Source organism: Paenibacillus sp. MAHUQ-45 (genome assembly GCF_058133325.1).
Genome location: NZ_JBYUPV010000006.1, coordinates 114,662 through 345,347 on the forward strand (window position 1 = coordinate 114,662; position 230,686 = coordinate 345,347).

General features: G+C 50.0%; 174 protein-coding genes, 2 tRNA genes, 1 pseudogene, 2 riboswitches and 1 other annotated feature (2 of these 180 cut by a window edge). Of the genes and pseudogenes, 128 read left to right on the forward strand and 49 right to left on the reverse strand.

The genetic code is table 11. The features are described from left to right. From AC3Y23_RS14995 to AC3Y23_RS15005, 3 genes are all read left to right on the forward strand, one after another. Positions 1-630: the 3' portion of a methionine ABC transporter ATP-binding protein gene (locus AC3Y23_RS14995; RefSeq protein WP_379200210.1), read on the forward strand. The gene continues 387 nt to the left of window position 1, outside the view; only the last 630 of its 1,017 coding nucleotides appear in the window; the start codon falls outside the window, past its left edge; it ends in the stop codon at positions 628-630. Then, positions 630-1,298, forward strand: a complete 669-nt coding sequence (locus AC3Y23_RS15000) for a methionine ABC transporter permease (RefSeq protein ID WP_379200212.1) — start codon at positions 630-632, stop codon at positions 1,296-1,298. The genes AC3Y23_RS14995 and AC3Y23_RS15000 overlap by 1 nt, the downstream gene beginning before the upstream one ends. A 63-nt stretch (positions 1,299-1,361) precedes the next feature. After that, positions 1,362-2,234 (forward strand): MetQ/NlpA family ABC transporter substrate-binding protein, encoded by an 873-nt coding sequence (locus tag AC3Y23_RS15005; protein WP_379200214.1) that lies wholly within the window; start codon positions 1,362-1,364, stop codon positions 2,232-2,234. Between the two features lie 137 nt (positions 2,235-2,371). Here AC3Y23_RS15005 and AC3Y23_RS15010 read toward each other — a convergent pair whose 3' ends face one another. Then, a complete protein-coding gene (locus tag AC3Y23_RS15010; RefSeq protein ID WP_066376413.1) occupies positions 2,372-2,620 on the reverse strand; it encodes a NifU family protein in 249 nt (82 codons plus the stop codon). 82 nt (positions 2,621-2,702) lie between these two features. Here AC3Y23_RS15010 and AC3Y23_RS15015 point away from each other — a divergent pair, with 82 nt between their 5' ends. Then, positions 2,703-2,957 (forward strand): YuzB family protein, encoded by a 255-nt coding sequence (locus AC3Y23_RS15015; RefSeq protein ID WP_379200217.1) that lies wholly within the window; start codon positions 2,703-2,705, stop codon positions 2,955-2,957. Between the two features lie 12 nt (positions 2,958-2,969). Here the strand turns inward: AC3Y23_RS15015 and AC3Y23_RS15020 are convergent, their stop codons facing one another. Together AC3Y23_RS15020 and mqnE are read right to left on the reverse strand one after the other, a co-directional pair. Next, the gene (locus AC3Y23_RS15020; protein ID WP_379200219.1) at positions 2,970-4,031 is read right to left on the reverse strand and encodes an NAD(P)/FAD-dependent oxidoreductase; all 1,062 of its coding nucleotides are present in this window, start codon (positions 4,029-4,031) and stop codon (positions 2,970-2,972) included. 51 nt (positions 4,032-4,082) lie between these two features. Further along, positions 4,083-5,189, reverse strand: coding sequence for an aminofutalosine synthase MqnE (mqnE, locus tag AC3Y23_RS15025; RefSeq protein ID WP_379200221.1), 1,107 nt, complete (start codon positions 5,187-5,189; stop codon positions 4,083-4,085). 376 nt (positions 5,190-5,565) lie between these two features. Between mqnE and AC3Y23_RS15030 the strand changes: the two genes are divergently transcribed. Continuing rightward, entirely contained in the window at positions 5,566-5,925 is a 360-nt protein-coding gene (locus tag AC3Y23_RS15030; RefSeq protein WP_379200223.1) for a HesB/IscA family protein, read from the forward strand. Between the two features lie 178 nt (positions 5,926-6,103). Here AC3Y23_RS15030 and AC3Y23_RS15035 read toward each other — a convergent pair whose 3' ends face one another. After that, entirely contained in the window at positions 6,104-6,682 is a 579-nt protein-coding gene (locus AC3Y23_RS15035) for a hypothetical protein (protein ID WP_379200225.1), read from the reverse strand. 259 nt (positions 6,683-6,941) lie between these two features. Then, on the reverse strand, positions 6,942-7,151 hold the full coding sequence (locus tag AC3Y23_RS15040; RefSeq protein WP_379200227.1) for a hypothetical protein: 210 nt from the start codon (positions 7,149-7,151) through the stop codon (positions 6,942-6,944). Between the two features lie 388 nt (positions 7,152-7,539). Between AC3Y23_RS15040 and AC3Y23_RS15045 the strand changes: the two genes are divergently transcribed. Both AC3Y23_RS15045 and sda read left to right on the forward strand, forming a co-directional pair. Next, a complete protein-coding gene (locus AC3Y23_RS15045; RefSeq protein ID WP_379200229.1) occupies positions 7,540-8,202 on the forward strand; it encodes a YheC/YheD family protein in 663 nt (220 codons plus the stop codon). A 314-nt stretch (positions 8,203-8,516) separates the two neighbouring features. Then, complete coding sequence (gene sda / locus AC3Y23_RS15050; RefSeq protein WP_175371379.1) at positions 8,517-8,660, forward strand: sporulation histidine kinase inhibitor Sda; 144 nt, start codon at positions 8,517-8,519, stop codon at positions 8,658-8,660. A 183-nt stretch (positions 8,661-8,843) separates the two neighbouring features. On the opposite strand, the gene AC3Y23_RS15055 is transcribed toward sda, so the two are convergent. After that, positions 8,844-9,818 (reverse strand): NAD(P)/FAD-dependent oxidoreductase, encoded by a 975-nt coding sequence (locus AC3Y23_RS15055; RefSeq protein ID WP_379200599.1) that lies wholly within the window; start codon positions 9,816-9,818, stop codon positions 8,844-8,846. A 317-nt stretch (positions 9,819-10,135) separates the two neighbouring features. Between AC3Y23_RS15055 and AC3Y23_RS15060 the strand changes: the two genes are divergently transcribed. Then, positions 10,136-11,329: an NAD(P)/FAD-dependent oxidoreductase gene (locus AC3Y23_RS15060; protein WP_379200231.1), complete on the forward strand. Its 1,194-nt coding sequence runs from the start codon at positions 10,136-10,138 to the stop codon at positions 11,327-11,329. 1 nt (position 11,330) lies between these two features. Then, positions 11,331-11,588 (forward strand): hypothetical protein, encoded by a 258-nt coding sequence (locus AC3Y23_RS15065; RefSeq protein ID WP_379200233.1) that lies wholly within the window; start codon positions 11,331-11,333, stop codon positions 11,586-11,588. Between the two features lie 139 nt (positions 11,589-11,727). Here the strand turns inward: AC3Y23_RS15065 and hemQ are convergent, their stop codons facing one another. Continuing rightward, the gene (gene hemQ, locus AC3Y23_RS15070; RefSeq protein ID WP_379200235.1) at positions 11,728-12,483 is read right to left on the reverse strand and encodes a hydrogen peroxide-dependent heme synthase; all 756 of its coding nucleotides are present in this window, start codon (positions 12,481-12,483) and stop codon (positions 11,728-11,730) included. A 393-nt stretch (positions 12,484-12,876) separates the two neighbouring features. Here hemQ and AC3Y23_RS15075 point away from each other — a divergent pair, with 393 nt between their 5' ends. The 3 genes from AC3Y23_RS15075 to dnaI all read left to right on the forward strand — a co-directional run bounded on the left by AC3Y23_RS15075 (position 12,877) and on the right by dnaI (position 16,011). After that, positions 12,877-13,173 (forward strand): YuiB family protein, encoded by a 297-nt coding sequence (locus AC3Y23_RS15075; RefSeq protein WP_379200237.1) that lies wholly within the window; start codon positions 12,877-12,879, stop codon positions 13,171-13,173. A gap of 330 nt (positions 13,174-13,503) precedes the next feature. Further along, complete coding sequence (locus AC3Y23_RS15080; protein WP_379200239.1) at positions 13,504-15,039, forward strand: replication initiation and membrane attachment family protein; 1,536 nt, start codon at positions 13,504-13,506, stop codon at positions 15,037-15,039. A gap of 18 nt (positions 15,040-15,057) precedes the next feature. Beyond that, positions 15,058-16,011 (forward strand): primosomal protein DnaI, encoded by a 954-nt coding sequence (gene dnaI / locus AC3Y23_RS15085; RefSeq protein ID WP_379200241.1) that lies wholly within the window; start codon positions 15,058-15,060, stop codon positions 16,009-16,011. A gap of 183 nt (positions 16,012-16,194) precedes the next feature. On the opposite strand, the gene AC3Y23_RS15090 is transcribed toward dnaI, so the two are convergent. Continuing rightward, positions 16,195-16,353: a YqzM family protein gene (locus AC3Y23_RS15090; RefSeq protein ID WP_379200243.1), complete on the reverse strand. Its 159-nt coding sequence runs from the start codon at positions 16,351-16,353 to the stop codon at positions 16,195-16,197. 340 nt (positions 16,354-16,693) lie between these two features. Here AC3Y23_RS15090 and trxA point away from each other — a divergent pair, with 340 nt between their 5' ends. From trxA to AC3Y23_RS15130, 8 genes are all read left to right on the forward strand, one after another. After that, a complete protein-coding gene (trxA, locus tag AC3Y23_RS15095) occupies positions 16,694-17,011 on the forward strand; it encodes a thioredoxin (RefSeq protein WP_379200245.1) in 318 nt (105 codons plus the stop codon). Positions 17,012-17,200: 189 nt separating this feature from the next. Further along, positions 17,201-19,177, forward strand: a complete 1,977-nt coding sequence (uvrC, locus tag AC3Y23_RS15100; protein ID WP_379200247.1) for an excinuclease ABC subunit UvrC — start codon at positions 17,201-17,203, stop codon at positions 19,175-19,177. Between the two features lie 336 nt (positions 19,178-19,513). Next, the gene (locus AC3Y23_RS15105) at positions 19,514-23,809 is read left to right on the forward strand and encodes a discoidin domain-containing protein (RefSeq protein ID WP_379200249.1); all 4,296 of its coding nucleotides are present in this window, start codon (positions 19,514-19,516) and stop codon (positions 23,807-23,809) included. A 228-nt stretch (positions 23,810-24,037) separates the two neighbouring features. Continuing rightward, the gene (locus AC3Y23_RS15110) at positions 24,038-24,913 is read left to right on the forward strand and encodes an ABC transporter permease (protein WP_379200601.1); all 876 of its coding nucleotides are present in this window, start codon (positions 24,038-24,040) and stop codon (positions 24,911-24,913) included. Positions 24,914-24,976: 63 nt separating this feature from the next. Beyond that, on the forward strand, positions 24,977-25,837 hold the full coding sequence (locus AC3Y23_RS15115) for a carbohydrate ABC transporter permease (RefSeq protein WP_379200603.1): 861 nt from the start codon (positions 24,977-24,979) through the stop codon (positions 25,835-25,837). Between the two features lie 82 nt (positions 25,838-25,919). Then, positions 25,920-27,647, forward strand: a complete 1,728-nt coding sequence (locus tag AC3Y23_RS15120) for an extracellular solute-binding protein (RefSeq protein ID WP_379200251.1) — start codon at positions 25,920-25,922, stop codon at positions 27,645-27,647. A 70-nt stretch (positions 27,648-27,717) separates the two neighbouring features. Continuing rightward, positions 27,718-29,289: a response regulator transcription factor gene (locus AC3Y23_RS15125; protein WP_379200253.1), complete on the forward strand. Its 1,572-nt coding sequence runs from the start codon at positions 27,718-27,720 to the stop codon at positions 29,287-29,289. 5 nt (positions 29,290-29,294) lie between these two features. After that, a complete protein-coding gene (locus tag AC3Y23_RS15130; RefSeq protein ID WP_379200255.1) occupies positions 29,295-31,097 on the forward strand; it encodes a cache domain-containing sensor histidine kinase in 1,803 nt (600 codons plus the stop codon). A gap of 102 nt (positions 31,098-31,199) precedes the next feature. Here AC3Y23_RS15130 and AC3Y23_RS15135 read toward each other — a convergent pair whose 3' ends face one another. The 4 genes from AC3Y23_RS15135 to AC3Y23_RS15150 all read right to left on the reverse strand — a co-directional run bounded on the left by AC3Y23_RS15135 (position 31,200) and on the right by AC3Y23_RS15150 (position 35,675). Beyond that, entirely contained in the window at positions 31,200-32,879 is a 1,680-nt protein-coding gene (locus tag AC3Y23_RS15135) for a CPBP family intramembrane glutamic endopeptidase (RefSeq protein WP_379200258.1), read from the reverse strand. Between the two features lie 137 nt (positions 32,880-33,016). Then, complete coding sequence (locus AC3Y23_RS15140) at positions 33,017-34,564, reverse strand: hypothetical protein (protein WP_379200260.1); 1,548 nt, start codon at positions 34,562-34,564, stop codon at positions 33,017-33,019. Continuing rightward, positions 34,561-35,292, reverse strand: coding sequence for an ABC transporter ATP-binding protein (locus tag AC3Y23_RS15145; protein ID WP_379200262.1), 732 nt, complete (start codon positions 35,290-35,292; stop codon positions 34,561-34,563). Before AC3Y23_RS15145 ends, AC3Y23_RS15140 begins: the two co-directional genes overlap by 4 nt. Beyond that, positions 35,292-35,675: a GntR family transcriptional regulator gene (locus AC3Y23_RS15150; protein WP_379200264.1), complete on the reverse strand. Its 384-nt coding sequence runs from the start codon at positions 35,673-35,675 to the stop codon at positions 35,292-35,294. Before AC3Y23_RS15150 ends, AC3Y23_RS15145 begins: the two co-directional genes overlap by 1 nt. A 265-nt stretch (positions 35,676-35,940) precedes the next feature. Next, positions 35,941-36,118, forward strand: a riboswitch (cyclic di-AMP (ydaO/yuaA leader). Between the two features lie 111 nt (positions 36,119-36,229). Here AC3Y23_RS15150 and AC3Y23_RS15155 point away from each other — a divergent pair. Both AC3Y23_RS15155 and AC3Y23_RS15160 read left to right on the forward strand, forming a co-directional pair. Beyond that, the gene (locus AC3Y23_RS15155) at positions 36,230-37,567 is read left to right on the forward strand and encodes a TrkH family potassium uptake protein (RefSeq protein ID WP_379200266.1); all 1,338 of its coding nucleotides are present in this window, start codon (positions 36,230-36,232) and stop codon (positions 37,565-37,567) included. A 14-nt stretch (positions 37,568-37,581) separates the two neighbouring features. Continuing rightward, positions 37,582-38,247: a potassium channel family protein gene (locus AC3Y23_RS15160; RefSeq protein WP_379200268.1), complete on the forward strand. Its 666-nt coding sequence runs from the start codon at positions 37,582-37,584 to the stop codon at positions 38,245-38,247. Positions 38,248-38,308: 61 nt separating this feature from the next. Here the strand turns inward: AC3Y23_RS15160 and AC3Y23_RS15165 are convergent, their stop codons facing one another. Next, positions 38,309-39,211: a LysR family transcriptional regulator gene (locus AC3Y23_RS15165; RefSeq protein ID WP_379200270.1), complete on the reverse strand. Its 903-nt coding sequence runs from the start codon at positions 39,209-39,211 to the stop codon at positions 38,309-38,311. Between the two features lie 441 nt (positions 39,212-39,652). Between AC3Y23_RS15165 and AC3Y23_RS15170 the strand changes: the two genes are divergently transcribed. From AC3Y23_RS15170 to AC3Y23_RS15195, 6 genes are all read left to right on the forward strand, one after another. Beyond that, entirely contained in the window at positions 39,653-40,318 is a 666-nt protein-coding gene (locus tag AC3Y23_RS15170; RefSeq protein WP_379200272.1) for a succinate dehydrogenase cytochrome b558 subunit, read from the forward strand. A gap of 111 nt (positions 40,319-40,429) precedes the next feature. Beyond that, positions 40,430-42,175 carry a succinate dehydrogenase flavoprotein subunit gene (gene sdhA / locus AC3Y23_RS15175; protein WP_379200274.1) on the forward strand — a complete coding sequence of 582 codons (1,746 nt, stop codon included), beginning with the start codon at positions 40,430-40,432 and terminating at the stop codon, positions 42,173-42,175. 620 nt (positions 42,176-42,795) lie between these two features. Continuing rightward, positions 42,796-43,560, forward strand: a complete 765-nt coding sequence (sdhB, locus tag AC3Y23_RS15180; RefSeq protein ID WP_379200605.1) for a succinate dehydrogenase iron-sulfur subunit — start codon at positions 42,796-42,798, stop codon at positions 43,558-43,560. A 226-nt stretch (positions 43,561-43,786) separates the two neighbouring features. Continuing rightward, positions 43,787-44,575: a DUF3891 family protein gene (locus AC3Y23_RS15185; protein WP_379200276.1), complete on the forward strand. Its 789-nt coding sequence runs from the start codon at positions 43,787-43,789 to the stop codon at positions 44,573-44,575. 42 nt (positions 44,576-44,617) lie between these two features. Next, positions 44,618-45,523, forward strand: coding sequence for a metallophosphoesterase (locus AC3Y23_RS15190; RefSeq protein ID WP_379200278.1), 906 nt, complete (start codon positions 44,618-44,620; stop codon positions 45,521-45,523). A 214-nt stretch (positions 45,524-45,737) separates the two neighbouring features. Next, the gene (locus AC3Y23_RS15195; protein WP_379200280.1) at positions 45,738-46,322 is read left to right on the forward strand and encodes a GNAT family N-acetyltransferase; all 585 of its coding nucleotides are present in this window, start codon (positions 45,738-45,740) and stop codon (positions 46,320-46,322) included. Between the two features lie 107 nt (positions 46,323-46,429). Here AC3Y23_RS15195 and AC3Y23_RS15200 read toward each other — a convergent pair whose 3' ends face one another. Together AC3Y23_RS15200 and AC3Y23_RS15205 are read right to left on the reverse strand one after the other, a co-directional pair. After that, positions 46,430-47,239: a histidinol-phosphatase gene (locus AC3Y23_RS15200; protein ID WP_379200282.1), complete on the reverse strand. Its 810-nt coding sequence runs from the start codon at positions 47,237-47,239 to the stop codon at positions 46,430-46,432. A 39-nt stretch (positions 47,240-47,278) separates the two neighbouring features. Beyond that, positions 47,279-48,181 carry a LysR substrate-binding domain-containing protein gene (locus AC3Y23_RS15205; protein ID WP_379200284.1) on the reverse strand — a complete coding sequence of 301 codons (903 nt, stop codon included), beginning with the start codon at positions 48,179-48,181 and terminating at the stop codon, positions 47,279-47,281. Positions 48,182-48,430: 249 nt separating this feature from the next. Here AC3Y23_RS15205 and AC3Y23_RS15210 point away from each other — a divergent pair, with 249 nt between their 5' ends. From AC3Y23_RS15210 to thrS, 7 genes are all read left to right on the forward strand, one after another. Then, positions 48,431-48,886: a chemotaxis protein CheX gene (locus AC3Y23_RS15210; protein WP_379200286.1), complete on the forward strand. Its 456-nt coding sequence runs from the start codon at positions 48,431-48,433 to the stop codon at positions 48,884-48,886. Between the two features lie 30 nt (positions 48,887-48,916). After that, positions 48,917-49,693 carry an SDR family NAD(P)-dependent oxidoreductase gene (locus AC3Y23_RS15215; protein WP_379200288.1) on the forward strand — a complete coding sequence of 259 codons (777 nt, stop codon included), beginning with the start codon at positions 48,917-48,919 and terminating at the stop codon, positions 49,691-49,693. 98 nt (positions 49,694-49,791) lie between these two features. After that, positions 49,792-51,276 (forward strand): DEAD/DEAH box helicase, encoded by a 1,485-nt coding sequence (locus AC3Y23_RS15220; RefSeq protein ID WP_379200290.1) that lies wholly within the window; start codon positions 49,792-49,794, stop codon positions 51,274-51,276. Next, a complete protein-coding gene (locus AC3Y23_RS15225) occupies positions 51,273-52,019 on the forward strand; it encodes an ABC transporter ATP-binding protein (RefSeq protein ID WP_379200292.1) in 747 nt (248 codons plus the stop codon). The genes AC3Y23_RS15220 and AC3Y23_RS15225 overlap by 4 nt, the downstream gene beginning before the upstream one ends. A 1-nt stretch (position 52,020) precedes the next feature. After that, entirely contained in the window at positions 52,021-53,241 is a 1,221-nt protein-coding gene (locus AC3Y23_RS15230) for an ABC transporter permease (protein ID WP_379200294.1), read from the forward strand. Positions 53,242-53,292: 51 nt separating this feature from the next. After that, the gene (locus tag AC3Y23_RS15235; RefSeq protein ID WP_379200296.1) at positions 53,293-53,436 is read left to right on the forward strand and encodes a hypothetical protein; all 144 of its coding nucleotides are present in this window, start codon (positions 53,293-53,295) and stop codon (positions 53,434-53,436) included. A 211-nt stretch (positions 53,437-53,647) separates the two neighbouring features. After that, complete coding sequence (gene thrS, locus AC3Y23_RS15240) at positions 53,648-55,600, forward strand: threonine--tRNA ligase (protein WP_379200299.1); 1,953 nt, start codon at positions 53,648-53,650, stop codon at positions 55,598-55,600. Between the two features lie 126 nt (positions 55,601-55,726). On the opposite strand, the gene AC3Y23_RS15245 is transcribed toward thrS, so the two are convergent. After that, the gene (locus AC3Y23_RS15245; protein ID WP_379200301.1) at positions 55,727-56,089 is read right to left on the reverse strand and encodes a RidA family protein; all 363 of its coding nucleotides are present in this window, start codon (positions 56,087-56,089) and stop codon (positions 55,727-55,729) included. Between the two features lie 278 nt (positions 56,090-56,367). Between AC3Y23_RS15245 and AC3Y23_RS15250 the strand changes: the two genes are divergently transcribed. After that, positions 56,368-64,212: a glycoside hydrolase family 3 N-terminal domain-containing protein gene (locus tag AC3Y23_RS15250; protein WP_379200303.1), complete on the forward strand. Its 7,845-nt coding sequence runs from the start codon at positions 56,368-56,370 to the stop codon at positions 64,210-64,212. Positions 64,213-64,402: 190 nt separating this feature from the next. Here AC3Y23_RS15250 and AC3Y23_RS15255 read toward each other — a convergent pair whose 3' ends face one another. The 3 genes from AC3Y23_RS15255 to AC3Y23_RS15265 all read right to left on the reverse strand — a co-directional run bounded on the left by AC3Y23_RS15255 (position 64,403) and on the right by AC3Y23_RS15265 (position 66,934). Next, a complete protein-coding gene (locus tag AC3Y23_RS15255) occupies positions 64,403-64,516 on the reverse strand; it encodes a YjcZ family sporulation protein (protein ID WP_379200305.1) in 114 nt (37 codons plus the stop codon). Positions 64,517-64,671: 155 nt separating this feature from the next. Beyond that, entirely contained in the window at positions 64,672-65,973 is a 1,302-nt protein-coding gene (locus AC3Y23_RS15260; RefSeq protein WP_379200307.1) for an aminotransferase class I/II-fold pyridoxal phosphate-dependent enzyme, read from the reverse strand. A gap of 340 nt (positions 65,974-66,313) precedes the next feature. Beyond that, positions 66,314-66,934: a pyridoxamine 5'-phosphate oxidase family protein gene (locus tag AC3Y23_RS15265; RefSeq protein WP_379200309.1), complete on the reverse strand. Its 621-nt coding sequence runs from the start codon at positions 66,932-66,934 to the stop codon at positions 66,314-66,316. 164 nt (positions 66,935-67,098) lie between these two features. Between AC3Y23_RS15265 and pdxR the strand changes: the two genes are divergently transcribed. The 4 genes from pdxR (at position 67,099) to AC3Y23_RS15285 (ending at position 77,959) form a co-directional block, all read left to right on the forward strand. Continuing rightward, a complete protein-coding gene (pdxR, locus tag AC3Y23_RS15270; protein WP_379200607.1) occupies positions 67,099-68,619 on the forward strand; it encodes a MocR-like pyridoxine biosynthesis transcription factor PdxR in 1,521 nt (506 codons plus the stop codon). A gap of 53 nt (positions 68,620-68,672) precedes the next feature. After that, positions 68,673-69,458, forward strand: a complete 786-nt coding sequence (locus tag AC3Y23_RS15275; RefSeq protein WP_379200311.1) for a helix-turn-helix domain-containing protein — start codon at positions 68,673-68,675, stop codon at positions 69,456-69,458. 316 nt (positions 69,459-69,774) lie between these two features. Continuing rightward, positions 69,775-70,524: a 2,3-diphosphoglycerate-dependent phosphoglycerate mutase gene (gene gpmA / locus AC3Y23_RS15280; RefSeq protein WP_379200313.1), complete on the forward strand. Its 750-nt coding sequence runs from the start codon at positions 69,775-69,777 to the stop codon at positions 70,522-70,524. Between the two features lie 457 nt (positions 70,525-70,981). Next, entirely contained in the window at positions 70,982-77,959 is a 6,978-nt protein-coding gene (locus AC3Y23_RS15285; protein ID WP_379200315.1) for a glycoside hydrolase family 3 C-terminal domain-containing protein, read from the forward strand. 149 nt (positions 77,960-78,108) lie between these two features. Here the strand turns inward: AC3Y23_RS15285 and asd are convergent, their stop codons facing one another. Beyond that, positions 78,109-78,900: an archaetidylserine decarboxylase gene (gene asd, locus AC3Y23_RS15290; protein WP_379200317.1), complete on the reverse strand. Its 792-nt coding sequence runs from the start codon at positions 78,898-78,900 to the stop codon at positions 78,109-78,111. 101 nt (positions 78,901-79,001) lie between these two features. Beyond that, positions 79,002-80,087: a YheC/YheD family endospore coat-associated protein gene (locus AC3Y23_RS15295; protein WP_379200319.1), complete on the reverse strand. Its 1,086-nt coding sequence runs from the start codon at positions 80,085-80,087 to the stop codon at positions 79,002-79,004. Between the two features lie 196 nt (positions 80,088-80,283). On the opposite strand from AC3Y23_RS15295, the gene AC3Y23_RS15300 reads away from it, so the two are divergent. The 18 genes from AC3Y23_RS15300 (at position 80,284) to AC3Y23_RS15385 (ending at position 105,838) form a co-directional block, all read left to right on the forward strand. Next, entirely contained in the window at positions 80,284-86,670 is a 6,387-nt protein-coding gene (locus AC3Y23_RS15300; RefSeq protein ID WP_379200321.1) for a WIAG-tail domain, read from the forward strand. A 254-nt stretch (positions 86,671-86,924) separates the two neighbouring features. Further along, complete coding sequence (locus AC3Y23_RS15305) at positions 86,925-87,767, forward strand: glycosyltransferase family 2 protein (RefSeq protein WP_379200323.1); 843 nt, start codon at positions 86,925-86,927, stop codon at positions 87,765-87,767. A 3-nt stretch (positions 87,768-87,770) separates the two neighbouring features. After that, entirely contained in the window at positions 87,771-88,712 is a 942-nt protein-coding gene (locus AC3Y23_RS15310; RefSeq protein ID WP_379200325.1) for a glycosyltransferase family 2 protein, read from the forward strand. Further along, complete coding sequence (locus AC3Y23_RS15315; protein WP_379200327.1) at positions 88,709-89,446, forward strand: glycosyltransferase family 2 protein; 738 nt, start codon at positions 88,709-88,711, stop codon at positions 89,444-89,446. Before AC3Y23_RS15310 ends, AC3Y23_RS15315 begins: the two co-directional genes overlap by 4 nt. A 48-nt stretch (positions 89,447-89,494) precedes the next feature. Next, entirely contained in the window at positions 89,495-90,226 is a 732-nt protein-coding gene (locus AC3Y23_RS15320; RefSeq protein WP_379200329.1) for a sugar phosphate nucleotidyltransferase, read from the forward strand. 107 nt (positions 90,227-90,333) lie between these two features. Continuing rightward, complete coding sequence (gene adhP / locus AC3Y23_RS15325) at positions 90,334-91,344, forward strand: alcohol dehydrogenase AdhP (protein WP_379200331.1); 1,011 nt, start codon at positions 90,334-90,336, stop codon at positions 91,342-91,344. Positions 91,345-91,572: 228 nt separating this feature from the next. Then, a complete protein-coding gene (locus AC3Y23_RS15330) occupies positions 91,573-91,860 on the forward strand; it encodes a nucleoside-diphosphate sugar epimerase (RefSeq protein WP_379200609.1) in 288 nt (95 codons plus the stop codon). Positions 91,861-91,883: 23 nt separating this feature from the next. Further along, complete coding sequence (locus tag AC3Y23_RS15335) at positions 91,884-92,222, forward strand: alpha-helical endospore appendage domain-containing protein (protein ID WP_379200333.1); 339 nt, start codon at positions 91,884-91,886, stop codon at positions 92,220-92,222. Then, a complete protein-coding gene (locus tag AC3Y23_RS15340; protein WP_379200335.1) occupies positions 92,219-92,536 on the forward strand; it encodes a hypothetical protein in 318 nt (105 codons plus the stop codon). The genes AC3Y23_RS15335 and AC3Y23_RS15340 overlap by 4 nt, the downstream gene beginning before the upstream one ends. Beyond that, positions 92,533-92,946 carry a FliH/SctL family protein gene (locus AC3Y23_RS15345; protein ID WP_379200337.1) on the forward strand — a complete coding sequence of 138 codons (414 nt, stop codon included), beginning with the start codon at positions 92,533-92,535 and terminating at the stop codon, positions 92,944-92,946. Before AC3Y23_RS15340 ends, AC3Y23_RS15345 begins: the two co-directional genes overlap by 4 nt. 184 nt (positions 92,947-93,130) lie before the next feature. Further along, positions 93,131-93,649, forward strand: coding sequence for a GNAT family N-acetyltransferase (locus AC3Y23_RS15350; protein WP_379200339.1), 519 nt, complete (start codon positions 93,131-93,133; stop codon positions 93,647-93,649). A 212-nt stretch (positions 93,650-93,861) separates the two neighbouring features. Beyond that, positions 93,862-93,960, forward strand: a riboswitch (purine riboswitch). An 85-nt stretch (positions 93,961-94,045) separates the two neighbouring features. Then, on the forward strand, positions 94,046-95,383 hold the full coding sequence (locus tag AC3Y23_RS15355) for a 5'-deoxyadenosine deaminase (RefSeq protein ID WP_379200341.1): 1,338 nt from the start codon (positions 94,046-94,048) through the stop codon (positions 95,381-95,383). 229 nt (positions 95,384-95,612) lie between these two features. Further along, positions 95,613-95,789: a DeoR/GlpR family DNA-binding transcription regulator gene (locus tag AC3Y23_RS15360; protein WP_379200343.1), complete on the forward strand. Its 177-nt coding sequence runs from the start codon at positions 95,613-95,615 to the stop codon at positions 95,787-95,789. A 507-nt stretch (positions 95,790-96,296) separates the two neighbouring features. Continuing rightward, positions 96,297-98,195, forward strand: coding sequence for an LTA synthase family protein (locus AC3Y23_RS15365; RefSeq protein ID WP_379200345.1), 1,899 nt, complete (start codon positions 96,297-96,299; stop codon positions 98,193-98,195). Positions 98,196-98,204: 9 nt separating this feature from the next. After that, complete coding sequence (wsfD, locus tag AC3Y23_RS15370) at positions 98,205-99,650, forward strand: glycan biosynthesis hexose transferase WsfD (RefSeq protein WP_379200347.1); 1,446 nt, start codon at positions 98,205-98,207, stop codon at positions 99,648-99,650. Positions 99,651-100,451: 801 nt separating this feature from the next. After that, a complete protein-coding gene (locus tag AC3Y23_RS15375) occupies positions 100,452-103,532 on the forward strand; it encodes an ATP-binding protein (protein WP_379200350.1) in 3,081 nt (1,026 codons plus the stop codon). A 22-nt stretch (positions 103,533-103,554) separates the two neighbouring features. Beyond that, positions 103,555-104,646 carry a response regulator gene (locus tag AC3Y23_RS15380; protein ID WP_379200352.1) on the forward strand — a complete coding sequence of 364 codons (1,092 nt, stop codon included), beginning with the start codon at positions 103,555-103,557 and terminating at the stop codon, positions 104,644-104,646. Positions 104,647-104,659: 13 nt separating this feature from the next. Further along, complete coding sequence (locus AC3Y23_RS15385) at positions 104,660-105,838, forward strand: response regulator (RefSeq protein ID WP_379200354.1); 1,179 nt, start codon at positions 104,660-104,662, stop codon at positions 105,836-105,838. Positions 105,839-106,968: 1,130 nt separating this feature from the next. On the opposite strand, the gene AC3Y23_RS15390 is transcribed toward AC3Y23_RS15385, so the two are convergent. Together AC3Y23_RS15390 and AC3Y23_RS15395 are read right to left on the reverse strand one after the other, a co-directional pair. After that, positions 106,969-107,142 (reverse strand): hypothetical protein, encoded by a 174-nt coding sequence (locus AC3Y23_RS15390; RefSeq protein WP_379200356.1) that lies wholly within the window; start codon positions 107,140-107,142, stop codon positions 106,969-106,971. Positions 107,143-107,304: 162 nt separating this feature from the next. Then, positions 107,305-108,069 (reverse strand): AAA family ATPase, encoded by a 765-nt coding sequence (locus tag AC3Y23_RS15395; RefSeq protein WP_379200358.1) that lies wholly within the window; start codon positions 108,067-108,069, stop codon positions 107,305-107,307. Positions 108,070-108,310: 241 nt separating this feature from the next. On the opposite strand from AC3Y23_RS15395, the gene AC3Y23_RS15400 reads away from it, so the two are divergent. From AC3Y23_RS15400 to AC3Y23_RS15445, 10 genes are all read left to right on the forward strand, one after another. Beyond that, a complete protein-coding gene (locus tag AC3Y23_RS15400; protein ID WP_379200611.1) occupies positions 108,311-109,399 on the forward strand; it encodes a CgeB family protein in 1,089 nt (362 codons plus the stop codon). Positions 109,400-109,432: 33 nt separating this feature from the next. Next, positions 109,433-110,566: a CgeB family protein gene (locus tag AC3Y23_RS15405; RefSeq protein ID WP_379200360.1), complete on the forward strand. Its 1,134-nt coding sequence runs from the start codon at positions 109,433-109,435 to the stop codon at positions 110,564-110,566. Between the two features lie 173 nt (positions 110,567-110,739). Beyond that, the gene (locus tag AC3Y23_RS15410) at positions 110,740-112,239 is read left to right on the forward strand and encodes a glycosyltransferase family 4 protein (RefSeq protein WP_379200362.1); all 1,500 of its coding nucleotides are present in this window, start codon (positions 110,740-110,742) and stop codon (positions 112,237-112,239) included. A gap of 91 nt (positions 112,240-112,330) precedes the next feature. After that, positions 112,331-113,425 carry a non-hydrolyzing UDP-N-acetylglucosamine 2-epimerase gene (gene wecB, locus AC3Y23_RS15415; RefSeq protein WP_379200364.1) on the forward strand — a complete coding sequence of 365 codons (1,095 nt, stop codon included), beginning with the start codon at positions 112,331-112,333 and terminating at the stop codon, positions 113,423-113,425. Next, a complete protein-coding gene (locus AC3Y23_RS15420) occupies positions 113,415-114,401 on the forward strand; it encodes a polysaccharide biosynthesis protein (RefSeq protein ID WP_379200366.1) in 987 nt (328 codons plus the stop codon). Before wecB ends, AC3Y23_RS15420 begins: the two co-directional genes overlap by 11 nt. Further along, positions 114,398-115,237: a dTDP-4-dehydrorhamnose reductase family protein gene (locus AC3Y23_RS15425; RefSeq protein ID WP_379200368.1), complete on the forward strand. Its 840-nt coding sequence runs from the start codon at positions 114,398-114,400 to the stop codon at positions 115,235-115,237. The genes AC3Y23_RS15420 and AC3Y23_RS15425 overlap by 4 nt, the downstream gene beginning before the upstream one ends. Next, positions 115,162-116,229 (forward strand): NAD-dependent epimerase/dehydratase family protein, encoded by a 1,068-nt coding sequence (locus tag AC3Y23_RS15430; protein ID WP_379200370.1) that lies wholly within the window; start codon positions 115,162-115,164, stop codon positions 116,227-116,229. Before AC3Y23_RS15425 ends, AC3Y23_RS15430 begins: the two co-directional genes overlap by 76 nt. Further along, entirely contained in the window at positions 116,226-116,945 is a 720-nt protein-coding gene (locus AC3Y23_RS15435; protein WP_379200372.1) for a glycosyltransferase, read from the forward strand. Before AC3Y23_RS15430 ends, AC3Y23_RS15435 begins: the two co-directional genes overlap by 4 nt. A 141-nt stretch (positions 116,946-117,086) precedes the next feature. Beyond that, positions 117,087-117,809 carry a glycosyltransferase family 2 protein gene (locus tag AC3Y23_RS15440; protein WP_379200374.1) on the forward strand — a complete coding sequence of 241 codons (723 nt, stop codon included), beginning with the start codon at positions 117,087-117,089 and terminating at the stop codon, positions 117,807-117,809. Further along, on the forward strand, positions 117,806-118,843 hold the full coding sequence (locus AC3Y23_RS15445) for a glycosyltransferase family 4 protein (RefSeq protein ID WP_379200376.1): 1,038 nt from the start codon (positions 117,806-117,808) through the stop codon (positions 118,841-118,843). Before AC3Y23_RS15440 ends, AC3Y23_RS15445 begins: the two co-directional genes overlap by 4 nt. A gap of 107 nt (positions 118,844-118,950) precedes the next feature. On the opposite strand, the gene AC3Y23_RS15450 is transcribed toward AC3Y23_RS15445, so the two are convergent. Beyond that, on the reverse strand, positions 118,951-120,021 hold the full coding sequence (locus AC3Y23_RS15450) for a glycosyltransferase family 4 protein (RefSeq protein ID WP_379200378.1): 1,071 nt from the start codon (positions 120,019-120,021) through the stop codon (positions 118,951-118,953). A 210-nt stretch (positions 120,022-120,231) separates the two neighbouring features. Here AC3Y23_RS15450 and AC3Y23_RS15455 point away from each other — a divergent pair, with 210 nt between their 5' ends. Beyond that, positions 120,232-121,251, forward strand: a complete 1,020-nt coding sequence (locus AC3Y23_RS15455) for a YhcN/YlaJ family sporulation lipoprotein (protein WP_379200380.1) — start codon at positions 120,232-120,234, stop codon at positions 121,249-121,251. Between the two features lie 119 nt (positions 121,252-121,370). Here AC3Y23_RS15455 and nagA read toward each other — a convergent pair whose 3' ends face one another. From nagA to AC3Y23_RS15495, 8 genes and pseudogenes are all read right to left on the reverse strand, one after another. Next, positions 121,371-122,555, reverse strand: coding sequence for an N-acetylglucosamine-6-phosphate deacetylase (gene nagA, locus AC3Y23_RS15460; protein WP_379200382.1), 1,185 nt, complete (start codon positions 122,553-122,555; stop codon positions 121,371-121,373). Then, positions 122,543-123,271, reverse strand: a complete 729-nt coding sequence (gene nagB / locus AC3Y23_RS15465) for a glucosamine-6-phosphate deaminase (protein WP_379200384.1) — start codon at positions 123,269-123,271, stop codon at positions 122,543-122,545. Before nagB ends, nagA begins: the two co-directional genes overlap by 13 nt. After that, on the reverse strand, positions 123,271-124,149 hold the full coding sequence (locus AC3Y23_RS15470) for a MurR/RpiR family transcriptional regulator (protein WP_379200386.1): 879 nt from the start codon (positions 124,147-124,149) through the stop codon (positions 123,271-123,273). The genes nagB and AC3Y23_RS15470 overlap by 1 nt, the downstream gene beginning before the upstream one ends. A gap of 206 nt (positions 124,150-124,355) precedes the next feature. Then, positions 124,356-126,167 (reverse strand): FTR1 family iron permease, encoded by a 1,812-nt coding sequence (locus AC3Y23_RS15475; RefSeq protein ID WP_379200388.1) that lies wholly within the window; start codon positions 126,165-126,167, stop codon positions 124,356-124,358. Positions 126,168-126,338: 171 nt separating this feature from the next. Beyond that, a complete protein-coding gene (gene efeB / locus AC3Y23_RS15480; RefSeq protein WP_379200390.1) occupies positions 126,339-127,655 on the reverse strand; it encodes an iron uptake transporter deferrochelatase/peroxidase subunit in 1,317 nt (438 codons plus the stop codon). 5 nt (positions 127,656-127,660) lie between these two features. Next, the gene (gene efeO, locus AC3Y23_RS15485) at positions 127,661-128,560 is read right to left on the reverse strand and encodes an iron uptake system protein EfeO (protein WP_379200392.1); all 900 of its coding nucleotides are present in this window, start codon (positions 128,558-128,560) and stop codon (positions 127,661-127,663) included. Positions 128,561-128,779: 219 nt separating this feature from the next. Beyond that, positions 128,780-129,760, reverse strand: a complete 981-nt coding sequence (locus tag AC3Y23_RS15490; RefSeq protein WP_379200394.1) for a LacI family DNA-binding transcriptional regulator — start codon at positions 129,758-129,760, stop codon at positions 128,780-128,782. 276 nt (positions 129,761-130,036) lie between these two features. Then, a pseudogene (locus AC3Y23_RS15495) lies at positions 130,037-130,114 on the reverse strand (helix-turn-helix domain-containing protein); the annotation flags it as partial. Between the two features lie 465 nt (positions 130,115-130,579). Here AC3Y23_RS15495 and AC3Y23_RS15500 point away from each other — a divergent pair. From AC3Y23_RS15500 to AC3Y23_RS15525, 6 genes are all read left to right on the forward strand, one after another. After that, a complete protein-coding gene (locus tag AC3Y23_RS15500) occupies positions 130,580-130,765 on the forward strand; it encodes a hypothetical protein (protein ID WP_379200396.1) in 186 nt (61 codons plus the stop codon). Positions 130,766-131,161: 396 nt separating this feature from the next. Further along, positions 131,162-131,386 (forward strand): helix-turn-helix domain-containing protein, encoded by a 225-nt coding sequence (locus tag AC3Y23_RS15505; RefSeq protein ID WP_019908812.1) that lies wholly within the window; start codon positions 131,162-131,164, stop codon positions 131,384-131,386. A 270-nt stretch (positions 131,387-131,656) separates the two neighbouring features. Then, positions 131,657-132,688: a nitroreductase family protein gene (locus tag AC3Y23_RS15510; RefSeq protein WP_379200398.1), complete on the forward strand. Its 1,032-nt coding sequence runs from the start codon at positions 131,657-131,659 to the stop codon at positions 132,686-132,688. A 408-nt stretch (positions 132,689-133,096) separates the two neighbouring features. Further along, positions 133,097-134,107: an ABC transporter substrate-binding protein gene (locus AC3Y23_RS15515; protein ID WP_379200400.1), complete on the forward strand. Its 1,011-nt coding sequence runs from the start codon at positions 133,097-133,099 to the stop codon at positions 134,105-134,107. Continuing rightward, positions 134,088-134,864: an ABC transporter ATP-binding protein gene (locus tag AC3Y23_RS15520; RefSeq protein ID WP_379200402.1), complete on the forward strand. Its 777-nt coding sequence runs from the start codon at positions 134,088-134,090 to the stop codon at positions 134,862-134,864. The genes AC3Y23_RS15515 and AC3Y23_RS15520 overlap by 20 nt, the downstream gene beginning before the upstream one ends. After that, positions 134,858-135,610, forward strand: a complete 753-nt coding sequence (locus AC3Y23_RS15525; RefSeq protein WP_379200404.1) for an ABC transporter permease — start codon at positions 134,858-134,860, stop codon at positions 135,608-135,610. Before AC3Y23_RS15520 ends, AC3Y23_RS15525 begins: the two co-directional genes overlap by 7 nt. 637 nt (positions 135,611-136,247) lie before the next feature. Here the strand turns inward: AC3Y23_RS15525 and AC3Y23_RS15530 are convergent. Next, a complete protein-coding gene (locus tag AC3Y23_RS15530) occupies positions 136,248-137,210 on the reverse strand; it encodes a serine hydrolase domain-containing protein (protein WP_379200406.1) in 963 nt (320 codons plus the stop codon). Between the two features lie 24 nt (positions 137,211-137,234). On the opposite strand from AC3Y23_RS15530, the gene AC3Y23_RS15535 reads away from it, so the two are divergent. After that, complete coding sequence (locus tag AC3Y23_RS15535; RefSeq protein ID WP_379200408.1) at positions 137,235-137,747, forward strand: phospholipase D-like domain-containing protein; 513 nt, start codon at positions 137,235-137,237, stop codon at positions 137,745-137,747. A gap of 389 nt (positions 137,748-138,136) precedes the next feature. After that, positions 138,137-140,512, forward strand: a complete 2,376-nt coding sequence (locus AC3Y23_RS15540) for a YcdB/YcdC domain-containing protein (protein WP_379200410.1) — start codon at positions 138,137-138,139, stop codon at positions 140,510-140,512. A gap of 86 nt (positions 140,513-140,598) precedes the next feature. On the opposite strand, the gene AC3Y23_RS15545 is transcribed toward AC3Y23_RS15540, so the two are convergent. Next, positions 140,599-141,426, reverse strand: coding sequence for a TerC family protein (locus AC3Y23_RS15545; RefSeq protein WP_379200412.1), 828 nt, complete (start codon positions 141,424-141,426; stop codon positions 140,599-140,601). A 428-nt stretch (positions 141,427-141,854) separates the two neighbouring features. On the opposite strand from AC3Y23_RS15545, the gene AC3Y23_RS15550 reads away from it, so the two are divergent. Then, a complete protein-coding gene (locus AC3Y23_RS15550) occupies positions 141,855-142,973 on the forward strand; it encodes a hypothetical protein (RefSeq protein WP_379200414.1) in 1,119 nt (372 codons plus the stop codon). A gap of 74 nt (positions 142,974-143,047) precedes the next feature. Here the strand turns inward: AC3Y23_RS15550 and AC3Y23_RS15555 are convergent, their stop codons facing one another. From AC3Y23_RS15555 to AC3Y23_RS15565, 3 genes are all read right to left on the reverse strand, one after another. Further along, positions 143,048-143,938 (reverse strand): carbohydrate ABC transporter permease, encoded by an 891-nt coding sequence (locus AC3Y23_RS15555; RefSeq protein ID WP_379200416.1) that lies wholly within the window; start codon positions 143,936-143,938, stop codon positions 143,048-143,050. Positions 143,939-144,000: 62 nt separating this feature from the next. Beyond that, on the reverse strand, positions 144,001-144,885 hold the full coding sequence (locus AC3Y23_RS15560; protein WP_379200418.1) for a carbohydrate ABC transporter permease: 885 nt from the start codon (positions 144,883-144,885) through the stop codon (positions 144,001-144,003). A 170-nt stretch (positions 144,886-145,055) separates the two neighbouring features. Next, positions 145,056-146,423, reverse strand: a complete 1,368-nt coding sequence (locus AC3Y23_RS15565; protein ID WP_379200420.1) for an ABC transporter substrate-binding protein — start codon at positions 146,421-146,423, stop codon at positions 145,056-145,058. Between the two features lie 200 nt (positions 146,424-146,623). Here AC3Y23_RS15565 and AC3Y23_RS15570 point away from each other — a divergent pair, with 200 nt between their 5' ends. The 5 genes from AC3Y23_RS15570 (at position 146,624) to AC3Y23_RS15590 (ending at position 154,188) form a co-directional block, all read left to right on the forward strand. Then, complete coding sequence (locus AC3Y23_RS15570; RefSeq protein WP_379200423.1) at positions 146,624-148,444, forward strand: cache domain-containing sensor histidine kinase; 1,821 nt, start codon at positions 146,624-146,626, stop codon at positions 148,442-148,444. Position 148,445: 1 nt separating this feature from the next. Beyond that, the gene (locus AC3Y23_RS15575) at positions 148,446-150,101 is read left to right on the forward strand and encodes a response regulator (protein ID WP_379200425.1); all 1,656 of its coding nucleotides are present in this window, start codon (positions 148,446-148,448) and stop codon (positions 150,099-150,101) included. Positions 150,102-150,528: 427 nt separating this feature from the next. Next, on the forward strand, positions 150,529-152,235 hold the full coding sequence (locus tag AC3Y23_RS15580) for a glycoside hydrolase family 13 protein (protein ID WP_379200427.1): 1,707 nt from the start codon (positions 150,529-150,531) through the stop codon (positions 152,233-152,235). 180 nt (positions 152,236-152,415) lie between these two features. Further along, positions 152,416-153,150 carry a class I SAM-dependent methyltransferase gene (locus AC3Y23_RS15585; protein ID WP_379200429.1) on the forward strand — a complete coding sequence of 245 codons (735 nt, stop codon included), beginning with the start codon at positions 152,416-152,418 and terminating at the stop codon, positions 153,148-153,150. After that, a complete protein-coding gene (locus AC3Y23_RS15590) occupies positions 153,151-154,188 on the forward strand; it encodes an MBL fold metallo-hydrolase (RefSeq protein ID WP_379200431.1) in 1,038 nt (345 codons plus the stop codon). Between the two features lie 293 nt (positions 154,189-154,481). Here AC3Y23_RS15590 and AC3Y23_RS15595 read toward each other — a convergent pair whose 3' ends face one another. Continuing rightward, a complete protein-coding gene (locus AC3Y23_RS15595) occupies positions 154,482-155,084 on the reverse strand; it encodes a phosphatidylglycerophosphatase A family protein (protein WP_379200433.1) in 603 nt (200 codons plus the stop codon). 207 nt (positions 155,085-155,291) lie between these two features. Here AC3Y23_RS15595 and AC3Y23_RS15600 point away from each other — a divergent pair, with 207 nt between their 5' ends. The 4 genes from AC3Y23_RS15600 (at position 155,292) to AC3Y23_RS15615 (ending at position 158,566) form a co-directional block, all read left to right on the forward strand. Beyond that, complete coding sequence (locus tag AC3Y23_RS15600) at positions 155,292-156,416, forward strand: GerMN domain-containing protein (protein WP_379200435.1); 1,125 nt, start codon at positions 155,292-155,294, stop codon at positions 156,414-156,416. A gap of 162 nt (positions 156,417-156,578) precedes the next feature. Beyond that, complete coding sequence (gene rph, locus AC3Y23_RS15605) at positions 156,579-157,337, forward strand: ribonuclease PH (RefSeq protein ID WP_379200437.1); 759 nt, start codon at positions 156,579-156,581, stop codon at positions 157,335-157,337. A 1-nt stretch (position 157,338) separates the two neighbouring features. Continuing rightward, positions 157,339-157,980, forward strand: a complete 642-nt coding sequence (locus tag AC3Y23_RS15610; protein ID WP_379200439.1) for an XTP/dITP diphosphatase — start codon at positions 157,339-157,341, stop codon at positions 157,978-157,980. 463 nt (positions 157,981-158,443) lie between these two features. Then, entirely contained in the window at positions 158,444-158,566 is a 123-nt protein-coding gene (locus AC3Y23_RS15615) for a hypothetical protein (RefSeq protein WP_379200441.1), read from the forward strand. Positions 158,567-158,952: 386 nt separating this feature from the next. Here the strand turns inward: AC3Y23_RS15615 and AC3Y23_RS15620 are convergent, their stop codons facing one another. Further along, a complete protein-coding gene (locus AC3Y23_RS15620) occupies positions 158,953-161,325 on the reverse strand; it encodes a glycosyl hydrolase family 18 protein (RefSeq protein WP_379200443.1) in 2,373 nt (790 codons plus the stop codon). A 184-nt stretch (positions 161,326-161,509) separates the two neighbouring features. Then, positions 161,510-163,423 carry a glycosyl hydrolase family 18 protein gene (locus AC3Y23_RS15625; RefSeq protein WP_379200445.1) on the reverse strand — a complete coding sequence of 638 codons (1,914 nt, stop codon included), beginning with the start codon at positions 163,421-163,423 and terminating at the stop codon, positions 161,510-161,512. Positions 163,424-164,172: 749 nt separating this feature from the next. Here AC3Y23_RS15625 and AC3Y23_RS15630 point away from each other — a divergent pair. From AC3Y23_RS15630 to AC3Y23_RS15645, 4 genes are all read left to right on the forward strand, one after another. Beyond that, positions 164,173-164,592, forward strand: a complete 420-nt coding sequence (locus AC3Y23_RS15630) for an NfeD family protein (RefSeq protein WP_379200447.1) — start codon at positions 164,173-164,175, stop codon at positions 164,590-164,592. Between the two features lie 13 nt (positions 164,593-164,605). Next, complete coding sequence (locus AC3Y23_RS15635; protein WP_379200449.1) at positions 164,606-165,541, forward strand: SPFH domain-containing protein; 936 nt, start codon at positions 164,606-164,608, stop codon at positions 165,539-165,541. A gap of 98 nt (positions 165,542-165,639) precedes the next feature. Continuing rightward, entirely contained in the window at positions 165,640-166,095 is a 456-nt protein-coding gene (locus AC3Y23_RS15640; protein WP_379200451.1) for a cupin domain-containing protein, read from the forward strand. Between the two features lie 158 nt (positions 166,096-166,253). Beyond that, entirely contained in the window at positions 166,254-167,090 is an 837-nt protein-coding gene (locus AC3Y23_RS15645) for an aldo/keto reductase (RefSeq protein WP_379200453.1), read from the forward strand. Positions 167,091-167,196: 106 nt separating this feature from the next. Here AC3Y23_RS15645 and asnB read toward each other — a convergent pair whose 3' ends face one another. Next, a complete protein-coding gene (gene asnB, locus AC3Y23_RS15650) occupies positions 167,197-169,041 on the reverse strand; it encodes an asparagine synthase (glutamine-hydrolyzing) (RefSeq protein WP_379200455.1) in 1,845 nt (614 codons plus the stop codon). Between the two features lie 144 nt (positions 169,042-169,185). Between asnB and AC3Y23_RS15655 the strand changes: the two genes are divergently transcribed. Together AC3Y23_RS15655 and AC3Y23_RS15660 are read left to right on the forward strand one after the other, a co-directional pair. Next, positions 169,186-169,542: a hypothetical protein gene (locus tag AC3Y23_RS15655; RefSeq protein WP_379200457.1), complete on the forward strand. Its 357-nt coding sequence runs from the start codon at positions 169,186-169,188 to the stop codon at positions 169,540-169,542. A gap of 193 nt (positions 169,543-169,735) precedes the next feature. Next, positions 169,736-169,809: transfer RNA gene (locus tag AC3Y23_RS15660), tRNA-Arg, on the forward strand. A 78-nt stretch (positions 169,810-169,887) separates the two neighbouring features. Here AC3Y23_RS15660 and AC3Y23_RS15665 read toward each other — a convergent pair. Next, positions 169,888-170,796, reverse strand: coding sequence for a serine hydrolase domain-containing protein (locus AC3Y23_RS15665; protein WP_379200459.1), 909 nt, complete (start codon positions 170,794-170,796; stop codon positions 169,888-169,890). Between the two features lie 416 nt (positions 170,797-171,212). On the opposite strand from AC3Y23_RS15665, the gene AC3Y23_RS15670 reads away from it, so the two are divergent. From AC3Y23_RS15670 to AC3Y23_RS15700, 7 genes are all read left to right on the forward strand, one after another. Continuing rightward, a complete protein-coding gene (locus tag AC3Y23_RS15670) occupies positions 171,213-172,223 on the forward strand; it encodes a LacI family DNA-binding transcriptional regulator (RefSeq protein WP_379200461.1) in 1,011 nt (336 codons plus the stop codon). Positions 172,224-172,257: 34 nt separating this feature from the next. After that, on the forward strand, positions 172,258-173,007 hold the full coding sequence (locus AC3Y23_RS15675; RefSeq protein WP_379200463.1) for an alpha/beta hydrolase: 750 nt from the start codon (positions 172,258-172,260) through the stop codon (positions 173,005-173,007). A gap of 29 nt (positions 173,008-173,036) precedes the next feature. Further along, on the forward strand, positions 173,037-173,993 hold the full coding sequence (locus AC3Y23_RS15680; protein ID WP_379200465.1) for an ABC transporter permease: 957 nt from the start codon (positions 173,037-173,039) through the stop codon (positions 173,991-173,993). Positions 173,994-174,011: 18 nt separating this feature from the next. Next, positions 174,012-174,908 (forward strand): carbohydrate ABC transporter permease, encoded by an 897-nt coding sequence (locus AC3Y23_RS15685; protein WP_379200467.1) that lies wholly within the window; start codon positions 174,012-174,014, stop codon positions 174,906-174,908. A 56-nt stretch (positions 174,909-174,964) separates the two neighbouring features. Beyond that, positions 174,965-176,578: an extracellular solute-binding protein gene (locus tag AC3Y23_RS15690; protein WP_379200469.1), complete on the forward strand. Its 1,614-nt coding sequence runs from the start codon at positions 174,965-174,967 to the stop codon at positions 176,576-176,578. Between the two features lie 190 nt (positions 176,579-176,768). Beyond that, positions 176,769-178,967 carry a glycoside hydrolase family 3 N-terminal domain-containing protein gene (locus AC3Y23_RS15695; protein WP_379200471.1) on the forward strand — a complete coding sequence of 733 codons (2,199 nt, stop codon included), beginning with the start codon at positions 176,769-176,771 and terminating at the stop codon, positions 178,965-178,967. A gap of 19 nt (positions 178,968-178,986) precedes the next feature. Further along, a complete protein-coding gene (locus AC3Y23_RS15700; RefSeq protein WP_379200473.1) occupies positions 178,987-182,328 on the forward strand; it encodes a GH36-type glycosyl hydrolase domain-containing protein in 3,342 nt (1,113 codons plus the stop codon). Between the two features lie 158 nt (positions 182,329-182,486). Here AC3Y23_RS15700 and AC3Y23_RS15705 read toward each other — a convergent pair whose 3' ends face one another. Then, on the reverse strand, positions 182,487-183,371 hold the full coding sequence (locus tag AC3Y23_RS15705) for an AraC family transcriptional regulator (protein WP_379200475.1): 885 nt from the start codon (positions 183,369-183,371) through the stop codon (positions 182,487-182,489). A gap of 124 nt (positions 183,372-183,495) precedes the next feature. Here AC3Y23_RS15705 and AC3Y23_RS15710 point away from each other — a divergent pair, with 124 nt between their 5' ends. The 6 genes from AC3Y23_RS15710 (at position 183,496) to AC3Y23_RS15735 (ending at position 191,058) form a co-directional block, all read left to right on the forward strand. After that, on the forward strand, positions 183,496-183,984 hold the full coding sequence (locus AC3Y23_RS15710) for a GNAT family N-acetyltransferase (RefSeq protein WP_379200478.1): 489 nt from the start codon (positions 183,496-183,498) through the stop codon (positions 183,982-183,984). 400 nt (positions 183,985-184,384) lie between these two features. Beyond that, positions 184,385-185,749 (forward strand): cytochrome ubiquinol oxidase subunit I, encoded by a 1,365-nt coding sequence (locus AC3Y23_RS15715; RefSeq protein ID WP_379200480.1) that lies wholly within the window; start codon positions 184,385-184,387, stop codon positions 185,747-185,749. Further along, positions 185,749-186,762, forward strand: a complete 1,014-nt coding sequence (locus tag AC3Y23_RS15720) for a cytochrome d ubiquinol oxidase subunit II (protein ID WP_379200482.1) — start codon at positions 185,749-185,751, stop codon at positions 186,760-186,762. The genes AC3Y23_RS15715 and AC3Y23_RS15720 overlap by 1 nt, the downstream gene beginning before the upstream one ends. Before the next feature lie 15 nt (positions 186,763-186,777). Continuing rightward, positions 186,778-188,553 carry a thiol reductant ABC exporter subunit CydD gene (gene cydD / locus AC3Y23_RS15725; RefSeq protein ID WP_379200485.1) on the forward strand — a complete coding sequence of 592 codons (1,776 nt, stop codon included), beginning with the start codon at positions 186,778-186,780 and terminating at the stop codon, positions 188,551-188,553. Then, on the forward strand, positions 188,550-190,277 hold the full coding sequence (gene cydC, locus AC3Y23_RS15730) for a thiol reductant ABC exporter subunit CydC (RefSeq protein ID WP_379200487.1): 1,728 nt from the start codon (positions 188,550-188,552) through the stop codon (positions 190,275-190,277). Before cydD ends, cydC begins: the two co-directional genes overlap by 4 nt. Before the next feature lie 52 nt (positions 190,278-190,329). Next, positions 190,330-191,058, forward strand: a complete 729-nt coding sequence (locus tag AC3Y23_RS15735; protein ID WP_379200489.1) for a response regulator transcription factor — start codon at positions 190,330-190,332, stop codon at positions 191,056-191,058. 399 nt (positions 191,059-191,457) lie between these two features. On the opposite strand, the gene AC3Y23_RS15740 is transcribed toward AC3Y23_RS15735, so the two are convergent. Further along, the gene (locus AC3Y23_RS15740) at positions 191,458-193,326 is read right to left on the reverse strand and encodes an arginine--tRNA ligase (RefSeq protein WP_379200492.1); all 1,869 of its coding nucleotides are present in this window, start codon (positions 193,324-193,326) and stop codon (positions 191,458-191,460) included. Between the two features lie 43 nt (positions 193,327-193,369). Further along, positions 193,370-193,595: a binding site (T-box leader), on the reverse strand. Between the two features lie 601 nt (positions 193,596-194,196). On the opposite strand from AC3Y23_RS15740, the gene AC3Y23_RS15745 reads away from it, so the two are divergent. The 3 genes from AC3Y23_RS15745 (at position 194,197) to AC3Y23_RS15755 (ending at position 199,094) form a co-directional block, all read left to right on the forward strand. Continuing rightward, positions 194,197-194,322 carry a hypothetical protein gene (locus AC3Y23_RS15745; protein WP_379200625.1) on the forward strand — a complete coding sequence of 42 codons (126 nt, stop codon included), beginning with the start codon at positions 194,197-194,199 and terminating at the stop codon, positions 194,320-194,322. After that, on the forward strand, positions 194,319-197,900 hold the full coding sequence (locus tag AC3Y23_RS15750; protein WP_379200613.1) for a hypothetical protein: 3,582 nt from the start codon (positions 194,319-194,321) through the stop codon (positions 197,898-197,900). Before AC3Y23_RS15745 ends, AC3Y23_RS15750 begins: the two co-directional genes overlap by 4 nt. A 90-nt stretch (positions 197,901-197,990) precedes the next feature. Further along, entirely contained in the window at positions 197,991-199,094 is a 1,104-nt protein-coding gene (locus tag AC3Y23_RS15755; RefSeq protein ID WP_379200494.1) for a glycosyltransferase, read from the forward strand. 90 nt (positions 199,095-199,184) lie between these two features. On the opposite strand, the gene AC3Y23_RS15760 is transcribed toward AC3Y23_RS15755, so the two are convergent. From AC3Y23_RS15760 to AC3Y23_RS15775, 4 genes are all read right to left on the reverse strand, one after another. Continuing rightward, positions 199,185-202,553, reverse strand: a complete 3,369-nt coding sequence (locus AC3Y23_RS15760; RefSeq protein WP_379200496.1) for a DEAD/DEAH box helicase — start codon at positions 202,551-202,553, stop codon at positions 199,185-199,187. Between the two features lie 201 nt (positions 202,554-202,754). Then, entirely contained in the window at positions 202,755-203,831 is a 1,077-nt protein-coding gene (locus tag AC3Y23_RS15765; RefSeq protein WP_379200498.1) for a hypothetical protein, read from the reverse strand. Between the two features lie 130 nt (positions 203,832-203,961). Next, positions 203,962-204,993 carry an ABC transporter permease gene (locus tag AC3Y23_RS15770; RefSeq protein WP_379200500.1) on the reverse strand — a complete coding sequence of 344 codons (1,032 nt, stop codon included), beginning with the start codon at positions 204,991-204,993 and terminating at the stop codon, positions 203,962-203,964. Continuing rightward, positions 204,990-205,721, reverse strand: coding sequence for an ABC transporter ATP-binding protein (locus AC3Y23_RS15775; protein ID WP_379200502.1), 732 nt, complete (start codon positions 205,719-205,721; stop codon positions 204,990-204,992). The genes AC3Y23_RS15770 and AC3Y23_RS15775 overlap by 4 nt, the downstream gene beginning before the upstream one ends. 366 nt (positions 205,722-206,087) lie before the next feature. Between AC3Y23_RS15775 and AC3Y23_RS15780 the strand changes: the two genes are divergently transcribed. The 6 genes from AC3Y23_RS15780 to AC3Y23_RS15805 all read left to right on the forward strand — a co-directional run bounded on the left by AC3Y23_RS15780 (position 206,088) and on the right by AC3Y23_RS15805 (position 213,916). Continuing rightward, the gene (locus AC3Y23_RS15780; RefSeq protein WP_379200504.1) at positions 206,088-207,524 is read left to right on the forward strand and encodes a stalk domain-containing protein; all 1,437 of its coding nucleotides are present in this window, start codon (positions 206,088-206,090) and stop codon (positions 207,522-207,524) included. Between the two features lie 72 nt (positions 207,525-207,596). After that, positions 207,597-208,454 (forward strand): phosphate ABC transporter substrate-binding protein, encoded by an 858-nt coding sequence (locus tag AC3Y23_RS15785; RefSeq protein ID WP_379200506.1) that lies wholly within the window; start codon positions 207,597-207,599, stop codon positions 208,452-208,454. Between the two features lie 87 nt (positions 208,455-208,541). Continuing rightward, the gene (pstC, locus tag AC3Y23_RS15790; RefSeq protein WP_379200509.1) at positions 208,542-209,489 is read left to right on the forward strand and encodes a phosphate ABC transporter permease subunit PstC; all 948 of its coding nucleotides are present in this window, start codon (positions 208,542-208,544) and stop codon (positions 209,487-209,489) included. Continuing rightward, complete coding sequence (gene pstA, locus AC3Y23_RS15795) at positions 209,486-210,367, forward strand: phosphate ABC transporter permease PstA (protein ID WP_379200511.1); 882 nt, start codon at positions 209,486-209,488, stop codon at positions 210,365-210,367. Before pstC ends, pstA begins: the two co-directional genes overlap by 4 nt. A gap of 274 nt (positions 210,368-210,641) precedes the next feature. Next, positions 210,642-212,048 carry an MATE family efflux transporter gene (locus tag AC3Y23_RS15800; protein WP_379200513.1) on the forward strand — a complete coding sequence of 469 codons (1,407 nt, stop codon included), beginning with the start codon at positions 210,642-210,644 and terminating at the stop codon, positions 212,046-212,048. A gap of 59 nt (positions 212,049-212,107) precedes the next feature. Further along, positions 212,108-213,916, forward strand: coding sequence for an LTA synthase family protein (locus AC3Y23_RS15805; RefSeq protein ID WP_379200515.1), 1,809 nt, complete (start codon positions 212,108-212,110; stop codon positions 213,914-213,916). 200 nt (positions 213,917-214,116) lie between these two features. On the opposite strand, the gene AC3Y23_RS15810 is transcribed toward AC3Y23_RS15805, so the two are convergent. Further along, positions 214,117-214,190 (reverse strand) — tRNA-Arg (locus AC3Y23_RS15810). A gap of 223 nt (positions 214,191-214,413) precedes the next feature. Here AC3Y23_RS15810 and AC3Y23_RS15815 point away from each other — a divergent pair. The 13 genes from AC3Y23_RS15815 to AC3Y23_RS15875 all read left to right on the forward strand — a co-directional run. Then, positions 214,414-215,259, forward strand: coding sequence for a hypothetical protein (locus AC3Y23_RS15815; RefSeq protein ID WP_379200616.1), 846 nt, complete (start codon positions 214,414-214,416; stop codon positions 215,257-215,259). Positions 215,260-215,355: 96 nt separating this feature from the next. Further along, positions 215,356-216,684 carry a trigger factor gene (gene tig, locus AC3Y23_RS15820; protein ID WP_379200517.1) on the forward strand — a complete coding sequence of 443 codons (1,329 nt, stop codon included), beginning with the start codon at positions 215,356-215,358 and terminating at the stop codon, positions 216,682-216,684. Positions 216,685-217,003: 319 nt separating this feature from the next. Next, the gene (gene clpP, locus AC3Y23_RS15825) at positions 217,004-217,594 is read left to right on the forward strand and encodes an ATP-dependent Clp endopeptidase proteolytic subunit ClpP (RefSeq protein WP_379200519.1); all 591 of its coding nucleotides are present in this window, start codon (positions 217,004-217,006) and stop codon (positions 217,592-217,594) included. Positions 217,595-217,606: 12 nt separating this feature from the next. Next, positions 217,607-218,863: an ATP-dependent protease ATP-binding subunit ClpX gene (clpX, locus tag AC3Y23_RS15830; RefSeq protein WP_379200521.1), complete on the forward strand. Its 1,257-nt coding sequence runs from the start codon at positions 217,607-217,609 to the stop codon at positions 218,861-218,863. Between the two features lie 104 nt (positions 218,864-218,967). Further along, a complete protein-coding gene (gene ispG, locus AC3Y23_RS15835) occupies positions 218,968-220,095 on the forward strand; it encodes a flavodoxin-dependent (E)-4-hydroxy-3-methylbut-2-enyl-diphosphate synthase (protein WP_379200619.1) in 1,128 nt (375 codons plus the stop codon). A gap of 634 nt (positions 220,096-220,729) precedes the next feature. Continuing rightward, a complete protein-coding gene (locus AC3Y23_RS15840; RefSeq protein ID WP_379200523.1) occupies positions 220,730-221,290 on the forward strand; it encodes a hypothetical protein in 561 nt (186 codons plus the stop codon). A 138-nt stretch (positions 221,291-221,428) separates the two neighbouring features. After that, the gene (lonB, locus tag AC3Y23_RS15845) at positions 221,429-223,138 is read left to right on the forward strand and encodes an ATP-dependent protease LonB (RefSeq protein ID WP_379200525.1); all 1,710 of its coding nucleotides are present in this window, start codon (positions 221,429-221,431) and stop codon (positions 223,136-223,138) included. Between the two features lie 241 nt (positions 223,139-223,379). Continuing rightward, on the forward strand, positions 223,380-225,710 hold the full coding sequence (lon, locus tag AC3Y23_RS15850; RefSeq protein WP_379200621.1) for an endopeptidase La: 2,331 nt from the start codon (positions 223,380-223,382) through the stop codon (positions 225,708-225,710). Positions 225,711-225,757: 47 nt separating this feature from the next. Continuing rightward, positions 225,758-226,414 carry a ribosome biogenesis GTP-binding protein YihA/YsxC gene (gene yihA / locus AC3Y23_RS15855; protein ID WP_379200527.1) on the forward strand — a complete coding sequence of 219 codons (657 nt, stop codon included), beginning with the start codon at positions 225,758-225,760 and terminating at the stop codon, positions 226,412-226,414. 82 nt (positions 226,415-226,496) lie between these two features. Further along, positions 226,497-227,084, forward strand: coding sequence for a non-ribosomal peptide synthetase module (locus AC3Y23_RS15860; RefSeq protein WP_379200529.1), 588 nt, complete (start codon positions 226,497-226,499; stop codon positions 227,082-227,084). A gap of 100 nt (positions 227,085-227,184) precedes the next feature. Then, a complete protein-coding gene (locus AC3Y23_RS15865) occupies positions 227,185-227,967 on the forward strand; it encodes a tyrosine-protein phosphatase (protein ID WP_379200531.1) in 783 nt (260 codons plus the stop codon). A 103-nt stretch (positions 227,968-228,070) separates the two neighbouring features. Continuing rightward, positions 228,071-230,065, forward strand: a complete 1,995-nt coding sequence (locus AC3Y23_RS15870; protein WP_379200533.1) for an S-layer homology domain-containing protein — start codon at positions 228,071-228,073, stop codon at positions 230,063-230,065. An 87-nt stretch (positions 230,066-230,152) separates the two neighbouring features. After that, positions 230,153-230,686, forward strand: the 5' portion of a protein-coding gene (locus AC3Y23_RS15875) for a YveK family protein (RefSeq protein WP_379200535.1). Its footprint extends 249 nt past the window's final position; 534 of the gene's 783 nt are visible here — the first part of the coding sequence; the start codon lies at positions 230,153-230,155; the stop codon falls past the right edge of the window.

Genomic DNA, 230,686 nt, shown 5'->3' on the forward strand with positions numbered 1-230,686 from the left:
CTGGAGGAACATCGGAACAAATATCCGGCCCAGCTCTCCGGCGGTCAAAAACAGCGTGTTGGTATCGCCCGGGCATTGGCTAGCGACCCCGATGTACTTCTCTGCGACGAGGCGACTTCAGCGCTGGACCCGCAGACGACAGATTCGATTCTCCGTCTGCTGCTGGATATCAACCGACGGTTCAACCTGACAATTGTTCTGATCACACACGAAATGCATGTAATCCAGAACATCTGTGACCGGGTGGCTGTCATCCATGGCGGCGGCATCGTGGAGCAGGGTGAAGTGACGAAGGTCTTCCTGAAGCCCAAGCATGAGATCACCCGCGAGTTCATCCGCAGTGAGGCGCAGCATGATGGGCCGCTACGGGCCGCCATCGACGCCGCCCATGACGGTTCAACGCAAGCGGTCAAGATCACCTTCCTTGGTCAAAAAACGTACGAGTCCACCTTGTCCCAGGTTGCGCGGGAGACAGGCGTTGACTTTGCCATTCTTTCAGGCACCATCTCTACGATCAAAGATGTACCTTACGGGCAACTGATCGTTCGTTTTGAAGGTGAGGCTGGAACGATTGCAGAGACCATCGCAAAGCTGAACGCTCAGGGTCTTGATGTGGAGGTGATTGCGTAATGGGTAGCTTGGATTTTAGCAAAATTAACTGGTCGGAAATGACGGATGCTGCCATATCTACTCTGAAAATGTTAGGAATTTCCGGAATATTCACAATTATTCTTGGTTTACCGCTCGGAATTGTGCTATATTTATGGGGTAGATCCAACCAGTCCTTTGTTAGAGCTATTTATGCAATCTTATCGTTTATTGTGAACATTCTGCGCTCCGTACCGTTCATCATTCTGATGGTCGCACTGATTCCCGTTAGTAAATCGATAGTAGGTACTTCGATTGGTGTGCTGGGCACGATCCCCGCACTTGTCATTGGGGCTGCACCGTTCTTTGCCCGGCTGGTAGAGACAGCGCTGCGTGAGGTAGATCGCGGAGTGATCGAAGCTGCACAGGGCATGGGGGCTTCAACTGGACAAATCGTCATGCGGGTATTACTGCCAGAAGCTCGTCCAGGTTTGTTAGCTGGGGTAACGATTACGATTGTCACGCTGGTCTCCTACACGGCTATGTCAGGGATGGTTGGCGGCGGTGGTCTGGGTGACTTGGCTATTCGTTATGGGTACTATCGTTATGAGAAGGAAGTTATGCTTATCTCTGTAGCGCTGATGGTTATTCTGGTGCAGCTGCTGCAGATGGCTGGCGACCGGCTGGTGAAGTATTTTACTAGGAAATAAGGAACATTAATATAGATAACCTTATTTACACAAAAACCATACTGTTTTAAGGGGGATTTACAAATGAAAAAAGTACTACTAACGTTTTTTAGCCTGACACTGATTCTGGTGTTGGCTGCTTGCGGCAGTAACAACTCTGCCAATAACGCTGCGAATTCTGCAGCGACCAATGCTCCTACGAATGCTGCTGAGCCGACTACAGAACCAGCAGCTGATCCTGTAACTCTGGTTGTAGGTGCATCTCCAGTGCCACATGCCGAAATCTTGAAAGCTATTGCTCCATTGCTTGAAGCTCAAGGCATCAAGCTGGAAATTAAAGAATTCACGGACTATGTACAACCAAACGTTCAACTGGCTGAGAAACAACTGGATGCGAACTTCTTCCAACATCAGCCTTACCTTGACGACCAGAACCAGAAGAACGGAACTGATCTTGTATCCGTTGCTGCTGTTCACGTTGAGCCATTTGGCGGTTACTCCAAAAAAATCAAATCCATCGACGAACTGAAAGACGGCGCTAAAGTAGCGATTCCGAACGATCCAACTAACGGTGGCCGTGCATTGATTCTTTTGGCCAAGAATGGTCTGATCAAGCTGAAGGATGACACTAACATCACTTCTACCAAAGCAGACATCACTGAGAACAAGAAGAACCTGAATATCATTGAGCTGGATGCAGCAATGCTGCCACGCCAATTGGATGAAGTAGATCTTGCGCTGATCAACACCAACTTTGCGCTGGAAGCTAATCTGGTGCCAACTAAAGATGCCCTGTTCATCGAAGGTGGAGATTCCCCATACGCTAACATCCTGGTATCCCGTGCAGACAACAAGGACTCCGATGCGATCAAGAAGCTGGCTGCGGCTCTGACTTCCCCTGAAGCTAAGAAGTTCATCGAAGACAAGTACCAAGGTTCCATCATTCCAGCATTCTAAAATAATTCAGTAATAGCAAACCCCCGCGGCCTTGAAGGCTGCGGGGGTTTTTGATATGATTAGGCGCATATTTGATGAAGACAAAAAAAAGAAGCCCGGATTCCTGTAACAGGCTTCCGGGCAACTATAGAACGGGATTAGAATACTTGGATAACTTCTTCGATGCCTTCTACTTCTTCAATGAGGGCACGCTCAATCCCGGCTTTCAGCGTAATTGTGGAGCTTGGGCAACTGCCGCAGGCACCCATCAGTTTCAACTTAACAATGCCGTCTTCGACATCGATCAGTTCCACGTCACCGCCATCGCGTTGCAGGAACGGACGGAGCTTATCGAGCACTTCCAGCACTTCATCATACATGGACGTGCTTTGTGTAGTTTCACTCATTTCTCAATCACTCCTTTCTTAGTGTTATTATAGTACAAAAGATTAAAAAATAAAATGGTTAGGACAGAATAGGGAGATCATCATGAGACCAATAATAGAATTTTGTGCCAGCAATGGCGGTCACGGAACCGATCGTTTACGCATCAAACTGGAACAAAACCCCGAATATGACGTCATCGAATATGGCTGTTTAAACAATTGCGGACAATGTTACCTGGCTCCGTTCGCCATGGTAGAAGGCGAAATTGTGGAGGCCGAGACCGCAGAAGAACTGGAAGCAACCATAAATGCCAAGATCAAAGAACTGGAAGAATGGTTCAATATCGATCTGGACTAGGCTGCTCCGCTCTTAGCCAAAATGACGCTTGGACATCCAGAGCACCCCGCTCTTCAGCAGGCGGGGGACTCTGCCCATGACGGAGCGCCGTCCCATGAGTCCAAATCCGGCGTTCTTGCCGAGGGAGCCTAATGTACCTTTCAGGCGGATCTCATGCAGCTTTGGCGTCTCATTCCGCCATAGCGCCTGCAGAACCTGACCTACCTGCTCACCCTGACCTCCGGCTGCCTGGGCGCTTGGGGCGAATGGCAAGCTCGCGCAGTCACCAATCACAAACACCTCTGGATACTCCGGCACCCGGTAGTATTCGTCAAGAATTACCCGTCCACCGCGATCCTTCGCCACCTGCAGGTCTTGAACGACCTTGACTGGCTGGATACCGCCCGTCCATACGGTTACGTCTGAGACAATGGCTTGATCGCCATTAAAGACAGCCCCGTCTTCAACATGGGATACGCAGACACGAGATACAGTCTCCACGTGATGTACATTGAACCATTCCTCCACATACTGCGAAAGTTTCGCCGGGAAGGCGGATAGTACACGTTCCCCTCGATCTAGAATCGAGATGTTGAGGTCAGGACGACTTTCCCGAAGCTCTGCTGCCAGCTCAACCCCGCTGAGTCCACCACCGACGATATTTACTTTACCGTAGGGTTTGATATCATTCAGGCGACGGTATGTTTCACGTGTACCAGATAACGTCTGAATGCTGCAGGTGTATTGATCCGCTCCGGGAATGCCATGGTAATTATCCGTACAGCCCAGTGCGATGGCCAGGATATCATAGGAGAGGGGCTCGCCGCCCTCCATGGATACCACCCGGCCCTCCAGATCAATCGAAGCTACTTCACCGTAACGGACGGTCAGACGTGGATGAACCGGGAACTGGATGCGCAGATGGTAATCGGTGACAGTACCTGCGGCAAGCGCATAGTATTCTGTCTTGATGCCCTGATAGGGCATCCGGTCAATCAAAACAATTTCTACGTCAGAGGGAAGATGGTTGCCAATCAATTCCTGGATAAGGGCGAGGCCGCCGTAGCCGCCTCCTAGAACAAGCAATGTTCGCATGAGACCTTACTTCCTTTCGCGGATAGGCATAGCCGGCAGAGTCCGGCCTTCTTACTCGTAGACCTTGATTTCGTTATAGAAGGTATCGCGTTCAACAGGAATTCGTCCGGCGCCTTTCACCAGCCAAATCAACTCGTCGCGGGTTAAGCCTTCAGGGGTCAGTGCACCTGCAGCATGGCTGATGCGTTCCTTCAGGATCGTGCCGTGGACATCGGATGCACCGAAGTTGAGCGCTACTTGTGTTAATTGTGCACCGATATTAATGAAGTACGCCTTAATATGGTCGAAATTGTCCAGCATTAATCGGCTGACAGCAATTGTTTTGAGATCCTCATAAGCCGAATTACGGCGCATAATGCCGGCATTCTTGTTCTTAGGCTGCATAGACAGTGGGATGAACACCATAAAGCCATTCGTTTCATCCTGCAGTTCGCGAATTTGCATCATGTGGCGAATCCGGTCCTCACGAGACTCGATGGAGCCATATAGCATGGTCGTATGGGTCTTCATACCAAGGTTGTGCGCAGTCCGGTGAACCTCCAGATATTCTTCGACGTTAGCTTTATCCACCCGCATTTTTTTGCGGTATTGGTCAGACAGAATTTCTGCACCGCCACCAGTTAGCGTTTTGAGACCAGCTGCGCGCAGTTTTTCCAGCACTTCCCGGATACTTAGGCCGCTAATTCGAGTGAAAAAGTCAATTTCCGCCGCGGTGTAGGCTTTTAGGGTAACTTCGGGGAATCTGTCGTGCAGGGCTTGCAAGGAATCGACATAATATTGAAAGGGTACCTTATCATTATGCCCACCGACAATATGGAACTCTCGCACCCCTGGATTCATGTGTTGTTCGACATATTGCACCATTTCCGGACCCGAAAGGGTATATGCACCCTCTTCTCCGTCATCCTTGCGGAAATTGCAGAATGCGCAGCGCGATTCGCAAACATTGGTGAAATAGAGACTCATATTTTCGATAAAATAGACCTTGTTTCCGTTCTTGCGAAGATTGACTTCATTGGCCAGCTGGCCAATGGTCAGCAAGTCGTTACTTTCATATAAATAAACGCCATCTTCCAAATTCAATCGTTCTCCGCCACGGACTTTCTCAATAATGGTTGCCATTCTGGCATCCGTATGAGGGGTTATAAGAGTAGACATATCATTTCCTCCTGAAAGTTTAGCGAAGCAAAACAATGCATCGCAGTATCATACCAAGACCTGCCTGAAGCACAGGCAATTCTTTATCCTGTAGCGATAAGTGCGCCAGCTCTTCCCGTGACAATTTTTTGAATTTTTACTCGGGCTGCCTCCCCTATTATAAACCTCTCTTTTGGGGGGAGCAAGATTTGAAGCACATCTAAGCGCATGTGATAAATAACCTTGATCACGGCAGTTATAACTTGAGAGCCGGGGGATAGTGGAGTATACTTAACTTACTTCAGAAAAATAACTTTTGGTCCAGTGGACCTTTGATACCGGAATGCTCCTGACGAATCCGCCAGGGCATCACATCAAGATTTAGGGAGGTACAGTTATGATTAATATTAGTGAAACAGCTGCGGAGCAGTTGAAGACGATGCTTGGAGAACAGGAGACACCAGGTATGTTCCTGCGCCTGGGTGTGGCAGCCGGGGGCTGCAGCGGGTTCTCGTACGCGATGGGCTTCGACGACAACGAGAGCGACAAAGATGTATACATGGAAGTGGAAGGTCTGAAGGTCGTTGTGGAGAAGGATGATCTGCGCTACCTCAACGGTCTGGAGATCGATTTCGAGGAATCCGGCATGACCGGAGGCTTCACCATTAACAACCCTAACGCAACCGCTACCTGCGGCTGTGGCAGCAGCTTCCGTACGGCTACGGATGCCGGGAAGCCGAATGCGGAGCCTTGCTAATTGGTGTAGCAATCAAGATGGATTATAGATTGTATATGAAATAAAGCACACCGCGATCATCTTTTGGGTTGGTAACAACCCTAAAGCCATGGTTCAAGAATTGCGGAATTTTACCTCCCGAATGTGTATGATGCCAGTACACATTCGGGAGGTTTTTATTATCATAAAAGTAATGGACTTAACCTGCAGAAGAGAAGCTAGGTGGGAAGGGGAATTCGTCGAACAAACTGGTAGCTGTTTTGAGAACTTTCTCGGTGGCTTCGTAAGGGATTTTCTTACTGCTTTTTCCTGAACTGAGTACTTGGGCCGATTCGATTTGCACTTTTAATAAGCGGAAAGTCGTTGATTTTTTTAAATTACTGACGTATTCAGAGGCTGCGGTGTCTGCTGAAGTGTCGTAGTTTTCCAGTCGAGCTAAGGATTCGAGGAGTCCTCCACACAAATCAGCAACATCTTTATTCGTCAAAACCCCTTTTAATTGGCTAGTCTGCTCTTTGATTTTGGACACCATAGTTTTGACCTCTTGGATTTGAGCCACTTCCGTCTTTAATCTGACCAGAGTGCCCCGTACATCGACATCTTCCTTGATCTCTAAAGCTTTGTTATACACCTCTAGAGCTGCTTCATAATCCAGGTTATCCTGATGCTGCTTCGCTTGGGTGACTAAATCATTGAATTTTCTGTCTTGCCTTGATACACAGGAGGTGAGGAGTATCACAATAACTACTAGCACAAGGATAGCTTTGATAGTTTTCAATAAACACCCTCCATATTATGGTACTTTACCTAATTATACGCATGTCCTCTCCTGTAGTGTCAATCGAAAAAATGCCTGGCAAGGATTTAAATTCATTCCTGGGTGAGTATGACCGGAGGGATGCACAAAGACACAAAAAACCTGCGATTCTGGGACTGTAAAGTCCTGAGCGTCGCAGGTTATTGGCTTGCGGTCTATGAATCTTGTCTTCCTGACAAATTTCTCTTCTATTATATGTAGCAATTGAGCTGCAGCTGTCTTATGCTGCGATAATGAATTTGTAATTGACCATGAACACGATCATTGCTGCGGCAATCAGGGAGAAGGCAATGCAGCTAGCCCCGAGTACTCTGCGGCGGTCCTTGATGAACTTAAAGCCGATAGCGCAGACCAGAAGGGTCGTTCCCGCCAGAACAACGGACATAGCGATCATTGCCACCCAATACAATACCTCGAAAAATTGAGCCAATCCAGAGCGCCTCCCATGTAAATTATTCAAATTTCTGTCATGATTATTTTTTACTATACGATACTTGCCCAGGTTTGAAAAGCGGTTTCTTACTTGCTACAGTTCACTTGATTGCGTTTACAAAATGTGTCGTTTTTCCCCTCGGCATCCTGCGACAAAATTCCGCGATTGTCTCTGCCCATTCTTGTTTTTTCTTGCATTTGCCTAGGAAGAAATTTTTTTGCCGAAAGCTGCGATATTCTTGGGCATGCGCCAAGGGCGGCTGCCCCTGGCACGATCGCCCCTTTTTGCCGTGAGTGACCCGGGCACGGACAGTCATACAGGAGGGCGGGGCACTTTCTGAGTAATGTATACGGTAGGCTATGATAATGAAGGGAGAGGGAGGACGATGGCAGGAAGACAACTGGCCAGCAAATGGCTGAAAACCGAGGCGTTGCTTAGCGATTCCAGGGTTGCCGGTTACATTCCAAGAACACAGCAATATAGTGATGCTGCCTTGCAGGCGATGCTCGGCAGATATGGAAATGTAGTCATCAAACCCGTTGTAGGCGGCGGAGGCTATGGTGTTATCAAAGTATTCCGCGACCGGCGCGGGTACGGGTTTACTTATATGTCGAAGACGCGGATTTACCGCGGTTTTAATGCGATGAGAAATGCGCTGAATAGAGTAAAGGTGCGGCGCAGATACCTAATCCAGCAGGGGATATCACTTGCACAGATTGCTAGCCGGCCCATTGACTATCGCGTCAAGGTAGTGAAGAACGGCGAGCACTGGGAATTTCGTTCAATGGTGGGGCGGCTAGCCCGGCCCGGACTTTTTGTCACCAATCTGTGCAAAGGCGGAACGATGCTAAGCTGCCGGGAGGGGCTGAGACGTTCGCTTCCCAAGGTGAAGTCATCCGCGAAGCGGGCGGAGATGCGCCGTCTAACGCGCATTTGTATTGAACTGCTTGAGCGGCGTTTCCCAGGAGTCGGCGAGTTGGGATTTGATTATGCTGTGGATTTTAGTGGTAAAATATGGATTTTGGAAGTAAATACACGCCCGCAATAAATAAATTTTTTTTAAGAATTGACGATAATAGAAGTAGTAGGATAAAATTGCGTTTAGTTGTTTCCTTAGAAGTAATAATTCCTGTAAAATATGACAATTTTGAAAAATTATTTTTCTGCACACAAGTTCAAAATCTCCTGTGTATAACTCTTATCCCCATAGTCCACTGCGCAGCTATACTCTTTATTACCATTACACACAAATTATGCACAGGATTTCCACATGTACTTGTGGATAGTGAGAACGCTTGTTCGAAAAATGATAGTTTGCTATGATAGATTCAGATCCAAATAAAGGAAAGGTAGGTGATCGTTATGGTTGAATTGTCGGATGAGATGCTGCTTGACTCTTACCATAGAGCAATAGAGCTGCAACTAGAGCATGATTTCATCGCTCTATTACTCGTTGAAATTCGCAAACGGAACTTACACTCTCCAGATCATGCGGTACTTCATTAAGACGCAGACGTTTTTCTGCAGCAGCTACAACAATCAAACCGCAAGTTGCACAAAATAGGGTATCCTTCCCGGCTTGGTGTTAGGCCGACGGCAGGATACCCTTTTATTATGTTATGTGAAATTATACATATCGATGTATGAACATTTTTTTTGCGATGACATCAAAGATGGTGTGGCATACCACTACAGCTTCAAGTTGCTGCTGTGTCCCGGAGACAGCTTGGCTTCTGGATCGATATACACCTTCGCGTTGTTCACGGCAGTTGGTGCTTCGCCAAATCCTACAGCGATCAGCTTCAGCTTGCCTGGGTAAGTCGTAATGTCACCTGCGGCAAAGATGCCGGGGATACTGGTCTCCATGCGGGAGTCCACCACGATAGAGTTGCTCTCAATCTCAATTCCCCATTCGGCAATGGGACCCAAGGATGAAACGAATCCGAAATTGACGATCACGCTGTCCACTTCGATTTCCTGAGTTTCTTTGGTCTTGATATGGGATAATGTCACCTTGGTTATGAATTCCTCGCCATGCAGGGCAGTAATTTCGGTTGGGGTAACAACATTGACCTTGGAAGACATCAGCTTCTCCACGCTATGCTCATGCGCCCGGAATTTATCCCGGCGATGAATCAGGGTGACCTGCTCGGCAATCGGCTCCAGCATCAAAGCCCAGTCTACCGCGGAGTCTCCACCGCCGCTGATCAACACTTTTTTACCCTTAAAGGCGTTCAGGTCGTTTACAAAATAGTGCAGGTTGGCTTTCTCAAAGCGCTGTGCCTCTGGCAATTCCAGACGACGCGGCTCGAAAGCGCCTACTCCAGCGGTGATAATCACTGCTTTACTGTGGTATTCTGCTTTGTCAGTTGTTACCACAAAATGACGTTCATCACGCTTCTGCACGGAAACGACCTTCTCTTCCAACCGGATATCGGATTGGAACAGCTCCATTTGGCGGCTCAAATTGTCCACCAGCTCCTGTGCAGTAACTTTTGGAAAACCAGCCACATCATAAATATATTTTTCTGGATAAAGAGCGGCAAGCTGTCCCCCAAGTTGGGGCATACTTTCAATAAGGGTTACAGATGCCTGGCGCATACCGCCGTAAAATGCGGCGAACATGCCGGCTGGACCGCCGCCTATGATTAGAAGGTCGCTCATAGGAACGCCAGAAGAATCTAGTGTCACAGGATATTACACCTCCGAGTTGATATATTCAATTTGCCATACTTGTTTACATCCCCATTATAAACATTGTGCATGAGACCTGCAAAGAATTTGATCCTTGTTCATCGGATATCCATTTTTTGATGATATCATTTGATTAATAAGCGAGTTAGGTTTACAATAGATATGTCAATTTTCGAATTACTTTAAGTTTGATTGGAATTTCCTCTGAATTTAAGTGTATAATTTCACAAAAATGGTTTTCAAAAAATAACACATAGACAGATTGACCTGTTGGAAGGAGTCGGAACATGAGCAGCATTCCCAAAATTGTAATCCTTGGTGCGGGTTACGGAGGAATTTTGACCGCCCAGCGGTTGCAAAAAGCGTTAAACTACAATGAGGCTGACGTAACTTTGGTTAACCGTCACGAGTATCACTACTTCACTACTCACCTGCATATGCCAGCTGCCGGAACGGACAGCATTGAACATACTCGGGTGCCTATTTCCAAATTGATCGATGAATTTAAAATTGATCTCGTGAAGTCCTCGGTACAAGAGATTCGTACACAACAGAAGAAGGTCATCCTTGAGGATGGCACGCTTTCGTATGACTATCTCGTAATTGCCCTGGGTGGAGAGCCTGAAACCTTTGGTATTCCAGGATTGGATAAATATGCAATGACCATTCGCAGCATCAACTCCGTGCGTCTGATTCGTGAGCATATCGAATATCAATTCGCGAAGTATAAGAACGAAGGCAACGCACAAGAGCACATCAACTTCGTTGTCGGCGGTGCAGGCTTCAGTGGTATCGAGTTCGTAGCAGAACTTGCGGACCGTGTACCTGAGCTATGCAAAGAGTTCGACGTAGATCCTAGCCTTGTAAATATTTACAACGTAGAGGCAGCACCAACAGCACTGCCAGGCTTTGCACCTGAACTGGTGGAGCATGCGATGAACGTATTGACTAAGAAGGGTGTTACCTTCAAGATGGGCGTTGCCATCAAGGAATGTCTACCTGACGGTGTTATCCTGGCTACTGGCGAAGAAATCAAGGCTTCCACGATCGTATGGACCGGCGGTATCCGCGGTAACCGTCTGATCGAAGCTGCTGGCTTCGAAGCTATGCGTGGCCGTGTGAAAGTGGACGAGTTCCTGCGTGCTCCTGGTCATGACAACATCTTCATCATTGGTGATGGCTCGCTCATGATCAATCCGGAAGGACGTCCATACCCACCAACAGCTCAGATCGCGATGCAACAAGGCGAGTGCTGTGCGCATAACCTGGTGGCATCCATCCGCAACCAACAACCGAAGAAATTTGCATTCAGCAACAAAGGAACCGTAGCTTCCCTGGGTAGAGGTCAAGGTGTCGCTGTTGTCGGCTCCAAGACATACAAAGGCTGGTTTGCTGCGCAGTTGAAGAAAGTGGTCGATGCGCGTTATCTGTTCATTATTGGCGGTATTCCGCTGGTATTGAAAAAAGGAAAATTCCTGTAAGATGCGCCACTGTAGCGTGCAAGTAAGGGGATTGCTTACGCGTGAGGAGCTGGATCGTTATAACGGTCTGATCGAGGTTGGTTCTTATCTGGAAGATCAGAATCAATATGATCTGGCTTATATCGTCCAGAAAGAGATTGATCTGCTGATTCTGCCGGGCATTGAACGTCTGAAGGATAAGGGACGGGCTCGTGATCGGGCGACAGCAGAGTATTTGGAAAGCCTGAAGGATGCTGAGGGTGGACCTGAAGAAGAATAAGTGAAGCGTCAGGCTGTGATGAAGGACAAGCATGCATCATTGCAGCCAGGACGCTAACCATAAAACGGGGTGTCTCCAAAGCCATAGCTTTGGGGACACCCCGTTTGTTGTGGACAAAAGTATGAAAATGAGTCTCCGATTATAGCTTCAGCATCTCTTCGAAGGACTCTGGTGTCAGCAAGTTGCCGACATAGAAAGGCCCGAATTCGCCATAACGGGAGCTGACCTCGTCAAAGCGCATTTCGTAGATCAGTTTCTTGAACTGGAGTGCATCCTCAGCGAATAAAGTTACGCCCCACTCCCAGTCGTCAAAGCCGACGGAACCGGTAATAATCTGTTTAACTTTGCCAGCATAGCTGCGGCCGATCAGGCCATGGGATTGCATCAGCTCACGCCGTTTGTCCATATCGAGAGTATACCAGTTGTCGTCCAGGTGCCGCTTCTTGTTCATAGGGTAGAAGCAGATATGCTTCGCTTGCGGCAGAATAGGCTTGAGGCGTGCTTGGACATGAGGACTCTGCATTGGATCTCCGCCGTTGCTGCTTCCACTTGCAGCGTAGTTGCTAAGTTCAACAATGCTGACATAGGAGTAGGCTTTTGTTGTATATTGGGCGAAGGCGGTCTTGTTAAAGGCCGTCTCCAGTCGGTTCAGATCTTCCAGGGTCTCACGCAGGTACATCAGTACGAAATCGGCCTTCTGGCCTACAATGGCATATACCGCGGAGCATCCTTGTTTGGCTTCCTCCACAGGACCCCATTCTTGTATAAAAGCATGCAGTTCTTCCAGAGCAACGGCACGTTCTTCATCATCGGCTGCCGTCCAAGCGGTCCAGTTCAGAGAGCGGAAGTCATGCAGGGCGTACCACCCTTCCAGGGTTAAAGCGGCTTCATTCATGTTCTTTCTCACTCCTTAAAAGTTTTACTAGCGTAAGCTTCCTAGAAATACATCGGTAAAACTCACTTCGGAAGCATCAGCTTAGTTTTACTAGCATCAGCTTCCTAAGAAATACATCGGTAAAACTCGCTTCGGAAGCATCGGCTTAGTTTTGCTAGCTTAAGCTTCGCTTATATCATAGAGGCCATAGTGTCTTACTATGGCTACAGGGCGCATAAACTATGTATAGTCCAATTTGTCCTAGTTGCATTGTATCGCATGCAGCGACTTGAGAGCAAACCATAACATCCTTTTTTCGGTAAAGTTCATTGATTCGTTACATTTTTTCTAGTAAACTTACTATTAGCTTGTGTTAGATGTGCGGTTCTTTATAGAGAGGGGTGAAGACGGTCGATGGGATTTATTCCTGTGTTTGTACTCGCCGTGCTGTTCTTTGTCATGATGTTTGGCATTGGCTTTATCCTTAACATGTTAATGAAGACTACATGGTTTCCCGCTTACCTGTTTGTAATCGTCATTTTACCGGTTGTTGTGTATTCCATTTGGGATCGCAGCGCCATGACCCTTTGGGAGCATTTATCTTCCTTCCAAATTGTCGATTATCTCACTGGTATTGCTGGTCTGATCGGTGCTGTGCTCAGCGGCTGGACGATTCGCAAGCTGCGGATTGGCGGCTACAAAATGTTTTAGTCCTACAACGGCAATAGCGTTTAAACCGGACCGCCGGCCCTATTTTTGAAAGGGCTATCAGTCCGCCGGGAAATCCGGTCATTCCGATGACTGTGATTTCTTTTTTTATTTTAATGAGAAATGAAAAAGAGCCTTGTTAAAGAATAAACTGGGACTGGAAGGAATAAAATCGGCTATGTACAAGGGCTTGTAAAATGCCACCAAGTGCTGTGAATTATTGGTTCGCAGAAAAGGTCGAAATTGCACTTTTTTTTACATTTCCGGCTGCGTTTTTTGTGATAGAATAGAACTCTATATGAATTCGTGCAGAAAAGGGGGAGGTTTCCGCAGATGCGCATGAGTCATTTACATCATTTTACCGAACATCATCGGTACTGCGTTTCCCGCGAATTCGGTCTTAGTGTGATTGATGGGCGGATGCTGGGCTCCGTATACCAGCCTATGGTGGGTGCTTTTGCCATCAGCCTGTACCGTTTGCTCTTCGAGCATATCCCGGCGGAGGCCATCGGCTACTCCGGAGTGGAGCAGCAGCGTCGACTGTTCATGACACTGGGCGTAGAACCAAACGAGAAAGGCCGCAAATATTTGATTGATCAGGCCTCCCGGCTCGAAGCGGTGGGGCTGCTACAGACCTGCCGGATTTATATGCCGGAGACGGATGACTATATGTATGAATATGAGCTGCTGGCTCCGCTGTCGCCGACAGAGTTTTTTGCCACCCAGCATCTAACCTTGCTGCTGCGTGACAAAATCGGTAAGTTCGCTGTGTTGGCACTGCGGGAGCAGTTCTGGACCCGTGAGCCGGAGGAGCTTAGCCGCCGATCGGTTGGCAAGGAGAACATCTCGCTGCCGTTCTACGATATTTTTGAGCTCAATACACATGTGATTGATTATGAGCTGGAGCAGGCGCTGGCTGAGGTTGCCACGGTGCGGCAGCCTGGTGCCCGCGAAGATGGTGATCAGGCTATTGGGTATAGCGATATTATTCTGCGATTCCCGCGAGAATCGGTGAACCGGTCTCATGTGGAGAAGCTGCGCTTTGATCATACCCAGATGGGTGTCATCAATTACGTGGCGCGCAAGTATGATCTGGGTCCACAGGATATATGCCGGCTGCTGGATGAGGATGGGGTGTTCGCGCCGGACGGCGAAGTGATTCTGGACACGCTCCAGCATATCGCCAGCCAGCATTTCCGTCAGGACCTGAAACGGCAAGAGAAGCGGGAAGTTGCTGCTGCCAAGGTGGTGTCCCTCCGCGCTGCGGTAAATGAGGACAACAACGATTCGATCGCTCCACCGGAACAAGCTGTCGAGATGGAATATTATGTGGAGGTTCCTCCACAGTTTCTGTCCAAATGCGATATTCACCAATATAATATGATGCTGCGCAACGAACCTTATACACGGCTGCTGCAGACATTTTTCCCGGGCACGGTGCCGGGGCAATTGCTGGACATTTTCGAGAAGATCGACTTGAACTACAAGTTAAACGGAGAAGTTATCAACGTCCTTATCCATTACTTAATGACTATGGTTGCTTCCGGCGGTGATCAGCGGATGAACCGTAATTTCGTAGAGGCGATTGCCTCCAACATGTTGGTCAAGCAGGTCAATACGTACGAGAAAGCTGTGCGGTATATCCGCGATCAGTCCAAGGTTAAAGGTAAAAATGCCGGCAGTTCGGCAGCCGGAGGCCGTACGCGCAATTATACACGGAATGGAAACCGTCCAGCGAAGCCGGATATTCCGATGGCGCTAGATGATGGCAGCGCTGGAACTGTATCGGAAGAGGAATTTGCGGCGATGATGAAGAAAGCTGCCGAAATAAAGGCTGGCAAGAAAAAAGGCGTCTCCAAAGCGCCGTAAAGAAAGTGTGGTGGAACAATGGAGTCTACGGGCGATGTGTTGCGTTCAATGAACAATCCCGCTCTGCGCCAGCGTTCCCGTGATCTGGAGCAGGGGCTGCTGAACCATCCCTTGGTGAAGCAGCTTCGGGAAGAACATCCCGAGCTGGACGAATCACGGTTGCGGCTTCATCTGAGCCGCCTTTACCAGTATGTGGAGGAAAGCCGACACTGTGCTAACTGTCCCGGCCTTGCGGCATGCCCGAATGATTTTCCGGGTCATTACAGCAAGCTAACCGTGGAGAGCGTCAGCGGTGCGCCGGATCTGTATGAACGCAAGACACCATGTGCGCTGAAGGTAGCGCAGGACAGTCAGGACAACATCCGCAAGCGGATCCGCAGCTTTTATGTGGACGAGCGTGTCCTGCATGGCGGATATGATGAGATCGATATTATGGGCAAGGACCCCCGCCGCGGGGTTGCCGTTAATAAATTGTTTGATTATATTACTGCCACGAAGGAGGAGGGTCTGACCCCGCACGGCATCTATTTGCATGGCTCGTTCGGAACCGGAAAGACTTTCCTCATGTGCTATCTGCTGCACGAGCTGGCGGTGGCTGGATATAACGGTGTTATTGTGTACATGCCTGATTTTATCGAGGATCTGAAATCGATCATGATGGATGGGCAGAAGCTGAAAGAAACGGTGGATACGTTGAAGAACTGTGATCTGCTGATTTTTGACGATATCGGTGCAGAGAACCTGAATCCTTGGGCACGCGACCACATTCTGGGCGCGATCCTGAACTATCGGATGAACCGCAAGCCGACCTTCTACACCTCGAACTATCCACTTGAGGGTCTGGAGAAGCATCTCAGCTTCACCAGCAAGGATGGGGAAGAGATCTATAAGGGCCAACGGCTGATGGACCGGATTGCACCATTTGTGGATGTCATTCCTCTGTATGGTGAGAATCAACGCGGCAAGCGCTAACCGTATATGCAGAGGCAGCTGTGACTAGAAATCCAAACATTCACCTTAGTGATGACCAAGCCTTGCATCCGGATCTGAAGTTCACCTCTATAAAATAAAACAAAAAATCCGTTATCTTCCCTTTGGGGAAGGTAACGGATTTTTGCTTCGATAGCAAGAACGGACAGTAATGAGTCGTGCCTGCTATCCCGAAATAATGAACTTGATGATGACCATACCGAAGAACACTACAGCCATGAAGGTCGCCATGCCGAAGAATCCGTTCATCAGATCACCAAGGTCGTTGCGGGGCTCTTCGTTGACATGCTCCCGCGGGTCACGTACATGCGCGTTGACATCCATAGTCTTTGCCTCCTTGCAGGCTCCAGGCCTGCATTCTTAAATCATTATGAGATAAGTCATTGACAAATAATGCGCTTTCCATAAGTATAACGAACCTGCTGACCTCTTGTAAAGATAAGAGTGTATGGGAGAAAATATCTGGAGAACAATATAATTGTATGATGTATTTCACAAATTCATTATAAATATGTTATACTTAGAGCGTGTCGGTAATTGGTAATCTGGTTATCATATTACATGAAACATTTTATTCACTATAATTTCGGAGCTGTTATGCCAACCTAAGCTTTAGGCTTACTAAGCAAGCATGGCTTCGCAAAACTAAAAGGAGGAACATATCATGGCTATCGTGAACGTGTCTGACCAATCCTTCACCAATGAAGTGGAAGGTCAAGGGACTGTTGTTGTAGATTTCTGGGCTCCTTGGTGCGGCCCTTGTAAAATGCTTGCTCCGATTCTGGACGAATTGTCCGCAGAACTGGGTGACAGCGTGAAAATCGCTAAGCTGAACGTGGATGAGAATCCAGAAACAGCTTCCCGTTTTGGCGTGATGAGCATTCCGACTCTGATCTTCTTCAAAGACGGTCAACCGGTTGATAAAGTAGTGGGACTCAACTCCAAAGAATCCCTGAAAAATATTGTTGCCAAACACCAATAAGATTTGATACGACCTTTACGGGTCTATTGCTTAGCGCCTTCGGTTCATTCCGGAGGCGCTTTGTGTGCTATAATGAGAGATAAATTATCCGCAGCACGGATCTCTTTTTTGACTGCCTGAATCAGGTGTCTGATTAGATCATGTTTTGCGGCGTCTCCCCAAGGGGAAGGATTTAGGTGGGGGTAAATCATGGATCATATGGATCATATCCGCAACAAGCTGGCACTACTGCCCGACCTGCCCGGGTGTTATCTGATGAAGAACAAGGAAGGCACCATTATTTATGTGGGCAAGGCCAAGGTGCTGAAGAACCGGGTCCGCTCTTATTTTACGGGCAGTCATAACGGCAAAACCCAGCGTCTTGTGCTCGATATTACCGATTTCGAGTATATTGTCACGTCCAGCAATATGGAAGCGTTGATTCTGGAATGTAACCTGATCAAGAAGCATATGCCGCGCTACAATGTGCAGCTCAAGGACGACAAAACCTTTCCGTATTTGAAAATCACGAATGAAACTCACCCACGGCTGGAAGTCACTCGTCGGGTGATTAAAGATAAAGCCAAGTATTTTGGGCCATATCCCAATGCCTATGCTGCCCAGCAGACGAAGAAGCTGCTTGACCGGATGTATCCGCTGCGCAAATGCGGCGTTATGCCGAAGGAGGTCTGCCTCTATTATCATATGGGCCAATGCCTAGCTCCGTGTGAGAAAGAGGTTCAGAAATCCCAATATGAAGAGATTACGCAGAGTATTGCTGCTTTTCTCGGAGGTGGGCATGAGGCGGTCAAGAAGGATCTTCAGCAGAAGATGCATGAGGCGGCTGAGGAGCTGTATTTCGAGCGGGCCAAGGAGCTGCGTGACCAGATCATGTATATTGAGGCCCTGATGGAGAAGCAGAATATCAATACCGCCGATACCAAAGACCGCGATGTCTTCGGCTATGCGGTGGATAAGGGCTGGATGTGTGTGCAGATTCTGTATATGCGTCAAGGTAAAATGATTCAGCGGCACTCGTCGGCCTTCCCGTTCTATGGTGAAGCCTACAGTGACTTTATGTCTTACGTCACTCAGTATTACAGTGACAACCCTGCGTTGCCGCAGGAGATTCTGCTGCCGGACGCGGTACGCGAAGCCACCGCGGAAGATCAGCCGGTGAAGGCGTCGCCAACACCAGCCGCCGCCGAGGCGGATGGCGCAGAGGAAGAGCCGGAGACGGCGCAAGAGGCTGCGCAGCGTGAAGCTGCGGCAGCAGAAGCGGCCGAAGCCGGGGTTGTGGATGCTGCTGGCGGAGCAGCAGCTCTTCAAGAGTGGCTTGGCGTCAAGGTGCTGGTGCCGCAGCGCGGCCTGAAGAAGCAGATGGTGCGCATGGCCTGCGAGAACGGACGGGTAGCGTTGGACGAGAAATTCCGGCTCATCGAACGGGATGAAGAACGCACCTCCGGTGCGGCATTCAGTCTGGGCCAGAGCCTGGGCCTGGAATCCCTTCACCGGATCGAGGCATTCGATAACTCCAACATCCAGGGCACAAATCCGGTGTCGGCGATGGTCGTGTTCATCGACGGCAAACCGGCCCGGAAGGAGTATCGCAAGTACAAAGTACGCACGGTTCAAGGGCCGGATGATTATGAGACTATGCGCGAAGTCATTCGGCGGCGCTATGAACGGGTACTGAAAGAGAATCTGCCGATGCCTGATTTGATTGTGGTCGACGGTGGTAAAGGGCAGATTTCGGCCGCGATAGACATTCTGGAGAACGAGCTTGGTCTGTTCATTCCGGTCTGCGGGCTTGTGAAGGACGTGAAGCACAAGACAGCCCAATTACTGGTCGGTGATCCACCGGAGCCGGTGGGTCTGGCGCGTGATAGTCAGGAATTCTATCTGCTTCAGCGCATTCAGGATGAAGTGCACAGATTCGCGATCACCTTCCACCGTGAGCAGCGTGGGAAGTCGATGGTCACCTCGAAGCTTGATTCGATTCCGGGCATTGGCGAGAAGCGGCGTAAGCTGCTGCTGAAGCATTTCGGCTCACTTAAGAAAATCAAAGAGGCGAGCATTGAGGATTTCCGTCCATTGTCTATCGGAGAGAAGCTTGCCGGCCAGATTCTAGAGGCCCTTAGAGATGAGGAGCCGGTATTACAAGAGGATGGGGCGGAGCATTCATAGCAAGGTGTGATTGTAAAAAGGCTGACCTTCAGGGGTCAGCCTTTTTGTTATATTAAATTTATAGTACGAAAGGCCTGCTTCTTTTTAGGCGAAGTTCACATGATTTGGAAGTTCGTGTAAAACTGCATGAAATCGTTGCTTTGTGTAATTGTATCCGCATACATAAACAAGTTATATTGGACACGAATTAATGAAAGCGCTTCAAGTTAGTGGCAATTTATAGCCTTTTTAACGTAAAGGAGAGGATGCCTCCCGCAGTTTATGAAAAGAAATGCAAGTGCAAGATCATAATTGGCCATTTTTTAAATGATCACATTTAAGGAGGATGTAATGTTAATGATACCATTCAGTAAGATGAACGGTAACAAAAGTACAAAGTTTATAGCGATGACGCTTGTATTATCCCTGCTTTTAAGTCTGGTGCTGGTTGCTCCGGAGCGGGCCGAGGCAGCACCTTCACATCTACTTTCCCTTGACAGACCGGCTTATGCGTCCGGCTCTGAAGGAAATAACACACCTGATCTCGCGGTGGACGGCAATACAACCTCACGCTGGAGCAGCTCTTGGGGAAATGCAAGCGACTGGATTTATGTTGATCTTGGCGCTTCAGCCCAAGTAGACAGGATTGTGCTGCGTTGGGAGGGCGCGTATGCCAAAGCCTATAAAATTCAAGTATCTCAAGATGAGCTGCAGTGGAACGATATTTATTCCAAGGTGAACGGTACCGGTGGCGTCGAAGATTTTGCAGTAAACGGCACCGGCAGATATGTACGACTTCTAGCTTCTGACAAAGCACTACCTCAATATGGCATCTCGCTCTTCGAGTTTGAGATTTACGGCACTGGTGGTGTGAATCCTCCACCGGTGGTCCTGGGACCGAACGTGGCCCTGAACCGTCCGGTTACGGCCTCTTCTTATGAACAGTCCCCTTACCTACCTCCGAATTCTACTCTGCCGCAGCTGGCAGTTGACGGGAACAAGGACACCCGCTGGTCTTCCAACCCGACAGATGACGAATGGATCAGAGTGGATCTTGGCAGTGTTCGCACGCTAGGCCGAGTGGTTATCGACTGGGAAGCGGCTGCAGGCCGCATCTATGATATCCAGCTCTCCAATGACGGGAACAACTTCACGACTATCTACCGCGAAATGCACGGCGACGGGGGAACACTCAATTTGCCTGTGTATGCCAGCGGTCGTTACTTGCGGATGAAGGGAATCGCCCGGGCAACTACCTTTGGCTACTCGATTTATGAATTCAAGGCCTATGATTATGTGGCAGGTGATCCGAAGCCGACTTACACCATTACCCCTTTGCCGACTCTTACTACAGTTCCAGTGGGACAGGGTAGTCATTCTATGAATAACAACTCGGTTCCACAGCCTAAATACCCGCTCTACAAAGCGGATAATCTGAACGCACCACTGCCGTCGAATGACTGGTGGCAGTCGATTATGGTCAACAAGCTGGGCAATGGCATTATTACCCTGCCGCTTAAATCCAAGTATACCAAGCAAGGACTTAGCGTATTGAACCCTGGTGCCGGCTATTTAAGTGCGGACGGAAAGGCACAGGAAGCGGCAGGCAGTCCGGACCTGTACCTCATGTCCAGCAACATCAATACCTCCTCGATGACCAATCGCATCACTGGCTATGGAGACTGGTCCGCAACTGCAGTACTGAGTGATGGAGCTGTAGAGAAGCTGAAAACCACCTTTGTAAAAGGATCGCCGTATCTTTTCTCGGAATTCAGTGATCCGAATAGCCCTGAACTCTATCTGCCTGCTTCGGTCCGCTTCTTCAATGATCAGAATACAGAAATTTTGGCGGCTGATGGCTCGTCGATCACTGCGGATCATATCGGACTGGAAATCACCAATTCCAATGGTGCACCTACGCCTGCGATGGTAAAAAGAACATATGGTGTGTTCGCTCCTCCGGGCACAACGTTCAAGAAGGTAGGCGCCAAGCTAAAAATTCAACTGGGACAGGGCCAGAACTATTTGTCACTGGCAGCTATTCCGAAGAATGCTGATCTCAGCTATTACCACCAGCACGCATATGCTTTTGTAACCGATACCAAAGTAGTATACAGCTTTAATGAGACCACTTCCGATGTAACGACGGATTTTAATGTGACTACACAGCTGAAACGCTCAGGGTTTGCGAATACAACCCTTATGGCGCAGCTTCCACACCAATGGAAAGTAACAGCTACACCGCTGACAGCACTGTCCTATCCATCCATCCGGGGCACAATGAAAGTGAGTGAAGGCAACACCTTCCGGACCGTAGACAAGTTCTACGGCATCGTACCGCAGTTCACCGAACCGGATGATCCGACCTATTCACGTCAGACGCTGCTGAACCAATTGGCGATACTGGACACAGATACGGCAACTGATCTCATGAAAGCCGATGCCTATTGGCAAGGCAAGAAGCTTCACCCGCTGGCGATGGGCGTACTGATCGCCGATCAGATTGGCAATGACCATTACAAGAATCTGTTCCTGTCCAGAATGAAGACGATTCTTGCGGACTGGTACACATACACAGCGGGCGAATCGGATTACTTCTTCGATTACAATTCTGATTGGGGCACGCTGATCTACAAGACCAGTGAGTTCGGGGCCAACTCCGGCATTACCGACCATCACTTTACCTATGGCTATTATGTATTCGCCTCCGCAGTACTGGCGACTTTCGATAATGATTTCAAGAATAAATACAGCGGCATGGTTGAGGAGTTGATCCGCGATTATGCCAACCCGTCCAAGACCGATCCTAAGTATCCGTACATGCGCAGCTTCGATGCTTATGAAGGACACTCATGGGCTGGCGGTTATGCCGACAATGACAGTGGCAACAACCAGGAAGCCGCCGGAGAGTCATTGTTCGGTTGGGTTGGACAATACATGTGGAGTGCCCTGACTGGGCAGAAGAATTACCGCGATGCTTCCATCATGGGCTTCACCACTGAGCTGAATGCAGTCAAGCAATACTGGTTCAATTATGACAATGACAATTGGCTTCCAAGCTACACTCATAAGACAGTAGGGCAGGTCTATGGCAGCTCCAACTTCTTTGGTACCTTCTTCAATGGTAATCCGGTATATGTATACGGTATCCACTGGCTGCCGACCTCAGAATATTTGACCAGCTATGGTTTTGAAAAAGAAACTGCCAAAGTTGCCGGGCTGTACAGCGGTTTTGTCACCGACAACGGCGGTCCGGAACAGGATTGGTACCATATCGTATGGCCGATTCAGGCGCTGAGCGATCCGCAAGCGGTACTCAATAAATGGAATCCTGCTCCTGTACAGCAGAATGAGTTGTTCAATACCTACTGGTTCGTGCATAGTATGGCATCCCTAGGAAAGCGCAGCACCGATATTTGGGCGACCAACGGACAAAGTGCCACTGTATATAAAAAAGGAACTACTTACCAGGCGTTAATCTGGAATCCGACTGATGCCGAAATTACCGTTACGTTCCGTAATGCAAGCGGTGTCACCGGTTCTGCTAAGGTAGCACCCAAGAAACTAGTTAAGGTAGACCCGACTAAAAATACGACAGGCAACGGTCCGACTGGCCCGAATCTGGCTTTGAACAAGACGGCGACATCCTCGCCGAATCCGAAAACGTTGGCACGCTATGCGTTTGATGGCGACCCTGGCACCAGATGGGAATCCGACTTCAGCGATCCTCAGTTTATCCAGGTTGATCTTGGCTCCTCCAGAACCATCAACTATATTGTTCTGAATTGGGAGGGCGCTTACGCGAAGTCATATAGAATTGAGACTTCCGTGAACGGAACTAGCTGGAATCAAGTCTATTCTACAACGACAGGTGCCGGCGGCATTGAAAGACTGAGCCTTAATCCTACAACCGCCCGCTATGTCAAATTGACAGGAACCGAGCGTGGCACCCCTTACGGTTACTCGCTATGGGAGTTTGAAGTCTATGGAACCGGAGCCAATCTGCTTGCAGCACCGGCCCTTACGGCGGATTCTTCAGCCAGCGTGGACAGTCAACCAGTCAACATTACTTTCCCTGATAGCCCAGCCTGGAGAAAGGCTGTAGATACCATTAAGGTGGACGACAAGGAGCTGACAGCAGACCAGTTTACGATAAATGCAGGTCAAATCGTACTGGATGGCGCGCTGTTCGAAGCTGCCAAAGATTATGAGATTACCGTGGAAGCCTCTGGATATGAAGAGGCCGCTGTACAGCAGCCTGTGGCAGAAGCCAATACGGTAAACCTCGCGCTGCACAAACCCGCGACCTCATCGCCTGATTCTGTTTCGGCCGCCGTATATGCCGTGGACGGAGATCCTGGAACCCGCTGGGAGTCGGCCTACAGTGATGCCCAGTTCATTCAGGTAGACCTTGAAGCGGTGAAGACCGTTAGCCGCGTAGTGCTGGACTGGGAAGGGGCTTATGCCAAGGCGTATACGATTGAGCTGTCAGTGGACGGCAAGACCTGGACACTGGTGCATAACACCAAATCAGGCAAAGGCGGACTGGAGCAGATCAACTTCAATCCGGCAGAGGCTCGTTATGTACGCGTGAACGCTCAGGAGCGAGGTACCAATTATGGGTATTCTTTGTGGGAGTTATCCATCTATTAATAAAAATTACAAGACCGTTGATTATGTAAAATAATCGTTAATTCTTCTCGTAGAGATCGCTTTCACTTTAGCGGTAAGATAATAGCATCAAATGAAAGAAATGGTGATGCTATGAAAAAAGAAACGATACCCAGTGGCGTACCGGGCAAGGCGTATAAACCCTTGAGCACGAAAGCTCCGGGCACGGGAGTCTGGAGCAGGTTCGCTCGGCAGTGGGATTATCAGCTCATGATTCTTCCCTCGATTATATTCATTCTGATCTTCAGCTATATTCCGATGTGGGGCGTGCTTATGGCCTTTAAGGAATACAATATGTTCGAGGGATTTTCTGCTAGTCCGTGGGTCGGGACGATGCACTTCCGGATGTTCTTTGAATCACCGGAGTTCTGGAGCATTGTCAGAAATACTTTTGGCATCAGCTTGCTGAAGCTTCTGATCGGGTTCCCGGCGCCGATTATTTTGGCTCTCATGTTAAATGAAGTGAAAAATATAGTATTTAAAAGCATTGTTCAGACCGTTACGTACATTCCTCACTTTATCTCCTGGGTCGTTGTATCCGGCCTGGTATTCTCGATGCTAGCTGTAGATAATGGTGCGGTGAATGAAGTTTTGGTCAAGATGTCTCTGATTGATAAGCCAATCAACTGGCTGTCCATTCCAGAATACTTCTGGGGCATTCTCGTATCTGTAGGCGTTTGGAAGGAAATCGGGTTTGGTTCCATCGTCTATATGGCAGCTATTGCCGGGATTGATCCAGCGATGTATGAAGCAGCTTCCATTGATGGGGCGAGTAAATTTAAGCAAATCTTCAAAATTACAATTCCGAGCATTGCGCCGGTTATCACGATTTTCCTGCTGCTTGGTGTAGGTAATATCCTGAATGCAGGCTTTGAAGATATCTTGCTGCTGACCAAAAATCTGAATAACGGTATTCTGATGCCTTATGCACAGACGGTAGATACCTATGTATATCAAATGGGGATTCTGAACCAACGTTATTCATACGCGACCGCAGCCGGATTGCTTAAATCGGTGTTGAGCGTACTTCTTCTCTATGTTGCCAATACCATCTCACGCCGTTTTGGCAAAGCCAGTCTCTGGTAGGCCCATTCGGTTCTCATCAAGAAAGGAGGACACTTCTTGAAAAGCAGTCGTTCTGATAAAATCATGCATGGGATTATTTATGTCATACTAATCTTTCTTGCCTTCATTACTTTTTATCCATTCTGGAACTCATTAGTAATCTCGTTTAACAACGGAAGTGATACAGCGCTCGGCGGTGTTACATTCTGGCCCCGTTCGTTCACTTTAGAGAATTACAATATCGTCTTCAAGGAAGATAACATCTTCAGAGCTTATATGATTACCATTATGCGGACGATACTTGGTACAGCGTTATCCATGTTCTTCACATCACTCTTTGCTTACGGTCTTTCCAAGAAAGGCATTGTGTTCAAGAAATTTTACATGATCATCTGTATCGTTACAATGTACTTCACCGGAGGATTGATTCCTTACTTCATCCTCATCTACCAGATGCACCTTTACAATACGTTCACGTTTTTGTTAATTCATGGTATGGTCAATGTATTTAACATGATTATCTTCCGTACCTTCTTTGCAGAGCTACCTGACGGACTTGAGGAATCAGCTAGGATTGACGGAAGCTCGAACTTTGGTGTATTTTTCAAGATTGTACTACCGATCTCTGGACCTGTTATGGCGACACTCGGATTGTTCACCGCCGTTGGATTGTGGAATGACTGGTTCACACCGGCCATCTTTATCAGCGATCAGAATCTGATCCCACTGCAAACGCTGCTTGTCCAGATCATTAATGCAGGCGCTACCGCGAGTCTGATGAGTAATCTGAACTCGTATGCGCAAAGTCTGGTGCAGAACACAGTGACGGTTAAGGCATTGCAGATGGCAACGATGATGATTGCTACGCTGCCGATTCTAATGATCTATCCGTTCCTGCAAAAGTTCTTCGTCAAGGGCGCATTGGTAGGATCACTGAAAGAGTAGTATCAATGGTTATCTGTGGGGGCAGCTTCGGCTGCCACCCACTAATGACATATTAAACTGTAAATGTGAGAGGGGTTATGAAATGAACAAAAATAAGATAGGGCAAGTATTGCTTGTTAGTGCTTTGGCTACAAGTATGCTCGCTGCTTGCTCCAGTAACAACAATAATGCTGCGCCTGAAGCAAGTCCCGCTGCAACCAACACAGAGAAAAGTGCAGAAAATACAGGAACCAACACAACTCCTACCAACAGTCCAGCAGCTGAAGCTGAAGACGCAGCTGCAAAAGTGAAACCGGTTACGTTCACAAGTTTTGTCAATTATGACTGGTACACTGCACCAACATGGGCAGAAAGACCGCATGGTCAATGGATTACAGAGCATCTCAAGGTTACACTTGATCCGGTACAATCTAACGGCGCTGCAGCTCAAAAGCTGAATGCTATGATCGTATCCAATCAATTGCCTGACAATATTATTTTGGACCGCGGTAAAGACGTGGAGCGTCTGCAAAAAGCAGGAAAGCTGGTTGCAATCGACCCTTACCTGGAGAAGTATCCTGAGTTTGTAAAGAATGTAGGCGAGGAAACGCTGAACATGCTGCGCAGTGAAGATGGCAAGCTGTATCAGATTCCGAACTGGTACATCAGCGGTAAGAACGGTAATGGTAACGCAGCATATCTCGTAGAGAAGAAGACCTATAAAGCGCTTGGATCTCCTAAACTTGAAACATGGGATGACCTTGAGTCCTACCTGAAGCAAGTCAAAGAAAAATTCCCTAACATGGTGCCGATTGACTTTGGTGAAACTCGTGATGGCGCTGATTTACAAATGATCGGTATGTTTTACAGTGGTTCAGCGGATGACCGTACACCTGGTTTTATCTCTCCGGGATCGGGCCAAATTTTCGGGGTACCAAACGGCGCTGAGCTGACTTCGGTCTACCAGGATCAAGGCTTTAAGGATACTGCCCTGTATGCAAGCAGATTGTTCCGTGAAGGTCTGACTTCCCAGGATTTGCTGACCCAAACACGTGATCAGGTGCTTGAGAAACTGAAAACCGGTAAAATCGCTGTATTCGGCGCTTATGACGCAGTAGTTGAAGGTATCGGACGCGAAGCGAACAACCTGCTGACTGCTAAAGATCCTGAAGGTGGCTACGAGCCAATCTGGCCTGTACACAAAGAAGGCGTAGACAAGGATAAAGTCTATCCTTCCGGCTACAACACATTGGGTTGGAACGTAAACGTAATTACTACCAATGCAAAAGATCCTGAAGCTATCTTCTCGTACATGAACTGGGCAACCAGCCCTGAAGGACAACAAGTATTATTCTTCGGGCCTCCTGGATTATTTTATGATAAAGTAGAAGATGGAGTACCTATTCCAAATGATGCTTATATCCATCGCGATCCTAAGAAATACGATGAATTGAAAATTGGCGAATTTAACTGGTACGGAAATACTTCCTATGTTGATAAAGTAAAAGCAGAGCGCGAGAAGCTGCTGCCTTCCGAAGCACAGGATTGGACGACACTGGCTCAGTCCACCGTATCTTTCAAGACTTCCAAGAACATCACCGAGTTCTCGAATCTTGATCCAGCTCCTAACTCCGAAGAGGGTATCATTCTGCAACGTTTGAAAGACCAATACGCTCAGGTTCTGCCTAAGATCATCTTCGCGAAGAGCGACGAAGAAGTGCTTCGTTTGATCGAGGAAACTGACAAAGAAGCAGCTAAGATGGGTTATGATAAAGTTCTGAAATGGAAAACAAATGTATGGCAACAAAATCTCAGCAAAATTAAAGGCTAACGCCAGTTAAGGCGGGAAAAAGAGGACACAATCCGTGCCCTCTTTTCCTCATGAAGGGGGAGGGATTGTCATGTATAGGGCCGTGCTTGTGGACGATGAGAATTATGATCTGGAGGGGCTTCGCTGTCTCATCCCCTGGAATGACCTTGGGATCGAGGTAGTTTGTAGTGAGAACAAGGCGCTTGCTGCGCTTCAGTTTATTGAGAACCATGATATTGATTTGCTGATCACCGACATTAAAATGCCGGTGATTTCTGGCATTGAGCTATCACGCAAGGCTCTGGAGAAGAATCCGGGCATCAAAACTGTCTTTATCAGCGGCTATCAGGATTTCCATTATGCCAAGCAGGCGCTTGATCTTAAGGCGCATGGCTATATTCTGAAGCCGGTTGATGATGAGGAGATCGTGACGGTTCTCAAGACGGCTATTGCAGAACTGGACAGTGAACGTGTCAAGCGAAGTGAAGATACCAGTGTCATGACCTCGTTTGAGTTCATCAAGAGCGATGTGCTGAGGCATTTACTGGAGGGGACGATTGATCAGGAGACCTTTGCTGCTTTTCTGGCACGATATCCAATGGATTTAGTTTTTACAAGCGCTTACGCGGTGCTCATTGAGGCCGATGATGTACTGTTACGGATCGGCGAGAATCCGGAAGCCGGAAATGCTGCGCTGGACGATCTCTATAGCTATATCGCCAACCGACTTGAGGTAGCGGGTACCGGTAAAATATGCCGTTTCAACCGCTCACAAATTGGGCTGATCTATACCTCGGAGCCAGACCTACTGGAATTGCAGTTGCAAAAGCTGGTGCAAGAGGTGCGTGAGGGGACCTCGTTTACGATAACTGTAAGCTATGGAAGTCAGGTGACTTCATTAGAAGAGTTGCCGCTCTCTTTTTCCCAAGCCAAGACCTTTATGAACGGCAAAATGTTCATCGGCAAGAACCGGGTCATCCACCCCGTAATGAACAAGTCAGGAATGACTAAAGACATCAAGGATCTCAGTGTTGTGCTAGAAGCCATGTTTGGTGCGATGGCCGGATACAGACTGATTGATATTTGCGACTGTATTGATGAGCTGTTCGAAGTGGCCGCCGAATTTGAGCATCCGGTTAAGGTATACAACTTCTCTATTCACATTGCAACCCGGCTTGAAGCTTACCTGGGAACACTGAATGAGACCTATGAGAGTCTCCTCGGCTGGGGTATCCAGCAAATGGATGTAATACATAATTTAGAAACTGTTGAGGACATCAAACGGTGGCTTCGCAATACGTTGTTCCAAATCTCGGAGATTCTGTTTATGAAGAAGCAGCATAAGAACCGGCGTTTAATGGAGCACATTGAACAGTACATCAAGGAGAAGCTGTCTGATAACCTGACGCTGCGCGAGGTGGCCAACCATTTTGCCTATTCTCCGAATCACCTGGGTGTAATGTTCAAGGAGCACATGGGAGAAAGCTTCAATGAATATCTGGTCCGCATCCGTATGGAAAAGGCGATTACCCTGCTGGATCAGCACCAATTCAAGATTTATGAGGTGGCTGAGAAGGTGGGCTACAAGAATATTGCCTATTTCAGCAGACAATTCCGTGAGTATTTCAACATTACCGCCGCAGACTACAGAAAGCAGAGTTGATCTTCATGAAGAGACGCTTTCCTTCCTCTTATATGCCTTTAGGCTACAAGCTGTTGATATCCTATTTGCTGCTGGTGCTGACTCCGGTCATTGGCATCGGCAGTTATGCGTACATCTCTTCCGTAAATACGATTGCCGAGCATACTCGAAGTAATCTTGAAGTTACCGTGAAGCAGGTCGGCAGCAATGTTGATTATCGCTTGAAGGACCTGATTCGCAGCTCAGATGAGATCTACACGGATCAGACGTTGTCACGTTATTTGACTGGTTATCATTCGGGGTGGGAAAAATACAATATTATGTCCCAATACATTCTGCCCAAATTGGAGAATGCCGCCAACCTGCCTAACCAGGAAGTGATGCTGTCCCTGTATGTGGATAACCCGAATGTAAGTGAGTATTACTATCTTAGCGAGTATTACTATAGTGATAACAATTCGAAAAGCGCGGGACAGGGAGGACGCAAGTATGCACTGTTCCACACCCAGCGGATTCAGAATACGGAATGGTATCGATCACTGGATCTGCATTTTGGCTCAGCTGAGTGGAAGCAGGTGGACAAGGACAGGGAGACGGGTAGCATCTCTTATCTCCGGCCACTGATCAATTACGATTCCTTGCAACTGAGCGGCCTGTTCAAAATGACGGTGAATATGAAGTATATTTTCTCCGACGTAGATACTGGACATCTGGGTGAGGACAGCATCCTCTTTATAGTGGACGATAAGGATCATCTGCTGTTCTCCAGCTCGAAGAATCTGGTAGACCCGGCGATGCTGTCTGGTGCTGCCAATGGGGATATCGTCAAACCTGACTCTTATATGGAGATTAAGACTCCAATTGATAACATGGCGGCGAGCATAGTAGCCTGGGTCCCGTATTCTTCATTGAAAAAGAACTCCGAACAAGTCCGTAATGTGACTATATTGATCTGCGTATTGATTCTGGCGTTACTGTTCGTGATCAGTATTATTATGTCCCAGTATTTCTCGCGGCGGTTCATGAAGCTGACGGCCTCTCTGAAGTCTTTCCAGGAGGGGAACTTCCACAAGCGAATGCCGATTCAAGGGAACGATGAATTTTCAGAGATTGGCAGTGCCTTCAATGATATGGCGTCGACCATACAGCGCTTGATCGATGAAGTGTATGTCAGCAATCTGGAGAAGAAGGAAACGGAGCTGCAGGTGCTTCATTCCCAGATGAATCCGCATTTTCTGTACAACACCTTCTCATCGATTAGCCGGATGGCGAAGCTGGGGGAAATTGATAAGCTGCACGAGATCGTACGGGCTTTGGCCAGATTCTACCGCCTTTCCTTGCATCGCGGAGATATGATCATTCCGATTGAGCAGGAGATTCAGATCGTGGAATCCTATCTGGAGATTCAGAAGATCAAGAACGCTGATCGAATCAAAGTGACGTATGAGATTGATCCGGAAGTGATGGAATATGAGACGGTGAAGTTTATTTTGCAACCTTTTGTGGAAAATGCTCTGGAGCATGCTTGGTACGATGATGAGATTTCGATTATTATTCGTGCGTACTCTGAAGGCGAGGACTTATGCTTCGAGGTAGAAGATAATGGACTTGGTATGAAGGAAGAGATCATCGAACTGGTGTTGGATCCGACAGACAAGGGGATTGGTTATGGCATCCGCAATGTAGATCAGCGCATTAAGCTGCAGTATGGCAAGGAATACGGTGTAATTATCAATAGCTCGCTGGGTGAGGGAACGGTCATTCAAATCCGCTTTCCCTCCCGTTTGCCCGGCAAGGATACGAAAGGTGGACACGGCTTGATGATGTAATCGAAGCTGTGGTACCAATCTCTACATTTAAAAGGGATGTTCCAAATAAAAGGGATGCTCCAAAGGCCGGAGAACGAACGGCCTTTAGGAGCATCCCTTTCTTTATATCATTGAATTGGAGATTTCTGTATCGTGCGGGGTCTTGGGTCGGTTAAACAAGTAGACGATATAAGCCACCAGGAGGGGCATCACGATGGCAAAGACGCCTGCCCACATATTGACACTCTCCTTCATGAAGATCAGCGTCACGCCCATTAGAATGCTGTCAAACACGACATGGCTGAACATGACGGCGATAAAGCCGTAGCGCAGGAAAATGTAGCTGAACAGCAGTCCGATTACAGTTAGCTCAATCGGGCGCGAGGAGATCGGATAGATCGGGTACAGCGTATGCCCGAAAGCCCAGATGAGGGTTGTGATCAGGCTGGCGACCAACGTGCTGCGTACGATTTTCTTCAGCATGCGGATCCCGAACAGACGGTATACGGCCTCCTCAGACAGACCCGCCAGCCAGGCTACGACCGGCAGCAGCCAAGCGTACCTCATATTATAAGGTGACTGGCTGGCATCGGTGGTCGACCAATTATGCAGGGTGAGCGACAGGAGGATGAACATTAGTGTTTGTACCCCAAGCAGGATAAAGGCCCAGACGTACCCAGCACGAATGCTGTCCAGCACATATTTGCCGTATCCCGGCTCTTTGGCACGAGGCCACGGGTTCATCCCTTCTTCTTTACGCCAGAGGCCGTCTCCGCCGACTAGTGAGAAGTAGAGAAGGCAAGACATCAGCAGGCTGTACAGCGCATAAATCACGAACATCACAATGGCTGTAACCCGTGCCTCGACATTATCCCCTGAGGTCTCCGGTAGCATGTTGTACGTGGTGGCCATCATGATCAGAAAATGAACGGTGCTGAGGAAGAGGCCGCGCTTGAAGGAGGTATGACTCCGCTTCAGAATGCTGTAGATTAGGGCCAGCACGCCCAGGGCGATGGTCGGTAGGCCATAGCCGTACAAGGTCAGCTTCGTAGCAAGCGACTTCTGGCTGTCCACGTACGAGGTATGCCAGCTTGGTGCTGCAAATCCAGGCTTGAAGGAGGAGACATCCCCTCCGTCAAAAGTAAATTGATACTGCAGGCGTGATTCTCCTACAGTGACTGAGCTGTCCGTGTACGTCAGTCCGGAACTGCCGCTGCTATTAGGCTCAATTTGTAGCTTGGCAGGATTGACGCCCCATTCCTTAAGCCAGGGACGAGCTAGCTGTTCCTTCTGGGCCAAGGACAGTGGCGCCGCTTCCTCGCTCGCGGCAATGGATTGAGGCCGGGTTCGAGAAGTGCCGCCAGTGACGGCTGCCCCACGGGCAAAGCTGACAGCCTGCCCGGTATACATGTTGAGATTCACGGTCAGAAGAGCACCATTCTGACCTGCGGGTGTGAAGGCCGCATGGTACACATCGTAAGGATAATGCTGGTCCAGTTTCTTTTTGCTATAGTCCTCCAGCAGCTTCTCCCGGGACATATAGCCGAAGAAGGAAGAGTCGGATTCGTAGGTGATATTCCATTCTCCATCCGTGACGGTATAACCTAGCTTCTGTGCCGCGAATACTGCGGCGTTACTCTTGGCTACGTCTTTACTGATTACTGCGGTACTTCCTTCAGGTACACCCCCGAGTAGGGAAGGAAACACTTGGAACATAATGAACAGGGCAATGCCTATGATGCCCGAAATAATAAGCCCTTTGGAGAGAGGACGCTGCTTAAGGGGCTGGCCGACGGGATTCATATAACGCCTCCTTTTGGTTGAACTCGTGTACTATGGCATTACTTGCAATACTGTATAAATGAGGGCAATCAGATTATTTTGCTTGTCTACAATCTTCTAACAAGTATTCTTACGCAAAGGGACCTGTTTTTATGATTTTAAAGTTTCTTCTGTACAGCCGTCTCATTACGTTGAGCTATAACCAGGTGAAGATATTTGGCCCCGACAGGGAGGCAGGCTATGGCAAGCGGTAATCCGATCAAGGTTACCCAGCCAAGCAGCTGCCAATCCGGCGACTGTCCGAGCTGTACATTTTCCGGGATCAGGGTATTATTTACAATCGTTTGTTGAAGCGCAATGATCAGATACAGTGGAAAGAGGAGAGCACTCAATATTCTTGATTTCATTAGATAGTAGCTGATTTGCAGCAGACAGAGAGACAGGGTGAGCAACAGTGTTGACGTCAAGACGATATATGCGAACCAATGCAGATAATTCGTCACATCAGCAAGATGTATTCTACCCCCTGCGAGAGATGCTCCAATTCCGGCTAGAGTTGCTATGCCCATCATCAGATGGATTCGAAGGACGGTGACCATTGTTGCGGCGATATTGGAGGCCATAAGCAGAAGTCTGGGTTGTGGAAAAGAGAGTCGCCAATTTAGTTGCTTGTGTTCCACCCCACTCTTGCACATGAGCCATACGGAAGCTGCCACTACAGGCACGATAAATTGCAGCTTGGTCAGAGTGATTACAAACTGATCGTCTCTTGGAAACAGGTAGAACAAGATAAAAGATCCAGCAAGAACAACTCCCTTGATCACTTTAATGGGTATTAATGCTTCAAAATGTTGCAGACGGCTGCGCTCCAGTTGATACAGTGCCCGGAATCCGGAAGAATACCGGTACGACTTCACGGTGTTCTGCTCTTTAACAACCGGAAGCTGTACTGCCAAGAAATTGTAGCGGATCTCACTCATTCTTTCGAGACCAGCCTTAGCAATCCATTGGATCAGCATATAGCTTAGAGGCCAGCCAATCAGCAGAATACCTAGCGAATACAGCAGTATATAGGACGGTTTCAGGGACTGTAATTGCGCACCGTTCAAAGCAGCAGAATTTAAGTACGTAGCCAAAGCCATCAACGGCGACAGCCATAATAATGAAAAGGGGATGAGCAGCAGCAGTTTCCAGCCCATAAGAATGGTTCCTGCCAGCAGTCCGCATACAATGGCGAGCGGAAGGATGGAGGCCGTAAACAGTGCATGAGCGACTAATGTTAGGACAAGATCTTTAAACGGAAAGTACCCATAGTGTCCCGTCAGGCTGAAGAGCACATACAGTCCGATATTAGAGGTGATAACGATGGAACCGAGATACAGTCCATGTCTAAACAGGCTTATCGCCTTGGCATACAGCAGTAGCTTCCGAGGGTGTGGGAAATTCAGAATCCACTCCCGGCTGCCATGAGCTGTGAACAACAGCATGTCGACTGCAGAAAGATACATGATGATTCCTACTATAAAAATGGTGCCTGCTGTAAACGGAGCCTGCAGAGAAGGTTGTCTACTATGAAAGAGATACCATCCGATGCTTACGAGCAGAATAAATAGAGCTACAGTGATTCCCCAAAAAGATTTTCGGCCCCATTTAAAAGGATTATAGCGACTGTACTCCAGGTCTGTTAACGCTCTAAGCGCTGTCATGCGAACACTTCCCTGTAACGTGATTCAACGGAAAGACCAGACTGGCGAAGCTGCTCTACATCCTCAATACCATGAATCCGTCCGCCACCGATCAAGATTAGACGATCAAACAGCAGCTCCATCTCCCGGATATCATGTGTAGCAATCAAAAAGGTACGCTCACCATCAGCCATCTCTCGCACAACTGTGGATGCAATTTCCTCTCTGGAAATGAGGTCCACACCAGTGAAGGGTTCATCGAGTATAACTAGCGGAGCTTTGCGGGACAGGCAGGTCAGCAGCTGCAGCCGGGCTTCTTCCCCGCGTGACAAGGTCGAGATGCGGGATTCTCTCTTGACGGAGAGCTGCCCCATTAGCTGCTCTGCCTTCACATTGTCCCAATCGGGATAAATACCTTCGGCAAAGTGGAGCCAGCGTTGTACGGTCAGCCAGCCGGGCAGATTGCTGCGATCCGGCAACAGGGATAACTGTCCTAGACGCTCTACCCCAGCAGGTTCACCGAAGATCTTCACGGAGCCGGAGTCTGGTGCAGCGAGTCCAGTAATCAGGCGTAATAAGGTAGACTTGCCCGCACCGTTGGGGCCAAGCAGTCCCGTGATACTACCCCGGGGAATATGAAAGCTTACGTCGTCCAAAAGTGTCTTTTTCCTCACGCGAAGCGTTAGGTTCTGACATTGGACGGCTGCCGGGTATTCTGGCAGTGATGAAATATCGTTATTCGTACGCATCAAGATTCCTCCTTATCAAATTGTAGCATCTGCTCTGCTGTCAGCCCCAGGCTGGCACCCACAGCTTTAAATTGCCGCACGGCCTCCAGGATCATATCTTTGCGGGCCTCCTCGATGATGACCTCATCTCTCGTAACAAAGGTACCCTGTCCACGATAGGTGACGATCAGGCCCATCCGCTCCAGCTCCTGATAGGTTCTTGCAGCTGTAGTCGGATTCACGCTCCGATCGGCTGCCAAATCCCTCACAGATGGCAGACGCGAGCCAGGTGGGATAAGTCCGGTAACAATCCGGCCTCGGATGGCTTCGACGAATTGTTCATAAATGGGACGCGAGGGATTGATATGAAATTGCTGCGGTAGCAGCTCCAAAGATTCTTCCATGTCTTCCCCCTAAAAAAATGTGTATGGGTATGGGTCATACACTTGTTGTGTGTAGTGTATCATTCCTCACCATACAATTTCAAGGATTAAAAGTTCTATATATCCTTGAAACCGTGAAAAACGATGCAATTACAGGCAAGTCACGGAAAAGGAATGAGAACTGGGTCCCCTGCATTCGCGGTCTCTCTTTAAGACATTATTTTATCCAAATATACTTAATAGTGTCTTTGTGATGTCAGGACAGAACGTATATAATTTGAATGCAATTAGATATAAGCCGAATTTCAATTGAAAACGGGGGAACCATAAGAAGAGAAAGGCGCAAGCAGACGTAGGTTTGCCTGCCAATCTTCAGGGGTGAATTTCGTTCCGGGAACGAATAGGGCAGTCTGCAGTCGCCCGAATCCGTCAGCTAACCTCGTAGGCTTCAGAACACTGCAGGGACCAAGGGGAGAGGCATTGGTGTTCCAGTGCTTTTTTTGTTTGGCATCTAACGGAATACACCGTCAATTTATATAGTGAGAGGTGAGGATTTGGCCCCGCCATTCCCTAAGTTGAACCGTTTCACCATTTTTAAGCTTTCTCCACCCCAGACGCTGGTGCTCGGTTTTGCAGCGATTATCCTGATTGGCACACTGCTGCTGATGCTTCCGGCTGCCAGCCGGAGTGGACATTCATTGAACTTTATAGATGCGCTGTTTACAGCAACTTCCGCTACCTGTGTTACGGGTCTAGCAGTTGTGGACACTGGCACGTATTTCTCCCTTTTCGGACAGACCGTTATTATGATCCTGATTCAGGTTGGTGGCCTGGGCTTCATGACGATGGCAACACTCTTTGCTTTGGTCTTAAAGCGGAAAATCTCGCTGCGCGATCGGCTCATCCTGCAGGAGGCCATGAATCAGAGCTCAATGGAAGGGATCGTACGGCTCATCCGCCGGGTGCTGATCTATTCACTCATGATCGAGGGGAGCGCAGCGCTGCTGCTGTCGATACGCTGGGCGTTTGATATGCCGCTCGGCAAGGCGATTTATTTTGGACTATTCCATTCTATTTCCATGTTCAACAATGCAGGTTTTGACCTGTTCGGGCATTACCGCAGCCTGATGGGCTATGTCAATGATCCTGTAGTGAATCTGATTGTGATGTTCCTGATTGTCACCGGTGGCCTTGGGTTTATCGTACTCGCTGATCTTATTGATTATCGGCGCAAGCGCAGGCTGTCGCTGCATAGCAAGGTGGTACTGTCTACAACTGCAGCGCTGATACTGGCAGGGACGCTCGTCATTTTTGTGTTTGAATTTACGAATCCCCGGAGCATGGGCTCCTTGAATATTGGCGGTAAAATACTGGCTGCATTCTTCCAGTCGGTCACACCGCGTACGGCCGGGGCGAATACGCTGGATATTTCCGGGTTGCGCCAGGCTTCGCAATTTTTCATCGTAATTCTGATGTTCATCGGTGCTTCTCCCGGTTCTACTGGGGGCGGGATCAAAACAACGACCTTCACGATCATGATCGGCGCTGTAATCTCCATGCTGCGCGGGCGTGAGGATATTGTATTCTTCCGTTACCGGCTGGCGCAGGAGCGGGTGTTCAAAGCACTGACCATTACTTTGCTCGCTCTGCTGCTGATTGTCTCTGTATCCATGGTGCTCTCGACGACCGAGGAACGGGACTTTCTGGAGATTCTGTTCGAGACGACATCGGCTTTCGCGACCGTGGGGCTGAGCATGGGGTTGACTCCGGAGCTGTCGCTGGTTGGCAAAATTCTCATCTGCCTCACCATGTTCGCCGGCAGGCTGGGACTATTGACGCTGGCCTATGCACTCGGCCCAAAACAAGGTAAACCATTGTATCAATATCCGGAAGGCAAAATGATTATTGGATAAGGAGTTAACGGGAGATGAAACCACAGCAATTTGTAGTAATTGGGCTGGGACGTTTCGGTTCAAGTCTGGCGCTTGAGCTGATGGATATGGGCTATGAGGTGCTCGGAGTGGACCATCTGGAAGAACGGGTGGAGGAAATGAGCGACAAGCTCACCCATGCGGTGATGGCGGATGCCACGGACGAGGGGATTTTGCGTTCACTGGGTGTTAGGAATTTCGACTGCGGGATTGTAGCTATTGGCGATAATATGGAGCGCAGTATTCTGACTGCCATTCTGTTGAAGGAGCTTGGCGTTAAGCAGGTGGTCGCCAAGGCCATATCTATTCTTCATGGACGTGCCTTGAGCAAACTGGGCGTGGACCGGGTGATTTTCCCGGAGCGGGATATGGGAGTTCGGGTGGCCCACCAGTTGGTGACGCCCAATCTGCTGGATTATATCGAAATATCCAAGGATTATAAAATTGTCGAGATGAATGTGCCATCCTGTATGGACGGCAAGAGTCTGTCCCAGCTCAATACCCGCGCCAAATACGGGTGCAGCATCATTGCCATCAACAGGGAGAGCGGGATTATCGTCGCTCCGACTGCGCTGGATTCCTTGCATGAAGGTGACATTATGGTCGTCATCGGTTCCAATGAGGGCATTGACCAATTCGAGGAAGAAGCTGTTAACCTGTAATGATTGTTATGATAAAACCCGCCTGCGGACAAGCCGCAGGCGGGTTTTTTAAGGTCTCTTCTTAATCGGCCAGCTTTGGCAGGAACACTTCTTTCGTCACTTGCACCAGTGACCGGGCAGCACCACTGAGCCCACCGCCATCCCGGTAGATCAGACAGGTGGTCCGCTGGGTCTGCTCCAGCTCCTTGATATGCAGCGAGACGAGCCCGCTGCCATTCAGCAGCTCGGGACGCAGATATGATTTGGGCAGGAGCGCCGCGGTTTTGGCCGTCGGCAGCAGCCGGACGATAGCCTCGAAGGAATCGATCTCCATGCGCACATCGGGATCAATGCCGCAGCGCTGGAACAGATCGTCGGTCAGGCGGCGATACCAGGTTCCCTTGGAGAACAGGATCATCGGCAGACGTGAGAGATGGTCCATGCTCAGCTTGGGCAGCAGCGTGAGGGGATGCTGACTGGAGACCACCAGGCGGAGCTGATCCTCGAAGAGTGGAATGCAGCGCAGCCCCGGCTCCTGAATGGAGGAAGCGATAATTCCTACATCACACTTGCCCTCGCTGACCGAGGAGACAATCTCATGCGTTTTGCCGGTGATCAGCTTCAGCTCAGCAGCGGGATACTTCTCCATGTAGGTGTTGACCAGCGGTGGCAGTGTGGTCTGCAGTGTCGTCAGACTGGCCCCTAGCGTAACAAGCTGAGGTTCGCCTTCTTTGAACTTTGATAGCGCCTCCATAAATTTGGAACGCTGCTGCCGCTGTTCCAGTGCATAGGTGTAAGCCAGCCGGCCAACCTCAGTAAGCTCCAGGCGCTTGCCATAACGGCTGAACAAAGGCACCCCCAGCCTTTCCTCCAGCTTGGAGATTTTGCGGGAAAGGGCAGGCTGTGACAGGTTAAGCTGGCGTGAGGCCCGGTTCAGGCTGGAATGCTCCACCACTGCCGCGAATATATCCAGATCGTCAAACATAGTGTCTTCCTCCCGTAATAATACAAGGTATGACTCTGTCAGGATTGTGCCTTATTCTGCCGGTATAAGAAGTGATAAAAAGCATAGAACGATAAAAGGTTGAATCATAGATAGCCAGTATTTTCAGGAACTAAAAGGAAAAAGTACATTGTAAATGATAATCATTATCACATAAAAGACATTCTTATGCACTAATTGTATAACGATTAATAATTATATTGCAATTCCCTTATAAGACAAAAAAGAGTAACATGAAAAGTGACACAAGATATTCACAGTTTGTGAATAAATAATCAAAGTCCGGGAACACAAGGGATAGCGGCTTGCAAATCGGGAAATATCCTTTTTTCATGTAATCATGCAGCTGTTTCAAGAAGTAGTCCCGGCGGTAAATGCTCATTAATGAAAACGCTGTTTTAATTGGAAAGGGGACACACCAGTATGAGAGGATTTTATTCCAGAAAGATTCATTCCTTGCTCGGCGTTATCCCGCTCGGGGGCTTTTTCCTTGAGCACATGCTGACGAATTTCTCCGCAGTTGAGGGTGGCGCTTCCGGTTTCACAGACAGTGTGCTGTGGCTGAACAGCCTGCCGCTAGTCTTCTTCCTGGAATTGTTCGGTATATGGCTTCCGTTGCTGTATCACGGGGTATACGGTCTGTACATCGCTTACCAGTCGAAGCCGAACCTGAACCGTTTTAAGCTGGAACGCAACTGGCGATATACCTTGCAGCGGGTCACAGGGGTTATCACGTTTATCTTTATCGTCTGGCATGTGTTCGAGACCCGCTTCCAGGTGACACTCGGCAATGTGAAGCATGAGGAGCTTGGCGGATTGATGCACAATATTGTGACCCAGCCGCTGCTGCTTACATTCTACATCATCGCAATCGTGGCGTCGTCCTTCCACTTTGCCAACGGGCTGTGGTCGTTCCTGATCAGCTGGGGTATTACCGTCGGGCCGCGCTCGCAGCGCGTATCTTCCGTGATCTGCCTGGGGCTGTTCGTGATCGTAACGGTTATGTTCCTGGTATCGCTGGTCACTTTCCGTGACAGTGAGTTCCAGACGGCTGCGGCTGCTCTGCAATCATTGAAGACCTTCATCTAAATTAAAAGTAGATTATTCATATTTTCGGTAAGCGTATGCTTTTGAAATCGGTGTTGTACGAAGCTGATCGATGCGGCATATGCTGACAAAACAGTTAGGAGTGAACTTATCATGGCAACAGCAGACATCATTATCGTGGGCGGTGGTCTGGCCGGCTTGATGGCGACCATCAAGGCAGCTGAATCCGGAGCGCATGTTCATCTATTCTCGCTTGTCCCTGTCAAAAGATCACACTCTGTCTGTGCCCAAGGCGGCATTAATGGTGCCGTGAACACGAAGGGCGAGGGAGACTCGCCTTGGGAGCATTTTGACGATACGGTCTACGGCGGAGACTTCTTGGCGAACCAGCCGCCAGTCAAGGCGATGTGCGAAGCGGCGCCCGGCATTATTCACTTGATGGACCGGATGGGCGTTATGTTCAACCGTACGCCGGAAGGCTTGCTCGATTTCCGCCGGTTCGGCGGCACGAAGCGCCACCGGACGGCTTTTGCCGGAGCGACAACAGGACAGCAACTGCTGTACGCACTTGACGAGCAGGTTCGCCGCTGGGAGGCGGAGGGTCTGGTCACCAAGAGCGAGAATTGGGAATTCCTCTCGGCCATTATTGATAACGACGGCGTCTGCCGCGGGATCAGCGCTCAGAATCTGAAGACGATGGAAATCGAGACCTTCCCGGCCGATGCCGTAATTCTGGCCAGCGGCGGTCCCGGCATCATTTTCGGCAAAACGACCAACTCTGTTATTAACACGGGAACCGCGGCTAGTGCCGTATACCAACAGGGTGTGCATTACGCGAACGGAGAGTTCATACAGATTCACCCTACAGCCATTCCGGGCGATGACAAGCTGCGGCTGATGTCGGAATCGGCGCGCGGGGAAGGCGGACGGATCTGGACCTACAAGGACGGCAAGCCGTGGTATTTCCTCGAAGAAAAATATCCAGCGTACGGTAACCTGGTGCCGCGTGACATCGCGACCCGTGAGATTTTTAATGTCTGTGTCGATCAGGGACTCGGCATCAATGGGGAGAACATGGTGTATCTCGATCTCTCTCATAAAGATCCGAAGGAATTGGACGTCAAGCTCGGCGGGATTATCGAAATCTACGAGAAGTTCATGGGTGATGATCCACGCAAGATTCCTATGAAAATCTTCCCGGCAGTCCACTATTCCATGGGTGGCATGTGGGTCGATTACAACCAGATGACGAATATTCCGGGCCTCTTCGCGGCAGGGGAATGTGAGTACCAGTACCATGGCGCGAACCGCCTCGGAGCTAACTCGCTAGTATCCGCCATTTACGGCGGGATGGTCGCCGGACCGAAGGCGGTTGAATATATTAAAGGCTTGAAGAAATCGGTGCAGGATATCTCCTCTACCGTGTTCGATGGCTTCCACAAGAAGCAGACCGATAAATATGAGTCCCTTTTGGGGATGTCGGGCAAAGAGAATGCCTATGTCATCCACAAGGAACTAGGCGAATGGATGACCGCTAACATGACGGTGGTGCGCCACAACACCAAGCTGGAAGCAACGATCGGCAAAATCAAGGAGCTCAAGGAACGCTACCGGAACATCAACATGAACGATACGTCACGCTGGAACAACCAGGGTGTCGCGTTCACTCGCCAGCTGTGGAACATGCTGGAGCTGTCCGAGGCGATGACGCTGGGTGCATTGCTTCGCAACGAGAGCCGCGGAGCGCACTACAAGCCAGAGTTCCCGGACCGCAACGATGAGGAGTTCCTGAAGACAACCAAAGCGGAGTGGACTGCGGAAGGCCCGCAGATTTCCTACGAAGCCGTAGATGTCTCGCTGATCCCGCCGCGGATTCGGGACTACTCGAAGGACAAGTAAGCGGGAGCTTAACGCGACCAACTAAAGGCTGGAGGACTGCGACGGAGCGGTAATTGTCCGGTAGCAGGATGCTCAGTGTCAGCAAGCGGTCGGTGAACGCGGCGTGGTGGTAATTGTGTAGTCGAGGAGTGCTTGGCAAAGCCACTGCTTCAGAAAGTTGACACTCATGCATGAGGCTAACGGTGGGCTAACGGACCCTATCGTCGTTATTTGCACCTTAAGCCGCTTCTGGAACATGTAACGGACTGAGGGGACGCTATTTCCTCCCAAATCGTGAACTTTACACAGGATTTCTGCTCATAACGTTTCTGGAGTCCGTTACTTTCTGGAACGATGGGTTGTTAGGAAATAACGCCTCTGGCGTCCGTTAACAGAGGGAACAAGAAGCAATTACTGATTTCGCGATAGTATTTCGAGGTAGCATTACTTAGCAGGTTGGATCGTTAACCGAAGAACGTAACAGACAATGGCTAACTGACGAACGCTAACTGACGAACGTTAACCAACCAGTAGCTGCAATTGTCAGATCAGCAGGCTCATGGACGGTAAATAAATAGTCCTGTTGGCAAAATGAGATTCAAGAAACGTATACTTCATAACACTTTTAGGAGGTAACGATGATGGCGGAAACAGCCCAAGCTCCCAAAAACGTAAAGTTTGTTATCACCCGCCAGGATGATCCGCAAAGCTCGTCGTATACAGAGGAATTTGATCTTCCTTACCGTCCAGGGATGAACGTGATCAGCGCCCTGATGGAAATTCAACGTAATCCGGTCAATGCCAAGGGCGATAGTACGGTTCCGGTATGCTGGGACTCCAACTGTTTGGAGGAAGTGTGTGGTGCCTGCTCCATGGTCATCAACGGCAAGCCTCGCCAAGCCTGTGCTGCCCTGATCGATAATCTGGAACAGCCTGTCCGGATCGAGCCGATGAAGACATTCCCTGTGGTACGCGACCTTGTTATTGACCGCAGCCGGATGTTTAACGCCCTCAAGCGGGTAAAAGCCTGGATTCCTATTGACGGTACTTACGATTTGGGTCCAGGGCCGCGTATGCCTGAAAAGAAACGGCAATGGGCGTACGAATTGTCCAAGTGCATGACCTGTGGTGTCTGCCTGGAGGCTTGCCCGAATGTCAATGCCAAGACCGATTTTATCGGTCCGGCAGCAATCTCTCAGGTCCGGCTGTTCAATGCCCATCCAACGGGCGAGATGAATGCGGAAGAGCGCCTGGAAGCGCTGATGGAAGATGGCGGGATCGACGGTTGCGGTAACTCGCAGAACTGTGTGGCGGCTTGTCCGAAGGGCATTCCACTGACAACTTCGATTGCCGAGATTAACAAGCAGACTACGAAGCATATGTTCAAACGCTGGCTGGGTGTCTAACAGGAACCCTGCTTAGCAGTATAAACAGCCATCCCAGCATCTGCTGCGGGGTGGCTGTTTGTTTTTTTTAGCGTAAGGGTTTAAGTCCGCACTTTTTAGCGTAAATATCCATAAGTCTATCATAATAGCGCTTTCCTGCTGGATTTATATCATCATATCCAACTATGATATAATCATCATAGTTTATGGTAAGCCAGAGAGCAGGAAAAGTTGGGGAGGAATAGAAGTGATTTGTCGGGAGCAGGACGGAGCATTTGTGATGGTGAAGCAGCATGAGCACGGAGAGTTGTCGGGTGTTCTTGCGGAATGGTTCAGAGAAGAGCGCGGCCTTGGGGAGAACCGACGCGAAGAAGTACTGCGAGCGGTGTCCGAGCATGATCGGGGCTGGATTGATCTTGATGAGACGCCTTTTTGGAACGATGCGGCGGATGCACCGTATACTTTCATCGATTTCCCTCTAGTGCCGAAGCTAACCTTCTACCGGCGCGGGCTGAACGAGATTGAAGCTGACACGCCTTATGGAGCGCTGATATGCAGCCTGCATTTCGATCGGCTGATTGATATATCCGGCGAGGATTATCCTGAGCTAACCTTGTATCAGGAGCAGGAGAAAGCGCGCCGGGACCGCATCCGCCGTGAACTGGAAGCAACTGCTCCAATCGGAGAAAGTGAACTGCATTATGATTCCCGTCTGCTGCAGTTCTGTGACGATCTCTCGTTGTACCTGGCGCTCAATAAGCCTGGTAGTACGAAGGCAGAGGAGCATCCGTGGTGGCGTGAAGGGTTTACGGGCAGTGAGGATTTTGTCTTTACCTCCGGGCAGCGGATTACGGCGAATTGGAAGGATGAGGCGACTTTGATTTTGAACCCGTTTCCATTTAGCCGGCAGCTAGAAGTATCTTTCAAGCAGCGTCGTGTCCAGAAGTCAGTAATCAAGGCAAAGGGAATTGCTTCTGCATATAAGGAGGCACCGGAAGAGGTAGTACATCTGGTACTCGCTGGTCCAGAGCAATAAGGTGCAAATCCGAAGGTAAATAACCCGAAAGGAGAATACCCTATGAACACAGGCTCATCCGGGGTTCCTCCCCTTGAATGTATAGACAAGCACGATACACAGCACCAGCGGCCCAAAATTACCCGCCGCCAGTTCCTGGCTCGCGGCGCGGCAGCCGCTTTAGGCGTAGGGCTGCTGACCGGTGGTTACTCCTGGCTGGCGGAGCCGCGCTGGCTGGAAGTGACCCGTATAGAGCTGCACCTGGCTGGGCTGCCGGGAGCATTTGCAGGCCTGAAAGTGGTGCATTTTAGCGACACGCACCTGGGTTTTAACAAAGATGCCAGTGACATTGCTCGTCTGGTTGATCATATTAGAAAGGTTGACCCGGATCTGATTTGTTTTACTGGCGATATAGTGGACAGCAATCCCGGTGATTTGACGGAATCTGTACCCGTGCTGGCCGAGCTGAAGGCCCCCCTGGGCAAGTATGCGATTCTAGGCAACCATGATTACAAGAATACGGACAAAGTTACCCGGCTGCTCAAATCAGCGGGATTTCATGTGCTGCGCAATGAATCCATGCTGATCAAGCGCGGCGGCGCGGTAATGGCTATCACTGGACTCGATGATTTGCTGCATGGCCAACCGGACCCAGCAGCAGCGCTGCAAGGCGTTCCTCCGGGCACCTTCACGCTGCTGCTGATGCATGAACCGGATTACGCCGATACGGCGGAGGAATATCCTTTTCATCTGCAGCTGTCGGGACATAGTCATGGCGGGCAAATCCGCTTGCCGATGGTTGGTGCGCCATTCACTCCTTATGGATCGCTGAAATACATATCCGGATTGTATTACACGGAGAACAAACGGATGCCAGTTTATGTGAACCGGGGGTTTGGCGAGACTTATATGCCGTTCCGGCTGTTATGCAGGCCCGAGCTTACGGTATTAACCTTGCGTCAGGCTTGAGCCAAGGCGTAGGGAGTGAATTGGAAGCACTTTAGATTTAATCACCAAGCACGATTCAATCACCCAACCCAGCTATTTCTAAAGAAATTTGGCGGCAGCACTGGCCCCGAAATTCAAACATTTTCTGCTATGATGACCACATCTCATGTCAGTCAACATGCGTAAGTCTGATCAGTATGCTGCATATTTTTCAACTGAGGAGTGTGGAGAGTAAATGAGCGCCCATGAGACCCTGAAGCTGCCCCGTCGGAACGGGACGGCAGTAGAGCTGCGGCCAATGTCGCCGGAGAATGCCCGGACTTTGCGGACGCTGCTCTCTCACCCGCTGGTCAAGCCGCATATTGTGATGCGCCCGGGAGGGTCACAGCCTGTTTTTATGGATAAGCTGATTAACCGAATGCTGTACGCGATTGACCCTGGTGCACTACATGGCGGCATTTATAGGAGCGGACAGCACAAACTGGTAGGAACGGTCTCTTTGCAGAACTGGAACCGGCAGGAGGGCAAAGCGACTTTGGGCTACATGATTGATCCAGAGTGGTGGGGACATGGTTTCGCTACTGAAGCGGTGGGACTATTGCTGAATTACGGATTTCAGGAGCTGGGGCTGAAGGTGGTGGAAGGTCGATGCAGGGGAGACAATACAGGTTCGGAGCGGGTGATGCTAAAAAATGGATTACAGTTGGAGCGTACCGTACCAATCGTAGCTTCCGGTGGCGATGTAATGAAAGTCTTCAGGCTTTGTTACACAAATGAAATAATGCCGTTATACAACTCTAACAGTGTCCGGTTAAACTAAGTACATGACCCCCTTTTGAAAATATATAACTGTTTTGGGACCCGATCACTCGGGTCCATTTTTTTTGCCGTTATTCATATCTGGGGAAGGGACGGTAGTACTTGTGACTAGAGGGCGACGGTGATCTTCTCACGCTGCTTGAAGTATACCCAGTGCTTGAACCCGATTTCCTTGAGGCGTGCGGCGACATCGTCTAGCTCATCAGCCACACGGGACGGCTTGTGCGCATCGGAACCGAAGGTGACTGCGACGCCGAAATGCAAGGCTCGCTCCAGGATGGCGTCAGACGGGTACCAGCCTCCGCTTAGCTTGGTTTTACCCGAAGTATTGATCTCGATAGCTACGCCGCATTCACCGATGGTGCGCAGGCATTCATCCAACGGTCCTGGTGTAGGTATTTCGGAGAAAGCTGGATAGTTCCCTTTCATGGCATCGATATGCCCAAGAATCTGGAACATGCCACTGCGGGCAGACTCTGCAATCAGGCGGTAGTATTCTGTTTTGGCCGCAATTTGGTCAGAGTGGCTTAGTCCTTTCCAGCGGCCTTTATTAAAAATGCTTACGTCAGCCACATAATGCACTGACCCGATAATATAGTCGAAGGGATGCCGACCGAGTGTCGTGCGATATAGCTCCGCATGCTGTGGAAAATAATCCGACTCGATACCCAGAAGTACGTCGATCCGGCCTTCGTATTCTTTTTTCAGCGACAGGACTTCATCGACATAGAGCGCCAGCTCCGATTTCGCCATAGCGATACGCGGAAAAGCTTGCTCCGAGGGGCTTCCAAAGTAGGGGGTGTGATCGGAGATGCCTATGGCGCTCAGTCCGGCGCTCAGTCCAGCCTCAATATAATCGCGGATGTTTCCGTCGGCATGGCCGCAGCGAAAATGATGTGTGTGTAGATCGAATTTCATGGCAGGACCTCTCCTTTGACCAATATAGTGGTGTGGCGGTTATTCCGAACCGATGAACTGGGTTTCTGGCATGCCCTTGAGATCGCTTAGAAATTGTCTCATGGCGGAATTGACGTATTTGCCGGCCTTCGTAATGACGCCTACCGGATGGGTGACTTCAAGCTCGATAATCGGCACAATCTTCAGGCTCCCTGCCCGCACCTCTGCGGTGACGGACTGCTTGGAGATGATAGCGGCGCCGAGATCCAGCTCCACCATTCGTTTGACTTCCTCACTGCTGGTAAGTTCCATAATGACTTGCGGCTGAATGCCGTGCTTGGCCATGACCTCATCTGCAAACTTGCGGCCGACGGTATCGGGTGACAGCAGAATCAGCGGTGTTTTGCCCAAGGCCTCGATCCCTGCGGTTTTGGCCTGTGCCAGAGGGTGACGGGGCGAGACGACAAGCTCGAAGGTATCATAATACAGAGTGGACGTGGTCATGCCAGGACTCCCCCCGATCAGATAGCCGATGCCTACATCGACAAGTCCATTCTCTACCTGATGATAAATCTGCGAGGAGGACATCGATGAGATGGATGTTTTGATATGGGGGAACTGGTTTTTAAAATAAGACAGAATACGCGGCAGAATTTGAATAGCGATGGAAGTGGTTGTGCCGAGAACGATATGCCCCTGCGGGTTCTCTTCCAGATCCGCAAGCCGCTGCTTTAATTCCTCGACAATTCTTACAATTTGTTCTGCATGGGTCAAGAATACTTGGCCCCTATCGGTCAACGTGACGGGCTGGTTCCGATCAACGAGTTGGGTTTTGAATTCTTCCTCTAGACTTTTGATTTGTGCCGAAACCGCCGGTTGGGTCAGGTTGAGCTGCTCTCCCGCCTTGCGAAAGCTCATGGTTTTGGAGATGGTGATAAGCGTCTCAAGCTGGCTGATGTTCATGGAATTCCTCCCTTGGACCAACCGAAGTGGCTCCTTGTTATTAACGTATTTTACGCACATTGTTGGTATTTGATTAAATTATAGGAGATTACACCCGACAGGGCAATGATCCGCCTTGAGTAATCTTGGGATTTTAGTTGGTCAGGCCTTAATTTTTGGTGAATTGTGCCGATATATGGAGTATAATAATTTATATTGCCTGGGACTTTTGGTATATGACTAAAGCCTAGCGAGGGGGACAGCATCTTCATGAAAGCAGAAGTAATCAATCCGTTTTTGGAGTCTGCACGCATTGTAATCGAACAAGTAATTCAGGTTTCGCCGTCCACCGGTAATCTGGGTGTCAAAGAGATTAAGCAAATCGATAATCATATATGGATACAGGTAGGAATGACCGGACAGCTTAGCGGTAACATTATTTTTGGGATTGCTGAGCAAGTGGCACTGCGGATGGTATCGATCATGATGGGTGGTTTTGTGATTACAGAAATGGACGAGATGGGCCAAAGCGCGATTTCGGAGCTCAGCAATATGATCAGCGGCAATGCCAGCACCATTTTATCCAACCAGGGAGTCGCTGTAGATATTACACCGCCGAAGTTGATGAAATCGGATAGTATGTCATTTGAATCGAGCAAAGCGCTTAGCATCCCGCTGTTGATGGAAGGGATCGGCGAACTGGATATTCAGGTGATGATCTCTTAGTGCACATAACAGGGAGCTGAACTGCATTTCATGGAGTTGAAGGATAAAATTATTGTCATTACAGGGGCGTCGAGCGGCATCGGCGCACTCACGGCGCAGATGTTAAGCGGCCGGGGTGCCGTTCCTGTTCTGTTGGCGCGTTCAGAAGACAAGCTGAAAGAAACGGCGGCCGGAATTCCGGGCGTTTTTGGATTGTATCCATGCGATGTAAGAGATGCGGCAGCCGTAGAAGAGACGTTTGCCAGAATCCTTGCCGATTATGGCAGAATCGATATTCTGCTTAACAATGCCGGCTATGGCAAATTTGCTCCGTTTACAGAGATGGACCCCGAGGAATTCGACGATATGATGGATGTCAATTACATGGGGATTGTCCGCTGCACCAAGGCGGTAGTTCCGCATATGCTAGCTCGGGGAACCGGTCAGATTGTGAATGTGGCCTCCATGGCGGGCAAGATAGGAACCTCCAAAGCGGTAGCATATTCTGCAACCAAGCACGCTGTGCTGGGTTTTACGAATGCGTTGCGACAAGAGCTGCGCAAGACTGGAATCATTGTCTCGGCGGTTAATCCGGGGCCGATCGCGACCGATTTCTTCAAGATTGCCGACCCGTCCGGGGGCTACGAGAAGAGCGTGGCGAGAATGATGATGACGCCGGAGCATGTCTCCACCAAGATTGTCCGATTGATGGAGAAGGGCAAGGAGGAGCTGGATCTACCGGGCCTCGCAGCCTTCGGCATCCGGCTGTATGGACTTTTTCCCCGGCTGGCGGACAAGCTGACCTATAACGCCATGAACCGTAAATAACGAGTGGCAAAAGGACGATGGGGCCTTCCATTTGGTGGAGAGGCCTTTTTGGCATATAATAAAGATATTATCTCAAGCGAAAAGGATGAATTACTATTATGACTAAAGCTTCATTTGCGGCCATCGGCATCCAGGAAGATCTAGCGGCCCGATTGTCGGAATTCGGCATCAACGAGCCTTCCCCTGTACAGGAGCAGACGATTCCGTTACTTCTGGAAGGAAGAGACGTGATCGCGGCTTCCCAGACTGGCACAGGTAAGACGCTGGCTTATCTGCTGCCGCTGCTTCAGGGCATTAACCCGGAACAGAAAGTGGTGCAGAAGCTTGTACTTGCGCCTACACAGGAGCTGGCCATGCAGATTGTGCGTGAAGCTGAGCGTTATGGTGCGCACCGGGGAATCCGTGTGCAGGGTCTGATCGGAGGTGCGGCGATCAAGCGGCAAATAGACAAGCTACGTGAGCATCCGCAGCTTGTAGTCGGTACTCCCGGCCGAATCCGGGAACTGATCGGACTGCGCAAGCTGAAGATGCATGAGGTTAGCACAATCGTCATTGACGAGGCTGATCAGATGTTCCAACTGAGCGGAGCTGGAGAGGTAGCGAAGATTGTTAGCAGTGCGCTGCGGACAAGGCAGCTCGTCATGCTCTCAGCCACGATTGGACCGGAGACGAAAGCGCTGGCGAATCGGGAGATGAAGAATCCGGCAGAAGTTGGCATTGCCCCAGGAGTGATGACCTCCCAAACTCTGGAGCATCATTACGTGGTAACTGAGGAACGGAACAAGATCGATATGCTGCGCCGGGTGATCCGTCATTACAATCCTAAGAAGGCTATTGTGTTCGTGAATGCTACAGATGATATTGCTGAAGTAGAAGCCAAGCTGAACCATCTGGGATTGACGGCGGCAGCTATTTACGGAGATGCGGATAAAGTTACACGCAGTCATGTATTGTCCAAGTTCCGTGACGGCAAATTTAAGGTGCTGGTCGCCAGTGACGTTGCAGCACGGGGATTGGACATTGAGGATTTGTCACTGGTGGTCAGCTTTGATCCCGCCTTTGACTCCGAGCATTATGTACACCGGGCTGGCCGGACCGGTCGCATGGGCCGCCGTGGTTTATCGGTCTCCATTGTGACAGAACAGCAGACTTTTATTATGCGCAAATTCGCACGGGAACTGGACATTGCGCTGGAAGAGCGCGAGCTGTTCGCCGGGAAGGTGCTTACTGCGGAGGAAGCTCGCAATTCGGCCCGCAGTGGCGGATCATTTAGCGGCGGAGCGGCACCGCGCAATAGTTCTGCAGGTGGCGGAACAGAATCCCGCAGCGGCAAGCCTACGGTACGGACGTCCAGTGTCGGTTCTGCAGCTGCCGAAGCGGCTAATTCTGTCGAGCCAACCCGGCGTCCGGTACAAGAGAACACTGCTGCGTCATCCGGTGGGGACCCGCGACGGGATCACCGCAGCGGAGCAGCACCTGTTCGCAATAAACGTGCGAGCAATAAGGTCCGCGAGCAAGACCGGAAGAATAAGGGAGCACCGAAGTGGCTCAAGAACAAAACTCCGAGGGGGGATGGCCAGTGAGTATAACTCCCGTATTACAAATTACGGGTTTAACCGGTGGTTACAGTCTGAACAAGCCAGTGCTGCATGATATTGCATTGCAAGTCCAGCCCGGTGAAATGGTTGGTCTGATCGGCCTGAACGGGGCAGGTAAAAGCACGACGATGAAACATATTCTTGGGCTGATGTCTCCGCATAAAGGAGAAATTCGGGTCAATGACAAGACACGGGCTGCCGATCCCGAGGGGTATCACGGCGCGTTGTCCTTTGTGCCGGAATCCCCGCTCTTGTACGAAGAAATGACAGTGCGAGAGCATGTGGAATTTACAGCGCGATCCTATGGTGTGGATCGCAGCGACTATGAATCTCGAAGTATCCAGCTTGCGAAGCTGTTCCGCATGGAGGACAAGATGGACACGCTGTCCTCTCATCTGTCCAAGGGTATGAAGCAGAAGGTCATGATTATGTGCGCTTTCGTGGCTCGTCCTGCCCTGTACGTGATTGACGAGCCTTTTCTAGGTCTGGACCCGCTAGGGATTCGTTCCCTGCTGGACTTCATGATGGATCTGAAGAAATCTGGCGCGTCGATCCTGCTCAGCTCTCATATTCTGTCTACGATTGAAAACTATTGCGATCGTTTTATTGTGCTGCACCAAGGCAAGGTGATCTCCAGCGGAACGTTGGACGAAATGACTGCGGCGGCCGGATCTCCAGGACAGTCTTTGGAGCAGCTGTTCTACGAGTTGGTTCAAGGAGGTCAGTGATATGGATCTGAAGGAGCTGCGGCGGCAGCGGCGCGGTCAGTCCATGGGGAAAATGCTGCCTTATGCCGGATATATTATCCAGAGTGGTGTGGCGATGGTATTCATCTTCATCCTGATCGCTTTTTCTGCCTGGTATACTTCTCTGCTCCGGAACATTCCGGAAGGCGTTCCTATTCGCTGGATCATGCTCGTACTGCTGCTGCCTGCGGCGGTGCACAGCAGCTTCCGGACCTATCTGCAAAGTCCGGATACCGTCTTCCTGCTGCCGCAGGGTCATCGGATGCGTGAATACTTTGCTCCGGCGTGGGTCAGTGGGAATGTGTGGAAGCTCCTGCGCCTGGCCTTTGTGCTGATTACGTTATGGCCGCTTTACATACGTACGGAAGAGACTCCCAAACTGCTCTGGGCTACAGCACTCTTGTTGGCCGGAGTGAAGGTGCTGTCGAGCTTCGGCTGCTGGCGCGAGCTCAGCATGCTGTCCCGCCCTGCATCCAGGTCGTTCACCCTCCTGCGCTGGGCGGTTGGCGGTCTTATGATCGCAGCCTGGCTTTGGCAGCCGCCCGGCCGGGCGTTGATTTTTATTGCGCTACTGGCGGCGGCGTACCTCGCAGCGCTGGCCGTTCCGGGCCGGCACCGTGTGGCTTGGGAACGACTTATTGCCACCGAGAAGAATCAGGGCGCTCGGGCGCTGATGATTCTTGGCTGGTTCGTGGATGTACCGGGGCGCGAGCAGCGGGTTAATGCCCGTCGTTATCTCGCCAAATGGGGGAGTAACTTGCCTTGGCGCCAAAGTACGGCTTACCGTTTTCTGCTGACCAAGAGCTTTGCCCGCGGTGACATCTTCGCAATTGTTCTGCGGATCGCCGTGCTTGGCTTATTCCTGAACTGGTGGAATTACGGTAGCTATCTGGGTAGCGGGATTTATCTGTTCTTCCTGTTCCTTCTCGGCATTCAGTTGTCTGCACTACGGAGGCTGCATAGCGAGTCCTTTTGGTTAATTGTGTACCCCTTACCACAGGGCAGCAAGGCGCAGAATTCGATCATGTTTATCTTCCGAATTCAGCTTGCATTGGCTGTATTGTTATGGCTCCCCTTCCTGCGGGGAATCGGGGAGCAGCCTGGGCTGGTGGCCGGAAATCTGGTCGCTGGCGCGCTGTTGGTTTATCTGTTTAAGGCTTATGCTTCCCGCAAGGAAGCTTCACTGGATGACGATGATTTATAGCAGAATACAGGGGGCAGCTGACGCTGTCCCCTGTATTTGCGTGAGGAGATCATGTTAAATAACGCCTTGACTTTATTTTTACGTACAGCTATAATCAACGCCAAGCCATACAATCCCGGCTATGACCAGAGACATGATTCCATTAATCAAGCTGCACAGAGAGAGAAGCAACCGCTGCAAGCTTCTTCTGATTGACGATGGAGTTACCCCTTTGTAGCCGTGATGTGGAACCTGAAGGCTCTGTGCCTGCGGAAGTATACATCACCGGACCATCTCCGTTACAAGATGCTGATGAGGACCCAGCAACCTGTGGGTCAAATTAGGGTGGAACCACGAGCTGAACGCACTCGTCCCTTGGGATGAGTGTTTTTTTGCGTTCAATAATTCGTGGATGGAGGCGTAACAAATGGTTAAAGTAACACTTCCGGACGGGTCTGTCCGGGCATACGAGAATGGCATGACAGTAGAACAGATTGCAGGTTCCATCAGCTCCGCTTTGCGGAAATCGGCAGTTGCCGGCAAAGTGGATGGTGAAGTGGTGGATCTCCGTACAGCGGTAGAGGCCGATAGTAGGGTTGAGATTGTGACGCTGGAAAATGAGGAAGGGCTAAAGATATACCGGCACAGCACAGCCCATCTCTTGGCTCAGGCACTGAAAAGAATATATGGGCAAAAGGCCGTCAAATTGGGCATTGGCCCCGTTATCGAAGACGGATTCTATTATGATATCGACATGGAGAAATCCTTGTCTACAGACGATCTCAAAGCTATTGAGAAAGAAATGAAGAAGATAATACAGGAAAATCTCCCGATTACTCGCCGTGTAGTTAGCCGGGAAGAGGCGTTAGCCATCTTCGGGGAATTGGAAGATCCCTACAAGCTGGAATTGATTCGTGACTTACCGGAAGATTCGGTCATCAGCATCTATGACCAGGGAGAATTCTTCGATCTCTGCCGGGGGCCGCATCTGCCGTCGACTGGCAAGATCAAGGCGTTCAAGCTGCTGAATGTAGCCGGTGCATACTGGCGGGGAGATTCCAATAACCACATGCTGCAGCGAATATACGGCACGTCTTTTCCGAAGCAGAATCAGTTGGATGAGCATCTGAACCTGTTGGAGGAAGCCAAGAAACGGGATCACCGTAAGCTGGGCAAAGAGCTGGACTTATTCATGTTCTCGGAAGAAGCGCCGGGCATGCCCTTCTTCCTGCCCAAAGGCATGATCATTCGTACAGAGCTGGAGGACTTCTCCCGTGAGCTGCAAAGACAGGGCGGCTATGATGAAGTGCGTACACCGTTTATGATGAATGTCCGGATGTGGGAGCAATCAGGTCACTGGGATCATTATAAGGACAATATGTACTTCACAGATGTAGACGATACGAAGTTCGCATTGAAGCCAATGAATTGTCCAGGTCACATGCTGATGTTCAAGAACAGCCGACATTCCTACCGGGAGCTGCCAATGCGTCTGGCCGAGTTCGGCCAGGTTCACCGCCATGAATTCTCTGGCGCGCTGAATGGCATGATGCGGGTGCGTTCCTTCTGTCAGGACGATGCACATCTATTCGTGCTCCCTTCCCAGATTGAGGAGGAGATCGCTGGTGTCATCGAGCTTATCGACCATATTTATCAGGTCTTTGGTTTTCAATACAGCATCGAATTGTCTACTCGGCCTGAGGATTACATGGGCTCCGAGGAGCTGTGGGACGCGGCGGAGCAATCCCTGCAAAATGTGCTGGAGAAGCGCGGCATCCAGTATCGGATCAACCCGGGAGACGGGGCATTCTATGGACCGAAGATCGACTTTCACATTCTCGACGCGCTGAAGCGCAGCTGGCAGTGTGGAACAATACAGCTGGACTTCCAGATGCCAGAGAAGTTCGACCTCAGTTACATTGGCGAGGATAACGGGAAGCATCGGCCGGTGGTTATCCACCGGGCAGTCTACGGCTCCATCGATCGTTTTATCGGGATATTGATAGAGCATTTCTCCGGGGCCTTCCCGGTGTGGATATCACCAGTGCAGGTTCAGATCCTGCCGGTCTCTGACAGGTACAATGAATATGCTTCGCAGGTGAGAAAGGCTTTGGAGGAGGCAGGTATTCGCACTGAAGTTGACTATCGCAGCGAGAAGCTGGGCTACAAAATCCGTGAAGCGCAAATGGCGAAGGTTCCGTATATGATCGTGCTGGGTGAGAGCGAGCAGGCTGGACAATCCATCTCACTTCGCAAGCGGGGGCAGGCTGAGACGGTGACAACAGATCTGCAATCCTTCCTCGCAGTGATTAAACAAGAGATTGCACTGAAATCCCTTGAATTTCTAGATAATAATGTGGTAGCAGCACCACAAGCATAAGATAGCTACGAAGAGAGCGCCAGGCGGATTCCGTCAGGCGCTTTTTATTTTTGACGATGAGAACGGTGCTCTCAAAAAGATAAAATGAGGTGATGCTCTTGTGTGCGGTTCCCAAGAATGCCTTACCTAACTCCGGGGTTTATAAGCAATTCCATCCATCATGCACAGGCAAGAAGAGTTCACAAATTTGCTGGTGGTAGTCATTCGTGCCGGAAAGGTCTCATTATCAAAGTAAGTGCGGAATACGTCACGGGCGACGGAGAAATGCTCGATATCCCGCAGATACAGGTTGATTTGTACAAGATCTACAAGTCTTGCTCCTGCGGCATGCAGGGTAGTCTTGAGATTCTCGAAGCTCTGCATCATCTGAAAGGCAATGTCGTCCCGCTCGTGTCCTCCCGAATGATGAGCAAGAAAGATGAAATCTCCGGCAGCGGTGAAAGCAGAGCAGGTATCATCCCCGTAATGGTTGGATAAACGTGTAATCATTCATATTCCTCGCTATCTATTATGTAATTTTGTATCCATTATACCAAACGTATGTTCTTAAATCTATGATTCATATTACCTTCTTTCAGACCGTTACAAATGTTGAATATTTTTTAATTTCACAAAAACGGTGTAGATGATTTAAAAAATGAGGCCTGTCTTTTACCAATCGTCTCCAGCATAATAAGCCTGAGCTTAAATCTGTATACGCTTCCAAAGGGAGATGCGCACTAAGTTCCGTACCAAACAACAACTACGTATTGGGGGAGGATTCAGGCGTGAAAAGAAGATTGTCCATTTTTTTGGTCATGCTTTTGCTGTCTTCAGTGGTTTTGGATGTGCTGGGCGCAGGCGTGGCACGTGCTGCAAGTGGTGAGACAGGACTTCCGGTATACTATGATGCGAGGAAAAGTGTGGATGAACGTACGGCTGACTTGCTATCCCGCATGACGCTGGACGAGAAAATCGGGCAGATGATCCAAGCCGAAAGGGCCTCGGTTACACCTGAGGAAGTGATGGAGTATGGACTTGGCTCTGTCCTCAGCGGCGGCGGCTCCTTTCCAAATGGGAAGGAAAGCGACAGCACGCCGGATCACTGGAGGTCACTGATCGACGGATATCAGGATGGTGCGTTGTCGACACGGCTAGGTATTCCCCTGCTGTATGGCGTCGATGCAGTACATGGACATAACAATCTCAAAGGGGCTACATTGTTCCCTCACAACATCGGGCTGGGAGCAGCGAATGACCCTGAACTGACAGAGAAGATCGGGGCAGCTGCTGCCAAGGAAGTGGCGGCGACCGGAGCGAACTGGACCTTTGCCCCAACCATGGCCTCTCCTTACAACGCAAGATGGGGGCGCACGTACGAGGGCTTCAGTGACAATCAAGAGATTACTGCCAAGCTTGGGGCGGCTTATATTCTGGGATTACAGGGGCGAACGCCTGCAGAATTGGTCGGTGCAAGTACCATAACGGGTACTGCCAAGCATTATCTGGGTGAGGGTTATACGGACAATGGAGTAAACCAGGGTGATACTACTCACTACACCGAAGAAGAAATTATCAAAAAGGATTTGAAAGTATACGAGGCCGCAGTGAATGCGGGTGTACAGACTGTAATGGCATCCTACCACAGTATCAATGGCTTGAAGATGCATGCCAATCAGCATCTGCTCACAGATGTACTGAAAGGCGACAAGAAGAACGGCGGCCTGGGCTTTACAGGCTTTGTTATTTCTGACTATAACGCTGTACAGCAAATTACACGGGATAGTGACGGGAAACCGGTCAGTGGATTGAAAAATCAGCTTGCCGCTTCCATCAACGCCGGGGTTGATATGTTCATGTTAACCGCAGACTGGAAAATCAGTCTGAAGCATATCAAGGATCTTGTAGGCGAAGGTAGAGTCAAGGAGGCGCGGATTAATGATGCCGCTGAGCGGATTATCCGGGTGAAAATTGCTTCTGGACTGTTCGAGCATCCGAAGAGTGACACTGATCTGGCGGGTGCCTTCGGCTCCACGGAGAACCGGACACTGGCACGTCAGTCGGTAGCGGAATCGCTGGTGCTATTGAAGAATGACAAAGTGAACGGCAAGCCGCTTCTGTCCCAGCTAAGCGGGATGAAGAAGATTTTTGTCGCCGGGAAGAATGCGGATGATATCGGCAATCAGGCTGGAGGTTGGTCGATTACCTGGCAGGGCAAATCCGGAAAGATCACGGAAGGCACCACCATTCTGCAAGGTATCAAGGATGTGGTTTCCCCGTCCGCAAGCGTTACCTATAACAAAAATGGACGCGGTGCGGCCGGCCATGATGTGGCGATTGCCGTGATCGGCGAAACGCCATATGCGGAGAGCGCCGGGGACCGTACGAATCTGAACCTGGATGAGCAGGATCTGGCAACAGTGGCCAACATTCGGGCCGCTGATCCGAATATCCCGATTATTGTGGTGCTCGTCTCCGGGCGCCCAATGACAATTGCCCCGCAGTTGAAGGATTGGGACGCACTCGTCGCTGCCTGGCTGCCAGGTACGGAGGGAGCCGGGGTTGCCGATGTGCTGTTCGGTAACAAGGATTTCAAGGGCAAGAACCCGATCCGCTGGCCGTTTACACTGGATCAATATCCGGTGAATAACGAGAGTCAGAATGTCTTGTTCAAGACAGGTTATGGGTTGACCAAAAATGAAGAGACACCTGTTCTGCCGGAAGGACCGGTAGTCCAGGAACCGGCGCATCTCATTCCGGGCAAGATCGAGGCCGAAGATTTCAGCGCCAAGAGCGCAGGCCTGCAAACCCAGGAGACGCAGGATGTAGGTGGAGGGCTCAATGTTGGCTACACCTCAGCAGGCGAGTGGCTGGACTATAACGTCAATGTAGCTGAAGCAGGCACTTACCGGGTGGACTTCCGGTATGCAGTCAATGGCAACCCTACAGGCATCAAGGTCAAATCCGCAGAAGGGAAGACGCTTGGTACCTTAAGCGTAACCTCGACAGGCGGTTGGCAGAACTGGCAGACCAAAGCGGTGGATAATGTGGTCTTCCGAAAGGCGGGATTGCAAAAGATCCGTCTTGAATTTACCAGCGGGAATATCAACCTCAACTGGGTTCAGTACACCCGTACAGGAGATGTTACTGCCGAAGAGCCGAATCCGGGCGGCGGCGGGGAAACCGTACAGGAGAATGTTATTAAGCAGGATGCAGTCAGCTCCTGGGTCTCCAGAGAACGTGATCCATCTGACCGGAAATGGTATTACGCCGACCGCTATCAGGAGGGCGATGCCAAGCTGGAGCAGCAAAAACCACTGAATATTGCCCTGCCTAACAATGCAGAAGGCACGTCCATTCATATTGACCCGGACAAGAAATATCAATCTATTCTGGGTATCGGAACCTCGATGGAGGAATCGACCGTCAACAATCTGGCCAAGATGTCTCCGGCCAAGCAGGATGAATTGCTGCGCCAAATGATCGATCCTAAGGACGGCATTGGTATGAGTATGCTGCGTCTGACGATCGGAACGGCAGATTTTACAGATAAAGAATTTTACAGCTATAACGATATGCCGCCGGGACAAACGGATGTTAATCTGGAGCATTTCTCGATTCAGAAGGATATTGATTACCATATCATTAGCACCGTGAAAAAAATCCAGAGCATCAACCCGGACATTAAGTTCTTTGCTTCACCATGGAGCCCGCCGGGCTGGATGAAAACAACGGACAGTATGATCAAGGGGCAAGTAAAGGAAGAATATTTGCCAGTGCTGGCCAAATATTATGTGAGATTCCTGCAGGAATACGCGAAGCTCGGCATTACCTTTGAGGGAATGACCATGCAGAATGAACCTCTGCTGGAAATCGAATACCCAAGTACCAGAATGTCGTGGGAACAGCAATCCCGGCTCGCCAAGCTGCTACGTGCCGAGTTGGATGCTGCCGGATTCACATATGTGAAGCTGTGGACCTTTGACCACAACCCTGGTGATACGATGGCATATCCGGCACAGATTCTCGGGAATAAGGAAGAGGGCGCCTATGATGCCGTCGACGGTACAGCTTTCCATGATTACGGAGGCGATCTTGGGCTGATGACTCAGCTTCATGACCTGTATCCTGAGAAGCATGTCTATCTGACCGAACGTGCGGTATGGGGAACGTCAGGTGCTGACCGGATGGCCCAGTATTTCCGCAATTGGGCCCGTAGCTACAACTCCTGGGTAGCGATGCTGGATAGCGATATCGCCTCCCACCAATGGACAGGAATTCCCGATCCTACACCGATAGTGCAGGATTCAGCGAACCGCAACAACTACTGGCTGCTTCCGGAATATTATTTGATGGGCCAGTATACCAAGTTTGTCAAACCAGGTTATGTGCGGATTGATAGTAACTACGGCTCAAGCAGCACTGTAACCAATGTGGCGTTTGCAAGCCCAGATGGCAAAGAAATTGTAACTGTGGTGATCAACCAGACGAATGAAGCACAGCCATTCAAGCTACTTGCCGATGGTACACAGATTACTGCAGTGATGCCGGCTAAATCGGTTGGAACGTATACATGGGAACGTGTGAATGGAATCAAGAAGGCGCCGGGTGCTTGGAATGCTGTTGATTTTGATGCAGCCGAGGGCCAATACACCAAGCATGCCAATGGATATATTTCTGGACTTTCCGAAGGCACTTCTTCCTTCGACTATGTAGTGAACGTGCAGGAAAGCGGAAGCTATGCGCTGAATTTTGAACACAGCTTTACCGGCATTGCCGGGGCTGGACAGCAAGTCGAGATCTTTGAAGACGGGAAGCCTGTCGGAGTCATTCACCTGACCAAGCAGACTGCGGATGCAGAGGATTTTGCTGCAAACCGCACCGTTTTAACACTGAATAAAGGCATTCATAAGCTTACGCTGAAGACCACTGGCAAGGGCTACAATATCAAGTCCCTGACCCTTGTAAAAGCTTCTGCCGAAGCAAAGAGCCTGCCGAACATCCTTCCTGCCGCAGATTTTACCGGGTCCTCCGGGGTTCTGGTGAAGGACGGAGCGGTTAGATATACCGACAATGGCGATTGGGCGAAATATACGGTCAATGTTCCTGAGGCCGGCAGCTATCCGCTGCTGTTATCGTATACCACGGCCAATAACGGCGCAGGATTCGAACTGCTTGCCGGTGAGGGAGACGCTACCGTAACGTCAGCGACCTATGGATTGCCGGGTACTGGTGGATGGAGCAACTGGCAGTCCTTCCAAGGCGCGGTGACTCTCCCGGCAGGGGAACAGATCTTGACGCTAAAAGTAACAGGGGAAGGGTTCCAGCTTAAATCACTGGTGTTCGGCCCTGCATTACAATGTGATACAATCCTCACCGAAGGCCAGGAAGATGGAGCAGAGGTGCTTGTTACTCTGTACAACGAAAAATATGCACCTGTGTTGGATGCAACGTATTGGAATATTGAAGATTACCCTGGCACCGTTGTGAACAGTGTGTACCGGGTAGACGATCACACAGCTAAGGTTGTGCTGAAAGGCACACGGAGCGTTGATTTTGACAAAGACCGTGTACTGACCGTTACGGCTGATGTATATCAGACTGAATCACAGAAAGCTTACGGCCATGTGAAGCTGCTGAAAGTCCCTGTTATCGTGAAGGCAGTGAATGATGAGGAGAGCATTACGCTTACGCCATCCAGTCTGCCTTATAACGTGAAGGGACAGGAAATCATAATTTCCCTGACCGGGGGAACGTTCAACCCTGACCACCTGCAAGACATTACCGTGTCTGGAACGGCAAAAGATCAGGGCCATGTCTCCATTGACTCGGCTGTTCTAATCAATCCGGTTCAAGTGAAGCTGACGCTGGCTTGGAATGGTCAGCCGTATTATAGCGACTTGAAGCTGAAGGTGAACGTGCCAGTCAGCGCTTATGCTGATTCTGAAGGCGGAGCCACACTGACGGCGGAAGCCACGCTGGCGGGAACAACCCGTGCAGCAGCGCCTATCAACCTGTTGGAGCTGAAATCGCTGGATCAATTCTACCGACTGCAAGGGATGACGGCGAGTGGTGGAGGCAGCGGAGCAAAGCTCACCGGCATTCAAGCCGGGGGGAACGTGGACTATTGGGTGAATGTGCCGGAGGACGGCGACTATGCGGTAACGCTGACAGCGACATCCTCGGGTGCAGCATCTCAGGGAATTATTTTCAAGACAGAAGCGGGTCAAACCCTGAAGACATTAGATGTACCAAATCTCTATTCCCAGACGGTCGGCATACGTGCAGTGCTTCCGCTGAAGAGCGGTGAGCAGAAGCTGCGTCTGCAAGCAGGTTCGGGCGGGTATGAGCTCAGCGGCATCGCGGTAGAGCGGTATGTGCCGGATGTCATGGGCAGCAGCAGATCTATTAAGGTTGAAGCTGAGAATTATTATAATGCTGCAACAAACGGTGTTCAGAGCAATATGAAGGACGGCGTTTTAGATTTTAAAAATATTGGATTTACTTCATCCGGCGGTTCCTTCGACTACAAATTGAGCATTGCTGAAGCCGGATTATATAAAATCATTTATCGTTATGCCACAACAGAAGGCGGCGTAAGTGTCACCTTGTCCGCGAACGGTAGTAAGCTGCTGGATACAGCTATGCCAGCGACAGGCAACTGGGGCTCATACAGTGAGACTGGTGGTGTTATCCGGCTTGCACAGGGAGAACAGACGCTGCGGATCACGTTAAACAACAACGGGGCCAACCTGGACTGGTTCTCGCTGGAACCGGCGGAGGATGTTGTAGTGAAGGAAGGCAAGGCTGCATTGCCTGTCTCCTCTCTGAAGCATGGCCAGTATAAAGGGTTGCAAATCGTAACATTAAGTACAGCTACAGAAGGAGCAGAAATCTACTACACTACAGATGGTTCTCTGCCTACAGCAGAAAGCAAGCTGTATAGCGGAGCGATTGAGATTTCCGATATGACCGTCATTCGTTCCATAGCGGTGAAGGAAGGTATGAATAGCAGCTATGTTGCACCGTTCTCCTACCTCATCACCGAAGATGCTGAAGTGAAGAAGGTGTCCGCACCGCAAGCCGACCCTGCTGGAGGCACATATACCGGCGAGGTGAAGGTGAAGCTGACGACAGCAACAGCCGGAGCGGAAATTCGCTATACCCAGGATGGCTCTGTGCCGACAGCTAGCAGCCAACTTTATAGCGGACCAATCTATGTAGGAAAAAGTAAGACGATTAAGGCTATCGCGCTCAAAGAGGGCTGGAAGTCCAGCGATGTATCCAGCTTCGAGTATATCCTGAGTGAGGATGGTGGGCCGGGTACATCGCCAAGTCCTGAACCTACTCCGAGCCCAACACCAAGTGCAACACCTACTGCAACACCAAGCCCAACGCCGGGATCAAGCTATAGTCCGGATTCGAACTCAGGGTATATTCCGACACCAAGTCCAACACCGGCAGCAGGTGGAAGTAAAGAAAGTGTTAATGGTGGCAAAATCATCACTGTGACTCCAGTATTGAATAAGGACAACGGCAGTGCAAGGGCAACGGTTAGCGCTGAGGCCTTGAAGCAGGCGGAAGCAGCACTGTCCGGTAATGAAAAGAATGTCGTGATTGAAATTCCATCTCTGGCGGATGCCAAAGGTTATGAGCTGCAGCTGCCGGCAGGAGCGTTGTTCGCCGATGCGAAGACTTCTATTGAAATCCGCACCGGATTCGGTACACTGTTGATCCCGGCAAGTGTGCTGAAGGCGGGGGCAGATCAGGCTCAATCGCCTTGGATCATTACCATCGCCAAGGTGGAAGGATCGCTTGCAGGACAAAATGCACGGCCAGCCTACAAAATTAGTGCAACGATTAATGGCAAAGAAGTGTCGTGGACATCACCTGATTTGCGGATCACAGTCTCCCTGCCTTATGTACTACTGGCTGGAGAACGTGGTAAAGAGGAGCATCTCACGATCCATAGCCTGAATGCGGCAGGAACGCTGACGGCTGTCCCAAGTGGTCAATATCGCAGTGGTGCAGGGGCAGTAGTCTTTACTGGAGCATTATCCGGCACGTATGTCATTACGTTCACGGAGAAGACCTTCGGGGATATCGAGCGTTACCCATGGGCCCGTCAGGCGATTGAAGTGCTTGGGTCCAAAGGAATTATTACCGGTATTTCGGACGGAATGTTTGGACCGCAGAGTGATGTGAAGCGCGGAGACTTTGTACTCCTGCTTGTCAGAGCGCTCGGTCTGGATACTGCCACTGCAAGTGATAACTTCAGTGATGTGAAATCGGGCGACTACCGATACGCAGCGCTGGCTATCGCCAAGCAGCTGAACATCGCTTCCGGTCGCCCGGATGGAAGCTTTGATCCTAATGCTCCGGTGACGCGTCAGGAGATGATGACCCTGGCCGCTAAGGCGATCGCCGCGGCAGGAAAGAAACTTCCAGCGGGAAGTGGAGCTTCTCTGCAAAGCTTCAACGATGCTGGCCAAGTGGCGTCATACGCCCAAGACAGCGTTGCGAAGCTGATTGCAGCAGGAATTATTAAGGGCGACGGCACGCGCATTCATCCGCTCGGGGTAACGACTCGTGCAGAAGCCGCAGTATTGATCTACAGCCTGTATAATCTGTAATCTCCCTGCCGACTGGCAACGGAGAGCATAAAAAAACGCCTTGACGTATGCTTTCGTCAAGGCGTTTTTTCAATACTGTTGCTGCTGCAAAGGATAACTATCTCTGTGACCTGAGGTGGATAAGATGTGATGAGAGACTAACAGAATAAGAAGAGCGCAGAGGCACTCTTCTTGAAATTGTCAGTTCAACTTAGATAAAGAGTGAACGGCTGATGATAACCAGCAGGATAAAGAGAACCAAAATGGCGCCAGTACTTGTGAATCCACCGCCGTATCCGTATCCGCCTCTAACTTCTTCGCTCATGTTCATTCCCCTTCCGCGTGTAAGTGTGTTGTACTTGAGTACACGGTATTGTATGTGTGGAGGGGATGGCGTGTATAGGCCAATGCCGGAAAGAATGATAAAAAAATCAGCCCCGAACCGAGTCGGGACTGATAATGGATGAAAAATGAGTGAAATCAAGCTTTTTCAAGATCACGAACGCCTGCATAGACCAGATCAAACAGGTCTTCCAGATACTCTTCTTCAATACAGGAGAAGGCAATGCGCAGATCGGTTTCACCGAGTGCTATCGTGCCAAGTCCATATTGGTGAATGAGGTGTAGTCGCAGCGCTTCCGCAGAGACGGTCTTCAGCTTCAGACACATGAAATAGCCGGAGTTGAATGGATAGTAGGTCCAGACATCTTCCCCGTATTTGCCGCTGTCCAGCAGTGATTTCACTTTATTGGCGCGGCCTTTCATGATTTGGAACTTCTCTTCCTTCTGGGCGGAGAATTCCGGTGCCTTCAGCGCATCTAGCACGAAGGTCTGCGACGGATGGGCTCCGCTAGAGATCGTAGCACGGATAATACCGAGTGTCTTCTGCTCCAGTGCAGACAGTAAATCTTTGTTCTCCGAAGCAAAGGTGATGAAGCCCACACGGAAGCCCCAGACGAATTCTTCCTTCGTTGCTCCGTCCACCTTCACGGCCAGTACACGTGGATGCAGGCTGGCCAGCTTGCCGAACAGGGATTCCTTAAGTGAATCCTCGAAGAACAATCCGAAATATGCATCATCACTAACCACAACAACGTTAATACCTTCCTCGGCTGCACGAAGAATGGCTGCGACAATCTCTTCGCCTTCTTGAAGACCTGGGGTGTATCCTGTAGGGTTGTTCGGGAAGTTGAGCAGCACAATCGCTTTGCCGCGTTCTTTCTGAGCGAGCAGTGCATCGAGCAGGCCAGCGCTGTTGAAGGTCATTTCGTCCGTGAAGAGCGGATAGTTAACGGTCTCGGCATGACGACGAATGCCAAAGGTTAGCTCATAATTCTCCCAGTTCTTATCCGGATAGATGACGGCATCGCCCGGCTCTGCGAACAGATCGGCCACAATGCTAAGCCCATGGGTGAGGGCGTTGGTCACAACAGGATTGCTGAAGGACTTGCCTTCCAGCGACGGATTCTCGAGCAGCATTTTCTCACGCCACGCAGTACGCAGCTCCGGTTTGCCTGCCGGAGGAGCATAGCTGTAAAGATCCTTGGGGCTGAAGGCAGAGAGTTTATCTTGAATGACGCCAAGGTGCATAGGTACGCCGCCTTCAGTGGCAATGCCGATCGTAGCGTTGTACTTCTTGGCATGAGCACCAGCTTCCGCAGATTGGCTCAGAATCCCTTCTTTGGGGAAATAAATTTCCTTGCCAAGGGTAGAGAGCATCTCGTAGACATGTTCATTTCCGGCTTTGATACTTTCGTTCAATTGTGCAGCCAATGAATTCATCAGTTTCATCCTTCCGGGTTATCTTGGGGATAGATACGGTTAACATTGCCTAACATTATATCATCGCGAAATGCCGCCGTCACTGAGGAAAGCGCGTTTTTTTCAAATAGTTTTACGACATTTCAGGCGGTTTCAGCAGCCTGTTTTAGATTTGAAAAAAGAACTGTCCGCACTAGACGGACAGTTCTTTTTTGGCCTTATTTCATAAGGGTGCAGCATCTTGTTAGGACTACCCTGACAGGCGCGGGAAAGAAATGCTTGAGTACCCAAGCATTTCAGCAAGTCCGGCGAGTATACGTTGTCCACTGGACTAAAACATGAGAGGAGTTTAACTCTTCCTTTATAAATCATGTGGATAAGGACAGAACTTTTTCATCATTTCTATCGTTTCTGCATCCCGTTCTCCGCTCCGCTCTGCTAGACCGCTGATTACCTCTGTCCGTTCATTGTCTTTGAGATTCTGCCCGAATTTGAATTTGGCAGTCATTTCATCAGGCGTAATACGGACAATAGCGACGCCTTTCAGGCGGGCGCGATACTGTGGGTCTGCCGCATCAATCTCGTCATAACCGCCCTCGGGTTGGAGTTTTTTCATAAACAGGGACAATATCGTTGCCTTCTCAGTAATATCACTCACCGACTCAGCGGTACCGAAGGCTGTTACACTTTTAAAATAGGCGGTGGCCGGGCAGGCGAGATGCGGATCGCTGAAATAGGAGGGAATCAGTGCGTACTCGTCTGCGACCGTGAAGCACACCTGCTGCTGGCGGCGGATGGCCTCCATCTTGCCTCCGGCATGGCTGCCGTGAAAATAAAAGCATCCATCTGTGTATACAAAATTCAGCGGGGTGACTCTTGGCCGTCCCTGCTCATCCGTAGTGCCGAGAAAGCCGAAGCTCATCCCGTCCAGGAAGGTTTGCAGCTCCTCCTCGTTGTCGACCTGAAATTCTTTTCTGCGCATGTTGAACACTCCTCTGGTTCTTGTATTTGCGGAGCGTTCGCTCCTGCTGATCCTTGTGTGGCTTGGTTTCTACAGGATAGAATGAAAATTGACAATAAAAAAGTGCCGATTTACATTATTTTTAATGGTCCAATTGCTGCTTGAATGAAAGGAGTGTCCCGATTATGGAGCTTACGCTGCCCTACGACCAGTATCTGGCGTTACATCGCTATAAATATTTGGCACTCTATCATGCTCTGCGTGCAGCTATTCTGGACGGTACGCTGCCAGGCGGTACCCGGCTGCCATCTACGCGGCGAATGGCGGAATTGTACAACTTGTCCCGCGGCTCGGCTTCACAAGTGTATGAAATGCTCCTGGCTGATGGCTATGTTCAGGCGGAGACCGGCCGGGGGACGTTTGTGTCGGAGGATATCTTCACCACAGCACATCAGGCAGCTCAAGAGCGGACCCTTCCACCTTCGGTCATTGCAGAAGGGTCCGCTCCAGAGGGTATGGAATGTCGTGGGCCTGTTCATCTTCCGCTCTCGGCCTGGGGGGAGCGGCTGACAGCCGTCCCGGCTCCGGTCCGGAGCTATGAAGACTTTAATTACGATTTCATCGATTTTAGCAGCAAGGGACTGCAAATGGTACATTTTCCTTATAATGAATGGAAAAGCGCTCTCGCCTATGCCGGAGGCAAGGGCGGCACGCTACTGGAGAGCGCTGGCCCGCCGCAGGGTGATGAAGGCTTACGGCGGGCCATCGCCACGCATCTGCGGATTACGCGTGGCATCCGCGCGGAGGCTGCGCAGATCGTGTTGTTCAGCGGCTCGATGCAGGGCATCGTTCTCCTGACCCAACTGCTGCTGGACCCTGGCTCACCTGCCGTTGCGGAGGACCCTGGCTTTAATGGTATCCGCCGGGCGGTGGAAGTGACCGGCGGAGTGCTAATCCCCGGCACGGTTGATGAGAGTGGCCTTGTGCCGGAGGACTGGAATGCCCGGCTGCTGTTCGTGACGCCGAGCCGCCAGTTCCCGACGGGAGCTGTGCTGCCACTGGAGCGGCGGCGAGCGCTGCTGGACTGGGCGCAGCGTCATCATGCCGTCATCATTGAGGACGACTATGACAGCGAATTCCGCTGGACAGGCCGGCCGATCGAGCCTTTGAAGGCGCTCGACCGGGAAGACCGTGTGATCTACATCGGCTCCTTCTCCAACACGATGTTCGCGGGCCTGCGGCTCGGCTACGCCGTGCTGCCGCAGCTGCTTGCTGGCCCTGCGCTAGCCGCCAAAGCCCTCTATGAACCGCTGGCGGCAGGGCTGCTGGAGCAGCGGGCCCTGGCGCGGTTCATGAACACCGGCGGGTACCGCCGCCATCTGCGGCGGATGACCCGCATTTACGGCGAGCGCGGGCGGGCCTTCCGCGCTTTGCTGGCATCGCAGCTGGGCGGCCTGTTTGAGCCGCTGCCCGGCGATGCTGGCCTGCATGTGTACGCCCGCTGGCTGGGCAGCGCCGAGGCGTTCGAAGCTTTCCGCGCCGGGGCCCTCCGGCGCGGCGCAGGATTCAGGGACGCCGGGCTGTACCGGGTGATGCCGGGAGCCCCTGCGGCCTGCTTTTATTTTTCCCATTTGGATCTTCCCGCGATAGAGGAAGGCGTTCGTCGTTTGCATCAGGCATGGACTGATGTGCAAAATACCACGTGACAAGGTATGATGGAAGATGAACAGCTGCACTAAACTTTCAGGAGGTCACATTTATGCTGCATGCATCGCCGTCCTCTTTTGTCATTCTGCCTGCCCTGGCGAAGATTGTGTGCGAACCGGGTTGGAAATGGCAGAAGCGAGAGAAGCCGTTGCAAAACTATGATTTATTCTATGTCTGGAGTGGGGAAGGTACGTTGGAGCGCAACGGGGTTCCTTTTCAGATCGGCAAGGGGAGCTGCTTCCTGTTCCGGCCTGGGGACCATACCGTGGCTTCGCATAATCCGCAAAAACCGCTCGTGCTTACATACATTCACTTCGATGTAGCCGAAGATGTAACCGAGATTCCACAGCCTTATCGCGTGCTCACGGAGACCGTTGAATTCGAGCATCTGCTGGCCCGTTATGTCCGGCTGTTTCTCGTGAAGACCTTCGCTGCCGAGGCAGAGGGCCAACTGATTCTGAAGCAACTGATGATTCACTTGCTGCGTGAGGATCGGGTCATGCCTGTGGAGCGCCATGTCAGCAACCAGCTTGCTGAGGTGATTCATGAGATAGCCAATTATGTAAGCCAGCATCCTGGTTTGTCACACCGTGTGGAGGATCTTGCCGCCCGTGCCGGACTGTCGCCGCGGTATTTCTCTATTAAATTCAAGGAGCTGACCGGCTCGTCCGTTCAGTCCTATGTCATCCGTACCCGGATTGAACGGGCTCAGCATTTGCTGCTGTATGCCGGGATGAACGTGACCGAAGTGGCGGACGCGCTGGGATACCGAGATATTTTCTTCTTCAGCCGCCAGTTCAAGCAGTATACAGGAAAAAGCCCCTCCGAGATCCGCTGAGGTCACGGGGTATGGTGCTAATTACAATGCATATAAGAAATTACAGAGGACCGGTGCCGGCAGGCGGCCGGTTTTTTGTGAATTTATATGTTTTACACTTTAAATCATTCTTATATTTCTCGCTGAAACGGATACCATCCCTTTGAGGACGGAAAAGCCGTTTCTACTTGTGCCATGGTTAACGGAGTATAATTGTAATATAGAAGCGTATCCTTCGGACGTAACCGGGGTATAAGGAAGATAAGTACGCTTTTGTCAGAGGTGCTGTATAAGGACCTTGGGGATGACGATACCACAGGCTAAAGGAGAGAGGGAAATGTATGAGGTTGTGTTAATACGGCATGGTGAGAGTGAATATAATAGGCAGAACCTGTTCACAGGCTGGAGCGATCCCGATTTGACCGAGAAAGGAATCCAGGAGGCCAAAGAAGCAGGCAAGCTGCTTAGAGAAGCAGGGTATACGTTCGATCTGGCCTTTGCCTCTGTTTTGAAGCGTTCCATTAAGACCTTGCATTATATTCTGGAGGAATTGGATCTGCTGTGGATTCCGGTGCAGAAATCGTGGAAGCTGAATGAGCGCCATTACGGAGCGCTGCAAGGGCTTAGCAAGAGTGAAACGGCGGTGAAATACGGCGAGGAGCAGCTTCATATCTGGCGGCGCAGTCTGTCTGTTCGTCCACCGCTGCTGGAGCCGGATGATCCAAGATATGCCCGGAGCGATATCCGTTATCAAAATCTCCGTGAGGAGGATATCCCGCGCGGTGAGAGTCTGGAAGATACCGTACATCGGGTCGGTGATTTCTGGCACAACCGGATTGTCCCGCTGATTCGCAAGAAGGAGCGGGTGCTGATCTCTGCACACGGCAATACGTTGCGGGCGTTGATCAAATACATGGAAGACATTGATGAGGCGGCCCTGCTTGACTTGAACATTCCTACAGGTGTCCCGCTAGTTTACAAGCTGGATGAGAATGTGAATCCGATCAGTCGCTTCTATCTTGGAGAGCCAGCCGAAGTGCAGGCCAAAGCCCAGGAGGTTGCCAATCAGAGCAAGGTTACAGAGTAGCCGAACGGGGATAACATGCATGCCGATGTAAGGCTGATAGTAAGAACAAAGGGAGTTCCGTAAGCCATATCATGGCTTTGGAGCTCCTTTTTATGCGGTAAAGCGGCGCAAAACAAATGATACATGAGGATATTCATGGAACGGATGAGGATTTTCTATGTTAGGATGAAAATTCTGATGCTACTATCAAGATGAGCTAATCAAGCAAAGGGGGAATCAATGAACATTCTCACACTAACAGATGCCTGAGAGTCTTGGTCCGGTCTTCGTTTCAACAAATATAAATCCGTGATATTGGAGGTGATTCGGAACAACTCCTCTGATTAACAAATACTCCCACATAATATAATAAATGAATATTCGTGTATTAATGTGTCGTTTTTTGCTGACTCCGACCAGGTTCTATTCAAGTGTATCTCTTAAGCTATCCCTTAAATGAAAGGAATGGTGTATAAGAATGGGGAAAAATTGCAACCGCTTACTTAAAGTATTTTTCTGCTTTATTCTGATAGCCTCAATCCTAACGCCTATCAGTAGTACACCTGCTTCCGCTCAGGTTCTGCCGGGATTGGCAGATGTCTCAAGAGAAGTAGCTGCTGAAGGGATTGTACTGCTGCAGAATCCGAAATATAGACTCCCTGTGAATCTCAATGAACAAGTGCTTCCTATTCAAAAGAGTGAGAATGTATCCGTGTTTGGCCGCATTCAAGCCAGTTACTACAAGTCCGGTACAGGTTCGGGCGGGGCTGTGCGGGTAGATTATGTGAATGGCATTCTGGAGGGACTGCGGAATAACCCCAGTCTCAAATTGAATGAAGATCTGGTGAAGATTTACGCCGAATGGATCAAAACACATCCTTTCAATAATGGTGGTGGGGGATGGGCGGCCGAGCCTTGGTCCCAGGCGGAAATGCCTTTAACCGACGACATTGTTAACACAGCAAAAGCCAAGTCGGACGCAGCTGTGGTCATTATCGGCAGAACGGCCGGTGAAGACAAGGACAACACAGATGTTGAAGGTGCCTACCGGCTAACAAGCATTGAAGTTGATATGCTCAATAAGGTGTATGCCAAATTTGATCGGGTGGCCATCGTCTTGAACGTGGCGAACGTTATCGATATGTCATGGGCCACAAACTATCCTAACGCTGCTATCTTGTATGCATGGCAAGGGGGGATGGAGGGTGGTAGTGCCGTAGCCGACGTGTTGACCGGTGATGTTACGCCAAGCGGCAAGCTGAGCGATACGATTGCCGCCAAGCTGGCGGACTATCCTTCCACCGCCAACTTTGGCAGCAAAACGGAGAATTTATACAAAGAGGACATTTATGTCGGCTATCGTTACTTTGAGACTTTTGCGCTTGAGAAAGTACTTTATCCGTTTGGATTTGGATTGTCCTATACCGATTTCAAGCTGACTACAAATAGCGTCAAAGTTGATGACAAAGAGGTGGCCGTCAACGTAACGGTTCAGAACACTGGCAAGGTAGAAGGCAAGGAAGTTGTCCAGATTTATTATGGTGCACCACAAGGCAAGCTTGGCAAGCCAACCAAGGAACTGGCTGCTTTTGCGAAGACCCGGCTGCTTCAGCCTGGTGAATCCCAGACGCTAACCCTTACTTACGATACGAAAGATATGGCCTCCTATGATGATAGTGGTATAACAGGTCATGATTCCTCTTACGTTCTGGAAGCCGGAGACTATAACATTTATGTAGGAAATAACGTAAGAGACAGCAAAAAGGTCAATACGTATACACTAAATGAGTTGAAGGTCGTAGAAACCTTGCAGGAAGCGCTCGCGCCGACAAAGGATTTCGACCGGATTAAACCAGGTACCCCTAAGGGAGATGGAACCTTTACTACCGTTAATGAAAAAGTACCAACACGGAGTATCAACCTGGAAGAGCGAATTAAGCAGAATCTTCCTGCTGCCATTCCGCAGAGCGGGGACAAGGGCTATACCTTATTGGATGTTTACAATAAAAAAGTAACGATGGATCAATTCATCGCCCAATTTTCCAACAATGATCTGGGATCTATCATTTTAGGGGAAGGAATGTCCAGTCCTAAAGTTACTGCTGGTACCGCCTCAGCGTTTGGCGGGGTGACGAAAAATCTGCTGAAGCTTGGACTTCCGATCGACAGTTCGGCTGACGGTCCTTCAGGTATCCGTATGGAGACCAATGCACAGAAGGCTACCAGTATTCCAAACGGGACGATGCTTGCCTGTACGTGGAACACGGAGCTGAACGAAAGATTATTCGACCTGCTCGGCAAAGAAATGCTGCTGAATAACATCGACACACTGCTCGGACCAGGGATTAATATTCACAGAAGTCCGCTGAACGGAAGAAACTTTGAGTATTTTTCGGAGGACCCGCTGCTGACAGGCGCGATGGCTATTGCACAGACGAGAGGCCTTCAGAAGAATGGTACTGCGCCTACCCTGAAGCACTTCGCTGCCAATAACCAGGAAACAGACAGACATTTGGTGAATGCACGTGTCTCGGAAAGAGCGCTCCGTGAGATTTATTTGAAAGGGTATGAAATGGCGGTCAAGAGCGGGAAGGCACGCTCGATAATGACATCCTACGGACCGGTCAACGGAACTTGGGCTGCCAGTAACTATGATCTGAATACTACCATCCTGCGTGGAGAATGGGGCTTTGATGGGATTGTTATGACAGACTGGTGGGCAAAGACGAGTGAGGATCAGGGCTTTTACGCCACCTCCAATCGTTATGATGAAACCAACGGTAAAGCGATGGTCCGCGCCCAAAACGATCTGTACATGGTCATTCCGAACGATTATGCAGAAACACAGAGGAACCGGAACAACAGTACCTTCAATACGATGACAGCACTTGGTAATGGCTCCCTGACACTCGGAGAATTGCAGCGTTCCGCCAAGAATATCACGAACTTCTTGATAAAATCTCCGGCCTTTGCCAGAACAGCTAAGATTGATTATGTGGTCAATTATACGCCGGGAAAAGACTGGTTCCGGGTCGATGCGGCTCCACTAGGAAATCCGCAGCTTAGCGGGATCACGGTAGGCGGTAAGAAGATCAAAATATTCAATCCACTCAAACTGGACTATAAAGCATTTGGTGAGAACAGTGAAATCAGCAGCTATCCAGAAGTGAAGGCTACAGCTGCTGCCGGAGTAAATGTTACTGTACAGCAAGCCGACAAGAACAGACCGGCGGCTGTAATAACGGCGACAGCTGGAGGAGAGAAACGGATTTACAAAGTAATCTTTACATCGGAAGAAGGTCTGGAGCCGATTTTTGAGAATCCGACCTATGCGTATTTGAAGGGCATTTTGGTCGATGGCAAGCCGCTTGACGGTTTTGCACCGACCAGATTCAGCTATGATGTAGGCCTGCTTAGCGGAGCCAAGTTGCCTGAGGTTACTTTTGAAACGAATACAGGCGTCAAAGCGAAGGCTACAGTAGATGAAGCCAATAAGAGAGTGACGATCAAATGTGTCAGTACCGATCAGGGCAATACTTATGTGATTCAGTTCGGGACGACACCACAGAGCGATGAATTCAACAGCACAACATTAAGCCCCTTCTGGACAATTAACAAAGAAACACCAACGAACGGGGAGAACAGTAAGAACTGGTCGCTAAGCGCAGCTCCCGGATTTTTAAGAATCATTGCTGAAAGAGGCGACTTCTGGAGCGATCATGCTGATTTGAAAAACTTTTTCCAGCAGGAAGCCTTTGGCAACTGGGAAGCTACAGTTAAGATCAATATGAGCAAAGCGCCGAATCAGAATTATAACGGTGTAGGGATCACAGCTTCACAGGATAACAATAACTACATTTGGGTGAAGTATGAATACAGCTCTGGCAAAATCATCGGTATGGTCAAGGAAACTGGAGGCACAGCACCTGTGACCATCGGCCAATTGTCTGCCAGCCAGCTCAGCAACATTTTCGGTGAGAAGAAAGAAATCTTCTTGCGTCTGAAAAAAATAGGTAATAGCTATTCAGGTTATGTCAGTGCGGACGGTACCGAGTATATTTCGCTTGGCAGTACGACCGCAAATTATGCTAATCCGAAGTTTGGACTCCTGGCTTCTAACGGAAGTCAGACGCTGACAGAACCTTTTTATGCCGATTTTGATTATGTCAAAATTAATAGCAATGTAGGTCAGACAGTAAAGAAGATTGGGAAAAATACGAAATTGAAAGTAGCCGAAACAGAGTTCTCTTCCATCACCCCGGTAATCACGCCTGTCACATGTAACGATGTGGATGGTGGATTATGTTATACCAATACCAATAAGGGTGAAGCGATTTCCTATAAAATAAATGTGGAGAAAGAAGGTACGTATAAAGTCACCTCACGTCTTCGCTCCAGCCAGTCCGATGTCGCTCAAATGTCCTTTGGCGTCTATGATGGCGAGAAGCTTCTGGGCACCTTCGACCTGACTACAACCAAAGGGGAATGGAGAACATTTAGAATCCCGGATGTCCATCTGACAGCAGGGGAGCATACGCTTAGAATCGTATTTGAAAGCGCTGGCATTGATATCAACTGGCTAACCTTTCAACTAAAGCAGGACAATGTAGACATTTCGGCGTTGGATGCGGCAATCAAGGCTGCTGAGAACATTGATATGACTGCATATTCCTCATACAAAAAGCTCAAATTCAATACTGTGTTGGCCGAAATAAAGGCCGTTCTTATCGAACCGATCAACGACGAAGTAGTATTAGAGGCGATAGCTGCTCTGAAGGCGGCTATAGAAGAGTTGAACACCTCGTCCATGCCGGTCAATCTTGCGCCAAAAGATACTCAAAGTGTGGATAGCGGTACTCGAATCTACGCATATAACGCACCATGGATCTATGCAGGCAATACCCAATTCAGATTTGAAGCGGGTACGGACGCCATGAGCTATGTCAACGCCAATGACCTTGTTTATTTCGGTCAAGTGGAGTTGACCAATCTTGTGGAGATAAGAGTGTTGTATTCCCGTGAAGGCGGCTCTACGCCATCTTTCAAATTCTATACCGAGGCAGACAACACGGGAAAACCAGTAAAACGATCGACTACACAAGGCAGAGCGTATGCTGATGCCTATAGTGGTGGCGGCTCTTTTGAATACGGAAATGAGTTTGCCAGCATTACTCTGGCGCAAAAAGCAGGCGCTGCCTGGACCGGATATGGCATGGCCAGCACCAAGCTAACGCTGGGGAATACCAACATTGATCGTTATGTAACAGCGGAAACTTTCCTGGACAGAAGTAAAGTAACAGGAAAACAAAACGTGTATATGCGATTTAACGGACTGAACGCCAATTTACAGTATATTGAACTCATTTATGGCGAGCCGATTGAGGCTACCTTCGATCTCAATTATCCAGAAGCACCAGCGGCAACCAAAGTAGCGGCGCTTAAGGGAGAAGCCTTCGGAACGCTGCCACAGGCACCGGTACGGGAAGATTACCTCTTCGAGGGCTGGTTCGATAATAAGGCAGGAGAAGGCAGTGCACTGACACCGCAGACGGTATTGAACGCAAGCACAGTGTTCTATGCCAAATGGAAGGTAGATCTTCAGGCCAAAGAGATCGTATCCATTTCCCAGCCACAGCTGCTCAGTGTACCATTCGGTACTGCAGCAGAAGAGTTGAATCTACCAGCGACAGTGGAAGCTACACTGGGTAGCCATAAGGTTATTCCTTTGAATGTACATTGGGACAGCAGTCATTATGAGGGCAGCAAAGCAGGCAATTATACCTTCACAGGTACTTTTGAGCTGCCGGAAGGCATACTGAACAGTGCAGGCAATACGGTTTCCATCACAGTAGTTGTGCTTCCGGAAGGCACTCACCCTATCAAGATTACGGAAGTAGAGAAGCTGGAGAGCCGCAATGTTGAACATGGCACCGCTTTTGACAAGCTGGATTTGCCACCTATTGCAACAGTAACCCTGGATGCGTACGGCACGAAGACACTTGCAATCGAATGGAGTCCGGCAGGCTATAACGGTCAGGCAGCAGGATCGTATACCCTGAACGGTACCCTGGTGCTGGAAGAGGGAATTATCAATCCGAGTGACTTGAAAGCTTCCATCATCATCCATGTCTTGCCGGAAGTGAAGCATGCTGCCAAGATTACAGCGGTGCAGAAATTGGAAAGCAAGAATGTACCGTTTGGTACTGAATTTGAAGGCTTGAATTTGCCAGCTTCAGTGACAGTAACATTGGATAATGGTGAGACCCAGGCCGTTTCCGTACAATGGAGCAGAGACAGCTATAATGGCCATAAGGAAGGGCTTTACATCCTTAGCGGAACTTTGATTCCGGGTGAGGGAATCCTCAATCCAGATGAGTTGACAGCTTCCATTGCTGTTTATGTCTCGCCAGAGGTCGTGAAACTGCCAGAAATCAAAGCTGTTCAGACCTTGGAGAGCAGAAGCGTTGTCTATGGTACCGAATTTGCGAAACTGGAGCTGCCGGCGGCAGTATCCGTATCCTTGAATAACGACGAGACACAATCTGTTGCCGTACAATGGAACAGTGATGGTTACCATGCCAATGTGGCAGGAACGTACATCATTAAAGGTAGTCTGATCATACCTGAAGGTTTAACTAATCCGCAGGGTCTGAAAGCAGAGATCACAGTGGTAGTCAGACCTTACAGTGGCGGAAGCTCAGGTGGTGATGGCGGTTCCGGCGGAGGTGGACAGCAGCCTGGCGGATCGGGCCCAAGCACACCGGCTACTCCAACTCCTCCACCTGCTTCAGGAGAAATTGTTAAGCCTGGAGAGCAACAGCCGCAGCCATCGGCAACAGGCACAACTTCCAAGACACCGGGGCAGATCAAACAAGAGCTGAGTCTCAAATTTAAAGATGCTTCATTGATCCCAAGCTGGGCGGAAGCTGCAGTAGCAGCCTTGGCCGAGAAAAATATTATCGGCGGACGCACAGACGGAACCTTTGATCCGAGCGGTCAAGTGAACCGTGCAGAATTCCTGGCTATGGTTGTTAAGAGCTTTGATTTCAGCTTGGGTGACCAACAGAAGTCGTTTACTGACGTTCTGAGCGGGGCCTGGTATAAAAACTATGTTGATATCGGAACGTCCAACAATCTGATTAACGGCATAGGTAATGGCCTCTTTGCTCCTAATAAGAGTATCAGCCGTCAGGACTTGTGTGTCATCGCGTTTAACGCACTGAAGAAGCTGAATGTGGAGCTGCCGCAAGTGACCGGGCATGACTTCCCGGATGATGCTTCCATTGCAGGATACGCCAAAGAAGCCGTTTACGCCTTCAAACAGCTTGGAATTATCAATGGCGGTACCGGCGGTCAAATGAACCCGACTGCACCGGCCACAAGAGCGGAAGCAGCGGTAATTATCAAGAATGTGTTGGATTACTATGCCCGCATCACAAGCACAACAGTGAAATAAGCTTGGCATCAAAAAAGCCAGCAGACGGAATTTCGTCTGCTGGCTGCTTAAAAGAAACGGGGCTTCGTTTCTCTACAAAACAAGGGTATCTCTTCGTCGCCTTCTCAAGCGGCTGGAGATACCCTTGCTCCGTTATATCACGATGTCCTCTACAGCGGGGAATGCAGCGTGCCCAGCAGCTCACCCATCTTCACTTTGGTGTTGACCCGCAGGCCGGGACGCGGTGAGAAGGTGTCATTTTCTGTGAGCAGCACGACTGTTGAACCGAATTCAAAGTAGGCTAGATCGCCGCCCTTTTCCCACGTAGCTGCCTTGTCATCGGCGTAGCGGATGCTACTGACATTCATTGCGCCTACCTTGACTACTGCCGTCTCGCCGTACTCTCCGGCAATATAGGTGATAAGCCGTTCATTGCGACTCAGTACGCCTTTCATGTTCCGCATGCCGAATTCATTGACGGGATAGGCCCGTCCACGGATATAATCGCTCTCCATCTTGCGTCCCGCAATCGGAGAATGTATACGGTGATAGTCGGTGGGGCTTAGGTAGAGTACAAAGAAAAATCCCTTTTTGTACAGCTCCAGGTGAGGCGAATGATTCAGTAATTCCTCCAGTTTATAATCCTGGCCTTTTACATTCATAATCGTGCCGGCTTGAATGTCTCCCATGGCGGTAATCATCGCGTCCACAGGGCTTACCAGCGCATTAGGCTCCGGAGCGATAGGACGCATGCCGGGCTTCAGTCGTCTGCTGAAAAATTCATTCAGCGTACGATATTCTTCGGGATTCTTTTCCGCTTCAGCGGCTGGAATACGGTAAGAACGAATAAATGCCGGAATAAAGAAACGGCTGACTCTGCTATGGGATAAGGCCCCCATCACCTGCGAAAGCCATCTGTGTGAGGACAGCTCGGTCATAAGCCGCAGCAATTGTTTAACCATGCCCATCTCCCTTTCATAATACAGCAGTACGGCCCGGCGAACCCGGACCGTAACCGCTCTGCATTATATTGACATAGAATAGGAGACAAATCAACAACCTTCTACTGCTGGCTGCCGTTTTCGAGCAGAAAACGCGCATAGCCCATAGGCCGACGGTAGCTATCTTTCCAGGTTTCGGCCATTCCGGCTTTGCGGAATCCGTAGCGTTGATCACGCCCGTTGCACTCGATGAAGAACAGACGACCGTTCGCAGCGATGCCGATATCCAGTCCCACATCAGCGAGCTCCGGTAGGCCTTGTTCCAGCCAACGTACAACGGCAAGGCCAAGAGTACCCACCGACATGCGGAGATGGGCCGCGGCTTCGCCTGGGAAAGCCTTCTCCAGCGCGACATTGGAATGGAGCGCTTCGCCGCCTCTGGCGATGTTCGAGACGAAGCCGCCGGGAGCGGCCACCTTGGCGAACATGCCGGTGACCTGCCATTCCCCGCCCCAGCCGCGCTGGACGGTGACGCGCAGATCAAACGGGCGGCGGCCGATGACAGCCAGCGGTATGCGCTCTTGAACCAGATAAGGCACGGCAGCCAGATGGCTTCGCAGCGCCCGTGGCAGCGCATCTATGCTGACAGGAACGCTCACCCAGCGCCGGGATCTGGCAGAGTGGTAGATCCAAGTCCAGTTCCCTGCATTCCGGTGAATCATGCGCATGACCCCTTTGCCAATACTGCCCCGACACGGCTTCAGGATGAGATCGGGGAAGCGGTTCATCATGAGCTTTAGCCCAGACAGGCCAAGCGCCGTAGCCGGCAGAAAGCCCCGTAGCTCTGCGCTTTGCCGGAGGAGGGTGTGGATCTCGTCTTTACCATAACGGTTCCAGGCGTTGAAGACCCTTGGACCATGGCGGAGTAGCCTTTTCATGCTGGGACTATTCTGATGATAGATTGCCCGGTTATGAATGACCCTGGGTGTGGGGATGACGGTTCTCCGGTATCTTTGGTTTTCTTTTATATAGGCGGCGCTGAAGCCCGAATCTGTATCGATTTCATCCAGACGCAGGAAGCATGGGACCAGGCCGTATACAGCGGCTGCCTCCTCATAGTTGGAAAGGGATTCCTGCCCCGTTCTCAGCCGGGGAACGCCCCGGTGCATAGCGGCATTAAGCAGTATTCCTACGAGCTGTTGCCCCATGATCGTTCCTCCTGTTATTTTCAGTCGCTTACGGCGATATGCTTCTCTCCTTAGTGTATGTTTGTACGGCCCGGTCAGGGTGGACGAATGCGTGGCGGCAAATGCCCTTTTTTTACGGAGATGGAAGGGTGTCATTCGCCTACCTCACTGCATATGATGCCTAGGAGATACATTCGATGGAAGGAGGGGACTGCTTGTGAGGAGGACCTCAAGAAAGCAGCCGCGTTCTGCTAAAAAGAAACCCTATTTCGTAGATAATCCCAATACCGAGGAATTGAGCCTGCTGGATCGAAGCCCAAAAGCTTCTTCAATGGAAGAGAGCCTGGTTGAAAACACAGAGGCGAATGAAGAGGCAGAGGCACAGCAGGCATTGCAGATTAGTGCGGTGGGGGTGGCGGAAACGGAAACGGCGGTGGCCGTACCAAATGTTGCACCTGCAGGAGAGCAGCGGGAAGAGGGAGTTCAGAACCAGGGGACTCTAAAGAAGGGGCAAGGAGCGGAACCCACTGTTTTGAAGCCGGCGGAGAAGGAGCGTCTACAGCCGGTGTACACAGATGATCTTTCCGATGCATCCGTTACCGGGGCCAAGATTGCTCCCCGCACGATCGATGGTTCCAAGCTCAAGTACGGCATTATTGGCACCCCTTGGCTGCAGGATTACGCCGTACAGAGTATAAATATTGCGGACAAGGCAGTGACCTCCTCCAAACTTGCTCATGAAGCTGTTTCGGGTGAGCATTTGGCAGAAGGAAGCGTGACCGGAAGCAAGCTGTTAGACCATTCTATTGGCGCAGAAAAGCTGAAGAATGGCAGTATCGGTCCAGATAAGCTGGCCGATCGCGTAATGGACGGCGGCAAAATTGCCGACCATTCGATTGAGAGCCGTCATTTAAGCCAATTCATCATCACAGCGGATTTGCTGGAAGACGGTGCCGTTACCGCTGACAAAATAGGAAGCGGCAGCATTTCCAGCCGTCATCTGGCCAATGGCAGCATTGACCGTTCGAAACTTGTGGACGGCGCAGTGGCAGAAGATCAGATTGCCGATGGTGGAATCACCGGTGCCAAGCTGGCCCCGGGCATTATTACAAGTGACCATCTTGGCGATAGTGTCATCCTGGCACAGCATCTGGCCCCGGGTGCCATCGGTCGGGATCAGCTGGCCAGCGGGCTGATCGGCAAGGAGCAGCTCCAGTCCGGGATCATCGACAGCACCCATCTGGTTGATGGTGCGATCGGATCTCGTCAGCTCCGCACGGAAGCGGTGCGGGCCACGCATCTCAGCCCAGACAGCATCGGCGGGGAACATATCGCCGAAGGGGAGATTACTGGTCGCCATCTGGCTGATCGAAGCATTTCCTTCGTGAAGCTGGCGGAAGGAGCGGTGGGCACCGCCCAGCTTGTGGAGCAGTCGGTCACCGCTTCGAAAATCGCGGACCAAAGTGTGCTGGCACACAAGCTGGCCGATGAAGCTGTGAATACCCGGCACATCGCCAAGTCGGCTATACGCGGTCCGCAGCTGGCCGCGCAGTCTGTATCCTCCATTCATATCCAGCGGGAGAGCGTGGAGCATGCTCATCTGGCGGAGAATGCGGTGGGGCCCGAGCAGATCCAGGAGGATGCAGTGAAGACCTTCCATCTTACGCCTGGTGCTGTTACAGGGGGAGAGCTTTCATTGGAAGCTGTGGGTCAGGAGCATCTTCGCCCACTCAGCATTACCTCAGGCAAGCTGGCGGAGAGTGCGGTTACCGCCTCTAAATTGGCAGCTGGTGCGGTTGGCAGTCATGCTCTCGCCAGGGAAGCAGTCAGCGGGGAACATCTCGCTCCGGGTACGGTGGAAGAGAAGCATTTGTCCGATGATAGTATTAGCGGGCGTGTCTTAAAGAACGCCGCAGTGCAGGCCGAACATCTGGCCCCGGGCGCGGTAGAGCGCCGGCATCTTGGGGACAACAGTGTGACAGAGACAGCCCTGCAGCACGGCGCAGTATCGGGCGACAAGCTGGCCTCTGGTGCAGTGAAGGAGATTCATTTGTCCGCAGGAGCGGTTCAGCCGCACCATCTGGCCGATTATGCCGTGACTTCACTTAAGCTCTCGCCGGAGAGTGTGTCTACGGATAAACTGGGTGACTTATCGGTCACTTCAATCAAGCTGGCGGACGCCAGTGTGGATTCATCCAAGCTGACGGCGGGTGCCGTTCTTCCCGAGCATTTGTCACCAGGGGTGGTGGGGTCAAGCGCGGTCGCTGACAGTGCCTTACAGGGCAAACATCTGTCTATCGGAAGCATTGGCGGAACACATATCCGCCCACTATCCATCGGCAATGGACACATTATCCCGAACGCTATTTCGTCTATTCAGCTTCAGAATGGGAGCATCGACAGCAGTAAGCTAGTGAAGGGTTCGGTGAATGCTGGTCACCTGGCAGCGAATAGCGTGGAGGAAGGTCATCTAGGTTCCGGTGCCGTCAAAGGCCGCCATATCGAGTTCGGTGAGATTACACTGGAGCATTTAGCGAAGGAAGCGCGCACAGCAGAACTGCTACCAGATGGAAGTGTTACTGGAGAGAAGCTCGCAGACAACGCTATCGGTCCCCTTCATCTCTCGCCGGAGAGTGTGTACGGTGAACATATAGCCGGGGATACCGTGGAAGGCCACCATATCGTGTACGGCAGTATTACGCTGGAGCATCTTGCGCAAGAGACACGAACAGCTAAGCTGTTGCCAGACGGCAGTATTACCGGAGCGAAGCTCGCGGAAGGTTCCGTGAACACTCCCCATCTCACACCGGGGAGTATAAAAGGTGAACACTTGGTCGATCAGTCAGTAGAAAACCGTCACATCCTCCCTGGCAGCATCACGATGGAGCATCTGGCGGAAGAAGTGCGGACAGCCGAGCTGTTGCCCGATGGCAGTATTACTGGAGAAAAGTTGGCAAAAGACTCTGTAGGCTCGTTCCATCTTACACCGGGCAGTGTATATGGCGAACATTTAGCCGGGGAGATGGTAGAGAGCCATCATATTCGTCCCGGCAGCATTACGCTTGCTCATCTGGACGGAGAAGTACGGACTCCCGATCTCCTGCCTGACGGCAGTATTACTGGGGTAAAGCTGGCGCAGGATGCTGTTGGTTCTCTTCATCTTGCACCTGGTAGTATTTATGGCGAGCATTTAGCTGGCGAGATGATAGAGAGCCGTCACATCATACCTGGCAGCATCTCCATGCAGCATCTGGCTAAAGAAGTGCGAACAGCTGAGTTTTTCCCAAACCGCAGCATTACTGGGGAGAAGCTGGCGGAGAACTCCATAGGCTCCACTCAACTAGCGCTGGGCAGTGTATACGGTGAGCATCTGGCAGGAGAGACAGTCGATAGCCGACACATCCTCCCGGGCAGTATCAGGCTTGCGCATTTGGCTGAAGAGGTGCAGATGACCGAACTATTGGTGGACGGAAGTATTACTGGAGAAAAGCTGGCGGAAAGCTCTGTAGATTCGCCCCACCTAGCTTCGGGTAGTGTAAATGGTGGGCATATCGCAGACGAGACGGTGGATAGCCGCCACATCATACCTGGCAGCATTACGCTTGCACATCTGGCGGAAGAAGTGCGGACAGCGGAGCTGTTGGTGGACGGAAGTATTACTGGCGAAAAGCTGGCAGCGGGTTCCGTCGGGTCACTGCATCTTGCACAGAGTAGTGTAAATGGTGAGCATATCGCAGACGAAACAGTCGATAGTCGCCACATCCTCCCAGGCAGTATCACGCTTGCGCATCTGGCTGAAGAAGTGCAGATCGCCGAGCTGTTGGTGGACGGAAGTGTTACTGGAGAAAAGTTGGCGAAGAGTTCTGTAGATTCGCTCCATTTAGCCCCGAACAGTGTGAATAGTGAGCATATCGCAGACAAGACAGTCAATAGTCGTCACATCCTTCCAAACAGTATTACGCTTGCGCATTTGGCTGAAGAGGTACGGACAGCTGAACTGTTGGTGGACGGAAGTATTACTGGAGAAAAGCTGGGAGCGGGTTCCGTCAAGTCATTGCATCTTGCGCAGGGCAGCGTATACGGCGGGCATTTGGCTGGAAAGACCGTAGAGAGCCGTCACATTCGTTCTGGCAGTATCAGCCTTGCGCATTTGGCAGAGGAGGTATACACGGCTGATCTCGTGCCTGATGGCAGTATAACAGAAGCGAAGCTGGCAGAGGGAGCTGTGAATGGACAGCATTTGCAGTCTGATAGCATAACCGGCAGACATCTGGCTGAACAAAGTGTGGAAGAGCGTCATTTAAGACCCGGAATTATCAAGCTTGAGCATCTGACAGAAGAGGTATACACGGCTGATCTCGTGTCAGATGGCAGCATAACAGAGTCGAAGCTGGCAGAGGGAGCTGTGAACGGACAGCATGTGCAGTTTGATAGCATAACCGGCAGACATCTGGCTGAACAAAGTGTGGAAGAGCGGCATTTAAGACCCGGCATTATCAAGCTTGAGCATCTGACAGAAGAGGTGTACACGTCTGATCTCCTGCCTGACGGCAGCATAACAGAAGCGAAGCTGGCAGAGGGGACTGTGAATGGCCAGCATGTGCAGTCTGATAGCATAACGGGCAGACATCTGGCTGAACAAAGTGTGGAAGAGCGTCATTTAAGAGCCGGAATTATCAAGCTTGAGCATCTGACAGAAGAGGTGTACACGTCTGATCTCCTGCCTGACGGCAGCATAACAGAAGCGAAGTTGGCAGAGGGAGCTGTGAATGGCCAGCATGTGCAGTCTGATAGCATAACCGGTAGACACCTGTCTGAGCAAAGTGTGGAAGAGCGTCATTTAAGACCCGGAATTATCAAGCTTGAGCATCTGACAGAAGAGGTGTACACGTCTGATCTCCTGCCTGACGGCAGCATATCAGAAGCGAAGCTGGCAGAGGGAGCTGTGAATGGCCAGCATGTGCAGTTTGATAGCATAACCGGCAGACACCTGGCTGAACAAAGTGTGGAAGAGCGTCATTTAAGACCCGGAATTATCAAGCTTGAGCATCTGACAGAAGAGGTGTACACGTCTGATCTCCTGCCTGACGGCAGCATATCAGAAGCGAAGCTGGCAGAGGGAGCTGTGAATGGCCAGCATATGCAGTTTGATAGCATAACCGGCAGACACCTGGCTGAACAAAGTGTGGAAGAGCGTCATTTAAGTCCTGGTAGTGTCACCATTGCGCATTTGGCAGAGGAGGTATACACGTCTGATCTTCTGCCTGATAGCAGCATAACAGGAGTGAAGCTGGCAGAGCAAAGTGTGGAAGAGCGTCATTTAAGACCCGGAATTATAAAGCTTCAGCATTTGGCAGAGGAGATGTACACGTCCAATCTCTTGCCTGATGGCAGCATAACAGAAGCGAAGCTGGCCGAGCAAAGTGTGGAAGAACGGCATATAAGACCCGGAAATATCACCCTTGCACATTTGGCAGAGGAGGTATACACGTCGGATCTTCTGCCTGATGGTAGCATTACGGGAGCGAAGCTGGCAGATGGAGCAGTAACTGGGCAGCATTTGCAGCGTGATAGCATAACCGGCGGGCACCTGACTGAGCAAAGTGTGGAAGAACGGCATATAAGACCCGGAAATATCACCCTTGCACATTTGGCAGAGGAGGTATACACGTCGGATCTTCTGCCTGATGGCAGCATTACAGGAACGAAGCTGGCAGAGGGAGCAGTAACAGGACAGCATTTGCAGTCGGATAGCATAACCGGCAGGCACCTGGTTGAGCAAAGTGTGGAAGAACGGCATATAAGACCCGGAAATATCACCCTTGCCCATTTGGCAGGGGAGGTATACACGTCCGATCTTCTGCCCGATGGCAGCATTACGGGAGCGAAGCTGGCAGAGGGAGCAGTAACTGGGCAGCATTTGCAGTCGGATAGCATAACCGGTGGGCACCTGACTGAGCAAAGTGTGGAAGAACGGCATTTGCGCCCTGGCATTATTAAGCTTGAGCATTTAGCAGAGGAAACGCATGTCAGCGGGCTGCTGCCGGATGGCAGCATACCCGGAACCAAGCTGCTTCCCGGTAGTGTAGGGACACTGCAGTTGTCTCCGGAAGCCGTTGGGACTACGGAACTGCAGGATGAGGCGGTAGATTCCGGTAAAATTGCCTCCTTCGCCGTAGAGTCCCGCCATCTGGTGGAAGAGAGTGTGCTGGGCTATCATATTGCGCCCGGCGCGGTTAGCACAGAGCATCTGGCTTCTGGGGCAGTCAATTCGGAACATCTTTCCTTCAATCCGGTGCAGACAGCAGGGTCGCGTGAAGCCCTTCAGCAATTCGGCATGACGGCTTTTATGTTCAATGGGGATGCGGAAAGCGCTGAAGTAACGGTGACCTTCGAAGAGAGCTTCGGCCACACTGGCTATGTTGTTGTGGCTATGACCAATCAACCTTTCTTCCATGCTTCTCTCAAGAGCCGGTCCTTGCATGAGGCCGTGATCGAGGTAGTTAGGTTGCGTGAGACCAGCCAGTTCTACGGTGTCGTTTCCTGGATTGCTATCGGTTCTCCACCGGCCAAAGCTCCTGTTAATCAGCTTCCTTTCGATTAAAGATTGGAAACAAACAGCCACTTCAACTGTATACACTCATCAATGAGTGCGGCCTTTAGGCCGCGCTTTTTTCATCATTACAAGAGATTCAGGCACTGTGACAATGGCGAGAAGGCGGGCCTTTGTCACTAAGCGGCATTTGTCCTGTTTTCTGTGCGAATGAGACATTGGCCGTTACCCCACACGGCGGATGACATAAACTGTGTTGTAACCCTCAGCCCGGGGAATCAGCCCTGCAAGAAAGGTGGATGTGTATGAAGCCCAAACGTTCCTCTGTCCGACGCCAGTTGCGCCCGGCTTCCAAAGCTCGCCGGCGGACGGTCCGTCCGGTGCAGCAAGCTGTGGCCGTGCCTCCCGCTAATCATCCCGAGCCTTATGTGTCCGTTATCATTCCGGCGATGAATGAAGAGCGGACCATCCGTGGTGTGATCTCTGAGGCCAGGGGGGTTCATTCGCGCTGTGAGGTTATTGTGATTGTCAACGGCTCTGCTGATCGTACGGCAGAAATGGCAAGCTCATCAGGTGCCCGCGTAATCTCCTACGAACAGCCACTTGGCCATGACGCCGGACGCAGCGTTGGAGCCGAGGCGGCTATGGGGGAAGTCCTGCTGTTCTTAGACGGAGATTTTGTTATACCCGCTTCAAAACTACGTCCTTTCGTGCGGGCTGTAAGCGAAGGCACTGATATTGCCTTGAATGATTATTCCGGTCCGGTCCGCCAATCGACGCCCCATCCAGTGGTGCTCTCCAAGCATGCTCTGAACCTTCTACTCGGTCGCCCGGACCTGAAAGGCAGCTCTATGACTGCTGTTCCGCATGCCTTGAGCCGCAGGGCGCTTGCATTGCTGGGCAGTAGTTTGCTATCTCGTCCGCCGCTGGCTCATGCGGCTGCTGTTACAGCAGGCCTGCGGGTGCAGACGGCTCATACAGTGGAGGTAGGGAAGCTGAACTCAGTCCGCCGTAAGGCGGGCGGTAGTGATCCTCTGCAGAAGCAGATCATAGAGGATCATCTGGAGGCGGTATCCCTGCTGCTGGACCGGCGCGGACATCGGGCCGGCTTCGCCGACGGGGCCCGGCGGCGTGAGATCGTGAGGTGACAGATGAAGATAAAGTCGAAACGTAGACGGAGGCTTATTGTGGCCGTACCTCGCAAGTCTGCTTCTCAGCAGCGGCCGGCGAGAAGGGCAATAGCAGCGACGAGCAGGAAGAGTTCGCGGCGCAGCAGCGGCCGGACTGCTGCGCCACGCAGACAGAGCCTTCGCAAGACGGGGAGATGGAAACGGAGAGGTACTCTGTCGGTAATCATCTCGGCGCGTAATGAGCAGAAAACGCTGCTGCCTTTGCTCAAGCAGGTGTCGCGCCTTCAGCCTATGGAGATCATTGTTGTACTTAACGGGTGCAGTGATAATAGCTTTCGGCAAGCCCGCCTTTCCCGGGAGGCGATGATCATTCACCTTCCAGATTCAGCGGGCCATGATGTTGGCCGGGCCATAGGCGCGAAGCTGAGCAGAGGTGACATCCTACTATTTCTCGATGGCGACATGGTGATTCCGGCGCCGCTGCTTGCTCCCTTCCCTGCCGCTGTAGACAACGGGGTAGATGTCGCCCTTAATGACCTGAATCCGCTGCTGCCGCCGTTTCGGCTGAGTGACGATGTGACGCGCAGCAAGATGTTCCTGAATCTTGCCCTAGGCCGGGGCGATCTGGGAGTTAGCTCTATGACGGCCGTTCCCCACGCGCTCTCCCGGCATGCGCTGGAGAAGATCGGTTATCAGGAGCTGATGGTTCCGCCCAAGGCGCAAGCACGCTCTATCCTGGGCCGTCTCCAGGTGGAGCAGGTGGGAACGGTTGATGTCATCAAGCAAAATCGGCTGCGCAGAACCAATATCGGAAGTGGCAACGTTGTGGAGCAGCTGATTACCGGAGATCATGCCGAGGCGTTGCACGAAGTGCTTTCCCGAAGGGACCCTGGGAGTCTTGTGCCGGAAGAGGTCCTTTGGGAGAAGCGGCGTCAGATGGCGGTCTGGAGGAATGGGATATGACGCGGACCAGTATTATTATTCCGACCTATAACGGGCTCCGCCTGCTGCGGACCTGTGTAGAGGCCATCCGGACCTGGACGGAGGTTCCTTATGAAATCATCGTCGTAGACAATGGTTCACAGGATGAAACTACAGAATACTGCCGGGCGCAGAAATTAGCGTTCATCTCCTTGCCCGTCAACTGCGGCTTTCCAGCCGCCTGCAATCTCGGCCTACAGCTGGCTTCCGGCGATGAAGTGCTGCTGCTGAATAATGATGTGATTGTCTCCGCTGGATGGCTGAGCAATCTGAAGGCGGCGCTGTACAGTGCGCCGGATATCGGGATTGTCGGACCGGTGACGAACTATGCCAGTGGCAGACAACAAGTCAAGACGGAATACACCGATTTGCCGGGGTATCATGAAGCCGCCGAAATCGCGAATGCTCCCGATCCCCGTAAATGGATCGGAGCAAAGCGGCTGGTAGGTTTGTGCTTTTTGCTGAAGCGAGAGGTGTTGGAATCCGTAGGGCTGCTGGACGAGAGATTCTCACCTGGACATTATGAGGACGATGATTACTGCTATCGCGCTCGGCAACAGGGTTACCGGCTGCTGATTGCCGGAGATTGTCTTGTACACCATGAAGGAAGCGCCAGCTTCAAGGAAGTATATAATAGCGGCTGGCAGGACCTGCTGGAACGAAATCGCAGCAAGTTTATAGATAAATGGCAGGTGGACCCTGCGAATTTCATCTGATGTCAATGACCCGAAGACTAATGACGTAGATAAAGAGGAGGAAAGTAAGTGAAGGGAGTCATACTGGCGGGCGGAACAGGTTCCAGACTCTGGCCGCTGACCCGGCTTATGAACAAACATTTGCTTCCGGTCGGCAATTATCCTATGGTGTGCTACGGTATAGACCGGCTGCGCCGAGGGGGGATCACCGATATTCTTCTGGTCATCAGCAAGCAGTCCGCCGGGTTGTATACGGATTTTTTAGGCAGCGGTGCCTCGTTCGGCGTCTCTCTGACTTATAAAATTCAGGAAGCCGCAGGAGGTATTGCGGAGGCACTGGAGCTTGCGGAAGGATTCATTTCTCCGGGGGAGCGATTCGTTGTTTTGCTCGGTGATAATTTGTTTATGGACGATCTGACCCCATATGTGGATAGCTTTATCAAGCAGTCCCAAGGGACGGCCAAAGTGTTGTTGACACCAGTGGAGGATGCACGCAGATACGGTGTTCCCGTCTTTGACGAGAAGGATCCTGTGTGGATTGCCTATATTGAAGAGAAGCCCAAGCAACCAAAGACGAATTACTGCGTGACTGGTATTTATATGTACGACTCGGACGTATTTGACATTATTCGGCGGATTGCTCCCTCGGGGAGAGGTGAACTAGAGATCACCGATGTGAACAACCTGTATGCCGCAGACCGCAAGCTGAGCTATGATGTGCTGAAGGAATGGTGGAGTGATGCGGGAACGTTTCAGTCTCTGCAAGAGGCAGGGGAGAAGCTCAAGGGTACACTGTCATAATGCGGGTGGTGTGGAGTGTTCCGGGAGTTGCCGGACACTCCTTTTTGAGTTAAATGTTGCAGGGTCGCACATACTATTTCCAATTCATCATTTAGAGGAGGAGCAGTATGAAAGCGGCAATTACCGATGCGTTTAAAAAGCCTTTGGAAATTAAGGAAGTCAAATTACGTGATCCGGAGCCCCATGAGGTTGTAGTCAAAATCCACGCCTGCGGCGTATGTCATACGGATCTTCATGCTGCGAATGGGGACTGGCCGGTCAAACCCAAGCTGCCATTAATTCCTGGACATGAAGGCGTCGGTGTGATAGAGCAGATTGGCGCGGGGATTAAGCATTTGCAGGTAGGGGACCGAGTGGGTATTCCATGGTTGTATTCGGCCTGCGGTCACTGCGAATTTTGCTTGAGTGGACGTGAGACGCTGTGCCTGCAGCAGCAGAACGCAGGATATTCGGTCGATGGCAGCTATGCTGAATATTGTATTGCCCATGGCGATTATGTTGTAAAAATCCCCGATTCTATCGACTTTGTGCAGGCAGCGCCGTTGTTTTGTGCGGGTGTCACTACCTACAAAGCACTGAAGGTATCCAAAGCCCGTGCCGGGCAATGGGTATCGATTGTGGGTGTGGGCGGTTTGGGTCATCTGGCTGTTCAATATGCCAAGGCTATGGGTCTGAACGTGGTTGCCGTGGATACTTCCGAGGAGAAGCTGGCACTCGCTAAGCAATTGGGAGCCGACGTAGCTATAGATCCTAGAACGGACGATCCGGCGGAAGTAATCAAGCGCGAGTTGGGCGGAGTCCAGGCTAGCATTGTCACGGCTGTGAACAAAAAAGCGTTCGATAGCGCCTATTTTTCCCTAAAACGGGGTGGTACGCTAGTCCTTGTGGGATTGCCACCGGAGACCATGGAGGTGCCTATCTTCAATACGGTGCTGGATGGGACGACTATAGTTGGCTCCATTGTCGGAACGCGACAGGATCTGGAAGAGGCTCTGCAGTTTGCGGCGGAAGGGAAAGTGAAGGCGATCACAGCCGTCAGGAAGCTGGAGGAGATCAATGACGTCTTCTCAGAGCTGGAGCAGGGCGAGGTTGATGGGCGGATCGTTCTAACGCTATAAAACAATGACTTAATCAGGCTCTGCCATATGGCGGAGCCTTTTTTGCGTGACCTAGAGGATGGAAAGGTATCTATCTGCAGATCAACCCAGCATTTCCAGAGAGGTCACTAATGAAAAAATGGGCGGGGTCCAGGAAGCGCAACTCCGCGAATAGAGGTCACTTCCGGCACAGCCAGGGCTCCTGCCGCATATGTTGTAGCAGGGCGTTTGAGCAAAGGAGACATGAAGGTGCAGAATAAAATAACAAAAGTGCTGCAGCACATGGCCCATACGCACGAACAGATGGCGCGGATCCTCGACGCCGAACGTCACGTGGTTGTCCGTATGTCGCAAATCGTTCACGATTTGCCGGATGCAGAGCCTGATTTTGGAGGAACCAGCGGTCTGATCGAAAGCACGGGTCAGGTCAACAAGAATATTATTGCGTACCTCAATGCCCTGGCTGATCTGGAAGAGGCGATGGCAGAAGGGGTCGGCAGAGTCATCAAGGAAATGGATGGGCAGGAAGAAGAGTAAGCGCAAGGAGTAGGAGGCTGGTGATGAGCAGGGAAAAGGCTTTTCTACAAATGCTGGAGTCGACGGCAGTGATCCAGTGGAACGTCGCCATGATCCTGGAGGCGAAGGCTGTTGAAGCGGAGAAGGTAAAACAGTGGACACAGCATCATATTCACGCGAGAGTTTTCGAAAGTCATGAGGAGCAGTTGAAAGAAGCCCTCTCCATTCACGAAGTGATCGTTGAGATGGTGGAGGGGCTAACCAAGCTGGAGAACGGGCTTTACAGCAATTTGAAGGCTGTGCTGGGCAGTGGTGAAGAAGAAGGCGGCGGAGAAGGGTTTTCGGGCGGCGACGGGTTTGACTTTGGGGACTTGAGCAAATGACCGGGGGCCGTCTCTCGGAGCATGCCGTTAAACTGGAGATGATCCGCTCCATTTCCCGCAGCCAGGCTGCATTGGCCGCTATACTGGAGAGCATCGCCGAATTGACGGGGCATTCCGAGCTGACGGCCCGCAAGCTGAGCGAGAATATCCGGATCTTAAGCGGGTACCAGAGCGCCATGTGCCGGATGATGTCAGGTATTTCGCTGCACCGGCCTAAAAGAGGAACTCCCGCAGCGCCATGGCTGAACAAGACCAAGACATGTGCTGTAGGAACCTCCAAAGTACATGGAGTACAGGAGGAATCAAGAAAATGAAGAAAAAGAGCAGCAGAAAAGTGCGTTTAGGCACGATCACTCGCAGACGGCGCAGATTGCTGCTGTCGCGGAAGGTTAAGATCCGCAAAGGCCTTGCCCGCAAAACTCGCCGAGGGCTGATTCGTAAAGGGAAGACCCGCAAAAGTCTTGTGCTGCGCAAAAAAAGAAGACTTCGCCGCCGCCGCATCCTGCGCAGAAGAATCAACATTGCCCCACAAGCTAACGCAGCACCTTCAGTGGATCCTAACCACGCTCCACAGGTGATTCCGCTCCCCCCGGATCTTGGCGTCTCCCCAGAAACGCCGCCGGGAGACGCCTATCAGCAGGGCTACACCGAAGCATACAACGTGGGGTTCGACGCCGGTTTCGCCAAGGGCTTCGAGGACGGGCATAAATTGGAATTCAAATAACCCAGTGGATGCCTTGGTCTGGGTAAGAAGGAAATAACATCCGGTCGGGAGGAGTCCGTCCGGATGTTTTACCCTGCTCTCTTTTCCGGAAATCCCCTCCTCAAAGCGGGCTCAAATATGATAGACTTCTTGTCAGGGTCTCGCTGGAGGGATTCAATTAGGAAGAAAGAAAGCAGGTGCACAGATGAGCAATGGGATTCGAACTGCACATAAGGACGAGCTGGAAGAAATTATGAAGCTTATTGCCAAATGTGTAAAAGTCATGCAGGGTGGCGGAAGTGACCAATGGGACGAGTATTATCCCAATAAAGAAGTTATCGGAAATGACATTGAGAGCGGTACACTATATGTTTACGAAGACAATCAGGCCATTGCCGGAATACTGGTGCTGGATGAAAATCAGGCAGAGGCCTATGAGACGATTACTTGGGAGCAAAATCAGGGTCCTCATCTGATCATGCACCGTCTGGCAGTACATCCCGAGGTTCAGGGTAAGGGCATTGCACGCCAATTGATTGCTTTTGCAGAGGAACTGGCATTGCAGAACGGGTATACAAGCATTCGTCTGGATACCTACGCCATGAACACTAGAGCATTGGAACTGTACCCGCGGCTCGGCTATCAGCTTAGAGGCGAGATTTCCTTCCCGAGCCGTATCGCGAATTTCCCGGTATTTGAGAAGGTGCTGATTGCTGCGGAGTGAGTTCATGTTAGAAAAGAAATATCTGAAAATATCGACTGATACGATCAGATGATATCTTCCGTGTTATTAAAAATAACACGGAAGATCGAATTGATTCATTGTATATATGATTTAAATACGAAAATAAGAAATTAGAATGATTCATGTTAGTATAATTAACTTTTTATTGACATGAATCATGTCTTTCTTTTATGATTGGCTTATTCAAGCGACTGAATTGAATAAGCCTTTTTCGTATATCCTTAATAATGGGTTTAAGGGTCTCTACTGGAAACCGTAAATTTCCGGCTACGAAAATATGCTACGGCATATTTTGTGGCCTTTTTGTGTTACAACTGGCGCTTAGTACTAGCACATTAACAAGTCAAGGTAACCAGGCTAAAGGGGGAGAATATAATGGCAGACATCCTGATTAGAAATGCAGAGATTGTAACCATGAACAGCTCAGAGGATATCATCACCGGTGATATTCGAATCAAGGGTAGCCTGATCGTAGAGATCGGCAGCGGGCTGATTTCGCAAGCAGGTGAGACTGTTATAGATGCCACTAACCGTACGGTTATCCCTGGCTTTATCCAAACCCATATTCATCTGTGTCAGACGCTGTTTCGCGGCAAAGGTGATGATCTGGAGCTGATGGACTGGCTGCGCAAACGAATCTGGCCGCTGGAAGCTGCGCACGATGAGGAATCGTTATATTACTCTGCGATGCTGGGCATAGGGGAGTTGATCTCCAGCGGGACTACGACGATTGTGGATATGGAGACGGTGCATCATACGGATTTTGCTTTTCAGGCCATTGCAGCGAGCGGCATTCGCGCCTTGTCCGGCAAGGTGATGATGGATCAGAAGGGTGGGGATGTGCCCGCAGCTCTGCAAGAGGATACAACATCTTCTTTACAAGAGAGTGTGGATTTGCTGGAGAAATGGAATGGTTACGGAGGCGGAAGGATTCAGTATGCCTTCTCCCCGCGGTTTGTCATTTCCTGTACTGAGCCGCTGCTAACAGAGGTGCGCGACCTGTCTGCACGTTATGGGGTTAAAGTCCATACCCATGCATCGGAGAATCTGGGGGAGATCGAGATTGTGCAGGCCATGACAGGAATGCGGAATATCGTCTACCTTGACCATTTGGGCTTGGCCAATGAGCGCCTCATTCTGGCGCATTGCATCTGGCTTGATGCCGAGGAGCGGCGAATTTTGCGGGAACGCGGTGTGCATGTCAGCCATTGTCCCGGCTCCAATCTGAAGCTGGCCTCGGGCATTGCAGATACACCGGGCATGCTGCATGAACATGTCTCCTTGAGTCTTGGTGCTGACGGTGCTTCTTGCAACAACAATCTGGATATGTTCAATGAGATGCGCCTGGCCGCCGTCATCCAGAAGCCGCAGCATGGGCCGACGACTATGGATGCGAGAAGTGTGTTCCGTATGGCTACCATTGGCGGGGCTAAGGCGGTAGGGATGGAGAGTAGCATCGGCAGTATTGAGGTAGGTAAAAAAGCTGATCTGGCATTGCTGAATTTGTGTAATTTTCACACGTTCCCGTCCTATGATGTAGACCCGATCTCCCGAATTGTGTATTCTGCCACCCGTGCGGATGTTGAGACGACTATTATTGACGGCGAGATTGTGATGGAACGTGGGCTGATGAAGACGATGGATAAGGAAACTGTGCTACAGGAAGCCAATCGTTCTATTAAAAGATTACTCAGCCGCACACCCCTGGGCTGAGTCTCGCCCAATTGACCTTGATCAATCCCGGCCGCTATAATTTGCGTAGACAAACGCCGGAAATTACGTGCCGCGGATTGTTATAGATTTCGTCCACGAGGGACGATGAACAAGTGGTCATACCAGTGCTTAAAGAAGAACGGCAACAAATCATTGGGGGTGTATTGCATTCACCCCGAGTTCGGCATCAGTCTGCCGCACAACGAATGAGGCTTTTGTCAAAAGAGCGATGATCGCAGGCTCATCGGAGGTGGTTGCACTGGTGACGCCTGATAAGCTTGGAACCTCAGCACCATTTATCGTCGCCCCAGCCTCGGCATTGACTTGCTTGATTACGTCAAATGAGGTGCCAGAGGATATTCTCCTTCCTTATAGGGAACAGGGAATTACCGTCATTCAGTACTAACAGGACAGCCATACTGCAACACAGAATATAGGCAATACAGATTATCGGCAAGAGAGCTTACTAGTGTCAGCGAATTATGGCAGAGGGTCATGTAACCCTCTGCTTTTTGTTGTTGCTAAAGAGCGAAACTTTGGTGTAGCTATATCGTAGGGTAGCACCGAAGTATGCAATCGTGAAGTTTTGGAACTCAAATCGTGTAATTCTACAATCCTGCAATTCTGATGAGTTGTGTGACTGTACACACTACAGCTTATTCTGGACTGCGGCGATTTTTCTGTTGAGAAAATTACTGCTTCCCGGAACGTCCCGTTCCTCCAGGCTGTGCATGATCAAAATAGTAGTTATTCAAAGTGTATGTGCACAAACATGCAATATCAATTGAAAAAACGCATGAATTACAGCAATCCATTTTGAAATAAAAACAATTATTGCTATACTAGTGAAATCTGCTATTTTTCAAGCGGGATACAGGAATCGAAATCATGATCAAGAGTTAGAGGGGATGTTATGTACAAGAAGAAAAACGGGCCGTTATACGCCCAGTTCTATATGGTATCAGGGCTGCTACTGTTGAAGCTGCTGCTGCTGAGAGTGTTGTTTTTTGACAGAATCGCCTGGGAGTGGATCGCCGCTGATGCTGCTCCGGTGCTAATGCTGATGGGGGTGCTGGCTCTAGTGATTCCCCGGCGTCTGAAGTCCGGAGTCTTCTGGGCATTCAACATTGTGCTGTCGCTGCTGTTCTTCGCGAGTAGTGTATACTTCAACCATTTTGGATCGGTACCGACTTATTTGGCTCTTTACGAGCTGAAACAAGTGTTCCAAATCAAGGAGAGCGTGGAATCTACGATACAGATCATTGACTACCTGTTCTTCATAGATATCGCGGTGTATGCCCTCTATCGCGGGGTACGCAGATGGCTGCGGGGTCCTGCCTATTCACAGGAAAAATATGTCTCATCTAGTGCCCGCAGAGTTCATCTGATTGTGCTCCTGGTATGTGTGATCGGCGGCGCTTGGTGGTCGGGTCATACAATCACGAACGCGAAGGGGATTACGAATGAATTAGTGCAGGCGGAGAGTGCCGGATTCCTCAACTATGAGGTAGTGGCGGCGATCAAGGCTAATGCCGATAACGGTTTGATCGGAATTGGGGATATCAAGGAGACGATTGGCAGAATTGAAACGCTGGAAGCTTCCTATCCTTACCGTGATCAGCCAATGGGGACAATCCCTGATCTGTTTGGCTCACAGAAAGGCCGCAATGTCATTGTGATTCAGATGGAAGCCTTTCAAAACTTTCCGCTGCATCAATCGCTAAATGGACAGGAGCTGACGCCGGTACTGAACAAGCTTGCGGATGAAGGCTTTTATTTTCCCCATGTCTATCAGCAAATTGGCCCAGGGAACACGTCCGATGCTGAATTCATGAGTAATACGTCCATCTATCCCATTGCAACGCTGGCGATGTCGACCGGGTTCGGGGATCGGGAGCTGCCTAGCCTGCCGCGTCTTCTGCGCAGCAAGGGCTACGAAGCGTATACCTTTCATGTGAACAAGGTTGGTTTCTGGAACCGGAATGAGCTGTATCCGGCACTGGGTTTCAACGGCTACTATGACAAACAAAGCTTCAAGAATGATCACTTTAACGCCTTTGGCGCATCGGACGAGCAGTTGTACATTACCGGCATTGAGAAGCTTGCCGAGCTGAAGGCCAAGGGGACGCCTTTTTACGCACAAATGGTCACTGCTTCCAGTCATCACCCATTTAAGATTCCTGATGCCTTCAAAAAAATCAACGTCGAAGGTGACCTGAAGGATACGATGCTGGGCGATTACTTGACGGCGGTCAATTACACAGATTATGCCATTGGCACCTTGATCGAAGGCCTGAAACAGAACGGACTTTGGGACAATACAGTGCTTGTCATGTACGGGGATCATTTCGGTTTGCAGCCGAAGGATGTCCCTCCGGAGCAGGTAGAGCAGGCACTGGGGATAAAATATGACTCTAGAATCAGCCGCTTTAACATCCCGCTTATTGTTCGAGTGCCAGGCATGGAGCAGGGACGAGTGATCGACCGCACGGGTGGACAGCTCGACATTATGCCGACGATCGCCAACCTGCTGGGTGTCTCTTTGGAGGGAGAAGGCTTTACGTCTTTTGGACATGACCTTCTGAACATTGACCGCAATGTGTTGGGTATGCGCTACTATCTGCCGACAGGTTCATTCTTTAATGATGACATCATGTTCGTGCCGGGCACAACGTTCCAGGATGGTGAAGCCATCTCGCTGGATACACTGGAGCCGGTGAGTGACTTCAGCAAGTATGAGACTGACTATGACTATATTCTTCAACTAATGAGTTTGTCTGATGAATATGTGAAGCTGCTTCCGCAGCGGTAAGGAGAGACTATGAGAAGATTAGGGCGTCCAGAGACGGTAGTCGCGCTGGTTGGACTAGGGATTATTCTTTCTCTGTTGTTCTTCGGTCATTTCATTGGAGTGGCTGACAACGGGGATTTCCTGCGCATGATGAGCACTACCGGTCTGAATTACTACGATGCGAACGAATCGTATGCCGATCGGTTCTTCAGCTTCAGCCATTCCCGATTCTCGTATGAGAATCTGTTCAAGGGCTTCTATCCATCCTCGCAAATCGTGCTGGTCTTGATTCCGCGGCTGCTGGGTGGGTTGTTCCACGGAAGCTTCTTCGATATCCGTTTGCTGGGGGCAGTGTACGCTGTACTGCTGTTGGTGGCCTCCTGGCTGCTAGTGAAGCACAATACCCGCGGCTCCTATCTAACGGGTCTGCTGCTCGGCGCGGGTATTCTGTTCGTCTTTTACGATATCGGCTATCTGGCGTACTTCAATTCCCTGTATGGCGAGCCAGTATCGCTGGTGTTTATGCTGCTGGCGTTCGCGCTGGGTTTAAAGCTGACATCTATGGAAAAGCCCACACCGAAAGTGCTGACGCTGTTCTTCATCGCTGTACTGTTCCTGACCTGTTCCAAAATCCAGAACGCGCCTATCGGGATCGCCTTCGCCCTTATTTTTCTGCGGTTCTCCTTCCTTAAGGGGGAGGGGAACTGGCGGAAGCTGGCGTTGCGATTCTCAGCCGCGATCTTCGTGGTATCAGTCGTTCTGTACGTGGCTGCGCCGAAGGATCTGAAGCATATCAACCTGTACCAGACGGTGTTCTTTGGAATTCTGAACGAGTCGCCGGATGTGCGTGGCGATCTGCACGACCTGGGATTGCCTGAACGGCTGGAGGTGCTGGCAGGGACGAATTATTTTCAGAATGATACGGCTATCAAGCAAAATGACCCTTCGCTAGGGCCGGACTTCTACGATCGGGTATCGCATAAAGACGTGTTGTTCTTCTATTTCAAGCATCCGGACCGCCTGATTAAGAACATGGAGTATGCAGCAAGTAATAGCATGGCCATCCGTCCGTACTACCTCGGGAACTATGAAAAGACGGAGAACAAGCCAGCTGGAGCCTTATCCTACACCTACAGCGCTTGGAGCCAATTCAAAAACAAACATATCCCGCACACGCTTGGTTTTCTGTCTGTATTTTACGTTGTGTACTTTGCAGTGGCGCTGGTGCAGTATTTCCTTACTCGGGAGACCCGGGGCCGGATGGCGGGCGAACTACTGATGCTGCTGGGGTTGATTGGCATATTTTCTTTCCTGGTGCCCATCCTTGGAGATGGCCGGGCTGATATCGGCAAGCATCTGTTTATGTTCAATGTGAGCTTTGATATGATGGTTGTGGTGATGTTCGGCTGGGTGCTGCATCGACTGACCCGATTCTGGAAGCGGGAGAAAGCTCGCTACCCGAAGCTGCGATTGTGAAGAATGGTTTGTTACACTGGAGTGCGAGGTCGTTAACATGCAAATAGATTTATTGGAGACACTTTAAGGGGCGTTGCTCTTTAAGGTGTCTTTTTGTTATACGCTCGTTTTAGACTAGACGGAAAACTAATACAAATTAAGATAAAAAAATGGACAGTGAAAAGTTCTACATCACTAAGAAGCCCACAAATCCGCGCGGTCGCGTCCCCCTGTCCAACTTCTGAGTGACATTGGGAGGGGTTCGCTGGCTCAGCGCCGGTTTGCTTCCAGCCTCGTGAATAAAGAAATAAGAGCATTTTTGCACCTTAATTTATCTACAAAGGAAGGATTAATTCAATTAAGGGCATTTTTGCATGTTAATTCTTGCGGTACAGTACCCTTTGAGGGATAAGCGAGGAAATAAGGTACAATAATGCTCTTAATTTCCTTTTTTACTCTAAAATGATCAATATAAGGTGCAAAAATGCCGTTATTTTAACCGCTGAATAGATGTTAAGTTCCCAGTTCAGTCTGCTTCTCAGCTTAAGCTCTCAATAAGCTCCCAGTACATACTCAGCTATGTGCATTTTGTACGAAGGAGAAGGTTTGGAACTGTAGAAGCGAAGCGCTCCCCTGAAAGCTTTCCGCAGGAAAGCTCGCACCCGTAAGCATAGGTTGTTACCAGATTTCAACTGCTAGAAGCGGTTGGTCTTATATAATTTGAACTCGAGTCCGATCCCCAATCTAATTATTTTGAGATTTTTGTGAGTCACTAGTTATACAATGATACTGTTCTGTTGTTTGTGGAGAGGGGACCGACTGGTGAGAACAATCAAATACAGCAAGGCTGTTGGCTTTGCTTTGTTTTTTGTAATAGCAATATCGCTATTAACCGCAATTTATTCCCATACGTTGCCTAACCGGATGGCGCCTCTGGCGAAGCAGGGGGTACTTGATCTGACCCAGTGGGATTTGCACAATAATGGCGTTATCAATCTGGATGGAGAGTGGGAGTTCTATAAAGACGAATTGCTCGAACCCAAAGATTTCGTGCAAGGGCGGGCAGAGAAAGCTTCCTATCTGACCGTCCCGGGCACATGGCGGGGGGAGAGTGAGGATAGTGGGATTAGTCGTAAAGGTGCCGGAACGTATCGACTTACCATTTTATTAAAGGATAAGGACGAAGTTCTCGGATTGAAAATACGGAGTGTCCGTATGGCCCACCGGCTGTTCATTAATGATGTGATGGAAGGTGGGAGCGGTACTCCTGCTATGGGTGTCGAAGGTTTCCAGCCGAGTAATACACCCTACACGGTCTTTTTTCATAGTGATACTGCCAAGCTTGAGATTCTTCTTCAAGTCTCTAACTTCAACTTTGTTACCGGGGGCATCGTGAACTCCATTCCATTCGGTACACAGGGGCGAATTTCGGAAGTAAGCAGCATTCAGTTGGGGGCGGATATTGGTATTATCTTAATTCTGGCCATGTTCGGAGCTTATCATTTCAGTTTCTATTTTCTGGGGCGAAGAGAGAAGGCTTACCTCCTTAGCGGACTATATTTGCTGCTACAGGCCCTTCAGGACTCCTTATACGGTGAAAAAGTGTTTCAACGTTTCTTCCCGGACCTGCCGTTTAACTTCGTGTATAAACTGCTGGAAATCAGCCAGTTTCTAGGTGCGATCATCATTTTTATGTTTTTCTGCAGTGTGGAGACCCGGCTGATGTCTGCGAAAAAGCTAAGGCTACTCTTATTGCCCTTTGCGCTTTACCTCATTGCTGTTGTCATTTTGCCATACAGTGTCCACATCAGTGTGAAATATTTTTTGGTGATCTATATGGCGTTTGCGGTCGCTGGACTTATCATCCGGATGATCTATCTGTACATTCGCAATCAGCAACCGTCCTCCAATCGGTCAGAACTGCTGCTCATCATTGTGGGGGCTTTCGCGCTGCTGGTATTTCTGGTGGACTCAAGCCTTTATTCCGAGAACGTTATTACCAACGATCTGGTTGGCAAATGTGGGGTCGTCATCTTCATCGTCCTCATTAATATCATGCTGGCCTTACGATTCTCGAATGCCTATGCCAATATAGAGGTATTATCACGCCGGTTGATGGTCTCCAATCAGTTAAAGGACGAATTCTTAATGAACACCTCACATGAGCTTAAGACCCCTTTGCATGGCATTATGAATATGACCTCTTATTTGCTGGAGGATACGGAAGAGAATCTACAGCCGAGCCAAAAGCAAAATCTATGGCTGATCAAGGATACAGCGACCAAGCTATCCATGCTCATTGAAGATCTTATTGATGTCAGCCGCCTAAAGCACGGGGAACTGCGTCTGCAAATGACGGTGGTGGATCTTCGTGTTGCTTCCCAGATCGTTATGGATGTGTTGCAGTTCGAGCTGGCCGGGAAACAAGTAACGCTTGAGAACCTGGTAGACCCGGATACCTGGGTTCTGGCCGATGAAAGCCGCTTACAGCAGGTGCTATATAACCTCGTTCATAATGCGATAAAACATACAGAACAGGGTGAAATCCGCATCAGGTGCAGCCTAGCTGAGAATATAGCCTCCATAGTAGTGGAGGATACGGGAACTGGCATTCCGCTGGACAAGCAGGAGACGATTTTCGAATATTTTGAACAGGTGGAGAAGCCGCTTCCCAAGGATGGTTACACAGGTATGGGCGTTGGATTGTATATCAGTCGTAAGCTGGTGGAGCGTATGGGCGGAGAGATTCATGTGGAGTGGTCCGAGTTGGGACTGGGCACACGAATGCTTTTCACCATGCAAAAGATGCAGCGGATTCCGGGATACCGTGAATCAGCGGCAGCAGCCGAAAGGCAGAGGACGGCTCACACTGAGCTTATCTCCCTGGATGACATCGATCCAGAGCTTGCACACACCATATTAATCGTCGATGATGAGGCCTCCAATATCCATAGCCTGCTGCACATTCTGAGAAGGCATCACTATAATGTAGTCACTGCATTCTCTGCCAGAGAAGCCTTGGACAAAATGAATACTTATCCGGGTATCGACCTAGTCATACTGGATGTCATGATGCCGGAAATTTCGGGCATTGACTTGTGCCGAACTTTGCGCACTAAGCACTCCATTCTGGAGCTGCCGATTTTGTTCGCTACGGTCAAAGATTCGGCATCGGACATTGCGCTCGGGTTTAGAGTCGGGGCGAATGACTATATCACCAAACCGTTTGATGTGGAGACGCTTATCGCGAGAATACAGACATTGATTTCAATGAAAACTTCTTTCGAGGAGGCGCTTCGCAATGAGCAAGCTTTCCATCAAGCGCAGATTAAGCCACATTTTCTATACAATGCACTAAGCAACGTCATTTCCTTCTGCTATACGGATGGAGAAAAGGCCGCTTATTTGTTGACTATGCTGAGCCAGTATATCCGCTTTATTCTGGATATGGACCGCTCTACGCTGGTTGTGCCCTTGCATCGGGAATTGGAGCTCATTCATGCTTACGTTGAGATTGAGAAGGCAAGGTTTGGGGAGCGGTTTGATTACGTGCTTGAGGTGGACAAGGGACTGTCGTATTTTGAAATCCCTGCTTTAAGTATTCAGCCCTTTGTTGAGAATGCTATCCGGCACGGGTTGTTTGAGAAGGAAGGACAAGGCAGAGTCACGCTAACTGTGCAGGCAAGAGAAGAATATATCAAGATTACTGTCGAAGATGACGGGATTGGCATTTCAGATGATTTGTTGTACAAGTTGACCGGAGGGGAAAGAGAGGATGGAGGCATAGGCATTGCCAATGTCAGGCAGCGTGTAGAGCGGATCGCAGGCGCAGCCTTAAGTATCCATTCGAAGCTGGAGCAGGGAACGGTAGTGACGATCTACTTGCCTATGAAACAGGGATGAGAGGAAATGAAGGAGGACGAGCATGTTTCGTGCGGTAATTGTTGAGGATGAGCAGCCCATTCTTGAATTGATGAAGGTCATGATTAGTCGAGATCACAATTTCATCATTGCCGGTGCATTCATCCATCCACTGGAGGCACTGGAGCGGTTGCCGGAATTGAAGCCGGATGTGGTTTTTATAGATGTTGAAATGCCGAGGTTAAACGGGATCGAGTTGGCCAACCGAATTTATGCGTTAATGCCGCAGACACAAATCGTATTCACAACAGCATATAAGGACTACGCCCTGGAGGCGTTCGAGGTACAAGCCTTGGATTATATTCTCAAGCCTGTGACGCCGGCGTCCATTAAGCGGGTGCAGGAGCGTCTGAACCACAAGCGCGTACCTAATAACGTGAATTCTCAGAAAAAGAGGATGGCCATCCGTTGCTTTGGTGAATTTGAGATTAGGGATGCTATGGGGAAGCCGCTGCATTTTCGTACTCGAAGAGCAGAGGAGCTATTGGCATACTTCCTATGTCATCCGGCCACCTATATCAGCAAATGGAGGCTACTTGACTTGCTTTGGCCAGAGATGGCGGAAAAGCAGAGCTTGTCCAATTTTTACAATACGTTGTATCTCTTAAGGAAGATGCTAAAGGAAAATAACTTTGGAATGGAAATCAAGAAGCTCAATGACAGGTACATGCTGGATATCGGTGAAGTAGATTACGATATACTGGCGTTTGATCAGGCCAAAAGCAGTGAGAGTAAAGCAGGGCTGATAGCGGGGCAAGCAGAGCACCTCTGTTCCTTGTATCAGGGACCGCTGCTGGAAAACAAGCCATATTTGTGGAAAGCGGCCCTGGAAGAAGCGTACTTTAAGCAGTACACTATGCTGATTGGTGAGCTCGTTGAACGGAAGAGCGTTGCTGAACAATGGGATCAGGTGGAGGAGCTGCTGGGAGGCTATTTGTCTATGTATCCACTGCAAGAGAACATGCATGAGCTTCTGATCGGTATTTATGAACAACGCGGAAAAAAAGAGAAGATCAGCCGACTTCAACAACAATATCTGGAGGCTTATCGCCAAGAATTTGGAGCTGAAGCATCGGAGGAGCTGAAATTGAAATAAGGAGGATCCACAGTTGATTGTCAGCACCAAAGAAGGGAACGATGAAATGGCAGAAGAAAGGACGGACTTATTTACTGCGGTCATTGTGGAGGATGAGAAGCCGATTCTGGAGTTGATGAAGGTAGTTGTAGGAAGGAATCACCACTGTCATATTATCGGGGCATTCAGCAACCCTATGGATGCTTTGACCAGTTTGCCAAAGCTCCAACCGGACATTGTGTTCTTGGATGTGGAAATGCCGCGGCTCTCCGGTCTGGAACTGGCTCGCAGAATTGATGAGTGCTGCGAGAATACGCGGATTGTATTCACAACAGCTTATAAGGAGTATGCGCTGGAGGCTTTCAATGTCTTCGCTTTTGATTATATTCTGAAGCCGGTGACCCCGGCTGCGATCGCACGGATTACAGATCGGCTGATAAAAGAAGCCGGGCGATCAGCTTCGTCTAAGGCCATGTCGGCGCCCATGCCGCAGGCCTTCATACGCTGTTTCGGAGGTTTTGAAGTTCGGAACCCGAAGGGGGAGCTGATCCATTGGCCGGCGCGGAAAACGGAAGAGCTGTTTGCTTACTTGTTGTGTTACCCCAACCAGGATTCTAACAAATGGCATCTGATGAATGTGCTATGGCCGGATATGGATGAGGAGCGCGCGGCACATAATCTGCACAATACAGTGTATCGTTTGAGGAAGCTGCTGAAGGAACAGGACATAGGAATGAATATTGTTAAAACTGGAGACGGCTACTTTCTGGAAACTTTGCAGGCCTCCTATGATCTGTTGGAATTGCAGCGGAGTAGCCCCGCTTTGGCGGATGCGCCGGAGGATATAGCTTCATTGGAACGCTTATGCGATCTTTACCGGGGCAGCCTGCTCGATCGGAAGGATTATCTCTGGAAGGTAAGGCTTGAGGAGGGCTGTGCCAAGCAGTACAAAGTGCTCCTCTATAAACTGGTACGGCATCAAATGACTAGAAAGGACTGGACTCAGGCTCAGCAGCGGCTGGAAGCAGGATTATCGGTCTGCCCGCTTGAGGAAGATATGCACCTGTTGTTGCTAGAGGTTTATGCGGCAAGTGGCAAGCGGGATCGTGTCATCAAGCACTATGCGAGCTTTGAGGAACAATACCGCAGGGAGTTGGGACTAGGGCCATCCCAGGAGATGAAGAGATGGGTGGATGCATACTTGACCCGGTGACTGTGGCATTATTGTTGTAGAATTCAGAAATACGTAATACCCCCTAGGGAAAGTCTCAGAGCTGACTATTCTAGGGGGTATTTAAATGTTTTAGGTTATATTGGATTGATTTGAGCTGTCGTAATGTTTGGATGTTTTGATGCTTTGATGCTTTGATGTTTTGATGCTTTGATGCTTCGATATTTCGATATTGAAGTATAGATAGTCCTAGGGATGTTCCATTTCTACTATAAGGTGAAACCAGGGTATATAAGATGTATAAAAGTAAGAAGCGAAAGCGAGGAAGGAAGGGGAAAGTTAGCAAATGTAGGAGCGAAGCATTCGCCTGAAAGCTTACCGCAGGAAAGCCCGCAAATGTAGGAGCGAAGCGTTCGCCTGAAAGCTTACCGCAGGAAAGCCCGCAAATGCAGGAGCGAAGCGTTCGCCTGAAAGCTTTCCGCAGGAAAGTCCGCAAATGTAGGAGCGAAGCGTTCGCCTGAAAGCTTTCCGCAGGAAGGCTCGCATCGGATGCCTAAGCTTAAGCTGTCGCCAACTTTCACCCGCCATATTAAGTAAAATAATGATTCAAACAGGAGAGCAACGTTATGCTGATTAAGTTTGGGCTTCAGGTAGCAAATCTCCGACATACTTCTAAATGCATAGAATATCCTCTGCACCCGTCTTCTTAACAGTAGAAAATGGCTCTACCTTACCAACTAACGGCATTTTTGCACCTTATTTTTCTTGATTAAAGGTAAAATAGCGAAATAGAGGCATTATTGTATCTTATTTTTTGAAAAATAGCCTTGAAAGGCCTATAGTGGAAGATTTAAGGTGCAATATTGCACTTAATTTCCAAATATCCTTTGACGCAGGCTATTTAAGGTACAAAAATGCCGTTAATTACACTTCGGAGATCATTATTATGAACTCTCTCTTATCTAGGTTTTGTTATTTTAATATGTTCTATTAAGAAGAAGCGGTTATAATGAGGGAAACTGAGGGTAATAGCGACCGGAAGTCCAAACATTTCACTATAGTAACGACCGGGTCTTACGTTCGGATCTTAGGTTTGGCTTTAGTTTGATCTTAAGTTTGTTGTATTTAGCAGACTATCAGTCTCGCCTCAGTCCCTCAAGCAGCTATTAGCCTCAGCAAGAGCAACAAGAGCAACTTACCTTAACAAGCTCAACTACCTCAACAAGCTCAATTGCCTCAATTACCTCAACAGGCTCGACTACCTCAACAAGCTCAACAAGCTCAACAAGCTCAACAAGCTCAACTATCTCAACTACCTCAACTACCCTATCACCTTCCAGCCTCATTCATTAAGGAGTATCAGCACTATTGGCTCTAACCAGCTTCAACCCTCTGCAACCAGCTTCAACCCTCTGCAACCAACTGCAACCAACTGCAACCATCTGCAACCAGCTCCTATCGTTTAACCGCACACTACCCGGGTTTTCTCCATCCGCCTGAAAAAAAGCCTACTCATCATCCCCAAGTAACTCACGCAGCATCCCCTTTTTGTCGTTCATGAATGCTTTGGTTACCGTATAATGCTCTGTTTCTTCTAGAGTGACAGAATGAAGACCGTTCTCTCCTAATTGAAAGATATCCGCACCGGGATAGGACATCAGGATGGGGGAATGGGTCGCGATAATAAACTGTGAGCGCTGCTGTACCAACTCATGCATCCGGACAAGAAGGGACATCTGGCGCAGCGGGGAAAGCGCAGCCTCCGGTTCATCTAGTATGTAAAGGCCACCTCCGCCGAAGCGGTGAACAAATGTAGCGAAAAAAGACTCGCCGTGAGATTGCTCGTGCAATGACTTCCCCCCGTAGGAATCTTTAATACGTGGCGTAGTAGCTGGTTCCTCATCCAACTGATCTATGTATGAAGCGACGTTATAATAACTTTCCGCCCGCAGGAAAAAACCATCCTTTGGGCGCTTTACGCCCCGAGCAATTCTTAGAAACTCATAAAGCTCTGAATGAGAGGGACGGGTGCTGAACGTAAAGTTCAGTGTCCCGCCTTCGGGATTAAAGCCCCAGGCAGCAGCGATACCTTCCAGAAGTGTTGATTTTCCCGTTCCGTTCTCCCCTACCAGAAAGGTAACCTGCTTCTCAAACACTAGACGTTCCAGTTCACGTACCGCAGGCAGATTAAATGGGTATGAGCCAAAAGAAGGGACTTTATCCCGCAGCAGCTCTGCGTGTCGTAAATATAGCATGGCATTGACGTTATACATAATGATTTCCTCCTCGTTGCTCGAGTCAGGCGGCAGCACATTATTCCTCTAATTCCGATGATCACTCTATTATAGCAGTTCGGCAGGAGTGGATACATTCTGCGTTGGTGTGTGCCAAGCCGGGCAAAAGACAGGGGACATCTGCCAATTTATATGTGCTACAGACAGATGTCCATGAGGCGGGTGCTGACTCCGCATATAGTACACTGTCTTGAGAATACGACAGGGCAGGGTGAAGGCCGTGACAGCAAAAATAAGAAAGGCGCATAACCCCGAATACCTCGATGGCTACCAAGAAGGGTACCGTTTAGGGTTATGCCGTGCCGTGCAACGCTTGAACCCGCCGAAAGCGGAGGCATGCCGGCCATTTAAACTCATGTATGTTCCTCAGGGTTTTGAAGCCATTGATACTGGTGTTAGGGAAGCTTTGCAGCAGCTGGTCAGTGAATTGGTGGTTAGCACGCCTGAAGCCATGTATGACACCGCCGTTCGGGAACGACCGGAAGCGGTGCTCGTCATGAATGGGCTGCATGTGTTCCCTGATGACCATCTGGAACAGATTGCTGCCATACGGGGGTTGGGTATTACAGCGGCGATTTGGTTTGTGGATGATCCTTATTTTACAGAGGACACCGCGGTCATTTGGCGGCATTACGATCATGTCTTTACGCATGAATTGAGTGCTGTGGAATTTTATCGCTCCCTTGGAGCGACGTCTGTGCATTATGTGCCCTTGTGTGTGAACCCCGGGATGTTCCATCCCCGCCGTACTGGGCCTCAGTACAAGTACGATATCGTATTCATCGGCAATGCCTTCCGTAACCGGACCGAGCTGTTTGACCGGCTGGCCCCTTATCTGCGCACCAAGAAGGTATTGATTGCCGGGGGATTCTGGGAACGGCTGAGTCGTTATGACCAACTGGCCCCATTCATCAAGGACGGGTTTATTCCACCCGGAGAAACTGCGAACTATTACAGTGGTGCCAAGCTGGTCATTAATATTCACCGACCATGGGAGAACGGACAGGATAACCGCAATACGCACCAGCTGTCTTCGCGGTCTATCAACCCGAGAACCTATGAGATCAGTGCCTGCGGAACGCTGCAGCTGACGGATGTGCGCGACGATCTAGGGAACTTTTACACTCCCGGTTATGACATTGAAACGTTCGGTTCCCCAGAGGAGCTGCAGCGGAAGATGGACTATTATCTCCATCATGAAGAAGAACGCCGTCAAATTGCGTTACGGGGGCTGCATACTACGCTGCAAAATCACACATTTACTGCCCGCCTGCCACAGCTGTTGAATGTCATTGCCTCGCGAAACTGAATCCATTCATAGGAATAAAGGAGAGAGAAGCAGATGAGCAATAAATTTGTACTCCCTACACCCCCGCTGCCTCTGACGCCTGCAGAAGAACAAAAGCTGCGGGGGAGGTTAACTGGCTTCAAGACAGGATATGACGAAGGGTATTTGCGGGGCCGGCTGGCGATTCTTGACGGCAGAGCGGAAGAACCGATCCCGGTGCGCAATATTCACGTCATGTATGTAGCCTCAGGCAAAGGCTATCCATACTCTCCTCTGGACGAAGCAATTGTCGCCGCTCTACAAAAGCTGACCTCTCAGGTAACAGTGACGGATGTTCGTCAGAATCTGGTGGAGCTGGCAGCGGCCAATCATCCAGATCTGGTGCTCGTCTTGGACGGAATGGATCTGCCGCTGGAGCAGATTAACCAGCTGAAAAGCTCCGGCATCCGCACGGCCATCTGGCTCACAGATGATCCTTACTACACAGACTTCACTTTGAAAATCGTGCTGCATTATGACTATGTATTCACCTTGGAACGCAACTGCATTGATTTCTATAAAGGACTGGGTTGCCAGCAGGTTCATTACCTTCCCTTTGCTGCTCACCGGGAGCATTATCACCCGACTACGACTCGCTCACCGGTCCAGCGTGATGTCAGTTTTATCGGCTCCGCCTATTGGAACCGGATCAACTTCTTCCGTGAAGTCTTGCCTGAACTAATGCAGTACAACACGGTTATCAACGGAATCTGGTGGGATCGCTTGCCCGAAGCCCCACAGTATGGCGAACGAATTGAGATTGGTAAGTGGATGTCTCCACAGGAAACAGCACTTACTTACAGCGGCTCCAAAATCGTCATCAACCTGCATCGTTCCCATATCGATAAGGATGTTAACAACAATTCACTGGGTATTTCGGCTGTTTCACCGAACCCGCGTACGTTTGAAATTGCCGCGAGTGGTACGCTGCAGCTCTGCGATGCCAGGGATGACATGGGGAACTTTTACAAGGCAGGCGAGGAGATCGAGACATTTGCCAGCCCGAAGGAAATGATGGATAAAATCCGCTTCTACCTTACTCATGAAGAAGAGCGCCGGGAAATTGTACTTCGTGCCTATGAGCGGACGCTGAAGGATCACACGTACGCGATACGTCTCAACCAATTACTGACCATTATCTACGGCTAAGCGATATCAGGCATAAGACAGGAATGTGCTTTTGCCTCTGAAGGAATAGCCTGGCTAATAGGTACCAGCTACAGGGAATAATCCAGCCAAAGAAAGAGCTTGGCTGGACTCCGGATAACTTTTAGGAGGTGAATGGTCGCTCCAAGCCTTGGGGAAAGGAGCGCCAAGACGCCATGGCCGATAAAGCTACAATCGTCCTCTTTTCTCATGTCTCCAATACACGAAGCATTACCGGTGCGGAGAAGCTGTTGCTCTTCTTCGGCCGTGAGCTGTCCCGTTTTTTTAACTGTATACTCGTAGCGCCGCATGAAGGGAAGCTAACCAAGCAAGCCCGGAGCTTCGGGCTGAATGTACAGCTTATGCCGATCCCTCTTTTGTATGGAATGTATACTCCGTATGCAGGTCTCCCGGCCGATGCCAGGCAGCTGCAGGAAAGCAGGGAATATCGGGAATTAATCGACTGGCTGGTCGTTCTACGTCCGGCCCTTATCATCACCAGCACCTGCGTTCATGTGCTTCCGGCCATGGCTGGCAAGTCCCTGGGGATTCCCGTAGTATGGAAAATTTCAGAGGCCATAACGAACAATGAATATACAGGGATCAGCGTCGAACTGATAAACCGCAACAGTGACGAGATTTTGGCCATCTCCCATACGGCGGCGGCTTGTTTTACGCAAGAGATAATGGTGGGCAAGGTCACGCTGCTTCCCCCGTCTTGGAATGATGGAGAGATGATGGAAGCGTCCTGGAGCAAGCTACGGAGCGAACGGAGACTGGAGCTGCGAGTGCAGCCGTACCAGAAGCTGGTCGGCTATATATCTTCCTTTATTAATAAGGAAAAGGGACTGGAGCATTTCGTAAATATGGCTGTGATTGTATCGGCTGCTGAGCCTCATGCCAAGTTTCTGGTCATTGGAACACCGGGGGATAAAGCCTTCTATGACCGCTGTGTTCGTAAGGTGAAAATGGAAGGCCTCTATTCACGCTTCCATTTTGTTGGCTATGAGGATTGCTTGCCGGCAGCCTATTGTGCGATGGATGTACTTGTTGTGCCCAGCCTCATCCGTGAGGGCTTCGGGATGACAGCCCTGGAGGGGATCGCCTTCGGCAAACCTGTCGTGGCCTATGCTTCCGGAGGACTGCAGGAGATTCTGCAAACTGCGGGCTGCGGTGATTATCTGGTCCCGCCAGAGAATACCGAGGCGTTGGCTGAGGCGGTAAAAGCGCTGCTGGCGCAGCCAGGCCTTGCCGCTGCCATTGGGAGCAGGGCGCGGGAGCTGGCCGAGGCCGCCTACGGCCCGGCGGCGTACCGCATGCGCCTGCTTGGGCTTGCGGAGAGGTGGAACCTCCGCTACTGCACTTCGCTGCCCGCCGCGCTCCCCATCGCGGCGGTGCCTCCGCCCGGACCTGCGGTCCCGGGCGAAAGTGAACCTCTCGCCGCAGCTGAGCCGCGGCGAGAAAAGCCGCGCCGCGCGTCCCGCAAGCGGCGCCGCAAGCTCCGGCGCGGCCGTCTACGCCGCGCCAAGGAACGGGCGCGCCGAACTGGGCGCCCGTCCGCCATTCGCCGCGCGTCCCGCAAGCGGCGGTCAAAATCGGCCGCCCGGCGGCGGCGTTCCGGCGGCAAGCGCCGCAGCAGCGCCCGCCGGACCAAGGGCCGCCGCAAGGCGGCGTAGGCCGCGCCAAGGAATCGCGGCCTCTCCGTCCGGCCGCTGCAGCTTCTTGGCGGCCGGAACGGAATTATACAGAAGGCAGGGGAGTGAACTCATGAAGATCATGACGATCTTGGGCACACGGCCCGAAATTATTCGTCTCAGCGTCATCATTCCGCTGCTCGACGAGCATGCGGAGCGGCATGTGCTGGTGCACACCGGCCAGAACTTTACCTCAAGCCTCAGTGGCATCTTCTTTGCAGAACTCGGGCTGCGGTCACCAGATTATGTGCTGCAGGATAAGCAAGCAGGACTTGGTGGACAAATGGCTGCGATGTTCGGCGGACTGGAGCCCATTCTGCGAAAGGAACAGCCGGACCGCATTCTGCTGCTGGGGGATACCAACAGCGCGCTGTGCGCGATTCTGGCTGAGCGCATGGGAATTCCGGTGGTGCATATGGAGGCGGGAAACCGTTGTTACGATTTGAATGTACCTGAAGAGAAGAACCGCCGTATCATCGACGCGGTTTCCACCATTAACATGCCATATACACAGCAGAGCAAAAGACATCTTGTCAGTGAAGGTTTCCCCACGAACCGAATCGTGCTGACCGGTAATCCGATCCATGAAGTGATGACACATTATGAAGCTCAGATTGGGGGGAGTGATATTCTGGACCGGTTAGGCCTTACACCGGGTCAGTATTTTCTGATCACGGCTCACCGGGCTGAGAATGTTGACGATCCCCATTCACTTGAACAAATCATGTCTGGTTTGAATGAGGTTGCCGAGCATTTTGGAATTCGCCTGATTTGCAGCATCCATCCCCGCACACGCTCCCGGCTTACAGAGCAGCTCTCGCTATCCATGCACCCGCTGGTTGAATTTCATGAACCTTTCGGATTTTTTGACTTTGTCCATTTAGAACGGCATGCGCTGTGTGCGATCAGCGACAGCGGCACGGTTCAGGAGGAATGCTGCCTGATGGGGGTACCGACCGTAACCATTCGCAAAACCACTGAACGCCCGGAGACGGTGGATTGCGGAAGCAATGTAGTGTCCGGGGTGAATCGGGACAGCATTCTGCGCTGCGTCAAGCTGATGACCTCGCTTCACCGGGAATGGGAGGCACCGGAAGGCTATAAAACCCCGGATGTCTCGGCCAAAGTAGTCAAATTTTTGCTTGGAGGGAACCTGCATGTTCAATAATAAACGGATTCTGGTCACAGGCGGTACTGGTTCCTGGGGGCATGAACTGATCCGGCAGTTGCTGCCGCAACATCCGCGCGAAATCATAGTATTCTCTCGCAGCGAATCTGCCCAGGTAGCGATGAGTCGTGAATTCGAGGATGAACGTCTCAGCTTCATCATTGGCGATATCCGCGACAAGGAGGCCCTTACTGCGGCTTGCCGGGGGATCGACTATGTATATCACCTGGCAGCATTGAAGCATGTTCCGGTCTGTGAGGACCAACCCTATGAAGCCCTGAAGACCAATGTGGTCGGCACACAGAATGTGATAGAGTCGGCGATTACAAATCATGTGGAGAAAGTCATCTATATCTCTACGGATAAAGCAGCCAACCCGTCTAACTTCTACGGAATGACAAAGGCGATCGGGGAGAAGCTGATCGTATACGCCAATCTGCTTGGTTCAAACACCCGGTTCGTAACGGTACGCGGTGGCAACGTGCTTGGCACGAACGGCAGTGTCGTGCATCTGTTCATGAAGCAGATCAAGGACAAAGGGCAGGTGCGCATTACAGATATGGCCATGACGCGCTTCTTCCTGACCCTGCGCGATGCGATTACATTGCTGTTCAAAGCCTCGGAGGTCAGTGTCGGCGGTGAAATCTTTGTTATGACCATGCCGACTTGCCGGATCGTCGATCTGGCTGAGGTGCTGATCGAGGCTTCCGGGAAAGAGGATGTTAGCATCGTTGAAACGGGTATTCGTCCTGGTGAGAAAATCCATGAAATCCTCATGAGTGATTTTGAAAGTATGACAACAGTAGTTTATGACGAGCAGTATCTGGTAATTCTGCCGACGCTGGATATGCCAGAACTGAAAGAGCACTACAGCCGCTACCCACATGTCTCCTTCAACAGCTTCAGTTCCGAGACCAATCTGATGTACCGTGATGAGATCAAGGATATTCTGATCCGGGGAGGTTTTCTGCAATGAAGCTGCTCATTCTCGGTGGAAACGGTATGGCGGGGCATATGCTCGTGAATTATTTTCGCCGTCAGGGCAAGCATAGTGTGTTCTATACAACCCGGGATAAAAAAGATCTCAGCGGGCTTTATGTAGACGCCGACGATATTGCCGGGGTAGAAAATCTGGTTGATATCGTCTCCCCCCATTGCATTATCAATGCCATGGGGGTACTCAACCAGTTTGCAGAGCGTGACAAGATTGGAGCTTATCATGTGAATGGGTTTCTGCCGCACCGCCTGCGGCGTATAGCGGATGAGGTTCATGCACGGCTGATTCATATTAGTACCGACTGCGTGTTCGAAGGAACACGCGGCGGTTATGCTGAGGACGATACTCCGGATGGAACCTCCGTATACGCGATTACTAAAAGTCTTGGTGAGGTACGGGAACCGGGGCATTTGACCATTCGCACTTCTATTATAGGACCCGAAATTCGCTCTGGAGGGATCGGCCTGCTGGAGTGGTTCCTGGCTCAGTCCGGCCAGGTCTCGGGCTACAGCCGGGTGATGTGGAACGGTGTGACCACCTTGGAGCTGGCTAAAGCTATAGATTCTTTGTTGGAGTCCACTGTTTCCGGTCTCATCCATCTTGCCCATCCCCAGCCGGTAAGCAAATATCAACTGCTGCAGCAGATTCGTACAGCTTTTGACAAGCGGGATGTGGAGATTATTCTTGAAGATATGTACGTGCAGGATCGTACACTGCAAAGCACAAGACTCGATTTCAGTTGGGATTTCCCAACGTATTCAGTGATGCTGGCGGAGCTGGCGAAGTGGATGTATCCGCCAGAAGCGACCCTATGACCGGGCGTAGACTGCTTATCACCGGAGCAGGGGGATTTACTGGACGCCATGCGGTTAGCAGCTTCGCGGCAGCCGGGTCACAAGTCACAGCTGTGCTGCGCCATTCGGGGAATGGAGGGGGATTAGGGGGAGTTGCCCCAATATTTCCGGAAGGCGTACATGTGTATTATTGCGATTTGAGCGACAGGAAAGCCGTACACGAAATGATCCAGACGGTTGCACCGGAAGAGGTTTTGCATCTCGCAGGTAAAAATTCCGTGCCGGAATCCTGGCGTGACCCACTGCTATATATAGAGAGCAATGTAATGGCAACCCTCTATCTGTTGGAAGCTTTGCGGAGCCTGCCACAAAGCCGGATTTTGGTGGCAGGATCGCGTCTCAAGTTCAAGGCGGGCACTGCAGCGGGACCGCCGCATCCCTACAGTCTCAGCAAAACACTGGAGGAACTGGCATCACTGGCCTGGGGAACCCTGTTCCGGCAACCGGTGCTTATGGCTGAGCCCTGTAACCTGATTGGCCCCGGTCCCTCCACCGGGTTTTGCTCATTATTGGCCCGTTATATAGTCACTCTGGAAGCAGGAGGGGAACCGCCTCTATTCAAGCTTTCTTCCCGGTTTGATCTCCGTGACTTTCTGGATGTTCGTGATGCGGTCAGAGCCTACAGCGTAATTTTGAATAAAGGAGAGACAGGGACAGTATATAAGATAGATTCCGGACGGCAGCGTTCCTTGGGCGAGATTGCACAGTATCTGCTCAGCCGCTCAGCAGTAGAAGTGCCGCTGGACTGGGGGCCGGAAGCCGGTGAATCATTGGAGCAGAGCGTGATGAATCGGGCGCAAAGAGAGGATTCTAGAGCAGCTATCCCGGACCATAAGGAAACACCGGAAATGAATGTAGATACATTAGGTTGGCAACCGGAGATTGATCTGGAGACCTCGCTCACTGATATTCTGGCCTATTATCGAACCGGCGGGGAAGGAGGGTTAGTATGAATAATCCGAAAGTATCAGTGATCATCCCTTTTTACAATTGTCCATACATTGAACAGGCGCTGCAAAGCGCATTGTCACAATCGTGGCAGCCTTATGAGATCATTCTGGTAGATGATGGTTCAACGATCCATCAGGAGCGGATTACTCCGTATCTCCCTTATATTCATTATTTAGGGAAAGGCAACGGGGGAACCGCCTCTGCACTGAATCATGGTATTTTGCAAGCTACAGGTGATTATATCGTCTGGCTTAGCTCAGATGACCTGTTCTATCATGACAAAATCAGAAATCAGGTACTGTACATGGAACAGAACAACTTGCTGATCTCTTATACCAATTTCAATTATATTAACGGACAGTCCCAATTGATCAAGCTGAATGCGGCAGCGGTGTTTCCTGATCATCTTGCCTATCTCCGCTGCTTCCTTCAGGGCAATCCCGTGAACGGCTGTACGATCATGATTAAGAGAGAACTTTTTGGAGCCATTGGTTACTTCAATGAATCGCTACCCTACACTCATGACTATGACTTGTGGTTCCGGGCCATATTGAATGGTTATCCTCCAGTACTGCTGAACCAGTCTCTGACCGCTTACCGTCAGCATGAAGGCATGGGCACATTGAAGCATTACAATGCTATTTTGGCCGAAGTGGCTGTAACTATCGACCGTTATCAAGCTCCGCTTCGTGACCTGATCGCCTCTATGGGAGGCTAATAAAGAGACAAGGACAGGATATTGCAGTAGGGAATCCTGAAGAACTAAATGTCCCGCGCAGCGCCTCCGCCTGCGCGGGTCCTTTAAAGTACGGCAAAGATACCACGGAGGCCGGGCTTTTAAGGCAAAGGAGGTGAGCAGATGAATAAAAAATCCAGGGTGTCGGTAGTCATTCCTTTTTACAATTGTCCTTATGTAGATCAGGCGCTGGACAGCGTTCTGGCTCAGAGCTATACCGATATCGAGATCATTGTCGTTGACGATGGCTCTACCATCCATGTCGAGAAGCTTGCGCCTTATATGGGTAGTATTTTATATATCCGCAAGGAAAACGGGGGCACAGCATCGGCTCTGAATCAGGGCATTAAAGCAGCAACGGGAGGTTTTTTTGCCTGGCTCAGTGCCGATGATGTTTTTCACCCTGACAAAATCGGAAGACAGCTGGAAATGCTGCAAAGCTCCGGCCTGTCCTTTAACCATACGGCTTATTATTGCATCAATGAACGGGGGGAGAGGCTGTCAGAAGCGGTGAATATCCCGTTTGTCAACAGAAAGCAATTGCTGGAGACGATGATGAATGGCTGTACTGTGAATGGCAGTAGCGTGCTGATGGATATGGATATTTTCCGTAAGCTGGGGCTGTTCAATGAGGCGTATTTGTATACCCATGATTATGAGTTATGGCTCCGTCTGCTGCCCTATTATGAATTGTCTTTCATTGAAACGCCACTGCTCAACTACAGGGTTCATGAGGCCATGGGTTCTGTAGTTCACAGTGAGCCACAACGTCGGGAAATCAAACGGCTACAGGCCAAGTATCGCATGCAGATTTTGCGTTTGCTGCGGAAGGAGGACAGTAAATGAAACTGACGTTTCCAATTCTGACTTTGTCCAAGGGTGGGGCGCAACGGATGCTGGCTGAACTTGCCAACCGTCTGGCTGGGTTCGGTCATGATGTGACGATTCTGATGCCCCGGAACGGGATTGTGGAATACCCTATGAATTGCAAAATTATTTATTCCGCGGGTCCGGTGGGCATCAGTGCTGCCGATTTTCCCTTCAGTGATGTTATTATTTCCAACTATTACAGCACCGTGGCAGTGTCCCAGCAGGCCAGCGAAGCAGGCAAAGGCATTCACACCCGTCTGACGCTCTGCTATGAGCCGACTTTTTTGCCGGATAATAATGTGTCTTTCGCCTCTTACAACGTGACGCGCAATCTCTTCGTTCTGTCCAATTGGCAACAAAGTTTGGTGCAACTGGTTCATGGCATCAAGGGCCGGATTGTACCCATTGGTGTGAACCCCGACTTCTATAATATGAAACTCCACAGAGAGGAAGGAAGACGGCTTATTGTTTCGACGATCTTGCGCAAGCCGGAAGGGGGATTCTCTGACCACCGCGAGCAGGCTTATCTGATCCGCCAGTTGAACAGGGTGAAGGAATGCCATCCCGAGGTAGATATCTACCTAATTATCCCGCCACGTGAGTTTGCCGAGTCAGCGATGCTGCAAGAATTTTTGCATGATCCCAACTATCAGATTCGTACACCCGCGAATGATGTAGAGCTCTGCTACCATTATAATGAGAGTGATATTTTTGTCAGTGCAAGCACTCATGATGCAGGCTCGCTACCGGGACTGGAGGCAATGCGCTGTGGGGCGGCGCTCGTAACCACCTATGCAGGTGGGAACATGGAATATTGCAGCCCTGGTGAGAACTGTCTCATGTCGTATCGTTATGAGAATAAGTTGGCAGAGGATGTTCTGAGGCTGATTCAGGATCCGGAGTTGCTTGCAAAACTTGCGCTTAAAGGTGAACAGGATTCACAGCGCTTTACCTGGCAGCAGAGTGCCGAAATATTACAGCGTGAGCTTCTGGAGATCCTCTCACAGTAACGGAGAGCAATCCTTTGCCATAGGGATGCAAAAAGAACCTTCAATGCCACCTCAGTGGATTGAGGGTTCTTTAAGTGGACATAGGTGATTCGCGCCACCTCCAAGGATTAATAAATGGAGAAGGAGTTCAGCATCTCGCGAAAGGACTGGCTGTATTGTCCTGAACCGAAGCTGGCGACCATATGGTCTCTGCCCTGCTTGCGGATGCGGCTTCGCAGCTTCTTATTATCCATTAGCTCAAGCGCTTCGGTGACCGCGGTGTCGACATCACCCAGTGGGTAGAACTTCCCGGTCTGGTTATGCACGATAAAAGAACGGACACCATCCGAATCCGTACTGAGCACAGGGCAAGTACAGCAGACGGCTTCAGCAACGGCATAACCGAAGCCTTCGGTAACCGATGTGGACAAGAGGAAGCCCCCTGAATTGACAATGGAGGAATAGTACACCGGCATGATCCCGTTTGGGATGTTGGTAAATACGTTAAGCCGGTCTTGCAATCCCAGCAGCTGAAGCATTACGTCAAATTTTTCTTGTTCTCCCGCTCCGGCCAGGGTGGGATCATGGAACATCCAGAGGTGCAGATTCGGCTTGTGGCTCCGGAGGCGATAGGCGATCTCCAGATATTCGCGCCAATTCTTATTGCTCTCCAGCCGACCGACCCAGGCAATAACCGGATCGATCGGTGGATCATTCGGAATATGCCTGAAGGTGTTCACATCGACCAGGTTAGATATGACAAAACGTTTCATCCATGGACAAATTTGCATGAATAGCTCCATCAAATGATCTGTGGGTGGAATCAGAATCGCATTGCAGAAGGACTGTAAATAAGGAACAGCGACTCGAATCATTTCCTCTGCTTCCTTACGTTTTCCCAATCCCTGTGCCTCATAGATGAGGATGCCTCTATAACCGAGCATGCGGAGCCGTTCCAAGAGGGAAAAGTCTGAAGTGACGATAATGGCATCATAATAATTGGATCTGATAACATTGGCGATTTCTTCATCCGTGGAACCGATAAATGTCGGAAAGGCTGCTCCGTTATCCCCGCCGGAACCCGGCATGAGATACAGCAGATGGCATTCAATCCCGCTCCGCTGCAAGCTCTCGCATCTCAGCTTGTTCAGCGTTTCGACCCCTCCGCTGGGTACATAAAACGTAAATAAAACCTTCAACGCTCACCCCTCCTGACTATTTTGCAACGGTAACGCCGGACCCTTCTCGAAAACATAAGCTACTGTTTATAAGATACGCGGCTGTTCCTTGGCAGGTGACGGTGAAAGCCTGTAGTGCCAAATCCTTTCAGCATAGCTTGACCGAATTCAAGCCATCCTAACGATTGTTACATTGGACACCCATTACATTTAGAGATGGAGGATGAATTCATGTTGCGATCCAAAATCAGCATGTCCGTTTCCGCCGCATTGCTGCTCGGTATGGTCAGCCTTACCGGGTGTGGTGCCAACAACACGGCAGGAAACACGGTTCATACGAAAAGTGTCCGGGGAGTACATGATGGACGACTTACTGTGAATTCGGTGCGTGGAGGGAACCAAATCCGTAATTTTGACAAAATGGAAATGAGTCAGAAGCTGGCTGACCGTGTGGCCTCTCTGCCTGAAGTCCGTTCCGCCAATGTTATGCTTGCTGGCAAGTCAGCGTATGTCGCTGTAACCCTCAACCGTTCGACTACCCATCCGAATGCTTTGGGAACAGGGCATTACGGGACACGCTCCACAACACATGGACTGGGGAATGGAATAACGAATGGTAGAACCCATGGCTATACTGATGGTGGCATCTACGGTTCCAGCAGCACAGGCCATTACGGAACGCGCTCTTCATCCACACCACATGGATTGGGGAATGGAATAACGAATGGCAGAACCCATGTCAATACTGACGGTGGAATGTATGGTTCCAGCAGCACAGGTCTGGGTGGGAGTGCCTACAGTCCTGGACTGGGTGCAAAAGGCACTTATCACCCGGGTCGTGGAATAACAGGTACCGGTAACGGTGCACTTGGCACAGGACGCAACATGGCTGGCGTTGGTGGGACAGGTGCAGGTGTATATCCGAACCATAGTTATGGAACGAGAAGCACGGGTACAGGGTCTTACAATAACCGTGGAATAACCAGTCTTGGCACAACTAATACAACAACACCTGCCAGAAACACAAAGCTTGAAACAGATAATGTGACTCAGGCGATCAAGGATAAAATTGCTGCCGAGGTCAAAAAGACCTCGCCGAATGTTGATAACGTATATGTATCTGCCAATCCGGATTTCGTGGAGCGCTTTAACGTATACGCTGAAGAAGCGCGCGCCGGACACCCGCTGAAGGGTTTTGCGGATGAGTTTCGTACAATGGTAGAGCGCATTTTCCCGACCCGCAGTTACTAACTCTGGTTAGTATGTCTGGAGAATTCCCGGATTAATCGTAATTTCTAACCTGATCGGCATAAAAAAAGCAGCAGCCCTGTCCGCCGAAGCGTAGGACTGCTGCTTTTTGTTATTTAACTTTACCGCTGCTGCTTGCGGCCGCGAATCCATACTTCTTGCAATTGAAGCTTGTCGTCGATCAGCAGGATATCCGCCTGCTTACCGGCTTCAAGCGAACCGATTTTCTGTTCGAGGCCCAGCGATACCGCCGGGGTAAGACTGGCTGCACGGGAGGCTTCTTCCAGACTGATTCCGGCTTGCTGAATCAGAAATTGAAAGCCGCGAATCATTGTGAGCGTGCTTCCGGCTAGAGCACCGGGGTTATCACGGAGAGTGGCGATGCCATCTTGAACGGTAACTGGCAAATCCCCGATTTTATATTCTCCATCACTGAGACCAGTCGCCGACATGGCATCTGTGATCAGCAAGAGATTGCCGTCACTCTTCAGCTGAGACAGCAGGGCCACCATAGCGGGATGAACATGAATCCCGTCGGCAATGATCTCTCCGCGTATACGCTTGTCGGATAATACCGCTCCCACCGTTCCCGGCTTACGATGATGAAGCGGCGTCATTGCATTGAACGTATGCACGGCCTGATTCAAGCCGGCGTCCGCGGCAGCGATGACTTCTTCATAGGTTGCGTCGGTATGACCGAGAGCGGCTGTGATCTCATGTTTGCGGAGCCAGCGGATGGCTTCAAGCGCACCTTCGCGCTCTGGTGCCAGTGTGACCTGACGGATCATTCCAGGATAAGTATTTTCCCATTCTTCGAGCCAGCCAATATTTGCCGGAACAATATGCTCCGGATTCTGGGCACCCGGCCATTTGTGGCTAATAAACGGGCCTTCCAGATGCACTCCCGCCAACTGCGCATAAGGCATTTCCTTGGAACGGTAGACATGTACTTCTTCCAGAACACGGTCGATATCAGCTTTGGCGGCCGTCATTGTGGTAGCCAGCATAGTCGTTGTTCCCTGGGTACTGTGGAACTTCGTAATGGCGTCAATGGAGGCTTTATCACTGTACATAAAATCATATCCTGCTCCGCCATGAACGTGAACATCGACAAAGCCGGGAAGGAACAAACCATCGTCATGCTGACTTGCACTCCAGTTGGCATAGGATACCGGCAACTCACGAGCTTCACCAGCGTAGAGAATTCGTTCACCAGAGATCGCGAGAACGCCTTGTGGAATCAGACCGTCCGGAGTCAGCACTTTTCCATACAATAATTCGCCTTGTGGTATCGTTATTTCAGCCATTTTCCTGCACCTTCATCCAGCAGCACGACTACGTTCGGGTGACTTTGCAGCAAGGAGGCCGGGCATTGCGTGGTGATCGGGCCTTCAATCGCATTGCGGATCGCCTCGGCTTTTTCCTCGCCACGGACCAGGAGGACGATCTGCTTGGCTTTCAGGATACCGCCGATTCCCATCGTTACCGCCTGACGGGGCACATCCTCCAGCTTGTCGAAGAAGCGGGCATTAGCTTCCCGTGTACCTTCCAGCAGGTCCACCACATGGGTGCCGCTGCTCAGGTTGGCATCCGGTTCGTTGAAGCCGATGTGGCCGTTACTCCCAATGCCGAGAATTTGCAGGTCCACCGGGCCATTCTCTTCCAGCATCCGGTCATAGGCGGCACATTCTGCGCTGAGATCCGAAGCATTGCCATCCGGTACATGTGTCCGGGAGAGATCAATGTCAATGTGATTGAATAAATGCTCGTTCATAAAGCTGCGATAGCTCTGCGGGTGGTCCGTAGGCAAACCTACATATTCGTCAAGATTATAAGAGGATGCCTTGGCGAAGCTGACCAGACCCTTATTGTGCATGTCTACAAGGCGGGCGTATACACCTACTGGCGAGCTTCCGGTAGCCAAGCCGAGCACGGCTTTAGGGTTACTTTGCAGCAGACTTGCAATCAGGTTGGCACCGGTTTGTACGAAATCCTCTTCACTTTGAAACTTTAAAATATTCATTAGGATTGACCTCCTCGATTATGACGGTAATGTTGGACATTCACATAAGATTGCTCCAGCTTGGGAATATAATCTGTAAATCGCGTACTGACCATTCCGGTAAACAAAATATCAATGATATGCAGTTGTGCAATGCGTGAAGCCATATCGCCCCGCCGCATTCCCTTCTCCAGCGAGGAGGAGAAGAGCGGGATATCGGCCAGTGTAGCCAGTGTGCTGCTGCCATAAGAAGTCAAGGCAATAGTGCTGGCTCCACCCGCTCCGGCGCAGCTCAAGGCGTCAATCGTTTCTGGAGTTTCCCCGGAGTAGGAGACCGCAAAGGCCACATCGCCTTTGCCGAGCGAAGAGGCAGAAGTAATCTGCATATGGGAGTCTGCGAAGGCTGTGCAGTTCACACCGATGCGAATGAGCTTCTGATAGAAGTCTTGCGCCACGATGGAGGAAGTAGCCATCCCGTACAGATCAACACGGCGGGCGCGGCACAGCAGCTCTACAGCCGCCTCCAGTCGCTCTATATTAAGCAACGAAGTGGTATCACGGATTGAAGCTAGATGATTACTCTGCATCGCTTCAACAATGGTGGAGAGCGGGTTGCCAGCGACAATATCCTGATAGGAAGAGCCGCCTTCCTGCTGGCCTTGGTCGCTGCCGGCAATCTCCGCTGCCAGGTTTACTTTAAAGTCCGGAAAGCCCTTGAAATGAAATACCTTGCAGAAACGGGTAACTGTCGCGGGGCTAACACCACATTGTTCAGCCAGTTCCGTAATGCCCATATGGACAATCTCGGAGGGAGAAGCAAGAATCCGCTCTGCGAGCTTGCGTTCCATTTGCGACAGCTTGGTCATCTCATGCTCCAGGGCATGAAGAATTGGGGACATGGCCCACCTCCATTCGTAAATCATGGTTTTAAAATTATTTTTACAATTAGTTAATATATATAGAAAATTATTTTCATGTTTAGGATAAAACAAATCGATTAGCGTTGCAAGAGTATCTTTATGAATAAAGTGTGGAAATAACAAAAACCCGCTCGCAACATTGGCGATACGGGTTGATGACTATAAATTAAGCTGTGTTCAGTCGGTTAGGCTGCGGTATGAGACGAGGTTTTGTCAGGTCTGCGACGCAGCATTTCCCACAGAATAAACAGCAGCACGATCAACTGGGGCAGCAGTGTCTCCCAAGTCGGGTACAAGCCCAGCCATTGAATGGAAGGAAAGCCTTCCAGCACATGCGAGGGGATCTTTCCGGCCACCTGAAGAGAATGAATGCTTTCGCCAAGAAAACGGAACACCAGATAATAGATAAGCACGGTAGCTGTTTTGAAAAAGGCTCCGATCGGCAGTTTCGCACTCAGGGCAATGATGGAATAACCCAAAATGATCAGGATTAGCAGTGCGCTTCCGATTCCGATCAGCAGTGAAGAGGTTTTGATTGCAGGGGCCATCCCGACATAAAAGATCGTGGTCTCCGCGCCCTCTCGCAGAATAGCCAGCAACGAGACAAAGAACAGGGACCATAGATTGCCCTTGGCCAGCGCGCCATCTACCTGTCTACCTACATAGTTATTCCAGGAGGCCGTATTCGATTTACTGTGCAGCCATCGTCCAATGGTCAGCATCATGACCACAGCTACAAGCCCGGTTACGCCCTCGATCATTTCGCGGGTGCTCCCGGCAGCCGCTTTGGAAATGACATAGGAGAGCAGCACGGCCATGACAGCACTTCCGGCAAGACCGGCAGCGGCTCCGGACCAGATCCACTTTTGGGCACCAGGTTGATTGCCCCGCTTCACATAAGCGAGCAGAGCGGATAGCACGAGAATAGCCTCCAGCCCTTCACGAAGCAGAATAAGCGCGGCGTCCCAGGCTGTGTAGTGGGCTTCTCCCGCCAGCGGAGTCAACTCGGCCGTCATCTGTTCCAGAGTGCTCAGTGCCCGTTCCAGCTTCGGCGGGTTGGAGAGCAAATATCCCGTTACAGCTGCACTTTCATTTTCGATACTGGTGTAGACCTTAGGTGAAGCAATCCGCACCTGACCCTCGGCCATTGGCCAGACGGTAATGAACTGCTCCATGACCTCTGCGGCCTTGGCACTGTCTCCATCGGTAGCTGCGGCCGAGGCCTGTTTGAGATAGGCAATCAGCCCTTCAATAGAGATATCTTCGCCGGTGCTGTTCGGTGCCGCAATGGCTTTGCCCTGGATGTAATCAGCGAGCAACTGGTACAGTGCCTTGGCTTCGCTGCGGGCTGATTCTTCCCGCCGAGGCTCTGCCTGCAGCGCGATTCGCAGCATGCTCATCTTCGTCTCCAGCATGCCGTAGACGGCGGGATTGTCCTTGCGGATAGAGCGTTCTACCGGCTTCCAGCCGCTTGTTATAGCGCTGTAGGCCTTCTCCGCGGCGGCCCAGTCGGCGCTCTGCGCCGCATCCCGCGCAGCTTTCGCCGCGGGCAGCAGCTTCTCCGCCGCGCTTCGCCCGGCGGCAGCGGAGTCACCGCCGCTATCACTCGCGGCGGTCACATACGCGTCCACGGCTCTGGCGAGCGTGGACAGTGCGCTCTTGGCGGGCTCACCGCCGCCCGCCTTAAGCGTGGACGCCGCTTCGGCCAGCGCGGCGTCTACAGCGGCTGCCGGACCGGCGAGGGCTTCGTCCGGCGTGCCTGCGTTCGCGGTGCGCCACAGCGCCGCGAACGTCTCCACATCGGCGGCGGCGTCGCTCCAGCGGCTCTGCCCGGCTTCGACGAGCGCGCTGCCGACGGGCGGCAGCAGCTCATCGTGCCGGGCGCTGCCTTCCGCCGCGAAGCCTGTTGCTGCCGGGAGGGTCAGCAGCACACAGATCAAGGCCAACATGGCGGTTGCCTTAAGCGCCCGCCATGGATGAAGAACAAGAGAGAACATCGGGATAATCCCCTTTCAAGTAAGAAGGCATATAAATAGAAGGCAAATAAGGCATTTGATATAGACTCAAATATTTCTGCAAATGAAGTGTGCTTATTTTAATGGAACTATCCCGAATGTGGCTCGTGTAGTCGGGGGTTCGTAGCTTCGCCACAACTTCAAGCCATTCGCTCAGCCGAGCAGCGTGTCTCCGATAAAGCCGCCTTCGCGGACGCCAGGGAAGCAGGCGAAGACCGCGCTGCCGATATGGACCATGTATTCATTCAGGCGATCATTGCGTGACAGGCGTTGTTGAATCGTCACGAACTGTTTGACGAGATCCCGCTGGAAGCTGATGAATAACAGGCCGGCATCAAGCTGGCCGGTCTTGGCGTTCAGTCCGCCGGAATAGGAGTAGGAGCGGCGCAGCATTTTGACTGTGCCATCGCCATGTGCCAGGGCAGAATGGGAATTGGCTGGAATCAGCGGCTTGCCTGATGCATCCGCTGCCTTCAGATCCAGCTTGTCAAATTCGTCCCGGGCACCAAGGGGAGCACCGCTATGGCGGTGCCGTCCGAAGGTCGCTTCCTGGTCGCTCAAGGATGAGCGGTCCCATACTTCGATGCGGAACCGGACCCGGCGAACCGCCATATAGGTGCCACCGTTCATCCAGGCTGGGCCATCGCCGCTGCCCAGCCAGACGACCTTGTTCATCTCGGCTTCATCGGTTACATCGGGATTCCCCGTGCCGTCCTTGAAGCCGAGCAGATTGCGCGGTGTTCCATTCTTGGGATCGGCCTCGCTTGTCCGCTGGAACCCTTCTTGGGTCCAGCGCAGCACGGCAGTCCCGCGGGCAACCCGCGCCAGATTGCGGATGGCGTGGAACGCCACCTGCAAGTCATCCGCGCAGGCTTGCACGCAGAGATCACCGCCGCACCACGCGGGATCAAGATTGTCGCCCACGAAAGGGGGGAGATCGGTCAGCGTAGAAGGCCGCTGGCCGGCCAGCCCGAAGCGCTCGTCGAAGAAGGACGGTCCCACGCCAAAGGTAAGCGTGCAGCGGGAAGGGGTCAAACCGTCAGCCTCGCCTGTATCGGAAGGCGGCAAATTGGGGTTGTCATTGGTATTGCCGACCAAGCGTCCTGTGGTTAGATCAGCCGCAGCGATGGTCCATTCCTGCAGCAGCTTTTTCACGTCGGAGAGTTTGGTCGTCGTCAGATCGAAGGCTGCGAAGTACAGGAAGTTTTGTGCAGGTGTAAGAATGCCAGCCTGGTGGTTGGCATAGAAAGGGATAGTGGAATCGCTCTGCACAGGAGTGGCGGGGGCTTTGGCAGTTTTCTCTCCTGCCGAAAGCAGACTCCCCATGGCACCGCCGCCTAGCAGCAGGCCTAGCCCGGTGGCGCCAGTAAGCCGCAGCATATCGCGGCGGCTTACTTTTGTATCCAGCAGTTTCTGGCCAGGCTCTGAATTTGTTGTTGGGGTGGATTGCTCCTTGTTATGTTTGTTCATGATGATCACACTCCCAGGATGGTCCCCATATTAGATAGTGGCTCTGCGAGCGCATCGAGGTTTTGGCTTAATTTGCGAACTTCATCTTCCTTCAGTTCCAGATAAGAGACATAACCGTCACCGGATTTGAATGGTTCCAGCTCTGCATGCAGCGCTGCAAAGCGTTCACCGATCGTTTGCTCAAGCGACGCATCTTTTTTGGCGAGCTCCGGTTTGAGCAGTTCATATATTTTCTGTGCACCCTCTACATTGGCGACAAAATCGTACAGGTCAGTATGGGAGTAACGTTCTTCCTCACCGGTCACCTTAGAGGAAGAGACTTCGTTCAATAGTTCAACGGCACCTGTAACAAGCAGATTGGCATCAATCTCTACAGTCTCTACTTTGGCTCGTAGCAGTTGGGCATCCTTCAGCAGTTGGTCTGCGGTCTCCTCGAATCCTGCTGTTGTTTTATCCTCCCAAAGGGCCTTCTCCAGCTTATGGAAGCCGCGCCATTCTGCAGGGTCAACATCATTCTCACGGGCGTCAATATGTGGATCCAAATCCCCTAGCGCTTCAGCAATCGGCTCAATCCGTTCATAATACATCCGTGTCGGTGCATAGAGCTTCTTGGCCTCTTCAATCTGGCCAGCTTTCACGGCGTTGGTGAACTCCTCGGTGCCTTTAACGAACAGATCACACTGTTCGATGACAAACGTACGATATTGCTCGATGGCCGATGTAAAGTCTGCCGTCGCAGACGTATTGGAAGCGCCCGTAGTCGCTGCAGGAGCAGCGGTTGCGGCGTTGCCACCCGTTCCATTTGCTGATTTGGCCGTGTTTCCATTGCTATTATTACTTGCACAGCCGGTGAACAGAATAGAGGCCGCAAGCAGGCCTGCGGGCACAGCATAACTGAATTTCAAATGAGACACCCCTTTTATATATATGCGTGAATGATAATCGTTATCAATAATACTGGAACCATCATAAGTCTGTGTACTTGGACTGTCAATATAAAATGTGATATTTCTCATTGTTTTGCATTACAGCATAAATAAGGCGGACACCAGTAGGTGCCCGCCTATTATTTTGAACAGAGGAATTTCTGGATTTAACCCCGTACTGTGCTAATTATTACTACTTCACACGGAGGAGCGCTCTATAAGTTCATAATCCAGCTTGCGGTGGATGGGCTGGCTTCCGCCATCCCCATGAATCTGCCCATGGATCGTCTGAAAAGCAGCCGCGCCCATCTCGAACAATTTGTTATCAATAGTAGTCAATCCCATTAACTTGCCGATGGGCTGGTTATCAAAGCCGATCACTGCGAGGTCCTCAGGAATTCGAATGCCCTGTTTTGCAGCTTCTATCATCAGGGCGGTTGCGACATGATCTCCGGAGACGATGATGGATTCCGGCCGTTCTTCCATCGCGATTAGACGATGCAGCAATGCTGCGCCATGCTCTTCGTTCAGGCAATCAAATATCATCCATTCTTCATGCAGCGGAAGACCGGTCTCCTGATGAAAGTCCCGGAAAGCGGACTGACGGATGGAGGAGGAGGAGCCATGTTTTCTCCCGTCACAGTAGCCAATAGTACGGTAGCCTTTATCGGCCAAGTATTGCAGGCCGTGGCGGAAGGCGGCGTAATGCTCGATATAGACCGAGGAGAAGCGGCGTTCCCCGCTATTCTGACAAGTGACGATAGGGCCATATTTAGTATATTCCTCGATTACTTCTGGTTTCAGGGAGGTGGATACAATAACCACACCATCGATTTCCTTGTTGCGCAGCATCTCCAGCACCTTAAGCTCTTCTTCAGGACGGTAGTTGGTCTGGCACAGCACGAGCCTATATTGCGCCAGCAGCGCTTCCTGGGCCAAACCTTCCATAATGATGGAGAAATAATAGATGCGGATCAGCGGCATGATTACCGCGACTGATTTGGTGCGTCCGGTAATCAGATGCACAGCGTTCATATTCCGGCGATAATTCAACTGTTCTATGGTATTCAAGACTGCATTCCGTTTGTCCTCACTGACATAGGGATGATTGTTAAGCACACGTGAGACGGTGGTTACGGACACTCCGGAAATTCGGGCGATTTCTTTAATATTGGCCATCCGCAAGAAAGCCTCCTGAAGTGGATTGTTGTGATCTTATTCTACCACATGATTTTGTCTCCCTCGAAATAAAAGGCTTGCTCTGATATGCATTTCATATTTTACACTGAGGTTGCAACAGATTACCGGACTAAATCGGCGTGACCGCAAGGGCGTGACGAACCGGTAAGGTTAATGTTTAGACTTCGTGTAAAACACTACAAAAAGCCTCCTCTCACCCGGGTGGGTGAAAGGAGGCTTAGACGCGTCATTTTTGACAGCACGGTAGCTATATTTTCAGCCCCCAAGCTTAATCAACTCGACAACCGCTTGCAATTGGCCGTTTATGTTTAGTTTTTGCATGACATTGGAGATGAGCAGAAATCCTGTTCAAAATCCGCTGTCTGGGAGGAAATAACGCCCCCTGAGTCCACTTCATGTTCCTGGGACGGTTTGATGTGCAAATAACGACGATACGGTCCGTTAACTCCCACGTGCGAGCTTCAAGCTTCTGCACTGGTTGTTTTGATGAGATTATTTTGGCGAACTACTGCAAAGTATGGAGCCATTTACGACCAGATTATTGTAGTAGATCATCCAATCATTTGAGTTCATGAGGCTATTCCTAGGCTTTATTCCCGGCAGTTTAACGTGTGTCTCTGACAGGGAGACATACATCTTCCGTTGATAAACAAATCCTTATTATCAAAGGATTTTATCAATATTTTTTGTGTCTATCCAGTGGACATCATACTTTTAAACACCATTCTATGCTATAATGAAAGCGTAAACAAAAATACGAAGTATCGTTGATTTCATCGCCTAAGGAGGATGATGGATATGCTGACAGGACTGAAGGAGCTTACAAAATGGGTGTTTGAATTTTGGCAGCCGGGGATGCCTTCGGGGCAAGAAGATTACCAGAGTATCGAGTTTACAACCCGTCTCCATATGCACAACCCACAATCACCAAGTCCGCTCACCTATGAAGAAGAAGCGCGGATCAAGACGATAATGTTTCATTAATTTCTTATTCCCAGAGATATAGATACACACTGAATCAATTTCATAAATCCATACGTGAGCGTCTAATCATCGATATCTAGTTGTACATGGTTTTGGTATAACTAGATATTGCATCTATTCGGATTGAAATCCGCATTATGAAATTGATTCACTATAAATAAAGATGGTCACGCAGGGCCGCACGAACCGGAAGCAAATTCCGATTTGGCGGTCTTTTATTTCGCCGTTTGTGTATTGCATGCGTGCATGTCATGCAGCAAGTTTTTTTGCTGTATCCGCTATCGCCTATTTTAGAGCGGCTACGTCACCATTAACATCTCCCATACATAGTATGGTTTGACTGTATCCCTTTACCTTGTTATACCAAACAAACCCGAGCAAGGAGGGGTGACACCATTGAAAGGGAACGAACATCACAGCAAATTTCTTTTAACGCATCGCGAGCGCGAAGTTTTTGAACTTCTTGTTCAGGACAAAACTACGCGCGACATCGCTGGCCTGTTGTTTATCAGCGAAAAAACCGTGAGAAACCACATCTCTAATGTCATGCAAAAATTAAACGTAAAAGGCCGTTCGCAAGCGGTTGTCGAGCTGATTAAGCTTGGGGAGCTGAAAATATAGCTACCGTGCTGTCGAAAGTGACGCGTTTAAGCCTTCTTTTACCCACCCGGGTGAGAGAAGGTTTCTTGTTGTGTTGTTGTATTAGAATATGATATTGATAATCATTATCATTAATGATATATTGTTCACTGGTAAACAATATTCGCAGTTCTCCGCAAATTGTTTTCAGCAATGAAGTGTGAAAAAGCGATGGATTCAGGTTCGGCATTGTTTCCAGAGAAGAATGAATGATTACGCAAATAACATCATCCAACGGTGAGGTGGAGGATTATGGAGCTGGAAGCATTAATCAGAGGACGAAGAAGTGTTCGAAAGTATAATCATACCCCCGTATCGAAGCAACTAGTGGCTGAATTATTGAACTCGGCGGTAGCGCTGAGTGGTTCTGTAGGTAACGAATCATTACCTGGGCGCTATCTGTATGCAGGCTCAATGGAAGCAAGGCAGCGTCTGGCTGGTTATTTGACGGAACAAGTGACGCAGAGCCGACTAGGGAGGCTCATTCCCGGTAAACTGGTGGAGATGTATAAAAAGAAGTTCACCGACATCCCTGCCCATCTGATCGTGATATGCGATAAGGACCCGCAGCGTAGTAAAAGTGAATCTATTTATGCAGAAGCTTGCGCGGTCCTGCAGAACTTCCAACTCTTGGCCTGGGAGCGTGGACTTGGCATGGTCTGGGATACTGAGCCGATGATCCAGACCGATGCGTTCTTTAAGGGGATTGGTATCACCGAGCAGGAGAAGTTCGTGGGGATTTTCCATATCGGATATTTTGACAAGTCGCCAAGAGGGCGGGCACGTACATCTGCGGAGAAAAAATGGACGACAGCGCAGGATAAGGATCTTGTCCAGGAACAAGCAACTACGCGACAGCCTGTTCCGCAGGAACTTGTACTGGAGCTGCTGAACCATGCGGTCTGGGCGCCTAATGATGGGCTCCGTGAGCCATGGCGTTTTATTTTTGCCGAGGAAGGATATAGAGAACTTATGCCAAGGCAGGGTAAGGCCGCTGCTTATCTTGTCATAGTGATGCCTGAAGATAGCGATCTTAATAAGCAGAATGAGGATTTTGCCGCCGTAGCTTGTCTTGTGCAGAATTTCGTATTATTGGGCCGGGAGAAGGGACTGCAGGTAGTGCGGACGATGAATGAATGGATCTATGACCGCAAATACAGTGCGCCATTTGGTGTACAGGCGAGCGAACGGATTGCAGCGGTATTGGAGCTCGACCTTGTTGATGTTGTGAATCATCCTACAGTGGAAGCCCATTTTCCCGACCTTGTCCTAGAGGGTCTTTAACCTGACCTGTGGTCAAGCTTATGACAGCGACAACACGTTAGTCATCCACTCTAGCCTTCCTTTGCCCAACGGCGGGGAGGTTATTTTCTTGCGGTTGGATGTGGCACGGGTTCTGGAACTATTTAAATTTATAAATATACAAAATACAACAATAGGTGTAAAATGGGCATTGTTTGAGACTGCCGGATTGACATAAAGGGAATTCACAAGCTGGTTTGTGAATAAAAGTGCAAAGTTTTGACTGCGGCTGTGCAAGCTGCTAGATAATAAGATTTCAAACGGAAAGGAGGAAGCCTTGTTCCTTTATGCGGGGCGTATGGAGCATTTGGCAAGTGCTGGGGGAAGTGAGAGAGCCGGATACGGCTGTAACTGAGTTACATAGAAAACACATGGGAGATGGAACAAACGATGAAGAATAGAGCTGCTGTGAAAAAAATGACAATGCTGCTAGCACTGGTGCTAACAATCAGTATAGTAGGCGTGGCGTGCGGTAATAAGGCCAACAATAGCGCTACGAATAACGCTGCAGGTACGGCTGCTAATACAGCTAAGGATACACCGGCAGAGACGCCTGAGTTATCGCTGGGACTTCTGCCTTCGATCGATGCTATTCCGTTCATTATTGCTCATGAGCAGGGCTTTGACCAGAAGCGCGGCGTGAACCTGAATATTCAGACGTTCAAGAGCGCCAAGGATCGCGATGTAGCTTTTCAAGCAGGTAAAGTGGACGGGCTCAGCGCCGATCTGGTCGCGATCTCCATCTACAATGAAGCAGGTCTCGGTGTGAAGATCACCAGCACCACATTCGGCGAATTTGACTTGCTAACCGGGAACGACGAGATCAAGGACGTAAAGGATCTGAAGGGCAAAACGGTGATTTTGTCCAAAAATACTTCCACACAGTACACGGTGGCGACGATCCTGAAGCAGGCGGGTCTGACTGAAGACGATATCAAGGTGACTGAGGTACCGCAAATTCCAACTCGTCTGGAGCTACTCAAAAATAACAAGGCTGATGCAGCTATTTTACCAGAGCCGTTTGTCACGATGGGAAAAGCCGCAGGTCTGCGTGTACTAAGCTCCACCATTCAGGCGAATGTGAATCCATTCGTGCTGGCTTTCCCGCAAAGTGCAATTGATGCCAAGCCAGAAGCGATCCGGTCGATGTATGCCGCTTATGACGATGCAGTAGAGTATATGAAAACACATGACCAAGGTGATTATATTGATCTTGTGATCAAAGAAGTAGGCTACCCGGACACATTGAAGAACGAGATTAAGGTTCCCGCTTATGTTCCGGCTCATCAGGTGGATGTGAAAGAGGTTGAAGCTGCATTTGCTTGGGCACGCGAAAAAGGTCTGCTGACTAAGGATATTAAGCCTGAAGAAGTGATCTCGGATGTCCAGTTTAAAAAATAGCGGGCTGTGCGTAAAAGACCTGGAGGTTGAATATAAAAGCGGACAGCTGGCACTGGGACGTGTGAGTTTTAACTTGCCGGAGCATGGTATTTATACGGTCATTGGGCCTTCCGGAAGTGGAAAATCCACGCTGCTGCGTGCCATTGCTGGCCTCTTGCCATCCTACCAGGGCGAGCTGCTGTTCAATGGAAAATCACTGCGCGATAAAGATACACTAGTTGGACTTGTACCACAGAATTATGGTCTGCTGCCTTGGAAGACAGTGCAGGCTAACATTAGAGTGGCGATGAAGATCGCCCATCGATCCGCGGAGAGTAAGCAAGATCAGGTAACGCAGATCACCCGCTGGCTGACCGCCATGGGGATCGCTGAGCTGGCAGAACGTTACCCGCTGTCGCTCAGCGGAGGGCAGCAGCAACGGGTGGCGATTGCGCGTGCGTTTGCTATTTTGCCGACGATTCTTTTGCTGGATGAGCCATTCTCGGCTCTGGATGCCATTACGCGTGAAGCGCTGCAGGAATTGTTCCTGGAGAATTGGCTGGCGCATCCGGCTACGGCGCTGTTCGTGACACATGATGTGGAGGAAGCGATTCTGCTGGGTCAGAAGGTCATCGTTATGCCATCCAGCAAGCAGGACTCGCCGGTAATCATGGATAATGAGATGGTGTTCGATATGAAGCACGGAGACAAGCGAGACAGTGACGAGTTTTTTGAACAGATGAAGAGAATCAGAAAGGTAATGCAGGAGAAATGGTGAAAAAACGGCGGCTCCATCATGTGTTAAGGTTACTATTGGTATTCTTCTGTATGAATGTGGTCTGGTATATCGCTTATTTGCTCATGAATCACCCGATTCTGCCGAGTCCGCTGGCAGTCTATAAGGCCATGGGCGAACTCGGAGGACGGGATCTTGCGCTGAATGTAGGCTACAGTTTGATGCGGATTTTTGCGGGGGTACTGCTGGCGTTACTCATCGGCCTAATGATTGGTCTGTTAATGGGGCGCTCGGCCACTTGGAACAAGCTGCTTGACTCAGTGGTGTACCTGACTTATCCGGTGCCGAAAATTGCCTTGCTTCCGGTGGTGATGCTGTTCTTCGGACTTGGCGAGACCTCCAAGATTCTGATGATCATGCTAATCCTGCTCTTCCAGATTATTATCTCCGTGCGGGACGGCGTGAAATCTATCCCTGATAATACGTATGATGTGCTGACAAGTCTCGGCGCAGGCTCTGCGCAGAAATTCTGGAATGTCACGCTACCCGGCGCATTGTCTGTAATCCTCAGCACGATCCGTATTTCTCTTGGAACAGCCATCTCTGTCCTGTTCTTCACCGAAATCTATGGTACGGACCATGGCATGGGCTTCTTCATCATGGATGCCTGGCTAAGGCTGGATTACCCGGAAATGTACGCAGGCATTATGCTGTTCAGCCTCGTCGGCTTCGTGTTGTTCCTCTTGGTTGATCTGCTAGACTATAAGTTTATGAAGTGGCGGAACTAGATGCTGTAGAGGTTATAGAGGTTATTGAGGCTATAGAGGTTATAGAGGCCGTAGAGGATATAGGCTATCGATGATAAATGGCAGCTTATCCCCAATTAACGGCATTTTCGTACCTTGTTTTTAACTTTTTGAGGATAATAAGGGAAATAAGAGCATTATTGTAGCTTAATTTCGGAGAAAGTACGCTGAAAGGGCTATATTGGAAAAATTAAGGTACAATATTGTCCTTAATCTCCACTACCCTTTAGCTGCAGCATATTTAGGGTACAAAAATGCACTTATTTACATTTTGGGGATTCTGTCGTGCTTTTAAAAAATGGCCCTCTAACAGTCAAACAGCGACCGTAAGTCCAACCATTCCACCGCAGGGCCGACCGAGCCTTACGTTTGGATCTTTAGTTTGTCTTATATACTAAATTATTGGTTACAAGAATATATAAGTTAACTTATATATGAAAATATGATAAATGCAAATATGATAAATGCAAATATGTTATAGCCGCTTTTAAGGGCGGTGGCTTCACAAATTAGGATCAATACAAATAGACCGTATCCTTTGGGAACGGTCTATTTGCGTGTATTGGACAGCAGAGCTGCAATAAGTTATTGGTCTTTGAGCCTCTGTTCTACCAGCACTTTAGAGCTGTTCACCGTTCAGAAGCGGTACCAGCAGCTGCCGGAAGACATCCACAGGTTTCCGTTTTCGGCCGTATTTATCGGTAGTAACAACCACAACCAGCTCTAAACTGGGGATGACCACAATATTTTGGCCGCCGTAGCCTAGTGCATAGTAATAGCTCGTCTCTTCGAGGTCTTCCTGTACATTAGGGAAACTTGAGACCCACCAATGCCAGCCGTAAAATCCCTTACGTGGCAATGTGGCTGCATACAATGGCTGTGTGGATAAATGTACGGTGGATGGGGAAATGATGTGCTGTTCTTCCCACTGACCCTCTTGCAAAAACAATTGGCCGAATTTGGCCATATCCTTCGGCTGCATATACAGCCCGAAACCGCCGGTATGATTGCCCTGCGGGTCGTTATCCCAGCGGTATTCCTCGATGCCGAGCGGTCCGAACAGATGCTGCTCGGCGAACTCCGCGACGGTCTGTCCTGCGGCCTGCCGCAGGATGGCGGACAGGAGCTGGGAGCCGCCGGAGTTATACTCCATGCGTGTCCCGGGATCATTTTCCAGTGGCAGGGATAGCACATACTGAATCCAGTCGTCCGTCTTCGTCATGGTCGGAAAGGAATTCCGTCCGCCAAATTCTGTCCAGGCAAAACCTGCTGTCATCGTTAGCAGATGGGCCAGGGTGATCTCATGCTTGCGGTGATCCCCATCCAACAGGAGAGCAGGGAAGAACCTTGTGATAGGGGTATCCTGGTGCGGCAGAATTCCCCGGTCTATGGCGATGCTGACCAAAGCAGAAAGAATGCTTTTGGTGCAGGAATTTATTCTACTAGGTTGTACAGCAACCTCTGGTTCTCGGTAATGCTCCAGCACAAGGGAACCCTTATGAAGTATCAGAGTACTACGGATTTCTAATTCCTCCAGCTTCTGAACCAGAGTTGTGAAGTTAAAGTCGTGTATGCGAATCATCTCCTAGATTGTTAGTGCGCGTGTATGATGAATACGGTTCTGGAAAGTCTACCAGATCAACCATACAAGTTCAAACCCCATAAGCTTATGTGCGTGGCTATCCGGCGATTGGTTGCGAATGCAGATAAAAGCATCGTGGTTGATCTGTGGTCAGAGGATATCCATTGGGTCGAAGAGGTGCTGCTGGAGGCGGAGAATCGGGGCGTGGAAGTCGTGCTGATCACGATTGGTGAAAGCCACACACCAGTCAAGAAGGTTATCGTTCACGAGCGGCAGGAGGCTTGGAAAGGGGTGGAGGCCCGGCGCTTCTCGATCCTCTGCGACAACCGTTCTGCCTTGATTGGCAGCTTCGGTAAATCACTACGGCTGAAGGCTCTGGAAAGTGATCATCCCGCGGTGATCGAATTGCTAAAGAACAGTTTTTACCATGATGTAGTGATGGAAAGAATCGGGCAGGACTTGGCCGAGGAACTGACAGCGAAATACGGCAATCACTATGAGGCTATCATCGGTCCGTATAAAGGTTTGCTTGAGTAAGTTTAACAAAAAATCAGGACAACATCTGCCATCTTAGTGGCCTATGTTGTCCTTTTTGTTGTCAGTAGTGAAGTATATAATACGAACAAAAGAAAGTAACAATAAGCGAGAAGGAGCGAAGGGGGAAGTTTGGAACTGTAGGAGCGAAGCGCTCGCCTTTGTCGCCAGATTTCAACCGCTAGGAGCGGTTTATAAAGAGGAAATCTGGCGACAACAGCGACCGGAAGTCCAAACATTCCGTCGTAGTGATGATCGAGTCTTATGTTCAGATCTTAAGTTCGTGTTATATATTGGAGAGTTTAAGAATTTCCTGTCGTAATTAAATATTGGGAAAATAATGAAGCTGATGGTATAATTAGAAGATCATGTGTAGAGGAGGATGAAAACTTTTGAAAAGCAACAACACTACTTTTATTCAGCAGAAAACTAGAACAGCGCTAGTAGCAACCGTCGCACTCTCTCTGTTATTGCCTGCGGGCCTCGCTGGAGCAGCTAGCTCCGGTTCTGTCGCTTCGTCAAGCGTCGTTGTCTCGTCAAGCGCAGCTAGCGATTCTGCTGCAAACACAGAGGTCGTGGCCGCTGACCCTTCCAAAGTGAAATTCTCGAAAGAAGCTGCCATCGCCAAACTAAAGGAATTATTCCCTATACTTAAGGATGCAACCATCAGTTCCACGGAGCTCGGGTCAACCAATAGGTATCCGCCTTCTCCGAATCAAATGGTCTGGACTATCCAGTGGAATTATCAAATCGGTAATTCAGGATTCGGATCCAGTAGTGAAGTGGACGCTCTGAACGGTGATTTGCTCAACACATCGATCTTTTTCTTAGATCGAAATGAAAATGAAAGCTACTACCCGCCTAAGGTAACAGAGGCTCAAGCGCTGGAAAAAGCACGGGCTTTTATTGCTAAAGCTGCAGGCAGCATCAAGAGCAGTGATTTGAAGCTGCAGGACAGCCCTGTCTATGATTATGGCAACGCATTGTTTGGACCGGTTCGCTACAATTTTTCGTTCAGTCTCTTGAAGAATGGACTTCCTTCCGCGGGCGATTATCTGAGTGTTACGGTCGATGGCAATGGTGAAGTGGTCTCTTTTAATAAATCTTCAGAGAATCTCGTCTATCCTTCTGCAGTGCCAAAAGTAACCCAAGCCCAGGCGGAAAAGACCATCCGGGACAGCTTTGATGTGGGATTATATTATAATCCGATTTATAAAAATGGGGTACCCGACAGCTGGATTCTGAGCTGGTCTCCGCTGGAACAGTCGCTCTATGCTGTTGATGCAGCAACCGGCAAGAAATTGACGGATGAAGGCGTCACGGCATCTTCCAGTCCGGTTACCTACACCGCTGTACCGCAGGCCAAGGAAGTCTTCAAGTCGCAGGGTAGTGCTGAACTTACTGCAGAGCAGGCGGCCAAGCTGGTAGAGAAGGTAGGTTATATTCCTGCCGGACGTAAACTGAGCAACAAATGGCTGAACGATAGTTACCCGAGTCCAGGTCGCAAGGTATGGAGACTCACCTGGGATGAAGGACAGCGAGGCTTTGGACCGGGATTTCCGTCCCAATCTTCTGCTGAGATCGATGCGGTTAGCGGAGAAATTATAAGCTTCCAGACGGAGCAATACAACTTTAGTGAAGATGGGAAACCAAAGACTCCTGCTGCACCAGCGGGTGCGAAGAAACTGACTGCTGCGGAAGCCGCGCAGAAGGCTACTGCCCTGATCAATGCATTGTACCCGCAAGCCAGCAGTGTATTGAAGCAGGTTGAATATGGTACTGAATGGAGTACACTTCCAGATGGTGCAGGCTACAGATATCAGTACATTCTCCAGCACAATGGAATTCCTGTTAGTGGAAGTACCATCGGCTTGAATCTGGATGTCTACGGAAGATTGGTAACCTACTACAGTAATCGTTTAAACACCGACAAGATTACCCAGGAGCCGGTATCCAAGATTACGAAGCAAGATGCATTGGAAAAGTACGCAAAGCAATACAAGGTGGAGCTTCAGTACAAACGGACCGGAGGCTATGGTATTAATAATACCTATGCAGAACCGAAGGTGACTTTGGTGTACGCATTGGTGCCAACTGAAGAGAAGAACTCGTCTCAAGCGTTGAACGCTGTCACCGGAGAGTGGACAACCATTTATTCGAACCTTGTGAAGAAGGGCGCTGAAGCCAGCGACATCAAAGGCCATGCGGCCGAACAGCAGCTTACCGAACTTCTGAAATACGGAGTATTCGAGGCGGATGCGAATGGCAAATTAAATCCTGATCAGGAGATTACTGCCGGGGATTTGATTACCTATCTGGCCAAAGCGACGCAGCCTTACTATGCCCAATATTATAATAATGGTAGTGAGCGCAAAGCGGTAGCTGGTATCAGTGTGGATAGTCCGTATTATGATGCTGTGAGTTTTGCTGTGCAAAGCGGCTGGATCAGCAAGGATACAGCATTCCAGGCGGAGAAGAAGCTGACTCGCGAGCAGTTGGCTGTTCTGCTAACCTCTTTTGTCAAATACAATAAAATCTCGGCTTACCTTGACAAGGATGCAACGGTAGAACAGTTCAGTGATGCATCCGCTATCGTCAACAAGGGCGCGGTTGCTATCACTGTGAAGCTAGGACTTCTAAAGGATGAAGGCGGCAAGTTCAATCCTGGGCAGAATGTAACCAAGGCGCAAGTTGCCACTATTATCATGAAGCTGGTAGAGCTGCAGGGTAAAACCGATCAAGCTATCGGCAGCGGTAACAGATATTAATCCCAAGTATAAGCTTGTACCAAAAGAACAGCCTGCTCTCCGCTATGAAGGCGGGGCAGGCTGTTTGTTTTGTTATAGGATTCGCATTATTTGCCCAACTGTCTATTCACTTCCTTGACCGGTTTGTCGTGAGCTCCCTCCTCCTCTTTCTGACTGCTCAAGAACCAACCGATTACAGCGATTAACACTAATACAACGTAGAAGGTCAATTTCCACCAAGTGCTGTGGGCGAAGTCTTCGGATAACACACCGAGCGAAGGATGCGCCAGAGTGATGATTGCCAGCTTAACGCCGACCCAGCCGACGATGAAGAAGGCAGCGATCTCAAGCCCAGGGCGGGAATGAAGCAGCTTGACGAAGAACGAGGCTGCAAAACGCATAATGACTAGTCCGATGAATCCGCCCGCAAAGATGACGAGGAATTGTCCACCGTCGAGACCGCCAATTTTGGGCAAGCCGCTTGCTGGGAGCGCCACGGCCAAAGCTACGGCTGCCAGGATGGAATCGACGGCAAAAGCGATATCAGCGATCTCGACCTTAAGCACGGTGAGCCAGAAGCTCGCTTTCTTCTTAGCTCCTGCAGTCTCACTACCGCTCTCAACGGTTTCTTCAGCAGCTGGCTTCTTGACCAATAGTTTTCGGAAAATATGGTTCCCCGCAATAAATAACAGATAAATTGCACCAATAGCTTGTACCTGCCATATATCTACCAGATAAGAGATGACAAATAGTGAACCGAAGCGGAATATAAATGCCCCAGCCAATCCGTAGAACAGTGCTTTTTTCCTCTCTGCATCCGGCAGGTGCTTGACCATAATGGCCAGTACTAGCGCATTGTCTGCCGCCAGCAGCCCCTCCAGTGCTACGAGGACAAGTAGTACCCATCCATACTCTAATAATAATCCCCAATCCATTGTTGTTTCCTCCTCTTTGACTGTAAGTATCCCGTAAAGAGATACTTGTTATACCATAAAATGGTAATATTAATATATAAAAAAGACCTTTACCAAACAGATCAGCCTTTGGTATAAAGGTCTAACCTGATTGGTAAAGGTCTCGCTAACAATGTAATATTGCCAATAAAGCCGGAGAACATCCTCACGTTCTCGTATTGACGACTTTATTTAACAGCTACTCCCCTTTACGGGATATATGAAATTTTGAAGTTTCAGTAATGATTCTAGGTAGATCATATATTAGTTGAATCCCTATGTCAATGGCTGTATGAATGATCCCGGGGGACGATAATTTTACTTTTGCATGTTGTGAGGTTAGGATGTGCATATGAGGTCTACATAATTAATAGGGCATCGAATTTACGTGAAAGAGAGCGTGATCCATCATGAAAAAGCCAAGGTTTACGTTCCTAACCGCTGCGCTGCTGCTCTTCTTGGCGGCTTGCAGCAGTTTGGCGCCTGCCCCCGAAGGGGTCAAGGATAACAACAGCAATGAGGAACATCCCCCTGTTCAGGCGGAAATTCCATTCCTAGTCTACCGGGCGGCGGATGGAGACAGCGGAACGGCAAAGCTGGGAACCTGGGACCTCTCCCGGTCAGAGATAGCTTACGGAGATGATCTCTATTCGTATAGCGGTTACCATGGTTCACCACTATATTGGAGCGGAACCACATTAGTTCTGGATCGGCAAAATGCTATGCCTGTAAGCGGATCAGATCATGGCTACACGCTTCAGCTGACCGATGTGAAGCAGATGCCTGAGGAGCAGGAGTATGTGTTCAACGGGTTTGAGGTGGCCGGTTCTGGAAACGAAGAGAACCCTGAGTACACAATACAGGACCAAGAAGGCAGTTATAAGCTTACTCAGGATGAGCTTCCGGCATTTACAGACAGACGCTTCTATCTGGCTAACGCAACTGCTACAAAGGATAATAGAGGCTTCAGACTTGTCTTTACGGCAGCGCCTAAAGTCTTTAAGCCGAACGAGGGCTGGATCGTTGTTGTTGATTACAGCAAGACTTCGTCCTCATTCTCGGTAACGGAATTTTCTGCGACAGGACTGCCTTTTGGCGATATGATTGTGAGTCCTGATAATTCAATCTTGGATGGCGACCGTCTGTATGTATGGAGAAGCAGGGACTTCGGATATTTTGATCTGAAGAAAGCGACCTTTGTTACGCAAAGTGCGATTTACAAGGACATTCAGGATTTCCTGCCGGACCGGAAGCCGAATCCGAATATGGACCCGCAGATCATTCCTGTCGGCCATGTGGGCAAATTGCTCCTACTCTATGATCCCACACTGTACTTTGACGAGAACACCAGTGGAGCGGTGGTGTACGCCTATAATGGCGAGACGCCTGCTGGTAAGCTGCTGATCAAGGGAGATCAGCTAACGATTTACGACAGCAATAACAAGCAGGTTGGCCAGCCGCAGGCTTTTGATTACACCCTCATGGGTGGCGAGCAGTTTTCTTTTCCGAAAGCGATAAATGAAGAATAAGCATAGGTAAATTAACAAAAGCATGGAGACTCTCCTTCCGCGAGAGTTGCCATGCTTTTCTTGTGTGCTGAAGTTTAGCCTTTGACCGCTCCGGCTGTAATTCCTTTGGTCATTTGCTCAGTGAAGATCAGGTAGATCAGAATTGTCGGGATGGCGATAATCGTCATGACCGCGAACTGTGCACCATAGTTAGATGAGTATTCACCCGCGAATTTCATGATGGAGAAGGGGATAGTCTTCAGATCCTCCGAAGTGAGGAAGGTATTCGCCATAATGAACTCATTCCAGGTGCTGATGAAATTGAGTACGCAGACCGTAGCCAGTGCAGGCTTGGTGATCGGAAAAATGATTTTGAAAATGACGCCATAAATGCTGGCCCCGTCGATGACTGCAGATTCTTCAATTGCACGCGGAATGGTCTCCAGGAACCCGGTCATGATCAGCACACTCATCGGAATGACGATAGCCGAGTACGGCAGAATCAGAGTGTACATATTGTTGAGCATGCCCAGCTTGTTGAACAGAATGAAGTTTGGCAGCAGGGTCGCATGAATTGGAATAATCATCCCCATCATGATCAGGGAGAGCACGATTCCGCTCAGCTTCCATTTCATACGGGTGAATGCGTAGCCCATCATCAGGGAGACCAGTGCGGACAAGATCACCGTAATGACTGTAATGATAAGGCTGTTGGCAAAATAGCGCGGGACCCGTCCATAGGTAAAGGCATTGACGTAATTCTGCCATTGCGGCGGAGAAGGCCATTTCAGGAATGAGCTTCCAAAGAATTCACCGCTCTTCAGCAAGGAGTAGTCTACCAGCCAGATCAGCGGGAAGAGCTGAAATAAGGCAATCAGGATCAGGAAGGCCATCATCAGGATTTTGCCGCCGGATACCTTGCGGCGTTCCGCTTTATGCGGCTTAGTGCTTGGCAGCGGGGCTGCCGGCGATAAGGAATTGGTCATATGGGTTCCTCCGGTAACAGTCTTTTCTTTGAGTTATGGAAATGCCGGCGGTACTTCCGGCCCTAAAATTCACCAATATCTTTTTTAAGTACTTTGTTCAGTGCAACCGTCAGCACGAGGCAGAAAATAATGAACAAGATTGAAATCGCATTCCCGTAACCGTACAGTGACGAGGAGAAGGCGGTTTTGTACAAGTAGTTGCCAAGGAACTGCGTGCTGTTCGCCGGACCGCCGTTTGTCATCAGGAATACGGTCTCCATCTGCTTGAGACAGGTCGTTACCGCGATGATGATGGCAACCCGCATCATAGGCGAGAGCAGCGGAATGATGATACGCGTGTAAAGTGTGAAGTTATTCGCGCCGTCAATCTTGGCGGCTTCGCTCAGATCACTTGGAATGCCTTGTAGGCCTGAGTAATAGAGCAGCAGCGCATACCCGAAGCCCTGCCACATCACGACGATGATAATACACCAGATGGCTGTCTTGGGATCACCGAGCCAGTCATGCTGCAGTGATTCCAGTCCGATGCCGCCTAGCAGTTTGTTGAGCAAACCGTAGTTGGGATGGAAAATACTGCTCCAAAGCTTGGCAGTTACGACGATGGAGATCACTGCGGGAATGAAGAAGATGGTCCGGAATACCTTCTCGTATTTGCCGGCATGTGTCAGGAAGATCGCCAGTAGAATGGCAAAGGGATGCTGGAGGAATACGGTCGCCGCTGTCAGCAGCAGTGCGTTGCCCAGCGAAGTCCAGAACACCTTGTCGTGAAACAGGATCTCACGGTAATTGTCCAAGCCGATAAAGTTGTATTTGCCGATTCCGCCCCAGTCTGTCGAGCCGTAGTAGGCGCTCATAATGATAGGAATGCAGATCATAAAGGCAAACAGGAACAGACCGGGCGCGATAAGCAGGGCAATTGCTTTTTTGTCGCTTAATACTCTGTGCATGGAATCTCCGTCCTTTTAAAAGGGTAATCTATCTATTTCCATCGTACCGGGAAGCTACCCGGCGGAACATGCCGTAAATTTAAGATCGTTGTATGTATTTTTTAAAAAAGAAAACCCCCGGCTTCTGGAATAAGCCGGGGGTCTTGAGAATGGGGGAAGCAATTTAAGATTTACTTGCTGGCCAATTTATCCGAAGCGGCATCCAGTGCTTTGGCGAAATCTTCGGCAGACATTTTGTCAGACAGCAGGCTTTGGTGCGCCTCCATAACCTTTTGTTTGAACTCGTCGTCACCGATATCCTGCAGCGGCGTGCCGCTGGAAGATGTCATGGTGCTGAAGACATCGATGAGTTCTTTTTGGAGATTGGTTTCCGAGCCAGTCAGGAATTGGTCAAACTGCTGTGCAGGTGTGCCCGCGCCAGCTTGCCAGAGCAATTTGGACCAGTTCTCTGGCGTGAAGAAATATTTCAGGAAGTCTACAGCAGCCTCAGGGTGCTTGGAGTTCTTGCTGACAGCATAACCGCCGCCGTACCATGCAGCGACATCAGTAGCTTTGCCTTTATCGGACGCAGGGAATGCGAATGCGCCGACATTGTTGCGGAATTCTTCCGAGAAGTTCTCGTCAGTAGCGAGACCGGATTCCCAGGCGCCCATGAAGAACATCGCAGCCTGACCTTGACCGAACAGGTTGCGCGCCGCGCCGTAGTCAGCTGTCAGCCAGCCGTCAGCGAAGGCTTTGGCATCTGCGAATGCCTTCATGTCCTTGGCGGCAGTAACGAGATCAGCGTCGGTGAAGGAGATTTTACGGGCAACCGCTTCATCCATTTTGTTGAAATCGCCGTTCACACGCTGAGCCGCGAATTCATACCAGATTGGCAGAGTCCAGGCATCCATACCGTTCATGGCAATCGGGTTAATCTTCTTGTCGCGAAGCTTTTTAACAACATCCATCAGCTCAGCGGTAGTCTTAGGTACTTCAATGCCATTGTCGGCGAAGATTTTTTTGTTATAGTACATGACCATATAGTCGGCTCCGCGTGGCAGACCGTACAGCTTGCCGTCTTTGCTGAAGCCGTCCATGGAACCGGCTACAAATTGATCGCCTTCAAAATCAGCTTTATTCAATTCAAGCAGCAGATTGTTGTCCAGCAAGGGGCTCAGGAATGATGGCTGGCCCCAGGCCTGAATGATGTCTGGCAGCTGGTTACTGGAAGCATAGACTTTGATTTTGGATTTGTAAGGCTCATCTTGAAGCGCTTCCACTTCTATTTTGACGTTGGGATGCTCTTTCATGTATGCATCGATAATATCCTGTTCCACTTTGCCGGAGCCGTTGGCGCGATCAGCGAGTGCGGTGAAGAATTTTAGTGTAACTTTCTCTTCGGGAGCATTTCCGCCTGAGTTAGTGGCAGTATCCGTGGACTTCGGTGCATCTGTAGGCGCATTCGCAGCTGGGGCATTATTGCCGCCGCCGCAGCCTGCCAGTCCGACTGACACCATCAGACTTGCCAGCACAAGCTTTATTCCTTTTCCGTTCATCATAAACCCACCTTTTTTTGGAGATGTCATATTTTCGTTGCATTCTCATCTTAAAAGGTTCTAGCTCGCTTAAACATGGTCCAAAATTAAGAAATATGTACTCATTTTTCAGTTCTTGTAAAAAGCGTGACCGACCATTTCGGTTTTAAGTTATAATTGTTTTACCAAGAAACTCCTATTTATAAAAGAAGGTGGTTCCTATGGTCCATAAATTCCGCCTTGTGAGCCGTTACCGCCATCTTCCGCTGCAGTTCAAGCTGCTCCTTTGGTTTGTGCCGTTGCTCCTCGTAACGATATTCGCGATGGGCTGGAATTCCTACAGAATTTCCTCACAGCAGGTTGTGGAGAAGATGAGGCAATCCCAGGACCATTTGACCAAGAAGACCGCCGAGCAGATCGACGAGATGGTGAAGGGCATGGTTTCCTTTTCCAACACGATGTTCCTCGATGAAGGCGTACAGCGACTTCTGAATGCGTCAACGGAGGCGCAGAATGACCGCAATTCTGTCTTCAAGACGGTTACGAACCTGATGATTGCGAGCAATTCCATTCAGTCGCTGATCTTGTATACGCTTCAGGACCAGAACCAGGCGGCGGAGCCCTTTGCGACGAATCAGGCTGGCTTGACGACCGCTATGAAGTTCTCTGATTTCGTCCATACCTCATACTATGCTGAGGCAGTTGCCGCAGCAGGCAGTCCGACCTTTGGTCTGACGAGACCTTCCGACGGGATTTTCGTCGGGGATCATTATCATAAGATTGTCCTCTCCCGAATCATCAAGAATGTATATACTCTGCAACCGGCGGGCCTGGCCGTAATTGGTGTGGATGCCGGAAGGATAGGCAGCCAATATCTCGATAACTCCAAGGATGATGTGGATATGTTCGTTATAGACCGGCAGGGCATGGTCATAACGGCTTCGAACCGTAGCTGGATCGGTAAGAAGGATATCGAGCTTCCGTATTTTATGGACAGCAATCCTGCGTTGACGGTGAAGCAAAGGCTGGATCAGGCCGTGGGTCATGATCAATGGATTGTGTCGCATCTGCAGTCCGAGATGACCGGCTGGTATGTTGTCGTTGTTCACTCCAAGCGGCAGCTTGTGAAGGAACTGGGGCAGATTTCCCAGGTGACGTTCACGATTGCTTGCCTGTGCCTGATCATGAGTCTGATGGTGACCTGGTTCGCGGCAGCGTCCATCACGAAGCCGCTCAAGAAGCTGTCTCGTTCGATGCGGCGATTGCAGACAGGAGATTTCTCGCAGCGCGTTTTTTTTGAAGGCAACGACGAGATTGGCCTGTTAGGTCATGGCTATAATCTCATGGTACAGCGCATCAAATCATTGATCAACGATGTCTATGCCTCCACGCTCAAGCAGCGCGAAGCAGAATTGAAAACGCTTCAGGCACAGATTCGCCCACATTTTCTCTACAACACGTTGAATACAATTTGTTGGGAGGCAGAGAAGAAGGGGGACAAGGAGATTGCGGACATGGTCTACTCCCTCTCGCAGGTATTCCGGCTTAGCCTGAATGACGGACGGGATACGTTTACGCTGGAGCAGGAGATGGAGCTTGTCACCAATTATTTGTTCCTGCAGAAGAATCGTTTTCGCGACCGCTTTCAATTCGAGATCTCCCTGGAGGATAGCCTGGAGGGTTACATCGTGCCCAAGCTGCTGCTACAGCCACTGGCCGAGAATGCTGTCATTCATGGTATCGAGCCGTTGTCCGGCAGTGGGCTGATAGCTGTTCGTGCGTACCGTGATGAGCGATTGGTTGTGCTGGAGGTGCAGGATAATGGCGTAGGCATTACGCCAGAAGCGTTGAAGGAATTGCGCCAGCGTCTTAAATTGCGCGAGTCGTTAGTAGAGCCTGAGAATGGCAGCCGCACAGGATTTGCGCTCGCCAATGTACAGGAACGACTGGAGCTGTTCTTTACAGGCTCCCGGCTGGAAATTGAGAGCATTGAAGGGATGGGAACTCGGATTATTATTCAAATCGCTGTGGAGGGGCCATGATATGAAGCTGAGGCTGCTGATTGCGGAAGATGAAGATACCATTCGTGAAGGTATTGTAAACATGATTGACTGGAGATCACATCAGATTGAAGTGGTTGGCGAAGCGGGCAACGGCACCGAGGCGCTGGCGCTGATGGAGAATTACCCGCTGGATCTCCTGCTGACGGATATTCGGATGCCGCAGATGAACGGGCTGGAATTGATTGAAGCTGCTCAGCGCAAGGGCTATGGCTTCCGTTCGATTATTCTATCCGGCTATAATGAATTCTCTTATGCGAAGCAAGCCATTTCTCTGGGCGTTGTAGACTATGTACTGAAGCCCTGCCGCCCCGAAGAGATTCTGAAGACAGTGCTGAAGGCCAAGAATGCCATCGAGACCCAACGCAGTCAGGAGAATGTAATGTTCGAGAAGGAACGCTCCTGGCATAAAAATGCGCCATTGGTCAAAAGCCAGGTACTGTCACAGTGGATTCATCATCCCCCCGTTCCGCTGGAACGCCGCGAGGAATTGCTTGAAGAGCTATCCATGGCGATTGCGCCTGCAGGTCCTCAGATCGGTCTTGTCAGCTTTGACATTGAGCCGCTTTCTGCGAGAGGCAAAGGGCAGGATTTTGTCTTGCTGCGTTATGCGGCACTTAATATTATCAGCGAGACGCTTGGGCCAATCTATAAAGGTAGGATCGAGACCTTTCATGACGGCAACCGCCTGCTGTGGATCGGGAGCGGTATTGCGGCAGGAGATCAGCGGAATGTATATCTGGCCCCTGTTAATCTGAAGGAAGCGATTGGGAAGCTGCAGGACAATCTGGAGAAGTATCTCAAGCTGTCGATCAGTATTGCTGTCGGCTCCTGTCGCAGACATCTCTCGGAAGCGCATTTGTCCTACATAGAAGCGAACCAGGCGATGGAATCACGTTTTTTGAATGGCAAGGGCGGCGTTTATTTTTACACGGAAGGAAACGCGGGACAATCCGGGCCTTCTGCAGAGCTAGTCAGTATACTGGATGACGAAGGGCTGAACGCGCTGGAGGATGAGATGTTGTCTGCAGTGACAGCGGGCAGCTATGAAGTCGCTCTGGATTTGCTGGAGCGTTGGCTAGACCGCTTCCGCAGCAATCCGGGCAGTCTTAAGCAGGAGGTCAATATCCGGGCGACGGCGCTGGTGGTCCGTCTGAAGCGGCTGACTCAAGAGAAGCAGGTAGCCGGATTTGAATGGAAGCAGCATCTGGTGAACTGGATGGAGCAGGCTCCGCAGGTTGAGACGCTGGAAGAGCTGTCGGCGATTCTGAACATGGTGATGCAAAGTGTCGTCGAGGCGTTCTCCAACCACCGGCCGCTGCACCGCACTGTGGTAACGGCGCTGGAGATTATCAGGCAGAAATACAACACGAATCTAACGCTGGAGTATGTGGCTAAGGAAGCATACGTGTCCAATACCTACTTAAGCTCGTTGTTCAGGCAAGAGCTGGGTGTGAACTTTCTAGATTATCTGCATCAATACCGGGTGGAGGAAGCGAAGAAGCTGCTCCGTCAGAACCTGAAGATGTACGCGGTGGCGAAGCTGGTCGGTTACGGAGAGGAACGCCATTTCAGTGCGACATTCAAGAAGTGGACTGGGCTCACGCCCTCTCAGTACCAGAAAGGTCTGGAGAAATAACCTGCGAAGCGGAGTTTTATCGAAAATAGTAATGGGGATGTGCGGGACCGAGGGAACAATACATTACAGAGCAGAACAGAACAGGAGAAAAGAGTCTATATAGGGTGTTTAAAAATAGCCCTCCCTCATTTGAGGTTAAGAGGGGCATGGATAACGGGAAAATATACCGTTAATCGTTCGTTTTCGCTTCATTTTCCATTAATAACTGGAATTTCTCCTGTTAAAACCTCTTTTTACTCGTAATGGTCTAAATATGAGGGGATTAGCGGGAGTTTTTCCAGTTACACGGGAGGCTTCGGAAGAATTATTGCAGGATGTTATCTCCTTCTGTCGCAGTGGTTAAAATATATTTACGTGTCCGTACAGCCGGGTCTTTGTCTAGTCTAGCTGTACTCATGCGGACGCTGCACAGAAGGAGGATGTCTTCATGAACCCCAAATGGTGGAAGGAAAGCGTGGTGTACCAGATTTATCCGATCAGTTTCAAAGACAGCAACGGCGATGGCATCGGGGATTTGCGCGGCGTCATCTCGAAGCTGGATTATCTGCAGGAGTTGGGCGTGGATATGATCTGGATCTGCCCGATTTATAAATCGCCGAACCATGACAATGGTTATGATATCAGTGATTATTGCGACATCATGAAGGAATTTGGTACGATGGATGATTTTGACACGATGCTGCGTGAAATCCATGCTCGGGACATGAAGCTGATGATGGATCTTGTGCTGAACCATACTTCCCATGAACACCCCTGGTTTATAGAATCCAGAGCCTCAAAGGACAATCCCAAGCGGGACTATTATATATGGAGAAAAGGAAGGAATGGCGGTCCGCCGAACAATTGGGAATCCTATTTCAGTGGTTCGGTATGGGAGCTTGATCCCCAGACGGATGAATATTATTTGCATCTGTACTCCAAGTACCAGCCGGATCTGAATTGGGAGAATCCCGTGGTGATCGACAAGCTGCATGAAATGGTGAAGTGGTGGCTGAATAAAGGTGTCGATGGCTTCCGTTTTGATGCAATTGCCCATATTGCTAAGACCCATGGCTACCCGGATGCTCTGAATCCCGCAGGAACGCCGACCGTACGGGCATACGAGATGTTCTCCAACCTGGAGAATGTGCATACTCTGCTGCAGAACCTGCATGATCAAGTACTGTTTTACTACGACATCATGACGGTGGGAGAGACCTCTGGACTCGGACCGGAGCAGGCGCTGGATTATGTTGGGGACGGACGGCGGGAGCTGAATATGACTTTCCAGTTCGAGCATATGTTCATTGATGCAGCTTCCCCGGGCAGTGGAAAATGGGATGTCATGCCGTGGAGACTGCTGGACCTCAAGCAGATTATCACGAACTGGCAGACGGTTCTGCATGACCAGGGCTGGAATGCGAATTACCTCTGCAATCATGACCAGCCGCGCTCAGTGTCACGGTTCGGGAATGATCTCTATTATCGTGTCCCGTCGGCTAAAATGCTGGCGACCTTCATCCACATGCTGGAGGGCACGCCTTATATTTATCAGGGTGAGGAGATCGGTATGACGAATGTCGCCTTTGAATCCATTGATAATTATCGAGACGTGGAGACACTGAATTATTATGAAGATAGACGTCGCGCGGGGGTACCGGAAGAGAAGATTATGGCCGCGATTCATGCCAAAAGCCGTGATAACGCCCGCACACCGATGCAGTGGGATGACAGTCCCGAAGGTGGCTTTACTACCGGTGTGCCCTGGCTTAAGGTGAACTCCAATGCACAGGAGATTAATGCCATGAACGCAGTCAAGGACCCTGACTCGATTTATCATTACTATAGACAATTGATTGCACTGCGAAAGCAGCATCAGGTAATCGTCTATGGTAAATATGAATTGCTGCTACCTGATGATAATGAAATCTATGTGTACACCCGAACCCTTGGGGATCAGCGACTGTTGGTCATCCTGAACTTTTTTGACCGGGAGCCAGTATGTCAGCTGCCACCCGGTATCGTGCTGGAGAAGAGTCAACTGTTGATATCCAATTATCCTCTGGCACAAGAGGAGGACTTGGTTCATCTAAAGCTTCGGCCCTTCGAAGCTAGAGTCTATTTGCAGAGTCTGAAAGGCGGCGCCGCCGACTGAGTTTGAGACAAATGAATATCCAGTGCGGTTGGAATACAAAAGACAGGCGGGGAGTTGTTTCCCGGCCTGTTATTTTTTCTAGCCTGCGACTTTACTTTGCTTTAAATGGAAAAGGCGTTACAATAATCGGTAATATACATAAGGAATGAATGGGATGCAGTTTTGGGGAGGAGAGAGACAATGACTGAGTGGTATGAAGAGAGCTTCGGAGAGGATTATCTGATCGTCTATAGGCACCGTGATTTTGGAGGCGCGCGGCGTGAGGTGGAACAGATGATCAGTTGGCTGGACCTGCCGGCAGGCGCCAAAGTGCTGGATCTGTGCTGCGGGATGGGCCGTCACTCGCTGGCCTTGGCAGAAGCTGGTTTCGAGGTTACTGGTGTGGACTTGTCAGAAGCATTACTGCGTGAGGCACGGGCCCAGGTAGGGGCGGAGCAAGTGACCTGGATTCGCTCGGATATGCGGGAGCTGCCCCTAGAAGGTGGCTTTGATGCGGTGGTGAATCTGTTCACCTCGTTTGGCTACTTCGAAGAGGACGGGGAGCAGGTAAAGGTACTTCAGGAGATCTTCCGTATGTTGCATCCTGGTGGCAAATTCATCATTGATTTTCTGAACCCTGCATATGTTATCCATCATCTGGTGCCCCATTCTACACGTGAAGATGGCGAGAATCATATTGAAGAGTATAGAGTGATTGAGGACGGCTATGTGAAGAAGGATATTATTCTGACTGCAGGAACGGACGGGGAACCCCGCCGTTATCATGAACGGGTCAAGCTGTATTCGCTGGAGAAATTTCGTGAGATGCTGGAGCAGGCGGGGCTTCAGATTCAGTCTGTGCATGGGAGCTATGACGAAGCCGACTATGATGCGGTGACCTCTAAGCGGATGATTTTCCGAGGAATACGGCCGTAGATGGTATCGGGAAAAAGAATTCGCGAAAATGAAGGCTTCCCGCGGAAAGCCGACATTACATCCTGGGACAATGGCGCGATTCTGCAGATATCGGTGCCGATGGACCCGCCGCTGCGCCGGGTGAACAGTTACCTGCTGCCAGGACCGGACGGAACGGTCACGGTGATAGACCCCGGTCCACATAAAGAGGAAAGCGTGTTGGCCTGGCAGGGCGTATTGTTGGGGTTGAACTTGCGATGGGAACAGGTGCGGGATATCGTTGTTACGCATCATCATCCCGATCATTACGGCTTGGCTGGTTGGATGCAGGAAATCAGCGGTGGCAAGGTATGGATGACAGAGCGTGCCCATGCCGAGGCAGCGCTGATGTGGGGCGAGAAGTCCATAATGAATGAGGCATTACCTTTGTTCTTCGCCAGACATGGCATGCCGGAAGCCCTGACGGCGGAAATCCGGGTTCACCTGGAGAGCTTCACACCGCAGGTCACTCCGCAGCCGGAGATTACCGCCCTAGATCCTGCGGCGCCCTTCACGATGGGTGGCCGGGATTGGCAGCCGGTGGTAACGGGAGGACATGCCCCGGGGCATGTCTCCTTCTATCACGCCGGCAGCGGGGTTATACTCTGCGGCGATGCCGTGCTGCCGCAGATCTCGCCCAACATCGGCCTGCATCCTGGCAGCGATGTCCAGCCGCTGCTCACGTTCCTGCAGGGACTGGAGCAGCTTGGGAGTTACCCGGTGAGCTTCGCGTATCCGGGTCATCGGGAGCCGTTCAGTGGCTTTACGGAGCGGACTGTCAGTCTGCTCCGTCATCATGAGGAACGGCTGGACACCGCCGAGGCGCTGCTGCAAGGCGGCCCGCTCAGCGGCTTCGCAATCTGCGAAGCCTTGTTCCGGGGTCGGGTGACCACGGCGCATCAGATGCGCTTCGCCATGAGCGAGGCGCTGGCCCATCTGGCCGAGCTGGTGCGGCGAGGCCGAATTGTGGAGTCCGGTACGGAGGACGCGATCTTGTTTGCATTGGCGAAGTCGGACTGACGCCTGCTTCTGATAGTCTGCTTTTATCATTATCAAGCAGAGTACAAGCTTATGATGATTGAGCGTTCCCTCCAGTAAACTGGCGATGAAGCGAGTCTGCAAGTCTCTAAAGCATAAATAAAGCCTCCATAACCACTTTACGAGTGGGGATGGAGGCATCTTTTTTGCCCTATGAAGTGTGTTCCGAACCTGCTTTATTCATCCAAGAGTAACTTTGTGCTGATGGTGGCGCGCTCCTGCTGTGACCTGGTGTAAGCTGCTGGAACTCTGCTGCACCAATGCAGGCTTAACTATTATTCCGGCTGCTCCCCGTCCTGAGGTGTCGTCTTACTGTCGGCAGGTTCGCTGCCCTCTGAATGATGCGCCAGCCCAGAATCTTGTTCCCGCTCGGCCTGCTTGCGATGGGCAATCCGGCTGCTCGCTGCTGCGGCCACAGCGCCGACAATATCATCGAGATAGGTATGGACCTGTCCTGTGCTCTTGTCATTCAGACGCTCCAGTACCCCCGGCTTCAGTTTATCTACATAGCCGTAGTTGGTGAAGCCGATACTTCCGTACACATTGACGATGGAAAAGGCCAGAATCTCATCTACCCCGTATAATCCCTCATCATTTTCAATCATATCCTGAAGCGGCGAGAAGAGCTTGCCTTCTTCGGCCAGAATATCCAGCTGAATGCCGGTCAGCACTGCATTCTGTACTTCCCGTTTGCTCAGCACCATCTCGACATTGTGAACACACTCGTCCATCGTTAGGCCCGGATAATATTTTTGCTGCAGCAGCATTACCAGCTCTGCAATTTCCAGCAGTGATACTCCACGTTTGTGCAGCCAGGCATAGGTTGCGTCTGCGACCGCCTTGCTGTTCAGACTGTAAGGCATTTTTGCATCAGCCATGCTCAGTCACCCCGTTAATGAGTCGTTGGTTTGTCAGCGGTGGTTCATGTCGATATGATCTTTCCGCTGTACTTGGAATTTTACTTATACGGCACAGTTTTGTCCAGAAAGGCGAAATTAGGATAAGCTCTTGTTATTTTTTGGAGGGAGGGCTCGTATACATAGCAGTATTAAATGCTTATCCAACCTTGAAAGGGGCAATTCATTATGAAACGAAAGCAATATATCCGCGGCTTGTCCGCAGCCTGCCTATTGGCTGTTCCGCTCACGCTCTCCGGCTGCACCTGGTTTGGCTCTGAATCTGCCGCGGTTGATCCGCCGCCAAGTGAGGTCGAAGCACAGATGCTTCAGATCAGCGGGGGCTCTACACTGGATTCCGGTGTGATGGGGCGGGTGACGGAAGAAGATACAGGCAACGTTGCAAGCAAGGATAAGAAGGCATCGGCTGCAAAGGCCGACGGTCCACGCACTACAGTGTATCTGGAGGATGAACACGGTCTGCTGGCCCCGATCTCGCTCGCGCTTCCCAAGGGTGATAAGAGTGCTACGCTGAAGAACTCGCTTACCGCACTGGTAAGCCAAGGCCCATTGGCTGCTTCCCTTCCGACAGGATTTCAAGGTGTACTGCCCGCCGGAACAGCTGTGAAGAACGTCACTGTCGATCCTGCAACGGGACTTGCCGTAGTCGAGTTCAATGATTCATTCGGCTCCTATGAAGCTAGGGATGAGCGCAAGCTGCTAGAGGCGATCACCTGGACATTGACCGGACAGGACGATATCAAAGGCGTTCAGCTTTGGGTCGACGGCAAAAAACTGACCGAAATGCCGCTCAAGGGCACACCGCTGGATCGCCCACTCTCTCGCACTATGGGCATCAACCTGCCAAAACACAGCACGAATGTCATGAATTCCAGTGCGGTTACGGTTTATTTTTCCGCAGCATCGCCTGACGGCACTCAATATTATGTTCCAGTAACCCGTTTTGTAGACCCAGCGCAGGAGCCGCTCAAGGCAGCGTTGAATGAATTGATTACAGGCCCGGAATCAGACAACGGTCTGCAGATGGTGATGACGGAAGGAACGAAGCTGGATTCTGTGGATGCAGGCCAAAACGGTGTGGTTACCGTATCGCTGCGTGACGACATGTTCGCGGATGCCAAGGATGTACCAGCGGAAATGCTGGAATCTGTCGTACTTACGGTAGCCCAGAATTCAGCGGATTCCCTTGTACAGATTGTGATGAACGGAAAGACTGCGGTGACTGGAACAGATCATGTGGATTACGGCAAGCCGGTTTCGGCCCCGGAATATGTGAACGAGCTGCCGCTCTGATCACTGATTATGGCGGTCAAAAAGATGCTTTTGTGCCTGCTCTTTGGTAGAATAAAGGTTGCGCAAAAAACGTACGCCTGCGCCCGTGGTCCAAGCCACGGCAGGCGCGTGGGGAAACGGCTAGGACAAACTTTTAGCTATTCGATGTAGGAGGCAGAAAAGATGAGATCAAACGGGCGAAACGTCGACGAATTGCGTCACGTGAAGATAACGACCCAAGTAAATAAATATGCCGAGGGCTCTGTGCTTATAGAGATGGGCGACACCAAGGTGATCTGTACAGCGACAGTGGAAGAGAAGGTTCCACCCTTTCTGAAGGGACAAGGCAAAGGTTGGGTAACTGCAGAGTATTCCATGCTCCCACGGGCAACCCAGACTCGTAACCAGCGTGAAGCCGCTCGTGGTAAGCTGACGGGCCGGACGATGGAAATTCAGCGGCTGATCGGCCGGGCATTGCGTTCCGTTGTGAATCTGCAGGCCTTGGGCGAGCGGAGCATCACGCTGGACTGTGATGTGATTCAGGCGGACGGGGGAACTCGTACCGCTTCGATCACAGGCGCATTTGTAGCTATGGTGTTCGCCATCAACAAGCTGGCACAGGACCGCAAATTGAGTCAATTCCCTGTTACGGACTACCTCGCAGCTATCAGTGTCGGTGTGGTGGGGGATAAAGCCCTGCTTGATTTGAACTATGAAGAGGATTCCAAAGCGAAAGTCGATATGAATGTTGTTATGACCGGCGGCGGTGCATTTGTGGAGCTGCAAGGCACTGGCGAAGACAGACCATTCACGCGCCAGGAGCTGGATCAGTTGCTGGGACTAGGCGAGAAGGGGATTCATGAGCTGATTGCTGCACAGAAGGAAGTTCTGGGCGAAATCGCTTTGAAAATCCAATCGGGTCAGCCGGGTCAGGAGGTCTAGTATGAGCTCCGCAGGAAACATTCTTATTGTGGCTACAAAGAACAAAGGGAAGCTGCGTGAATTCCAGCATGCCTTTGAGTCGCTGGGGTTGACGGTCAAGAGCATGTATGACTACCCTGAGCTACCTGATGTGGTAGAGGATGGCGAGACTTTTGCAGCGAATGCGTTCAAGAAGTCGAAGGCAGTAGGAGATGCCCTCGGATTTCCAGTACTTGCTGATGATTCCGGCCTGTGTGTGGATGCGCTGGATGGCAGACCAGGTGTCTATTCCGCCCGTTATGCCGGTGAAGGTGCCACAGATTCGGACAATAACTTGAAGCTGCTCGGTGAATTGGAAGGGCTGAAGCAGGGGGAGGATACCGACCAACCGCTCTTGAGCACGGCCCGGTTCGTGTGCACCTTGTCACTTTATGATCCGTCCACGGGGCAGGAGCTTACGGCAGAAGGATCGGTGGACGGCTGGATTACTTCTGAGCCTTCCGGGGCTGGCGGCTTTGGCTATGATCCGCTATTCTACTTACCAAGTTATGAGAAGACAATGGCGGAACTGACGCTAACTGAGAAGCAGGGCATCAGCCACCGGGGCGCAGCACTTCGAGCGCTGACCGAGAAGCTTGCGGCGCAAGGCGGCGTACAGCCTTAAGGGTTGATCGCTTTGTGTTAGCGTAAGTGAGAAGACAACGCGAATTCTAGAGCCTCCCCGTTTAGCAGGAGCTACGGGTACATAAATAAGCTTGCAGGACAAGGCGTGAGCCTTGGTTCTGCAAGCTTATTTTGCTTTATGAAAATCTTCAGTATTAAGCGTATTTTAGAACACCTAGAACTTCCTTTGAACCCTTTTGAATCCTTCATTCACAAAAGGTTAACTCTGCAGATGACAAATGCGCTGAAAGATCAATTTCGCTCGAAAGGGCATGGGAATAACAGGAATGGCGCCTGTTATTTTGGCTAAATCCGCCTCTTTTCTCAAAATAACTGGAGAATACTCAGACTGTCGAGAAACACCATTCTCTACGATTGTTGATGCGAAATAGCCTTATAAATCAGGCTCAGCTTCATCATCAATCCTTGTCAAAACACTGCTTCAGAAGGTTGGAGACTTATGCATGGGGGCTAACGGACCCCAGCGCCGTTATTTACACATCAAGCAGCTTCTGGAACATGTAACGGACTCAGGTGCCGTTATTTCCTCCCAAACCGTGGATTTTACACCTGATTTCTGCACATAACGCCTCTGGAGTCCGTTACATTCTAGAATGGTCAGTTGTTGGGAAATAACGTATCTGAGGTCCGTTACCATAGGGAACAAGAAACAAGTCCTGATTTCGAGTTAGGTTCATTAATCAAGGGTATTATGGATTTTCTCAAAACAACTACTTTCTCAACGGTCTGAGAGACTCACGTTGATTTCCCCGAATTCACCTATTTTACGGATAAAAGAGGTTTTTAACGGGAGAAAATCCAGTTATTTGAGATGAATGAGGTGAGCGAACGTATTTAACGGTATATTTTCCTGCTATCCAATCGTCAAAATCCCTTTATGCTAAATCCTATACCCTCACAATGGCCTGAAGTCAGTCCGGGTGGTGAAATCAGTCCGGGTGGCTGAAGTCAGCTAGAGCAGCTTCCAGAGTGCAGGAGTGGTAGCAGGTTCCCAGCCTGCCAGGGAGGTGTGGGGCTGTAGGCAGGCATATGTCTTGCCACTGTAGGTGACTGTGTCACCTACCTTGTAGGCAACGCCTACTGCCCAGGCTGTGCCAGCAGGCGAAGGCGTCGGTGTCGGCGTAGCCAAAGGTGTAGGTGTCACCGTTGCGGTTGGCGCTGCTGTTGCAGTTGGTGAAGGGGTTGCAGTGGCAGCAGGTGTTGCTGTCGGCGTCCCGCAAGCACCAATGAATTTCCAGACGCCATCTGGACCGCTGAGATCAGGGCGGTCACCTTGAGTCCACCATTTTGCTTCATACAATGAGCCGTTGTAGGATGCACGCTGTCCTTGCGTGTAGATCGTTGAAGCGTTCCAGGCTGCAGCCGTACATGACCCCGGCGTTGGTGTGGCGCTAGGTGTCGGCGTTGCGGTTGGAGTAGCAGTTGGCGTCGGTGTCGGTGTTGATGTTGGTGCAGTTGTAGGTTTAGCCGTCGGTGTGGCAGAAGGTGTAGCGGTTGGTGTTGGCGTCGGTGTTGGCGTTACGCCTCCATACAATTTATCGTACTCCTGCTGAGATGAGCTTCCGTTAAGTGTGACCCGTTGCGGACCGCCGGAAAAATTCAGCTTCATCATACCCGGAATGTCCAAGGTTGTTCCATTTGCGAGAGTCTGGCTAGCCGTACCAGTAATACGGTAGCGGTTGAAGTCCCAGGCCGTAGCAATTTGTTCCACAGTGCCTGCTCCCCAGGCGGAAGTCAGGGTGGTAGTGGTAGGCAAATCGAATTCCAGCTTCCAACCTCCTGGAATATCGGCGCCGGTGTTGTTTGTGATTTTCAGAGAATAGGTATAGTTGGGGTGGTCATAAGTCCCGCTAAAGTTGATGCTGAAGTTCTTCGGTGCTGGAAGCTGCGGCTTGGCGGGGCCGCCCGGCAGGGTAGCATTCTTGAGCTGATTATAGGCGTAATCCGTCAATGAGGTGCCGTACGTGTAGGTGCCGTTCGCTTGTTGGGAGTAGTCACCGGTCAGCTCCCAGAACATCATCCCGCCGAGGCCCTTTTGCTTGATGTAGTCAAGCTTATAGCCAAGGGATTCCTGGTCTTCATAGGTCAAAAATATTTTCTTATCCGCATTGTAAATATAAGGCGTCTTGGTTACAGGATCGAAGTAACGCTTGTTCGCTGGATCCTTGAGCAAATTGAGTATGTGCCAGATGGGATTTGCTCCGGCCGGCTGTTCTGGTGCTGGATCATTCCAGATCCCATAATCGCCGTCTGCGCCGCCTCCCGCGGTCGGTGCTGTACCGTAGAGGCCGGTATTGTTAATGCCGCCACTCACATTCTTCCAGCCCCGCGAATAGTAGGGAACGCCGATAACAATTTTCTCCGGAGGCAGAGTACCCAGGTAGTATCGGACGGCCCAGTCGGTGTTCAGGACGGGCGTCCCCAGTGCGGCTGTCTCTGTATCTCGGGAATCCGGGTACAGGGCGGAATGCGGTCCAACATAACCGTTCCAAGCGCCGTGAAAATCATAGGTCATGAGGTTAGCCCAATCCAGATATTGATTAGCTTCCCCCAGCTTCATGCCGCCGAGAATCCAGGAGGAGGCTGTGGCAGCGACAGTCAGATCATACTTTTGGTTATCCTGTGCACCGGCCTGGTCCAGCTTCTCCCGCAGCTTCTTCATAAGCAGGACGTAGTTGTTATAATTGACACCGCGCAGCGGCTCCGCTGCCCCAAAATCATTTGGATTTCCGGACTGTGCCGTCCCAGACGGATACTCCCAGTCGATGTCCACGCCGTTGAATTGGTAGGTGCGCAAGAAGCTAATCACACTGTTCGCAAAAGTTTCCCGTCCGGCTTCTGAATTGGCCATGTTGTAGAATCCACCGGAACCGGCCCAGCCTCCAACAGAAATCAAGGTTCGGACATCCGGATAGAGCTGCTTGTATTTGATAAGCTGGTTGAAATGCCCTTTAAACGGAAGTGTGGTCAATTGGCCGGGGTAATCCTTCTCAATGGCCGCCGTGCGGTCCATGAGTTCTATTTTATTCTGGGCGCTCACCTGGGCGAACGCATAGTTAATATGGGTGATTTTGCTCCACGGAATTTTATCGACAGTGAAAAAGCCTTTGTTCGCCTGATCTCCCCATTCTGGGAAATAGGCGACAATCTTGCGGGGATGATCTGGAGCAGGCGGAACTGCGACAGCGCTTGCTCCTTCGGCCCGGGCAACGCTCTGTGAGTCAGTACCTGTACCTGCATACAGCGGAATCAGAAGAATCAGACTCAGCATAACGGCGAAAAAACGAACGAAGTGCGGATGCCTTAAACGTGCATTTGTTTTCATCGGTCACTCCTCCTTTGGAATGTAGGGAATGATGGCATTCTGGCCGTATGAAGAAGACGGCGCTCCCCGGACGTCAATCCTGAGTGTCATAAGCATTCGGGATCAAGTGTGCTACGGAAAGCGCCGTAATCAAATAGCGTGGCATTCAGTCATATACCAATGTTAACTCGGTCATGCACTAAGTCTAGTTCAGTTTCCACAGGGCCGGTGTATTGGCCGGCTCCCAGCTTACAATGGAAGTGTGGGACTGCAGGCAAGTATAGGATTTGCCGCTATAGCTGACCACATCACCGACTTTGTACGCTACACCTGCCGCCCAGGCGGAACCGCCTGGAGCTACCGTAGGACTTGGTGTCGGTGTTGCTGTCGGAGCTATCGTTGCAGTTGGCGTTGGGGTAGGCGTCGGCGTTGCTGTTGGCGTTGGCGCTACAGTGGCTGTTGGGCTAGGTGTTGGAGCGCCGCATACGCTGATGAATTTCCATACACCATCAGGGCCGCTAAGATCGGGACGGTCACCTTGGGTCCACCATTTGGCCTCGTAGAGCGATCCGTTATAGGAAGCGCGCTGCCCCTGGGTATAAATCGTTGTGGCACTCCAGGCTGTTGCGCATTGACCCGGCGTAGTTGTCGGCGTCGGCGTTACAGTTGGTGTAGCCGTCGGTGTCACCGTAGCTGTCGGTGTTGCTGTTGGAGTCGGCGTCGGCGTTGTCGACGGTGTCGCGGTTGGCGAAGGGGTCGGCACGACACCTCCAGACAGGTCCGCCACGAGTTTGTTCTGCAGCGTTTTGTTACGGTCGCCGCTGACTTCCCAGAACATCGCGCCGGCCAGACCTTTGGATTTCAGGTAGCTGGTTTTGTACCCGAAGGACTCCACATCGTCATAACTGATATAAGTTCGGGTCGTAGGATTGTAGAGATAAGGCACCTTTGAGGTGTTATTCCAGTAGCGAGTATAGCCGTTCTTGTTAATATAATTAGTTTCAAGATCATAGAAGTCATAGCTGCCGTTCTCCCAGGTGCCGGTGTTCGAGATACCAGAGGATACCTGGTATTGACCGTTACCTGTGCTTGGCGCTCCGCCCCAGCCGCGTCCATAGAATGGCATACCCAGTACAAGCTTGCTAGCTGGCACGCCATTTGCCAGATAAGTGGTTACTGCCTTGTCAATGTTGTAGTTCAGAGGATCGGTCAAGCCAGAAGATGCCGCCGCAGAGTCGTAGTACAGTGGAGCATTGTGGCCGGTAGTTGGATTCCAGCTTCCGTTGAAGTCATAGGTCATGATGTTGATCCAGTCAACAACGGAAGCAATGCCAGCCAGATTGTTGTTGGCTACATAGGACGGACCCGCACCGGAGGCGATGGTCAGTAAATAGGTTTTGCCGTCTGCTTGACCCGCTGTGTTCAGCTTCTCACGGATTTTTTGCAGCAGCAGGATATAGTTTCCTCTATCTTCAGGACGAACACTATTGCCAGCCAGACCACCGCTCACCGGGTATTCCCAGTCCAGATCGACACCGTCCATATGATATTTGCGGATAAAATCAACAGCAGAGTTGGCAAATACTTCACGAGTTGTTGCCGATGCGGCAACATCGGAGAACCGGTTCGACCAGGTCCAGCCGCCGACAGAAATAACGGTCTTCAGGTTCGGATTTCGCTCCTTCAGTTTCCAGAGCTGCTTCAGGTTGCCTTTGATGGGATCATCCCATTTGTCATCCCCGAAGCTCTTTCCGGCATCAATCCAAGGATCGCCGAGAACAATCGTACCGTTTGGAACATTTATAGTTTGGGCTTGCTCATTCTGACAAGTCCAGGTTACGGGATTTGGGCCGGTAGGGTCGGAATTACCGTGGATGCCATTCCAACAGATATCAGCGAACGCGTAGTTAATTACATTCATCTTGGTAGGGTCGATATCCGATACGTTATAATTGCGTGCATAGGCAGCCCACGAAGGATAATAACCAACCAGTTTATAATCCTGTGCCGCATTGGCAGTCTTGATGTTTGCGCCCAGAGCGGAGAAGAGGGTAACCAGAAGTGCTGCGACCATTCCGATGGCAAAAGTTTTGCGCGAGCTTTTTTTCTTAAATATCATTGACGAACTACCTCCCTGATTCAATGTTTGGACCGGAATCCTTACAGCAAGAAGTTCTGGCGCTCACCCCCATGGTTTAAGATTTACCCTCACCCTGTTGCCGTCTAGCATTTCGACAAGCTAATACAATATAAAGCTGGCAGAAAAATGATAGAGTAACCCAATTTCTTTAATTGTAAGCGCTTCCTGTAATTATTCGTGCGAAATGTTAATTTTCCTTACTTCTGGAATGTAACACGTCTTGTAGGGGTTGGGATAATGCCAAGAAAGTCTGGAAGGGATAGGGAAAGTTGAATTAGAAGGATGATATACATATGAAGCGGTGAAGGTAATTTCTATTTTCGGTTAAGTTTTGTTAATATGCTAGGGATAAAATTACATCATAGAGGGATAAAATTTTCAAATATTTGGACTAATGCTCATAAAAATCCTTTTGGTATATTCATGTAATCGTCGTTTTTAGTAGTTCATGGGATGTTAGTTGCCCTTTTGAGTCATTTAATCCATGTTGATGTATACCTATTCTTACTTCGGAGGGGGATTGAAGGAATCTATTAGTCTATTTGCTTTTGATTTGTTGGCTTTTGGGTCTAAAATATCTTTTTAGATGAAATAACAGGCTGACACATAACTCACGAGGCAGAGCAATATATATGATATGGATACTTTAGGCGACTTTTTTTTCAAAGGATGCAACGCACTGCCAATTTTTTCGTTATAGTAGTATATAGGGAAGGTGGTGGTACCTCATGGTCGTTTGGGCTGTCTGGTTTATTGTAGCCGGTCTCCTGCTCGTTGTAGAAATGATGACGCTTACGTTTTATCTGCTTTGGCTAAGCATTGGTGCTGCAGTCGCGGGTCTGGTCTCGCTTATCGTGCCTGATGCTATTCTGTTTCAAGTAGTGCTTGGCTCGCTGGTAGCCGTTGGTTTGACTCTGTTCTCCAAGCCGCTGGTGGCAAGGTTTCGAAGTTCCAGGGGGTTCAAGGATGCAGGGACGGATATTGTCGGAAGACAGGGGATTGTTGTCGAGCCGATTGAACCGGGACGTTATGGCCAAGTCAAGGTTGGCGGGGATACGTGGAGTGCAACCTCGTCACAGGTGCTGGACAAAGATGAAGTTGTCAGAATCATTGGAAGAAGCAGTACCATTATTGAAGTAGAACGATAGGGGGCGTGTAAGAATGGAATGGATCATTGTTGGAGTCGTACTGTTTGTTGTGGTTGTATTTGTAGCGTTGACGGTCAAAATTGTACCACAGCAGCGGGTGGGGGTTGTCGAGCGTCTCGGTAAATTTCACCGTCTGTTAAAACCAGGTCTGAATATTCTTATCCCAGTTATTGATCAGGTGCGCACTTACCATGATTTGCGGATTCAACAAGCCAATGTACCGCCGCAAACAGTGATTACGAAGGATAACGTGCAGGTACAGATTGATACAATTATTTTCTATCAGGTGGTTGGACCGGAAGAAGCTACTTACGGCATCTCCGATTATGTATATGGGGTGCGCAACATTTCCACGGCAACGATGCGGCAGATTATCGGTAAGCTGGAGCTGGATGAGACGTTGTCTGGCCGGGAAAAAATCTCTACCGAGATCCGGATTGCTCTGGACGAAGCAACGGAGAAATGGGGCGTGCGGATTGAGCGCGTCGAGGTCATTGACATTAAGCCGCCGCTGGATATTCAAGAAGCGATGGATAAGCAGATGAAGGCAGAGCGCAGCAAGCGGGCAATCGTGCTGGAAGCGGAAGCTGCCAAGCAGGACATGATCCTGCGCGCGGAAGGCGACAAGCAGAGTAAGATCCTGAAGGCGGAAGGGGATAAGGAAGCCCGTATCCGCGAAGCGGAAGGTTTGCGTCAAGCACAGGAGCTGGAAGCCCAGGGTGAAGCGAAGGCGATTCAAGCCGTTGCTGAAGCGGAAAAGGTGCGGATTGAGCTCCTTCGTAATGCGGGTCTGGACGAAAATGTATTGGCGTACCGTTCCTTCGAGGCTCTGACTGAAATCGCCAAGGGACCGGCGAACAAAGTGTTCCTGCCGTCTAGCACCGTGGAGACTCTGGGTAGTCTTGGGGCGATTGCTGAAGTATTCAAGGCCAGCAAGGACGGAAAGTAAGCAGACGATAGACAAAGGTGCCTTATTCCGTTAAAGTGGAAGCGAAACCGGGCAAATGGGCCGGTTAATTTTCCCAAACGAGTAAGGAGAGAATTCAGTTGACACAAAAAGAAATTTCCCCGTTAGTGGAGGCGCTAGGCTTGCAGCCCCATGTCGAAGGCGGCTGGTACAAAAGGCTTTGGGTATCTTCTTTTGAAATCCCGCAAAGCACACTTGGAGAGGCCTATTCCGGCCCGCGGGGCTCGGCCTCATCCATCTATTTTTTGCTACATGGAGATGAAAGCTCTGATTGGCATACTGTGCTGTCTGATGAGATTTGGCTTTGGCACTCCGGCAGCCCGATCGTCTTGAGTATTGGCGGGACCGGAGATAAGCCGGAAGACGTACAGGAAATAATTCTAGGTACGGATATCGCAGCCGGCCAACAGCCGCAGGCGGTTGTTCCGGCAGGGGCGTGGCAGGCGGCCCGGACGCTTGGTGATGAGCCAGCGCTTGTGTCGTGCATTGTATCGCCAGAGTTCCATTTTGATGATTTCAAGTTGATTGAGAAGTAGGAGACAGGCGCGGGCAGCGATTGCCCACGTTTTTTTTTGTTTGTTTTTTTTTTTGAAGGACAATCTGCTATACTTATTTTTGGTAAGTACCAGCTTCCGGAACCTGTTTTAAGGTTATGTATGGTGAAGCAAACAATACACGTTTGGAGGGTGAAGCAATGAGTAAATTGAACGGACCATTTACGGGCGGCCCCACATTAAATGACGGAGTGACCATGCCGTGGCTCGGGCTCGGCGTCTTTAAGACCGAGGATGGCGACGAGGTTGTTCATGCGGTAAAATCGGCACTAGAGATAGGCTACCGTAGTATTGATACTGCGGCGGTTTACAAGAATGAAGAGGGTGTCGGACGAGGCATACGGGAGAGCGGAGTGGCGCGCGAGGAACTGTTCATCACCACCAAATTGTGGAACAGCGATCAAGGCTACGAGTCTGCGCTTCAGGCATTCGAGGACAGCCGGCGCAAGCTTGGCCTGGAGGTTATTGATCTGTATCTCGTTCACTGGCCGGTTACAGGGAAGTACCGCGAGTCCTGGAAAGCATTGGTCCATCTGCAAAAAGAGGGCTTGGTCAAATCCATCGGTGTGAGTAATTTCCAAATTCATCACCTCAAGGATATTATAGAAGATACAGGGGTTGTGCCTGCCGTCAACCAGGTTGAATTCCACCCGCTACTGACCCAGCGCGAATTGCTGAAATATAGCCGCGAGCAGGGTATTCAACTAGAAGCCTGGAGCCCGCTAATGCGAGGGAACCTGGATCTTCCGCTGATTCAGGAACTAGCGACGAAATACGGAAAAACGCCTGCACAGATTGTGCTGCGTTGGGATATCCAGCAGGGCGTAATCACTATTCCGAAATCCGTTCATGCCAACCGTATTCAGGAAAATGCAGCCATCTTTGATTTCACGCTCAGTGATGAGGATGTCAAGGCACTGGAAGATCTGAATCAGGACCGCCGATTTGGGCCGGACCCGGACAATGTTAATTTCTAAAACGCCTTTGCTTCAGTAAAGGCATAAATAGCCCGAATACGGCACAACAGCAGGCTCCCAAGATGGGAGCCTGCTGTTTTTGGTAGGGGATATCGACAGGTAGCAATTAACGAATAGCTACGTTATATGTGCGGAGCCAGAGATCTACCTGTGACAGGTAGGCAAACAGCTGCGGACCAGACATCAACTGCCCGAACCAGGGCAGGTTAGTGGAGGATTCCGGCGAAGCGGCAATCTCACGGATTTTGGCAGCATCAATCAGAGGAAGCAGCGGGGAGGAGGCGTCATCGAGAATGTTCAGCATCCGCTCCCGCACGGCATGGAGATAGGCCGGGTTGTGCGTTTTCGGATAAGGGCTTTTCTTGCGGTACAGTACATCATCTGGCAGGACGCCTTCCAGTGCTTTACGTAGAATGCCTTTTTCCCGGTTGCCTACAGTTTTGATCTCCCAAGGGATGTTCCAGACATATTGTACGAGCCGGTGATCGCAATAGGGCACGCGCACTTCCAGGCCTACCCCCATGCTCATCCGGTCCTTGCGGTCCAGCAGGGTCGGCATGAACCGGGTAATGTTGAGGTAGGACATGACACGCATTTGCGCTTGCTTGCCGGTTTCCCCAGCCAGGACAGGTACTTCGGCGACGGCATCACTGTACCGATCCCCCAGATATTCCAGTGGCCGAATCCATTCGCCGATTTCCGGAGACAATAACCCGGCCCGCATCTTCGGGGCTACCGACCAAGGGAAAGTGCCGGAAGAGAGCATCTCTTCCCGGTGAAACCAGGGATAACCGCCGAAGATCTCATCAGCTGCTTCTCCTGAAATGGCCACAGTTGCCTGCTTCTTAATCTCACGGCAGAACAAATAGAGGGAAGAGTCCACATCGGTCATTCCGGGCAGGTCACGAGAGAACAAGGCATTATCAAGGGCTTCGACCAATTCCGGGGTATCGAAAGCGATATAGTGGTGATTCGTGTTCAATTCATCCACCATTCGCTTGATCCAGGGACCGTCTGCACCGGGCTGGAAGGTATGGCTCTTGAAATGCTTGTCGTTGTCGACATAATCGACCGATAAGGTGTTGATTTGCCCCTGACCGGTGCGGTTGTAATAGCTGACAGCCAGCGCAGACAAGGCGCTTGAATCCAGTCCTCCAGATAGAAGGGAGCAGACTGGTACGTCAGATACGAGTTGGCGCTCCAGCGTATCCTGCAGCAGCTCGCGTACCTTGGCGGCAGTTTCATGCTCATTATCTGTATGCTCGAAGCTTTCCAGCTTCCAATAGGCATAGCTGCGCAGCCCTTCCCGGCTGTAGATCATAGCGTGGCCGGGACGAAGCTCGAACATATCCTTGTAGACGCCTTGCCCGGGTGTGCGGGCGGGACCGATGATGAAGATTTCTGCCAGTCCTTCTGGTCCTACGACGGGCTGTACTTTGGGATGCTGGAGCAGAGCTTTAGGCTCGGAGCCGAAGACGAAGACATCATCGACCTGACTGTAGAAAAGCGGTTTGACGCCAAGGCGATCGCGCGCAAAAAATACCTGCTCCCGCCGGCCATCCCATATGGCAAAGGCAAAGATGCCATTCAGCTTCTCTACGGAATCTGGTCCCCATTCAATATAGGAATGGAGGAGAACCTCGGTGTCGCACTCCGTGCGGAATTGATGACCACGCACGACCAGCTCTTTTTTCAGCTCGGGTGCATTATAGAGTTCTCCGTTATAGACGATTGCATAGGTATGGTCTTCATGGCGGGTAATCATCGGCTGTGCGCCGTTCTCTGGATCAATTACGCTAAGTCTGCGATGCCCGAAGGCGACAGGGCCAGAAATCCAGGTGCCTGCTGCATCCGGTCCGCGGTTAGCCAATGTATCGGTCATTTTGACCAGTAGTCCCGAGTGCTGCGTAAGATCATCGCGCCACTGGATAAATCCGGTTATTCCGCACATGATGTTTCATCCTCTCTTTTTGTGCGATTGTTGTCCTTTCTTTTTGCCAAGTAATACAGATATATGCCGAAGCAAGGAATAAAATGTATGTCCTTATCCGAACACTAGGGGAGAGGGAAATTTGCCGGGAAGGGTGGATAAGAAATGTATTATATTAAAGATGCCAAAATCCGCAGAATGACGGAATATGACGGTGCGCCATGCGCAGAGGTAGGGGTATTGCCAGGGGCTGCTGGGGATTCCGCGCTGCTTGTATATATCGTGGAGGATGAGCGCGAAGACGGGTATGAAATTGTGCGCATTGTGACGAATGATGCCAACACTGCGACGGACTGGTTCGACAATAATCTGCATGATGCCTTTGTGGATGTGACTTCAAGCGCCTTTACCGGAAGCATTGTCATGAGCCCTGAGGAGGAACGATCGAAGTTTCAGCGAGAGCTGATGATTTTTGGGGATTTAAAAAAGCAGCTTGAGGATCATTTTGGCGGACATTCCTAATAAAGATGTCTGGGTTTGCTTTGTCGAAGGCCCGCAAAAGCGGGTCTTTTGCCTAGGGGGATCTCGCGAGAACTAACGGAAGAGGATGATAATTAGATAAGAAAATGAAAAAAAATTAGACTTTCCATAGTTATGTCTTGAAAAAAAAGCTGAATCAGGTATAATAGATAACGTTGCATTAATACATAATCATGTCCCGGTAGCTCAGCTGGATAGAGCATGCGCCTTCTAAGCGCACGGTCGGGGGTTCGAATCCCTTCCGGGACGTCATGAGAAAGCCTTCCATTTGGAAGGCTTTTTCTGTGCTTGTTGTCATTTTTTCAGAGTGGAAGTGCTATCGTCAGCTTACAACTGCGGCCATATCTCTGACCATACGGCATCCAAGAGTGCTTGCATATTCTCCTCTTGGCTGTTAATGGCGATGACAGCTTGCTTGTCCGGCAGGACAATACAGAACTGTCCATAGGCTCCATCTGCCCGGTAGGCATGATGCGTACACATCCAAAACTGGCCGCCGTAGCCTTGTCCCCAATCTGCTGATCCATCGTTATCAATCCGCTTTCCGGTCACATAATCGATCCATTCGGCCGGGACCAACTGCTTGCCTTCCCATGACCCTCTTTGCAGCAAGAGCTGTCCGAAGCGACTCAATTCTTCCGTATTGATTACAAGTCCTGCGCAGCCGAGCGTTCTTCCAAGCGGGGTAGTCTCCCAGTAGACATCGTGGATGCCGAGTGGTGCGAACAGGCGTGGAACGAGATAGTCTTTCACAGTTTCACCTACGGCCTCTTGAATCATAGCAGAAATCATAATCGTGTCCCCACTGCTGTACATGAATTTTTCACCTGGCTTACGGTCAAGCGGCAAGGACAGATAGTATTTTACCCAATCTTTCTCGGGCATAGTGGGTCGCTCTTCCATCTTAAATGGCGGGTCATCATGTCCTGAAGACATACGGAGTAAATTATAAAGTGTCAGTTCACCTGGCTGCATGGAAGTATCCGTGACACCGGGCAGAGGAGGATATTCGGGAAAAAGATCTTTAAGTTTAGTGTCCAGCGAGAGCTTGCCTTCTTCAATCGCGAGTCCAGCCGCCATAGCGGTAAAGGATTTGCTGACCGAATGCTGGATACGGCGGATATCTTCCGCAAACGCTACCTTGCCCAGCAGCTTCCCTTGCTGCAAGACACGAATGCCAAAAACATTCAATCCGGAATCCCGGATCAGGGTTTCAAATGAGCTCAAATTAAGCATAATTTCCCTTCTTTCTGCAAATGCTTGTATAAGTGTACATCTTGATAGAGAAACAATACAAGTGGAAACGTTTCCTGAAATAGTAAAGGAATAAGCATATACGGGGTTTTATTAACTGTTTTATATGGTGGTTAAGTGATGTTATTAACATTAAATGTACCATATTTTAGTTATTGAAATAAATTATGATTTAAAGTGTATAAAATGTTATGCGGAAATGAAACTGGTACTTTTTTGATCTTGGACGTTTTTGTTGACAATCCCAATAAAGATGTTCATAATGTACAAAGAAAGCGAATTCAGCTAGAGAAGAGTTTCTTATTGTTATCATGGGAAACGTTTCCCATGATTTTAGTTGTTTTCATAGCCGCATTTCAAGTTATGAGAATTTGATAACCGGAGTGGAGAGAAAGAACATGAATATTAAGGATATTGCCAAGCTATCAGGTGTGGGCATAGCCACAGTCTCGCGGGTCATCAATAATACCGGCGTAGTCAGTGAAGCTACCAGGGCCAAGGTTATGGAGGTTGTCAAAGAATACAACTACATTCCTAACGGAAATGCACGCAACTTGAAAAAGACACAATCCAATACGATTGCACTCATGGTTAAAGGGATTTCTAACCCGTTCTTCGCCAACATGATCAAGGAAGTTGAACGCCAGGTCAACCTGCGCGGCTGTCCGCTCTTGATCCAGCATGTCGAAGACGGGGTGGATGAGATTAACACGGCCCTTCAACTGGTGAAGGAGAAGAATCTGTACGGGGTTATTTTCATGGGCGGTACTTATGACCACTCAGAAGAAAAGTTCAAGCAATTATCTATTCCCTTCGTGCTTACGACCATCACGACGACGAAGGATGTCGATCCTTCGGTCTTTTCCAGTGTGGTCATTGATGATGTTCAGGAGTCGTATAAAGCGACAAGCTATCTGATCTCGCTTGGCCATCGGAAGATTTGCTTCCTGGCCCGATTCCCGATGGTGCAGCATACGACTGGGAACAGACGCCTGCTGGGGTACATCAAGGCGCTTGAAGAACACGGCATTGAGTATGATCCCTCGTTGGTGGAGGATTGCGAGTACAGTCCAAGCTCGGGATTCACAGCAACCAAACGCCTGCTCAACAAGAAGAAGGACATCACCGCTGTGTTCGCAGCATCGGATACGATTGCCATCGGAGCAGCCAAGGCGCTGCTGTCACTTGGGCTTTCCATTCCGAATGATGTGTCGATCATCGGTTTTGACGGTATTGAGATGGCCGAGTATTATCACCCATCCCTCGATACTATCAGCCAGCCGGGTGTGGACATGGCGAAAGCCAGCGTTGAAATTTTGTTTGACCTAATCTCAGGACAATCTCCGAACAAGCACACGGTGTTCGAATCTGTGCTGGTCAAGCGTGGATCTTGTAGAAAGATCAAATAAATCGGCGTCAGTATTGAACAAAAGGGGATAGCATATGGCACTTTTAACTGTTGAGACAGGTTCTCCTACCTTGAGAATGACGACCACAGTCAATATCATCTCACCCGTTGATGCCGGTACAGGATCAGGCGGAACGCTTTATCTACTGCATGGCGCGGGTGACAATGCTAGCACCTGGCACAGACTGACCACCGCAGAGCTATATGCAAGCCAATATGGCTGCACGGTGATTATGCCTCAAGTGGGCAGAAGCTACTACACGGATATGGAGTACGGGCTGGATTACTTCCGCTATATTACACAGGAGTTGCCCGATTTCTGTGCACGTCTGCTCAATCTAGAAACTGATCCGCAAAAGACGTTCATCGCCGGTCTGTCGATGGGCGGATACGGTGCACTGAAATGTGCACTGACTTATCCGGAACGCTACAGCAAGGTCGTATCCTTGTCGGGTGTCACTGATCTTCAGAAACGCTTGAATGATCCGCACATGGCCCCAGAGATGTCGAGGGAGATGATGGGGGTCTTTGGCCATGGGTTGCAGGTGAAGCCGGATCAGGATATCCGCAGTCTTGCGGACAAGCTGGTGAAGGATAACCGGTCGCTGCCAGCCATTCTGACCTGCTGCGGCTCGGAGGACCCTTTTGCCGAGATGAACCGGGAATTCGCCTCATACATGGAGACGACACCTTATGATTTCAGATATGTTGAAACACCCGGAACTCATGAGTGGCGCTTCTGGGAGCAGCATCTGAAGACAACCTTTGATTTTCTGTATAACTAAAAGTCTCAAGTAGAGTGAGGAGATGCAATTTGAAACCCGCAGCCGCATTACCGGGGAGTAACATGAATGACAGCAAGTTTCGGCTGTTAATGAGGGAAATATGGAAGAACAGAATGGTGTACACCCTGGTGCTTCCAGGTTTGGTTTGGTTAATTCTGTTCGCTTACCTTCCAATGGGTGGTTTGTCGCTGGCTTTCAAGGATTTTAAAGCCAATTTGGGAATATGGGGCAGTCCTTGGGTAGGATTTGAAAATTTCAAATATGTATTCCGGGACCCGGCATTTGCTAATGCGGTCTGGCGGACACTCGCCATTAACATTGGCAAGCTGATCATCCAGTTCCCGTTCCCGATTATCCTGGCACTTCTGATTAACGAACTGCGCATGACCCGTTATAAGAAAGCGCTACAGACTGTATTTACCTTCCCTAACTTCTTGTCCTGGATCGTTGTGTCCGGTGTGGTCATCAACGTTCTTTCTTATGATGGTCTGGTGAACAGCCTCATTAAATTACTCGGAGGAACAGGCATCAACTTCCTGGGTTCCGAGAAATTGTTCGTACCGATGTTGTATTTGGCAGACATTTGGAAATCAGCCGGATGGGGAGCGATTATCTTCCTGGCTGCGATTTCCGGGATTGATACGGATCAATATGAAGCCGCTCAGATTGATGGAGCTACACGTCTTCAACAAATTTTCAAAGTTACGATTCCGAACATTTTGCCGACCATTACTATTATGTTCATTCTGTCAGTAGGTGGTCTGATGTCTTCCGGATTTGACCAAATCTTCAACATGGCAAATGCGGCGACCAAGAATGTCTCGGAAGTGCTGGATGTGTACATCTACCGGATTACGTTCCAGTCCGCAACGGACTTCTCGTTCTCAACCGCAGTCAGTCTGTTCCGTTCGATTGTCAACATGATATTACTGCTTCTGGCTGATAGAGCTGCCAAGCTTATGGGCGGCGACGGTTTATTCCGGTAAGAAAGGAGAGTTAAACAAATGAGCAAGAAATCCAAGGCTAAGGTAGGCAGCCAGAAGATGACGACGATGGATTATGTCATTTTCGCGATTCTGACTGTAGGTGCTTTAGCCATCCTGATTCCTTTTTGGAATGTAATCATGATTTCCTTTTCAACACAAAAGGAATATGCCGACAATCCATTGATGCTATTCCCGAAACACCCGACGCTGGAGTCGTACAAAGCGCTCTTCGCAGAAGGTCTCATTGGGACGGGTTATCTGAATACGATGAAGATTCTTGTGCTAGGTCTGCCGTTAAGCTTGTTCTTGACGACAAGCATGGGCTATGGCCTAAGCAGAAGCAAGTTTCCAGGTAAAAAACTGATCTTCATGCTTGTCCTGTTCACGATGATCTTCAACGGCGGGATTGTACCGCTTTATCTCATCATGAAGGATTTGCACCTGACAGGCACACTTTGGTCCGTCATTTTGGCGGGAAGCTTCAGTGCGTTCAACCTGATTCTAATGTCCAACTATTTCAGCGGTCTGCCTGAATCCTTGATGGAATCGGCACGAATCGACGGGGCTGGTGAGTGGAAGATTCTCTTCAGAGTCGTACTTCCATTGTCGGCACCGATCGTAGCTACAATAACGTTGTTCTATGGTGTAGCTTTCTGGAATGGCTGGTACGAAGCGATGATCTTCCTGCGAAAAGCGGATCAGATGCCATTGCAGAATGTGCTGCGATCTATTATTACGGAGGCTCAGGTCAACGCTGCCAATGCCAGCAGTTTGGGTGCTGCCGGCAAGCAGTCATTCTCCATGGGTATGAAAATGGCGGCGGTATTCGTAACCATGGTTCCGATCATGTGTTTCTTCCCACTGCTACAGAAGCATTTTGCTAAAGGGGTATTAACAGGGGCTATCAAGACCTAGTTTATACAGGGGTAACTTCAAGAGAAAGATAGTCACACACAAACAGGAGGTCTATCATGAACACATTCAAAAGAAAGTCAGTCAGAACGATTTTGGCAGCAGTACTAGGTACTTCCATGGTCTTGCTGGCAGCATGTTCGAACTCGGGCAACAATGCTGCTGAAGCAGGCAACTCCGATTACGGAAATCCTACTGATGGTTACAAAGATAACTTGAATATTTCCATTGCCAGCACGATCAAAACGGCAAACACTGATTTCGATAATGAATTCCATAAATATTTTACTGATAAGTTCAACATCAAATGGGATTACAACTACGTAGAGTGGGATTCCTGGGCAGAGAAGCTGCGCCTGTGGATCAACTCTGGCGATCTGCCGGACGTAGCGAGCTGGAACTATGTTCACGGCGATGCCCTCAATTATATTGATCAAGGTCTGTTGTACAAACTTCCGGATAACTGGAAAGAGCGTTGGCCAAACGTAGCAGCAGCTTACAAGCTGACTGGACTTGGTGACAAGCTGGAAGAACTGGTCGGTGGTACTTATGTTCTGCCAAGACCGGTATACAACGAGAACAAACCGGCTGATCCGCTTGTGAACCAAATCGGCGTTATCGCCCTTCGTTCCGACTGGGCCAAAGCAGTGGGTTTCCCGATAAAGGATGCTTACACTACAAGCGAACTGATGGAATTCGCAAGACTGCTTAAAGAAAAAGATCCAGGCAAGGTTGGCGCGAATCTGGTTCCTATCTCTTATGATGTTAACGATGCACTGACTAACATTATTATGGCTAACAGTGCACATTCCCGTGTGGAATCTGCTTTCTACAAAGATGCGGATGGCAAATACCAATGGGGACCTGCTAACCAAGAGACTCTAACAGGCTTAAAGGATCTGCAACAAGCTTATAAAGAAGGTCTGCTGCACCCAGAGTTCTACACTTGGAAGAACGGTGAAGCTAACCAAAAGTTCAATGTTAACGGTGTATCCGGTATTACTAGTCTTGGCGGTCTGGCTTCCTACAGAAAAGACATGGACCAAAGAATGAAAGACAACCTCGGCTTGAACAGCGATGATGTCGTGCATACCGCTATCGTACTTGGCGATGATGGCAAATACCGCAACCTGGAGCAAGTTAACTTCTGGTCTGCCGTAATCTTCTCGCCAAACATCAGCAAAGAGAAATTCGAGCGCATCATGGACTTCATGGAATACACAACAGCTAAAGAAGGCAACTTGATTGTTAACATGGGCTTTGAAGGAAAAGACTGGAAGTATGGTGACAATCAGGAGCTAGTGAGCCTTCTTCCTGAGGGACAAACGCTGGATAAGAAATATCCAAACCGTTTTGAAGGACTGTATGTCCTGGCGGATGACTTCAGCATCGTTAACCCTGGCATCAAGAAAGAGTACCGTGAGCGTTCAGTGCAATTGTTCAAGGAAAAAGCCGAGCTTGGAATGAAAGACAAATCACTTGCTGACTACGACTGGGATTTCCAATTGTATGATTCCAAAGCCAAGAACCAAGCGTCCTTCGACTATGCTACCGAGTATACTAACCTGATTCTGCAACCAGGCGATCTTGAAAAGAACTGGAAAGACTGGGTTAACAGCAAAATGTCACTTGTACAACCTGTTCTTGATGAATTGAACAACTTGAAAAAGTAATTCCTGTCCCATGCGCGGAGGAACCAAGCGTGGTTAGTAATTTCAATTAATCGTGCGGACGGGAAGTGATGATCCCCCGTCTTCCCGGGCTCGCCCGGGCCGAACCGCTACTGAACCCGGGTGCGAATTTCTGCATCCGGGTTCTTTTATCAGACATTATATATAGTATTTATACAACGGAGGACTTGAGATGGACGATCGGCAACTGGTCATCTTGTTAAATCAGATGACACTTGAGGAGAAGATTGCTCAATTGCAACAGCTAGCCGCTAACTTCTATGAAGGGGCGGAGAGCGGAGGGCAGATTACTGGCCCTATGGAAGCGATGGGCATGACAGATCAAATGATAGAGAGCAGTGGTTCTGTGCTTGGTCTGGCAGGGGCGGAGCAGGTAATTGCCGTGCAGAAAGCTCATCTGCGCAAGAACAGACTGGGCATTCCGCTACTAATGATGGCTGACATCGTTCATGGCTTCAAGACGATTTTCCCGGTACCACTGGCAATTGGCTGTTCTTGGGACTTAGAAGAGGCCGAGCGCAGCGCAGCCGTTGCTGCTAAGGAAGCTGCGGTCTCGGGTGTACATGTGACCTATGCGCCGATGGCTGACCTGGTGCGTGATCCACGCTGGGGTAGAGTGATGGAGTCCACAGGCGAGGACCCGCATCTGAACAGTCTGTTCGCCCGCGCGTTTGTTCGCGGCTTTCAGGGTAGCGATCTGGCAGGGGATAAGGACCGTGTAGCGGCCTGCATTAAGCATTTTGCTGCTTATGGCCTCTCTGAAGCTGGACGTGATTACAATACGGTAGATTTGTCCGAACGCCATATGCGTGAGTATTATTTGCCGGCCTATCGTGCGGCGCTGGATGAAGGCTGTGAAATGGTGATGACCTCGTTCAACACTATTGACGGGATTCCGGCTAGCGGAAATGCGAAGCTGCTGCGCGAACTGCTGCGTGAAGAATGGGGCTTTGACGGGATCCTGATCTCTGATTGGGGTGCAGTGAAGGAACTGATTCCGCATGGTGTTGCCGAGGATGAAGCCGAGGCTGCTCTGAAGGCTATTCGCGCTGGAGTGGATATCGAAATGATGACCGCCTGCTATGTACACCAGTTGCCAGCCCTTGTACGTAACGGTCTGGTAGATGAGAAGCTGATTGATGAATCTGTACTTCGCATTCTGAAGCTGAAGCAGAAGCTGGGATTGTTCGAGAATCCTTATCGCGCTGCTGATCCGGAGGCTGAGCGTGAGGTTGTGTTCTGTGAGGAGCACCGTACTGCCGCGCGTGAACTGGCTGTTAAATCTAGTGTGCTCTTGAAGAATGACGGTGTACTGCCTCTTTCGGGAGACCAGAAGGTGGCACTGATTGGTCCTTTCGCACGCAGTGGTGACATTCTTGGACCATGGTCTTGGACCGGATCTATGGAGGATGCTGTCAAGCTGGAAGCAGCAATGATTGCACGGGTTGGCGCGGATCACATTACCGTTGCCGAAGGCTCAGGCATAGAGAGCATGACTGAAGAGCAATGGCAGGAGGCTGAAGCCGCTGCGCTGGCTGCAGATGTTATCGTGCTGGCACTCGGGGAAAGCTCCGAAATGAGCGGTGAGGCGGGCAGCCGTGCCGATATCCGTTTGCCAGAAGCGCAAAGAGAATTACTACTTCGCTTGAAGGCACTGGACAAGCCAATCGCTGTCGTGCTGTTCAATGGCCGCCCACTGGATCTCGGTGGTGTATATGAGACAGCAGACGCCATCCTGGAAGCTTGGTTCCCAGGTAGTGAAGGAGGAGCGGCAATTACAAGCTTGCTCTACGGCGACGAGAACCCTTCGGGCCGATTGAGTATGTCCTTCCCGGTATCGGTGGGGCAAATCCCGGTATACTATAACCATTTCAACACAGGTCGTCCTGTGGATTCGCCGGATGCCGATGGACGTTATGTCTCGCAATATCTCGATATTCCGAATGAGCCGCTGCTGCCGTTTGGCTACGGTCTCAGTTATACAACCTTTAATTATAGTGAACCAGTAGTATCTTCTGGAACCATGTCCAAGGAGCAGCCGCTTCAGGTGTCGATAACTGTCACCAATACCGGAACTGTTGCTGGGCAAGATATTGTGCAGCTCTACACTCGCGATATTTCGGGTGAAGTAGTCAGACCAGTTAAGGAACTGAAGGATTTTGCCAAAGTTAGTCTCCTGCCTGGAGAGAGCAGAGAGATTCACTTCACACTTACAGAAGAACAGCTTCGTTATCATCACAGTGATCTCAGCTTTGTTAGTGATCCGGGACAATTCCAATTGTTCGTCGGACCAAATAGCCGAGATGTGAAGAGCCACAGCTTCCGCCTGGAGAAGGCTGCAGTAGAAAATATACAGCATGTGCTGTCGTAAAGGATAGGAGTGATCAGGAATGACAACTAACAACACCAACATCTCCCTGAGTACTGGAGAACTGTCGTTTACTTTTCTGAATAGCGGGGATGTATTCAAAGCTTCATACGGACGGACGATGATCAACCAGCTTTTATCAAACTTGCTGGATGGCTCGCTGTCCAATCTCTACCTGCGTTTGCACAGTAACGAGGGTATTCAAGCTTTTCCACTGCTAGGCATCCGTTCTTCCAGCACGGTTCGTCAGGACGGCAACTGTGTAGTTTGGGAAGGCAAAGCCGGACATGTGGAATATCAAGTGGTCTTCACCCTGGGTTCGGACAGTATCTGGTTCTGGGATGTGAAGCTGACGGGCAGCGATGCTGATGTTGATCTGGTCTACGGCCAGGATGTCGGTATTGCTGATATCGGCGCGGTTCGCAGTAATGAAGCCTATTTGTCGCAATACATTGACCATGCAGTATTTGAAGATAGCACTAAGGGTTACGTCGTTTGCTCTAGACAAAACCAGCCGCAAGGCGGGAAATTCCCGTATTTACAGCAAGGTTCCCTGACTGGAGCAACTGGGTTCTCGACGGACGGGTTCCAATTCTTCGGCCTGTCTTACAAGGAGACGAACGAACCGGAATCTTTAAGCCGCGAGAAGCTGGCGAACGAAGTGTATCAATATGAGTTTGCCTATACGGCGCTGCAATCACCACGGGTGAAGCTGGACGGTAATGCCCGCTTTGTCTTCTACGGTTTGTTCAAGGAGAACCACCAGGATGCAGTAACTGGACTGGAATTCGCAGACGAGATCACTGCCGCATGGAACGCGGTAAAAGATGCCGAGGTCCAAGGCGGAGCAGTGGCTGAACGTCCTGCCTTAACGTCTGAGCTAGGGGCACCGCTGGCTGCTCTGTCGTTGACTACGGAAGAAATCAATGCCTTGTATCCGGTTCGTCATCAGGAAGAATGGGATGGGGATACGCTGTTGTCCTTCTTCACAGATACTTATGAGCATGTTGTCTTGAAGGAAAAAGAGCTGCTTGTAGAGCGTCCGCATGGTCACATTCTGATGAGTGGCGACAATGCCCGTCTCAACGATAAAGTCATTACTACTACTTCTTATATGTACGGGATTTTCAACTCCCAGGTCGTTATCGGCAATACGAATTTCAACAAACTGATGACCAATCCAAGAAATGCGCTGAATATTGCGAAAGTATCGGGTCAGCGGATTTATGTACAGATCGATGGACAGTACAGACTGTTGACAATGCCATCCCTGTTCGAGATTGGCTTCAACTATGCCCGTTGGCACTACAAGACCGAGAATGAGGTCTTCATTATTACGAACTATACGACAGCGAATGAGCCTGAGCTGTTGCTGAATGTTCGGGCAGAGAGCGGTAAAGCCTATCGTTATTTGGTAACAAACCAGATTACGATGAATGTCAACGAATATGAACTGGCTTACAAAGTGAAGCAGGAGAATGGCAGTATCATCTTCCAGGCAGACAGTGAATCGCTAAGCGCTGGCGTATATCCTGAGCTGCAGTACCGTTTCCAATTGCAAGGTGCTGAACTGACGCTGACCGATGAGTCCAAGCTGGTTACCGGAGTTGCCCCTGAGAAGGCACCACTAGCTGTGCTGGAACTGTCGTCTAGTGCGGAGTGGACTTTGAGCATTCAAGGTCTGCTTAACGGAGAAGCTCTTCCTGAACGCCATACGACAGTGGAAGCGGAGATTGCTTCCTATCGTGAATTCTATACCGGAGTTATGAACGGGTTCCATTTGAGTAACAAGAACGGTGAAGAAGGCGATCTGTTCAAGGTAAACGCTCTGGCCTGGTGGTATACGCATAATATGCTAGTTCACTATTCTGTACCACATGGTCTGGAGCAGTACGGCGGCGCGGCATGGGGAACACGTGACGTCTGCCAAGGACCGGTTGAATACTTCATGGCTACGCATAAGTATGAACAGGTTCGTGAGATCATCCTGACCATCTTCGCTCACCAATATGAGGATGATGGCAACTGGCCACAATGGTTCATGTTCGATAAGTACACGAAGATTCAACAGGAAGAGAGCCATGGCGACATTATCGTTTGGCCGCTCAAAGTACTGGGCGATTACCTGGCGGTAACTCGTGATTATGGAATCCTGCAGGAGCAGCTGCCATACACTCGTAAGCACAGCTTCGACTTCACAGAGGAGACCGCAAGCCTGCTGGATCATGCCCGTAAGGAGATCGGCTATATCCAAAGTCATTTCCTGCATGATACTCATCTATCCTCCTACGGAGACGGGGACTGGGATGATACATTGCAGCCTGCGAACCCGCAGCTCAAGCAATATATGGTGAGCAGTTGGACGGTTGCCTTGACCTATCAGACGCTCAGCCGCTTCTCCAAAGTGCTGGAGACTGTTGAGCCTGAAACAGCACAGGAGCTTGGCAAACTGGCAGAAGGCATCCGTGAGGATTTCAACACGCATATGCTGCAATCCGAAGTTATCCCTGGCTTCCTCTACATGGAAGACCCGGAACAAGTGAAGCTGATGGTACATCCAAGCGATACCGAGACAGGTATTCAATATCGTCTCTTGCCGATGACACGCAGCATGATCAGTGAGCTGCTGACGCCTGAACAGGCTGAAGCCCACTATGCAGTGATTCAAGATAAATTGTTCTGTCCTGACGGTGTGCGGTTGATGAACCGTCCGGCTCAATATGTCGGCGGCGTTAGCAAGCATTTCAAACGTGCAGAGCAGGCTTCGAATTTCGGCCGCGAAATCGGACTTCAGTATGTGCATGCACATATCCGCTATGTGGAAGCAATGGCCAAGCTGGGCAAGAATGATCAGGTCTGGAGTGGACTGGCTGCCATCAACCCGATCGGTATCCGTGATGTAGTGCCGAATGCTGAATTGCGCCAAGCGAACTCTTACTTCAGTAGTTCGGACGGTAAATTCAATACTCGTTACGAAGCGCAAGAAGGCTTTGGCAAGCTGCGTACCGGTGATGTTCAGGTAAAAGGCGGCTGGAGAATCTATTCTAGCGGTCCTGGGATCTATATGAACCAGCTTATCTCCAACGCACTTGGTATCCGCCAAGAGGGCGGAGATCTGATCCTCGATCCGGTTCTGCCGGACTCGCTTGACGGTCTGAAGTTAGCTTTTGAATTCGCTGGAGCGAAGGTGGACTTTATCTATCATCTGACGGGTGGAGAAATCACGCGCGTTACTGTGAATGGTAATGATGTTGCTACCAAAGACAACCACAACCGCTACCGCAGCGGAGGTGTTCGCATCGAGCGTAAAGACTATGACCAGTTCAGCAAAGCTGAGGGCAATGTCGTAGAGATTTACCTGTAAGAAAGAGCGTTCTATAACTGTAAAAGAGGCGATTCCTGGCTGACCAGCCGGAATTGCCTCTTTTTTTCTTCATCAAGCTATTCTTCCAATCATTGATTTGCTAGAGAATCTGACTGGATCATGTTCTTGCCGCTGAAGCCGGGGGATGTTGTTGTAGCTCAAATTGAATTTCTATATTCTTTTGGAGTAACTCCTTGGTTTCTTTTAAAAGATTGTATGAAGTGGTTAACGTGATTAAAACCAACACGGGTAGCTATGTCAGTAATAGTTAAGTTCGTTGATTTTAGCAGGTCTAAACTACGTTTAATACGGTATTCAATCAGATAATTATACGGGGTTGTATGAACCACTTTACGAAAACATCTATTACATTCTGCAAGGCTAATGTTTGCGGCTTTTGCGATATCCGCTAAATTAATATTATTGGAGAAATTTTGGTGGATATAAGATATTAATAATTGGATACGTTCTTGCTGTTGTATCAGAGTTTTATTATGCAATTTATCCTTTTGCAAAATAACGTTACTTATTAGCTTAAACCATATACAAGTTAACAAGTTTGAAACTTCATACTCCCAACCGAAATATCGTGCCTCATTATGGATTCGTTTTAAATTCCGCAAAACATTTAAAATATCTGCTTGCCAACCCACATTTTTGCTTAGTACAACCGTTGGAAATACGAATGAGTTTGTATATGGCTGAACATAGTTATATTCCATACGACTATCAGAAAAAAAGCAAAGGAGTTTTTCGGGAAAGTTAAAGCTTACATATTCTCCATCGTCAGAAATATCCGTAGTTACGTGAAGCAAACCTTTGTTAATAAAAATCGCATCTCCTGAACAGAGTGTGTAGTTATTGCCGTTTATTTGGATGGTTATCCGTCCACTTGTGACTAAAGTAAACTGTAATTCTTCGTGCCAATGAAGATCATTAAATCCCCTCCCATGAGGAATGCACTTAAATCGAGTAACTGTATACATTTCGAACGGGAATAGATTATCTTGATATCGATTGTTTTCATGTAATTCTTTATTCATGGCTACTCCTCGAAAATGATTAAATATCTATATAAAAAGATGAGATATTTGAAGTTAATTAATGTTCTGCGTTGTTATTATTATATTGTAAGTTTTAAGATATACCAAAATAAAGGAGCACAAAATGAACATTACTTTCCAATCTTATAAGAAGGATGACATTGGGTTAATGGTCGATATCTGGAATGATATTTTAGTAGACGGTGTTGCTTTTCCTGGCGAAGATCTTTATACAGAGTCAGAATTTGAGGATATGCTGAAGGATCAGTCTGGCGTTACATGTATTCTAGTAGATGATAAATTAGCTGGTTATTATACTTTGCATCCGAATAATATAGGTAGATGCAGCCATATTGCTAATGCCAGCTATGCGATCTCAGAAGAGTACCGTGGTAAGAAATTAGCTGAACCGCTGGTGAAAAAATCAGTTGAACAAGCAAGAGAATTAGGTTTTAGCGGAATGCAATTTAATGCGGTTGTTGCGGGAAACATCGGGGCAATTCACACATATCAGAAGGTAGGATTTCAGACTATAGGCACAATTCCCAAAGGTTTTCGCCTAAAAGACGGTGTTTTGTCGGATATGTATATCATGTTCCTTCCATTTAATTAATAAAAATAATCCCCCGTAAGAAAGACACTTGGATCGAGTGACTTCTTGCGGGGGATTTGCTTTATTCAGAAGTCTTACCAGTACAATAGGCAACAATCAATAGCTCGTTTGGTTTATTTCTATGATATTCACGTAGTTGTCAGAAAGAGTTGATCCTTTCTTGAACGTTTAAAGACGAAGTCGTGACCGCAATTGAATTGATTCAAGTCGAAGATATAATAATTTTAAATATCAGGATTCGTAATAATACATTAAGCTTTTTGTCTAACTTGTGAAAAAAATCTCTTTTAGCTCATAACGAGTAGCATAAGAGGTTTATGAATAAAACAAAACGGAGACGCTGAGTAGAGTAATTCTGGTATTTAATATCTCAATAGAGTTAGAAGGGAGGCATTAGCGTATGGGAGTAGATACGGTACTCTGGAGCAAACTGGTGACAGGGATGACCCTGGGATTCCATGCTATTTTCGCAACACTTGGCGTAGGTATACCGCTAATGATTGCCATTGCTGAGTTCATTGGTATCCGCAAGCAAGATCCTCACTATACACTGATGGCCAAGAGGTGGTCACGAGGATTTATTATTTCCGTAGCAGTAGGTGTCGTGACAGGCACCGCGATTTCATTACAACTAGCGTTAGTATGGCCGAATTTTATGAAAATGGCGGGGAATGTCATCGCACTCCCGTTATTTTTAGAGGTGTTCGCTTTCTTTTTTGAGGCTATCTTTCTAGGAATCTACTTGTATACATGGGATCGCTTCAAAAACCCGTATATTCATTGTTTACTGACAATCCCAATTGTCTTGGGGGCGGGCATGTCCGCTGTGTTTATCACAACAGTAAACGGATTCATGAATCAGCCCCAAGGCTTTGTAATGAATGCCGGCCAATTCACAGCTGTCAATCCGATACAAGCCATGTTGAACGCTGCAACATTTTCTAAGGTTTCTCATGTATTAAGTTCAGCTTATTTGACAGGAGCTGCTCTCTTAGCGGGAATTGCTGCTTTTACGATGCTGAGAAAAGGTGTAACGGACTACCATCGAAAAGCCTTGAAACTTATGATGTGGGTTGTTTTGCTGTTCAGCTTGTTCAATACATTAGCAGGAGATATCTCGGCTAAATTTTTGGCAGAGCATCAACCGGAAAAGCTGGCTGCCGGGGAATGGCATTTCAAAACTGAAAAGGGCGCAGATTTGATTTTATTAGGTTTCCTTAACGCTGAGCATGAAGTCATAGGTGCACTTCATCTCCCCAAATTCCTTAGCTTCCTGGCTTTTGGCGACTTTAATGCGACGGTTACAGGTCTTGATCAATTCCCGGAAGCGGAATGGCCTCCGTTGCTCATTCATTACTTCTTTGATTCCATGGCCGGAATCGGATTTGCGCTATTGGGTATTTCCCTGCTTTATTTTTTCTTTGCATTCTTGAAAAAACGTCATGAGTTCAACAAGTGGCTGCTTCGAATAGTTGCACTGGGTGCACCGCTCGCTTTTATGGGCGTCGAGTTAGGTTGGTTTTATGCCGAGATGGGGCGGCAGCCCTGGATCATCCGGGGATATATGCGCGTAGATGAAGCAGCGACCTCTTCGCCGAGTGTGAGGATTTTATTTTTCTTCTTCTTGCTTCTTTACATCGTACTAGGGACCATGTGTGTTGTTGTGTTAAGACGCTTGTTTAACAATAATCCGGCAGAAGTCGAGATGGAGAAGTGGGCCAAGACTAAGCGTAATCCGACTACTGAAGAAGGGGAGCACGCGTAATGAATTATGAATTGATTGGGATCTCGGTGCTCTGGCTGTTCTTGTATGGCTATTTAATAGTAGCTTCTATTGATTTTGGAGCAGGATTCTTTGCTTTCTATGCTCGCCTGACCAAGCAGGACCACTTAATTAATCGTCTGATTTCACGTTATTTATCCCCTGTCTGGGAGATTACGAATGTCTTCTTTGTCTTTTTCTATATAGGCATTGTTGGTTTTTTCCCTGATACTGCCTACTACTATGGTTCTGCGTTGCTTGTTCCGGGAAGCATTGCTGTGATTCTGCTTGCGATTCGCGGGTCGTTCTATGCTTTTGAGAATTACGGGGCCAAAAGCAGCATCGTATATTTGTTTCTATATGGAGCTTCCGGTTTGCTTATTCCAGCATCCTTATCGGTAGCGCTCACCTTATCTGAGGGTGGATTTATAGTAAAAGAGCAGGGTAGCGTTGTGCTTGATTACTGGGCGTTGTTTACAAGCCCGTTATCCTGGAGCATTGTTGGGCTAGCTATTACATCTGTGCTGTTCATCAGCGGATCATTTCTAGCTTTTTACGCTTCTCGCGCAGAGGATCATAGTGCATTGAAGCTGCTGCGGAGCTACGCGCTGTTTTGGAGTACGCCAACCATTATTGTTGCACTGACTGCTTTTATTTACCTTGGTCAGCACAATGAGCGTCATTTTCAGAACATGATGGATTTATGGTGGCTACTGGCGATTTCCGTTGGATTCTTTATGACGGCAATGTGGCTGCTGTACAATGGGCGCCGCTACGGTTTGGCTTTTATATGTGTCATGCTGCAATTCTTCTGCGCTTTCTTTGCGTACGGGATTGGGCAGTACCCTTATATCATTGATCCTTACATTACGATCCAGAATAGTGCCACTTCGCCGTCTATGGCCATTGCCTTAATTATTGCCTTTGTCGGAGGGCTATGTCTGCTGATCCCTTCACTTATTCTAGTGTTCAGGCTTTTTCTCTTTGATGCGGATTATGTAAAGGGAAAACATTAAAGGAGGGGAAGGAACGTGAAGGGGAAAACAAGTCTGATCTCTAAACAAATGTCTATGCAAAGGAATCGCCTCGCTATCCTCGCCGTTCTCTCTCTGGGGCTCGGCGTAGCTATTGTAGGCCAGGCTGCGCTGCTAGCGAATGCAGTTCAGCGGATCTTTGTGCAAGGGGAAGCACTTTCGTCAGTTGTTGCTCTGCTGGGAGCACTGCTGGCTGTTATGGCTGTACGGAGTCTATTATCCTATGGAAACGGAAGGATTGGCTTGAACATGGCTGCTAGCGCGAAAAGAAATATGCGGGCAGCGCTCTTGCAGAATATGGTTCAGTCTTCCATTCCTTCTGCCATTCGTGGACAAGCAGGGGAAAAGGTAAGTATTGCACTGGATGCCGTGGATGAGGCTGACAGCTATTTCAGTCAATATATGCCTCGTATGATCGAGGTTTCTATGATTCCAGTGCTTATTTTAATAGTTGTTTTTACCCAGCATGCGAATTCTGGTTTTATCATGCTGTGCACAGCGCCCTTTATCCCTCTATTCATGATTCTGGCCGGACTAAAGACCAAGAATAAATCTGAAGAGAAGTATGCTCAGCTCGCTGAGTTCTCAGGTACGTTTCTCAACGCGGTTCGAGGACTGGTGACGTTGAAAATATTCGGGCAGGCCCAGCGCCAGCAGGAAGAAATTGAACGCAGCAGTATGGGGTACCGGGATGCAACGATGAGTATTCTGAGAATTGCGTTTACGAACACATTTATGCTGGAGACCGTCGTGATGTTAAGCATTGGGATTGTCGCTCTGGAGTTGGCTATTCAATTGCTCATTTTTAAATCGATTACTTTTCATACAGCCTTCTTGATCCTTCTGCTTGTTCCTGAATACTATAGTCTTTTCAAAAATACAGGAACAGCCTTTCATAGTGGCCGTACAAGCATGGGAGCGATCCGGAAGGTTGAACAGATGATGGTTGCAACGGATGGGGAAAGTCAGGGACTGAAAGAAGAAAAGGAAGGAACAAGGAATGCCGAATTCCAGTTGGATGTCATTAGCATGCCTCCATCCATCAGGCTGGATAACATTACATTCCGTTATCTTCCCGAGTCGTTTGAACTTCACATACCATCTGTAACGATTGAACAAGGAGAGAACGTGGCGATTGTGGGCAAAAGCGGCTCAGGTAAAACGACCCTACTTCATCTCATTGCCGGCTTGCTCAGACCAGATTCTGGAGAGATTCTGGTGAGCGGTAATCTGATTTCACAATTCACTGAAACCGAATGGTTCGAACGAATCAGCTATATTACGCAACATCCGTATATTTTTGCCGGCACGCTCGCTGAGAATATTGCCATTGGTACTAGCCGGAATGTCTCCAGAGCAGAAATCGAGCAGGCCGCGTCGGAGGCTGGACTTGCTGGTCTCGCCGCCCAGTTGGAGCATGGCTATGATACCTTGGTTGGTGAAGGCGGGAGAGGACTGTCCGGAGGCGAACAGCAGCGTCTGGCTCTGGCCCGTGCCTTTCTGAAGCGACCGTCTCTGATCTTATTCGATGAACCAACGGTTGGTTTGGATCTGTACACAGAGCGTATTCTGCAGAAGTCCTTAAATACACTGTCCCAAAGGGCGACAATGATTACGGTGGCGCATCGGCTGTATACCATACAGCATGCTGACAACATTCTATTTATGGATAATGGCGTATTAGTAGATTCGGGTGTGCATAACGAGCTTCTGCAGCGTCTACCTCAGTATGCCGAGATGATCAATGTTCAAAGAGAAGGGGGATTGGCATGAACGACCTAGCTATTCTATCCAAAGCGATGATACAGGAGCGGAAAGATATTGTTCTTGCCATTTTAGGTGGATTTATTGCCGGCATTGCCGGAGTGTTTCTTTTTTCCACAAGCGGTTATCTGATCTCCCAGACTGTATTTATGCCGCCCCTGTATACCTTGATTGTATTGACATCGTTGGTCAAAATGCTTGGTTTGCTCCGTGCGGGGAGCCGTTATGGAGAGCGGCTGTATTCCCATCGCGCGACATTCTCTATGCTAAGTCGGTTACGAACCACCTTTTTTGCAAAGCTCATTCCCTTAACACCAGGTGTATTGAATAAAAAGCGCAGTGGGGATCTGCTTGCCCAGATCGTGGGGGATGTGGAGAGCCTACAATTTTATTTTTTACGCGTCGCCTATCCGCCGGTCATTGTCGTGATGGTTTTTTTGGCAACGGTTCTGTTTACATCGGTATTCTCTATCTGGATTGCAGCGTTATTCGTGCTTGGGATGCTTGTTATCGCCTTTGTTGTTCCTGCCATCGTCCTGATTGGCCAGCGAAAAATAATTGGCCGTGTTCGTGAACAACGAGCAGCACTTTCAACAGAGTTTACCGAAGTCCTGTATGGTTTTCGTGAATTAAAAGTATATGGTCAATTAAAACAGCGGGAAGAGCAGCTTGGGCATCTCTCAGCAGATTTAGCGGCCGAGCAGCGGCGAGAAGCAGGTCATTTGCTCCTTGGACAATCCCTGCATACCTTTGTTACATTTTTAATTTCCTGGGGGGTACTGGCGCTTGGTGCTTGGCTGATCACGGCTGGACAACTTGCCGGAGTCTTTCTTGCCATGCTAGTCATGGCTTCACTAACAGTATTTGAAGAAGCTGCGGCAATGGCTACATTGCCTGCATACAAGCAGGATAGTGAACATGCTGCCAATAGGCTTACAGAAACAGTCAAAGCTGCTAATGAGGTACCTTCGCCATCAGGCGGTCTGCTGTCCGTTCATCAAGGAGTCTCGGTTAAGCTATCCGATGTGGCGTTTCAATATGAAGGGGAGTGGCGTCCTGCATTAAAGAACATTTCGCTGGAACTTCCTCCGGGCTCCAAAACGGCAATTGTCGGGCCGAGCGGCTCAGGAAAATCAACGATCATTGATCTGCTGCTGAAGCTGCGTACACCAACCGAAGGGCAAATCCAAATCAATGATGTGTTGCTCAAGGATCTGAACGAAACTAGCATTTGGGCAGCGGCGAATGTGGTTTTACAACATAATCATTTTTTTCGGGGAACCATTAGAGACAATCTGCTGCTCCAAGGCGAAGCGTATTCTGATGAAGTGTTGACTGCGATTCTGTGCAAGGCAGAACTTCCAAATAAATCGTTGACGGATGTGGTATACGAGAATGGTGAGAACTTGTCCGACGGTGAGAAACAGCGTTTGGCTCTAGCACGAGCAATGCTTCGGAAAGGAAAGCTATGGGTACTGGATGAGCCTACTTCATCTCTGGATTATGTGACAGAACAACGTGTTTTCGGTCATATTTACGAACAAGCGGCTGAAGATACACTTCTGTTGATTTGTCATCGACTTATCGGTCTGGACAAAATGGATCAAATCATAGTGATGGATCAGGGGAAGATTGTAGAGAGCGGTTCCTACTCAGAGTTGATGGAGCAAAAAGGTTACTTCTATGAGATGAAGGGAATTGAGCGGCAGATGGTTGGAGAAGATCGGGCATAAAGTTTCGCTGTGTCGATCAAGAGATTCGGAGGTGAACGACCTGACTCATTTTTTGAATAAAAGAATTCTGTTAATAGACGGAGATAGTCGGGTGCGGACATTACTGAGAAACTATCTCGAGAAAGAGAGCTTCATTGTAGATGAGGCTGCTAGCGGTGTTCAAGCTATTCGAAAATGTTTTGTGCATGGAAATTTCGATTTGATCGTGCTAGACTACGAGCTGCCAGATATAAGCGGGCTGGAAATCTGCAGATACGTTAAGCATAGTGGGGACGTTCCTGTTGTTATTTTGTCTGAACGCTCCGATGAAGGAGACCGGATCGAGGGATTTCGGGCGGGCGCTGATGATTATGTCGTCAAGCCGTTTAGTCCAAGAGAGGTTCTATTACGTATCCAAAGTATTGTTGCTCGCATGACTGGAACCTGCATTTCTCATGTTAATGATTCATCAAGCAGTGAAATTCTGTTTGCGGGAATTAAGATTCAGCCCAGTGCTCGCCGTATACGGGTACAAGGAAATGAAATTCACTTGACGCGCAAGGAGTACGATCTGCTGTATCTTCTAGTTACCAATCCGGAAAAAGTGTTCTCTAGAGAAGAATTGCTGAGAGAAGTATGGAGGTCGTCGGCGAAGGAAATATACGATAGGCGCACAGTCGATACCCATATCAAGCGATTACGTGAAAAGCTGACCCTCCATTACCCGGAAGGAAATGAGTTCATTCAAACCTTATGGGGACACGGTTACAGGTTCCGCAGTCCAGAGCAATCTTTGTCTTGAGTAGCTTCAAGCCTAGATGTTATTCCTAGAGTGTAATTAACGGCAATTTTGTACCTTAAACTCTCTACAACTCAGGCTTAGTGGGAATTAAGTGCAATATTGTACCTTAAATCTTCCAGAATACCCCGTTCAGGGTGCTTTTGCGAAAAATAAGATACAATAATGCCCTTATTTTCTTCTTTTGCCTATATTCAAGAAAAATAAGGTACAAAAATGCGCTTAATTGGGAGGTAGAACATTCTTCACTGTTAACAACGCCGGATCTTCTGTTTGAATCTTAATTTCGCTTAATATAGAATAGTAAGTTAAAAAAGTCTCTGTGGTCGCGTTATACTAACGCTCCAGAGACTTTTTTAGGTTATTGCTGGCTGCCTGTTCAATTTCTAACCTTTGAACCTTCTACATCCGGTTTGGCGCGGGAAGACCCAATACGTTCAGCGCATCGCCCAGCGTGGCCTGGAACTTGCCAGTCAGCCAGACCCGGAATCTTATGCTGTCTTCTTCTCCCTTCAGAATCGGACACTGTGAATAGAAGTTATTAAACAGCGTAGCCAAGGTATGTGCGTAGGTACAGATCAGGTTCGGCGCCAGCTCCTGTGCAGCCTCATGCAGCGTATCTGTCCAGGCACTGAGATGTCTCAGCAAGGCAAGCTCTGCCGCTTCTGGTGTACTTGGGAATGGAGCCGCTGCATTCACTGTAATTCCTGCCGCTTCGGCTTTACCAAGTACACTGCCTGCCCGTGCGAAGGTGTACATCAGGTAGACGCCAGTATTGCCGGAGATTTCAGTAGCCTGCCGGAAGTCGAAGACAATCTCTGTCCCAAGATTGAAGCGCAGCAGGTAGTACCGAATGGCGGCATGAGCAATGATACGGCTAGATAGACCGCTTTTATCGGAACGGCTCTCTTCGATAGTCTCTTCCATTAAGGAAATCAGATTAGCGACCTTCACGCCGATCCCCTGGCGCCCCGACATGGCATAGGAGTTTTTGCCATCAGAGATATCAATTCCAAGCTCGGCAGCGGAAGCAGGGCTTAGTGAGACTACACCGTAGCTTACATGGTAGAGCTTCTCCGCTTGTTCGGGATAGCCAAGCACCTGCAGGGCCTGCTTCACCATCAGTTGCGGGTATTCCTGGCGATGGTCAATCACATTGATGACAGCATCCGCCTGCCCATAAGGCATGGACTGTCCGGTTAGTCCGGTAGTCCACAGTCCAGCAGCAAATTCGCTATAAGCAAAATCTTTGTCCAGTAATCCGAATTTCCACAGATGATAGGCGATATCTTTGGCAGTGTAGGTCAAAATCCCGTTGGAGCGAACCAGCACTTTATCCTGGTGGTATTCACCATTCTCCGTACCTTCTTCTGCTGTCTCTCCAGTGCCTTGTTTCAGCACCCAACAGCCGGCAAGCTTTCCTTCCGTTTCTTGAACAAAAGCTGAAGTCTGCGACAGTCGGTCGAACGCAGCCGCCCAGAAACCCTCTCTGACAATGCTGCTCTCCCAGACGAGCAGATCATAGTCAATTCCGAAGCCTTTCATCTCTTCTACATGCTCCCGCACGATCCGCTCGGCCACGAGATTGCCCAGCCAGGCGGTGTTTCCGCGGCCTTCTTCCAAGGCATGCAGGGTTTCGGACCGTTTCTCCACCATCCCAGGCTCAAGAGCATACGCCTTGTTTATTTGGGAATAAATATCCCAGCAGTAATCCCCGAAGCGAACATACTCCCCCTCCAGCGGAATGTTTTGTAGTCCCACAACCGTATCGGCGAGCTGATTACCAAGATCATCTACGTAGTTGTGCACTTCGACCTGTTTTCCTGTTCTTCTCAGTACGCGAACCAAGGTATCCCCGATACAGGAGTTGCGGAGATGGCCAATATGAGCAGCCTTATTGGGATTGATGGAGGTATGCTCTACAACAATTTTTTCATTCGAGAGCTCGGGAAGCACAAAAGAGTGTTGTGCCCAAGTCGGCCAGTGAATATACAAATTAACAAAACCCGGCGCTGCGACGGCAACTTCACGAATCAAGCCAGAACAGGCACCTTGCTGTTCAAAGGTATCCTTTATCAACCCGGCAATAATCATCGGCGCTTTGCGCAAGGTCTTGGCGAGCTGCAGTGCAATGCTGCTGGCATAATCACCATGCTCAAGGCTGGCAGGCTGTTCAATGGGGATAGGGCCTCCGGTATAAGGTACACCGAGTGTTAGGCAGACTTCCCGCACACTTTGTTCCAGACTATCTCTAATGTGTTGACTTAACATAAATACATCCTCCTTATAAATAAAAAAACAGCCCCCGTCTCTATAAAGAGACGAGGGCTGTAAGCGCTCGCGGTACCACTCCTTGTTGCCGAACTATTAAGTTCAGCCACTCGTATTAGGGTAACGGCCTTCTGCCGGGATTTCCTACTGCTTCGGTTCAGAAATCCATCTCACGGGTGCGCTTCAATATGGGGGCCGCACCGGCTTTCACTCTCCCGGCTCGCTGAGGGCTGACTTCCCATAACTACTCTCCCGATCATCGATTGTCATATCAATTATCAATTTTTCTTAGTATACCCAAAATTGCCAAGAAAGCAATAGTTAAACCCATTCTTCTACCAATCAGTATTGAAAATTAAATTTGAACTATCTTTACGAGAGGGTTATGGAAGTCTACACCGTGCGGGGTTTCAAAGAATATTACTATTTAAGGCACTAAGTTATTCATGCAGTGAAAATGATAGTGTCGTAGTTTCCAAATCTATAAAAAAGGAGATGGAGAAATGAGCTTTTGGTCGACAGGACCGATAGAGAATGCTGTGTCGCCTGTGAGCGGGATTAGACCCACTCAGCATGTTATCGTCAAAATCGATAACCGTAGTTCCAGCACGGTTTCTTCGGTCGGGATTCAAGGGTTCTATCTGAATGGTGTAAGAACAGAGTATGTCGATGAATTGTTGTCTGTTGCACCTAATCAGGTAATTACCAGAGAATATTTTGCGGATTTTGACGGCTTCGAATTCCTTTTCGAGACCCCAATCAGCCCTTGTGACGACGATCCTATTCAAATTTCGGTCTGGGGTATAGATGCTCAAGGTCAATTGGTAACTGCACATCGCCTCGTCTCCGCTGAGCTGTTAGGTGAACTGTGTGGCATCACTGGCGCAACAGGTGCACCAGGTGCAACTGGCTCGACAGGAGCTACAGGAGCAACTGGTCAGACTGGAGCGAGAGGAGCTACGGGTGCCACCGGGGCAACTGGAGCAACCGGGGTGACAGGAAATACTGGAGTACCGGGAACACCAGGAGTGACAGGTGCAACTGGGGCAACGGGAGCAACGGGAGCGACTGGAGTGACAGGTGCCACTGGAGCAACGGGTGGAACAGGAGCAACTGGGGCAACGGGAGCCACTGGAGCGACAGGAGATTCTGGTGAAACTGGAGCCACCGGAGCTACCGGAGCTACCGGAGCGACAGGTGACACTGGAGCAACGGGTGGAACAGGAGCAACTGGATCAACTGGAGCGACGGGAGACACTGGAGCAACAGGAGCAACGGGTGCAACAGGAGACACTGGAGCAACTGGGGAAACGGGAGCAGCTGGAGCAACGGGAGCCACTGGAGCAACGGGAGCAACAGGGGCAACAGGAGACACTGGTGCAACGGGAGCGACAGGAGCAACGGGAGACACTGGTGCAACGGGTGCCACCGGAGCGACAGGAGACACTGGAGCAACAGGAGACACTGGAGCAACAGGAGCAACAGGAGCAACGGGAGCAACGGGTGAAACTGGAGCAACGGGAGCAACAGGAGCAACAGGAGCAACAGGAGCAACGGGAGCAACGGGAGCAACAGGAGCAACAGGAGCAACAGGAGCAACTGGAGCAACAGGAGCAACGGGAGCAACAGGAGCAACGGGAGCAACAGGGGCAACAGGAGACACTGGTGCAACGGGTTCCACCGGAGCAACAGGAGACACTGGTGCAACGGGAGCAACAGGAGCAACGGGTGAAACTGGAGCAACGGGGGCAACAGGAGACACTGGAGCAACTGGGGCAACGGGAGCGACAGGAGCGACAGGAGACACTGGAGCGACAGGAGACACAGGAGCCACCGGAGCGACAGGAGACACTGGAGCAACAGGAGCGACAGGAGACACTGGAGCAACAGGAGCAACGGGAGACACTGGAGCAACAGGAGCCACTGGAGCAACGGGTGAAACTGGTGCAACGGGAGCAACAGGAGCAACAGGAGCAACGGGTGAAACTGGAGCAACGGGAGCAACTGGAGCAACGGGTGAAACTGGAGCAACAGGAGCAACGGGAGCAACAGGGGCAACAGGAGACACTGGTGCAACGGGAGCCACTGGAGCGACAGGAGATTCTGGTGAAACTGGAGCCACCGGAGCAACAGGTGCCACTGGAGCAACGGGTGGAACAGGAGCAACTGGGGCAACGGGAGCCACTGGAGCGACAGGAGATTCTGGTGAAACTGGAGCAACGGGTGGAACAGGAGCAACTGGGGCAACTGGTGCAACGGGAGCGACAGGTGACACTGGAGCGACAGGAGCGACAGGAGCCACAGGAGCCACCGGAGCCACCGGAGCCACCGGAGCGACAGGAGACACAGGAGCAACGGGTGAAACAGGAGCGACAGGAGCGACAGGAGACACTGGAGCAACAGGAGCAACGGGAGACACTGGAGCAACAGGAGCAACGGGAGACACTGGAGCAACAGGAGCAACGGGAGACACTGGTGCAACAGGAGACACTGGAGCGACCGGAGTGACAGGTGCCACTGGAGCAACGGGTGAAACTGGTGCAACGGGAGCAACAGGAGCAACGGGAGCAACAGGGGCAACAGGTGCCACTGGAGCAACGGGTGAAACTGGTGCAACGGGTGCGACAGGAGCCACGGGAGCAACGGGAGACACTGGAGAAACAGGAGCAACAGGAGCAACAGGAGCAACAGGAGCAACAGGAGCAACGGGAGCAACAGGGGCAACAGGTGCCACTGGAGCAACGGGTGAAACTGGAGCCACTGGTGCAACGGGAGCAACTGGAGCAACGGGTGAAACTGGAGCAACGGGAGCAACAGGAGCAACGGGAGCAACGGGAGCAACAGGAGCAACGGGAGCAACAGGGGCAACAGGAGACACTGGTGCAACGGGAGCAACAGGAGCAACGGGAGACACTGGTGCAACGGGTGCCACCGGAGCAACAGGTGACACTGGTGCAACGGGAGCGACAGGAGACACAGGAGCCACCGGAGCGACAGGAGCAACAGGAGACACTGGAGCAACAGGAGCAACGGGAGACACTGGTGCAACAGGAGACACTGGAGCGACCGGAGTGACAGGTGCCACGGGAGCAACGGGTGAAACTGGTGCAACGGGTGCGACAGGAGCAACTGGAGCCACCGGAGTCACTGGAGCAACGGGAGCGACGGGCGCCACTGGAGCAACAGGAGCCACTGGAGCTACGGGTGCAACAGGAGCCACTGGAGCAACGGGAGCAACGGGAGTGACAGGAGCCACCGGAGCAACAGGAGCAACTGGGGCAACGGGAGCGACAGGTGACACTGGAGCGACAGGAGCCACCGGAGCAACAGGAACGACTGGAACAACAGGAGCCACTGGAGCTACGGGTGTAACAGGAGCCACTGGGGCAACAGGAGCAACGGGAGCGACAGGAGCCACCGGAGCCACCGGAGCCACCGGAGCGACAGGAGCGACAGGAGCGACTGGAACAACAGGAGCCACTGGGGCAACAGGAGCAACGGGAGCGACAGGAGCCACCGGAGCCACCGGAGCGACAGGAGCCACCGGAGCGACAGGAGCCACCGGAGCAACAGGAGCAACAGGAGCCACCGGAGCAACAGGAGCAACAGGAGCCACTGGAACAACTGGAGCAACGGGAGCCACCGGAGCCACTGGGGCAACAGGAGTCACCGGAGCGACAGGAGCGACTGGAACAACAGGAGCCACCGGAGCGACAGGAGCCACCGGAGCAACGGGTGCAACGGGAGCAACAGGAGCGACGGGAACCACTGGGGCGACAGGAGCCACCGGAGCAACAGGAGCGACTGGAACAACTGGAGCAACAGGAGCCACTGGGGCAACCGGAGCGACAGGTGCAACAGGATCGGCAGGAGCCACAGGAGCCACCGGAGCCACCGGAGCCACGGGAGCCGCCGGAGGTACCGGAGCAACCGGAGCCACCGGAGTAACGGGAGCCACCGGAAGTACCGGAGCAACAGGAGCCACTGGAGGTACCGGAGCAACGGGAGCCGCCGGAGGTACCGGAGCAACAGGAGCCACAGGAACCGCCGGTTCAGGTGCCATCATTCCTTATGCTTCGGGACTTCCAGTTTCGTTGACTACAGTACTGGGTGGTGTACTGAATACATCCAGCTTGATCGGTTTTGGCACGAGCTCCATAGGTCTGAATATTACCGGCTCAGCAATTAACATTACCGGTGGTCCAGGGCTTTTGGTCAACGAAGCATTCTCTGTTCCACGTGCCGGTACCATCACCTCAATAGCTGCTTATTTCAGTACGACAACTGCACTCAGCTTGGTAGGTACAACGATTACCATTACAGCTGAATTGTACCGTTCGATAGCACCTAATAACACTTTCACAGCAATAGCAGGGTCGATTGTAACGCTGACTCCTACACTTACAGGTACTCTGGCGTTGGGTACAACCAGCAGTGGAACCGCTACTGGTTTATCCATTCCGGTCACCCCTGGGGAGCGGTTGATTCTGGTCTTCAGCGCTAATGTAACGGCTGGTACTGATGTAGCGACTACGATTGCCGGCTATGCCAGTGGCGGGATCGCCATCAGCTAAGGTATATCCGTAGGTTTCAAATAAGCAAGGGCTTGTTACAAGCCCCTGCTTATTTTTATCCCTGTGTTGCATTCAAGGAAGGAGATATCCATGATTTCAATCAGTCTGTGCATGATCGTGCGTAATGAGGAAAAAGGACTCGCCCGCTGTCTTTCAACGGTTAAGGAAATCGTCGATGAAATTATTATTGTAGATACAGGTTCCACCGACAAGACCAAGGAAGTCGCTAGAAGCTTCGGTGCCAAAATTTATGATTTTGAATGGATCGATCACTTTGCTGCTGCTAGAAACTATGCCTTCAAGCAGGCGACGCAAGAATATATTCTCTGGCTGGATGCCGATGATACCATTGCCGAGAAGGATCAGACTCTTTTTAAAGAGTTAAAAAAGACGTTGTCCCCCCATATTCATAGTGTAACCATGCCCTATCATCTGGCGTTTGACCATGACGGAAATGTGACCTCGAGCTTGCGGCGTAACCGGCTGGTTAGACGGGATCGCAACTTTCAGTGGTACGGCCCGGTGCACGAGTATTTGGAGGTAGGCGGCAATATTATTCACGGCGAGGTGGCGATTACTCATCAAAAAGATAAACAGTATACAGACCGCAATCTGCGCATTTATCGCAAAAGAGTAGAGCAGGGGGAACAATTCTCCCCTCGCGACTTGTACTATTACGCTAACGAGCTTCGCGATCATGCCTTGTACCAGGAAGCTGTGGAGTACTATGGGAAGTTCCTGGGCGCAGGTGAGGGTTGGGTTGAGGATAATATTCAGGCCTGCCTCAAGCTGGCTGGTTGTTATGGGCAATTGGGCGACACGGAAAAAGAGTTCCAGGCTCTCTGCAAAACCTTGCAGTATGACGCTCCCCGTGCGGAATTCTGCTGCCGGATCGGTGCATTTTTCCTGGAAAAATCGCAGCACAATGAAGCTATTTATTGGTATCAGCAGGCGCTGAACCTGCCAGAACAGAAAGAGAATATGGGTTCCACCAACCGTGCCTATTCAACCTGGCTGCCGCATTTGCAACTCTGCCTGTGCTATGACCGGATAGGGGAACATCTGCAAGCGAATGAACATAATGAACAGGCTCTAAAATACGCACCTTCTCATCCGAGCATGCTGTATAACCGAAATTATTTTCAGAAACTTCTGGGTCCTGCCTACAAGAAGGAAGCAGGGACTAGAAAATAATATAACAATCCCCCATGGGGTCATCGCCGTGGGGGGATTGTCATTTCTCTGTTTTTTCTCAGGCAAGCCTTCTTGTTAAAGTTGGTTGTATCAAATCCGCAGAATCTCCCGGATATCTTGTTCTGTCAGGGCGGACAAGCTCTCATGTCCTGGCTGAATGACTTCATCGATCAAGTTCTTCTTCTTTTGCTGCAATTCATACATCTTGTCTTCCACCGTACCTTGGGCGACGAGTCGGATCACCTGCACGACATTCTTCTGCCCGATGCGGTGAGCGCGGTCGGCGGCCTGCTGTTCTACAGCAGGGTTCCACCAAAGATCGTAGAGGATGACGGTATCCGCTCCCGTCAAGTTCAGTCCAGTGCCGCCTGCTTTTAATGAGATCAGGAACAGATCCCCTTCCCCTTCGTTGAAGCGTTGGCATAGCTGGGTCCGCTGGGCAGGCGGCGTTTGACCATCGAGATAGAAATAGGGAACACCCTGCACGCCAAGCTCCCGTCCAATCAGGTCCAGCATACTTGTGAACTGTGAGAAGACCAGCATCCGTTTGCCGGAGCTGCGGCATTCAGCGATAATCTCAAGCAATTGCTCGAATTTACCAGAGCCTCCTTGATAGCCCTCGATAAATAGAGAAGGGTGGCAGCAGAGCTGACGTAGCCGGGTCAGTCCGGCCAGGATTTTGATCCGGTGCTCTCCAAACCCGCCGAAGCCGTCGCTGTCCAGGTGCTTAAGTGCTTCTTTTTGCAGTCGGGCAAGGTAAGCTACATACAGCTTCTTCTGGTCCGGTAGCAGCTCGGAGGCTTGTACAGACTCAATTTTGTCAGGCAGTTCCTTCAGCACATCACGCTTCAGGCGACGCAGCAGAAATGGCCTAGCCCGTTTAGCAACCGCTGCTCTCGGCAAATCATGAAAAGTCTTCTTATTCTCAGGAAATAGTCCAGGAAAGACAGCACTGAAGATAGACCATAAATCTTCTAGCGCATTCTCTACAGGTGTTCCTGTCAAAGCAAAGCGATAACGTGCCTGTAGACTTCTAACCGCTCGGGCCGTTTGAGTGACTTCATTCTTGATGACTTGTGCCTCGTCGAGAATCAGTGTATGAAAGGATATTCCGTTATATAGCTTCACATCCCTACGCAGCAGCGGGTAAGAGGTGATGATCACATCAGCTTCGGCAGTGTTCTTGAGCGTTCGGCTTCGTTCTGTCAGGTTGCCATCTGCGATGACCGCTTTTATCTCCGGAGCAAATTTCTTCAACTCGTTATGCCAGTTGTAGAGCAGTGAGGCAGGGGCGACGATCAACGCTGGCCGTCCTCCGTCCCTGATGTCCGGCAGCTCGGAGAGCAGGAAGGTGATGCTTTGCAGTGTTTTACCTAGCCCCATATCATCGGCCAGAATGCCGCCGAAGCGGTAATGGGCCAGTGTCTTGAGCCACTGGAACCCGAGCTGCTGATAATCTCTCAGCACAGGAAATAGGCTGTCCGGTACAGGGAAATCCAGATTGTCTGGATTTTGCAGATTGGCGAGCAGCTTGCGGAAGCTTTTATCGAGCTTGACTGCATCTCCTTTATGATCGGTGGAACCGAGATGCAGCCCCCGGATAAGGGGCAATGAGAAGGCTTTGCCTTGAATCTCCCCGGTCTTGATCCCCACTTCATTCATAAAAGTGATCATTTCCTGAAGCTCCTCGGTGTCCAGTGGCAGCAAGGCTCCATCTGGAAGACGGTAATATCGACGCTTCTCTTGAAGTGCCTTCAGAAGGGCGGCAATCTCCTCTTCGGGAATGCCACCCATATCGAACTTGAAATCCAGCCAGTCCGTTTTTTCATTCCAGCTGACGTTGACCTTGGGAGGAGGATTGCCTGTAAGTAGCCTCTCTTTAACAGCGGTGGTCGCGTAGACTTCCAGCAGATCCTCCAGAAGTGGAACCGTATGGTACAGAAAATCGAATTCGTCATCCTCGTTACTCATGAGGAAGCTGCTTTCCGTTCTGACGAAGGCGGCGTTCTCCATCAGCTCCATTATTCGGGCTTCCCGTTCGCCGTCTCGCATAAGGATGAGATCTGTACCGCGGCTTCGGTGTTCTTCCAGCGGATTCAGGACGATATCCCCGTACTGAAACTCCAGTCCCGCAAGCAGCCGGTCCCTGATTCGGTCCAGATAGAGCCGGGCTTTTAACGGGCTGTGAAGGATCCGGTCCGAGATGGACTCGGCGACCGTAACCGTGCCCAGCTTCACGAGACCGGGAATCACCTTGTCCATGAACGATTCAATCTGCGTTGGCGTAATACCCAGGCTGCTTTGGCTAGAGGTGCCTAGCATCCGCTTGATCCCGGCGAGCCGCCCGCATTCTTGGGATGGTAGTTCCAGCAGTTGGCCTGCGGACAGCACCAAATCGTAATTTTCCAATACCGTGATGTTGTCCAGGCCCTGAACCTCCAGGCGGTAGCCGCCGCTCTTCGCCTGATCCAGCTGAAACACTAGCGGGAGTGTTCCCTGCGAGATATTCACGCCTTCGTATAGGTGATCACCTTGCTGGAGGTGGACCGAAGGCGCTGTTGCCAGTAGGGGTTGCAGTTCCTTCCAGAAATAAGGTGGGATAGGAAGTAACCGCTCCCGCTCTCCGCTGGCTCTATTTCCATATTGTGAGTTGATCCCCAGGCTATCACGGTAGACTTTTTCACTCTGTATGATCTGGAGGAGCTTTTGGATAATCTCATTGTCCTTCTGAAGAAAGCTGTACTGCGAGGGACTATAAACAAAATGCCGCGAGAATTCAAAGTTCTCCCCACGATGAATGGCTTCCAGGAAGGTTCTGATCTTCTGTACAATATATAGACGTTTAGGCCCTATCTTCAGCTCAATGCCAAGCATTTCAGTGCTGCCGTAGCCAGAGGTCATAGGTCTCACTGTCCACTCCACAACTAGCGTATCTCTCGTATCCACATAGGTCCCTGCGCCTGAGGGACGGGGACGTGGGCGCGAATTTCCGAACATGCCCAGCATACTGTCCACCAGTTGGCTGTCTTGCGCAGGACTTCCAGAGGAATGGCGGAGGTTGCGCGGTGTCAGCCTGCCGTCTTCCCTGTACGACAGCGCGTGCTGGTGCAGGATTGAGTTCTCTGAACGCTGATCCGAATGATCGGCATGCGCCAGCTCATGGATGTGAATCAGCACGGCAGCGATATGCTTGCAGTAAGGCCCGCCGTGTGAATAGGCCGGACAGCTGCACTCTGCCCGAACGTCTCCATCGCTGTCCACGGCAGCTTTGACGTCATAGCTGGGGTGTCCTTGAACGATGGCTTCATATTCTGTCCGGCTGACGATTCCACCGCGCTCCTCTTGTTGTTCTTCCCAGGTTAATTGAACCTTGTTGCTATGGAAGAGGATGGCTCCTTCTTCTAGAACGGCTTTGCCACACAGCAGCTTGATTACCCGCTCCGGTACACTGTATCCCATGCTGTTATTCCTTTCTTCTACGCATCAGTCTGTTCACGCTCCGTATAAATCTAGTCCTATATTAACAGAACAAGCGTACGCCTTCAAAATAATAAAGGATACAAACCATGTTCCTTAGTACAACGGTTCCCATGCACAAAAAAAGCGGAGTTCCGGCTCTCCTGCCGTAAACTCCGCTTCTCCGCTATTCTAGTGAACTATCTACAACTCAGAAATATACTTTAATTTTCCATTATAGAAATACAGATAGGTATCTCCGTATACTGCCAATCCAAGAGATTCATTAGTTCGGTCTGGATCGCCCCATGAGAAGTAAACTTCATCGAAAGTCATCCCGACGACTACCTTTTCAGCAACAATAGCTGCCCACATTTTATCACTGCTGTTAGTTAATGTACGAGGACTTTTATAGAGGAAAGTGCTGCTAATATTACTGATTTGATCCGCTACAGGTGCCAAAGTAATGGTAATTTCTTGACCACTGGCCCGGCGCAGGACAACTTCAATATCACCGCTCTCATTGTCCGCTTGAACGCTCTTTATCGTGACCTTCTCCATATTTTTGAACGGACTATCCTCGATCTGGGAATTCCGCACCCAAGCCGCTGTGCCATTAAAGGTCTTCTTCAAGTACTGTAGGTAATCCATTGTATACATCATAGCTTCGTCATCAATGTCTTGATTCAGCGTCCATGACGTGCCATCGTCCTTGAGCATGGAAAACTCAATCGAGGAGCCTCCATCGTACTGGACGTCTGTAATCCAATGTGTGCCTGGGAAACCGTAGACATAGACCTTCTTGCCTACAACGCTACCAAAGTTTCTTGGAAGCTTGCTGAGCGCTGTCAGTGTGGCATTGCTCTTCGCCTTGCCTTCATCTCCGCTCCAGATGAACAATGAGTAGGCGCTGGAGGCGTACTTGCCATCAATCGCGCCGATGTTCAACAATGTCTTGAATGCAACATAGTTGGAGTTGTTGTACAGGACCGAGTTGTCCTTGTTCAGTGTAGTAGCACCTTTGGCGCCACTCACACTAATGCCTGTAGCTGTCTTGGTCATGCTGATTCCCGGAATTTGATCCAGCAGCTTCACGGGTACATATGCCGATGAATTGACCAGGATCGACTTGGAAGTCGAGATAATCAGCTTGCCGTCCACAAACGTAGAGATTTCGTTATAAGCTGGTGCCGCTGCCGCGGCGGCTTTCCCTGTTCCCGCAGGGCTGCCCAGCCCGATAACGAGCAGCAGGGCAGTTAGTATTACGACCAATCTTTTCATAAGTCTTCTTCCCCCAATGTATTATGCTTTAACCGGTGTCTAATGGTTTAGCGTTCTATACATTCGCTGGGACTCCAGTATATTCCTGCCGATTCGACATAATTCTATCGGGAATTCGGATTTCCTTACATTACATTTTGCGGTGCTTGCGCAAAGCCAGTACATTCAGCGCCATGAACAGAAGGGAGAATCCGATCAGCACATACACGTCGAGGGCAATCGTCTTCCAGCCCTGGCCACGGATCATGATGTTCATTAGCGCCTCAGCGCCATAATATAGCGGTGTGGCCAGCCCGATCCGCTGCAACCAGAGTGGAAGCGTGTCGAGCGGAAATAATCCGCTCAGGAAGATTTGCGGTACGATGACCAGCGGGATAAACTGGATCATTTGCAGCTCATTAGCTGCGAAGGCCGAGAGCAAGGTGCCCAGTGTTAGAGCGGACATAGATAACAGCAAGGTTATCAGCAAGACGTAGCCGAAGCTACCGGTCATGAGGATTCCGAGCACATGAATAGAATACCAGGAGATCAACAGGGCCTGAACGATAGTGAACAGGCCAAAGCCGCACACATAACCCACGACAATCTCCCAACGTTTCAGCGGTGTCGAGAGCAACCGTTCCAGCGTGCCAGTGGTTCGCTCACGCAGGAAGGAGACCCCGGCAATCAGGAACACAAAGAAGAAGATAAACACACCGATCATAATTGGCCCGAAACGGTCAATAGTCTTCATGTCTTCAGAGCCGTACAGATAACTGATCTTGGGCTGGATGCTCTGCTGCGCATTGGGGATGGCCGCTTGAGAGGTTTCCTGGAGCACTGTCATCACCGCACGGCCCGCGGTAGGGTTGCTGCCTTCCAAAATAACATGAGGCACGTTGTTTTCCAGCGAGATTAACGCGTCAATGACGCCTTTTTTTAATGCATCGTTACCTGCCTCTGTAGAGGCATACTCCGTGATAATGGCCCCGTGCTTCACCAAGCTGGAAGACAGCGATGCTGCCTGACCAGTTACCCCAAGCTTCGGCGCATAGGCATCTCCGTTGAATACAAGGCTCATCAGACTGAGCACGAGCAGGGGGGCAATGAACATCAATGCCATAGTTCTTTTATCACGAATGAATTGCTGCAGAATTCGCAAGGTGATCGCTCTGACTCTCATGGACGGACACCTCCATAATATAGAAAGGCTTCCTCGAGGGTTGAAGAACCGGTAGCTTGCAGCAGTCCCGCAGGAGTGTCCGCAGCTAGCAGCTCTCCTTCCCGGATCATGCCCAGACGGTCGCATTTCTCGGCTTCGTCCATTACATGAGTAGTAAGGACAATGGTCGTCCCCTTCGTATTCAGCGCCTTCAGCTCATTCCAGATGGACAGCCGTAGCACAGGATCAATGCCGACTGTAGGTTCATCCAGAATCAGTAAGGGGGGCTCATGCAGCAGCGCGATTGCCAGAGACAGGCGACGCTTCATACCTCCAGAATAATCCCCCACTCTTTTGCGCAGATGATCCTCCAGATTGACCAGTTCCATGACAGCCTTGATGCGGCGGGCACGTCGTTGTCCCTTAAGACCGTACAGGGAAGCGAAGAATTCCAAGTTCTCCTTGGCACTGAGCTCTGTATAGAGCGCATCGGACTGGGCCATATAGCCGATCTGCTGAAGCATAGACAATTTGGGAAGCTTGACCCCGAGCAGGTGCACCTCACCAGAGGTGGCTTCATCGATACCGGTTAAAATTTTGACTAGCGTGGTCTTGCCTGATCCAGAGGGTCCCAGAATACCAAAGGTCTCAGCGGGCGCTACTTCGAGTGTTATATCTTTCAATACCTGTTTGCTGCCAAAAGATTTGCAGACATGGTTCACAGAAATGACGGGAGCATTCTTCTTCATATCCATTCTCCTTCATTAATGCAGGATATAAATCAGCATTCACTCGTGATTGTAGGTCAAGTGGGAATGATTGTAAACAGGACTTCCCGAATTGTTGACAGCAGCGATTTCCAGGTAAAAGGAAGGGCTGTCCGGCAACTATTATGTGCAAATAGACCCAATGGAAGGCGCTGGGGTCTTTTTATAGACATATTCACTAGAGATGCGGGACTAATAGACTCATTACGCGATATTTTACACTCTCTTAACAAAAAACTACCAAAATATGCCCAAATTAATATTTCCAAAACATACCTCTGCAACGGCATTGACAATTGTAGACGAAAATAACATTAGCAGTTACCTATAGGAAAAGGGTGAATCTAATTGAAAAACAGTAAATGGATAAGCGCAACCTTGGCTTCGGCACTTCTAGTAACCGCAGGGGCAGGGAGCGCATTAGCTGCCAGTGCAGGTGGTAGTAAGACAGGAACAGTAAGTGCAGCAGTCTCCGGGCCGGTAAAAGTCAATGAAGGTACCGCTACATGGACTGTAAATGGCACGCCAGTCACATTCAAGACAATTGACAGTGGCGGTTATAAACTTTATGCACTTAGCCAAGTAGCCGGCGAGATCGGAGCTCACGTAAAAGCCAGCGCAAGCGGCATTGAGCTGAACGACAGCAAAGGCCTACATACCCTTCAAATCAAACCAGGCTCCAAGAGCTTTCAAGTAGACGGTGAGGCACAAACATTCACTATTGCGCCTGTAACATACAAGAACATCACTTATGTAGAATTAACCAAGCTTGTTGTATCCTTGGGCGGTGAACTGGATGCCGAAAGTACATCCATTCTGAGCTTTGCCCGTCCTGAGGGTCTATTCGATACGATTCACTGGGCAGCAGACGGCAGCATTATTGCGAACAAAAGTGATGCCGAGTCGACTCAACTTCTTAAGTTTGGTGCGGATCAAGGTAACTACCAATTGTTCTCTACCGATGACAGCGCAGTAGATTTCGCAGTATCGGCTGACCAACGTTGGGGTGCTTTCAATGACGAGACTGGCCAGCTTCGTCTGATCGATCTGAACACTGGAGCTATTAAAGCGCTGGGTACTGACAACAGCGTTAAGACTGACCTGATCTGGTCCCAAGATGGTAAGAAGATCTACTTTATCCAAGGGGACAAGCAAGAGAAGATTGCTTCCATCTCCGTGGAATCGGGAACTGTAGCTACAGTGCTTGCTGACAAAGTCGAGAACAAATCCGAGCTGCGTGTGGCTGCTGACGAGAAGAGTGTTGCTTATATCGTCAACCTGACCGGTGTAGCCAAGAACGATGCTGACAGCACTGAAGATTCTCTTACAGTAGACTTCAGCAAAGCTGGAGAGCAGCTGTATAAGCTGGATCTGACAGTGAAAGACGCAAAACCAGTTGCACTCACTACTTCCGCAGACAACAAGCTGTACCCTGAAATTCTTGCTGATGGCAATGTAGCTTACCTGAGTGCAGATGCTGACGGTAAAGCAGCAAACACACTGAAGAGTGTGAAAGCTGACGGAACTAACTCGGACATCGCACTTGATATTGAGCCTACATGGGTAAGCAGTGTGAGTACTGGTCTGGTGGTGTCCGGTACGACAGCTAATGGCGATACAGTGGTATACTCCATCAATGCTAGCGGAGCTAAAACTGAGCTGTACCGTTCTTCTGAAGATGTATCCGAAGTGGCTGTGTCGAAAGACGGCAGCAAACTGGCAATCATCAGCGATGGCAAAGTAGTTGTTATCAAAGCCGGCAAAGCTCTCGAACTGACTAAATAACAATCATTCATTTGTACTTCTTAGACCTTACTAACTAATTTAACGGCGTATAGCCGAGAGGAGAAATAGTTCATGAAAGTTTTTAAAAAATTTACAGTAACTGCACTCACAGCAGTTCTTGCGTTAACAACAGCTTTTGCTGGAATCGCTTCTGCAGCTGACTCCCTTTCCGGAAAAATTACGGTGAATGGTTCCACAGCATTGCTTCCACTAACGCTGCAAGCAGCTAAGGAATTCCAAAAGCTTCACCCTAAAGTGAAAATCGCTGCTTCCGGTAAAGGTTCCGTAACTGGACCACAAGCTGTAAAAAAAGGCATCGCTGACATCGGCGCTTGCGACTGGGATGCTAGTATTGATGTTCCAGGCTTCAAAGCTTTTGACGGTCAAGTAGCAAACAAAGTAGCTGTTATTCCATTTGCTACAATCGTTAACAAAAATGTCGGTGTTGACAACCTGACTACAGATCAACTTAAAGGCATTTTCTCCGGTAAAATCACTAACTGGAAAGAAGTTGGCGGTTCGGATGCTGATATCGTTGTAATCACTCGTGCTTTCGGTTCCGGTACACGCGTTAACTATCAAGCTAAAGCTTTGGCTGGTGGCGATATCGTGAAGAAAGAAAAGAACTACAAAGAAACAGGTTCCAGCGGTGACATGAAAACAGCTGTAGCAACTACTCCTAACGCCATCGGATACATCGACTTGGTATATGTAAGTGGCGACGTTAAGGCTGTTAAATTCAACGGCGTTGAAGCTACTACAGATAACGTAATCAACGGTTCCTACAAAATTTGGGCTTACGGTTACTTCATGACTAAAGGCCAACCTACTGGCGCTACTAAAGAATTCATCGATTACGTACAAAGCAAGAAGTTCCAACAAGGTTCTTTGAAGAAGCTTAAATTCATTCCAATCGCATCGATGAAATAATATTAATATCCAAGATTATATTGAACGGTAAACAGCGGCCAGCTCCTAGAGAATCAGCGGGGGCTGGCCGCTTACAGGAGGGAACATATGGGGGCACCAGTCCACAACCTGGAATCCAGGCTGAAACAAAGCGCGGTTAAGGTCAGCGCTAATGCAAAACGACATAGCAGGCATATGCTAAGTAATGCAATATCCCGGTATTATTTTTTGTTCAGTATTTTGGCGCTTTGCTTTGTACTGGGCATGGTTATCTTATTTATCGGTAAAACGGCGATGCTAATGTTCGGCCAGGTCTCATTGGCTGACTTCTTCTTCTCTTTTAATTGGAGTCCGGAAGAGGATGCTTTCGGGGCAGCCGCGTTTATTGTGAATACACTTTCGCTAACTGCGCTTACAATGGTCATCGCAGTTCCCATCTCGGTAGGTATGGCGGTGCTTGTTGCCGAGATTGCTCCGAACTGGTTGAAGACCTTTATTCGCCCAGTGCTTGACCTGCTGGTCGGGATTCCATCCATCGTTTATGGATATCTGGGCCTTACCGTATTGCTTCCCTTCCTGCGTGATGTCAGTGGCCAGGGTCTCGGTGACGGAATATTGGCCGCGGCGCTTGTTCTATCCTTGATGGTGCTGCCGACGATCTGCCGGATCAGCGATGATGCCATTGTAGCTGTACCGCGCAAATACCGCGATGCAGCTTATGCTCTTGGTTCTACCCGTCTACAAGTAATTATGCGGGTAGTGCTGCCTGCGGCAGGCCGGGGGATTATTTCTGCGGTCATTCTCGGGATGACTCGTGCTGTTGGTGAGACAATGGCTGTTGTTATGGTCATCGGGAACACAGCCCAACTGGCCAAAACACTGTTCACACCTTCTTCGGTGCTGACAAGTAATATCGTAATGCAAATTTCTAATGTGGAATTTGACTCGACCTGGAACTATGCGCTGCACATGATGGCCTTCTTGCTGCTCGTGATCTCGTTCGTGCTGATTCTGATCATTCGGATACTCGGAAGAAAGCGGAGGGATGCAGCATGACCAGCTTCACACGGACACGCCATACGGCGCGGGCGCAGCTACGCGACAAAATAGCTACATACGGCTTCTATACGCTGGGCGGTCTGATTCTGCTGCTGATCTTCTGGTTGCTGTTCTCGATCATGGGCAAAGGCTTGCCATCCCTGAGTCTGGATTTCTTGCTCAAGCAGCCAGAGGAGATGGATGCTGGCGGCGGGATTGGTCCGGTACTGTTCAACTCCTTCTACATCCTGTTCATCTCACTGATCATCTCGGTTCCAATTGGACTGGGTGCGGGGATTTACATGGCAGAATACGCGCCAGATAACAAATTCACCGGTGCATTACGGATCTGTGTAGAAGCCTTGTCCTCGGTTCCATCCATTGTATTCGGTATGCTCGGTCTAGCGATTTTCGCTGAATACTTCGGGATTGGACTTACGATTCTGGGCGGAGGCGTCAGCTTGGCGCTCTTGAACCTGCCAATGCTGGCTCGCGTAACAGAAGAAGCGGTGCGCGCCGTTCCCGGCGATATCCGCGAAGCGGGTTATGCGCTCGGTATGACCAAATTCCACGTCATCCGTACGGTAGTGCTCCCTGTTGCCTTGCGCTCTATCGTAACCGGTATCTGTCTGGTTGCTGGTCGTGCTTTCGGGGAGTCTGCGGTTATCATCTTGACTGCTGGCCTTAGTACCTCGGGCGAAATGTGGGACTTTAACCTGTTCTCGCCAGGCGAGACGCTGGCGGTGCATCTGTGGTACGTCCAATCCGAGGCGATCGTTGAGGATGCACGTCAGATTGCCGACCGTTCGGCAGCTGTGCTGGTTATAGTTGTCCTGCTCATCAACTTGGCCTTCCGCTTCCCGCTGTGGCTGAACAACCGCCGTCAGGGACGCTGATTTCAGTTGAAGTGAGGATGCCGTTCAGTAGAACAATATGTCTTATTGTCTCAATCTAAAGCTGTCTCCGGTAGTTTTCATGCTGCCTGGAGGCGGCTTTTTTGCGTTGTACTGCAGCAGGGCGAAAATAATCCTGTTTTCGGTCATAAGGCTCCGTCCGCTGGTAGTGGGGGACACTCTTCATCTCCTACACTGATATAGAAGTCAGCCAGGATCTGAGAACTGGGTTCGGATAACGGCTTCTATTTTATTTAGAGAAAAGAGGTTTCCTTCTATGTCAACGTTACAGCAGACCACAGATGGAAAAGAGAAGCAGAAGCTTCTAATCCTGAACGAGAATCTGTGGAAAATAATGTACCAGCTATCCTGGCCAGCAATTATCGCCATGGTATTGTACGGACTGAACGCGGTGATCGCCGCTGTATTTGTGGGCCGTTATGTAGGTGAGACTGCTTTAGCCGGTGTCTCCGTAGCCTACCCATTGACACAAATCAGCCTCGGGTTAGGCTCCCTGATCGGGGTTGGGGCAGGCGCGGTGTTGAGCATTGCTATTGGAAGGCGGGATCAACTTACTCAGCAGCGTTTGATGGGCAATGTAAATTACATAACGGTCATTGTGACCGTAGTCTACATGTTGCTAGGCCTATTATTTTCTACCCAATTAGTGTCAATCATGGGAGGAGAGGGAGAAACGCTGAAGATGGGTAATAGCTACTTCAGGATTACCGTTTGGGGCGCTTTCTTTTGGATCTACGGTTTGGCCGCGAATATGATTGTCAGAGCTGAGGGCAAGATGAAGTCTGCGGCAGTCGTGATGGGCATTGGCTTGGTGGCAGATGTTCTCTGCAATTATTTGCTTGTAGCCGTCCTGCAACTAGGGGTGGAGGGTGCTGCTTGGGCGACCAATATCGGAATGTTCGTCTATACACTACTGGGCTGGATTTACTTTGGTAGAGGATGGTCTTCCTTTAAAAGCAAAGCTTTTGCAATTTACCGAGATGGGACTACCTTAAAATCCATTTTCAGTCTGGGTATGTCTTCCTTTATTATGAATTTTATGAACCTGGTGCAGGCCGTAATTGTGTTTAATGCCCTGTCCAAATACGGCACCATTGCCGATGTGGCCTTCTACGGGGTCGTTTTCCGGGTATTCACATTCTTGCTTACACCGATCTTCGGTCTTATGCGCGCACTGCAGCCGGTTATCGGAATTAACTTCGGGGCAGAGAAATACGAGCGTGTCATTCAATCCTACAAAATATTCACATTAGCTTCCATGGTGCTGACCCTGCCGTTCTGGTTAATTGCCATGTGGAGTCCACAGATGATTCTGGGGCTTATGCTGCCCGATCAGGTCTTCAGTGGGGCGGAGCTGATGTACTTCCGGATTAACATGGCGGTCCTGCCGCTGTTATCGATGATTTTTATGGCGATGACCTTCTTCCCGTCTATTGATAAAGGAAAACCGGCTGCGATCATCGGGATTGCCAGACAGCTTGTGTTCTATGTTCCGGTGATGTTAGTGCTGCCAAGAATTATGGGAGTTTCCGGTGTGTACTGGGGGACGCTGGCGATTGATGCCATGATCGTACTGTGGACAGCGTGGATGGTTCGCAAGGAATTTAGCCTTTTACGAAAGCGGGGCGACGCCTCCGTCACAGAAGCACAGTTGCAAATTTAAGGTTTATTTAATCAAAATGGCGTATACTGTTCGATTAGAATAGATAGAGGAGGATATGTATGCGTCGTTTTACGTCTGCCAAAGAGCTGAATATACTGCTTTTACTGCTGCTACTAGGCGGATTTTTGCTTAATTTCTTCATGCAAACGTCTTCGCTCGGGATGAATGCCAGCAGCGCTTTGACCTGGATTTCGCAATATTACTGGCTTTATATATTTGGTAGCTTGTTCTTTTTCTTTGTACTACTTTGCTTTGCACTGATCATTCCCAACATTTATGCCGGAACATTGCTGGCGTTCGTAGGATGCCTCCTGATTGGCATAGCGAATTATAAGAAGCTCTCCACCACCGGAGAGCCGCTGTTTCCCTGGGATTTAATGCAGCTTAAGAACGCTCGTGAGATGAGTAAGATCACCTCAGGGATGATTTCTCCGCTGGCGATGGTGCTAGCCGCCGTTTTGCTGGTTGCAGTGGTGTATTTAATCTGGAAGCTACCTAGAGTGCAGATTCGCTTCAGACTGCGCGCAATCTTAACGCTTCTCTCTGCTGTCATGATCGGGGGATTTATCTGGATGGTTGGTGGACAGCATGCGCTGGCGACCTCTATCCAGTACCAGAATATTTACTGGAATCAGAAGGTCAATTACAGCCAGAACGGTTTTGTGTTCGCCTTCACGGGCAATCTCAAGCAGAAGCTGATCGAGAAGCCGGCGAATTACAGTCAAGCGTCTATTGCCCGGATTGCCGAGAAATATGGTGCGTTGCCTGCTGGTAGCGATAAAACTACTACGCTTACGGAGCGTCCGAACATCATGTATATGATGGATGAAGCATTCTTTGATGTGACCCGTCTACCCGGCTTTACCTTCAGTGAAGACCCGCTGGCGTTCATTCATCAGGAGGGGAAGAACACTCCGTCCGGTTATCTGCTCTCGCCGGAGTTTGGCGGGAACACGGCCAATGTCGAATTTGAGGCGCTGACCGGCCTGTCGATGTATTTTCTTAAAGACGGATCAATTCCTTATCAGCAGAAGATTGTCAAAATGTCAGAGATCCCATCCATCGTCAGCATACTCAAGGACAGAGGCTATCAGGCACTTGCCGTGCATCCTTTTGACGATACCTTCTATAATCGAAACCGGGTCTATCCAATTATGGGCTTCGACGAATTTACCAGTGAGAAAGAGATGGAGAACTCAGAGCGGATTACGCCGAATGGCTATATCTCCGATATGTCTGCCGTTCAGGAAGCTGTCGGAAAGCTGAAGGCAGCGAAGCAGCCGACCTTCCTGCATCTTGTAACTATGCAGAATCATTTTCCTTTTACTAAAGGACTGAACGGCCCCAATACTATTAGTGTAGGCGGTACACAGCCAGCCTGGAAGGACGAGCTGGAGACCTATGTCCATGACACGAAGCTGACGGATGAGGCGCTGGCATATCTGGCCCAGGAGCTGAAGACGATCCAGCGTCCGACTATTGTCGCTTTCTGGGGTGATCATCTGCCGGCGCTGTCGGCCGATATCTATACCCAGACGGGATGGGATAATGATCCAAGGTTGAAGCATGAGACGAAGCTAATCTATTTGGCTAATTTTGATATTGGAAAAGAACCTGTGGGTACGATGAGTCCTGCATTTATCGGCCCCACGGTGTTTCAGCTGTCGGGTCAGGAAATGCCAGCATTCTACAAGCTTTTGCGCGAGGTGCAGGCAGAGATTCCGGGTCTGAGCAAAAATGTGCTCATCGGTTCAAAAGATACTATCCAGGATCTGAACGAGCAGCAGCAGGCGATTTTGGAGGATTATCGACTTGTGGAGTACGATATTCTGGAAGGCGAGAATTATTCACAGGACTTGCTGTTTTAGGCGGAAGGTACAACGTTGGTACGATAGCTGATCTATTAGTAATGCCCGGGGCAACCCGGGCATTTTATATTTCTCGCTGAAACGGATACCGTCCCTTAGAGAGGACATGGCAAAGCCTTTTCTACTTGTGGAATGAAGATTCTTGGGACACCTTGTGAGAACGCAAAAAAAGCCTTCCGTAAAGGAAGGCTTTTGCATGACGTCCCGGAAGGGATTCGAACCCCCGACCGTGCGCTTAGAAGGCGCATGCTCTATCCAGCTGAGCTACCGGGACACAGGTAGAATGAGTTAAAAGCAAGCAAAAATTATGTTATCATACATAAGAGTGTTTTTCAAGCGGTTTTTTTAAACGTAACCAAGGATATGCTATAATCAACCAAGAATATCGTTTTGGAAAAAAAGGAGGTGCCCTCATTAAACAATCAGATTCCCCTGCCAAAGACAATATCGTGCTGTTTCCGCGCACGCTGGATTATTACCAGATTCAGCTGACGGTCATGCTGGAGAGTGAACGTTACGGGGAAGCGATGGAGCTGCTGCGTTTTTTGCTGCAGTGCCAGGGACAGGAAGAGCGGCACTATGAGGAATGGCAGTCCCTGCTCGACTGGCTGGTGGCGGCTTTTCCTTATGCCTCCGGCAGCGGAGAAACGGACAGCAGTTCCAGACATGAAGAGGAAGAACTCCAAGAGGAGGATATGGCCCGGGTGCTGGCGAGATCCAAACTGGAGGAAGATACAGAGTATCCTGTTAAGCTGCTGCGAAAGATTATGGAAGAACCGCTGTCCGAAGCGACAATTCTGGCACTCGAACAACTCTCCTATTTGGAAGGGGAAGGAATCGATGAGGCACTGATACAGTGGCTTGGGCAGGGCAATGTCCATCCACTCCTGCAATTCCGCACGCTGCAGACGCTGCACAAGCGCGGCGCTCAGGGAAGCATTCATCTGACCCGGGGCCAGGAGACAGTCGTCGTCGAGATTGAGAGTGTGCCGCTGCAGAATGATGAATTTCCGCCGCAGATCAGTCAGGTTCTGGAACGTGTGGCTGAACAAGCCGAGGTGCATGAGCCTACGCTGTATTATTTTGCCCAAGAGCTCTGGGGACAGTTCGTGATGTCTATTTACGGATCAAGAGATTATCGGACGCTGCTGGAAGGTGAGTATGCCATGCTGGACATATGGGCCGGAGCGCTGCACCAGATGGTTTCCGAAAGTCTGAACGGTGTCCGGCAGGAAGAGGAAACTCGGGCCATGTACGGGATTACAGATAGCATGCGCTTTCAATTTGAAGGAGCTTACCGCACTCTGAAAGGATTTGTAAAGACTTCTCTACTTGATAAATGAAGTGATGTTGTATATAATATAATGGTTATTCTGTGCGTGAACTGCGTGAATATTTGAGTAAACATGTGAACCTATTTTTGGAGGGGAAAGTATAACATGAAAGCAACTTGGGAAAAGATAGAGAAGAACCTTGGCGTTCTTGAAGTCGAAGTAGGAGCAGATCGTGTAGCTGCAGCACTCGACAAAGCTTTTAATAAAGTAGTTAAGAAAGCAAACGTGCCTGGATTCCGTAAAGGTAAAGTACCACGGCCGATTTTTGAATCCCGTTTTGGCGTAGAAAGCCTGTACCAAGACGCGATTGACATTCTTCTTCCTGAAGCTTACGGTGAAGCAGTTGAACAAACTGACATCTTCCCTGTAGACCGTCCTGAAGTGGATATCGAGCAATTTGCTAAAGGTCAATCCTTTATTTTCAAAGCGAAAATCACTGTGAAACCAGAAGTAGTGCTTGGTCAATATAAAGGTCTTGAAGTTCCAGCTCAAAAAGCAGAAGTTACTGAAGATGAGCTGAATGCAGAATTGACTCGTCTGCAAGAGCGTCACGCTGAGCTGGTTGTCGTTGAAGACGAAACCGCAGTTCTGGGCGACATCGCCGTAATCGATTTCGACGGTTCTGTTGATGGCGTACAATTCGAAGGTGGACAAGCTGAGCGTCATTCCTTGGAACTGGGAAGCAATTCCTTCATTCCAGGTTTTGAAGAGCAAGTTGTAGGCATGGGAACTGGAGATTTCAAGGATGTTGAAGTAACTTTCCCTGAAGCTTACCATGCTGAGAATCTTGCAGGTAAAGCTGCTGTATTCAAAGTGAAGCTGCACGAAATCAAACGCAAACAGCTTCCAGCTCTGGATGACGAGTTCGCTAAAGATGTAAGTGAATTCGATACATTGGATGAGTACAAAGCAGACCTGAAGAAACAACTGGAATCCCGTAAAGCGGATGAGCTGAAAGGCGCTCGCGAGAACGCTGTTGTTGATAAAGCAGCTGAGAACGCTGAAGTTGAAATTCCAGAAGCAATGATCAACAGCGAAGTTCAAAACATGGTTCGTGACTTCGACAACCGTCTTCGTCAACAAGGTATGAACATGGACATGTTCCTGAGCTTCTCCGGCCAAACTCGTGAAGACCTCGAGAACCAAATGAAGGGCGATGCTGAAAAACGCGTTCGCAACAACCTGGTTCTGGAAGTTATCGCGAAGCAAGAGAACATTGAAGTGTCTGAAGAAGACGTTAACCAAGAGCTGGCTAACATGGCTGAATCCTTCAAACGTACTCCTGAGGAAATCCGCAGCATTCTTGCAGCGAACGGTTCCCTGAGCAGCCTGAGCGATGAGCTCTCCCTGCGCAAAACCATTGATTTGCTTGTTGAGAGCAGCGTAGAAGTTGAAGCTACTGAAGAAGCAGCTGAAGACAAAAGCGCTGAGTAATTTCTGCGCCAATTGATCCACCTATAACGGCCTTTTAGGAGGCCTTCATACACAGAAGATAAGGCACGTATATTTAGCTACGTGCCTTATTTTTTACATATGACATGTATTTCAGTACCTACTTCCGAGATTATAAATCTCAGAAAGCTCCGGGTGCAGTTATGAAACCCTGTCAATACGGATATAATTGCGAGGTAATGTCATACACTTTAGCATTGTGATAGACCGGGGTAGTGAAAAAATGACATTGCGTCTTGAACGTGTTAAAATATTTCTGAAACGGAAAGACTAATCTATACAGAGAAAAGAGGTTGGTGGCATGAGTCTGGTACCAATGGTTGTGGAATCTACAAGTCGGGGCGAACGCTCATACGATATCTATTCCAGGTTGCTTAAGGATCGCATCATTTTCCTAAGCAATGCGATTGACGATGATGTCGCCAATCTGGTTATCGCCCAGTTGCTGTTTCTGGCTGCGGATGACCCTGAGAAAGACATACACCTGTACATCAATTCACCCGGTGGTTCTGTAACAGCCGGCATGGGTATATATGATACGATGCAGCACATCAAACCGGATGTTTCAACGATTTGTGTGGGCATGGCCGCAAGTATGGGGTCGTTGCTTTTGACGGCAGGTGCGCCGGGTAAACGTTATGCGCTTGCCAACAGTGAGGTTATGATTCATCAGCCGCTGGGCGGCGTTCAGGGTCAGGCTTCCGATATCTGGATTCACACAGACTGGATTCTCAAGACCAGACAGAAGCTGAACCAAATTTATGTAGATCGCACAGGTCAGCCCCTTGAAAAAATCGAACGGGATACCGACCGCGATAACTTCATGAGCGCGGAAGAAGCAAAGGAATACGGGCTTATTGACCAGGTCCTCACTTCACCGATCAAATCTTAAAGGGGTGGTTAAATGTTTAAGTTTAATGATGAAAAAGGACAACTGAAATGTTCTTTTTGCGGTAAATCGCAAGAACAGGTACGCAAACTAGTAGCCGGACCTGGCGTTTATATATGCGACGAATGTATTGAGCTGTGCACGGAGATCGTGGAGGAAGAGCTCGGTCATGAGGAAGAGCTGGATCTGAAGGATATTCCGAAACCGAAGGAAATTCGCGATATTCTTGATCAATATGTTATCGGCCAGGAGCAAGCCAAGAAATCCCTGTCGGTAGCGGTATACAATCACTATAAACGTGTGAACAGTCAGAGCAAGGTGGAAGATGTTGAGCTGACGAAGAGTAACATCCTGTTGCTCGGCCCGACAGGTTCCGGTAAGACGCTCTTGGCACAGACTATGGCGAAGATTCTTAACGTACCTTTTGCCATCGCCGATGCGACTTCCTTGACAGAAGCCGGTTATGTTGGTGAGGATGTGGAGAACATTCTCCTGAAGCTGATCCAGGCGGCTGATTATGATGTGGAAAAAGCCGAACGCGGTATTATCTATATTGATGAAATTGATAAAGTGGCACGTAAATCCGAGAACCCGTCCATTACCCGTGACGTTTCCGGTGAAGGTGTACAGCAGGCCCTGCTGAAAATTCTTGAAGGTACAGTAGCTTCTGTTCCACCGCAAGGCGGACGTAAGCATCCACATCAAGAATTTATCCAGATCGACACTACGAACATCTTGTTCATCGTTGGTGGTGCTTTTGACGGCCTGGAGCAAATGATCAAACGCCGGATCGGTAAAAAGGTCATCGGCTTCAACGCTGCGGCTGAAGGTCAAAAGGATCTGAAGCCAGGCGAATACCTGTCGATGGTATTGCCAGAAGACTTGCTCAAATTCGGACTTATCCCTGAGTTCGTAGGCCGTTTGCCAGTCATCTCGACACTAGAGCCGCTGGATGAGAAGACTTTGGTACGGATTCTGTCCGAACCGAAGAACGCGCTCACTAAGCAATACATTAAGCTGCTGGAGATGGATAACGTTGCGCTGAAGTTCGAGCCACAAGCGCTTGAAGCAATCGCGAAGGAAGCCATCAAACGCAACACGGGCGCTCGCGGTCTGCGTGCCATCATCGAGAGCATTATGCTTGACGTAATGTATGAAGTACCTTCTCGCGATGACATCAAGGATTGCGTCATCACTGAGCAGGTTGTTCAAGAGAAGGCTCTGCCGGAATTGAACATCAAGAAAGACAAGAAACAAGAGGAAAGCGCGTAACGCTTCTTTAACAATACATGCCAACGTCTCCACCTTTCTTCCGCTTATCCCGCTTCACTGGCGGGAGCGAAGGGGTGGAGCTTTGGCGTTATGGGGGAGAAATCATGTTCTTGAGACACCAGACCCGTCCCGTCAATGTAGGCGGAGTCATTATTGGCGGCAATAACGAGGTTGCGATTCAAAGCATGTGTACTACCAAAACTGCGGATGTGGAAGCTACTGTAGCGGAAATTCTGCGGCTTGAGGAAGCCGGATGTCAGCTGGTGCGTGTCACCGTTAACAACGAAGAAGCTGCTGAGGCGATCAAGGAAATCAAGAAACGGATTCATATCCCGCTTGTTGCGGATATTCATTTTAATTATAAACTGGCACTTATGGCGATTGAGAACGGCATTGACAAGGTGCGGATTAACCCGGGTAACATCGGCCGCCGTGAGAAGGTCGAAGCAGTAGTCAAGGCTTGTAAGGAAAAAGGAATTCCTATCCGGATTGGCGTAAACGCCGGCTCGCTGGAGAATCACCTGCTAGAGAAGTATGGCTATCCGACGCCGGAAGCTATGGTCGAGAGCGCTTTGTATCATATCGGAATTCTGGAAGAGCTGGATTTCCACGATATTATCGTATCGCTTAAGGCATCTGATGTGCCGATGGCCATCGAAGCATACCGCCAGGCGGCAGAAGTCATTCCTTACCCGCTGCACTTAGGTATTACTGAATCCGGCACGTTGTTCGCTGGGACAGTGAAAAGCTCTGCCGGGATTGGCGCACTGCTCTCTATGGGTATTGGCAGCACTGTGCGGATTTCACTGAGTGCTGATCCGGTAGAAGAAGTGAAGGTAGCGCGTGAGCTGCTGAAGACCTTCGGCCTAATCTCCAACGCGGCAACGTTGATTTCCTGTCCGACCTGTGGACGACTGGATATCGATCTGTTCTCGATTGCTAATGAAGTGGAAGAATACATCTCCAAGCTTAAGGTGCCGATCAAAGTATCCGTGCTGGGCTGCGCCGTTAACGGCCCAGGCGAAGCGCGTGAAGCTGATATTGGAATCGCCGGAGCGCGCGGAGAAGGCTTGCTGTTCCGCTATGGCCGGATGATCCGCAAAGTGCCGGAAGCCGATCTCGTCTCCGAGCTGAAGAAGGAGATCGATGTCATCGTCGAGCATTTCGAAAGAACCGGGGAAATCCCCGGCCGCAAGCATGCCCAATTGGGCGGGCCGGTGGAGACGGTATAACAGGCTGGAATTTGGCACTTATTTTACGACTTATGGGTTAGAAGTAGCTTCACATCGTTGCTCGATTGGTGGCTGGATAGCTGGTGTTGAGTAACTGGTGATGGTAAGCTGATACTGTGCAGCTCGTGCTGAGTAGCTGGTGTTGGCAAACTGATACTGGGGAGCTCGTACAAAGGTTCTATTTCGAAAATAGAGGCATTTTTGCACCTTATTTACGCGCCAAATGAAGCAAAAACCAATATAAGTGCAATTCTGCACCTTAAATTGTGCAAAAGTTAGGATTCAGGGAAATAACCTTCGAATTAAGGTACTAAAATGCCCTTATTTCTATATATCTCTAATCATCAGTGTAATTAAGATACGATTTTGCCCTTAATTTACCTCAGCCTTCAGCTGCGGGAAGAAAATGGCATGATGCATACTTCTAAGTAGTGGCGAAGAACGCCCTGCGAACGCTCCGGGTTATCCGGCGGCGAGAGCGGGGCGTTTTTTTGTATTTTTTTAAATAGAGGAGGAGAAGATCATCAATTATGAACAAGCACATGAAGCCTTTCTGGAGCGCCATCTGACCGCCAGGTCGGGAGAGAGGCAGGGTCGGCTGAAAAGAGGACACGGGCACGCTGAACAACTATTTTTGCACAATGTATGGTGGCCGCTTCGGGGAGATTTCGCTGATTTGCATCCGGAGTATGAAGTGCTGGATTGGCGAGGACGTTCGTACTTTGCAGATTTCGCGTATTTGCCGGGACCCCTCAAACTGTTGTTCGAGATCAAAGGGTATGCAGCGCATGTTAGAGACATGGACAGACAGAAGTACAGTAATGAGCTGAATAGAGAAACGTTTCTGTATGGAATGGGGTATCAGGTACTTTCCTTCGCATACGATGATGTGGAGCAGCGCCCTGATTTGTGTATAACCTTACTAAGACTCGCGCTCAGCCGACATCAGACGATTAAGGCACCAGATGGCAGGATTCAGCTAATGGAGAAAGAAGTTATGCGTTTCGTAGTAGGGCAAGCTGGAAGCATCCGCCCGAAGGATGTGGCCGATTTTTTTGCCTTGACCCCAAGAAGAGTACGTATACTGCTGTCAGGATTGTGTGAGAAGGGCTGGTTGGTACCTGTTAAAAGAGGCGACGGAATGCGGAATGTACAGTATGAACTAGGCCGAGAGGTTCTGCATTACTGGGATTGATGAGAGAGAGTTGAAAAAGTAGAACGCTAATCCAGAAATCATCTCCCCCGAGCGTTTATGAATGACCGAAACGGCTATACTACCTAGTAGTAGCCAAGGGTGTAAGAGAGGTATTCAGAACGAACAGGAGGATGACCTATGGAATTAAGTATATTGCTGATGATCGTGCAGCTCTTTTTCGCGCTGGTTATCGGCGTTTATTTTTGGAATCTGCTGCGGGGACAGAAGACCAATAAGACGGCGGTGGACCGGGAATCGCGAAAAGAGCTGGATAAGCTGCGTAAAATGCGGATGGTGTCGCTGACCAAACCGCTGTCGGAGAAGACACGTCCGGCCTCCATCGGAGATATTGTGGGGCAGAAGGATGGTCTGCGGGCCTTGAAGGCCGCGCTGTGCAGCGCGAATCCGCAGCATGTCATCATATATGGACCACCAGGTGTTGGCAAGACGGCCGCAGCGCGTGTAGTGATGGAAGAAGCCAAGAGGAATGTGCTCTCCCCGTTCAAAAATGATGCCAAATTCACGGAGATTGATGCTACTACGGCTCGTTTTGATGAACGAGGAATTGCCGATCCGCTGATCGGCTCTGTGCATGATCCTATCTACCAGGGAGCCGGGGCCATGGGGGTGGCCGGCGTGCCTCAACCCAAACCGGGCGCGGTTACGAAGGCGCATGGGGGGATTCTGTTTCTGGACGAGATTGGGGAGCTGCATCCCATCCAGATGAACAAGCTGCTGAAAGTGCTGGAGGACCGGAAGGTGCTGCTGGAGAGCGCCTATTATAATTCAGAGGACAGCAATACACCGGCGTATATTCATGATATCTTTCAAAATGGCCTGCCGGCAGATTTCCGTCTCGTAGGTGCAACGACGCGCTCGCCAGAGGAAATTCCGCCCGCGCTCCGCTCGCGCTGCATGGAGATCTATTTCCGGCCACTGCTGCCGGAGGAGATTGCTGTCATCGCCCGGGATGCGATTCAGAAAATCGGGCTAAAGCCGAGTCCCGAGGCGGTTACCGTTGTCCAGCAATATGCTACCAACGGGCGGGAAGCCGTCAACATGATTCAGTTGGCGGCCGGTCTTGCGCTGACTGAGCAGCGCGAAACCCTTAGCGCTGCGGATGTAGAGTGGGTAGCGAGCAGCAGCCAGCTCCCGCTGCGCACCGAGCGCAAGATTCCCACAGCTCCGCAAGTGGGATTGGTCAACGGGCTAGCGGTCTACGGACCGGGCATGGGTACGCTGCTGGAAATTGAAGTGTCGGCAGCACCAGCTACAGGTGGTCAGGGCCGACTCAACATCACCGGCGTTGTCGATGAAGAAGAGACGCGCGGTGGCTCGCGCACGATCCGGCGTAAGAGTATGGCCAAGGGTTCGGTGGAGAATGTCTTGACTGTGCTACGCACCATGAACCTAGAGCCGGATCGTTATGATCTGCACGTTAATTTCCCGGGTGGTACACCCATCGATGGGCCTTCTGCCGGGGTGGCGATGGCGGTGGCCATTGTCTCCGCCATCCGCGGGCTGCCTGTGGACAACACAGTGGCAATTACCGGAGAGATTGGGATTCATGGACGTGTGAAGCCGGTGGGCGGCGTTATCGCCAAGGTCGAAGCCGCCTTCCAGGCTGGAGCTACCACTGTCCTGATTCCCAAAGACAACTGGCAGTCTCTGTTTGAAGACCTCTCGCCACTGCGGGTCATTCCCGTGGAGACAGTGGAGGAAGTATTCCGCCACCTCTTCGGCGCACATATCGCCGATGTGAGACTGCCAGCCGTATCCGGCGAGACATTCTCGGGAGCGCCCTCGCTGCTCAAAGCCGATGCTTCCGGCGAAAGCACCAGTCTGTAGAATTTCTAAGTCTGTAGAATTTCTAAGTTTGTAGATCTTCTAAGTTTGTAGAATTTCTAAGCCTGTAGATTTTCATATTCAGCACAGCAACATCATCGGTTGCGCCTGGGAAATAGATTGCAATACAAGCATAGCAAACACCGGCAGGCCGCATAATAGCGGCCCGTTGGTGTTTTGAGGCTGCTTTTGATAGAATGAATGCATGTGACATTACTTGAGAGCCATTGGGGGTGTGAAAGCGATGATACAGAACAAATCGAAAGGTCGTCGTTTTCCTTTATTGCCGCTTCGAGGCCTTCTTGTGTACCCGAGCATGGTGCTTCACCTGGACGTGGGCCGCGAGAAGTCAGTCAAAGCGCTGGAGAAGGCTATGGTTGAAGATAATTTAATCCTCCTCTGTTCTCAATCTGAAGTGAATATTGAGGAACCGGGTCAGGAAGATATTTTTCGGGTGGGTACCGTCGCCAACGTAAGGCAGATGCTGAAGCTGCCGAACGGCACGATTCGTGTGCTGGTAGAAGGTGTGGAACGGGCCGAAATCATTCATTATACCGATAATGAAGAGTATTATGAAGTGATGGCGCGTGAACTGCCTGAGGAAGAGGGAGCCGATCAGGAGAGCGATGCCCTGATGCGCACCGTTCTGAATCAGTTCGAGCACTATATCACGCTTTCCAAGAAAGTTACGCCGGAGACGCTTGCTGCGGTATCCGATATTGAGGAGCCAGGGCGTTTGGCTGACGTGATCACTAGCCATCTGGCGCTGAAGATCAAGGATAAACAGGAAATCCTGGAGACCATAGATGTTCGCAAACGTCTGGAGAAGCTGCTCGATATTCTCAACAATGAGCGTGAAGTGTTGGAACTGGAACGCAAGATCAACCAGCGCGTGAAGAAGCAGATGGAGAAGACCCAGAAGGAATATTATCTGCGCGAGCAAATGAAAGCGATCCAGAAAGAGCTTGGCGAGAAGGAAGGCCGGGCAGGGGAAGCGGAAGAGCTGCGGGCCCAGATGGAAGAGAAGGATCTTCCGGAGCGTGTCAAAGAGAAGATCGAGAAGGAGATCGACCGTCTGGAGAAAATGCCGGCTAGCTCGGCGGAAGGTGGCGTGATCCGCAACTATGTGGATTGGCTGCTTAGTCTCCCATGGAATGACTGGACCGAGGATGATCTCGATATCGTGAAGGCTGAAGAGGTGCTGGACGCCGATCATTATGGTCTGGAGAAGCCGAAGGAACGGGTGCTGGAATACTTGGCCGTTCAGCAACTGGTTAAGAAGCTCAAGGGACCTATTCTTTGTCTTGTAGGGCCTCCGGGTGTCGGCAAAACATCGCTGGCGCGCTCGATCGCCCGTTCGCTGAACCGCAAATTCGTCCGCATCTCGCTCGGCGGTGTGAGGGATGAAGCTGAGATTCGCGGCCACCGCCGCACCTATGTCGGTGCGATGCCGGGTCGGATCATTCAAGGCATGAAGACCGCTGGCAGTACGAATCCGGTCTTTCTGTTGGACGAAATCGACAAGATGGCTGCGGATTTCCGCGGCGATCCTTCAGCTGCGCTGCTGGAGGTGTTGGACCCGGAACAGAACAGCACGTTCAGCGACCATTTTGTCGAGCTGCCATTTGATCTGTCCAACGTTATGTTCGTGACGACAGCCAATGCAGTGCACAACATCCCACGGCCCCTACTGGACCGGATGGAGATGCTCTTTATTCCCGGATACACGGAACTGGAGAAACTGCAGATAGCCAGTCGTTATCTCATGCCGAAGCAGAAGAAGAACCATGGTTTGGAAGAGGATCAGCTGAGCATCCCAGAGGAGACCCTGCTTAAGATTATCCGTGAATATACACGGGAATCCGGGGTGCGTAACCTGGAGCAGCAGATCGCTGCCTTGTGTCGTAAAGCTGCGAAGCAACTGGTCTCGGCGGAGAAGGAAGCTGTAACTATCCTTGAGGAAGATCTTAAGGATTATTTGGGAGCCTCCAAGTATCGTTATGGCATGGCAGAGCTGGAGGACCAGATCGGAACGGTAACAGGTCTGGCCTGGACCGAGGTTGGCGGCGATACGCTGCTGATTGAGGTAACGGTGGTTCCGGGCGCAGGTAAGCTGATCCTGACTGGACAGCTTGGAGATGTCATGAAGGAATCGGCACAAGCCGCTTTCAGCTACACCCGTTCGAAAGCGGTGGAGCTGGGGCTGGAGCCTGATTTTTACGAGAAAAATGATATTCACATTCACATCCCGGAAGGTGCCATTCCGAAGGATGGACCATCCGCAGGTATAACGATCGCTACGGCGTTAATCTCTGCGTTGACCAAACGCTATGTCTCGAAGGATGTCGCCATGACCGGTGAGATTACGCTTCGCGGTCGTGTACTGCCGATCGGTGGATTGAAGGAAAAATCACTTGCGGCTCATCGTGCCGGGTATAAGAAAATTCTACTGCCCAAGGACAATGAACGTGACTTGAAGGAAATTCCCGACAGCGTCAAAAAAGATGTAGAGTTCGTCCCGGTATCCCATATGGACCAGGTGCTGCATCATGCGCTTGTGGAGCATCATACCTAAAAATCAGCAGTGAGCCACGTAGTAGTGTGCATTAGAAAGGAAGTTCTATGAAAGTTAATAACGCCGAATTTATTATCAGTGCCGTCGGCCCTGATCAATACCCTGACGACGCCTTGCCAGAGATTGCTCTGGCAGGGCGCTCCAATGTAGGAAAGTCCTCTTTGATCAATCGTATGATTAACCGTAAGAATCTGGCCCGGACAAGCTCTACCCCGGGTAAGACGCAGCATATGAACTATTATCTTGTTAATGAGAACATGTATTTCGTGGACTTTCCAGGATACGGTTACGCCAAGGTGTCCAAGACCCAGCGTGCGACCTGGGGTAAAATGGTGGAAAAATATTTGGCCGAACGGGATACGCTGAAGCTTGTTCTGCTCGTCGTGGATCTTCGTCACCCGCCTACGAGCAATGACAAGATGATGTTCGACTGGCTGAAGCACTATGACATTCCGATGTGCGTGGTAGCCACCAAGGCCGACAAAATTCCGAAGACCCGTTGGCCGAAGCATATCAAGATCATGAAGCAGGAACTGGGCGTACTGCCGGGTGATCTGTTCATTCAATTTTCATCGGAAATCGGACTTGGTCGTGAGGAGCTGTGGGCACTGATCGCCGAGCATATCCAGTCTACTGAGCAGGAAGTGGCAGAAGAGGTAGCTGACGGTCAAGAGCCGGATGCTGGTGAAGTCACCGAAGCGTAGAACGTGCATAGCAGTATGGCAAGAAGCTCGTGTTCATTGTATAATCTTGCTAAACAGTGTTACCAAGAATTGAGGGATTAAGATGGCTCAGCGTCTGGCTACGGAATATGTGAATGCGACTTTGCAAATGACGGAATTTCAGATGAACCAGTTCCTGCTCACAGCAGATACCTGTTATATTAGTCACCGTGTCAAAGTGCTCGGCGGCGGGGAACAGGAGATTGTGCTGGAGGCGGCTGGGGGAGAGGAAGTTCACTTGTCCTTTGAACGCAAGGGTAGCATTTATGTCTGCAAGTTGTCCTGTCGGGTGGTCAACCCCCATTTGAATAATGCGATTCGCAAGCTGTTCGTAACCTACAAGGGAACAGGAACGGTTAATCGAATATACAAAGGCTTCACGATGATGTATTACTATGTGGCTGGCTCTGTCCGCCAAATTTCGGAAATTACGCCTGGTGGCAGCAAGCTGATCTACCAGCACAAGCATACGGTTGCAGAAATGCTGAAAATATACCAATCCAACTTCGTAGAAGAGGAGATTGCAGCCCTCAGGCGGCAGGTGAATCTGCTGCTGGATGCACGCAATGCCGCGGAATCGTTGTACCGTATTGCAGAGATTGATGGTGAATTGAGCGCTGCTGCCGCAAGGCTTTTCCAATTGGAAGCATAATGAAAGAGTTACTGAAAGGTACAATCATTTCCAAGCGAAATGGTTGTATTTTTTTGTCGAAAAACTAAAGATATAGGTAGAAAGGACCGATAGAGAACTTATGATAGATATACATTGCCACATCTTACCCTTTATGGATGACGGAGCTAGTGACTGGGACGCTGCACTAGACATGGCGAGCGATGCCCTGGCGGATGGAATCACCAGCGTAGTCGCCACACCACATCATGCCAACGGACAATATATGAATCCTGCAAGTAATACACTGGCAGCTGTGGAGGAGTTGAATGAGAGACTTCGGCGGGCCGGGAACCCGCTGAATGTTCTTCCGGGTCAGGAAGTCCGTGTCTATGGCGATCTTTTGGCTGATCTGGAGCAGGGCGAGCTCTTAACTTTGTCAGGTTCTCGTTATCTCTTGCTAGAGATGCCATCCTCACGAATCCCCCGCAATATGGAGGAAGTCTGCCATGAACTGATCATTCAGGGAATCGTTCCGATTATTGCACATCCGGAGCGCAATGCCGAAGTTGCAGCAGAGCCAGCCAAACTGCAAAAACTGACTGAAATAGGTGTACTGGGCCAATTAACTGCGCAAAGTCTTGCGGGTACCTTCGGGAGCAAGCTGCAAAAGCTGTCGCTGGAGCTATGCCGCATGGGGGCCGTACATATGATTGCTTCCGATGCCCATGACAGCGTGCGCCGTCCGTTCGGACTGAGTGAGGCATACAGAATACTAGAGTCAGAGATGGGGCCGGAGGTCTGCGACTATTTTCGTGAAAACACGCAGAAAATTGTCATGAATGAGCAGGTATTTCAGCAGCATTTTGTAAAAATACGAACAAAGCGTCAGAAATTGTTCGCTTTTTTTTCCCGAAAAGGCTGACCAAATGCTGGAATGATGGTAGAATGGTTTTTATTGGGTTGAAGACACCATGATTTTTCCAGTTGTACCAATTAAAAAATATGTAAGAAGAGGTGGATGAACAGTGACTTTGAAGAAGAAACTGGCAGTATCGACTTTGGCAGTCAGCATGGCTGCAGCGTCTTTTGCAGGAATTCCGTTTAGCAGCGAGGGGCTGGCTAAGCAGTTTGGACTGACGGGAGTAGCTGCGGCTTCAGCAGTAACTACCAAGTCGGAAATTAATGAGAGAATTCAGAAGATCTATAGCAATCTGACTTCCGGAGAAGCACTTTTTGCTTACAAACAACAAGCTGAGAGTCTTAGTTTCGACGCTTACAAGGAAATCTTTGCTCCGATCTTGAACAAGTTGGTTTCCAAAGAGGTTCTGGACCCAGCGGATGTGAACACATCCTATGAATTGTTCCAAAGTGTCTCCAGTGTAGTTTATGACGTATATGCTGAAGGTACCGGTGTCATTAAGAATAAGCTTGTGGTGGACAAGAATATTGAGCTGCTGGACAAAATTGCTAAGGCAGCCAAGGTAGACAGCCTGACTTTTGACGACCTCAACGAATTCATCTTCGGGACTGAAGGCGTAGAAGCTGAACTGCGGAAGCAGATTACCGATAAGGATCTTAGCCCGGAACTGCTGAAGACAGCGATCAAGAGTGTTTTGACTAAGAAAGAGGGCCCTAATCATTTAACTGTCAGTCAAGCAGTGTATAATCTGGGTATTACCAGTGATGAGGTCTATACGACGGTAAACAATGTAAGAGAAAACCTTGATAAAGCTCAACCGGCAGCAGCTTCTCTCTTTGCTGCTTATCTGAAGGCATACCCACTGATCAAAAATCCTGGTGAACCTAGCAATCCTGGACCTAGCAACCCTAGCAACTCTAGTAACGGTTCAGACTCCTATCCGGGTACACCAGCTCCAGTTATTAAAGACGGTGGCGTCTACGACGTATCCAAACTGGTATCCATTGTTGACGGCAAAGCTACCCTGAAGCTGGTTGATGCTGATGTAGTGAAGGCAATTGACGCACTTCTAGCAGCAAATAAAGAAGCTAAAACGTTGACCCTGGACTTGGGTACTGTGGATGCTAAGACGGTAGAAGTGCCGCTGTCCAAAGCGATCATCGATGCAGCAAAAGCTAAAGGTATCGCTAACATTGCGGTAACCTTCAACGGTCTGACCGTTACGATTCCAGTGGGACAATTCGATGCTGCAATTGCTCTGACCGTCACCAATGTTGAAGATGCAGTTGTAACTTCCGTAACCAAACTGAAACTGGCTTCTAGCGTATATGAATTCAATTTGACTGTAGACGGCAAAGCCGTAACTACCTTCAAACAACCGATTACACTGAAGCTGCCATTGAAAAATACTGAAGGTCTGGACAAAGAGCTTCTTTCCGTAACCAAGCTGGTATATAGCAACCTGCAGTTCCAAGGCGGCGTACTGGATGGCGATCATATTGTGAAGCCACGTGATACCTTCTCTTCCTACGCTGTACTTGAGAACAAAGTATCCTTCAGCGATACAGCTAGTGTACAGACATGGGCTGGAAGACAAATTCAAGTTGTAGCCGCTAAAGGTGTTATCGAAGGCGTAGGCGACGGCAAATTTGCTCCGAAGAGTAACGTGACTCGCGCTGAATTCGCGAAGATGCTGATTCGTGGCTTGAATCTGGAGAACAGCTCTGCTACCCCAACCTTCAGCGATGTAAGAGCCAACGATTGGTTCGCACCTTATGTTGCAGTTGCTGCTGAGAAGGGCATTATCAATGGACGTGGCGATAACAAGTTCGATCCGAACGCAACGATTACTCGTGCTGAGATGGCAACTATGATCTCCCGTGCGTTGAAATCTGAGAAGGATATCAAAGGCACGACTTCGCTGTCGGCCCTGAGCCTATTCAGTGATGCTGCCAAGATCAGTTCTTCCCTGAAGGAAGGCGTTGCTTTCGCAGCAAGCCATGACCTGGTTATCGGTAATGCTGGTAAATTCAATCCTAACAATTCTGCTACACGTGCTGAAGCTGCTGTAATTATCTACCGCACTATTAACTTCAAATAATATAGTAAATTGGAGAACCTCCTTTCATGCAGATGAGAGGAGGTCCTTCTCTGGGATATTCTAGAAACAACTTGGAGGTAATTTCACTTGTCATCACAAGAATTGGATCTTCGCGATTATTTCCGGATCGTCAGGAAGAGACTGTGGATGATCGTCAGTATTGTTGTAGTTGTGTGCGCTCTTGCCGGGGTTTACAGCTTGTATATCAAGAAGCCGGTATATGAAGCCTCCACCAAAATTATCGTCAACCAGACCCCGACCCAGTCGGCGATGACGCAGCTTGACCTCAATCAGATCAATACTAATATTCAACTGATCAATACGTATAAAGAAATTATCAAGACTCCGGCGATTCTGGATATCGTAATCAAGAATTATCCGCAGTTTAACATAACCACTGAAGAGCTTTTGAAAAAAGTTAATGTCAGCTCCGTCAACAATACGCAGGTGATGACACTTGTCGTTCGAGATAATTCCTACACACAAGCTGCAGAAATCGTGAATGCCATTTCGCTTGTGTTCAAGCAGGAAATTCCATCGCTATTCAATGTTCAGAACGTTTCGATCTTGAATGAAGCCAAAGTGAATCCTCCAGTTGAACCTGGACCCGTCGAACCCAAT

Bases quoted from the DNA above. Each gene is read 5' to 3' on its own strand.
- AC3Y23_RS15000 (WP_379200212.1), top strand. From the start codon at position 630: ATGGGTAGCTTGGATTTTAGCAAAATTAACTGGTCGGAAATGACGGAT.
- AC3Y23_RS15005 (WP_379200214.1), top strand. From the start codon at position 1,362: ATGAAAAAAGTACTACTAACGTTTTTTAGCCTGACACTGATTCTGGTG.
- AC3Y23_RS15010 (WP_066376413.1), bottom strand. From the start codon at position 2,620: ATGAGTGAAACTACACAAAGCACGTCCATGTATGATGAAGTGCTGGAA.
- AC3Y23_RS15015 (WP_379200217.1), top strand. From the start codon at position 2,703: ATGAGACCAATAATAGAATTTTGTGCCAGCAATGGCGGTCACGGAACC.
- AC3Y23_RS15020 (WP_379200219.1), bottom strand. From the start codon at position 4,031: ATGCGAACATTGCTTGTTCTAGGAGGCGGCTACGGCGGCCTCGCCCTT.
- mqnE (WP_379200221.1), bottom strand. From the start codon at position 5,189: ATGTCTACTCTTATAACCCCTCATACGGATGCCAGAATGGCAACCATT.
- AC3Y23_RS15030 (WP_379200223.1), top strand. From the start codon at position 5,566: ATGATTAATATTAGTGAAACAGCTGCGGAGCAGTTGAAGACGATGCTT.
- AC3Y23_RS15045 (WP_379200229.1), top strand. From the start codon at position 7,540: ATGGCAGGAAGACAACTGGCCAGCAAATGGCTGAAAACCGAGGCGTTG.
- sda (WP_175371379.1), top strand. From the start codon at position 8,517: ATGGTTGAATTGTCGGATGAGATGCTGCTTGACTCTTACCATAGAGCA.
- AC3Y23_RS15055 (WP_379200599.1), bottom strand. From the start codon at position 9,818: ATGAGCGACCTTCTAATCATAGGCGGCGGTCCAGCCGGCATGTTCGCC.
- AC3Y23_RS15060 (WP_379200231.1), top strand. From the start codon at position 10,136: ATGAGCAGCATTCCCAAAATTGTAATCCTTGGTGCGGGTTACGGAGGA.
- AC3Y23_RS15065 (WP_379200233.1), top strand. From the start codon at position 11,331: ATGCGCCACTGTAGCGTGCAAGTAAGGGGATTGCTTACGCGTGAGGAG.
- hemQ (WP_379200235.1), bottom strand. From the start codon at position 12,483: ATGAATGAAGCCGCTTTAACCCTGGAAGGGTGGTACGCCCTGCATGAC.
- AC3Y23_RS15075 (WP_379200237.1), top strand. From the start codon at position 12,877: ATGGGATTTATTCCTGTGTTTGTACTCGCCGTGCTGTTCTTTGTCATG.
- AC3Y23_RS15080 (WP_379200239.1), top strand. From the start codon at position 13,504: ATGCGCATGAGTCATTTACATCATTTTACCGAACATCATCGGTACTGC.
- dnaI (WP_379200241.1), top strand. From the start codon at position 15,058: ATGGAGTCTACGGGCGATGTGTTGCGTTCAATGAACAATCCCGCTCTG.
- AC3Y23_RS15090 (WP_379200243.1), bottom strand. From the start codon at position 16,353: ATGGATGTCAACGCGCATGTACGTGACCCGCGGGAGCATGTCAACGAA.
- trxA (WP_379200245.1), top strand. From the start codon at position 16,694: ATGGCTATCGTGAACGTGTCTGACCAATCCTTCACCAATGAAGTGGAA.
- uvrC (WP_379200247.1), top strand. From the start codon at position 17,201: ATGGATCATATGGATCATATCCGCAACAAGCTGGCACTACTGCCCGAC.
- AC3Y23_RS15105 (WP_379200249.1), top strand. From the start codon at position 19,514: ATGATACCATTCAGTAAGATGAACGGTAACAAAAGTACAAAGTTTATA.
- AC3Y23_RS15110 (WP_379200601.1), top strand. From the start codon at position 24,038: ATGATTCTTCCCTCGATTATATTCATTCTGATCTTCAGCTATATTCCG.
- AC3Y23_RS15115 (WP_379200603.1), top strand. From the start codon at position 24,977: ATGCATGGGATTATTTATGTCATACTAATCTTTCTTGCCTTCATTACT.
- AC3Y23_RS15120 (WP_379200251.1), top strand. From the start codon at position 25,920: ATGAACAAAAATAAGATAGGGCAAGTATTGCTTGTTAGTGCTTTGGCT.
- AC3Y23_RS15125 (WP_379200253.1), top strand. From the start codon at position 27,718: ATGTATAGGGCCGTGCTTGTGGACGATGAGAATTATGATCTGGAGGGG.
- AC3Y23_RS15130 (WP_379200255.1), top strand. From the start codon at position 29,295: ATGAAGAGACGCTTTCCTTCCTCTTATATGCCTTTAGGCTACAAGCTG.
- AC3Y23_RS15135 (WP_379200258.1), bottom strand. From the start codon at position 32,879: ATGAATCCCGTCGGCCAGCCCCTTAAGCAGCGTCCTCTCTCCAAAGGG.
- AC3Y23_RS15140 (WP_379200260.1), bottom strand. From the start codon at position 34,564: ATGACAGCGCTTAGAGCGTTAACAGACCTGGAGTACAGTCGCTATAAT.
- AC3Y23_RS15145 (WP_379200262.1), bottom strand. From the start codon at position 35,292: ATGCGTACGAATAACGATATTTCATCACTGCCAGAATACCCGGCAGCC.
- AC3Y23_RS15150 (WP_379200264.1), bottom strand. From the start codon at position 35,675: ATGGAAGAATCTTTGGAGCTGCTACCGCAGCAATTTCATATCAATCCC.
- AC3Y23_RS15160 (WP_379200268.1), top strand. From the start codon at position 37,582: ATGAAACCACAGCAATTTGTAGTAATTGGGCTGGGACGTTTCGGTTCA.
- AC3Y23_RS15165 (WP_379200270.1), bottom strand. From the start codon at position 39,211: ATGTTTGACGATCTGGATATATTCGCGGCAGTGGTGGAGCATTCCAGC.
- AC3Y23_RS15170 (WP_379200272.1), top strand. From the start codon at position 39,653: ATGAGAGGATTTTATTCCAGAAAGATTCATTCCTTGCTCGGCGTTATC.
- sdhA (WP_379200274.1), top strand. From the start codon at position 40,430: ATGGCAACAGCAGACATCATTATCGTGGGCGGTGGTCTGGCCGGCTTG.
- sdhB (WP_379200605.1), top strand. From the start codon at position 42,796: ATGGCGGAAACAGCCCAAGCTCCCAAAAACGTAAAGTTTGTTATCACC.
- AC3Y23_RS15190 (WP_379200278.1), top strand. From the start codon at position 44,618: ATGAACACAGGCTCATCCGGGGTTCCTCCCCTTGAATGTATAGACAAG.
- AC3Y23_RS15195 (WP_379200280.1), top strand. From the start codon at position 45,738: ATGAGCGCCCATGAGACCCTGAAGCTGCCCCGTCGGAACGGGACGGCA.
- AC3Y23_RS15200 (WP_379200282.1), bottom strand. From the start codon at position 47,239: ATGAAATTCGATCTACACACACATCATTTTCGCTGCGGCCATGCCGAC.
- AC3Y23_RS15205 (WP_379200284.1), bottom strand. From the start codon at position 48,181: ATGAACATCAGCCAGCTTGAGACGCTTATCACCATCTCCAAAACCATG.
- AC3Y23_RS15210 (WP_379200286.1), top strand. From the start codon at position 48,431: ATGAAAGCAGAAGTAATCAATCCGTTTTTGGAGTCTGCACGCATTGTA.
- AC3Y23_RS15215 (WP_379200288.1), top strand. From the start codon at position 48,917: ATGGAGTTGAAGGATAAAATTATTGTCATTACAGGGGCGTCGAGCGGC.
- AC3Y23_RS15220 (WP_379200290.1), top strand. From the start codon at position 49,792: ATGACTAAAGCTTCATTTGCGGCCATCGGCATCCAGGAAGATCTAGCG.
- AC3Y23_RS15230 (WP_379200294.1), top strand. From the start codon at position 52,021: ATGGATCTGAAGGAGCTGCGGCGGCAGCGGCGCGGTCAGTCCATGGGG.
- AC3Y23_RS15235 (WP_379200296.1), top strand. From the start codon at position 53,293: ATGTTAAATAACGCCTTGACTTTATTTTTACGTACAGCTATAATCAAC.
- thrS (WP_379200299.1), top strand. From the start codon at position 53,648: ATGGTTAAAGTAACACTTCCGGACGGGTCTGTCCGGGCATACGAGAAT.
- AC3Y23_RS15245 (WP_379200301.1), bottom strand. From the start codon at position 56,089: ATGATTACACGTTTATCCAACCATTACGGGGATGATACCTGCTCTGCT.
- AC3Y23_RS15255 (WP_379200305.1), bottom strand. From the start codon at position 64,516: ATGAGCGAAGAAGTTAGAGGCGGATACGGATACGGCGGTGGATTCACA.
- AC3Y23_RS15260 (WP_379200307.1), bottom strand. From the start codon at position 65,973: ATGAATTCATTGGCTGCACAATTGAACGAAAGTATCAAAGCCGGAAAT.
- AC3Y23_RS15265 (WP_379200309.1), bottom strand. From the start codon at position 66,934: ATGCGCAGAAAAGAATTTCAGGTCGACAACGAGGAGGAGCTGCAAACC.
- pdxR (WP_379200607.1), top strand. From the start codon at position 67,099: ATGGAGCTTACGCTGCCCTACGACCAGTATCTGGCGTTACATCGCTAT.
- AC3Y23_RS15275 (WP_379200311.1), top strand. From the start codon at position 68,673: ATGCTGCATGCATCGCCGTCCTCTTTTGTCATTCTGCCTGCCCTGGCG.
- gpmA (WP_379200313.1), top strand. From the start codon at position 69,775: ATGTATGAGGTTGTGTTAATACGGCATGGTGAGAGTGAATATAATAGG.
- AC3Y23_RS15285 (WP_379200315.1), top strand. From the start codon at position 70,982: ATGGGGAAAAATTGCAACCGCTTACTTAAAGTATTTTTCTGCTTTATT.
- asd (WP_379200317.1), bottom strand. From the start codon at position 78,900: ATGGTTAAACAATTGCTGCGGCTTATGACCGAGCTGTCCTCACACAGA.
- AC3Y23_RS15295 (WP_379200319.1), bottom strand. From the start codon at position 80,087: ATGGGGCAACAGCTCGTAGGAATACTGCTTAATGCCGCTATGCACCGG.
- AC3Y23_RS15305 (WP_379200323.1), top strand. From the start codon at position 86,925: ATGAAGCCCAAACGTTCCTCTGTCCGACGCCAGTTGCGCCCGGCTTCC.
- AC3Y23_RS15310 (WP_379200325.1), top strand. From the start codon at position 87,771: ATGAAGATAAAGTCGAAACGTAGACGGAGGCTTATTGTGGCCGTACCT.
- AC3Y23_RS15315 (WP_379200327.1), top strand. From the start codon at position 88,709: ATGACGCGGACCAGTATTATTATTCCGACCTATAACGGGCTCCGCCTG.
- adhP (WP_379200331.1), top strand. From the start codon at position 90,334: ATGAAAGCGGCAATTACCGATGCGTTTAAAAAGCCTTTGGAAATTAAG.
- AC3Y23_RS15335 (WP_379200333.1), top strand. From the start codon at position 91,884: ATGAGCAGGGAAAAGGCTTTTCTACAAATGCTGGAGTCGACGGCAGTG.
- AC3Y23_RS15340 (WP_379200335.1), top strand. From the start codon at position 92,219: ATGACCGGGGGCCGTCTCTCGGAGCATGCCGTTAAACTGGAGATGATC.
- AC3Y23_RS15345 (WP_379200337.1), top strand. From the start codon at position 92,533: ATGAAGAAAAAGAGCAGCAGAAAAGTGCGTTTAGGCACGATCACTCGC.
- AC3Y23_RS15350 (WP_379200339.1), top strand. From the start codon at position 93,131: ATGAGCAATGGGATTCGAACTGCACATAAGGACGAGCTGGAAGAAATT.
- AC3Y23_RS15355 (WP_379200341.1), top strand. From the start codon at position 94,046: ATGGCAGACATCCTGATTAGAAATGCAGAGATTGTAACCATGAACAGC.
- AC3Y23_RS15360 (WP_379200343.1), top strand. From the start codon at position 95,613: ATGATCGCAGGCTCATCGGAGGTGGTTGCACTGGTGACGCCTGATAAG.
- AC3Y23_RS15365 (WP_379200345.1), top strand. From the start codon at position 96,297: ATGTACAAGAAGAAAAACGGGCCGTTATACGCCCAGTTCTATATGGTA.
- wsfD (WP_379200347.1), top strand. From the start codon at position 98,205: ATGAGAAGATTAGGGCGTCCAGAGACGGTAGTCGCGCTGGTTGGACTA.
- AC3Y23_RS15380 (WP_379200352.1), top strand. From the start codon at position 103,555: ATGTTTCGTGCGGTAATTGTTGAGGATGAGCAGCCCATTCTTGAATTG.
- AC3Y23_RS15390 (WP_379200356.1), bottom strand. From the start codon at position 107,142: ATGAGGCTGGAAGGTGATAGGGTAGTTGAGGTAGTTGAGATAGTTGAG.
- AC3Y23_RS15395 (WP_379200358.1), bottom strand. From the start codon at position 108,069: ATGTATAACGTCAATGCCATGCTATATTTACGACACGCAGAGCTGCTG.
- AC3Y23_RS15405 (WP_379200360.1), top strand. From the start codon at position 109,433: ATGAGCAATAAATTTGTACTCCCTACACCCCCGCTGCCTCTGACGCCT.
- AC3Y23_RS15410 (WP_379200362.1), top strand. From the start codon at position 110,740: ATGGCCGATAAAGCTACAATCGTCCTCTTTTCTCATGTCTCCAATACA.
- wecB (WP_379200364.1), top strand. From the start codon at position 112,331: ATGAAGATCATGACGATCTTGGGCACACGGCCCGAAATTATTCGTCTC.
- AC3Y23_RS15420 (WP_379200366.1), top strand. From the start codon at position 113,415: ATGTTCAATAATAAACGGATTCTGGTCACAGGCGGTACTGGTTCCTGG.
- AC3Y23_RS15425 (WP_379200368.1), top strand. From the start codon at position 114,398: ATGAAGCTGCTCATTCTCGGTGGAAACGGTATGGCGGGGCATATGCTC.
- AC3Y23_RS15435 (WP_379200372.1), top strand. From the start codon at position 116,226: ATGAATAATCCGAAAGTATCAGTGATCATCCCTTTTTACAATTGTCCA.
- AC3Y23_RS15440 (WP_379200374.1), top strand. From the start codon at position 117,087: ATGAATAAAAAATCCAGGGTGTCGGTAGTCATTCCTTTTTACAATTGT.
- AC3Y23_RS15445 (WP_379200376.1), top strand. From the start codon at position 117,806: ATGAAACTGACGTTTCCAATTCTGACTTTGTCCAAGGGTGGGGCGCAA.
- AC3Y23_RS15455 (WP_379200380.1), top strand. From the start codon at position 120,232: ATGTTGCGATCCAAAATCAGCATGTCCGTTTCCGCCGCATTGCTGCTC.
- nagA (WP_379200382.1), bottom strand. From the start codon at position 122,555: ATGGCTGAAATAACGATACCACAAGGCGAATTATTGTATGGAAAAGTG.
- nagB (WP_379200384.1), bottom strand. From the start codon at position 123,271: ATGAATATTTTAAAGTTTCAAAGTGAAGAGGATTTCGTACAAACCGGT.
- AC3Y23_RS15470 (WP_379200386.1), bottom strand. From the start codon at position 124,149: ATGTCCCCAATTCTTCATGCCCTGGAGCATGAGATGACCAAGCTGTCG.
- AC3Y23_RS15475 (WP_379200388.1), bottom strand. From the start codon at position 126,167: ATGTTCTCTCTTGTTCTTCATCCATGGCGGGCGCTTAAGGCAACCGCC.
- efeB (WP_379200390.1), bottom strand. From the start codon at position 127,655: ATGAACAAACATAACAAGGAGCAATCCACCCCAACAACAAATTCAGAG.
- AC3Y23_RS15490 (WP_379200394.1), bottom strand. From the start codon at position 129,760: ATGGCCAATATTAAAGAAATCGCCCGAATTTCCGGAGTGTCCGTAACC.
- AC3Y23_RS15500 (WP_379200396.1), top strand. From the start codon at position 130,580: ATGCTGACAGGACTGAAGGAGCTTACAAAATGGGTGTTTGAATTTTGG.
- AC3Y23_RS15510 (WP_379200398.1), top strand. From the start codon at position 131,657: ATGGAGCTGGAAGCATTAATCAGAGGACGAAGAAGTGTTCGAAAGTAT.
- AC3Y23_RS15515 (WP_379200400.1), top strand. From the start codon at position 133,097: ATGAAGAATAGAGCTGCTGTGAAAAAAATGACAATGCTGCTAGCACTG.
- AC3Y23_RS15520 (WP_379200402.1), top strand. From the start codon at position 134,088: ATGTCCAGTTTAAAAAATAGCGGGCTGTGCGTAAAAGACCTGGAGGTT.
- AC3Y23_RS15525 (WP_379200404.1), top strand. From the start codon at position 134,858: ATGGTGAAAAAACGGCGGCTCCATCATGTGTTAAGGTTACTATTGGTA.
- AC3Y23_RS15530 (WP_379200406.1), bottom strand. From the start codon at position 137,210: ATGATTCGCATACACGACTTTAACTTCACAACTCTGGTTCAGAAGCTG.
- AC3Y23_RS15535 (WP_379200408.1), top strand. From the start codon at position 137,235: ATGATGAATACGGTTCTGGAAAGTCTACCAGATCAACCATACAAGTTC.
- AC3Y23_RS15545 (WP_379200412.1), bottom strand. From the start codon at position 141,426: ATGGATTGGGGATTATTATTAGAGTATGGATGGGTACTACTTGTCCTC.
- AC3Y23_RS15550 (WP_379200414.1), top strand. From the start codon at position 141,855: ATGAAAAAGCCAAGGTTTACGTTCCTAACCGCTGCGCTGCTGCTCTTC.
- AC3Y23_RS15555 (WP_379200416.1), bottom strand. From the start codon at position 143,938: ATGACCAATTCCTTATCGCCGGCAGCCCCGCTGCCAAGCACTAAGCCG.
- AC3Y23_RS15560 (WP_379200418.1), bottom strand. From the start codon at position 144,885: ATGCACAGAGTATTAAGCGACAAAAAAGCAATTGCCCTGCTTATCGCG.
- AC3Y23_RS15565 (WP_379200420.1), bottom strand. From the start codon at position 146,423: ATGAACGGAAAAGGAATAAAGCTTGTGCTGGCAAGTCTGATGGTGTCA.
- AC3Y23_RS15570 (WP_379200423.1), top strand. From the start codon at position 146,624: ATGGTCCATAAATTCCGCCTTGTGAGCCGTTACCGCCATCTTCCGCTG.
- AC3Y23_RS15575 (WP_379200425.1), top strand. From the start codon at position 148,446: ATGAAGCTGAGGCTGCTGATTGCGGAAGATGAAGATACCATTCGTGAA.
- AC3Y23_RS15580 (WP_379200427.1), top strand. From the start codon at position 150,529: ATGAACCCCAAATGGTGGAAGGAAAGCGTGGTGTACCAGATTTATCCG.
- AC3Y23_RS15585 (WP_379200429.1), top strand. From the start codon at position 152,416: ATGACTGAGTGGTATGAAGAGAGCTTCGGAGAGGATTATCTGATCGTC.
- AC3Y23_RS15590 (WP_379200431.1), top strand. From the start codon at position 153,151: ATGGTATCGGGAAAAAGAATTCGCGAAAATGAAGGCTTCCCGCGGAAA.
- AC3Y23_RS15595 (WP_379200433.1), bottom strand. From the start codon at position 155,084: ATGGCTGATGCAAAAATGCCTTACAGTCTGAACAGCAAGGCGGTCGCA.
- AC3Y23_RS15600 (WP_379200435.1), top strand. From the start codon at position 155,292: ATGAAACGAAAGCAATATATCCGCGGCTTGTCCGCAGCCTGCCTATTG.
- rph (WP_379200437.1), top strand. From the start codon at position 156,579: ATGAGATCAAACGGGCGAAACGTCGACGAATTGCGTCACGTGAAGATA.
- AC3Y23_RS15610 (WP_379200439.1), top strand. From the start codon at position 157,339: ATGAGCTCCGCAGGAAACATTCTTATTGTGGCTACAAAGAACAAAGGG.
- AC3Y23_RS15615 (WP_379200441.1), top strand. From the start codon at position 158,444: ATGGGGGCTAACGGACCCCAGCGCCGTTATTTACACATCAAGCAGCTT.
- AC3Y23_RS15620 (WP_379200443.1), bottom strand. From the start codon at position 161,325: ATGAAAACAAATGCACGTTTAAGGCATCCGCACTTCGTTCGTTTTTTC.
- AC3Y23_RS15625 (WP_379200445.1), bottom strand. From the start codon at position 163,423: ATGATATTTAAGAAAAAAAGCTCGCGCAAAACTTTTGCCATCGGAATG.
- AC3Y23_RS15630 (WP_379200447.1), top strand. From the start codon at position 164,173: ATGGTCGTTTGGGCTGTCTGGTTTATTGTAGCCGGTCTCCTGCTCGTT.
- AC3Y23_RS15635 (WP_379200449.1), top strand. From the start codon at position 164,606: ATGGAATGGATCATTGTTGGAGTCGTACTGTTTGTTGTGGTTGTATTT.
- AC3Y23_RS15645 (WP_379200453.1), top strand. From the start codon at position 166,254: ATGAGTAAATTGAACGGACCATTTACGGGCGGCCCCACATTAAATGAC.
- asnB (WP_379200455.1), bottom strand. From the start codon at position 169,041: ATGTGCGGAATAACCGGATTTATCCAGTGGCGCGATGATCTTACGCAG.
- AC3Y23_RS15655 (WP_379200457.1), top strand. From the start codon at position 169,186: ATGTATTATATTAAAGATGCCAAAATCCGCAGAATGACGGAATATGAC.
- AC3Y23_RS15665 (WP_379200459.1), bottom strand. From the start codon at position 170,796: ATGCTTAATTTGAGCTCATTTGAAACCCTGATCCGGGATTCCGGATTG.
- AC3Y23_RS15670 (WP_379200461.1), top strand. From the start codon at position 171,213: ATGAATATTAAGGATATTGCCAAGCTATCAGGTGTGGGCATAGCCACA.
- AC3Y23_RS15675 (WP_379200463.1), top strand. From the start codon at position 172,258: ATGGCACTTTTAACTGTTGAGACAGGTTCTCCTACCTTGAGAATGACG.
- AC3Y23_RS15685 (WP_379200467.1), top strand. From the start codon at position 174,012: ATGAGCAAGAAATCCAAGGCTAAGGTAGGCAGCCAGAAGATGACGACG.
- AC3Y23_RS15690 (WP_379200469.1), top strand. From the start codon at position 174,965: ATGAACACATTCAAAAGAAAGTCAGTCAGAACGATTTTGGCAGCAGTA.
- AC3Y23_RS15695 (WP_379200471.1), top strand. From the start codon at position 176,769: ATGGACGATCGGCAACTGGTCATCTTGTTAAATCAGATGACACTTGAG.
- AC3Y23_RS15700 (WP_379200473.1), top strand. From the start codon at position 178,987: ATGACAACTAACAACACCAACATCTCCCTGAGTACTGGAGAACTGTCG.
- AC3Y23_RS15705 (WP_379200475.1), bottom strand. From the start codon at position 183,371: ATGAATAAAGAATTACATGAAAACAATCGATATCAAGATAATCTATTC.
- AC3Y23_RS15710 (WP_379200478.1), top strand. From the start codon at position 183,496: ATGAACATTACTTTCCAATCTTATAAGAAGGATGACATTGGGTTAATG.
- AC3Y23_RS15715 (WP_379200480.1), top strand. From the start codon at position 184,385: ATGGGAGTAGATACGGTACTCTGGAGCAAACTGGTGACAGGGATGACC.
- AC3Y23_RS15720 (WP_379200482.1), top strand. From the start codon at position 185,749: ATGAATTATGAATTGATTGGGATCTCGGTGCTCTGGCTGTTCTTGTAT.
- cydC (WP_379200487.1), top strand. From the start codon at position 188,550: ATGAACGACCTAGCTATTCTATCCAAAGCGATGATACAGGAGCGGAAA.
- AC3Y23_RS15740 (WP_379200492.1), bottom strand. From the start codon at position 193,326: ATGTTAAGTCAACACATTAGAGATAGTCTGGAACAAAGTGTGCGGGAA.
- AC3Y23_RS15755 (WP_379200494.1), top strand. From the start codon at position 197,991: ATGATTTCAATCAGTCTGTGCATGATCGTGCGTAATGAGGAAAAAGGA.
- AC3Y23_RS15760 (WP_379200496.1), bottom strand. From the start codon at position 202,553: ATGGGATACAGTGTACCGGAGCGGGTAATCAAGCTGCTGTGTGGCAAA.
- AC3Y23_RS15765 (WP_379200498.1), bottom strand. From the start codon at position 203,831: ATGAAAAGATTGGTCGTAATACTAACTGCCCTGCTGCTCGTTATCGGG.
- AC3Y23_RS15770 (WP_379200500.1), bottom strand. From the start codon at position 204,993: ATGAGAGTCAGAGCGATCACCTTGCGAATTCTGCAGCAATTCATTCGT.
- AC3Y23_RS15775 (WP_379200502.1), bottom strand. From the start codon at position 205,721: ATGAAGAAGAATGCTCCCGTCATTTCTGTGAACCATGTCTGCAAATCT.
- AC3Y23_RS15785 (WP_379200506.1), top strand. From the start codon at position 207,597: ATGAAAGTTTTTAAAAAATTTACAGTAACTGCACTCACAGCAGTTCTT.
- pstC (WP_379200509.1), top strand. From the start codon at position 208,542: ATGGGGGCACCAGTCCACAACCTGGAATCCAGGCTGAAACAAAGCGCG.
- pstA (WP_379200511.1), top strand. From the start codon at position 209,486: ATGACCAGCTTCACACGGACACGCCATACGGCGCGGGCGCAGCTACGC.
- AC3Y23_RS15800 (WP_379200513.1), top strand. From the start codon at position 210,642: ATGTCAACGTTACAGCAGACCACAGATGGAAAAGAGAAGCAGAAGCTT.
- AC3Y23_RS15805 (WP_379200515.1), top strand. From the start codon at position 212,108: ATGCGTCGTTTTACGTCTGCCAAAGAGCTGAATATACTGCTTTTACTG.
- AC3Y23_RS15815 (WP_379200616.1), top strand. From the start codon at position 214,414: ATGCTGGAGAGTGAACGTTACGGGGAAGCGATGGAGCTGCTGCGTTTT.
- tig (WP_379200517.1), top strand. From the start codon at position 215,356: ATGAAAGCAACTTGGGAAAAGATAGAGAAGAACCTTGGCGTTCTTGAA.
- clpP (WP_379200519.1), top strand. From the start codon at position 217,004: ATGAGTCTGGTACCAATGGTTGTGGAATCTACAAGTCGGGGCGAACGC.
- clpX (WP_379200521.1), top strand. From the start codon at position 217,607: ATGTTTAAGTTTAATGATGAAAAAGGACAACTGAAATGTTCTTTTTGC.
- ispG (WP_379200619.1), top strand. From the start codon at position 218,968: ATGTTCTTGAGACACCAGACCCGTCCCGTCAATGTAGGCGGAGTCATT.
- lonB (WP_379200525.1), top strand. From the start codon at position 221,429: ATGGAATTAAGTATATTGCTGATGATCGTGCAGCTCTTTTTCGCGCTG.
- lon (WP_379200621.1), top strand. From the start codon at position 223,380: ATGATACAGAACAAATCGAAAGGTCGTCGTTTTCCTTTATTGCCGCTT.
- yihA (WP_379200527.1), top strand. From the start codon at position 225,758: ATGAAAGTTAATAACGCCGAATTTATTATCAGTGCCGTCGGCCCTGAT.
- AC3Y23_RS15860 (WP_379200529.1), top strand. From the start codon at position 226,497: ATGGCTCAGCGTCTGGCTACGGAATATGTGAATGCGACTTTGCAAATG.
- AC3Y23_RS15865 (WP_379200531.1), top strand. From the start codon at position 227,185: ATGATAGATATACATTGCCACATCTTACCCTTTATGGATGACGGAGCT.